Annotated in this window: 205 protein-coding genes, 6 tRNA genes, 2 pseudogenes and 1 riboswitch; of the genes and pseudogenes, 115 read left to right on the top strand and 98 right to left on the bottom strand. The window is 41.5% G+C overall.

Annotated elements, in window-relative coordinates; genetic code table 11:
- The 12 genes and pseudogenes from GBI66_RS07000 to GBI66_RS06945 all read left to right on the top strand — a co-directional run.
- Positions 1-127, top strand: a pseudogene (locus tag GBI66_RS07000) (elongation factor Tu); the annotation flags it as partial.
- Between the two features lie 56 nt (positions 128-183).
- A tRNA-Trp gene (locus tag GBI66_RS06995) sits at positions 184-259 on the top strand.
- A 76-nt stretch (positions 260-335) separates the two neighbouring features.
- Positions 336-776, top strand: a complete 441-nt coding sequence (gene secE / locus GBI66_RS06990; RefSeq protein WP_004802225.1) for a preprotein translocase subunit SecE — start codon at positions 336-338, stop codon at positions 774-776.
- Between the two features lie 7 nt (positions 777-783).
- Positions 784-1,317 (top strand): transcription termination/antitermination protein NusG, encoded by a 534-nt coding sequence (nusG, locus tag GBI66_RS06985; RefSeq protein ID WP_005154809.1) that lies wholly within the window; start codon positions 784-786, stop codon positions 1,315-1,317.
- A 111-nt stretch (positions 1,318-1,428) separates the two neighbouring features.
- Positions 1,429-1,857, top strand: coding sequence for a 50S ribosomal protein L11 (gene rplK / locus GBI66_RS06980; RefSeq protein WP_004637639.1), 429 nt, complete (start codon positions 1,429-1,431; stop codon positions 1,855-1,857).
- Positions 1,858-1,860: 3 nt separating this feature from the next.
- Positions 1,861-2,556: a 50S ribosomal protein L1 gene (rplA, locus tag GBI66_RS06975; protein WP_004656290.1), complete on the top strand. Its 696-nt coding sequence runs from the start codon at positions 1,861-1,863 to the stop codon at positions 2,554-2,556.
- Between the two features lie 251 nt (positions 2,557-2,807).
- Complete coding sequence (rplJ, locus tag GBI66_RS06970; RefSeq protein ID WP_004802230.1) at positions 2,808-3,314, top strand: 50S ribosomal protein L10; 507 nt, start codon at positions 2,808-2,810, stop codon at positions 3,312-3,314.
- A gap of 48 nt (positions 3,315-3,362) precedes the next feature.
- Positions 3,363-3,728, top strand: a complete 366-nt coding sequence (gene rplL, locus GBI66_RS06965; protein ID WP_005191867.1) for a 50S ribosomal protein L7/L12 — start codon at positions 3,363-3,365, stop codon at positions 3,726-3,728.
- Positions 3,729-4,036: 308 nt separating this feature from the next.
- Positions 4,037-8,125, top strand: coding sequence for a DNA-directed RNA polymerase subunit beta (gene rpoB, locus GBI66_RS06960; protein WP_151715599.1), 4,089 nt, complete (start codon positions 4,037-4,039; stop codon positions 8,123-8,125).
- Between the two features lie 153 nt (positions 8,126-8,278).
- A complete protein-coding gene (gene rpoC, locus GBI66_RS06955; RefSeq protein WP_005191871.1) occupies positions 8,279-12,472 on the top strand; it encodes a DNA-directed RNA polymerase subunit beta' in 4,194 nt (1,397 codons plus the stop codon).
- A 163-nt stretch (positions 12,473-12,635) separates the two neighbouring features.
- On the top strand, positions 12,636-13,001 hold the full coding sequence (locus GBI66_RS06950) for a hypothetical protein (RefSeq protein ID WP_004774021.1): 366 nt from the start codon (positions 12,636-12,638) through the stop codon (positions 12,999-13,001).
- Between the two features lie 387 nt (positions 13,002-13,388).
- A complete protein-coding gene (locus GBI66_RS06945) occupies positions 13,389-13,748 on the top strand; it encodes a YMGG-like glycine zipper-containing protein (protein WP_004774022.1) in 360 nt (119 codons plus the stop codon).
- Positions 13,749-13,810: 62 nt separating this feature from the next.
- Here GBI66_RS06945 and GBI66_RS06940 read toward each other — a convergent pair whose 3' ends face one another.
- Complete coding sequence (locus GBI66_RS06940) at positions 13,811-14,296, bottom strand: DUF4442 domain-containing protein (RefSeq protein ID WP_151715604.1); 486 nt, start codon at positions 14,294-14,296, stop codon at positions 13,811-13,813.
- A 114-nt stretch (positions 14,297-14,410) separates the two neighbouring features.
- Here GBI66_RS06940 and GBI66_RS06935 point away from each other — a divergent pair, with 114 nt between their 5' ends.
- From GBI66_RS06935 to htpG, 5 genes are all read left to right on the top strand, one after another.
- Complete coding sequence (locus GBI66_RS06935) at positions 14,411-15,286, top strand: alpha/beta fold hydrolase (RefSeq protein ID WP_005191875.1); 876 nt, start codon at positions 14,411-14,413, stop codon at positions 15,284-15,286.
- A 121-nt stretch (positions 15,287-15,407) separates the two neighbouring features.
- The gene (locus GBI66_RS06930) at positions 15,408-16,829 is read left to right on the top strand and encodes a Na+/H+ antiporter family protein (RefSeq protein ID WP_005191876.1); all 1,422 of its coding nucleotides are present in this window, start codon (positions 15,408-15,410) and stop codon (positions 16,827-16,829) included.
- A 418-nt stretch (positions 16,830-17,247) separates the two neighbouring features.
- Complete coding sequence (locus GBI66_RS06925; protein ID WP_151715598.1) at positions 17,248-17,832, top strand: OmpW family protein; 585 nt, start codon at positions 17,248-17,250, stop codon at positions 17,830-17,832.
- A 136-nt stretch (positions 17,833-17,968) separates the two neighbouring features.
- Positions 17,969-18,319: a lysozyme inhibitor LprI family protein gene (locus tag GBI66_RS06920; RefSeq protein WP_032864566.1), complete on the top strand. Its 351-nt coding sequence runs from the start codon at positions 17,969-17,971 to the stop codon at positions 18,317-18,319.
- A 113-nt stretch (positions 18,320-18,432) separates the two neighbouring features.
- Positions 18,433-20,352 (top strand): molecular chaperone HtpG, encoded by a 1,920-nt coding sequence (gene htpG, locus GBI66_RS06915; protein ID WP_151715597.1) that lies wholly within the window; start codon positions 18,433-18,435, stop codon positions 20,350-20,352.
- 94 nt (positions 20,353-20,446) lie between these two features.
- On the opposite strand, the gene GBI66_RS06910 is transcribed toward htpG, so the two are convergent.
- From GBI66_RS06910 to GBI66_RS06895, 4 genes are all read right to left on the bottom strand, one after another.
- Positions 20,447-21,346 (bottom strand): selenocysteine synthase, encoded by a 900-nt coding sequence (locus tag GBI66_RS06910; RefSeq protein ID WP_151715596.1) that lies wholly within the window; start codon positions 21,344-21,346, stop codon positions 20,447-20,449.
- Between the two features lie 135 nt (positions 21,347-21,481).
- Positions 21,482-22,615: a hypothetical protein gene (locus GBI66_RS06905; RefSeq protein WP_151715595.1), complete on the bottom strand. Its 1,134-nt coding sequence runs from the start codon at positions 22,613-22,615 to the stop codon at positions 21,482-21,484.
- A gap of 218 nt (positions 22,616-22,833) precedes the next feature.
- On the bottom strand, positions 22,834-24,255 hold the full coding sequence (locus GBI66_RS06900; RefSeq protein WP_151715594.1) for a hypothetical protein: 1,422 nt from the start codon (positions 24,253-24,255) through the stop codon (positions 22,834-22,836).
- Positions 24,256-24,836: 581 nt separating this feature from the next.
- A complete protein-coding gene (locus GBI66_RS06895; RefSeq protein WP_151715593.1) occupies positions 24,837-25,532 on the bottom strand; it encodes a DsbA family oxidoreductase in 696 nt (231 codons plus the stop codon).
- 177 nt (positions 25,533-25,709) lie between these two features.
- Here GBI66_RS06895 and GBI66_RS06890 point away from each other — a divergent pair, with 177 nt between their 5' ends.
- Together GBI66_RS06890 and GBI66_RS06885 are read left to right on the top strand one after the other, a co-directional pair.
- Positions 25,710-26,465 (top strand): hypothetical protein, encoded by a 756-nt coding sequence (locus tag GBI66_RS06890; protein WP_151715592.1) that lies wholly within the window; start codon positions 25,710-25,712, stop codon positions 26,463-26,465.
- A gap of 56 nt (positions 26,466-26,521) precedes the next feature.
- Positions 26,522-28,327: an ABC transporter ATP-binding protein gene (locus tag GBI66_RS06885; protein WP_151715591.1), complete on the top strand. Its 1,806-nt coding sequence runs from the start codon at positions 26,522-26,524 to the stop codon at positions 28,325-28,327.
- A 41-nt stretch (positions 28,328-28,368) separates the two neighbouring features.
- Here GBI66_RS06885 and GBI66_RS06880 read toward each other — a convergent pair whose 3' ends face one another.
- Positions 28,369-29,064 (bottom strand): hypothetical protein, encoded by a 696-nt coding sequence (locus GBI66_RS06880; RefSeq protein WP_078197568.1) that lies wholly within the window; start codon positions 29,062-29,064, stop codon positions 28,369-28,371.
- A 10-nt stretch (positions 29,065-29,074) separates the two neighbouring features.
- A complete protein-coding gene (locus tag GBI66_RS06875; protein WP_151715590.1) occupies positions 29,075-29,437 on the bottom strand; it encodes a MerR family transcriptional regulator in 363 nt (120 codons plus the stop codon).
- A gap of 74 nt (positions 29,438-29,511) precedes the next feature.
- On the opposite strand from GBI66_RS06875, the gene GBI66_RS06870 reads away from it, so the two are divergent.
- Positions 29,512-30,144: an alpha/beta hydrolase gene (locus GBI66_RS06870; RefSeq protein ID WP_151715589.1), complete on the top strand. Its 633-nt coding sequence runs from the start codon at positions 29,512-29,514 to the stop codon at positions 30,142-30,144.
- Positions 30,145-30,353: 209 nt separating this feature from the next.
- A complete protein-coding gene (locus tag GBI66_RS06865) occupies positions 30,354-30,872 on the top strand; it encodes a hypothetical protein (RefSeq protein ID WP_151715588.1) in 519 nt (172 codons plus the stop codon).
- A gap of 69 nt (positions 30,873-30,941) precedes the next feature.
- Here GBI66_RS06865 and fadA read toward each other — a convergent pair whose 3' ends face one another.
- Positions 30,942-32,114, bottom strand: a complete 1,173-nt coding sequence (gene fadA, locus GBI66_RS06860) for an acetyl-CoA C-acyltransferase FadA (RefSeq protein ID WP_004802276.1) — start codon at positions 32,112-32,114, stop codon at positions 30,942-30,944.
- Between the two features lie 12 nt (positions 32,115-32,126).
- Positions 32,127-34,280 (bottom strand): fatty acid oxidation complex subunit alpha FadB, encoded by a 2,154-nt coding sequence (gene fadB, locus GBI66_RS06855; protein WP_078197576.1) that lies wholly within the window; start codon positions 34,278-34,280, stop codon positions 32,127-32,129.
- Positions 34,281-34,744: 464 nt separating this feature from the next.
- Here fadB and GBI66_RS06850 point away from each other — a divergent pair, with 464 nt between their 5' ends.
- The 6 genes from GBI66_RS06850 to pgsA all read left to right on the top strand — a co-directional run bounded on the left by GBI66_RS06850 (position 34,745) and on the right by pgsA (position 41,402).
- Positions 34,745-35,842, top strand: a complete 1,098-nt coding sequence (locus tag GBI66_RS06850; protein ID WP_151715587.1) for a hypothetical protein — start codon at positions 34,745-34,747, stop codon at positions 35,840-35,842.
- 128 nt (positions 35,843-35,970) lie between these two features.
- Positions 35,971-36,885: a lipid A hydroxylase LpxO gene (gene lpxO / locus GBI66_RS06845; RefSeq protein WP_005154856.1), complete on the top strand. Its 915-nt coding sequence runs from the start codon at positions 35,971-35,973 to the stop codon at positions 36,883-36,885.
- Between the two features lie 151 nt (positions 36,886-37,036).
- Positions 37,037-37,894, top strand: a complete 858-nt coding sequence (locus GBI66_RS06840; protein WP_151715586.1) for a hypothetical protein — start codon at positions 37,037-37,039, stop codon at positions 37,892-37,894.
- Positions 37,895-38,001: 107 nt separating this feature from the next.
- Positions 38,002-39,807, top strand: coding sequence for an excinuclease ABC subunit UvrC (uvrC, locus tag GBI66_RS06835; RefSeq protein ID WP_151715585.1), 1,806 nt, complete (start codon positions 38,002-38,004; stop codon positions 39,805-39,807).
- Positions 39,808-39,911: 104 nt separating this feature from the next.
- Positions 39,912-40,709 (top strand): thioesterase family protein, encoded by a 798-nt coding sequence (locus tag GBI66_RS06830; RefSeq protein ID WP_005191923.1) that lies wholly within the window; start codon positions 39,912-39,914, stop codon positions 40,707-40,709.
- Positions 40,710-40,814: 105 nt separating this feature from the next.
- Positions 40,815-41,402, top strand: a complete 588-nt coding sequence (gene pgsA / locus GBI66_RS06825; RefSeq protein ID WP_005154866.1) for a CDP-diacylglycerol--glycerol-3-phosphate 3-phosphatidyltransferase — start codon at positions 40,815-40,817, stop codon at positions 41,400-41,402.
- 214 nt (positions 41,403-41,616) lie between these two features.
- Here pgsA and GBI66_RS06820 read toward each other — a convergent pair whose 3' ends face one another.
- Complete coding sequence (locus GBI66_RS06820; protein WP_078197586.1) at positions 41,617-42,396, bottom strand: IclR family transcriptional regulator; 780 nt, start codon at positions 42,394-42,396, stop codon at positions 41,617-41,619.
- Between the two features lie 428 nt (positions 42,397-42,824).
- On the opposite strand from GBI66_RS06820, the gene GBI66_RS06815 reads away from it, so the two are divergent.
- The 3 genes from GBI66_RS06815 to GBI66_RS06805 all read left to right on the top strand — a co-directional run bounded on the left by GBI66_RS06815 (position 42,825) and on the right by GBI66_RS06805 (position 46,184).
- Positions 42,825-44,918, top strand: a complete 2,094-nt coding sequence (locus GBI66_RS06815) for an FUSC family protein (protein WP_151715584.1) — start codon at positions 42,825-42,827, stop codon at positions 44,916-44,918.
- The gene (locus GBI66_RS06810; protein WP_005191934.1) at positions 44,911-45,117 is read left to right on the top strand and encodes a DUF1656 domain-containing protein; all 207 of its coding nucleotides are present in this window, start codon (positions 44,911-44,913) and stop codon (positions 45,115-45,117) included. The genes GBI66_RS06815 and GBI66_RS06810 overlap by 8 nt, the downstream gene beginning before the upstream one ends.
- A 65-nt stretch (positions 45,118-45,182) precedes the next feature.
- The gene (locus tag GBI66_RS06805; protein ID WP_005210140.1) at positions 45,183-46,184 is read left to right on the top strand and encodes an HlyD family secretion protein; all 1,002 of its coding nucleotides are present in this window, start codon (positions 45,183-45,185) and stop codon (positions 46,182-46,184) included.
- A 66-nt stretch (positions 46,185-46,250) separates the two neighbouring features.
- Here the strand turns inward: GBI66_RS06805 and ruvX are convergent, their stop codons facing one another.
- From ruvX to recN, 3 genes are all read right to left on the bottom strand, one after another.
- A complete protein-coding gene (gene ruvX, locus GBI66_RS06800) occupies positions 46,251-46,694 on the bottom strand; it encodes a Holliday junction resolvase RuvX (protein ID WP_151715583.1) in 444 nt (147 codons plus the stop codon).
- On the bottom strand, positions 46,687-47,241 hold the full coding sequence (locus GBI66_RS06795) for a YqgE/AlgH family protein (protein ID WP_005154877.1): 555 nt from the start codon (positions 47,239-47,241) through the stop codon (positions 46,687-46,689). Before GBI66_RS06795 ends, ruvX begins: the two co-directional genes overlap by 8 nt.
- Before the next feature lie 112 nt (positions 47,242-47,353).
- Positions 47,354-49,015, bottom strand: a complete 1,662-nt coding sequence (gene recN, locus GBI66_RS06790) for a DNA repair protein RecN (protein ID WP_151715582.1) — start codon at positions 49,013-49,015, stop codon at positions 47,354-47,356.
- 538 nt (positions 49,016-49,553) lie between these two features.
- Between recN and GBI66_RS06785 the strand changes: the two genes are divergently transcribed.
- From GBI66_RS06785 to GBI66_RS06775, 3 genes are all read left to right on the top strand, one after another.
- Complete coding sequence (locus tag GBI66_RS06785; protein WP_004802302.1) at positions 49,554-49,880, top strand: pyrimidine/purine nucleoside phosphorylase; 327 nt, start codon at positions 49,554-49,556, stop codon at positions 49,878-49,880.
- A 168-nt stretch (positions 49,881-50,048) separates the two neighbouring features.
- Positions 50,049-50,798 carry a 23S rRNA (guanosine(2251)-2'-O)-methyltransferase RlmB gene (gene rlmB, locus GBI66_RS06780; protein ID WP_005191946.1) on the top strand — a complete coding sequence of 250 codons (750 nt, stop codon included), beginning with the start codon at positions 50,049-50,051 and terminating at the stop codon, positions 50,796-50,798.
- Between the two features lie 30 nt (positions 50,799-50,828).
- Positions 50,829-51,740: a DMT family transporter gene (locus tag GBI66_RS06775; protein WP_151715581.1), complete on the top strand. Its 912-nt coding sequence runs from the start codon at positions 50,829-50,831 to the stop codon at positions 51,738-51,740.
- Here GBI66_RS06775 and coaE read toward each other — a convergent pair.
- The 4 genes from coaE to pilB are packed head-to-tail and all read right to left on the bottom strand — an operon-like array spanning position 51,737 to position 56,173.
- Positions 51,737-52,342 carry a dephospho-CoA kinase gene (coaE, locus tag GBI66_RS06770; RefSeq protein ID WP_151715580.1) on the bottom strand — a complete coding sequence of 202 codons (606 nt, stop codon included), beginning with the start codon at positions 52,340-52,342 and terminating at the stop codon, positions 51,737-51,739. The genes GBI66_RS06775 and coaE overlap by 4 nt on opposite strands.
- A 1-nt stretch (position 52,343) precedes the next feature.
- On the bottom strand, positions 52,344-53,204 hold the full coding sequence (locus GBI66_RS06765; RefSeq protein ID WP_005191959.1) for an A24 family peptidase: 861 nt from the start codon (positions 53,202-53,204) through the stop codon (positions 52,344-52,346).
- A gap of 5 nt (positions 53,205-53,209) precedes the next feature.
- Positions 53,210-54,436: a type II secretion system F family protein gene (locus GBI66_RS06760; RefSeq protein ID WP_078197602.1), complete on the bottom strand. Its 1,227-nt coding sequence runs from the start codon at positions 54,434-54,436 to the stop codon at positions 53,210-53,212.
- Positions 54,437-54,460: 24 nt separating this feature from the next.
- Positions 54,461-56,173, bottom strand: coding sequence for a type IV-A pilus assembly ATPase PilB (gene pilB, locus GBI66_RS06755; RefSeq protein WP_151715579.1), 1,713 nt, complete (start codon positions 56,171-56,173; stop codon positions 54,461-54,463).
- Between the two features lie 374 nt (positions 56,174-56,547).
- On the opposite strand from pilB, the gene tpiA reads away from it, so the two are divergent.
- The 9 genes from tpiA to GBI66_RS06710 all read left to right on the top strand — a co-directional run bounded on the left by tpiA (position 56,548) and on the right by GBI66_RS06710 (position 63,483).
- On the top strand, positions 56,548-57,339 hold the full coding sequence (tpiA, locus tag GBI66_RS06750; RefSeq protein ID WP_151715578.1) for a triose-phosphate isomerase: 792 nt from the start codon (positions 56,548-56,550) through the stop codon (positions 57,337-57,339).
- A gap of 12 nt (positions 57,340-57,351) precedes the next feature.
- Complete coding sequence (secG, locus tag GBI66_RS06745; RefSeq protein ID WP_078197608.1) at positions 57,352-57,681, top strand: preprotein translocase subunit SecG; 330 nt, start codon at positions 57,352-57,354, stop codon at positions 57,679-57,681.
- A gap of 57 nt (positions 57,682-57,738) precedes the next feature.
- A tRNA-Leu gene (locus GBI66_RS06740) sits at positions 57,739-57,823 on the top strand.
- 44 nt (positions 57,824-57,867) lie between these two features.
- Positions 57,868-57,944: transfer RNA gene (locus GBI66_RS06735), tRNA-Met, on the top strand.
- A gap of 88 nt (positions 57,945-58,032) precedes the next feature.
- A tRNA-Met gene (locus tag GBI66_RS06730) sits at positions 58,033-58,109 on the top strand.
- A 201-nt stretch (positions 58,110-58,310) separates the two neighbouring features.
- Positions 58,311-58,835, top strand: coding sequence for a ribosome maturation factor RimP (gene rimP, locus GBI66_RS06725; protein ID WP_005154900.1), 525 nt, complete (start codon positions 58,311-58,313; stop codon positions 58,833-58,835).
- A 37-nt stretch (positions 58,836-58,872) separates the two neighbouring features.
- Entirely contained in the window at positions 58,873-60,357 is a 1,485-nt protein-coding gene (gene nusA, locus GBI66_RS06720; RefSeq protein ID WP_005191970.1) for a transcription termination factor NusA, read from the top strand.
- A 10-nt stretch (positions 60,358-60,367) separates the two neighbouring features.
- Positions 60,368-63,082, top strand: coding sequence for a translation initiation factor IF-2 (gene infB, locus GBI66_RS06715; RefSeq protein ID WP_005191973.1), 2,715 nt, complete (start codon positions 60,368-60,370; stop codon positions 63,080-63,082).
- The gene (locus tag GBI66_RS06710) at positions 63,082-63,483 is read left to right on the top strand and encodes a ribosome-binding factor A (protein WP_005154904.1); all 402 of its coding nucleotides are present in this window, start codon (positions 63,082-63,084) and stop codon (positions 63,481-63,483) included. Before infB ends, GBI66_RS06710 begins: the two co-directional genes overlap by 1 nt.
- A gap of 47 nt (positions 63,484-63,530) precedes the next feature.
- Here the strand turns inward: GBI66_RS06710 and GBI66_RS06705 are convergent, their stop codons facing one another.
- From GBI66_RS06705 to hisIE, 9 genes are all read right to left on the bottom strand, one after another.
- A complete protein-coding gene (locus tag GBI66_RS06705; RefSeq protein WP_005154905.1) occupies positions 63,531-63,905 on the bottom strand; it encodes a Na+/H+ antiporter subunit G in 375 nt (124 codons plus the stop codon).
- 11 nt (positions 63,906-63,916) lie between these two features.
- Entirely contained in the window at positions 63,917-64,192 is a 276-nt protein-coding gene (locus tag GBI66_RS06700) for a monovalent cation/H+ antiporter subunit F (protein WP_005191977.1), read from the bottom strand.
- Positions 64,189-64,716, bottom strand: a complete 528-nt coding sequence (locus tag GBI66_RS06695; RefSeq protein WP_151715577.1) for a Na+/H+ antiporter subunit E — start codon at positions 64,714-64,716, stop codon at positions 64,189-64,191. The genes GBI66_RS06700 and GBI66_RS06695 overlap by 4 nt, the downstream gene beginning before the upstream one ends.
- Complete coding sequence (locus tag GBI66_RS06690) at positions 64,716-66,527, bottom strand: monovalent cation/H+ antiporter subunit D (RefSeq protein WP_151715576.1); 1,812 nt, start codon at positions 66,525-66,527, stop codon at positions 64,716-64,718. Before GBI66_RS06690 ends, GBI66_RS06695 begins: the two co-directional genes overlap by 1 nt.
- A complete protein-coding gene (locus GBI66_RS06685; RefSeq protein ID WP_005154911.1) occupies positions 66,527-66,895 on the bottom strand; it encodes a Na+/H+ antiporter subunit C in 369 nt (122 codons plus the stop codon). Before GBI66_RS06685 ends, GBI66_RS06690 begins: the two co-directional genes overlap by 1 nt.
- The gene (locus tag GBI66_RS06680; protein WP_151715575.1) at positions 66,888-69,740 is read right to left on the bottom strand and encodes a monovalent cation/H+ antiporter subunit A; all 2,853 of its coding nucleotides are present in this window, start codon (positions 69,738-69,740) and stop codon (positions 66,888-66,890) included. The genes GBI66_RS06685 and GBI66_RS06680 overlap by 8 nt, the downstream gene beginning before the upstream one ends.
- Before the next feature lie 252 nt (positions 69,741-69,992).
- Entirely contained in the window at positions 69,993-71,375 is a 1,383-nt protein-coding gene (locus GBI66_RS06675; protein ID WP_151715574.1) for an AAA family ATPase, read from the bottom strand.
- A gap of 24 nt (positions 71,376-71,399) precedes the next feature.
- Positions 71,400-72,902 carry a UvrD-helicase domain-containing protein gene (locus GBI66_RS06670; RefSeq protein ID WP_151715573.1) on the bottom strand — a complete coding sequence of 501 codons (1,503 nt, stop codon included), beginning with the start codon at positions 72,900-72,902 and terminating at the stop codon, positions 71,400-71,402.
- 9 nt (positions 72,903-72,911) lie between these two features.
- Complete coding sequence (hisIE, locus tag GBI66_RS06665) at positions 72,912-73,679, bottom strand: bifunctional phosphoribosyl-AMP cyclohydrolase/phosphoribosyl-ATP diphosphatase HisIE (protein ID WP_151715572.1); 768 nt, start codon at positions 73,677-73,679, stop codon at positions 72,912-72,914.
- Positions 73,680-73,892: 213 nt separating this feature from the next.
- On the opposite strand from hisIE, the gene GBI66_RS06660 reads away from it, so the two are divergent.
- Entirely contained in the window at positions 73,893-74,159 is a 267-nt protein-coding gene (locus GBI66_RS06660; protein ID WP_032857412.1) for a hypothetical protein, read from the top strand.
- A 10-nt stretch (positions 74,160-74,169) separates the two neighbouring features.
- Here the strand turns inward: GBI66_RS06660 and GBI66_RS06655 are convergent, their stop codons facing one another.
- The 7 genes from GBI66_RS06655 to GBI66_RS06625 form a co-directional block, all read right to left on the bottom strand.
- The gene (locus GBI66_RS06655; protein WP_151715571.1) at positions 74,170-74,547 is read right to left on the bottom strand and encodes a VOC family protein; all 378 of its coding nucleotides are present in this window, start codon (positions 74,545-74,547) and stop codon (positions 74,170-74,172) included.
- A gap of 12 nt (positions 74,548-74,559) precedes the next feature.
- Complete coding sequence (locus GBI66_RS06650) at positions 74,560-75,876, bottom strand: NAD(P)/FAD-dependent oxidoreductase (protein ID WP_151715570.1); 1,317 nt, start codon at positions 75,874-75,876, stop codon at positions 74,560-74,562.
- 107 nt (positions 75,877-75,983) lie between these two features.
- Entirely contained in the window at positions 75,984-76,583 is a 600-nt protein-coding gene (locus GBI66_RS06645; RefSeq protein WP_151715569.1) for a cytochrome b, read from the bottom strand.
- A 248-nt stretch (positions 76,584-76,831) separates the two neighbouring features.
- Positions 76,832-78,451 (bottom strand): AarF/ABC1/UbiB kinase family protein, encoded by a 1,620-nt coding sequence (locus tag GBI66_RS06640; protein ID WP_151715568.1) that lies wholly within the window; start codon positions 78,449-78,451, stop codon positions 76,832-76,834.
- A gap of 12 nt (positions 78,452-78,463) precedes the next feature.
- On the bottom strand, positions 78,464-79,144 hold the full coding sequence (locus tag GBI66_RS06635; protein WP_151715567.1) for an SCP2 domain-containing protein: 681 nt from the start codon (positions 79,142-79,144) through the stop codon (positions 78,464-78,466).
- 10 nt (positions 79,145-79,154) lie between these two features.
- Positions 79,155-80,096, bottom strand: coding sequence for a bifunctional demethylmenaquinone methyltransferase/2-methoxy-6-polyprenyl-1,4-benzoquinol methylase UbiE (ubiE, locus tag GBI66_RS06630; RefSeq protein WP_151715566.1), 942 nt, complete (start codon positions 80,094-80,096; stop codon positions 79,155-79,157).
- Positions 80,097-80,306: 210 nt separating this feature from the next.
- Complete coding sequence (locus GBI66_RS06625; protein WP_167515367.1) at positions 80,307-81,014, bottom strand: hypothetical protein; 708 nt, start codon at positions 81,012-81,014, stop codon at positions 80,307-80,309.
- Between the two features lie 214 nt (positions 81,015-81,228).
- On the opposite strand from GBI66_RS06625, the gene GBI66_RS06620 reads away from it, so the two are divergent.
- Positions 81,229-82,647: a phosphate--AMP phosphotransferase gene (locus tag GBI66_RS06620; protein ID WP_151715565.1), complete on the top strand. Its 1,419-nt coding sequence runs from the start codon at positions 81,229-81,231 to the stop codon at positions 82,645-82,647.
- Positions 82,648-82,674: 27 nt separating this feature from the next.
- Here GBI66_RS06620 and GBI66_RS06615 read toward each other — a convergent pair whose 3' ends face one another.
- Entirely contained in the window at positions 82,675-83,967 is a 1,293-nt protein-coding gene (locus GBI66_RS06615; RefSeq protein WP_151715564.1) for an MFS transporter, read from the bottom strand.
- A gap of 189 nt (positions 83,968-84,156) precedes the next feature.
- Entirely contained in the window at positions 84,157-84,657 is a 501-nt protein-coding gene (locus GBI66_RS06610; protein WP_151715563.1) for a hypothetical protein, read from the bottom strand.
- Positions 84,658-84,840: 183 nt separating this feature from the next.
- Here GBI66_RS06610 and GBI66_RS06605 point away from each other — a divergent pair, with 183 nt between their 5' ends.
- The 3 genes from GBI66_RS06605 (at position 84,841) to recD (ending at position 94,044) form a co-directional block, all read left to right on the top strand.
- Positions 84,841-88,485, top strand: a complete 3,645-nt coding sequence (locus GBI66_RS06605; RefSeq protein WP_151715562.1) for an exodeoxyribonuclease V subunit gamma — start codon at positions 84,841-84,843, stop codon at positions 88,483-88,485.
- Between the two features lie 3 nt (positions 88,486-88,488).
- Complete coding sequence (locus tag GBI66_RS06600; protein ID WP_151715561.1) at positions 88,489-92,202, top strand: UvrD-helicase domain-containing protein; 3,714 nt, start codon at positions 88,489-88,491, stop codon at positions 92,200-92,202.
- A gap of 132 nt (positions 92,203-92,334) precedes the next feature.
- The gene (recD, locus tag GBI66_RS06595) at positions 92,335-94,044 is read left to right on the top strand and encodes an exodeoxyribonuclease V subunit alpha (protein WP_215901024.1); all 1,710 of its coding nucleotides are present in this window, start codon (positions 92,335-92,337) and stop codon (positions 94,042-94,044) included.
- Between the two features lie 704 nt (positions 94,045-94,748).
- Here the strand turns inward: recD and GBI66_RS06590 are convergent.
- Positions 94,749-96,047 carry a serine hydrolase gene (locus GBI66_RS06590; protein ID WP_151715559.1) on the bottom strand — a complete coding sequence of 433 codons (1,299 nt, stop codon included), beginning with the start codon at positions 96,045-96,047 and terminating at the stop codon, positions 94,749-94,751.
- Positions 96,048-96,287: 240 nt separating this feature from the next.
- Between GBI66_RS06590 and rpsO the strand changes: the two genes are divergently transcribed.
- From rpsO to GBI66_RS06570, 4 genes are all read left to right on the top strand, one after another.
- The gene (gene rpsO, locus GBI66_RS06585) at positions 96,288-96,557 is read left to right on the top strand and encodes a 30S ribosomal protein S15 (RefSeq protein ID WP_005154935.1); all 270 of its coding nucleotides are present in this window, start codon (positions 96,288-96,290) and stop codon (positions 96,555-96,557) included.
- Between the two features lie 254 nt (positions 96,558-96,811).
- Positions 96,812-98,899 carry a polyribonucleotide nucleotidyltransferase gene (gene pnp / locus GBI66_RS06580; RefSeq protein WP_171067193.1) on the top strand — a complete coding sequence of 696 codons (2,088 nt, stop codon included), beginning with the start codon at positions 96,812-96,814 and terminating at the stop codon, positions 98,897-98,899.
- A 258-nt stretch (positions 98,900-99,157) separates the two neighbouring features.
- Entirely contained in the window at positions 99,158-100,477 is a 1,320-nt protein-coding gene (locus GBI66_RS06575) for a dicarboxylate/amino acid:cation symporter (RefSeq protein WP_005192041.1), read from the top strand.
- A 135-nt stretch (positions 100,478-100,612) separates the two neighbouring features.
- Positions 100,613-101,839, top strand: coding sequence for a magnesium transporter CorA family protein (locus GBI66_RS06570; RefSeq protein WP_151715558.1), 1,227 nt, complete (start codon positions 100,613-100,615; stop codon positions 101,837-101,839).
- Between the two features lie 27 nt (positions 101,840-101,866).
- Here GBI66_RS06570 and GBI66_RS06565 read toward each other — a convergent pair whose 3' ends face one another.
- The 6 genes from GBI66_RS06565 to GBI66_RS06540 all read right to left on the bottom strand — a co-directional run bounded on the left by GBI66_RS06565 (position 101,867) and on the right by GBI66_RS06540 (position 109,168).
- A complete protein-coding gene (locus tag GBI66_RS06565) occupies positions 101,867-102,193 on the bottom strand; it encodes a chaperone modulator CbpM (protein WP_005192045.1) in 327 nt (108 codons plus the stop codon).
- Between the two features lie 11 nt (positions 102,194-102,204).
- On the bottom strand, positions 102,205-103,149 hold the full coding sequence (locus GBI66_RS06560) for a DnaJ C-terminal domain-containing protein (protein WP_151715557.1): 945 nt from the start codon (positions 103,147-103,149) through the stop codon (positions 102,205-102,207).
- Between the two features lie 141 nt (positions 103,150-103,290).
- Positions 103,291-103,902 carry a LysE family translocator gene (locus GBI66_RS06555; protein WP_151715556.1) on the bottom strand — a complete coding sequence of 204 codons (612 nt, stop codon included), beginning with the start codon at positions 103,900-103,902 and terminating at the stop codon, positions 103,291-103,293.
- Between the two features lie 119 nt (positions 103,903-104,021).
- Positions 104,022-104,897 (bottom strand): Hsp33 family molecular chaperone HslO, encoded by an 876-nt coding sequence (gene hslO / locus GBI66_RS06550; protein WP_151715555.1) that lies wholly within the window; start codon positions 104,895-104,897, stop codon positions 104,022-104,024.
- Positions 104,898-105,016: 119 nt separating this feature from the next.
- A complete protein-coding gene (locus GBI66_RS06545; RefSeq protein ID WP_151715554.1) occupies positions 105,017-106,834 on the bottom strand; it encodes a cation:proton antiporter in 1,818 nt (605 codons plus the stop codon).
- Positions 106,835-106,942: 108 nt separating this feature from the next.
- Positions 106,943-109,168 (bottom strand): primosomal protein N', encoded by a 2,226-nt coding sequence (locus GBI66_RS06540; protein ID WP_373885779.1) that lies wholly within the window; start codon positions 109,166-109,168, stop codon positions 106,943-106,945.
- 213 nt (positions 109,169-109,381) lie between these two features.
- Between GBI66_RS06540 and gspF the strand changes: the two genes are divergently transcribed.
- The 3 genes from gspF (at position 109,382) to GBI66_RS06525 (ending at position 111,786) form a co-directional block, all read left to right on the top strand.
- The gene (gspF, locus tag GBI66_RS06535; RefSeq protein WP_005192058.1) at positions 109,382-110,587 is read left to right on the top strand and encodes a type II secretion system inner membrane protein GspF; all 1,206 of its coding nucleotides are present in this window, start codon (positions 109,382-109,384) and stop codon (positions 110,585-110,587) included.
- A 23-nt stretch (positions 110,588-110,610) separates the two neighbouring features.
- Complete coding sequence (gspG, locus tag GBI66_RS06530; RefSeq protein WP_151715553.1) at positions 110,611-111,180, top strand: type II secretion system major pseudopilin GspG; 570 nt, start codon at positions 110,611-110,613, stop codon at positions 111,178-111,180.
- A gap of 261 nt (positions 111,181-111,441) precedes the next feature.
- Positions 111,442-111,786: a hypothetical protein gene (locus GBI66_RS06525; protein ID WP_151715552.1), complete on the top strand. Its 345-nt coding sequence runs from the start codon at positions 111,442-111,444 to the stop codon at positions 111,784-111,786.
- Between the two features lie 56 nt (positions 111,787-111,842).
- Here the strand turns inward: GBI66_RS06525 and GBI66_RS06520 are convergent, their stop codons facing one another.
- Entirely contained in the window at positions 111,843-112,106 is a 264-nt protein-coding gene (locus GBI66_RS06520; RefSeq protein ID WP_151715551.1) for a DUF2798 domain-containing protein, read from the bottom strand.
- Between the two features lie 245 nt (positions 112,107-112,351).
- On the opposite strand from GBI66_RS06520, the gene GBI66_RS06515 reads away from it, so the two are divergent.
- Positions 112,352-112,690 (top strand): tRNA-binding protein, encoded by a 339-nt coding sequence (locus GBI66_RS06515; RefSeq protein ID WP_151715550.1) that lies wholly within the window; start codon positions 112,352-112,354, stop codon positions 112,688-112,690.
- A gap of 1 nt (position 112,691) precedes the next feature.
- On the opposite strand, the gene lnt is transcribed toward GBI66_RS06515, so the two are convergent.
- Both lnt and GBI66_RS06505 read right to left on the bottom strand, forming a co-directional pair.
- Entirely contained in the window at positions 112,692-114,251 is a 1,560-nt protein-coding gene (gene lnt, locus GBI66_RS06510; protein WP_151715549.1) for an apolipoprotein N-acyltransferase, read from the bottom strand.
- Positions 114,248-115,087, bottom strand: coding sequence for an HlyC/CorC family transporter (locus GBI66_RS06505; protein ID WP_004802396.1), 840 nt, complete (start codon positions 115,085-115,087; stop codon positions 114,248-114,250). Before GBI66_RS06505 ends, lnt begins: the two co-directional genes overlap by 4 nt.
- Positions 115,088-115,262: 175 nt before the next feature.
- Here GBI66_RS06505 and tusA point away from each other — a divergent pair, with 175 nt between their 5' ends.
- The gene (tusA, locus tag GBI66_RS06500) at positions 115,263-115,520 is read left to right on the top strand and encodes a sulfurtransferase TusA (RefSeq protein WP_004802398.1); all 258 of its coding nucleotides are present in this window, start codon (positions 115,263-115,265) and stop codon (positions 115,518-115,520) included.
- A 69-nt stretch (positions 115,521-115,589) separates the two neighbouring features.
- On the opposite strand, the gene GBI66_RS06495 is transcribed toward tusA, so the two are convergent.
- A complete protein-coding gene (locus tag GBI66_RS06495) occupies positions 115,590-117,302 on the bottom strand; it encodes an electron transfer flavoprotein-ubiquinone oxidoreductase (RefSeq protein ID WP_005192081.1) in 1,713 nt (570 codons plus the stop codon).
- Positions 117,303-117,488: 186 nt separating this feature from the next.
- On the opposite strand from GBI66_RS06495, the gene GBI66_RS06490 reads away from it, so the two are divergent.
- From GBI66_RS06490 to GBI66_RS06470, 5 genes are all read left to right on the top strand, one after another.
- A complete protein-coding gene (locus GBI66_RS06490; protein ID WP_005192084.1) occupies positions 117,489-118,112 on the top strand; it encodes a DUF1285 domain-containing protein in 624 nt (207 codons plus the stop codon).
- A 43-nt stretch (positions 118,113-118,155) separates the two neighbouring features.
- Positions 118,156-119,043 carry a glutamate racemase gene (gene murI / locus GBI66_RS06485; protein ID WP_151715548.1) on the top strand — a complete coding sequence of 296 codons (888 nt, stop codon included), beginning with the start codon at positions 118,156-118,158 and terminating at the stop codon, positions 119,041-119,043.
- Positions 119,044-119,139: 96 nt separating this feature from the next.
- A complete protein-coding gene (locus tag GBI66_RS06480) occupies positions 119,140-120,168 on the top strand; it encodes a DUF4062 domain-containing protein (protein ID WP_151715547.1) in 1,029 nt (342 codons plus the stop codon).
- Positions 120,169-120,238: 70 nt separating this feature from the next.
- Complete coding sequence (hemH, locus tag GBI66_RS06475) at positions 120,239-121,255, top strand: ferrochelatase (protein ID WP_151715546.1); 1,017 nt, start codon at positions 120,239-120,241, stop codon at positions 121,253-121,255.
- Positions 121,256-121,284: 29 nt separating this feature from the next.
- On the top strand, positions 121,285-121,929 hold the full coding sequence (locus GBI66_RS06470; protein ID WP_151715545.1) for an MBL fold metallo-hydrolase: 645 nt from the start codon (positions 121,285-121,287) through the stop codon (positions 121,927-121,929).
- Between the two features lie 53 nt (positions 121,930-121,982).
- On the opposite strand, the gene GBI66_RS06465 is transcribed toward GBI66_RS06470, so the two are convergent.
- Both GBI66_RS06465 and GBI66_RS06460 read right to left on the bottom strand, forming a co-directional pair.
- Positions 121,983-123,719, bottom strand: coding sequence for a hypothetical protein (locus tag GBI66_RS06465; protein ID WP_151715544.1), 1,737 nt, complete (start codon positions 123,717-123,719; stop codon positions 121,983-121,985).
- A gap of 263 nt (positions 123,720-123,982) precedes the next feature.
- The gene (locus tag GBI66_RS06460) at positions 123,983-124,174 is read right to left on the bottom strand and encodes a DNA gyrase inhibitor YacG (protein ID WP_005192098.1); all 192 of its coding nucleotides are present in this window, start codon (positions 124,172-124,174) and stop codon (positions 123,983-123,985) included.
- Positions 124,175-124,265: 91 nt separating this feature from the next.
- Here GBI66_RS06460 and GBI66_RS06455 point away from each other — a divergent pair, with 91 nt between their 5' ends.
- The 5 genes from GBI66_RS06455 to GBI66_RS06435 all read left to right on the top strand — a co-directional run bounded on the left by GBI66_RS06455 (position 124,266) and on the right by GBI66_RS06435 (position 127,957).
- Positions 124,266-124,910, top strand: coding sequence for an SAM-dependent methyltransferase (locus GBI66_RS06455; RefSeq protein ID WP_151715543.1), 645 nt, complete (start codon positions 124,266-124,268; stop codon positions 124,908-124,910).
- Positions 124,903-126,090 carry a TIGR03862 family flavoprotein gene (locus GBI66_RS06450; RefSeq protein ID WP_151715542.1) on the top strand — a complete coding sequence of 396 codons (1,188 nt, stop codon included), beginning with the start codon at positions 124,903-124,905 and terminating at the stop codon, positions 126,088-126,090. The genes GBI66_RS06455 and GBI66_RS06450 overlap by 8 nt, the downstream gene beginning before the upstream one ends.
- A 58-nt stretch (positions 126,091-126,148) precedes the next feature.
- The gene (locus GBI66_RS06445; protein WP_151715541.1) at positions 126,149-126,808 is read left to right on the top strand and encodes a hypothetical protein; all 660 of its coding nucleotides are present in this window, start codon (positions 126,149-126,151) and stop codon (positions 126,806-126,808) included.
- Between the two features lie 117 nt (positions 126,809-126,925).
- A complete protein-coding gene (locus GBI66_RS06440; protein ID WP_151715540.1) occupies positions 126,926-127,336 on the top strand; it encodes a GFA family protein in 411 nt (136 codons plus the stop codon).
- An 18-nt stretch (positions 127,337-127,354) separates the two neighbouring features.
- Positions 127,355-127,957 (top strand): flavin reductase family protein, encoded by a 603-nt coding sequence (locus tag GBI66_RS06435; RefSeq protein ID WP_151715539.1) that lies wholly within the window; start codon positions 127,355-127,357, stop codon positions 127,955-127,957.
- A 45-nt stretch (positions 127,958-128,002) separates the two neighbouring features.
- On the opposite strand, the gene GBI66_RS06430 is transcribed toward GBI66_RS06435, so the two are convergent.
- A complete protein-coding gene (locus tag GBI66_RS06430; protein WP_151715538.1) occupies positions 128,003-128,335 on the bottom strand; it encodes a HopJ type III effector protein in 333 nt (110 codons plus the stop codon).
- Positions 128,336-128,473: 138 nt separating this feature from the next.
- Here GBI66_RS06430 and GBI66_RS06425 point away from each other — a divergent pair, with 138 nt between their 5' ends.
- The 3 genes from GBI66_RS06425 to GBI66_RS06410 all read left to right on the top strand — a co-directional run bounded on the left by GBI66_RS06425 (position 128,474) and on the right by GBI66_RS06410 (position 130,338).
- Entirely contained in the window at positions 128,474-129,331 is an 858-nt protein-coding gene (locus tag GBI66_RS06425; protein WP_151715537.1) for a DUF2071 domain-containing protein, read from the top strand.
- Between the two features lie 80 nt (positions 129,332-129,411).
- Positions 129,412-129,478: riboswitch (Fluoride riboswitch) on the top strand.
- Between the two features lie 133 nt (positions 129,479-129,611).
- The gene (gene crcB / locus GBI66_RS06415; protein ID WP_005192109.1) at positions 129,612-129,992 is read left to right on the top strand and encodes a fluoride efflux transporter CrcB; all 381 of its coding nucleotides are present in this window, start codon (positions 129,612-129,614) and stop codon (positions 129,990-129,992) included.
- Between the two features lie 16 nt (positions 129,993-130,008).
- The gene (locus GBI66_RS06410; RefSeq protein WP_151715536.1) at positions 130,009-130,338 is read left to right on the top strand and encodes a DUF190 domain-containing protein; all 330 of its coding nucleotides are present in this window, start codon (positions 130,009-130,011) and stop codon (positions 130,336-130,338) included.
- A gap of 98 nt (positions 130,339-130,436) precedes the next feature.
- Here the strand turns inward: GBI66_RS06410 and GBI66_RS06405 are convergent, their stop codons facing one another.
- The 4 genes from GBI66_RS06405 to GBI66_RS06390 all read right to left on the bottom strand — a co-directional run bounded on the left by GBI66_RS06405 (position 130,437) and on the right by GBI66_RS06390 (position 134,378).
- Positions 130,437-130,691 carry a type B 50S ribosomal protein L31 gene (locus GBI66_RS06405; RefSeq protein WP_005155032.1) on the bottom strand — a complete coding sequence of 85 codons (255 nt, stop codon included), beginning with the start codon at positions 130,689-130,691 and terminating at the stop codon, positions 130,437-130,439.
- A 260-nt stretch (positions 130,692-130,951) separates the two neighbouring features.
- Positions 130,952-132,244, bottom strand: coding sequence for an AarF/ABC1/UbiB kinase family protein (locus tag GBI66_RS06400; protein ID WP_151715535.1), 1,293 nt, complete (start codon positions 132,242-132,244; stop codon positions 130,952-130,954).
- A gap of 279 nt (positions 132,245-132,523) precedes the next feature.
- The gene (locus GBI66_RS06395; protein WP_151715534.1) at positions 132,524-133,885 is read right to left on the bottom strand and encodes an MATE family efflux transporter; all 1,362 of its coding nucleotides are present in this window, start codon (positions 133,883-133,885) and stop codon (positions 132,524-132,526) included.
- Positions 133,886-133,916: 31 nt separating this feature from the next.
- Complete coding sequence (locus GBI66_RS06390) at positions 133,917-134,378, bottom strand: DMT family transporter (protein WP_005210256.1); 462 nt, start codon at positions 134,376-134,378, stop codon at positions 133,917-133,919.
- Positions 134,379-134,517: 139 nt separating this feature from the next.
- On the opposite strand from GBI66_RS06390, the gene hemW reads away from it, so the two are divergent.
- A complete protein-coding gene (gene hemW, locus GBI66_RS06385; protein WP_151715533.1) occupies positions 134,518-135,672 on the top strand; it encodes a radical SAM family heme chaperone HemW in 1,155 nt (384 codons plus the stop codon).
- Positions 135,673-135,794: 122 nt separating this feature from the next.
- Here hemW and GBI66_RS06380 read toward each other — a convergent pair.
- The 5 genes from GBI66_RS06380 to GBI66_RS19435 all read right to left on the bottom strand — a co-directional run bounded on the left by GBI66_RS06380 (position 135,795) and on the right by GBI66_RS19435 (position 141,968).
- Positions 135,795-135,870 (bottom strand) — tRNA-Lys (locus GBI66_RS06380).
- 116 nt (positions 135,871-135,986) lie between these two features.
- Positions 135,987-136,062 (bottom strand) — tRNA-Lys (locus GBI66_RS06375).
- A 173-nt stretch (positions 136,063-136,235) separates the two neighbouring features.
- Positions 136,236-138,077, bottom strand: a complete 1,842-nt coding sequence (locus tag GBI66_RS06370; RefSeq protein WP_151715532.1) for a long-chain-acyl-CoA synthetase — start codon at positions 138,075-138,077, stop codon at positions 136,236-136,238.
- A 194-nt stretch (positions 138,078-138,271) separates the two neighbouring features.
- Positions 138,272-141,613: an Rne/Rng family ribonuclease gene (locus GBI66_RS06365; RefSeq protein ID WP_151715531.1), complete on the bottom strand. Its 3,342-nt coding sequence runs from the start codon at positions 141,611-141,613 to the stop codon at positions 138,272-138,274.
- Between the two features lie 208 nt (positions 141,614-141,821).
- A complete protein-coding gene (locus tag GBI66_RS19435; RefSeq protein WP_004637771.1) occupies positions 141,822-141,968 on the bottom strand; it encodes a hypothetical protein in 147 nt (48 codons plus the stop codon).
- Positions 141,969-142,400: 432 nt separating this feature from the next.
- Between GBI66_RS19435 and GBI66_RS06355 the strand changes: the two genes are divergently transcribed.
- The 4 genes from GBI66_RS06355 to GBI66_RS06340 all read left to right on the top strand — a co-directional run bounded on the left by GBI66_RS06355 (position 142,401) and on the right by GBI66_RS06340 (position 145,439).
- Positions 142,401-143,333: an RluA family pseudouridine synthase gene (locus GBI66_RS06355; RefSeq protein ID WP_151715530.1), complete on the top strand. Its 933-nt coding sequence runs from the start codon at positions 142,401-142,403 to the stop codon at positions 143,331-143,333.
- Positions 143,330-144,004, top strand: coding sequence for an HAD-IA family hydrolase (locus tag GBI66_RS06350; RefSeq protein ID WP_005192130.1), 675 nt, complete (start codon positions 143,330-143,332; stop codon positions 144,002-144,004). Before GBI66_RS06355 ends, GBI66_RS06350 begins: the two co-directional genes overlap by 4 nt.
- A 75-nt stretch (positions 144,005-144,079) precedes the next feature.
- The gene (locus GBI66_RS06345) at positions 144,080-144,778 is read left to right on the top strand and encodes a YafY family protein (RefSeq protein ID WP_151715529.1); all 699 of its coding nucleotides are present in this window, start codon (positions 144,080-144,082) and stop codon (positions 144,776-144,778) included.
- Between the two features lie 52 nt (positions 144,779-144,830).
- Positions 144,831-145,439 (top strand): glutathione S-transferase family protein, encoded by a 609-nt coding sequence (locus GBI66_RS06340; protein ID WP_151715528.1) that lies wholly within the window; start codon positions 144,831-144,833, stop codon positions 145,437-145,439.
- Between the two features lie 55 nt (positions 145,440-145,494).
- Here GBI66_RS06340 and GBI66_RS06335 read toward each other — a convergent pair whose 3' ends face one another.
- A complete protein-coding gene (locus tag GBI66_RS06335) occupies positions 145,495-146,400 on the bottom strand; it encodes a LysR substrate-binding domain-containing protein (protein ID WP_151715527.1) in 906 nt (301 codons plus the stop codon).
- A 385-nt stretch (positions 146,401-146,785) separates the two neighbouring features.
- On the opposite strand from GBI66_RS06335, the gene GBI66_RS06330 reads away from it, so the two are divergent.
- Entirely contained in the window at positions 146,786-147,838 is a 1,053-nt protein-coding gene (locus tag GBI66_RS06330; protein ID WP_005192140.1) for an MBL fold metallo-hydrolase, read from the top strand.
- On the opposite strand, the gene GBI66_RS06325 is transcribed toward GBI66_RS06330, so the two are convergent.
- The 3 genes from GBI66_RS06325 to GBI66_RS06315 form a co-directional block, all read right to left on the bottom strand.
- Complete coding sequence (locus GBI66_RS06325) at positions 147,825-148,232, bottom strand: DoxX-like family protein (RefSeq protein ID WP_005192142.1); 408 nt, start codon at positions 148,230-148,232, stop codon at positions 147,825-147,827. The two genes, GBI66_RS06330 and GBI66_RS06325, sit on opposite strands and share 14 nt — an antisense overlap.
- Entirely contained in the window at positions 148,229-148,669 is a 441-nt protein-coding gene (locus tag GBI66_RS06320; protein ID WP_005192145.1) for a thiol-disulfide oxidoreductase DCC family protein, read from the bottom strand. The genes GBI66_RS06325 and GBI66_RS06320 overlap by 4 nt, the downstream gene beginning before the upstream one ends.
- A gap of 92 nt (positions 148,670-148,761) precedes the next feature.
- Positions 148,762-150,282, bottom strand: coding sequence for a catalase (locus GBI66_RS06315; protein ID WP_005192148.1), 1,521 nt, complete (start codon positions 150,280-150,282; stop codon positions 148,762-148,764).
- A 621-nt stretch (positions 150,283-150,903) separates the two neighbouring features.
- Between GBI66_RS06315 and GBI66_RS06310 the strand changes: the two genes are divergently transcribed.
- Entirely contained in the window at positions 150,904-151,353 is a 450-nt protein-coding gene (locus GBI66_RS06310; RefSeq protein WP_151715526.1) for a hypothetical protein, read from the top strand.
- A 78-nt stretch (positions 151,354-151,431) separates the two neighbouring features.
- Here the strand turns inward: GBI66_RS06310 and ptsP are convergent, their stop codons facing one another.
- Positions 151,432-153,726, bottom strand: a complete 2,295-nt coding sequence (ptsP, locus tag GBI66_RS06305; RefSeq protein ID WP_005192157.1) for a phosphoenolpyruvate--protein phosphotransferase — start codon at positions 153,724-153,726, stop codon at positions 151,432-151,434.
- Between the two features lie 93 nt (positions 153,727-153,819).
- A complete protein-coding gene (locus GBI66_RS06300; protein WP_004656060.1) occupies positions 153,820-154,296 on the bottom strand; it encodes an RNA pyrophosphohydrolase in 477 nt (158 codons plus the stop codon).
- A gap of 183 nt (positions 154,297-154,479) precedes the next feature.
- Here GBI66_RS06300 and GBI66_RS06295 point away from each other — a divergent pair, with 183 nt between their 5' ends.
- The 4 genes and pseudogenes from GBI66_RS06295 (at position 154,480) to GBI66_RS06280 (ending at position 158,362) form a co-directional block, all read left to right on the top strand.
- Positions 154,480-155,130 carry an HAD family phosphatase gene (locus GBI66_RS06295; protein ID WP_151715525.1) on the top strand — a complete coding sequence of 217 codons (651 nt, stop codon included), beginning with the start codon at positions 154,480-154,482 and terminating at the stop codon, positions 155,128-155,130.
- Positions 155,131-155,268: 138 nt separating this feature from the next.
- Positions 155,269-156,705, top strand: a complete 1,437-nt coding sequence (locus tag GBI66_RS06290; protein ID WP_151715524.1) for a DUF2252 domain-containing protein — start codon at positions 155,269-155,271, stop codon at positions 156,703-156,705.
- 50 nt (positions 156,706-156,755) lie between these two features.
- Positions 156,756-157,498, top strand: a pseudogene (locus GBI66_RS06285) (sporulation protein).
- A gap of 75 nt (positions 157,499-157,573) precedes the next feature.
- Positions 157,574-158,362: a hypothetical protein gene (locus tag GBI66_RS06280; RefSeq protein ID WP_151715523.1), complete on the top strand. Its 789-nt coding sequence runs from the start codon at positions 157,574-157,576 to the stop codon at positions 158,360-158,362.
- 9 nt (positions 158,363-158,371) lie between these two features.
- Here GBI66_RS06280 and GBI66_RS06275 read toward each other — a convergent pair whose 3' ends face one another.
- On the bottom strand, positions 158,372-159,235 hold the full coding sequence (locus tag GBI66_RS06275) for a LysR family transcriptional regulator (protein WP_151715522.1): 864 nt from the start codon (positions 159,233-159,235) through the stop codon (positions 158,372-158,374).
- A 21-nt stretch (positions 159,236-159,256) separates the two neighbouring features.
- Positions 159,257-159,496, bottom strand: coding sequence for a DUF2061 domain-containing protein (locus GBI66_RS06270; protein ID WP_005192174.1), 240 nt, complete (start codon positions 159,494-159,496; stop codon positions 159,257-159,259).
- Between the two features lie 342 nt (positions 159,497-159,838).
- Here GBI66_RS06270 and leuC point away from each other — a divergent pair, with 342 nt between their 5' ends.
- The 4 genes from leuC to leuB all read left to right on the top strand — a co-directional run bounded on the left by leuC (position 159,839) and on the right by leuB (position 163,761).
- A complete protein-coding gene (gene leuC, locus GBI66_RS06265; protein WP_151715521.1) occupies positions 159,839-161,257 on the top strand; it encodes a 3-isopropylmalate dehydratase large subunit in 1,419 nt (472 codons plus the stop codon).
- A gap of 12 nt (positions 161,258-161,269) precedes the next feature.
- Complete coding sequence (leuD, locus tag GBI66_RS06260; protein ID WP_151715520.1) at positions 161,270-161,920, top strand: 3-isopropylmalate dehydratase small subunit; 651 nt, start codon at positions 161,270-161,272, stop codon at positions 161,918-161,920.
- A gap of 136 nt (positions 161,921-162,056) precedes the next feature.
- The gene (locus tag GBI66_RS06255) at positions 162,057-162,635 is read left to right on the top strand and encodes a hypothetical protein (RefSeq protein WP_005192180.1); all 579 of its coding nucleotides are present in this window, start codon (positions 162,057-162,059) and stop codon (positions 162,633-162,635) included.
- Positions 162,636-162,681: 46 nt separating this feature from the next.
- Positions 162,682-163,761 carry a 3-isopropylmalate dehydrogenase gene (gene leuB / locus GBI66_RS06250; RefSeq protein WP_005192181.1) on the top strand — a complete coding sequence of 360 codons (1,080 nt, stop codon included), beginning with the start codon at positions 162,682-162,684 and terminating at the stop codon, positions 163,759-163,761.
- 55 nt (positions 163,762-163,816) lie between these two features.
- Here leuB and GBI66_RS06245 read toward each other — a convergent pair whose 3' ends face one another.
- Positions 163,817-164,227, bottom strand: coding sequence for a hypothetical protein (locus tag GBI66_RS06245; RefSeq protein WP_151715519.1), 411 nt, complete (start codon positions 164,225-164,227; stop codon positions 163,817-163,819).
- A gap of 147 nt (positions 164,228-164,374) precedes the next feature.
- On the opposite strand from GBI66_RS06245, the gene GBI66_RS06240 reads away from it, so the two are divergent.
- Positions 164,375-164,746 carry a lysozyme inhibitor LprI family protein gene (locus GBI66_RS06240; protein WP_151715518.1) on the top strand — a complete coding sequence of 124 codons (372 nt, stop codon included), beginning with the start codon at positions 164,375-164,377 and terminating at the stop codon, positions 164,744-164,746.
- A gap of 62 nt (positions 164,747-164,808) precedes the next feature.
- Here GBI66_RS06240 and infA read toward each other — a convergent pair whose 3' ends face one another.
- Positions 164,809-165,030 carry a translation initiation factor IF-1 gene (gene infA, locus GBI66_RS06235; protein ID WP_001284370.1) on the bottom strand — a complete coding sequence of 74 codons (222 nt, stop codon included), beginning with the start codon at positions 165,028-165,030 and terminating at the stop codon, positions 164,809-164,811.
- Between the two features lie 229 nt (positions 165,031-165,259).
- Between infA and GBI66_RS06230 the strand changes: the two genes are divergently transcribed.
- A complete protein-coding gene (locus tag GBI66_RS06230; RefSeq protein WP_005155109.1) occupies positions 165,260-166,267 on the top strand; it encodes an AraC family transcriptional regulator in 1,008 nt (335 codons plus the stop codon).
- Positions 166,268-166,310: 43 nt separating this feature from the next.
- On the opposite strand, the gene truA is transcribed toward GBI66_RS06230, so the two are convergent.
- The 5 genes from truA to asd form a co-directional block, all read right to left on the bottom strand.
- Positions 166,311-167,108 carry a tRNA pseudouridine(38-40) synthase TruA gene (gene truA / locus GBI66_RS06225; RefSeq protein ID WP_151715517.1) on the bottom strand — a complete coding sequence of 266 codons (798 nt, stop codon included), beginning with the start codon at positions 167,106-167,108 and terminating at the stop codon, positions 166,311-166,313.
- A gap of 15 nt (positions 167,109-167,123) precedes the next feature.
- Positions 167,124-168,092 (bottom strand): asparaginase domain-containing protein, encoded by a 969-nt coding sequence (locus GBI66_RS06220; RefSeq protein WP_171494271.1) that lies wholly within the window; start codon positions 168,090-168,092, stop codon positions 167,124-167,126.
- Between the two features lie 44 nt (positions 168,093-168,136).
- The gene (locus GBI66_RS06215; RefSeq protein ID WP_151715516.1) at positions 168,137-169,381 is read right to left on the bottom strand and encodes a FimV domain-containing protein; all 1,245 of its coding nucleotides are present in this window, start codon (positions 169,379-169,381) and stop codon (positions 168,137-168,139) included.
- 61 nt (positions 169,382-169,442) lie between these two features.
- Positions 169,443-170,912, bottom strand: a complete 1,470-nt coding sequence (locus GBI66_RS06210; protein WP_151715515.1) for a FimV domain-containing protein — start codon at positions 170,910-170,912, stop codon at positions 169,443-169,445.
- Positions 170,913-171,053: 141 nt separating this feature from the next.
- On the bottom strand, positions 171,054-172,172 hold the full coding sequence (gene asd / locus GBI66_RS06205) for an aspartate-semialdehyde dehydrogenase (protein WP_005210320.1): 1,119 nt from the start codon (positions 172,170-172,172) through the stop codon (positions 171,054-171,056).
- Positions 172,173-172,360: 188 nt separating this feature from the next.
- On the opposite strand from asd, the gene GBI66_RS06200 reads away from it, so the two are divergent.
- Positions 172,361-173,485, top strand: a complete 1,125-nt coding sequence (locus GBI66_RS06200) for an endonuclease/exonuclease/phosphatase family protein (protein WP_151715601.1) — start codon at positions 172,361-172,363, stop codon at positions 173,483-173,485.
- 315 nt (positions 173,486-173,800) lie between these two features.
- Here GBI66_RS06200 and GBI66_RS06195 read toward each other — a convergent pair whose 3' ends face one another.
- Genes GBI66_RS06195 through GBI66_RS06185 form a run of 3 tightly spaced genes read right to left on the bottom strand, consistent with a single transcriptional unit; the run spans position 173,801 to position 176,673 of the window.
- Complete coding sequence (locus GBI66_RS06195) at positions 173,801-174,511, bottom strand: hypothetical protein (protein WP_151715514.1); 711 nt, start codon at positions 174,509-174,511, stop codon at positions 173,801-173,803.
- 2 nt (positions 174,512-174,513) lie between these two features.
- Complete coding sequence (locus tag GBI66_RS06190; protein ID WP_151715513.1) at positions 174,514-175,395, bottom strand: DUF6502 family protein; 882 nt, start codon at positions 175,393-175,395, stop codon at positions 174,514-174,516.
- A gap of 36 nt (positions 175,396-175,431) precedes the next feature.
- Complete coding sequence (locus GBI66_RS06185; protein ID WP_151715512.1) at positions 175,432-176,673, bottom strand: cupin-like domain-containing protein; 1,242 nt, start codon at positions 176,671-176,673, stop codon at positions 175,432-175,434.
- Between the two features lie 136 nt (positions 176,674-176,809).
- Between GBI66_RS06185 and GBI66_RS06180 the strand changes: the two genes are divergently transcribed.
- Entirely contained in the window at positions 176,810-178,312 is a 1,503-nt protein-coding gene (locus GBI66_RS06180) for a PT dipeptide repeat lipoprotein (RefSeq protein WP_151715511.1), read from the top strand.
- 58 nt (positions 178,313-178,370) lie between these two features.
- On the opposite strand, the gene GBI66_RS06175 is transcribed toward GBI66_RS06180, so the two are convergent.
- Positions 178,371-179,306, bottom strand: a complete 936-nt coding sequence (locus tag GBI66_RS06175; protein WP_151715510.1) for a lauroyl acyltransferase — start codon at positions 179,304-179,306, stop codon at positions 178,371-178,373.
- A gap of 139 nt (positions 179,307-179,445) precedes the next feature.
- Here GBI66_RS06175 and GBI66_RS06170 point away from each other — a divergent pair, with 139 nt between their 5' ends.
- Positions 179,446-179,976: an O-acetyl-ADP-ribose deacetylase gene (locus GBI66_RS06170; RefSeq protein WP_151715509.1), complete on the top strand. Its 531-nt coding sequence runs from the start codon at positions 179,446-179,448 to the stop codon at positions 179,974-179,976.
- A gap of 55 nt (positions 179,977-180,031) precedes the next feature.
- Here GBI66_RS06170 and GBI66_RS06165 read toward each other — a convergent pair whose 3' ends face one another.
- Positions 180,032-181,927 (bottom strand): ATP-binding cassette domain-containing protein, encoded by a 1,896-nt coding sequence (locus GBI66_RS06165; RefSeq protein WP_151715508.1) that lies wholly within the window; start codon positions 181,925-181,927, stop codon positions 180,032-180,034.
- A gap of 32 nt (positions 181,928-181,959) precedes the next feature.
- Here GBI66_RS06165 and GBI66_RS06160 point away from each other — a divergent pair, with 32 nt between their 5' ends.
- Positions 181,960-182,205 carry a SlyX family protein gene (locus GBI66_RS06160; RefSeq protein WP_004656007.1) on the top strand — a complete coding sequence of 82 codons (246 nt, stop codon included), beginning with the start codon at positions 181,960-181,962 and terminating at the stop codon, positions 182,203-182,205.
- Between the two features lie 58 nt (positions 182,206-182,263).
- Here GBI66_RS06160 and GBI66_RS06155 read toward each other — a convergent pair whose 3' ends face one another.
- Complete coding sequence (locus GBI66_RS06155) at positions 182,264-183,274, bottom strand: zinc-binding alcohol dehydrogenase family protein (protein WP_151715507.1); 1,011 nt, start codon at positions 183,272-183,274, stop codon at positions 182,264-182,266.
- Positions 183,275-183,373: 99 nt separating this feature from the next.
- Between GBI66_RS06155 and GBI66_RS06150 the strand changes: the two genes are divergently transcribed.
- The 8 genes from GBI66_RS06150 (at position 183,374) to GBI66_RS06115 (ending at position 191,407) form a co-directional block, all read left to right on the top strand.
- Positions 183,374-183,736, top strand: a complete 363-nt coding sequence (locus tag GBI66_RS06150; RefSeq protein ID WP_005192219.1) for a helix-turn-helix domain-containing protein — start codon at positions 183,374-183,376, stop codon at positions 183,734-183,736.
- Positions 183,737-183,895: 159 nt separating this feature from the next.
- Positions 183,896-184,345 (top strand): hypothetical protein, encoded by a 450-nt coding sequence (locus tag GBI66_RS06145; protein ID WP_005192222.1) that lies wholly within the window; start codon positions 183,896-183,898, stop codon positions 184,343-184,345.
- A 33-nt stretch (positions 184,346-184,378) separates the two neighbouring features.
- Positions 184,379-187,018: a type I DNA topoisomerase gene (gene topA, locus GBI66_RS06140; protein WP_016164983.1), complete on the top strand. Its 2,640-nt coding sequence runs from the start codon at positions 184,379-184,381 to the stop codon at positions 187,016-187,018.
- A gap of 90 nt (positions 187,019-187,108) precedes the next feature.
- Complete coding sequence (locus GBI66_RS06135; protein ID WP_151715506.1) at positions 187,109-187,867, top strand: hypothetical protein; 759 nt, start codon at positions 187,109-187,111, stop codon at positions 187,865-187,867.
- A 190-nt stretch (positions 187,868-188,057) separates the two neighbouring features.
- Positions 188,058-188,630 carry an HdeD family acid-resistance protein gene (locus GBI66_RS06130; protein WP_151715505.1) on the top strand — a complete coding sequence of 191 codons (573 nt, stop codon included), beginning with the start codon at positions 188,058-188,060 and terminating at the stop codon, positions 188,628-188,630.
- A 118-nt stretch (positions 188,631-188,748) separates the two neighbouring features.
- Positions 188,749-190,728, top strand: a complete 1,980-nt coding sequence (locus GBI66_RS06125; protein ID WP_151715504.1) for an ATP-dependent helicase — start codon at positions 188,749-188,751, stop codon at positions 190,726-190,728.
- 64 nt (positions 190,729-190,792) lie between these two features.
- Positions 190,793-191,038: an RNA-binding protein gene (locus GBI66_RS06120; protein WP_033133287.1), complete on the top strand. Its 246-nt coding sequence runs from the start codon at positions 190,793-190,795 to the stop codon at positions 191,036-191,038.
- 6 nt (positions 191,039-191,044) lie between these two features.
- On the top strand, positions 191,045-191,407 hold the full coding sequence (locus GBI66_RS06115; protein ID WP_151715503.1) for an ASCH domain-containing protein: 363 nt from the start codon (positions 191,045-191,047) through the stop codon (positions 191,405-191,407).
- 14 nt (positions 191,408-191,421) lie between these two features.
- Here GBI66_RS06115 and GBI66_RS06110 read toward each other — a convergent pair whose 3' ends face one another.
- Positions 191,422-191,766 (bottom strand): EF-hand domain-containing protein, encoded by a 345-nt coding sequence (locus tag GBI66_RS06110; protein ID WP_151715502.1) that lies wholly within the window; start codon positions 191,764-191,766, stop codon positions 191,422-191,424.
- 190 nt (positions 191,767-191,956) lie between these two features.
- On the opposite strand from GBI66_RS06110, the gene GBI66_RS06105 reads away from it, so the two are divergent.
- Positions 191,957-192,460, top strand: coding sequence for a DUF6586 family protein (locus GBI66_RS06105; protein WP_151715501.1), 504 nt, complete (start codon positions 191,957-191,959; stop codon positions 192,458-192,460).
- A gap of 103 nt (positions 192,461-192,563) precedes the next feature.
- Positions 192,564-192,842 (top strand): hypothetical protein, encoded by a 279-nt coding sequence (locus tag GBI66_RS06100; RefSeq protein ID WP_004802556.1) that lies wholly within the window; start codon positions 192,564-192,566, stop codon positions 192,840-192,842.
- Positions 192,843-192,896: 54 nt separating this feature from the next.
- Here the strand turns inward: GBI66_RS06100 and GBI66_RS06095 are convergent, their stop codons facing one another.
- From GBI66_RS06095 to GBI66_RS06080, 4 genes are all read right to left on the bottom strand, one after another.
- The gene (locus GBI66_RS06095) at positions 192,897-194,612 is read right to left on the bottom strand and encodes a cation:proton antiporter (protein ID WP_151715500.1); all 1,716 of its coding nucleotides are present in this window, start codon (positions 194,610-194,612) and stop codon (positions 192,897-192,899) included.
- Between the two features lie 224 nt (positions 194,613-194,836).
- On the bottom strand, positions 194,837-194,992 hold the full coding sequence (rpmG, locus tag GBI66_RS06090) for a 50S ribosomal protein L33 (RefSeq protein ID WP_003654787.1): 156 nt from the start codon (positions 194,990-194,992) through the stop codon (positions 194,837-194,839).
- Between the two features lie 12 nt (positions 194,993-195,004).
- Positions 195,005-195,241 (bottom strand): 50S ribosomal protein L28, encoded by a 237-nt coding sequence (gene rpmB / locus GBI66_RS06085; protein WP_004649871.1) that lies wholly within the window; start codon positions 195,239-195,241, stop codon positions 195,005-195,007.
- Between the two features lie 200 nt (positions 195,242-195,441).
- Positions 195,442-196,896 carry a coniferyl aldehyde dehydrogenase gene (locus GBI66_RS06080; RefSeq protein WP_151715499.1) on the bottom strand — a complete coding sequence of 485 codons (1,455 nt, stop codon included), beginning with the start codon at positions 196,894-196,896 and terminating at the stop codon, positions 195,442-195,444.
- Positions 196,897-197,017: 121 nt separating this feature from the next.
- Between GBI66_RS06080 and GBI66_RS06075 the strand changes: the two genes are divergently transcribed.
- The 5 genes from GBI66_RS06075 (at position 197,018) to GBI66_RS06055 (ending at position 200,694) form a co-directional block, all read left to right on the top strand.
- Positions 197,018-197,716, top strand: a complete 699-nt coding sequence (locus GBI66_RS06075; protein WP_004655980.1) for a TetR/AcrR family transcriptional regulator — start codon at positions 197,018-197,020, stop codon at positions 197,714-197,716.
- Between the two features lie 88 nt (positions 197,717-197,804).
- Positions 197,805-198,668 carry a formyltetrahydrofolate deformylase gene (gene purU / locus GBI66_RS06070; protein WP_151715498.1) on the top strand — a complete coding sequence of 288 codons (864 nt, stop codon included), beginning with the start codon at positions 197,805-197,807 and terminating at the stop codon, positions 198,666-198,668.
- A 207-nt stretch (positions 198,669-198,875) separates the two neighbouring features.
- A complete protein-coding gene (locus GBI66_RS06065) occupies positions 198,876-199,625 on the top strand; it encodes an energy transducer TonB (protein WP_151715497.1) in 750 nt (249 codons plus the stop codon).
- A 42-nt stretch (positions 199,626-199,667) separates the two neighbouring features.
- On the top strand, positions 199,668-200,288 hold the full coding sequence (locus tag GBI66_RS06060; protein WP_004655971.1) for a MotA/TolQ/ExbB proton channel family protein: 621 nt from the start codon (positions 199,668-199,670) through the stop codon (positions 200,286-200,288).
- Position 200,289: 1 nt separating this feature from the next.
- Positions 200,290-200,694 carry a biopolymer transporter ExbD gene (locus tag GBI66_RS06055; RefSeq protein ID WP_005192251.1) on the top strand — a complete coding sequence of 135 codons (405 nt, stop codon included), beginning with the start codon at positions 200,290-200,292 and terminating at the stop codon, positions 200,692-200,694.
- 51 nt (positions 200,695-200,745) lie between these two features.
- On the opposite strand, the gene msrA is transcribed toward GBI66_RS06055, so the two are convergent.
- The 5 genes from msrA to thyA all read right to left on the bottom strand — a co-directional run bounded on the left by msrA (position 200,746) and on the right by thyA (position 204,431).
- Positions 200,746-201,270, bottom strand: coding sequence for a peptide-methionine (S)-S-oxide reductase MsrA (gene msrA / locus GBI66_RS06050; protein WP_151715496.1), 525 nt, complete (start codon positions 201,268-201,270; stop codon positions 200,746-200,748).
- 107 nt (positions 201,271-201,377) lie between these two features.
- The gene (locus GBI66_RS06045; protein ID WP_005192255.1) at positions 201,378-201,854 is read right to left on the bottom strand and encodes an META domain-containing protein; all 477 of its coding nucleotides are present in this window, start codon (positions 201,852-201,854) and stop codon (positions 201,378-201,380) included.
- A 126-nt stretch (positions 201,855-201,980) separates the two neighbouring features.
- Complete coding sequence (locus tag GBI66_RS06040; protein ID WP_151715495.1) at positions 201,981-203,036, bottom strand: DUF4105 domain-containing protein; 1,056 nt, start codon at positions 203,034-203,036, stop codon at positions 201,981-201,983.
- Positions 203,037-203,054: 18 nt separating this feature from the next.
- Positions 203,055-203,564 (bottom strand): dihydrofolate reductase, encoded by a 510-nt coding sequence (locus GBI66_RS06035; RefSeq protein WP_151715494.1) that lies wholly within the window; start codon positions 203,562-203,564, stop codon positions 203,055-203,057.
- A 24-nt stretch (positions 203,565-203,588) separates the two neighbouring features.
- Positions 203,589-204,431 carry a thymidylate synthase gene (gene thyA, locus GBI66_RS06030; protein WP_005192259.1) on the bottom strand — a complete coding sequence of 281 codons (843 nt, stop codon included), beginning with the start codon at positions 204,429-204,431 and terminating at the stop codon, positions 203,589-203,591.
- Positions 204,432-204,603: 172 nt separating this feature from the next.
- On the opposite strand from thyA, the gene GBI66_RS06025 reads away from it, so the two are divergent.
- On the top strand, positions 204,604-205,428 hold the full coding sequence (locus tag GBI66_RS06025) for a YwqG family protein (protein WP_151715493.1): 825 nt from the start codon (positions 204,604-204,606) through the stop codon (positions 205,426-205,428).
- Between the two features lie 49 nt (positions 205,429-205,477).
- Here GBI66_RS06025 and GBI66_RS06020 read toward each other — a convergent pair whose 3' ends face one another.
- The 3 genes from GBI66_RS06020 to GBI66_RS06010 form a co-directional block, all read right to left on the bottom strand.
- Positions 205,478-206,053, bottom strand: a complete 576-nt coding sequence (locus GBI66_RS06020) for a xanthine phosphoribosyltransferase (RefSeq protein WP_151715492.1) — start codon at positions 206,051-206,053, stop codon at positions 205,478-205,480.
- A gap of 88 nt (positions 206,054-206,141) precedes the next feature.
- Positions 206,142-206,846 carry a DUF3108 domain-containing protein gene (locus GBI66_RS06015; protein WP_005192263.1) on the bottom strand — a complete coding sequence of 235 codons (705 nt, stop codon included), beginning with the start codon at positions 206,844-206,846 and terminating at the stop codon, positions 206,142-206,144.
- Positions 206,847-207,037: 191 nt separating this feature from the next.
- The gene (locus tag GBI66_RS06010; RefSeq protein ID WP_151715491.1) at positions 207,038-207,718 is read right to left on the bottom strand and encodes a hypothetical protein; all 681 of its coding nucleotides are present in this window, start codon (positions 207,716-207,718) and stop codon (positions 207,038-207,040) included.
- A 243-nt stretch (positions 207,719-207,961) separates the two neighbouring features.
- Here GBI66_RS06010 and GBI66_RS06005 point away from each other — a divergent pair, with 243 nt between their 5' ends.
- Both GBI66_RS06005 and fhuE read left to right on the top strand, forming a co-directional pair.
- Positions 207,962-208,849, top strand: coding sequence for an energy transducer TonB (locus tag GBI66_RS06005; protein WP_151715490.1), 888 nt, complete (start codon positions 207,962-207,964; stop codon positions 208,847-208,849).
- Positions 208,850-209,137: 288 nt separating this feature from the next.
- The gene (fhuE, locus tag GBI66_RS06000; protein WP_151715489.1) at positions 209,138-211,306 is read left to right on the top strand and encodes a ferric-rhodotorulic acid/ferric-coprogen receptor FhuE; all 2,169 of its coding nucleotides are present in this window, start codon (positions 209,138-209,140) and stop codon (positions 211,304-211,306) included.
- Positions 211,307-211,378: 72 nt separating this feature from the next.
- On the opposite strand, the gene GBI66_RS05995 is transcribed toward fhuE, so the two are convergent.
- From GBI66_RS05995 to miaB, 4 genes are all read right to left on the bottom strand, one after another.
- Positions 211,379-211,678, bottom strand: coding sequence for an antibiotic biosynthesis monooxygenase (locus GBI66_RS05995; RefSeq protein WP_005192273.1), 300 nt, complete (start codon positions 211,676-211,678; stop codon positions 211,379-211,381).
- A gap of 11 nt (positions 211,679-211,689) precedes the next feature.
- Positions 211,690-212,175, bottom strand: a complete 486-nt coding sequence (gene ybeY, locus GBI66_RS05990) for an rRNA maturation RNase YbeY (RefSeq protein ID WP_151715488.1) — start codon at positions 212,173-212,175, stop codon at positions 211,690-211,692.
- 71 nt (positions 212,176-212,246) lie between these two features.
- Entirely contained in the window at positions 212,247-213,323 is a 1,077-nt protein-coding gene (locus GBI66_RS05985) for a PhoH family protein (RefSeq protein WP_151715487.1), read from the bottom strand.
- Between the two features lie 38 nt (positions 213,324-213,361).
- Entirely contained in the window at positions 213,362-214,813 is a 1,452-nt protein-coding gene (miaB, locus tag GBI66_RS05980) for a tRNA (N6-isopentenyl adenosine(37)-C2)-methylthiotransferase MiaB (protein ID WP_151715486.1), read from the bottom strand.
- Between the two features lie 300 nt (positions 214,814-215,113).
- Here miaB and GBI66_RS05975 point away from each other — a divergent pair, with 300 nt between their 5' ends.
- From GBI66_RS05975 to GBI66_RS05960, 4 genes are all read left to right on the top strand, one after another.
- On the top strand, positions 215,114-217,021 hold the full coding sequence (locus tag GBI66_RS05975; protein ID WP_171494274.1) for a lytic transglycosylase domain-containing protein: 1,908 nt from the start codon (positions 215,114-215,116) through the stop codon (positions 217,019-217,021).
- A gap of 45 nt (positions 217,022-217,066) precedes the next feature.
- The gene (locus GBI66_RS05970; RefSeq protein WP_151715600.1) at positions 217,067-217,735 is read left to right on the top strand and encodes a ribonuclease I; all 669 of its coding nucleotides are present in this window, start codon (positions 217,067-217,069) and stop codon (positions 217,733-217,735) included.
- Between the two features lie 167 nt (positions 217,736-217,902).
- Positions 217,903-218,889, top strand: a complete 987-nt coding sequence (locus GBI66_RS05965; protein ID WP_004668635.1) for a malate dehydrogenase — start codon at positions 217,903-217,905, stop codon at positions 218,887-218,889.
- A gap of 155 nt (positions 218,890-219,044) precedes the next feature.
- On the top strand, positions 219,045-219,287 hold the full coding sequence (locus tag GBI66_RS05960; RefSeq protein WP_005192283.1) for a DUF2789 family protein: 243 nt from the start codon (positions 219,045-219,047) through the stop codon (positions 219,285-219,287).
- A gap of 23 nt (positions 219,288-219,310) precedes the next feature.
- On the opposite strand, the gene GBI66_RS05955 is transcribed toward GBI66_RS05960, so the two are convergent.
- Together GBI66_RS05955 and GBI66_RS05950 are read right to left on the bottom strand one after the other, a co-directional pair.
- Positions 219,311-219,838, bottom strand: a complete 528-nt coding sequence (locus GBI66_RS05955) for a hypothetical protein (RefSeq protein WP_151715484.1) — start codon at positions 219,836-219,838, stop codon at positions 219,311-219,313.
- A 98-nt stretch (positions 219,839-219,936) separates the two neighbouring features.
- On the bottom strand, positions 219,937-220,560 hold the full coding sequence (locus GBI66_RS05950) for a 2OG-Fe(II) oxygenase (RefSeq protein ID WP_151715483.1): 624 nt from the start codon (positions 220,558-220,560) through the stop codon (positions 219,937-219,939).
- Between the two features lie 117 nt (positions 220,561-220,677).
- Here GBI66_RS05950 and GBI66_RS05945 point away from each other — a divergent pair, with 117 nt between their 5' ends.
- The 3 genes from GBI66_RS05945 to GBI66_RS05935 are packed head-to-tail and all read left to right on the top strand — an operon-like array spanning position 220,678 to position 223,485.
- On the top strand, positions 220,678-221,535 hold the full coding sequence (locus GBI66_RS05945; protein ID WP_005192293.1) for a 23S rRNA (adenine(2030)-N(6))-methyltransferase RlmJ: 858 nt from the start codon (positions 220,678-220,680) through the stop codon (positions 221,533-221,535).
- A 38-nt stretch (positions 221,536-221,573) separates the two neighbouring features.
- On the top strand, positions 221,574-222,407 hold the full coding sequence (pssA, locus tag GBI66_RS05940) for a CDP-diacylglycerol--serine O-phosphatidyltransferase (protein ID WP_005155209.1): 834 nt from the start codon (positions 221,574-221,576) through the stop codon (positions 222,405-222,407).
- A gap of 16 nt (positions 222,408-222,423) precedes the next feature.
- Positions 222,424-223,485: a DUF6670 family protein gene (locus GBI66_RS05935; protein ID WP_151715482.1), complete on the top strand. Its 1,062-nt coding sequence runs from the start codon at positions 222,424-222,426 to the stop codon at positions 223,483-223,485.
- Positions 223,486-223,854: the final 369 nt, after the last annotated feature.

The raw sequence follows: 223,854 nt of genomic DNA, 5'->3' as shown, positions 1-223,854 counted from the left end.
TGGTGACAACGTTGAGATGTCAGTAGAATTAATTCACCCGATCGCAATGGACCCAGGTCTACGTTTTGCGATCCGTGAAGGTGGTCGTACTGTAGGCGCTGGTGTTGTTGCTAAAGTAACTGCATAAGCCCAATACCGTGTGTTACACTCAAATCGAAAGCTCCGGCTTTCGATTTGTACGTTAGGTCAGTAGTTCAATTGGTAGAGCGTCGGTCTCCAAAACCGAATGTTGGGGGTTCGAGTCCCTCCTGGCCTGCCACTTTTTTTTAATAAAAAAGCTTAATTCTGGCTAAGTTGTCATATAATAAGTCGCGAATTCTACGACGAGTAAAAAAATGTCGAATGATAAATCGCGTGACGCATTAAGCGACGCGCCAATCCCTCAAAGAAATAATGTTGCAGAAGTTGTAAGCTCTGGTTCACCGCTAGATGTTGTCTTATGGTTGATTGCTATAGCTTTATTGGTCGGTTCAGCATTGGTAAATCAGCATTTACCTGCCTATTGGGCACCAGCAAATGATATTTGGGTGCGTGTTGGGGTGATTTTGGCTTGTGTCGTAGTCGCTTTAGGTTTATTATACGCCACCCATCAAGGCAAAGGCTTTGTGCGTTTATTACAAGATGCGCGAATTGAACTGCGTCGAGTGACCTGGCCAACAAAACAAGAGACGATCACGACATCGTGGCAAGTTCTTTTGGTTGTGCTTGTTGCATCATTGGTTTTATGGTGTTTCGACTACGGCTTAGGTTGGTTTATTAAGTTAATTATTGGGTAAGAACGCGATGAAACGTTGGTATATTATTCATGCCTATTCAGGCTTTGAAAAACAAGTGATGCGTTCGCTTAATGATCGAATTCAGCGTAGTACTGTTGCTGAAAGCTTTGGTGAAGTCCTTGTCCCTACTGAAGAAGTAGTGGAAATGAAGGATGGTAAGAAGCGTAAGTCTGAACGTAAATTCTTTCCTGGCTATGTGTTAGTCGAAATGGAAATGAATGATGATACTTGGCATATCGTAAAAGAGTGTCCAAAGGTTCTTGGTTTTATTGGTGGTACACCAGAGAAACCAGCTCCGATTTCACAACGTGAAGCTGATGCGATCCTTGCTCGTGTACGCAACACAGGTGAAGCACCTCGTCCTAAGACGATGTTTGAACCTGGTGAAGAATTGCTCGTTATAGATGGTCCGTTCACAGACTTTAAAGGAGTCGTGGAGGAAGTACTATACGAAAAGTCACGTTTAACGTTGACGATTAATGTATTTAATCGACCAACTCAAGTTGAACTAGAGTTTCGCCAAGTCGAAAAAACAGTTTAATTTGAATAGGTTGTGAAGCGCCCGATCTGATCGGGCATTGTTGTTCTAACACTTCGGTGTTGTTTAATTTTTGGGGAGCCTAACGGCGTCTGTACCCAGAGGTAATTTTCAATGGCTAAGAAGATTGACGGCTATATCAAGCTGCAAGTTCCAGCTGGTAAAGCAAATCCATCTCCACCAATTGGTCCTGCTTTAGGTCAACGTGGTGTAAACATCATGGCATTCTGTAAAGAATTCAATGCTGCTACACAAAAACTTGAAGTTGGTTTGCCAATTCCTGTCGTGATCACTGTGTACAACGATAAGTCGTTCACTTTCATCATGAAAACTCCACCTGCATCTATTCTTCTTAAGAAAGCTGCTGGTATCCAAAAGGGTTCTTCTGTACCTAACAAAACTAAAGTTGGTAAGTTGACTCGTGCTCAGTTAGAAGAAATCGCGACTACTAAAGAACCAGATTTAACTGGTGCTGATTTAGACGCTCGTGTGCGTACCATTGCTGGTTCTGCACGTTCTATGGGCTTGGAAGTGGAGCTATAAGACATGGCAAAGTTAACTAAACGTCAAAAAGCCATTGCTGCTGCTGTAGAAGCAAACAAAGTTTACACTTTGGAAGAAGCAGTACAAGTTCTTAACAGCCTTCCAGCTGCGAAGTTCAAAGAATCTTTAGATATCGCTGTAAACCTTGGTGTAGACCCACGTAAATCTGATCAGGTTGTTCGTGGTGCTACAACTTTACCTGCGGGTACTGGTAAAACTGTACGTGTTGCAGTATTTGCTCAAGGTGCTGCTGCAGAAGCTGCGAAAGCTGCTGGTGCTGATATCGTTGGTTTTGATGACCTTGCTGAAAGCATTCAAGGTGGAAACCTTGATTTCGACGTAGTGATTGCTGCTCCTGATGCAATGCGCGTTGTTGGTAAGCTTGGTACAATTCTTGGTCCACGTGGCTTAATGCCAAACCCGAAAGTGGGTACAGTAACTCCTGATGTTGCTAACGCGGTTAAGAATGCTAAATCTGGTCAAGCACGTTACCGTGTAGACAAAGCGGGTATCATCCACGCTGCGATCGGCCAACTTGGCTTTAGCGAAGAAGCTGTACGTCAAAACGTTGAAACTTTAATTGCAGACTTGAAAAAGTTAAAGCCTGCAACTTCTAAAGGTGTATACGTTAAAAAGATCACTTTGAGCTCTACTATGGGTCCTGGTTTGATCGTTGACGTAAGCAACGTTTCTAAGTAATTAGAAAGAATTTTGAAGCCTTAGATTTTTTCGTTGAAAAAATCTAAGCAAACTTTGAATTGATAAATGAATGTTTATCAGCGTCAAAGACCTCAGGCGAAGTGATTCTTTTTAGAAGATCTTCTTAATAATCCAGTCTGAGTAGACGCGGTGGTGTGATTTGTTGCTCCTCCGCGTGTAGGCCTGAATAAGGCTTACGAATTGGGAGTGCACTCGTATGAGTGCATAAATCACCGTTAGGAGGTTTTACGATGGCTCTTCTTATCGAAGACAAAAAACAGATCGTTGCTGAAGTAAGTGAAATTGCTTCTACAGCGTTCGCTGCCGTTGTTGCTGACTACCAAGGTTTAACCGTTGAGCAATTAACTGCTCTTCGTGTTGAAGCTCGTAAACTAGGTGTTGCTACACGCGTTGTACGTAATACTTTAGCTAAACGTGCTCTTCAAGATACGCCATTCGCTATCTTGAATGACGACCTTGTTGGTCCAACAATCTTAGCATTCTCAACTTCTGAAGACGACATGGGTGCAGCTGCACGCTTGTTCGAAGAATTTGCTAAAACTAATAAAGCATTTGAATTAAAGGCTGCTGCATTTGAAGGCAAACTTTATCAAGGTGCTGACGTTAGCGTTATCGCGAATCTTCCGAACCAAGAAAAAGCGCTTACTATGCTTGCCTCTGTTCTTCAAGCTCCTATTTCGAAATTGGGTCGCTTACTTACAGCGCTTCAAGAGAAAAACGGGTCAGAAGCTGCTTAAGCTTAAATCTACTTTCACACCATTCAATATCCATTTGGAGTTACTCTCATGGCTTTAACAAACGAAGAAATCTTAAACGCAGTTGCTGAAAAAACTGTTCTTGAACTTGTTGAACTTATTTCTGCTTTCGAAGAAAAATTCAACGTATCTGCTGCTGCTGTAGCTGTTGCTGCTGGTCCAGCTGTTGCTGCTGCTGAAGAACAAACTGAATTCAACGTAGAGTTGACTTCTTTCGGTGCTAACAAAGTTGCTGTAATTAAAGCAGTTCGTGAAGCTACTGGTCTTGGTCTTAAAGAAGCTAAAGATCTTGTTGAAGGCGCTCCTGCTGTTCTTAAGGAAGGCGTTTCTAAAGAAGAAGGCGAAGAACTTAAGAAGAAGCTTGAAGAAGCTGGTGCTACAGTTACACTTAAGTAATGCTGTAGGGAGTCGATTTTTTGAAAATCGGCTCCAAAAAATGGCTGATGGCTCTTGGGTCATCAGCCTTTTTGCGTTACAATAATCGGCTCGTTTTTTGTTAGTTTTACGTTTTTGTGCGTAAAATTCAAACAAATAACACAATATCAAACGCTTACCAATATTTTTTTGCTTATAAAAATATTGTTAAGCGTTTTAATACCACTAAAAATTGCAGCATTTGTAAACAGTGGTGGCCATATCGGCCTGCGTAATTCCTTCTAAACCCGTTCTGCAGGCGGGTTTAGTTTACTTTCCGAGGACTCCAGATGGCATACTCATATACCGAAAAGAAACGGATTCGTAAGAATTTTGGTAAATTGCCCCACGTAATGGAAGCACCGTACTTACTTTCGATTCAGGTCGATTCGTACCGTACTTTCTTACAAGGTGGTAAAACTCCAAAAAATCGCGAAGATATCGGTCTCCAAGCCGCATTTCGTTCAGTTTTTCCTATTGAAAGTTATTCTGGCAATGCTGCTTTAGAATTTGTTGAGTATAGTCTTGGTAAGCCAGAGTTTGACGTACGTGAATGTATTTTACGTGGTTCAACTTATGCGGCACCAATGCGCGTAAAAATTCGTTTGATCATTAAAGATCGTGAAACGAAATCAATTAAAGACGTGCGTGAACAAGAAGTTTACATGGGTGAAATGCCACTCATGACAGATAACGGTACGTTCGTTATCAACGGTACTGAGCGTGTAATCGTATCTCAATTACACCGTTCACCAGGTGTATTCTTCGACCATGATAAGGGTAAAACCCACTCAAGCGGTAAAGTGTTGTATTCAGCACGTATTATTCCTTACCGTGGTTCATGGTTAGACTTCGAATTTGATGCCAAAGATTTGGTATTCGTACGTATTGACCGTCGTCGTAAGTTGCTTGCAACGGTAATCCTACGTGCCTTGAATTATAGCAATGAACAAATCTTGAATTTGTTCTACGAGAAAGTACCTGTATATCTTGATATGGGTAGCTATCAAATTGACCTCGTTCCAGACCGCTTACGTGGTGAAATGGCGCAATTTGATATCTTGGATAATGATGGTAAAGCGATCGTTGAACAAGGTAAACGTATTAATGCTCGTCATGTACGCCAAATGGAAGCTGCTAACTTAGCGAAGCTTTCTGTACCTGATGAATATTTATATGAGCGTATTACAGCTGAAGACATCAAGTTGAAAGACGGTGATGTGATTCCTGCAAATACCGTACTTAGCCATGATATTATGGTGAAGTTGGCTGAAGGTGGTGTTAAACAGTTTAACATCCTGTTCACAAACGATATAGATCGTGGTTCTTTCGTTGCTGATACATTACGTGCAGATACAACAACAGGTCGTGAAGAAGCGCTTGTTGAAATCTATAAAGTAATGCGTCCAGGCGAGCCACCAACAAAAGAAGCTGCTGAAAACTTATTCAATAACTTATTCTTCTCTTCTGAGCGTTATGACCTTTCTCCAGTGGGTCGTATGAAGTTCAACCGTCGTTTGGGTCGTCCTTACGAAGTGGGTACAGATCAGAAGTCGCGTGAAGTTGAGGGTATTTTATCGCACGAAGATATCATCGATGTACTGCGTACATTGGTTGAAATCCGTAACGGTAAGGGTGAAGTCGATGATATCGATCACTTGGGTAACCGTCGTGTACGTTCTGTTGGTGAAATGACAGAAAACCAATTCCGTGTTGGTTTAGTTCGTGTTGAACGTGCTGTGAAAGAGCGTTTAAGCCAAGCAGAAACTGATAACTTGTCTCCGCAAGATTTAATCAACGCGAAACCAGTTGCTGCTGCAATCAAAGAATTCTTTGGTTCAAGCCAATTGTCTCAGTTCATGGACCAAAACAACCCATTGTCTGAGATTACGCACAAACGTCGTGTATCTGCGCTTGGTCCTGGTGGTTTGACACGTGAACGTGCAGGATTTGAAGTACGTGACGTACATCAAACTCACTACGGTCGTGTATGTCCAATTGAAACACCGGAAGGTCCAAACATTGGTTTGATCAACTCGCTTTCTGTTTATGCAAAAGCGAATGACTTCGGTTTCTTGGAAACGCCATACCGTCGCGTTGTTGAAGGTCGTGTAACAGATACAGTTGAATATTTATCTGCGATTGAAGAAGTGGGTACTGTGATTGCACAGGCCGATTCTGCAGTAGATAAAGATGGCAACTTGACTGAAGAAATGGTTTCTGTACGTCATCAAGGTGAATTCGTACGTATGTCGCCTGAGCGCGTTACACATATGGACGTTTCTGCACAGCAGGTTGTTTCTGTTGCAGCATCATTGATTCCATTCCTTGAACACGATGATGCGAACCGTGCATTGATGGGTTCGAACATGCAACGTCAGGCTGTTCCTACCTTACGTGCTGACAAGCCGCTTGTTGGTACAGGTATGGAAGCAAACGTAGCACGTGACTCAGGCGTGTGTGTGATTGCAGACCGTGGTGGTGCGATTGAATATGTAGATGCATCTCGTATCGTTATTCGTGTAAACGAAGACGAAATGATCGCGGGTGAAGCGGGTGTAGATATCTACAACCTGATCAAATATACACGTTCAAACCAAAATACATGTATCAACCAAAACGTTATCGTAAACTTGGGCGACAAAGTTGCTCGTGGCGATATCTTGGCTGATGGTCCATCGACTGATATGGGTGAACTTGCGCTTGGTCAAAACATGCGCGTCGCGTTCATGACATGGAACGGTTATAACTACGAAGACTCGATCTTACTTTCTGAGCGTGTACTTCAAGAAGACCGTTTAACGTCGATTCACATTCAAGAATTGTCATGTGTAGCGCGTGATACTAAGTTAGGTGCAGAAGAAATTACTGCCGATATTCCTAACGTTGGTGAAGCTGCACTGTCTAAGTTGGATGAGTCTGGTATTGTTTATATCGGTGCTGAAGTGACTGCGGGTGACATCCTTGTTGGTAAGGTAACGCCTAAAGGTGAAACTCAGTTAACACCTGAAGAAAAACTACTTCGCGCAATCTTTGGTGAAAAAGCAGCTGACGTTAAAGACTCTTCTTTACGCGTTCCATCTGGCACCAAAGGTACCGTGATTGACGTTCAAGTCTTCACACGTGATGGTTTGGAAAAAGATGAACGTGCTCAAGCAATTGAGAAAGCTCAACTTGATGCATACCGTAAAGACTTGAAAGAAGAATACAAAATCTTCGAAGAAGCAGCACGTGAACGTATTGTTCGTTTGTTGAAAGGTCAAGAATCTAACGGTGGTGGTTCAACTAAACGTGGCGATAAACTTGCTGAAGACGTATTGTCTGGTTTAGAGCTTGTTGATTTACTTGAAATCCAGCCGACTGATGAAGCAATTGCAGAGCGTTTAACTCAAATTCAAGTGTTCTTGAAAGAGAAGAGTTACGAAATTGATGAGAAGTTTGCTGAGAAGAAACGTAAACTTTCTACAGGGGATGAATTAACAACTGGCGTATTGAAAGTTGTTAAGGTTTACCTCGCTGTTAAACGTCGTATCCAGCCTGGTGATAAGATGGCAGGTCGTCATGGTAACAAAGGTGTTGTATCAAACATCTTACCTGTTGAAGACATGCCGCATGATGCCAATGGTGTACCAGTCGATATCGTATTGAACCCGTTGGGTGTACCATCACGTATGAACGTGGGTCAGATTCTCGAGACTCACTTGGGTATGGCTGCTAAAGGTCTTGGCGATAAAATCGAAAAAATGTTGAAAGAACAGCGTACAGTGATTGAACTGCGTGAATTCTTAGACAAGATTTATAACAAGGTTGGTGGCGAGCAAGAAGAGCTTGATAGCTTAACTGATGCAGAAGTCTTGGCACTTTCAGGTAACTTGCGTGCTGGTGTTCCATTGGCAACACCTGTGTTCGATGGTGCTGAAGAAAGCCAAATCAAAGACTTACTAGAATTGGCTGACATTTCACGTACTGGTCAAACGGTATTGTTTGACGGTCGTACAGGTGAACAGTTTGATCGTCCTGTAACTGTAGGTTACATGTACATGCTCAAATTGAACCACTTGGTTGATGACAAGATGCATGCGCGTTCAACAGGTTCTTACTCACTTGTTACTCAACAGCCGCTTGGTGGTAAAGCACAATTCGGTGGTCAGCGTTTCGGTGAGATGGAAGTATGGGCACTTGAAGCATACGGTGCAGCATATACACTTCAAGAAATGCTCACTGTGAAGTCGGATGACGTCGAAGGCCGTACACGCATCTATAAGAATATTGTAGATGGTAACCATTATATGGATCCGGGTATGCCTGAATCGTTCAACGTATTGACCAAAGAGATCCGTTCTTTAGGTATCAACATTGAACTGAAAAATGGTGACTAAAAAATCTCCCCCAACCCCTCTTTAAGAAAGAGGGGAGAAGTCCCCCTTTGTAAAAGGGGGGTTTAGGGGGATTAGAGATTCCCAAATTTCAGTAAAAACAATATTTGTGACCCAGTCGAGTGAGCTTAGCTCCTCGACACACGGAGAAAAAAATTGAAAGACTTGCTCGATATCATGCGTAAGAAACCGGATTCAGAAGGTCATGCACCTGTTGAATTTGACCGTATCCGTATTGGTCTTGCGTCGCCAGAGATGATTAAGTCATGGTCTCACGGTGAAGTTAAAAAGCCTGAAACCATTAACTACCGTACTTTTAAACCTGAACGTGACGGTTTGTTCTGTGCCAAGATCTTTGGTCCAGTAAAAGATTATGAATGCTTGTGTGGTAAATACAAGCGTATGAAATACAAAGGTGTCATTTGTGAAAAATGTGGCGTTGAAGTAACAACTGCCAAAGTTCGTCGTGAACGTATGGGTCACATCGAGCTTGCATCTCCAGTTGCACATATTTGGTTCTTGAAATCATTACCGAGCCGTATCGGTTTACTTCTTGATATGACATTACGTGATATCGAACGCGTATTGTATTTCGAATCTTATGTTGTAACAGATCCTGGTATGACTCCGTTTGAAAAGTATCAACTTTTAACAGACGAAGAATACTACAATGCACTTGAAGAACACGGTGATGAATTCACTGCGAAGATGGGTGCAGAAGCGATTCAGGATCTATTAAAAGATATCGATCTTGAAGCTGAAATTGCGCGTTTACGCGAAGAAATTCCTCAAACGACCTCTGAGACGAAACTTAAGAAATCGTCTAAGCGTTTGAAATTGATGGAAGCTTTCAAAGATTCAAATAACAAGCCTGAATGGATGGTGATGAACGTACTTCCTGTACTTCCACCAGATTTACGTCCGCTTGTACCACTTGAAGGTGGTCGTTTCGCGACTTCAGACTTGAACGATTTGTATCGTCGTGTGATCAACCGTAACAACCGTTTAAAACGTCTTCTAGACTTAGCTGCACCAGACATTATCGTACGTAACGAAAAACGTATGTTACAAGAGTCTGTAGATGCGTTGCTTGATAACGGTCGTCGTGGTCGTGCAATTACAGGTTCGAACAAACGTCCATTGAAATCTTTGGCAGACATGATCAAAGGTAAACAAGGTCGTTTCCGTCAAAACTTACTTGGTAAGCGTGTTGACTATTCTGGTCGTTCGGTAATTACCGTTGGTCCTACTTTACGTCTTCACCAATGTGGTCTTCCGAAGAAGATGGCACTTGAACTATTCAAGCCATTTATTTTCGCGAAACTACAAGCTTCTGGCCAAGCAACAACCATTAAAGCTGCGAAGAAAATGGTTGAGCGTGAGACACCAGAAGTTTGGGACGTTCTTGCATCTGTGATTCGTCAACATCCAGTAATGTTGAACCGTGCGCCAACACTTCACCGTTTAGGTCTTCAAGCGTTTGAACCTATTCTGATCGAAGGTAAAGCGATCCGTCTTCACCCACTCGTATGTGCTGCGTTTAACGCCGACTTCGATGGTGACCAAATGGCGGTACACGTTCCATTGACACTTGAAGCACAGTTGGAAGCACGTGCGTTGATGATGTCAACCAACAACATCTTGTCACCTGCAAACGGTGAGCCAATCATCGTTCCTTCTCAGGACGTTGTCTTGGGTCTTTACTACATCACACGTGATGCGGTAAATGCCAAAGGTGAAGGCATGGTGTTTGCGGATACACACGAAGTTAACCGTGCCTTAGCGACTGGTAAAGTTGCGATCCATGCACGCGTTAAAGTACGTGTACACCAAACTGTAATTGATGAAAATGGTCAGCGTGAAAAGCAAACTATTATTGTTGATACAACACCAGGTCGTTGCTTGTTGTGGGAAGTTGTTCCACAAGGTTTAAGCTTTGAATCGATCAACCTTGAGATGACTAAGAAAAACATCTCTAAGTTAATCAACTCTTGCTACCGTAAGCTTGGTTTGAAAGATACTGTTATCTTTGCTGACCAATTGATGTATTTGGGCTTCCGTCAAGCGACGCGTTCAGGTGTATCTGTAGGTATGGAAGACATGCTTATTCCACCAAATAAGCACACCATTATCGACAAAGCTGAAACTGAAGTTCGTGAAATTGAACAACAGTTTGAACAAGGCTTCGTAACTGCGGGTGAGCGCTATAACAAAGTGGTCGATATTTGGGCTCGTACCAATGACCAAGTTGCGAAGGCAATGATGGACAACTTGTCTTATACCCTTGTGAAAAACAAACAAGGTGAAGACGAGAAACAGAAGTCATTCAACTCAATTTATATGATGTCTGATTCGGGTGCCCGTGGTAGTGCGGCGCAGATCCGTCAGCTTGCTGGTATGCGTGGTTTGATGGCTAAGCCAGATGGCTCGATCATTGAGACCCCAATTAAAGCAAACTTCCGTGAAGGTTTGACAGTACTTCAGTACTTCATCTCAACACATGGTGCGCGTAAAGGTTTGGCCGATACCGCATTGAAAACTGCGAACTCTGGTTACTTGACTCGTCGTCTTGTAGACGTAGCACAAGATTTAGTTATTACTGAATCTGATTGTGGTACAGCTGGTGGCTTAGTGATGACACCATTCATTCAAGGTGGTGACGTGATCGAGCCATTACGCGATCGCGTATTGGGTCGTGTAACTGCTGAAGATGTACGTCGTGCATCTGATGATGAAGTTGTACTTCCACGTGGTACGTTAATTGACGAGAAAATTGCTGCTGAGCTTGAAGAAGCGGGTGTCGATGAAGTTAAAGTACGTTCAGTAATTGCATGTGAATCGACATTCGGTGTATGTGCACGCTGTTATGGTCGTGATCTTGCACGCGGTCACTTGGTGAATCCAGGTGAATCTGTCGGTGTAATGGCTGCTCAGTCAATTGGTGAACCTGGTACACAGTTAACAATGCGTACCTTCCACGTTGGTGGTGCTGCAAGCCGAACGTCTGCTGCAAACAGTGTTCAAGTACGTAATAAAGGTACTGTACGTTTCCACAACGTGAAAACTGTACAACATGCCAAAGGTCACTTAGTGTCAGTTTCACGTTCAGGTGAAATTGGTATTGCGGATGATTTAGGTCGTGAGCGTGAGCGCTATAAACTTCCTTACGGTGCAAGCATCTTGTTGAAAGATGGTGAAGCTGTAGAAGCTGGCGGTATCGTGGCGACTTGGGATCCACATACACATCCACTTGTTACCGAAGTTGCGGGTAAAGCACGTTTCAGCCAAATTGCTGATGGTGTAACTGCAACCTCTAAGACAGATGATGCGACAGGTATGACCACTGTTGAAATCTTGCCTGTAACAGCTCGTCCTGCTTCTGGTAAAGATTTACGTCCTGCAATTGTGTTGGATACAACAGATGGTGGCGAACAATTCTACTTCTTACCACAAAATACGATCGTAACTGTTCGCGATGGCGCAACGATTGGTGTGGGTGATGTACTTGGTCGTGTACCACAAGAAACTTCACGTACACGTGATATTACCGGTGGTCTTCCACGCGTAGCTGACTTGTTTGAAGCGCGTAAACCGAAAGAGCATGCGATTCTTGCAGAAGTATCAGGTGTTGTAAGCTTCGGTAAAGAGACTAAAGGTAAAAACCGTTTAGTGATTACTCCGGATGATGGTTCTGAGATCTACGAAGAATTGATTCCAAAATGGCGTACCATTAACGTGTTCGAAGGTGAGCATGTGAACCGTGGTGAAACTATTTCTGATGGTCCACAGAACCCACATGACATCTTACGTTTGAAAGGTGAAGTTGCATTAACCAACTACATCGTGAACGAAGTTCAAGACGTTTATCGTCTCCAAGGTGTAAAAATCAACGATAAGCACATTGAAGTTGTTGTACGTCAAATGTTGCGTAAAGTTGATATCACTGATGGCGGTGATACAAGCTTCATCAAAGGTGAGCAAGTGGATTACATCCGCGTTGTTCAAGAGAACCAAGCTGTCTTGGCTCAGAACAAGTTCCCTGCGAAGTTTGAACGTCAGTTAATGGGTATCACGAAAGCGTCGCTTTCTACTGACTCGTTCATCTCTGCTGCATCGTTCCAGGAAACAACTCGTGTGTTAACTGAAGCGGCTGTAACAGGTAAAGAAGATGATTTACGTGGCTTGAAAGAGAACGTTGTTGTAGGTCGCTTGATCCCTGCTGGTACAGGTCTTGCGTATCACCTAGAGCGTCGTCGTCAAGAATCAGAAGCTGCTGAATTTGAACTTCACAACGATTTCAGTGAAGTTGACCAAGCATTTAGTCAAGCGTTGAACTCAGACCAGTTCTAAGTTTTAACGAATTAAAAAGGCACCTTCGGGTGCCTTTTTTTGTGGAAAAATAAAGCAGTTGTTACAAAAACACATTAGAGCTTTCGTATTTGATTACTTAATCAAAGTAAACAGTTCATTAAACAATACTATTCTATGCACATCTGAGAGAGGAGTAGTTCTAATGAAAAAAATGATGATGATTGCGGGTGTTGGTTTAATGTCAACTACACTATTTGTGGGTTGCCAGAATGCGAGCCCAGAAAGCAAACGTATTGGTTCTGCTGCAATTGGCGGTGGTGCAGGCGGTGCAGTAGGTAAGCACGTGGGTGGTAACCTTGGTGCTGGTCTTGGTGCTGCAATTGGCGCGGGTGTTGCTGCCAATGCTAAAGGTTCAAATAGTAAAAATACCAGAAACAGTGCGATCGGTGCTGGTTTAGGTGCAGTGATTGGTGGTGCAGTATTGGGTGGCGATTCAGGTGCGGCTGTAGGTGGTGCACTTGGTGGTAGTGCTGGTTCTGCTTATGGTGAGAAAAAAGGCAAGTACTAAGCCTGAGCTTAAACTTGCAGATGACAGAGCTGTTGATTTAAATATTTAAATCAGGTTCTTTTTCTCTGTCATTTAAAAGAGCCTCTCTCAGCGATAACACTATGATTGCTGAGAGAGCTTTAATATGAATATCTATTATTTATTTAGCCTATCTGCTATTTGTTTTAAACATTTTGAATAACATCAAATTTTAATTCAGCATATCCCTATTATTTTTAATTTAAGTGTTTGCCAACTCTGAGCTGCTTTTAGCTAGCTTGAACCAGTAATCCAATCTAGCTTTACAAAATATCAATCGATTAGGACATTGTGATAACACAATGTGATCAAATTCCCCATAAAAGAAGATTATGCTTTTCACTAGAAGGTATAGAAGTGAGTATAGTCATGAAAAAAACAATTGGTTTAGTTTCAACTTTGGTGTTATCGGCGGTAATGTTTACAGGCTGTCAAAATATGAGTGCCTCTGACCAGCGTATTGGTACAGCAGCCCTTGGTGGTGCTGTCGGTGGTGGTCTAGGTAACCATGTTGGTGGCGGATTAGGTGCGGGTGTTGGTGCAGCTGCGGGTGCAGGTGTGGGTGCCAATGCGAAGGGCGCGAATAGCAGTTCTACCACCAGTAGCGCGATTGGCGCTGGTATCGGTTCTGTCGTTGGTAAAGCAATCTTTGGTGGTGACTCAGGCGCTGCTATTGGTGGTGCAATCGGTGGTGGTGCGGGTGCCGCAATCCAAGAGAAAAAGAGATAATTTCTGCTCATCAGATTCAAAAATGCCTGCAAACGATTGCAGGCATTTTTATGTGAAGGGCGCTAAGCACTGGCTTTGGGTTTTTTACGACGGATATAAAGAACCTTTTCAACTTCTGCAATTCGCGTTCCTGCTTCATCAACAATATTCAATGTGTAATGGCGTAGAACAGGCTCATGATTTTCAGCCAATTTCTTGATTTCAGTGATTTCATCACGATTCAGTTGAATCTCAGCATACACTGTATTACGGCCTGGTGAGAGAAAGTTAATCGTGGCACTTTTATCCCAGACAATATATTTATGCCCCAAATGATGAATCAGAATCAGCATATAAAAAGGATCGACCATCGAATATAAACTACCACCAAAATGCGTTCCGACAAGATTGCGGTTACGTCTTGTAAGCGGCATTTTGACTCGAATGTAGTAATCATCCAGATCAATGGTTTCAATCTCAATACCTGCACCGCGATAAGGTGAGTAATGATTGAGCAGAAATCTGGAAATCGCAGGAATGGTTCGAATTTTTTTGAAAAAGTCTTTCATGGTCAATTTTTTTTCTTGCAACTCTATTCATACTCCATAAGTATCATTTTTATTGCATCGCTGGCAATGGCTGTTTTATGACCAAGCCGATAGAAAACAAAATGGGAAAGAATTATGCAAGCACAAGTAAAAACAGTAACGACGTCTGATCAGCAAACGCTTTGTGTCAAAACATGGGGAGATGAGAAAAAAACACCTCTAGTTTTAGTACATGGCTATCCAGATAATCAGGAAGTTTGGGAGCCGATCATTGAAAACCTTGTCGATGATTACTATGTGGTGACTTATGATGTGCGTGGTGCAGGTCTGTCTTCGATTCCTAAGCGCATCAAAGATTATCGTTTGCCACGTTTGTCATTGGACCTTCAAGAAGTGGTTGATGCCGTGATCCCAGGCCGTAACTTTCACATGGCAGCACATGACTGGGGCTCGTTACAGTCTTGGGAGTCAGCGACTGAACCAAAATTAAAAGGTCGTTTATTGTCTTATACGACGATTTCAGGTCCTTGTTTAGATCATGCTTCTTTGTATCTGCGTGAAAAATTTAAATCTGCACCAAGCAATGTACTGAAAATGCTGACCAAATCTTGGTATATCGGTGCTTTCCATTTACCTTTAGTTGCACCAACGGTATGGACATTCTTTAGTCCAGAAAAATGGGGCAAGATCCTAAGTGGTTTGGAAAAGAAGAAAAATTTACCTTTGAATGCCAATATTGTGGCGGATGGTAAATACGGTATTAATCTTTACCGTGCCAATTTTATCCCATCTCTTACTCAGCCACGCCAACGCTATGCACAATGCCCTGTACAAGCGATCGTGCTACAGCGTGATGCTTTTGTGAGTCCAGAGTACATCACTGAAGCAATGCCGAAATGGGTGGAAAAATTTGAGTATGTCGAACTGGATGCCAACCACTGGGCGGTACTGAGTCAGCCTGAAAAAATTGCTGAACTGATCCGTCAATTCGTGCAACGTCAAGCTGCTTAAGGCTTTAGTGGATTTATTAAGCTAAAAATCACTTAAGATTAGCAATAAGACGGCGATATTTTCAGCTAGGTTTTAATGAATCTGCTAGAATATCGCCTTTTCTTTGCTCCTGAATTTGTTCATGAATGCTGTCGTAATTGCGATTGCCGTGATGTTTATCTTGTCACTGGCACGAGTTTCTGTTGTTCTCACTTTGGTGATTTCAGCCATTATTGGAGGCTTGGTCGCTGGTCTAAGTCTTTCTCAAACTGTAGAAGCATTTAATGCTGGCTTGGGTGATGGTGCTGAAGTTGCTTTGGCTTATGCAGTATTAGGTGCATTTGCATTGGCACTTTCAAAGTCTGGATTGCCCGATTTACTGGCCCATAAACTGATTGGTTTATTAGGAATGGAAGCAGGTAAAAACCAGCAGAAAAAGGTGAAATATCTTTTATTAACGATTCTACTAATTGCTGCAATCTTCTCTCAAAACCTGATTCCTGTACATATTGCCTTTATCCCGGTATTGGTTCCGCCTTTATTGAAAGTGATGAACCACTTGAAGCTAGATCGTCGAGCGGCAGCATGTGTGATGACTTTAGGCCTGGTCGGGACCTATATTTTCCTGCCTGTTGGCTTTGGTGCGATTTTCCTTGAACAAATTCTGATGGGCAATATCAACAAGATTGGCGCAGCTTACGGTTTGCATGTGGAACGGGGCATGATGCCAATCGGTATGGCGATTCCAGTCTTAGGGATGGTGATTGGTACCTTAGTTGCGGTATTTATTAGCTATCGTAAGCCGCGTATTTATGTTGATCGTTCAATTACACCAGTTAAAACCATTGATCTAGACAAGCCACTGAAAGTGACTACACAAGCAGAGTATGATCTCAAAGCGGATGCTGAAGAACTCAAACAAGAAGCTGAGAATGTACCTTATATCTCCAAGAAAACCATGTTTATGGCCGTTCTTGCGATTGGTTTAACTCTGGTTGCTCAGCTCTATTCAGGTTCGATGATTCTAGGTGGCTTGGTTGGTTTTGCAGTGTTGTCCGCATCAGGTATTTTTAAATGGCAAGATGCTGATGACGTATTTGTACAAGGTATGCGAATGATGGCGCTAGTGGGCTTTATCATGATCTCTGCGGCAGGTTTTGCCTCAGTGATGACCCATACAGGTGATATTACCCATCTGGTTAATGGCGTGGTGCATATCATTGGTGATAACCATGCATTAGCTGCGTTCCTGATGCTCTTTATCGGCTTATTCGTGACGATTGGTATTGGTTCATCGTTCTCAAGTGTGCCTGTGCTGGCCGTGATTTACGTACCTTTGTGTGTACAGTTTGGCTTCTCACCTTTAGCAACAATCGCTTTAATTGGTACCGCTGCAGCATTAGGTGATGCGGGTTCACCTGCATCTGATTCGACTTTAGGACCAACAGCTGGTTTAGGTGTAGATGGTCAACATGATCACATTTGGGATACGGTTGTGCCGACTTTTATACATTTTAATATCCCGCTGCTTATTTTTGGCTGGATTGCCGCAATGGTTTTATAATGAAAATGGCTCTTTAAGAGCCATTTTTTATGCTTGTATATTTTCTAGAATTAAAATATAAAAATAATCAGTATTTGACATTTTTTGTCTCTTTTTTAATCTGATTTTATAATGTGATTTTAATATTAAGTTTTATGTGACTATATTTTTTAATCCATCTAAATTGAATTTTTCTAAAAACTTTATCTAATATTTGAAATTGATGTATTCTGATTGAAATGCTAGGTTTTATAGTGATTTAAGTGGACTAAAAAGGTCTGAATTAATAAATATTACATATTTTAACAATTATATTTTATTAATATTCAACATATTACAAAATAGATTTAAATGGTCGGAATTAATAAGTATTGCATAATGTAAAAACCCGTGTTTATTATGTTGAACAAGAACATAAATTGTTAAAGAGGTTGTTTTAATGTTAAAGAAAGTATTGGTTGTTGCATTATTGGGGTTATCTTCAACTGCATTTGCAGGGGGCTTTCAAGTTAAAGTAGGTGCGAGTTTAATTGATCCAACTGCGGATGTAACTTTAAAGCCAGGTGCAACTGTAAAAGGGGATTACGAGTTTGCATTTACGCCATCGGTTGAATATTTCTTTGGTGAAACGCCATTCTCAGCTGAAATTTTATTGGCGACACCTGTGAAGCATGATGTTTTATTAAATGGTGAGTCTGTTGCGAGTGTTCGCCATTTACCACCAACAATTACAGCGAAATATAACTTTAAAAACTCAACTCGCTTCACGCCATATATTGGTGTCGGTGGTACAGCCTTCATCCCTTGGCATGAAAAGGGTGTAGCGAAAGATGTAAAAGAAGCATTTGGTTTTGCCGGTCAGTTAGGTTTTAACTTCCAGCCTGCTGATGCGAAAAACTGGGGTGTTTATGTTGATGTGCGTTATGCAGACATTAGCCCAGAAGTGACCTTGGTCGATGGCACTAAATTTGATTTAGACCTCAATCCAGTGGTGTATACATTAGGTTATAGCTACAAGTTCTAAGTCAGTGAAAGATTGAAGAACCTCACCTTGTGTGAGGTTTTTTATTTTTGCAATTTGAATATAAAACCAATACAGGCTTCAACACTTGAGTTTTGTATGCTGAGACATAAGCTTAAATAAAAGTGAATGATCCATGATGAAAAAATTGATAACGACAGCATTATTACTCACACCCTTATTAATTTTGTCCCAAGCTCAGGCAGCGAGTTTCTCTTGTAAGGCGGCGAAGCTAAAAGCTGAACAACAGATTTGCAATGACCGCAGTTTAAATGATGCCGATGTCAAACTTGCGACCACCTACCAAATCATTCTGCATGCTTTACCTATGGGTGGTCGTGATGCAGAGAAAGATCAACAATTTAAATGGTTAAAACAGCGTAATTCCTGTGCTGCCAATAGCCCGTGTCTGAAGCGTGCCTATGCACAAAGACAGCAACAGTTAGATCAACTTCTACAGACGCGAGTCTTGAGTCAAGGTCCATTCTAATTGTAACTTTTGTGCGATTTTTAGCTGAAAAATAAACATCAAGGATTGAAAAATCCAAGATATGCACCATTCATAAATCATTCCAAGATATAAGCACAGATAAGGAGTGATTTATGAGTGAGCAAGTCGCACAGAATTATAGTTTCCAAGCTGAGGTTGCTCAGTTATTGCATTTAGTGACCCATTCACTGTATTCCAACCCTGAAATTTTCTTACGTGAATTGATTTCAAATGCATCGGATGCTTGCGATAAGTTACGTTTTGAAGGGATTAATCACCCTGAATATTATGAAAATGATCCAGATTTACGTGTTCGCGTCAGCTTGGATAAAGATAATAAAACCTTAACTATTTCAGATAACGGGATTGGTCTAAGCCAACAAGAAGCCATTGATAACCTAGGGACCATTGCAAAGTCAGGTACCAAAGACTTTATGTCTAAGCTAACAGGCGACCAAAAATCAGATGCCCAGTTGATTGGTCAGTTTGGTGTCGGTTTCTACTCAGGTTTTATTGTTGCCGATAAAATTACCGTTGAATCACGTCGTGCAGGGCTGGATGCAGCTGAAGCTGTGCGTTGGATCAGTGGTGGTACAGGTGAATTTGAAGTTCAAACGATTGAGAAAGCAACACGTGGTACAGACATCATCTTGCATTTACGTGATGATGCACTTGACTATTTAGAGTCGTGGAAGGTTAAACAAATCATCAATAAATATTCTGACCACATCAGTTTGCCAATCGAAATGCAAAAAGAAGTGTGGCAAGAGGAAGAGGTCGCTGAAGGTGAAGAACCGAAAGGCGGTCAAATGGTGAAGACGGATGAATGGGAAGCGATCAACTCAGCAAGTGCGTTATGGACGCGCAACAAGAGTGAAATCACTGATGAGCAATACATCGAGTTTTATAAGAACCTGAGCCACGATTTTGCAGAGCCTTTGGCATGGGCGCATAACCGCGTGGAAGGTAGCACTGAATATACTCAGTTGCTGTATATCCCGAGTCAGGCCAAACAGGATTTGTTTACCCGTGAAGCAATAGCAGGCATTAAGCTGTATGTAAAACGTGTATTTATCTTGGATGAAGCAGATAACCTGATTCCAAATTATTTACGTTTTGTTCAAGGCGTGGTGGACAGTGCGGATTTACCGCTGAACGTCAGCCGTGAACTCTTACAAGAAAGCCGTGATGTAAAAACCATTCGTGAAGGTAATGCGCGTCGTGTATTGACCTTACTGGATGGCTTGGCAAAATCGGAAGATGAGAAAGACCAAGAGAAATTTAAAACCTTCTACACTGAATTTGGTTCAGTATTGAAAGAAGGTTTAGGTGAAGACACGGGTAATCGTGAACGTATCTTAAAATTATTACGTTATGCGACTTCAAATAATGATGAGATCAGTACTTCTTTTGCCGACTACAAGGCACGCATGAAAGAAGGGCAGAAAGCGATTTATTATGTGACTGCGGATAATTTAACGGCTGCGAAAAACTCGCCACAACTTGAAGTATTCAAGAAGAAAGGCATTGAAGTTTTACTCATGGCGGATCGCGTTGATGAGTGGGCCATGAACTTTGTATTTGAGTTCGATGGTACGCCATTGCAGAACGTGTCTAAAGGTGCCGTTGATCTTGGTGATCTACAAGATGCTGAAGAGAAAAAGGCCTTAGAGCAGGCGGCTGAACAGTTTAAGCCTGTGGTAGACCGTTTGAGTACATCACTAAAAGACAAGACTAAAGAAGTGCGTGTGACGACGCGCTTAGTGGATTCTCCTGCATGTTTGGTTACCAGTGAAGGGGAACTTTCGCCACAGCTAATTCGTATGTTGAAACAAGCAGGCCAAGCTGTTCCTGAAATTAAGCCAACATTGGAAATCAACCCTGAGCATCCTTTGGTGAAAAAATTAGAAAACTCAGCGCAGTTTGATGATTTGGCCAATGTCATCTTTGATCAGGCTGTGATTGCAGAAGGTGGCTTACCAGAAGATCCAGCAGCCTATGTTAAACGTATTAATAGCTTGTTATTGAAATAAGCGTTTTAATCATAAAAAAACCTCTGCTTCGGCAGAGGTTTTTTTATGTGTATGGATAACTTTAAAGTTATCCACAGTGGTGTTGTTATTTTCATCAGAAGTGGGCTTCAAAGCTCATTTGATAGCTGAAATGATTGTCCTGTTTATCGGCAGGCACATTTAAATAATTCAGATCATTTTGCATATACAGCCAGTTACGCCAAATAGGACGCTTCCAAGAAAAATAAGGCCCCCATTGATTGACTCGAAGTTCTTTCTTTTCATAATCGCCTTCACTGACAATGCCATAGCTGAGGTTGTCTTTGGAGAGCAAATGCAACTTTTGGAAAGTTCGATTACGCCAAGTGTAGTCTTCATCTTGGGTCTTCGACAGATTGAATTGAGTTGAGAATAATGCTTGTTGCTGAAACATCTGGGTTAGATTTAGATTGGTTTCCGCATAGTTTTTACTGCTTGAGCCATAACGGAAGATTTGCGCCGTATCCAGATTCAGTCCTGAGTGTAAATTCCATTGCTTCTTGGCAAGAAATTGCACATAAATATCAGTATTGGAGTTCGAACCCAGATCTAGATCATTGTTAAAGGGTAACCAACTTGAAATCGTACTCCAACTTGCGCTGACAGGATTAGGCGAATTGATATTTTTATGTGATTGATGATGTTTGGTGACTTTACCAAGTTTTTTTAGTGGAGGAGGCTGCTGTGCACGCTGCCATAATGAATCTTCACCAAAAACGGCCATCAACTCCTGACTCAGTTGAGCATCATTGAATTGCTCCTCTGGTCTTTCTGTTGCAACATCGCAAGCAAAGGTTTTTGAGGCTTGTTTTTGAGTGAGAGGATGCCAAGTCTTTTGATCTAAGAATGGATTTGATGTGCGATTGAAATGTCTATGAAGCGGTAAGAATATTGGAAAGAAGGGGGTCAGTAGCTCGCCGAGGCAAAGATTGCCTACAATCAAAAAATACACAGCCAAAGCGTATCGTTGATACATGTTAAAGTGAAGAAAAATAAAAGAAAATAATGATAACAGTCGAAGCTTAAAAAATTATTGATCTTGCAAGAAATTTTAGCAATGAAAATGCCCAATCAAAATTTCAATTGGGCATAATGAGCTGTGATGGAAGGACTAGAATAAGGTCTCAAGTCGGACGAAAGTACTGACAAAATGATTACGGTCTTCTCGATGATCATTAAAATAATTAAGATCGCCTTGTACATAGAACCATTCACGCCAGAGTGGTTGTCGCCATGACACAAACGGTCCCCAACTGTTTAAACGGAGTTCATCTTTGTTGTAGTAGCCACCGGTATAAATGCCATAATTGAAGTTGTTATGTGCAAAGAACTGGTGTTGACGGAAAAGACGGTTATCCCACCATAGATCATCATCTTGCTTGTCCGCGTAGGTCAAACTGAACTGATTGGAGATAAAGGGTTGATTTGGACGTGCGTGGATCAACTCTAAATTGGTGCGCAGATAATTTTCACTTTTGCTGCCATAGCGATAAATTTGTTCTGCATTAAAGCGAAAATCATTGCGTAGATCCCAATGTTTTTCCGCTCTTAAGCGGGCATAAATATCACTGCCTGAACGAATACCAATGTCAGCATCGGTTTCAAAAGGGAGTTTCTTGGAGAAATTTGACCAACGTAAGGCTAAAGAACCATTACTGTCTCGGGTTTGTTTGGAATCAAATTTTTTATCTGGATCCTGATTCGGCTGGTTATTGGTGTTGGCAACATTATTTTTAAATTCATCATCGAGAGAGTCATCACCAAATACCACACTGACCTTTTTCTCTAAAGTCGGTAATTTAATTTTACCGCGGATACGAGGTTTGACTTCATAACCATCATATTCATTCCAGTAGTTATCAAGCATTACCCGAATAGTGGCTGAGGCTGGATTTTCAGGATCGACATCACCAAACCAATCATCAATTTTGACTGAAGTACGGTCAGCCCATTCACGAATACTGCGTTGCTTTTTATCCGCCCAGGTTCTGTCTTCGGTTTCGGCAGTCGGTGGGACCGTAGATTGATTGGATTGCGCAGGAAAGATTGTTGGCGTTGCATCAACCCAGCGTGGAATGTAGTCCAATGCATTTTCATCGTGATTTAATGTGGTCGAATTTTCAGCAGAATTGGGCTGCTGGTTTTGAGCATTGGTTTCTGCGTTGGTAACACTCAATGTACCCAGTGAAAGTGTTAGCAAAGCAAAAAAGATACGTGTCGGTACCATTTGCTGTAAATTATTCATAATGAAGACTTATATATTGTTCTTATGTTAACTTTTGATGATTGAGGCCATAAAAGCAAGTATCAGACACAAAAAGCAGCAATTTAACCATGTAAAAATGCTAGAAATCATAATGGTTTAGTGAGATATAGCGGCATGAGCTGATCCAAGTCCTTTTGGAAAAATGCAGCTAATCACGGAATTACAGCTTGGGACAGAGCGTATGAATAATGTTCAGTTTAAGACGATTCTGGCAAGGCACTATTTTCTAAGGCTTGATAGAGATCATGCACAGAAATAGGTTGAGGTAAGCGGCTAATGACCTGACGGATCAATTGCCATGTATAGCCATCGGCACGGTCTAATAATAGATAAGGGTAGGCTTGGTCTTCATTGGACAGTTTGACACGTTCTAAGCCATGAATAACACGAATTTTCTGACGCTCTCTAAGTAAAATCACAGGCGTTAAAAAAGTAGCAGCAGTCTCATCAAATGGAATAAATTTCTGCGTGTTGATAAATGATGCAGGAATATAAGGATAAACACGCTGATCGCGTTGCCAAACCAGAGTGCCATTCATAATACATTCATTAAACAAGGTCTCATGCTGATGATAATGTTGTTTAAAATTATTCCAGCTGGTTTGATGAATGGAGCTGGTTCGAGTATGTCGTTGATTGGTATAGGCCTGTAAAATTGTGGTTGCGTATTCGACACTATGGGTTCCGACCAAGACCACATAATGTGAAAATTGGCCCTGCGCATAAAGTTGCTCAGCAATGAAAATTTGTGCTGATCCCCAAAGCGGTTGAGCTTCATTTTCGGCTTTCAGATACAGCCAGTCAATTTTGATATTTTGATCAATGTCGTTATGTAAATCGACTCGATACAGCGATGGAAAGGTTCGCGGATCCAGTCGTTCTAATTTGCAGAGTAAACCATCCAAATTAAAATCATTCAGTGTCAGCGGTTTTGCCTTATTCAGGTTTGCTGATGGACGTGTACTTGATCTAAAACTCGGTTTAACCCGTGTTGCAGCTGGAATAGAGGGAGTCACTTGCGCGGGTTGAATTTTTTCTTGAATAATTGCTTCGAGCTGTGTCTGGAATTTGGCAGTTTCTTCTTTAAGAATAGATAGGCTGTCTTTACTTGTCGTTTGTTGCACATCCGTAGCTTGGATCGGTTCTAAGACAGGGATCAGATTTTGTAATTCATGATCTGTTTTAACATATTCGCTAGCGTGCTCTTGTAGCCATAGTAAGGCATCTTGAGCGGAGTTCAGCCAAGGGCTTTTCAAGAAGGAGAGTGCAGGACGAATCACCCAAACCTGCCAGTGCTGTGCTTGACGTAATGCTGCCCAGCCCATATCAGCTGAAGCAAATAATGCATTTTCTACACGGCCCATAAAGTTATAGGTTCCGCGATAGGTCATCGCATAGCCATAATGAGCCAAATCCTCGCTAGAAAATTCTTCATTGAGAATAAATTCTTTAAAGGGTGTCAGTTGATCCTGAAAATTAGGATCGTCGCAAGATGCGCAGATGTCTTTGATGCGTTGTTTTGATTTAGCAATTTCAAAAAGTGATGTTTTATCATCATTAAGCCCGTTGACCAGCGTTTTAAGCTCATCAACCAAGAGTGCTTTCTCTAATACGTCCATCTATTGTTTCCTTAGAGATAGGCTTGAGCCTGTTTTTAAATCATGAATAAGGACAAAGTGACAGCAGCTTCTAACAGTTTTTAATCGGTTATAGTTGATAAAGTATGCTGTTTTACGCTTGTGACAAACGGTTTTCGATATGGATGTATGCGTACATTTGCTTCTAAGACGCAGCTTCCAAAGACTACATTTTAGTCACAAAAGATTGTCACTTTATGACGATTATAGAAGAAAAAGAGGCAAAATCTATAGTAGAGCAGTTAGTAGAAAATCTCATTTGCATCGCTTAAATCGAGATATGGGTCATGGTTTCTCTTTGAAAATAAAAACATTTTAAAATAGTGAATCGAAGAAGTAGATCATAAGATAAAACTTTATCTATAAATTTGTGCATGAATTGTGATCACTTTCACATATCCCTTGATGAAAAGCTCAGCGAATAAAAATATGTTGTTATTGAAATAATCATGACCGTCGATAAACGGTATTTATTTAAAGATAAAAGACTGAAATAAAAGAAAATTAGTTATAAAAAAACCGCCGCCATACGTTGCTGGAAGCGGTTTTTTGATCAATCTAAATTAAGGTTTAATTTCGCACTGATCATCATTACATTGAGCTGCATCAGTTTGCTCAATCTCTTCGGTTGATTCTGACTGTGCTTGCTGCATTGCCTGTAAGAAAATCTCACGGGGTTGTGCACCTGAAAGAGCAAGTTTTTGATCAAACACAAAGAAAGGAACACCAGTGACTTTGAGTTGTTCGTGGGCAATGTGTTCATCATGACGCACAAAATCTGCAAGTTCGTCTGAATCTAACACATATTCTACTTCGGCATTGTCTAGGCCAATCCGTGAGGCGATTTCTTCAACCACTTCACGCTCACCAATCGCAAGACCTTCAGTCATGTAAGCATGGAAGAATGCTTCTTTCGCTTCATTTCCCAAGCCCTTGCTTTGTGCAAGGTGAATAATGCGGTGTGCATTGAAGCTATTGCCTGAATTGGCTTTCTGCCATTGGAAATCGATACCTTCTACTGCGGCCATAGCTGCAACATTACGTTCCATTTCTTCCATTTCAGCATAACTACGACCATACTTTTTGGCTAAACGTTCAGTATTTGAGGTGTCGTGTTTAGCAGGTGCATTTGGATCCAGTTCAAAGCTATGCCAGTGGATGTCTAATTCAATACCAGCTTCTTGGGCAACATGTTCAAGACGCTTTTTACCGATATAACAAAAAGGACAGACCACATCTGACCAAATATCTACACGCATGGTGGATCTCTTCAATTCTCGTTAAACAGATAATAGGGGCGAACGTGTAGAATTTAAAGCGATGAAAATGTAATGCTCCGTTACGAGAAGTGAAATAAAAAGGACTATAACTGCATGTGTTTTATCAATTAAACTCAGATTCAGAACATAAAAAATATAATGATACTTGGAGGCAATATGCGCCGTTTTTTATTATTTATTACAGTTATCGTGCTTTGTATCGGTTCATTTTTCTTTTATCAGCATACTCTGAAACAACGAGCCATCAATAATCAGCAAATGTTTGAAGTGGTGATGGCTGAGAAAATGCGTGAACTTTATGATCAGGCACAAGACTGGTCGACCCCCGTACAGCTGGATATTCATGATGATCGTTTATCTGGCGATTATAAATTGATGTCTGAGTTTTTGCTGAATTACTGGATGCAAAATGTAGAAGCTCGTAATCATTATTTACGTGAACTCAAAGCTGCTAATTGGGATACTTTTCTTAATGTTGAACGATTAGATCTAGATCGAAAACAGGGCTATAAAAATACGGAACAGATGTTTGTGGGTGTGCGCAAAGCATCAGCGGAGTATGAACAAGTACGACAACAGATTCAGATTCAGACCAGTTCAATGCAGCAGGCAAAAAGTTTGGCAATTCATAATGAAATGAGAAGGTCGCTCCTAGCAAAATTAGAACATAATCTGAAAGCAGATAAAGCCCATGACATTTTTCCGATTGAGCAGCAAATCATTGAAAAGGCACAAGCCATGTTCGATATGCTGAAGAAATATCAGTGGCAACGTAAGGACAAAATGATTCTTTTTGCTGAAACAACACAGGTGAAAAAGTTTAATGGACTCTATCAAGATGTATTAAAGCTGAATGCCAAGATGGAGAAAATTAAAAAAAACAATACTGAAGTTTTAGAGGATGAGTTGTAACAGAGTTTGATAACGCACAGGCATTGCAGACTTAGCACAGGTAGACGTCGAAGAATATGAATCTATGGCAGTTATTTCATAAAGTTAAACCTTTTGTACTTCCTTATAAGTGGCTGGTTGCGGTGACGCTTGTGCTGACCTTGATCGGTGCCTTAACGGCACAAGTCAATGCATTAACTTTGCAATATGCGGTCGATCAGATCAATGCCGTGGTTGAGTCAGGGCTGGGCTTAAATGCAGGCTGGCATATCCTGATTACCATCAGCGTGATTTTATTGAGCAAAGAAGTGCTGAATATTTTCATTCAGTTTGGGCAGAAATTTTTTGGTGAAAAATTAAGGATTCTGATCTCACAGGATGTCGCACAGTCGATCATTGTGAAGTTTCTACAATACCGTCTGGCTTTTTTTACCCAAGATGAAAATCAGGCAGGGAAATTACAGACCCGAATTGATCGAGGTATTGGTTCGATTACCCGATTGGTACAGATTTTCTTTATTGATATTTTTCCATTGTTTAGTAGTGCAATTATTGCGCTTTGTCTGATGTTCTACGCCAACTTCTGGATTGGATTGGTGGCGTTGAGTATCGTGCCAATTTACTTCTGGATCACCTTTAAGCAGGCACAGAAACTCAGTGGCACGCGACGAAATTTACGTGATGGTCGAGAACGTAAAAGTCAGGGTACCTTGAGTATCATTCAGTCGATCACGGTGATTAAGTCTTTTAACCGTGAACAAATTGAGGCGGAAAAACAGCTCACCTTACAAAAACAACTGACCGATGATCAGATGCGTACTCGCCAACTGAGCTTTCTGTTTGATGGTTTAAAAACCTTTATTGAGCAGATTGGTGTCGTCTTCATTATCATTTTAACGGCCTATTTTGTTCTGGTCGGTGATATGAGCATTGGTATGATCATGTTTCATATTCTGCTATTCAATAATGTCTCAGCACCAATTCGCTCTCTACATCGAATCTATGATGAAGTGAATGATGCGATGATTTATGCAGAAAGCTTTTTCAAAATTTTAGAAGCCGATGATGAAATTGAAACCTCTGGACAACTGAAACCTCAGCCACTGACAGGTAAGTTTGAACTCAAGCAGGTGAATTTTTTCTATCCCAATGGCTATCATGCGCTGAAAGATATTAATTTAACTATTCAGCCGAATAAGATTACCGCGTTGGTTGGATTGTCGGGAGCAGGTAAATCAACCTTAATTAGTCTACTCGATAAATTTTATTTACCTCAGTCTGGTGAAATTCTACTGAATGGAAGTTCATTGACCGAGATCGATACCCAATATCTACGCGACCATATTGGTCTGGTACTGCAAAAGAATCATATTTTTCAGGGAACGATTGAGGAAAATATCCGTTACGGCAAGATGGATGCAACACAGGATGAAATTATCCTTGCTGCAAAAAAAGCCTCGATTCATGAGCAGATTCTCAAGTTACCACTGGCGTATCAATCCGATGCCTTATTGCTTTCAGGCGGCCAGCAACAAAGGATTGCGATTGCCCGAATGTTCCTGAAAAATCCCCCGATTATTTTTCTGGATGAGCCGACTGCCAGTCTGGATGCAATCGCAACTGAACAGATCAAACACAGTCTGGATGAGATTAAGCAGGGGCGGACGGTTATTATTATTTCTCATAGTCTGTCACAGATTATTGATGCGGATTATACCTATGTCATGCAGGATGGCATGATCGTGGAACATGGTGAGCATCATCAACTCTATCAGCAACAAGGGGTGTATAAGAACATCTTTGATGCGATGGCGAAGAGTCTTAATATCGAGAAGATTTCCAAGACCTTTGAAGGGGATGATGAAGAGGAAACGCATAGTTAGTCACTTCATCATCCTGTTAGAAAAGGCTTTATTCTGTAGTGTTAATCAAAAATCTTGTCCGCAGCTTGGAAAGGAAGGCTGACCACGTCAATCGCGACTGCAAAAGGCAGCAACACCAGTTTTTCAAAAGGATTCAAGCCGGATTTGGATTTATAACTTTCTTCTTTGTTGGTATAGATTGTGACTTGATAAGCCTTGCTTAACGGCTTTAATGAGGTGAGATTATTTGCTGCTGGGTAAACCACGCCTTTCAATTTAAGATCAAAACAGAAGCGTTGTGCCTGCATGCGTTCATCACTTGAGGATGAGCATTCTTTGGCGCCATTTTCAATAAAGAACTCAAGGTCTTTCTTGCTGAGGTCTTCTTTTAACTTCACATAACTAAGCGGCAAAGTACCTGAAAAATTGCCGTCATTTTTTTCTGAATAGAAATTGAGGTCTCGAGTGATTTGAATGTTTTTAGGATCAAGTTTGCTGATGAGAGTGACGAATTGTGCACCGCCCTGAGTGAGGATATAACTGTTCTTCTGACCTGCAATGACGATACTGTCTTTCGGTAAATTTATAGCAGTTTGCGCTGGTCGACCAAAAGCCACCACGTTGTCTTCAACCAAGGTCACTTTCGTGGTTCGAGTATAGCTGCGATTGTCTTTCTTGATCAGGGTTGAAGTAGCGCAGCCTGTAATAACTATGCTCGACAACGTGATAGCGAATGTCGTTTTTATTATATCCTTCATCTTTATGATCCTAAGTATTTGATTCAACTGTACCATGATCTAAAAAAGATTTTAACAAGTCATGCGATCGTTGTAATTTGCTTAATTGTCCATCCACTTGTTTAAGTTCATTTTCTAGTTTCGACAATACAACTGAACATAAACTAAAACGGCGATCTGCTAAATCAAAACATGGTAATAGCACTTGGATGTCTTTTAGGTTCATGCCTGCATCATTCAGTATTTTAATCTTATGAATATCTTCAATATTTTTTTGACTGTAATCTCGGTAGTTATTTGCAGTCCGTTTGGGTTGTAGCAGTCCTAGATTCTCATAATAACGCAGCATACGAGGGCTGACTTGAGTCAATTTGGCAACTTTTGCAAGATTCATAAATACGACTTGACCCTGACATTAGTGTCATAGTTTAGCATAGCTTTTAAGCAATATAACTGTGGTCGATTTGAATGAAAAAATTGGTTGGTTTGATTGGATTATGGTGTATTTCAATGTTGGGATATACGGCTCAGCAAGAAGTTCCACAACGACATATTTATATTGTGCCTGGCTATGGGGCTACAGTACATGACCATTGGTTTGAGTCCGTTCAAAGGCAGATACAGGATGCCCATACGAAGGTAACGATTTTATCTTTACCTGATCCGATGCAGCCAGATGTAGAGACGTGGCAACAAACTTTGGAACAGAATATTCATGTGATAGATAAAAATACTTATTTTGTCGCCCATAGTTTAGGTGGTATCACGTTATTAAATTTTCTATCTAAGCGCAATCCCTCACAGGTTGGAGGTATTATGCTGGTGTCTGGTTTTACTGAAACTTTACCGGCTTTGCCACAACTCAATTCTTATATTCTAACCTGCCAAAATCTTAAATTTAATTTTCAGAATGTTGTAAATAAACATCTGTTTATTTCTGACAATGATGCTTATGTCCCGCCTGAATTGAGTCTGAAATTAGCAAAACAATTTAAGATACCTTATACCGTTGTTGCTAACGCAGGTCATTTCTTAGCAGAGGATGGTTATAGTGAATTTCCACAATTAGTTCTGTATCTAAAGGAAATATTGGCACATTAGAAATTTATATATAAGAGTTTGTGTTTTGTTTTCCTATTATGGAATGGAGCTAATGGCTCAAATTTAATTGATCTTAGGTTCCAACTTTGATTGATATTTACCGTTTATCTGACCTCTACTGAATCAAACATCACTTTGTTGTAGCCTATTAAGTAGACGCTTTTATTTAACTCGATCTTCTTATGGATGAGGGATGTTTGGAGCAAGAGATGAATTTTCTAAAACGATCCGTCCTGATCACTGCATTGGCTTTCACAGGTTTGCCGATGGCCTATGCGAATGAAGCAGAAGTTACTTCATTACCAACCATTCGTGTCATGGCTGAATCTGAGTTACGTGAAGAAGTGGGATTTGTGCCTTATCAGGAAGATAAGCAAGTCCGTCAAGCACTGCAACATCGTGTCTATAAAATTCACAATGACATGCAGAATGTTGGTGTGAGTGAAAGTCCACTGGTTGTGAATTATCAACCTATGGCGGCACAGCCAGACATGTCTCAGCTTTCGCCTATGCTGCAGCAATATATTTTAGCGGTTGCAGCGGGTTTTCAATCTTCTGACCCAACCAATGGTCTATTTAAAATCCTAGAACCACTTAATATTAATCGGAATAGTGTTGATGGGATTCGGAATGGCACCATTAAGGTTAATGTTGATGATATTTTGAGATTACAACAACAGTATAGAGATGCACTCAATGGTTCTCAAAATAATTTGATCCCACGTTAGTACTTCTATCTCCTCTAAAAGAAAAATCCCCGCATAGTGCGGGGATTTTTCTTTTTATCTCAGTGTCGATTAAACACGTTCGATAATGGTCGCGATACCTTGACCAAGACCGATACACATGGTCGCAAGACCGATTTGTGTATCTTGTTGTTCCATCACGTTCAATAATGTTGTTGTGATACGTGCACCAGAACAGCCCAATGGGTGACCCAATGCAATCGCACCACCATTTAAGTTGATAATGTCTTGTTTGTCATATACGCCTAAGCCTTTCATCACTGATAAGCCTTGTGCAGCAAACGCTTCGTTTAACTCAATGGTTTGGATATCCGCCATTGTTAAACCAGCACGCTTAAGCGCTTTTTGAGTTGCTGGTACTGGGCCATAACCCATGATCGCAGCGTCACAACCTGCAATTGCCATTGAACGAATCACAGCACGTGGTTTTAAACCCAATGCTTGAGCGCGCTCAGCAGACATAAGCAACATTGCAGATGCGCCGTCAGAAAGAGCAGAAGAAGTTGCTGCTGTTACTGAACCACCTTTAGGATCGAAAACTGGTTTCAATGCTTTGAATGCTTCAAGGTTAGCATCCGCACGAATGACTTCGTCGATGTCGCAAAGGATTTTGAAGCCATTTGCATCATGACCTTCAACACCAACGATTTCGTTTTTGAAACGACCTTCTTGAGTTGCAGCCCAAGCACGACGGTGAGATTCAACACCGAAAGCATCTTGTTCTTCACGAGAGATACCGTTCATACGACCTAACATTTCAGCTGTTAAGCCCATCATGTTCGATGCTTTCGCATAGTGTTTAGATGCTTCTGGGTTAAGGTCGATGCCGTGCATCATACCAACGTGGCCCATGTGCTCAACACCACCAATGATGAATACATCACCTTGGTTGGTTGCAATCTGTGCAGCAGCCGTGTGGATTGCTTGCATTGAAGAACCACAAAGACGGTTGACTGTTTGACCGCCAGCGGTTTTTGGAATGTCAGCCAATAAACCAATGTTACGAGCAATGTTCATACCTTGCTCTAAAGTTTGGTTTACACAGCCCCAGATTACATCTTCAACTTCGTTGGTATCAAACTGGTTACGAGCAACAAGTGCACGTACTAATTCAGCAGATAAACTGTCGGCACGTACATTGCGGAACATACCGTTACGTGATTTGCCCATGGCAGAACGAACGCCATCAACAATCACAACGTCACGTGGATTTAAAGTAGCCATTCACGTCGCTCCTTAACCGTAGAATTTTGTGTTGTTAGCAGCCATGTCACGCAACATTTGTGGCGCTTCATAAGCCTTACCTAAGTGTGCATATTTGTCGCAAAGCGCAACGTATTCAGCAACACCTGTTTGGTCGATGTAACGGCATGGACCACCACGGAATGGAGGGAAACCTACACCCATGATCATCGCCATATCTGCTTCAGAAGCAGTTGCAACGATGTTGTCTTCTAAGCAACGAACTGTTTCGTTACAGAAAGCAAGCATCATACGGTCGATGATTTCTTGATTATCAAACTCGCGTTTTTCGCCAGTAACGAACGGTGCAATAATTTCGTATGCTGTTGGATCAACAGTTTTCGCTTTCTTGCCTTTCTTATCTAATACGTATTTGTAGAAACCAACGTCATTCTTTTGACCAAGACGTTTTGCTTCGTACATCGCTTCGATAGAACCTTTGTAGTCTGGCTTCATACGGTCAGGGAAACCTTCAGCCATCACTTCTGCGCCATGAACACCTGTATCGATACCAACAACGTCGATCAAGTATGCAGGACCCATAGGCCAGCCGAATTTTGCCATCACATTGTCAACTTGTTGGAAATCTGCACCGTCTTTTACAAGCAGGTCAAATGCACCAAAGTAAGGGAACAATACGCGGTTTACCAAGAAGCCTGGGCAGTCGTTAACAACAATTGGTGTTTTACCCATTTTTTGAGCAAGAACAACAGTTGTTGCGATCGCTTCTTCAGAAGTCTTCTCACCACGAATCACTTCAACCAATGGCATCATGTGTACTGGGTTGAAGAAGTGCATACCAACAAAGTTTTCAGGACGTTGTAATGCTTTCGCCAAACGTGTAATTGAAATTGTTGATGTGTTAGATGCAATGATGGTGTTTTCACGAACATGCTTTTCAGTATCAGCAAGAACGATTTCTTTTACTTTTGGATTTTCAGTCACGGCTTCGATCACGATATCCACTTCTTTAAACTCGTCATAGCTTAAAGTTGGACGGATGCGGGCCAGTGTTTCACCCATTTGCGCAGGTTTCATTTTCTTGCGTTCAACTTGCTTGGTCAGCAAGCCATTCGCTTCTTTCATACCCAATGCAAGTTGCGGGTTACCAATGTCTTTCATGATGATTGGTGTGCCTTTGCTCGCCGCTTGGTAAGCAATACCACCACCCATGATACCCGCACCTAATACAGCTGCTTGGTTTACAGGGTGAGCACCTTTCTCATATTTTTTCGCAGTTTTCTTCACCACTTGGTCATTGATGAATAAACCAATCAATGCACCTGCTTGTGGCGTAATCGCTGCTTTTGCAAAACCTTGTGCTTCTGCTTTTAACGCGTCATCACGTGTTGAGCTTGCACCAGCTTGTAATGAATCAAGCAATAATTTTGGCGCAGGGTATTGAGCTGGGTTTGCTTTCGCAAGAACCGCACCTTTCGCTGTATTGAACGCCATCATTTGTTCAAGTGGGTTCAACTTGATTGCGTCTAATTTTTCTTGACGCTTTGCTTTCCAGTTCAAACGACCAGCAATCGCTTGTTTAACTAAGTCAACCGCAGCTTCTTGTAATTTGTCAGCAGCAACAACCGCATCTACAGCACCATCTTTTAGTGCAGCAGCTGGTTTTTTAGGATTCGCCATTGCCATCCATTCAACGGCATTGTCGATACCAATAACACGGCTTAAACGTACGCTACCACCAAAACCAGGATAGATACCCAATTTGATTTCTGGTAAGCCCACTTGCGCTTGTTCTGACATCACACGATAGTCACACACCAAGCACATTTCAAAACCACCACCCAGCGCTGTACCATTGATCGCAGCAACTTTCGGTAGATCTAAATCTTCAAAGCTGTTGAAGATTTCGTGTACAGGCATAAGCCAATCAACAATCGCTTGCTCACCCGCAGCGAAGTTTTGGCCGAATTCAGTGATATCAGCACCAACGATGAATGTTGATTTGCCAGAGGTAACAACTAAGCCTTTAATATCGTTATTGGCTTTCACTGCAGCAATCGCTGCTTGGAAGTCTTCGATGGTTGCACGGTTAAATTTATTAACCGACTCACCTTGTAAGTCAAAGCGGAATTCTGCAATTCCGTCCGCAAGCATTTGGACGGTAATGGCATTGCCAGCGTGGATCATGCCTGATCTCCCTTGTTGTGGAGGATTCTGAGTGGATGTCATAAAGCGTGTGTGCGCTTAAGCACACAAAAAAGCTTCGCTAATCTTACGATAACTATATCCAAAAAGGACATAACAAGTTGTATCAAGCCGTGACGCTAGGGTCATCAATTGTTTAGTTATATATAATTTTCACTTTATCTTTTTGAAAATATTTGTTTTTTATGATTTTGGGTTGCTTCTGTCCGCAGTTTTTGATGAGGTGCTTATCACCTGATGCTAAAGAAGGCTGTTTTAATGATGAATGCTGATTTTTATGAAATTGATACAACAAGGTTTTTAACTCTAATGGTGAGACTTAATAACAAAGAAAAAATATTTATTAAATAGTTTAGGACAATTTAAAAGTATTAGACAGAAAGGCTTGTCTTTTTTTTATTCTTAGATAATCTTTGTGTTATAAAAATGTTCTGGAAAGTAAAATTATGTTAAAAAATAAATTCCTAGTTTTATCAATAATTTCAGTAATGTTGAGTGCTTGTGGAGGCGGAGGAGGCTCTTCTTCCGCTGAAAATAACTCATCCTCTGGTAATAATTCATCTTCTAATCCAAATGAAGTTAAGGCTGAGCTTTTCCCGAACGGGGAAGCTAAATTATTTAGCTATGCAATTGATATTGATTATGGTCAAGACTCGTTGGATTTTGATAAGTCTGAATGGAATATTCAGAAAGGAATTTTGCTTGAAAAAACTAAAAATCCTATCTTTTATAATCATTATGTAACTCAAAAGGATGGATTATATATTCCTGAAACAGAGCAGACTTACAATGCTGCGCAGGGTATCCGAGATAGTTTTATCCATTCAATGAGTTCAACAGCATGGGTCACGTCACCATATAATCAGGCTGGCTTTAAAGATCTAAAAATTACTCAGAAGGTGAAAGAAATTGACCTTCAAGGATTACGGATTGTTGATCAGTTTGCTCCAGCACTGATTTCTATGTATGAGTTCGAAGTCAAGAATGGCGGTTCGCCTAATTTAGGTGCCATACCGAGTCAGTTGGTCAATATAGTGGACACATTTCCACGCGGAGCAAAGTGTTTACAACAACAAGGAGTCAGCTCGAATCAAGTCTTTTTTGAGTTTGGGCCAAATGAGTCGTATGAAATTCCAAATGCCAAGATTTTACAGGATTGGGCTGATCAGGAGTTTAAAGCAGGTAGGACTGCTCAAGCAGTCCCCGATATAGAGGTGTGGGGAAAAATAAAAATAGGCTCTCTCTTGGATAAAAATGATAATCCATCTGAACCGCAATATTACCAGTTCGCATTGGAATACCAGAGTAAGGTATATCAAGCATTTCCTCAACAACCCGAATGGAAGAGCGATGAACTTGTTGAGGAGCTAAAAAGTCAATTTAGAAAGACTGCGTGGTTTCAGGATGTTGTCGTTCCTTTAGGTAAAGCAAAAGAAGATCAGTTCATGGCATCAGTTGAAGCAAAAATGCGTAGCCAATGTAATTATTACAATGCAGAAGCAGCAAAATCAATGGATAGTGTTCTAAGTAAAGTTAAAAAATAAGTTTCATTTAGACAGGTATGAGGAGCACCGCATACCTGTCGATCTATTTAAATTATGCAATTCTTGTTTGAATCAATAAATACGGTGTTAAAATAGTGCTGATTTTTTTAAAGCTAAAGCAATAGTCTATGATTAAGTGGATCATATTAGCGATTTTTATCATTTCTGCACTGTATATTCAGCGTCGTGGGAAAGTGAAGCATTCGTTTTATCGTCAATTTTTTGACCATTCTACGATTCTCGCACCCATTAACTTTTTAATGTACATGTTTTCCAAAGTGCCGAATCAACCGTACATCGATACCCAACATTTCCAGGACTTAAAAGTTTTAGATGAAAATTGGGAAATGATTCGTGATGAAGCAAAAGCCTTATATGACAAAGGTGGGATTAAAGCATCGAGTAGTTATGATGACTTGGGCTTTAACTCATTCTTTAAAACAGGTTGGAAACGTTTCTATTTAAAATGGTATGACTCAGCGCATCCATCAGCTGCGGAGCTTTGCCCAAAAACGACAGCATTGCTAAAGACTTTGCCAACGATTAAAGCTGCAATGTTTACTGAACTGGCACCAGATAGCCGTTTGGTTCGTCACCGGGACCCATATGCAGGTTCATTACGCTACCATTTAGGCTTAATCACACCCAACGATGATCGCTGTTTTATTGATGTCGATGGTGAGCGTTATTCTTGGCGCGATGGTGAAAGTGTCGTATTTGATGAAACCTATATCCACTATGCTGAAAATACCACTGACCAAAACCGGATTATCTTTTTCGCAGATGTAGAGCGTCCATTAAAGACTCGCTTTATGGAGAAGTTTAATCACTGGTTTGGTAAAAGTGTGATGACGGCTGCGAGTTCACCGAATGAAGCCGGAGACCAAACAGGCGGTTTGAATAAAGCTTTTGGTTATATTTACCAAATTCGTATTAAAGCGAAAGCATTAAAAGCATCGAATCGTTCTCTATATTACTTCTTGAAGTGGTTCATCATGCTCGGTTTGTTTTTCCTTATTTTTATTCGTCCTTATGTGTTTTAAGCTAAGATCGAATTTTAATATATTTAGCCCTGAAATCTAAAAGATTTTAGGGCTTTTTCCACTTTGCAATCATGGCTGTAATCTGAGTTTGGTTGTATCAAATGATATAAAATAAGATAATTAGCTCAATTTGTAGTCATGAGAATACATAATGAAAAAACAATTATTGATATGTACAGCTGTTTTAAGTTTAGTGGCATGTACAGATGAGAATGATGATAGTTTCCGTACTGGTAAAAATCAGGGATTTTATAGTTATGATTTTGCTACGAAAAATTCCTCGAATAAGTTAACCAAGAAACTCTATCAAGTTAATAAAAATAGTGATCTTTTAGTAAGTTATACTGAAACGCCAGCATTGCAAACAGAGGCGTTACGTAACTTTATAACCAAAGATGGAATATCAACCATATTTCCACCACAGAATACAGCGGGTGATTATATTATAGGTCGTAAAGCAACATTTAATGATACAGTTTTAGAATACGAACCTTATAATTTAGACCAGAAAGTAACATTTAAACTTACTTATCAGCTCAAAAAAATTGATTTATCAGGCTTAAACGTATCAGATTATATGCGTTATTTTCTGAAGCAGGCATCAGTCTCATCTTTTTTTAGTGATACCACTTTAGAGATTATTCAGGCATTAATATTGCCTACACAAGATAAATTTTCTTCAGGCGCAACATGTTGGCAAAAACAAGTTCAGTTGAGTACTCAAGATTATATTGAGTCTTATCCAACTCAAAATCTTGAGCATGTCAGCACGAGTAATAACGTTCAAAATCAGGGGACTTGGCAAAATGCGGCTTGGACAGTCTTTGAGTCTGATGTTGAGTTTAATTTAGCTAATACGAGAGTTCATTATCAAGGGAAAGAGCATTGGGGTTTTTTCCATACAACTAGAGAAGTTAATCCCATTTCTCCAACAAATGAGCTGGCCTGTGATTTCTTTAATGAGTCTGCATTTAAGAGTGTAGATAAAGTTTTAAGTAAAGTCTTTTAACTTGGCATTGATTATATTGACTCAATAGATGGATTTCGCAGCATGAGGCTTGAAATTCATTGGTACAGACTACATCATCAACTTAATCTTGATGATGAAAGCCTGTCGTGAACCCAAACGCTCGAGAACACATTGAAAAAATACTGGCGCATATGACTCAGTTACCTGGCGTTTATAAAATGCTGGGTAAAGATGGGGAATTGCTATATGTAGGCAAAGCCAAAAATCTAAAAAATCGTGTATCGAGCTATTTTGTTAAAACCATTGAACATCCTAAAACGCAGGCACTGGTTGCCCGTATTTATGATATTGAAAGCTTGGTGGTTCGTTCCGAAACCGAAGCATTATTGCTTGAACAGAATCTGATTAAGCTGCATCGTCCGCCTTATAACATTATGTTGCGGGATGACAAATCCTACGTCTATATTTTTGTCTCATCAGATAAGCCTTATCCGCGTATCGCTAGTGGACGTGGTAAGGGAAAGCATCAAATTGGTAAGTTTTTTGGGCCCTATCCAAGTGCTTATAGTGCACGTGACACCTTATTGGTATTGCAGAAGCTGTTCAATGTGCGTCAGTGCGAAAACAGCTATTTTTCGCAGCGCAAACGCCCATGTCTGCAATATCAAATTAAACGCTGTACTGCACCTTGTGTTGGCTTAATTAGTCCTGAAGAATATAAAGAAGATGTTGATAACTCCATTCGCTTCCTTCAAGGCGATACCAAAGAGCTAAATCAAGAGCTAATTGGAAAAATGGAACAAGCGGCTGAAGCACTGGAATTTGAAAAAGCGGTGTTTTATCGAGATCGTTTGTCTTTACTTCGTGAAGTGCAGGCACAGCAAGCGGTATTCAAAATCAAAGGTGAGGCTGATATCCTCGCGATTGCTTATCAAGCTGGGGTGACTTGCGTCCAAATTATGTATGTGCGTAATGGACGCATGCTCGGTGGTAAAAGTTATTTCCCCGATATGCTGAGTGATGATTTGGGACAGATGCTCAGTGATTTTATGGCGAATTTCTACTTCCAAGTTGCTGATGAAGTGCCGACAGAGCTGATTGTAAATGTTGATGTACCAGATCAAAAACAACTGGAAGAAGCCTTACAGCAAACCTTTAATAAAAAGGTACAGATCAAGCATAAAGTACGTGAGACTCGAGCCGAATGGTTAGAGTTGGCTCAAATGAATGTACAGCATGCAATTAAAGGTAAGCTCAGTAATCATTTAGAGCTAACAGAACGCTTTCATCAGCTTGAACAGGTGGTGGGGCGTCCGATTGATCGGATTGAATGCTTTGATATTAGTCATACCATGGGTGAAGCACCCATTGCTTCCTGTGTTGTGTTCGATCAAGGTGGGTCACGAAAGCGAGACTATCGTCAATTTGCGATTCAGGATATTACGGGGGGAGATGATTATGCTGCAATGCGGCAAGCCCTGATCCGTCGCTATAAAAAGAATATGTTGCCTGATCTTTTGCTCATTGATGGAGGTAAAGGGCAATTACATATGGCGATGGAGGTTATGCAAGAGCTAGAGCTAGAGCTGGATGCCTTTATGATCGGAGTTTCTAAAGGTGAAGGTCGTAAGCCTGGTTTGGAAACGCTACATTTTACCGATGGCACCAAGATTCAGCTGCCAGAAGATCATAAAGCGCTACACCTCATTCAGCAGGTGCGTGATGAAGCGCATCGTTTTGCAATTACCAAGCATCGTGCCAAGCGCGATAAACGTCGCAGTAGCTCTGTGTTAGAAGCTATTCCAGGACTTGGGCCAAAGCGTCGTCGTGATTTATTGACCCATTTTGGTGGGATACAAGGCGTACTTAGAGCATCGGAAAAAGAGTTGATGTTAGTGCCGGGATTGGGAGAGGTTCTGGCGCGGACGATTTATAAAATCTTACATGAATAATTTGACTGATTGACTAAATCTTCCCAATAAAGCTGTAGTAAAGATCATTCACAAAAGACGAAAAACATTGAAAGATAGAGTGTTTCGATGATGAAGGAAAAATGATGTCATTGCTTCCGTTATATCAGCAGGTTGAACAACAAGAGTGGATTGATATTCCATCGGGTTGGTTGCAAGGCCGTACAGTGTTTGGTGGTCTGGTTGCAGGCTTATTGATCCATAAAGCTCTTAGCACAGTGCATGATGCGGCAAAACAATTACTCAGCTGTAATATCACCTTTGTCGGGCCTGTACAACAAGGGCGAGCAAGACTCAGTGCTGAGATATTACGTGAAGGGAAGTCGGTTACGACACTGGAAGTTAGACTATGGCAGGATGATGCTGTTCAAAGTATCTTAGTTGCCAGTTTTGGTACACAGCGTGATTCTCGTATTCATGTACAGAATTTGCCGCAAGTTCCAGCTTATCCAACGCCAGAGCAGCTGGATAAGACCTTCTATCTGGAAGGGTTAATGCCTGAGTGTTTACAGCAATTTGAACTGTGCTGGGCAGAGGGCAGTTACCCAATGGCAGGCAGTAAGGTGCCAGACTTTGGTGGGTGGAGTCGCTTTGCACCCAATTTTCATCCAAATCGAAGCATGCAATTAGCAGATTTATTTGTGCTGATGGATGTATGGCCGCCAGGGGTTTTGCCAATGTTTAAAATCCCAGCTCCTGCAAGTTCGTTGAGTTGGCAGATTACTTATCTGAGTCCGATTTCGGATCAAATTCAAGATTGGTTTAAATATAAAGTTGTGACTGAATATGCAGAGCATGGTTATTCAACCGAATATGCATATGTCTGGGATCGTGAAAACCAGTTAATTGCGGTGCTTAGACAAACAGTTGCGGTTTTTGCCTAGTCGACACTACGGTGCATTTCGTATAAAGTTGCTGACACATGAATACAATCTCAGCACATCCTTTGTGCAGTATGCATATTTGATGCGAACAACATGGCGGTGTTTATGAGCACAGGGCAGATCCTGAACATTCCTAATATTTTAACTTTGGCACGTATTGCCTTTATTCCTGTATTTTTGGTGATTGCTTATTGGCCACCAGCAATCGGAATTGCTGAGCATCATGGGGGAATGATGCGCCATATGGTACTCACTGCAATATTTATTATTGCAGCAGTAACCGATTGGTTTGATGGCTATTTGGCGAGAACCTTAAATCAGACCTCTGCTTTTGGGCGCTTTCTTGATCCTGTGGCCGATAAGTTAATGGTTGCGGCAGCACTGATTGTATTGGTGCAATGGCAACCGACCATTTCCATGGCTTTCGCTGCAATTGTAATTATTTCTCGGGAAATTACTGTTTCTGCCTTGCGTGAATGGATGGCAGAATTAGGTGCTCGTACGAATGTGGCAGTCTCGACAGTAGGGAAATATAAAACCGCTTTTCAAATGATTGCGATTAGTGTGTTCTTATTGAACTGGAAGCCTTTAGAAATTTGGGCTTATGCTTTGCTTTATGCAGCAGTGATACTAACGCTTTGGTCGATGTTTATTTACTTGAAAGCCGCTTGGCCGTATTTAAAACAACCCTGATAGCTCCATATATTTGACAGAAAAAGCCTTCTATTTAGAGGGCTTTTTTATTGCGTTATAAAAATCAGACAAGAAAAAAGCCCATCACAAAAATGAGCTTAGTTCTCTGAGGAAAGTCATGCTCTTTTGGGAGAGTATGCTGAAGAACATAATCATCATATGAGAATTTAATGTGATTTACAACAGTGAAAAATGTAAATGTTTTTTAATATTCTCAGCTTTGATTGTTCTGAATTTCTGAAAGTGTTGCAAATTTATGCTCGATTTGAGTTGCGTTATTTTGCAAAATTTCAATTAACTTCTGAATATTGATGAAATCAAAGCGATTCTTCGATGCCACTAAAGTGAGTGCAATAGGGGCTTCTTTGCTGGAAAAGCGGATAGGAACTGACAAACTGCAAAGTTGAGGATCAATTTCACCTTGTGATAAGTAAAAACCCTGTTTTTTAATTTTCCGCATGTGTTGAATGAATTCATCCTGAGTCTGTGCAAATCCGACTTGTGCCAATTCTTTCGAAAACTGCTGATAATAGCCCTGAATGCGCTGTTTAGTGAGATGTGCGATAACAATTTTAGGAGAAGCTCCGACATAGACGGGGCGTGGACAACCTCGTCCAAAAGAAAGTAATTCTGCATCTTTAAAAGTTTCATGATGTAGGTCGATACAATAATCATGATTTAAATAGGTCAGTAAACAGCACAGTTCGGTGCGTTCCACGATATCTCGCATAAAGGGAATACTGATCTGAACCAGAGGATCGGTGCTATGTGAAATATAGTCTAAAACCGCAATTTTAGAGCCAAGCGTATAATCGCCAGAAGTACCGCTGATTCGTTTGAGAATATCGGCAGAAACGAGTTCTTTCAGATAACGATAGGCTGTTGGTTTGGACAGGCCAAGCTCATCACAAATGATATCGACATTGATAATCGGACGTGAAACTGAGAATAAATCCAGCACGGTGAGAATTTTACCAAAACTCGAAATTGCCATGATGAGTTGTCTACTCCTTAAAAATAACGTGAAAACCGAACTTTTATTGCTTTATAGCAGAAAAGCAGAAGATCGTGTATGGGCTTTTAAATTTGATCAATCAAGATCAATAAATTAATTTATATCCTGAGAAAATGAATTACTTTTATAGAGATTATTCTAAATTAAAATTAAAAATTATCAAATAGTGATAATTTATGTTGACTATTTCACTCTATTTTGAAAAAATTAGCAACACAATGTCTTATTGGGATAATAATTTTTAGGATTTCTGACCTAAAAAATACCCAACATTGTGCATCACGCCCAAACCCCAGCTTTATTTATATTGGTTGCCCTGATTCGAATTGTTCTAATCAGTTAGGACGAGCCGTCACTTTTTTAGTGCGTAATGAAGAGTAAAGCTGAATCTGAATTGAGACATGTTCATGCTATTTAAACAGTTGTTGGCTTTTAGACCGAGTCGACTTGACATCATTTTTGCGTGCAAAACATTTGTGGCAGGTATGCTGGCACTGTTTATCTCGTTTGAATTGGATTTAATTAATCCGATGTGGTCAATTGGTACAGTCCTGATTATTGCCAGCCCATATTCGGGTATGGTGTCTTCAAAATGTGTCTATCGTTTGGTCGGTACTATTGCAGGCGCGATCATTGCGTTATTGCTCACACCACATTTCATTAATACGCCTTGGCTATTTACTATTATTTTGTCGTTATGGGTCGGCTTTGCTTTATACGTATCATTGCTTGACCGTACTGCTCGTAGTTATGTATTCATGCTGGCGGGTTATTCAACGGCCATGATTGTCTATAACGCGATTACTTATATCGACACCTATAATATTTTTGATATTGCCTTGGCACGCGTCTTGGAAATTTCAATTGGTGTGATTGCAACAGCAGTGGTTTCTGCAACTTTCTTTCCAGTTCATGTTGGCGCAATGATCAAGCAACGTGTGAACAAGACTTTAAGTGATTTGGAAAGTACCTTCGAAAAATTAATTAAAGTTCAGGATCAACCCGAGAATTACACTCAAATTTTGTCTGTGATCACTCGTGATGCCTCAGATATTCATGCTTTAGCGGTGCATTTGGCTTATGAAAAAGGTGAGCTAAATGGTATGACCAAACCTTTGCAGGAGATGCTGCATCAGGTCTCATTGGTGGTTGCCAATCTCGTTGCTATGTCTCAGCGGGTAAAGCAGCTACAGCAAATGCAATTGCTTGATCTTGCACCGCATTTAAAAATTATTCATCAACATACATTGGTTTTTTTAAAGCAAGAACGCGTACTTAGCCCAAATGATTTACAGACACTTCCCGTTGGATTTGAAGAGGATTTTGCTGAGCTAATTTCGATGGCGTCATCTGAGCAGCAAATTGTGTTAGCAGCATTAAAAATGGATGTTCGGCATTTTATTGCCAATATTTTGGCAGTGAAGTTGATTTGGCAGCAAATCCAGCAAGGCCAAAAAGATATTCCAACTGAGATTACTGCGATTACAACTAAATATCCGAGTTTACATCGAGATCATGGTATTGCGATTCGTGGCGGGATTAGTGCGGTATTGATTACCTTTATTGTAACAGGGGCATGGATTTTATCAGGTTGGAAAACGGGCTTTATGATGGCACAAATGGGTGCGATTACTGCCTGTATTCTTACAGCTTTGGATAATCCAGTCCCTGTACTTAGAATCTTTATTTGGGGCAGTATTGTGTCTGCGGGCTTAGTGTTTTTATATGCTTTTGGTATTTTCCCGCATGTGACCCACTTCTGGCAATTGGCTTTGGTACTGTTCCCCGTATTCCTTGTGGCTGTGACGATGATGGCGAATCAAATGTTAATGCCGATCGGAATGGTGCTTGGGATTAATACGATGATGGGTTTGAATCTGCATAATCAATATACGATGGACGCAGTTTCTTATCTGGATGGCTCTTTTGGGATGATACTAGGTGTTTTGGTTTCACTTATTGTCATTAATTTGGTTCGTGCAATTTCACCAGATACCAGTGCAACGCGAATCCTAGCTTTACATTATCAAGCGATGCGGCAAGCTCTTCATTTGCCTTATGGTAGTGATTTCAAAATCCATTTACGCAGCATGTTAGATCGTGTTGGGGTATTGAATACCAAGATGGTACAAAATCCTGAGATTAAAACTGCGATTCAAAATGCGTTGGTTGAAAGTAGTTCGACCGTGGATTTGGTACGTTTAGAAGAAATTAGCCAGAAGTTACCACAACAAGCAGAGCTACAAAGTGAACTCAATCTATTGCAGCAGCAACTCGCTGACTATTTTCATGCCCAAGAAAAGCAGCTTTCACTTAATCACTTCCCTATACAAATTGTGCAGCAAATAGAACATTTGCAGCGCATGGCGCAACAGATTGAAGATGTTCAATTACACCAGCGACTGTTGATTTCTCTTAACAATATTTGCGAAAGCATTGGTCACGTCTCAACAGAACAGATGTATTCCGATATCTACGGTTTAGGTGTATCTCATGGGTGAAATTAATGTTTATGGGATTTATATCCCAATCCTTTTGGTGCAAGCCATTATTGCCTATGTGCTGTTCAAATTGGTGAGTCCTTTAATCGACCGTGCGGCAATCAAAGGCTGGATCGCGTTACCAAGTATTTTCAACTTATGTTTTTACTTTGGTTTATTGCTTGTGGTGCATTGGCTGTTTGTTTGGTTATGGGCTTAAGGTCTCTGAATCAATGCATATTCTGAAATTTAATGATTTAAAAATAAGTGGTAGAGGTAATGAACATGAATGCATTTGATGTGCGAAAAATCATACGTCCAATTGTATTGATACTGGCAGTTCTTATTGCTGTATATACCGTGGTGCATTTATGGAATTACTACAATGCTGCGCCGTGGACGCGTGATGGTCGTATTCGTGGTGATGTGATTCAGGTTGCATCTGACGTCAATGGTTTAGTCACTGAAGTATTGGTTCAAGATAACCAGACGGTGAAAAAAGGGCAGGTGCTTTTTAAAATTGATGTCGCACGTCAAGCACTCGATGTCGAGCAAGCTAAATCAGATTTAGCCAAAGCCAAAGCGGGCTTGGCGCAAGCACATGCCAACTTGGCTGGTGCAAAAGCCAGTTTGGTCAAGACCGAAGCGAATAAAAAACTGGCTGAAAGAAATGCAGCTCGGTATGCGAGTTTGATGGATGGTGCGATTTCAAAGCAGGAACAAGATCAGGTGTTTGCAGTGCGTGATCAAGCTGTAGCTGAAAAAGAGCAACTGACAGCCAATATTGAGCAAGCCAATGCTGCCATTCAACAACAACAAGCTTTGATTGAAGTTGCGAATAGTAACCTTCATTTGGCGCAATTGAATTTACATCGCTCGGAGGTGGTCGCTCCAGCGGACGGAACTTTATCAAACTTCGATTTGCGCGTGGGTAACTATGTCAAAGTGGGGCAGGCGGTTGCAGCACTTTTAGATCGCCAACAGCTTTATGTTGTCGGTTATTTTGAAGAAACCAAATTGAATCGTATTCATGTGGGGGATTCAGCAACAGTTCAACTGATGGGTGATCGTCAGCAGATTCGTGGACATGTGCAAGGTATCGCGACAGGGATTGAAGATCGCGAGCGTTCAGGCAGTTCTAATCTGTTGGCAAATGTGAATCCCACCTTCAGTTGGGTCCGTTTGGCGCAGCGTGTACCAGTGAAAATTGTTTTGGATGAGCAACCGCATAATCCATTGGCCTTTGTTTCTGGACGTACCGCAACGGTTAGAATTATTGAGAAATAATGTTATTCACTTACGCTGAGCGGCACGGATGCCGCTATATTGAAAGAACTGTAATGAGATTTATTGTTAAGGCGTAATCCCAACAGGATCGTGATACCAACTTTGAATCAGTAATGCAGCAGCAAAACTATCCGCAGATAAACGTTTAGCCTGTCCTTTGCTTTGATAAGACTCAAGTTCCTCTCTCGCTTCACGTGTAGTCAGCCGTTCGTCTACCATCCAGGTTTCAATATTGGTTTGGTGGCGTAAACGACGTGCGAATTTTCGCGCACGGGCAGACAGTTCCGATTCACTATCATCCATATTCAGCGGTAAACCGACTAGAAATAAATTAGGCTGCCACTCTTTAACGACTTTTAATAATTTATCCCAGTCGGGAATACCATCTTTCATGGCAAATAATGGTAAGGGATTGCTACTTTCAATAGTCGATTGACCGATTGCCATCCCCATTTTTTGTGTGCCGAAATCAAAAGCCATAATCGATTGAGCGTTTTGCATTTCAGGCATGACCAATCTCAGACGCAAGCCAAGTACGGTCTACCCCAATTTTTCTGTAAGCTGCATCCCAACGGTCGTCATATGGCAGATTAAAAATCAGATCCATATCTGAATCGCAAATAAGCCAATCACCACGTGCAATTTCTTCTTCAAGCTGATTTTTGCTCCAACTCGCATAACCTAATGCAATTTGATAACGTCCTACACCCTCATTATGCGCAATCGCATCTAGGATATCTTTACTGGTGGTGATACAGACGTTTTCACCCACCGCAATTGAAGAATGCCATGTTGGTTGCCCTGTGTGTAGAACAAATCCGGCTTCTGGACGTAATGGACCGCCCTGCAAAACTGCATGCGGCTGTACATTGTCGGCATCAATCTCTAAATCATTGAGTAGTTCTTTGATTTGTAGATCAGACGGGCGGTTGATAATAATACCTTGAGCACCGTCTTCATCATGGCGAGCAAGATAAATGACGGTATTTGCAAAGCTGTCATCTGCCATGTCTGGTGGAGCGATGAGACAACGGTGAGTTAAGTATTGTTTCGTCACCTAGGCGGTTCTCCATCAAAAATTGTGCTGATCTATCTATATAGGTTCTTTTTATCAACATACAAGAGTTAATCGGATTTCGCCAATTATTTTCTAATATTTTGTAATAATGTCAGGCTGACTGAAATTTTAGCTGACGTAATTGTTTTGCATGCTGCAAGGTGGTTTCACTGATTTCAACACCACCAGACATACGTGCCAGCTCTAAAATACGTTGTTCTTCATCAAGCTCAATAATGGTACTGCTTGCAGGATCTGTTTGTTGTTTCTTCACCAATAAATGTTGGTCAGATTGTGCGGCTACCTGAGCTTGATGGGTAATACACAGCAATTGTACGTGTTGTGCTAGATCAGCCAATAAACGCCCAACAACCTCAGCCGTGCCACCACTAATCCCCACATCAATTTCATCAAATACCAGCACCTCAGCATCTGTTTTTTCAGCATTCATGACCTGCATTACCAACGCAATACGTGAAAGTTCTCCCCCTGATGCAACGCGTGCAAGTGGCTGCGGTGGAATCCCTTTATTCGCGGTAAATAACAGTTGAATGAAGCTTAACCCTTCTGCATTGGCAGGTTCTTGTGGTTCAAACTTAAATTCGAAATGTGCTTCAGGCAGTGCGAGCGGTTTAACTTGCTCGGTCAGTTGTTTGGCCAATGGAATTGCTGCTGCACGACGAATATCATCTAAATGTTGTGCTTTCTGCATAAATGCTTGATAAGAAACTTCAACTTGTTCGGCCAAAGTTTCTGGATCTTCAAGTTGATGTAATTGCTCTAATTCTTGCTGCCAAGTTTCGTACTCTTGTTTGAGTAATTCAGGTTGAGTGCGGTGTTTGCGTGCCAGACGGTGGAATACTTCGAGGGTTGCATTCAACTGTTCCATGCGTTCAGGGTCAAAGCTTTGGCGATCAATAAATTGACGTAAACTTGCGGTTGCATCATCTATTTCACTTTGCGCATTTAACAAAGAGTTATAAATACTGGCTAACTGTTCGCTACGACCAGCATGGGATTCTAAGCGACGAATGATCGAGGCAACTTCTTGGGTAATGTTTTGTTCTGCTTCATCCAAGACATTCAGGCTATAGCTACAGTCCTGCATGATATGTTCATGGTGACTCAGACGATCAAATTCTTGTTCTGTTTCGCGATAATCCGTTTGAACGACGTCCTCAAGCTCTTCGATTTGAGATTCTAGGTTTTGTATTTTTTGAATACGCGTGGCTTGTGCATCTAAAGCCGCTTGATGTTGGCGAATATTTTTTTGCCATGTGCTATATGCTTCGCGTACCGCATTCGAGGGCTCGGCAAAATTGTGATAACGGTCTAACCAGCGTTTTGGATAAGGTGGTTCTAATAATTGTTGTTGACTGTGTTGGCTGTAGAGTTGTACCAGTAAGCGTCCGATTTCTTTGAGTTCGGCTAAACTACTCGGACGACCATTAATCCATGCCTTGCTGCGACCTGTAGCAAAAACTACACGTCTTAAATGAATTTCACCAGAGTCATCATCAAGTTCATGTTCCGTAAGCCAATGCGCTTCGGCACTTTCAGGTTGATAGCTAAATACGGCAGTGATGTCTGCTTTATCTGCCCCGTAACGTACATAGTTGGTATCGGTGCGTTCACCTAAGCAGGCGGAAAGGGCATCTAACAATAATGATTTGCCCGCGCCAGTTTCACCAGTCAGCACATTGAAGCCTTGTTCAATATCTAAAGCCAAATGGTCAGCGAGTGCAAAATTAATTAAAGTTAAATGGGTGAGCATAAACGCATCCAATGCACAGAATCTTTTGCTTAAAGATAGAGAAGTTTTAAAGTTGCTACAAGAGTTGAATGTAGGATTTTCCTGATTTACTGAGTAGATAGAGCATTATTTTGTGATGTGTTTAACCTCTGGGCCTTTTCTTCAGCATTTATATGGTGAGCTAAGGTTTTGCGTTTGGGTAAACTTTCTTCATGTTTGCTGTTCCTCGCTACTCGTAGTAAAGCTGAGGGTCTTGTGCCCGAACCTTGCGAAGCGATGCTTCTCATGCTTTGTTAATCCTCGCCACTCACAGCAGAGCTGTTTGTCTTCTTGCGGAACTTGAATCGTTCCTCAGGACAAAGCTTCGCTTTACTTTTCCTCTTCACTCACAGCATAGCTGTTCGACTTGCGCCCAGACAAAGCGTTGCTTTGTTAATCTGGGCTCAGGTATGAAAATTGCTATGATTAGCCTAGAAAATGGATTGATTAGTTGTCACAGCGCAATTAAACTACGTCCAGCATAATCTAATATAAATGCGGCATTATTTGGAGAGTACGCATGAGTTCAGTGCAATTTGATCATGTAACGGTCATTAAGAAATCGAATGTGTATTTTGGTGGGGCATGTATTAGCCATACAGTACAATTTGAAGATGGTACAAAAAAGACTTTGGGTGTAATTCTACCTACTGAACAGGCTTTAACTTTCGAAACACATGTTCCAGAACGTATGGAAATTATTTCTGGTGAATGCCGTGTTAAAATAGCAGATAGCACTGAAAGCGAATTATTCCGCGCAGGCCAGTCATTCTATGTGCCTGGTAACAGTATGTTCCACATTGAGGCGGATGAAGTACTCGATTATGTCTGTCATTTAGAAGGTTAACTTATTCCTTTCTAAATCGAGTACACTAGAGTCAATAGAAATCCTGTAAAGACATTTTGCAGGATTTTTTTATTAAGTACTCTTGCGGAGCTATAATCGCTCCTCACCTGTAAAGTTACTTTGCAGGATTTTTATTTTTCGTTGATATGAAATTGTTAGAGGTCGTTCATGGCAAAACCTGAATATTATTATGGCGTTCATTCGGTAGAGTCATTGTTGGAGTTAGAGCCTGAACGCGTTTTGACTTTATTTACGTTAAAAGGTCGTGATGATCAGCGTTTGCAAAAGATTTTGCAGCTCGCAGAACCTTTTGGGATTAGTGTCCAAAAAGCCAGTCGTGATAGTTTAGAAAAGCTTGCAGGCTTACCTTTTCATCAAGGGGTAGTGGCCGCTGTTCGCCCACATCCAACCTTAAATGAAAAAGATTTGGATGAGTTGATGCAGCAGTCGCCAGATGCTTTGTTATTGGCGCTTGATCAAGTCACAGATCCGCATAATCTCGGTGCATGTATTCGTACCGCAGCTGCGATGGGCGTTCAGGCGGTAATTGTTCCACGTGATCGTTCAGCAAGCTTAACACCTACTGCACGTAAGGTTGCGGCAGGCGGTGCTGAGAAAGTTAAATTCATTCAAGTGACCAATTTAGCGCGAACTTTAGCGCATCTAAAAGACAGCACCCATACTCGTGTGATTGGTACGATGTTGGATGAGAAAGCATTGCCGATACAACAATGTGATTTTAAAGGTCCTGTGGTGATCGTTATGGGTGCGGAAGATACGGGACTTCGTCCAATTACTCAGTCACAATGCGATCATACTGTTTATATTCCCATGTCTGGTGATTTACAAAGTCTGAATGTCAGTGTGGCGACAGGTATGGCACTTTATGAGGCGTGTCGTCAGCGTAGTGCTGTATAATTTAGCCAAATGTTGGCAATGTAAACTCAGATGACCGTCCGTACGCAAGGCTATTTCTTTGTCTTTATTACAATGTGTATTTGGGGAGGATTCACCATTTTCTCCCGTTTAAATGCTCATTGGCATGTCAGTGTCTGGGATCTGGTGGCAATGCGCTTTGCAATTGCCTCCCTGATTTTGATACCTGTCTTGATCTATAAAAAAGATTTTGCATTTTTATGGGATTCTCGCCCTGTCATCTTGGCTCTCATTGGTGGTCTGGCTTATTGTTTTACTGTCTATACGGCTTTTTTACATGCACCTGCCGCACATGCAGCTATTTTTTTAAATGGCTGTATTCCACTTTGCACAGCTGTTGCTGCTTATCTCCTATTCAAGCAACCATTTGATAAACATACGTGGTTGAGCCTGATCATCATGATGGCCGCTCTAATCCTCATGAGTTATCTCATGCTGAATGATCAAGCGTCAGCATTAGGCCTAGGAGATTTACTACTTTTTATCAGTGCGGTGTGGTGGGGGATTTTTACAGTCTTACTCAGACAATGGAAATTATCTGCTTGGCATGCAACAGCTGGTGTGGTGATTTGGTCGGCCATTATTTATTTACCGATTTATATTTTATTTATTCCTAAACATTTTCAAGATGCAGCGCCCATACATTTACTGATTCAAGGGCTGTTTCATGGCATTCTGGTGGTGATCGTGGCAACGTTGACGTATGTGGCTGCAATTGAGCGTTTAGGTGCATTTAAGACAGGCAGTATTGTGACTTTGGCACCATTTATTGCCGCTATTGTGGCTGTGCCTTTGTTAAATGAGCCGCTGAATGCCGCGATCGTGTCTGGCTTGATCGGGATGGGTATCGGTGCATTACAGCCATGGCGATGGCTGCGTAAAGACACCTTAGCTACTCAGCTCGCTAAACAGAAACAAGGCTAAAATGCGTGTTCTGCTCGTTGTAAATAACTGAAGTGCAAGGGTTTGAGTTGCTGATGCAGATGTTCTAACAAACCATCATTAAGCACAATATCATTGGCTAACTGTTGTTTTTGAGCACGTGGCATTTGTGCTGCAATAATTTTCAGAATCTGTTCTTCACTCTGCCCATCTCTCTGACCAGCACGTTGTAGCTGAGTTTGTTCGTCGGCATCGATTAGTAAGGTATGTTGAACCAATTGATGTTGATTGGTTTCAAACAAAAGCGGTGAGACTAAAATTACATAAGGACTTTCAGCATGTTGTAGTTGCTGAATGATTGACTGGCGAATGGCAGGGTGGGTAATTTTTTCTAGGTTTTGACGCGCTTCAGGAAACTGAAAAATATGCTCACGCAGTGCACGTCGGTTCAAACTACCATCTTCCAATAAGACCCAGTCACCAAATGTTTGTTGAATCGCTTGCAACGCGGGTTGACCTGGTTCAACCACTTCTCTTGCGACAATGTCAGCATCAACGACGGTGATACCTTGAGATTCAAACCATTGTGTGGCTGCTGATTTTCCACTGCCAATGCCGCCTGTAATACCCAAGATAAAGCTCATATTAACCACCTAGATAGACTTTCATAATTTGATCACCCCATAAAAAAGCAATCCAGCCTGCAATTGCAATATAGGGGCCAAATGCGAATGGCTGGTTTTCACCACGCATTTTCATCAAAATAATACCAATAATTGCACCAACCATAGAAGAGAGCAGCACAATTAAAGGCAACAGCATTGGACCCATCCATGCTCCGAGTGCGGCTAAGAGTTTGAAATCACCATAGCCCATCCCTTCTTTGCCTGTTACTAATTTAAAAATGTAGTACACAATCCAGAGGCACAGGAAACCAATGAGATAACCCCAAATTGCGGCGGTCGCTGTCGTGTAAATCGCATAGCTATTAATACCGAGGCCTAAAGCAGCTAAAGGTAGGGTAAAGCGGTCTGGCAGTAGTTGAGTATCAAAATCAATAAACGTTAATGCAATCAATACCCATGTGAGGACTAAACCAAATAGCATTTGTACGGTAGCACCGAATACGGCAACAACAACCAAAGAGCAGAGCATAGTCAACAGTTCAATGAACGGATAGCGAATACTAATTGGATTTTGACAAGTCCCACATTTACCGCGTAGTGCTAACCAGCTAATCACAGGGATATTTTGATACCAACGAATTGGCGAGTCACATTTCGGACAGGTTGAGGCTGGTTGGCTTAAGGTCAGTTTACTCTGATCAATAATGGGTTGTTCTGGGTGTAACAACATTTGACATTCTTGCTGCCATTCCTGTTCCATCATGCGAGGGGTGCGGAAAATAACAACATTTAAAAAACTGCCGATGCATAAACTAAAAAGCCCAACCGCAAGATAAAGGGCGGCTGGGTTATCAATAAAATAAGAAAGGAATTGTTGCATAAATATTAGACCACAGAACCCATTTGGAAGATTGGTAAGTACATGGCAATCACTAGACCACCGACTAAAACACCAAGAATTGCCATAATAAGGGGTTCCATCATCGAAGTTAAACCATCGACGGCATTGTCCACTTCATTTTCATAATGAGTCGCGACTTTATCCAGCATACTGTCTAGCGCACCTGATTCTTCACCAATTGCAACCATCTGAATCGCCATGGATGGAAAGCGATTGGAAACACGCATGGCAAATTGCAGTTGTTGACCTGTGGCGACATCTTCACGAATTTTCATTACTGCTTCTTCGTAAACGACATTGTTGGTTGCACCCGCAGTGGATTCTAGTGCATCAATCAGTGGAACACCTGCTGCAAATGTTGTCGCTAAGGTACGGCTGTAACGTGCAATAATGGCTTTATAAACGAGATCTCCAAAAATTGGGGCTTTGAGTGCCATTTTATCCAGTAGATCTCTGAATTTTTTACTGCGTTTTTTTGCTTCCAGGAAGGAAGCAATAATAGCACCAATCACAATAATCAAAATAAACCAGTATTCTTGCATCCATTTCGACATTTCTACCACCATCTTGGTAAATGCGGGAAGATCTGCACCAAAAGAGCTAAATAAATCTTGGAATACTGGGACGACTTTCACCATTAGAATAATGGTGACAATGACGGCAACAACAACGACTGTGATCGGGTACTTCATCGCTTTTTTAATTTTCTGTTTTAGTAGTTCACTCTTCTCTTTGTAAATCGCGACGCGATCTAACATGGTTTCAAGTGCACCAGACTGTTCGCCAGATTCAACTAAGGAACAAAATAAATTATCAAAGTATTGAGGGTATTTTTTGAGTGCGCCAGCAAAGGTATTACCCCCTTCAACTTCGCCTTTAATACCTAGAACCACTTCACGCATGGATGGATTCTCTAATCCCTCTGCGACAATTTCAAAGCCTTGTACCAATGGGACACCCGCTTTCATCATGGTTGCCAATTGGCGCGTAAAGATGGTGATATCGAGTGTCGTGACTTTTTTCTTCATCAGACCTTCGAGAATATTTTTACGTTTTTCTCGAATGTTTTTGATGGTCACGCCTTGTTTACGCAAGGTGACTTTTGCTAAAGCCATGTTGCGTGCCGGTACTTCCCCTTTAATTTTTGCTCCTTTCCGGTCGACCCCTTCATAAGCAAAAGTTGGCATCATTTGCGCTTTTTTAGCTGCCATGATTATTAATCCTTTTTATTAATTTTATTCACTTGTTACTCGGTTGACTTCCTGCAAAGAGGTAATTCCTCGCATGACTTTTTTCAAACCTGAACGACGGAGATTATTAAAACCTGCTTGTTCTGATGCTGCTGCAATTTGTATTGCATTGCCATCTTCCATAATCAATCTGGAAATTTCAGGTGTAACTTTCATCACCTCATAAATACCAACGCGGCCTTTATAACCTTCGCGACATTCAGCACAACCGACAGGTTGAAAAATTGTAAGCTCAGGGTCTGCCAAGTCTTGCTCGGTAAACCCAAGCTCTAATAGACTTTGTCTTGGTATTTCAATGGCTTCCTTACATTGATTACATAAACGACGTGCTAAGCGTTGTGCAATCACCAAATTGACGGAAGTCGCAATATTAAATGAGGGAACGCCCATATTGCGTAAACGGGTTAGGGTTTCTGGTGCACTATTGGTATGCAGTGTCGACATCACCATGTGACCTGTTTGCGCTGCTTTAATCGCAATTTCTGCAGTTTCCAAGTCACGGATCTCCCCGACCATGATCACGTCTGGATCTTGACGTAAAAAGGCTTTCAGGGCGGCAGAGAAGGTGAGTCCTGTTTTTGGGTTTACGTTAACCTGATTAATCCCTTCCAAGTTAATTTCGACTGGATCTTCGGCCGTGGAAATATTGGTATCTTCCGTATTTAAAATATTTAATCCCGTATACAGCGAGACCGTTTTACCAGAGCCCGTTGGACCTGTAATCAGGAGCATGCCTTGAGGTTTATCAAGTGCATCCATAAATAAAGCTTTTTGTTCGTCTTCGTAGCCGAGTGCTTCAATACCCAGCATAGCACTGGATGGGTCCAGAATACGTAGTACCAACTTTTCACCAAACAGTGTGGGGAGTGAGTTGACACGGAAATCAATCGCTTTGGTCTTGGACAGTTTAAGTTTAATACGTCCATCTTGCGGCATTCGTTTTTCAGAAATGTCCATTTGTGACATGACTTTTAAACGTGAGGCGAGTCGGGTTGCCATTTGTAATGGTGGGTTGGCGATTTGACGTAGTACACCATCAACGCGATAACGGACACGATACATTTTTTCATAAGGTTCGAAATGTAAATCGGATGCACCCATGCGAATCGCATCAATCAATAGCTTATTGATGTATTTTACAATTGGAGATTCATCCCCTTGAGGCGCCTCATCATCGTCTTTGGCAGTGTCTTGATTCACATCGATATCAAGATCAAAGTCTTCACTATCACCAAAGTCAAAGCTGCCAGAATCGCCAAATTGCTGTTCAATCAATTTTTCGAGTTTAGTGTGTTCAACAATAATCGGTTCAATATTCAGTTTGGTATTGAAGCGAATCGCATCCAGTGCCTCGATATTGGTTGGATTACTGGTCGCAACATAGAGGATTTGACCACGTTGAATCAGTGGGACCACTTTGTGCTTTTGGATTAACTTATTATCCGCCAGTTCACGAGGTAACAAGGCGGTATCATAAACCGCCAAATCGAAAAGTGGTTCACCAAACTCGGCTGCAATGGTTTCAGCAATGGTTAATGGAGATACGCGATGCTGTTCAATCAGATGTGCAACGATATCTTGTTGTGCTTTTTTAGCAGCATCGATGGCTGTTTGCATTGTTGTTGTAGGCATATGCCCATCTTCAACTAACCGTCGAATAAACCCCGAAAACTTTGGAGACGTATGTAATCCTGACATCTGTCCGCCTTATGACAATAAATGTTTATAATATGTATTTTAAAAATTATACTTTTGTTATGCAAAAATACCACTACAGAAAGTGTTGTTTTCACCTTGATTCATAGTCAAAACTTTGAACTGATCGAGTGTTTTGCAAATTAATTTTCTTTTATTAAGCTAAATCTTATAAATAATCAAATCAATTGTATGTAAGTCAGCTTTTTTTTAAGCACGATTGGGAATTTTTTATGAAGGTGGAATGAGTAATTTTCTTGATATTTATGATTTTGGAGTGATTTCTATCGCATTAAAAGAAAAAACTGAATTTTATAAAAATCCGTGTAAAATATGCAGCATTTTTGAGAAATTAATTAACAGTGGGTGGGCGAAGTATGTCGAACTCGAGCATTACTCCTTGGGTTATTGGCAATTGGAAAATGAATCCAATGCATGCGAATGCTTTCCAATTAGTAGAAGAATTTAAACAGTTATTACAACAGGAAAATATTGCGCCTGAGCAATGTCATATTGGTGTCGCACCAGTTGCAATTGCCTTGAATCGTATTCAAACGCAATTTAAAGATGCAACGAGACCAATTTATACGGTTGCTCAAGATGTGTCTCGTGTTGCAGGTACAGGTGCCTATACAGGTGAAGTCAGTGCTGAGTTATTGAAAGACAGTGGCATTGAATTTGTTTTAATTGGGCATTCTGAACGCCGTGAATTGTTCGGCGACAATGTCGAAATTTTAAAAGTAAAATTGCATAATGCATTGAATGCAGGTTTGACTGTTATTTATTGTGTTGGTGAAAGCTTGGAACAACGAGAGCAGGGTGCTGCTGAACAAGTGGTATTGCAACAAATTTGTGATATTGCTGCTGTTGTTCAAGCGGATCAATGGCAAAAAATTGTGTTCGCTTACGAACCAATTTGGGCAATTGGCACAGGTAAAACTGCATCGCCAGCGGATGCTCAAGCCATGCATGCAAAGATTCGTGAAGGTTTAAAACAAATTACCTCATATGGTGAACATGCTGCCATTTTATATGGTGGTAGTGTTAAGGCTGAAAATGCAGTTGAATTAGCTGCTTGTCCAGATATTAATGGTGCTTTGGTGGGTGGTGCATCTTTAAATGCAGAATCATTTTACCAAATCGCAAAAGCATTTGCTCAAAGCAAATAACGAGGAATCGAGATGTATAGTTTTATACTCGTTGTACATATCATTTTAGCAATTTTAATTATTGCGTTGGTTTTGGTACAACAAGGTAAAGGTGCAGAAGCTGGGGCATCATTTGGTGGTGGCGGTGCTGCTACAGTTTTTGGTGCTTCGGGTGCAGGTAACTTTTTAACTCGTTTAACTGCGATTTTTACGGCATTGTTTTTTGCAACCAGTTTAACCTTGGCTGTATTTGCTAAAAAACAGACGACAGATGCATATAGTTTAAAAACTGTTCAAACAACAACATCTGCACCAGCGACATCGTCTGAAACTTCACCAAATGCACCAAAAACAACTGAATAAGTTGAATTAGCACTTTCCTTTTTGTGTTTATGGGACTAGAATGCGTCCCACAATACTGCGGTGGTGGTGGAATTGGTAGACACGCTACCTTGAGGTGGTAGTGCTTTCGGGCGTGGGGGTTCAAGTCCCCCCTTCCGCACCAAGCTTAATAACCAGTAAGTTTGGTGTGTGCAGTGTTTGTATTGTTGCGGGATGGAGCAGTCTGGTAGCTCGTCGGGCTCATAACCCGAAGGTCGTTGGTTCAAATCCAGCTCCCGCTACCATTTGATTAAGGTGCAACTTAATCAAGCGAGTATGAAGAAAACTTAAATTGACTTTTTTTCATATTTGTATATAATTTTTGCACGTTGATGCGGGATGGAGCAGTCTGGTAGCTCGTCGGGCTCATAACCCGAAGGTCGTTGGTTCAAATCCAGCTCCCGCTACCAAGTTTCTAAAAAGAGGCTCACAATAAGGTGGGCCTTTTTGCACAGTGGGCTTTGCTTTTCTGTGTAACATAGGGGCGATTTACGCCCTTTTTTATTGGTTGTTTAGCTATATCGTGTAGTTGTTCGACATCAATTGGTCAAATAGTCGTGCTTCACTATACGGTTAAGATTGATTGGCTCGTATGAGAGCGACGAGAGTAAATGAAATTATCAAATAAATCTCAAGCATTGCATGATCTAATTGCACCAGCTGTAGCTGCGTGTGGTGTAGATTTGTGGGGAATTGAATTCCTCCCACAAGGGAAACGTTCTTTATTACGCATTTATATTGATAAAGCGGTCGATGAGAATGTTGAACCTGTCTTAACAGAAGATGGTGAAGTTGAGCTCGGGCGTGGTATTGGCGTTCAAGATTGTGTTCTCGTAACGCAACAAGTGGGTGCAATGCTTGATGTTCATGATCCGATTTCAGGTGAATATGCTTTAGAAGTTTCTTCACCAGGTTGGGATCGTCCATTTTTCCAATTGAACCAACTGCCTGCATATATCGGGCAACAAGTGGCTTTACGATTAATTGCTGCTGTCGAGAACCGTCGCAAATTTCAGGCGAAATTACTTTCTGTAGACTTAGAAAATGAAATGATTCAAGTCGAAGTTGAAGGTAATCATGTGCTTGAAATTGATAGTCATAATATTGATAAAGCAAATTTAATCTATCAAGACTAATATTAACTTAATTTTATAAGAAATCGGTAGGTGACTTATGGGCCGCGAAATTCTTACCGTTGCAGAAACGGTTAGTAATGAAAAAGGTGTTAGTCGTGAAGCGATCTTCCAAGCGTTAGAGCAAGCACTTGTTGCGGCAACGAAGAAAAAGTTTTACGAAGGCACACGTTCTGAAGAAGCTCAACTTCGTGTTGAGATTGACCGTAAAACAGGTGATTACCGTACTTTCCGTCAATGGACTGTAGTTGCGGATGAAGATCATGAAATGCCAGCATGCCAAGACGCGATTTCTGATTTAGATCCTGCTCAGTGGTCAATCGGTGATGTACGCGAGTTGGAAGTTGAATCGATTGAATTCGGTCGTATTGCAGCACAAATTGCAAAACAAGTAATTGTACAAAAGATTCGTGAAGCTGAACGCGCATTGGTTGCGGATGCATATGAATCTAAAGTTGGTGAGCTGATTTACGGTGAAGTGAAAAAGCAAACCAAAGATGGCTTTATCATTGATCTTGGTGACAATGCAGAAGCGTATTTAGCGCGTGAAGAAACCATTCACAAAGAAATTTTGCGTCCTAAGCAACGTATCAATGCAATTTTGTTTAACGTGAACCGTGAAGGTCGCGGTGCGCAATTGTTATTGTCGCGTGCTCGTCCTGAAATGCTCATTGCTTTGATGAAGAAAGAAATTCCAGAAATTTCTGAAGAAATCATTGAAATTAAAGCAGCGGCGCGTCAGCCAGGTGTTCGTGCTAAAATTGCAGTGAAAACTAATGACCATCGTATTGACCCTGTAGGTGCATGTATTGGTATGCGTGGTACGCGTATCCAAGCAGTACAGCAGGAATTAAATGGTGAGCGTATTGATGTTGTGGTGTGGTCTGATGATCCAGCACAATATATCGCAAGTGCATTAGAGCCAGCTGATGTATCGGGTATCGTGCTAGATGAAGATACGCGTAGTGCAGATATCATTTTTGCAACCAATGATCAGTTAGCGCGAGCAATTGGTTCTCAAGGGCAAAATGTTCGTTTAGCATCAGAATTGACGGGTTATAAACTCGACATGATGTTGGAAGAAGAGTATCGTGCACGTCAGCAAAATGAAGCGCAACAATATTTAGACATGTTTGTTTCTCGTCTGGATATTGAAGAAGATTTAGCAATGGCATTGGTTGAAATGGGCTTCACTTCGTTAGAAGAGATTGCTTATGTACCAGCTGAAACATTTGATGAAATCGAGCTTGAAGCTGATTTAGTCGAGTTGTTGCAAAGCCGTGCTAAAGAAGCCGCTTTAACGGATGCTTTAAAACAGCAAGAAAATATTCAAGAGCCAAGTGCAGAACTTCTCGGTATGGAAGGTATGACGACTGAGATTGCGTATGCATTGGCGGCGCGTGGTGTGGTTACTGTTGATGATTTGGCAGACCAAGCAACTGATGATATCTCGGATATCGAAGGTTTAGGTCATGACAAAGCAGGTCAGTTAATCATGAAAGCACGTGAATCATGGTTTAACTAGGAGATAATAGATGACGGACAAGTCGATTCAAGAGTTAGCGCTCAGCGTAGAACGTCCTGTAGAGAAACTCCTAGAGCAGGTTCGCGAAGCAGGTCTACCACAGCGTAAAGCAGATGACATTATTACCACTGAACAGCAAGATACTTTGATCAATCACTTGAAAAAAGTACATGGTCAGGAAAGTGGTAACACAGGAAAGATTGCGTTGAAACGTAAAACAACGAGTACTGCTAAAGTTACAAGTACTTCAGGTAAAGCGAAAAGCATTAATGTTGAAGTTCGCAAGAAGCAAGTTTTTGCTAAACCAAACCCTGAATTACTTGCAGCTGAAGCAAAAGCGCGTGTAGAAGCAGATGCAAAAGTACGTGCTGAACAGAAAGTACGTAATGAAGCTGAGCAAACTGCACGTAATACTGCGGAACAAAAAGCCAATGCAACTTTAGAAGCAATGCGTGCAGCGCATACTTCTGACAGTTCAGGTCAAACACCGGCAAAAACTGCTGTTGTGGTGAAAAAGCGTAATAGCGATAAAGTTATTAAAGCACCTGTTATTCGTCCAACAGAAACACCAGAGCAAAAGAAAGCACGTGAAGAGCAAACAGCTCAGTTGAAAGCGACTGAAGAAGTCGTACGTCGTAAAGCAGCTGAAGAAGCGCAGCAACGTACACTTGAGCAAATGCGTCAGATGGCATCAAAATATTCAAATGATGATGCGACTGCAACGATCCGTGTGATTGATGATTCACCTTTAGCTGCTGGTCTTGTTGGTCAAGCATATGAAGATTCCTTCAATAAGGAAGACCGTGAAATCAAACGTGGTGGTGCAACTGCAAACCCACGTGCTGGTAAGAAAGGCGGTCGTGGTGGCGATGCTCAATCTGAGCAAAGCTTCAGCAAAAGCCATCATAAGCGCGGCTTAAAAACCAGCCAAGCAAATAAACATGGTTTTGAAAAACCAGTTAAAAAGCAAATTTATGATGTTGAGATCGGTGAGAAAATCATCGTTGCTGATCTAGCACAGAAAATGGCGGTTAAAGTTCGTGAAGTGATCAAGACCCTCATGAAAATGGGTGAACTTGTAACTCAGAACCAAGCCATTGATCAAGATACTGCTGTACTTGTGGTTGAAGAATTGGGCCACAATCCAGTTTTAGTTTCTGATACGCAAGCAGAAGATAACTTATTGGTTGCTGCTGAAGAAGCACGTGGTGAGCAAACAACTCGTCCGCCAGTTGTAACGATCATGGGTCACGTTGACCATGGTAAAACATCGTTACTAGATCGTATCCGTCGCTCTAAAGTAGCTGCGGGTGAAGCGGGTGGTATTACTCAGCATATCGGTGCTTATCACGTTGAAACTGAGAAAGGTATTATTACTTTCCTAGATACACCGGGACACGCAGCATTTACCTCTATGCGTTCACGTGGTGCAAAAGCGACTGATATCGTGGTTCTTGTTGTTGCTGCTGATGATGGTGTTATGCCACAAACAGCTGAAGCAATTGACCATGCACGTGCAGCAGGAACACCGATTATTGTTGCCATCAACAAGATGGATAAAGAATCGGCTGATGTAGACCGCGTATTAAACGAATTGACCACCAAAGGTATCGTACCTGAAGAGTGGGGCGGTGATGTTCCAATCGCTAAAGTATCAGCACACTCTGGTGCAGGTATCGATGGCTTACTTGATTTAATCTTGATCCAAGCTGAATTGATGGAGCTTAAAGCTTCAGCTGAAGGTGCGGCACAAGGTGTTGTAATCGAAGCACGTGTTGACAAAGGTCGCGGTGCAGTAACGTCGATTCTTGTACAAAATGGTACATTGAACATTGGTGACTTGGTACTTGCTGGTTCATCTTATGGTCGTGTTCGTGCGATGGTTGATGAAAATGGTCAACGTATTACTTCTGCAGGTCCTTCAATTCCAGTTGAGATTTTAGGTTTACCTGATGCGCCAATGGCGGGTGATGAAGTTCTTGTGGTTAATGATGAGAAGAAAGCACGTGAAGTTGCTGATGCTCGTTCTGACCGTGAACGTCATAAGCGTTTAGAGCGTGCAAGTGCAATGCGTCTTGAAAACATCATGGCATCTATGGGTAAAAAAGATATTCCTTATGTGAATGTCGTACTCAAAACTGATGTTCGTGGTACGTTGGAAGCATTACATGTTGCGCTTGATGAGCTTTCTACTGATGAAGTTAAAGTCCGTGTAATCGGTTCTGGTGTTGGTGCGATCACTGAGTCAGATGTTACTTTAGCTGAATCTTCAGAAGCAGTCTTGTTAGGTTTTAACGTACGTGCGGATAACTCTGCTCGTCAAAAATCTGATCAAGATGGTATCGATATTCGTTACTACAGCGTCATTTATCATTTGATTGATGATGTTAAAGCTGCAATGAGCGGTAAGCTTGCACCAGAACACCGTGAAACGATTTTGGGTGTTGCTGAAGTTCGTGAAGTGTTCCACTCAAGTAAGTTTGGTGCAGCAGCAGGCTGTATGGTACTTGAAGGTGTATTACATCGTAACAAACCGATTCGCGTATTACGTGATGACGTGGTTGTGTTCCAAGGTGAGCTTGAATCTCTTCGTCGTTATAAAGAAGTGGTTGAAGAAGTTCGTGCCGGTATGGAATGTGGTCTTGCGGTGAAAGGTTATAAAGACATCAAAGAAAAAGATAAGATCGAAGTCTATGATGTTCAATTGATTAAACGGAGTCTTTAATGGCGGGTAGCCAACGCTTAAAGCGCATGGCGGATTCAGTACAACGTGAGTTGTCTGAGCTCATCCGTCAGGAGCTTAAAGATCCACGTCTAGGTGGTCTTGTGACCATCTCAGCCGTGAAAGTCAGTGCAGATATGGGATATGCTGAAGTATATGTCACTGTAATGGGGCGTGCGCTTGGTGATGATCAAAGTGAAGCTGCAAATAAAGAAACTTTAGATGTATTGAATAAAGCTTCTGGTTTCTTGCGTCATGAATTGAGTCGTCGCATCAAGACACGTATTACGCCAAGATTGCGTTTCCATTACGATAAGACCAATGCCTATGGTAACTATATGTTTGGTCTGATTGCTGAAGCGGTTAAAGATCTGCCTGAACAAGAGCAAGATGAACAAAAGTAAATCGATATAAAAAAGCCACCTTCGGGTGGCTTTTTTTATGGCTTGGATTAATCCTTTTTCAGTGGATGGCGACGATAGCGTTGCCAAGGCAATGGGCGATTGAGTGCTTCAGGTACATCACCACTGGTTGAACGTAAGCGTAGATGAATCGCAGCCTGTGCCATCAAATTGGCAGATACAGGCGCGGTAATAAATGCAAATAAAGTAATCAGTAATTCAGCAAAACCAAAGCGACCATGCATTGCAGCAAAGATCATGGCAGCGATCAGGAAGCTACCTAAACCCAAGGTACTTGATTTGGTCGGAGCGTGTAGACGCATAAACAGATCAGGTAGGCGAATCATACCGATTGAGCCGATCAGCATAAAGAAAGCACCAAAGACCACAAAGAATGAAACGATAATTTCAAGAATGAGTTGCATGATGTGGCTCCTTAATCAATCACATGACCCGTAGTGAAATAACGAGCAAGCGCGGCAGTCGAGACAAAACCAAGCATTGCAACCAAGAGCGCACCTTCAAATAGATTGGTACTCACCCAGTAGATACTCAATACAACGATGAGGCAGGTTGCATTTAAAAATAAGGTATCCAAGGCTAACAAACGGTCAATCACAGAAGGGCCAGCAATCAGACGAATCAAACACAAAAACATTGAAATCGTAATGGCAATTAAGCCAATCCCAAGTGCATACGGTAAAATAGTCATTTAGTTGCTCCTTCTGCAATCTTTACATCAAAGATTTCGATTAAAGGCGTTTCATAGCGGGTTTTGATCTCTTGAATGTCGAGTTCGGTGTCATCTGAACTGAGCGCATGTACCAAAATATCACCACGCTCTTGATCGATACCGGCTGAAACGGTACCCGGTGTGGTGGTGATAATCATTGCGAGCAAGGTATTCACTTGCTCGTGCTCAGTTTCAAGTGGGACGCGATACCATTTGGGATGTAGTTTATCCATTGGCCCAAGTACCATTTTGGCAACACGGAAATTAGAAACCACAATATCCCATAACACTACAAAAACTAATCTTATTGCAGGAGCCCAGTGAATGTGGGGTGTTCTGGTAATAAATGGGCTGACTAAACGGGAAATCCCGATAGCCAAAACCAGTGCGATTAAAATATCAGTAGCATCGAGACTGTGTGCCAGCATCAACCAACTCAAAAAAATCAGAAAAGACACAAATGGATGGGGGAACCAACGGTCAAGCAAAGATTGTTTTTGCATTAGTGATCCTCCATTGGTTTTAACTGAGTTGTATTTGGAATAGTTGGAGCTTCTAGGATTTGCTCAGCAATTTGACGCTGCTTATATTCAGAAATGTGCCCACCTTGAAGGGTTGGCTTTGAAATAATATCTGGGATAAGCAATGCATTATGATCTTCAACTTCACCACCATATTTAGTTTCTGGTAGATAGCTTGGATCATAAGGCTGTACGCTGATTGGACGACCTTGCGCATCATTTTTTAAGATGGTCTGGTTGTAAAGCGCATGGTTCTGAATTTGCTGTGCTGTTGCAACGGTATAAGTTTGAATTGGCGAAGCAAAGACAACATAGGTCATCAACGCGCCAAGTAAGACATAAATAGCAGTATCATTACGCTTTGGTGCAACTTCAGGTAAGGCCTGATATTCAGCATAAGCTGTTTCTTTCAAGTCTTCTTCAGGTGGTGTAGCACGCCAGAACAGAATAAAACCAACACGGGTCAGTGCAATAATGCTGAGTAAGCTGACAATCAGGATAACCGCAATGATCCAACCCTGATACGGTGTTTCAGCAGTGGCTTGCAAAATAAAGACTTTACCCAAGAAACCACTAAATGGCGGTAAACCTGCCATCATCAAAGCAATGATAAAGTAGGTAAAAGCAGCTGCTTTTTCCTGTTTGATCTTGGGTGCAACTTTTAAATGATCTTTAAAAGCACCACGTTGTGAAGTCATCCAACCACAGAATAAATAGAATGATGCTGCGATTAAAGTACTATGCACTACATAGTAGAGTGCAGCAGCCCATGCCTGTGTATTGAACATTGCAAGTGCAATCAGCAAGGTACCAATGGATGACAGCACCATAAAGCCCACAAAACGACGTAGACGTTCTGCGCCAATTGCACCAATCACACCATAAAGAGAGGTCACAAGACCGATAACCAGCAGACAGTTTTTGAAAATGCTTTGTGCCATAGCATCGTCAAAGACGGTGCCATTAACACGTAAAATGGCATAAATCCCGACTTTAGTCATGATGGTAAAAATGGCTGCGACGGGTGTGCTGGCAACGGCATAGGTTTTTGGTAACCAGAAGCCGACAGGCAACATTGCTGCTTTAATGCCAAATACGACAAAGAGCAGCATTCCACCTGCAATCGCAAGCTTGTGCTGGTCGCCATCAAGCAGAGGAACCAGACGACCGACGTCGGCCATATTCAAGCTACCAACGCTACCATAGATCATGCCTAGACCAATCAGGAATAGGGCAGAGGCAAGGAGGTTGATGGTGACGTAATGAACTCCAAGTTGAAAGCGTGGACGTCCTTGACCGTGCAATAACAGCACATAGGATGCCAATAGCAGAATTTCAAAGAAGACAAATAAGTTAAACAAGTCACCTGTTAAGAACGCACCTGTGATTCCCATGAGCAGGAAATGCAGCATGGTATGGAAATAACGACCACGGGTGTCCCAGTTATCGCTTGCATACCAAATCACAGGGACTGCAAGAATGTAGGTAAGCACCAGCATAAATGCGGATAGACGATCAAGGACTAAGACAATCCCGAAAGGTGCAGACCATTCACTGAGTTGATAAACAGTAATTTGCCCAGTATTGGCTATGCTGAGATAACTGATGGCGGTGATTAAACCTAAAATAGCAGAGCTAAGGCTAATCCCGCGACGCCAAGGTTGGCGCCAATCTTGTTTTAAAGAACCTGAACCTGGATTGCCCAATAACACCAAGATAAAGCCTGTAAATGCAGGGATTAAAATACTGATAATTGGAGCGTGAGCGTGCCAGAAACTATAAAAATCAAACATTATGGCTCATCCTCACGTGGGTCATAAGTTACGGTTGGTTCTTCTTTCGAGTCGACATGATCTGTACCCGATTCATAACGACTACGTAATGCAAGTTGCACGATAAAAGCTGTGGTGGCGAAGCCAATCACAATCGCAGTCAAGACCAGTGCCTGAGGTAATGGATCAGTGACTTTGGTGGTTTCAGTAAGCACTGCGGGTGCATTGATCTGTAAACGTCCCATTGCAAACAGGAATAGATTAACGGCATAGCCAATCATGGCCAAACCCAGCACTACGGGAAATGTTCTGGCACGCAGAATTAAATAAATGCCTGTTGCAGTAAGTAAGCCAATCCCCGAAGCGAGTAAAAATTCAATACTAACCATTTTCTTTATCTCCACTTGGGATTGGACCAGCCATACTGGAGTGACGTGAGTCCCCTAGGACTGAGATCAGCAACATGGCAGCACCAACGACGGTAATGTAGACACCTAAGTCAAATGAGACTGCAGAGGCAATATGCATTTTTCCTAGCACAGGGAATTCAACATAAACATGTGCGCTGGTGAGGAAAGGGCGTGCCCAGAACCATGCAGCAATACCGGTTAAACCTGCAATGGTTAAACCAGAACCAATCCATACTTCATACAGACGACCCGATTTTGCTTTGATCATCTGTTCGGTTTGGTCTTGACCTAAAACGATGTATTGAATAATTAATGCAAGCGATGTAATTAAGCCCGCGATAAAGCCGCCACCAGGAAGATTATGACCACGCATAAAGATATACACGCTGACCACTAGGGCAAGCGGTAAAATCCACGATGCGGTGATACGGAACATCAAAGGTGAAGGGTTAAAACGATAAGAAAGGCCTTGTGTCATGGTTGTACCATGCGCACGCATACCATCCATGAGGCAAAGTGCACCAATCGCAGCAATACCCAAGACCGTAATTTCACCGAAGGTATCAAAACCACGGAAATCGACCAGAATAACGTTCACTACATTTGAACCACCACCCAGTGGAATCGCTTGCTGCATGAAGAACCATGAAATTGAATTATGGTCACGTGTTAGCAATAACCATGCGATCCAGCCAATTCCTAAGCCGCCCGCAATTGCCAGACTGGCATCTCGCCAACGACGTGAACGACTTGATTCATATGGTGTGAGTTGAGGTAATAACGATAAACTCATTAACAAGAGCACTGTGGTCACAACATCGACTGTAATTTGGGTCAATGCCAAGTCTGGTGCGGATAAGGTGACGAATACCATGGTCACGACTAAACCAACCGCGCCACTGATCAATACTGCTTTGATGCGTTCATGGTGGAACCACAGCATCATCCAACAGCCAGAGAACAGCGTGAGCCATAACACAATTGCAACCCATGGTGCATGTGTCAATTCACGTGTACCCGTCGTTAAACCTTGGTTGAATAACGGTAGACCAACCATGACAATGCTAAATAAAACAATCAAGAGCAGGTAGCTCTGTAGCGAACCATTCTCGGTTGTCTGTTTAATCTTGCGGCTGGTGAGTAATAAATTTTTAAGGAACAGGTCGAATAGGATTTTACCTTGGAACTTTCCAAGATAAGGATCTAAGTCGATTTTGCGGATACGGCCCTCTTTTGCTAGGGCAAAGTAGAAGATTGACCCACCGATTAAGGCAACTAGACTCATGATCAAGGGGGCATTAACACCATGCCAGATCGCGAGATGAACACCTTCAAATTCTGGCTGTGCCAAACTTGCGCGAGTCACGCTGTTGACCATGGTTCCAGCCAGTATGGCAGGGAGGATGCCCACCAAAATACATAAGGTTGCTAGAATGATCGCTGGTAAGCGCATGCCTAAATGCGGTTCGTGTGCATCTTTATTCGGCACATGTTTACCAATCGGACCATCAAAAAACACACCATGTACCAGACGAATCGAATAACTGACTGCAAAAATACCTGCTAACGTAGCGACAATGGCTGAAATGACCATCACTGGACCAGACAAATTAGCCAATAGCTCTGTAAAGAACATTTCTTTAGAAATAAAGCCATTGGTCAATGGTACACCCGCCATTGAGGCAGCAGTGATCATGGTTAAGGTGCCCGTAAATGGAAGCAGTTGCCAAATACCACTGAGCTTGCGTAAATCACGTGTGCCTGTTTCATGGTCAATAATCCCTGCAATCATGAATAGTGCAGCTTTAAAAGTTGCATGGTTAATGATGTGGAAAATTGCAGCTGCAACTGCCAGTGGTGATCCAATACCGAGTAGACAGACAATCAAACCTAAATGACTGATGGTCGAATAAGCGAGAAGGCCTTTTAGATCCTCTTTGAAAATGGCAAAACCTGCGGCCATACACAAAGTGAATAAACCAACAAACGTTACGATGTTGTGATACAGCGCAGCACCAATAAAGATTGGTGCTAAACGCGCTAGCAAGAAAATCCCTGCTTTTACCATCGTTGCTGAATGCAGATAAGCGGATACAGGCGTTGGTGCAGCCATCGCATTCGGTAACCAAAAATGGAATGGGAACTGAGCACTTTTGGTGAATGCACCTAATAAAATGAGCAGTAAAGCTGGAACAAAAAGCGCATGCTGTTGAATGGTATCTTTCATCAAGACCAATTCATCAATCTGATAAGTTCCTGTGATTTGTCCAATCAGGACAAAACCACCCAGCATCGCCAAGCCGCCCATACCTGTAATGGTGAGCGCCATACGCGCGCCGCGCTGAGCAGCTTCATATTGGCTCCAGTAACCCACTAGCAGGAAAGATGAAATACTGGTGAGCTCCCAAAAGACCAATAAGATCATTAAGTTATTTGAGAGTGAAATCCCCAGCATAGCTGCCATAAACAGCATCAATAACTGGTAAAGCTTACTGAGAGAGTTTTTAGGGCTGAGATAGTAATAGGCATAAATATAAATCAGGGTGCCGATACCGCTAATCAGCAGACCAAACAATAAACCTAATGCATCTAGGCGAAAACTCAGATTAATTCCGAGCTGAGGAAGCCAGTCCCAACTTTGTTGCAGGGTATTGCCCTGAAGAACCGTTTCTGCCTGAGTTAAAAGTAAAATAAAACAACTAAGGCTGATGCCAATCGCCCCAAGTGCCGTCACGCCACGCGAAATACGCTGTAATTGTGAGACAAGGGTGGTGCCGAGTATGAGCGGTAATAAGATAATAATCGGTAGCACACTGGTATCCATGTCGATGATTTAGGTCGAAGACCTAAGGGGTGAATTTTCTTTCAAGACTTACAGGCACTCAAAGAGAATACCAAAAACTTTAAATCTTGAAGCCCAATCAAGTTAACGGAGGCAGCAAGTTGTATTGCACAACTTGAAAATAAAAAATACGATTTATTTTACTATAAAATATCAATAAATATCCGATGATATTACATGAAACAAACAACATAATTTATTGAAAACATTTCAATATTCCCTCTATCCAATCTTTCATAAAGGGGTTTCTTGAGGTGTGTCATCAATCTTGAGTAGATTGAGTAAGTCACTCTTTTCTTGTTCGTTTAACTCCTGAATTTGCTGGAATAAATCATCAACTTTATGGGTTAAGAGGTCAGATTGCAGCAAAGTCTGGGCTTGATCAGAAGCAGTGGCTTCAGTTTTTGTTAATTCATTATATAAATCTGAAAGCTGTTGTTGAGATGCTTCTAAATTGAGTTGATAGGCACCTTTTTGATCGAGTTTTAGGCATTGGTAATGAACAGCATGTTCGAGTAGCGCATCGCGATTACCTGTGGCAATGATTTGCAGACGAGGGAATGCTTGATGTAAACGTTCAAGAATTTCAGCACAGTTATTCTGATCGAGTTGATGATCAATTTGATCAATCATCAAAATACCTTCACCCTCTAAGCATGGGTTAAAACAATGCTGATTTAATAGGCATAGTCGACGGCTCACGTCTCCTACCAGAGCAATCCATGCTTTGAGAGAGGCCGACAATTGTTGAAATGGGATCAGTTGGTCTTGGTAGCGCACCATCAATTGCAGTTTTGGAACATACTGAATGTAAATATCATTTAATTCAGGAAAAACGGCATGCAGGCTATTTTTCAAGGCATAGAGATTGGGTGCAGACAATTGTTTTGGATGATTGATCAATTCCTGTTGTAATTCTTGCAGTACTTCTGATTGATTTTGTTGATTAAAATCATTGCCCATTAAACGCCTAACAATATGGGCTGAATGAGCATTTTCGACATCGCTGATTTCACGCAGCCACTCAAAAAAACGGGCAAAGGTCGTATAGGGCACAGCAGTTAAATCGTAGGCCGAAATTTCCTGTAATGTCCCTGGGGTATTTTTGCTTTGCAAATTGATGTCTTGGACAAAACGTTCGGCAGGATAATAGGCAATCAGTGGGAGTCCAAATAAAGGATCTTGCAGCCCTGTTTTTTGATATAGGGTGACCATTTGATCAAGCTGTTGAGTCTCAACTTGGCTAATCCCAACGCCTTGACTGTTAAATGTTTTATAGAGTTTCCATGCACAAGTTTGCGTGTTGATCTGTTGTGATGAACTACTTTCTGTCATCGTACCGCACAGTTCGCTGCTCATACGAATCTGAATTTGAATTTTTGCCTGTAAGCGATTGAGCATAATATCTTGATCGGCAATCACCACACCTGCAGTACGAATATCCTTATAGCGCGCAGAAAACCAAGTTAGGCTTTGATAGATATTTTTTAAAATTGTACTTTTGCCTGTGGCTTGATCACCCAAAATCAGGGTAATAGGATATTGCTCAGGTTGAAACTCGAGATTTAAATCCCGAAACATCCCGATGTGTTTAAAGAGAACCGATTCAAGTTGCATAAGCTGACCTCAATCATAAGCGCTTTAACCTGCTGACTGACGAAGACTTGAGGGGGCGCACCGTTTTAATTGTTGTATTAAGTCGTATAAATGATGAATATTTAAACTTACTTTAGCACGCGTACAGGCCACGTAAAGTAGTCTTAGCTCTTCATCTGTAATTTTATGTTCTAGTCCATTTATTTTAAATTGGTAATCGTCTTCGATATGCACACGATTCCATTCCAAACCTTTGGCTTTATGTGCAGTTGAAATTACATAATCTGCCTGTTCAATCGGGGTGATTTTTGCCAGAGCCTTTTTCAGTGGATCGGTACCATGATCATCAACCAGTTTGACTAAGGGCTTGATATCACTGCCATCATTGGTTTCACAATATTCGTGTACATCATGCCAAGAGTTAAACCAAGCCAGCTCAGGAACATCGGTAATTCGTTTGCCTTGTTTCAATAAACTTGCTGCATCGACAAAACGACTCAGTTTCTGCTGGTCCGCTTGTAAGCCGACTTTATCACCATTGACAAGACCAGAAAGTAATAGCTCCATTGCACGGGCGTTAGTCCGACATAGAATCGCATCTCGCATCTTGGTATGGGGCTTATTCACCACACTTGATTTTTGGTTTGGATTACCAAGTAGGGGCACGGTTTCATTTAATGCGCCAAGCAAGCTGTTGGCGACATCTGCAATGGCATCGCCAAAACGGAAAGAGGTGGTTAAACGACTTTCAGGCAATGGCATTTGCTGCATGGCATTGATTGCTCCACGCCATGCGTAAATTTGTTGGTGTGCATCACCGACATAAATGACTTGGGTACTTTTCTGACGCAGTAAAATACCGAGCATCAGTGGATCGGCATCTTGTGCTTCATCAAACAACACATAATCCGCAGGAATATTTGGTTCTGATAAAGCCCAAAGCTTTAAGTAGATATCGTGTCCAATACCTGCTTGATGATTGGGATCAATTGATTCGAGCCAACGTCGTTCCACCGCAGGGTAGAGATGTTGTTGTAAGGCTTCGATATCGTCTAGATGTAACCAGTTCGGTGCCTGAATATGCCGAGGAGCTGGATACTGTGAACTGGTTGAGCAGAAGTAGCTCACGGCATTGGCAACTAAGCTGGCCAAACGACTTGGCATCAACACATATTTTTCGTAACGCCCACCCATGAGGCGACGTAGCGTAATGGGTTCCAGTCGATATTCTTTGGCAATGAAGCTTGGGCTTAAGCGTGGTAAGCGTAATTTGTCGGTCACGCCACGCGGTGCACTGCGAAATGCAAGCGAGTGGAAGGTTCGACAGTTTACATTGCTGTGAAATTTATTTTGTGCTTCTGAGGCGATGGCTTTGTTAAATGCCAAGTACATACCACGCCGTTCAGGCATGGCATCGCTGATCATTTGCAGTGTTGTAGTTTTTCCTGTGCCAGCATAGGCAATCACTTTAAAGGATTGACCTAGACGGGCATTGTCTATCGCAATGGCTTGCTCATAAGTGGCTTTGGGTTTTTCTATATTTGACACAGGCTCTGATTACGCTTCTTTGCTACGGTTAGCTTTTTCAACTAAACCTGATAAACCTTGACGACGTGCGAGTTCATCGAGAACCACTTGTGGCTCAAGATCGAAGTAACCCAACATCACAATACTGTGGAACCATAAGTCCGCGACTTCATAAATCAGATCGTGTTTATTTTCCAGTGAAGCTAGAACTGCATAATCTTTGGCAGCGATGATACTTTCAATACTTTCTTCACCGACTTTTTCTGAAATCTTATTGATGCCTTTTTTATACAGGCTGGCGATATAAGAACTATCAGATTCAGCTATTTTACGCTGTTGCATTAAGCGACCTAAATAGCTGAGTACATCCACTTGTTCACTTTGACCATGATCATGGGCTTCAACTTTAGCTGATGCACCATAAATTGCTGTCGGATCTTTGAGCTGTGCATCAACAATTTCCCAGCCTTGTGGGGTGAGTTTACGATAGAAGCAAGACTCACGACCAGTATGGCAGGCAATGCCGCCATGTTGTTCAATTTGTAGAATAATCACGTCGGCATCGCAATCCAGGCGAATTTCATGCACGGTTTGAAAGTGTCCTGATTCTTCACCTTTATGCCAGAGTTTTTGACGTGAACGTGAGTAATACACGGCCTGATTTTTTTCAGCTGTCAGTTGTAAAGCCTCACGATTCATCCACGCAACCATTAACACTCGACCTGTTTGATGATGTTGTGCAATGGCAGGAACAAGACCATTGGAATCAAATTTAACTTCATCTAACCAGTTTGACATGAGTGAAAATCCATTGAGTGGAGAGCAGCTAGTGTAGCGGTTGTGGCAAGGGTTGGCTATGCTTGTTGGGTAAAAAATCGGTTATGCGATTTTTGCATGAGATTGATAGAGTGAAGTTTATATTGTTATAAATAGGAGTTAACTTGCTTGTTTTAAGTAAAACTTTTTCAATCCTTATTAATTGAGTGTTGGGTAAAATTTTGGGGTTCAGTATTGAAAAATCATGAAAATCTGGCTTGTAGAGTGTGTGGACTTATTCAATTCGAAGCACCATGGGGGGACGATGGAAAAACACCTAACTTTATGATATGTGCTTGCTGTGGTGCTGAGTTTGGGTATGAGGACTGCACAAAAGAATCAGTAAAAGTTCATCGTACAAAATGGCTAGATACTGGTGCAAATTGGTGGGAAATAAAAAATAAGCCAGATCATTGGGATATTCATCTGCAACTGCAAAATATCCCGATAGATTATAAATAAAGGTGGTTTCTTAGTAGTTTGAAATTTCAATCAAATTTTGATCAGGATCTCTTAAATAAACTGATAAAATTTTCCCCATTGCACCCGTTCTTTCGATTGGACCTTCAATGATTTCAATTTGCTGTGCTTGAAGATGTGCAATTACTTCATTCAGTGGCGTTTCCGCAATAAAGCACAGATCCGCTGAGCCCGCAGTCGGGTGAAGTGCTTTGGGTTCAAACTCTTTGCCCACTTGATGCAGATTGATTTTTTGGTTGCCAAATTGCAGTGCTTTACGGTTTTCACCGAAATGAATTACCTCAAAATTCAGGGCTGATTGATAGAACTTACAAGTTGTCTCAATATCTGCAACGGTCAGAACCAAATGATCTAAATGACGAATTTTCATATTAAGCTGCTCTTATTCATATTCAGGTAGAGATTCAGTTTTAGTATTGAAAACATGATCTTTCCCAGCATATTGCGCCACTTGTTGATAATCAAGTTGCTGAAACAGTCCTGTTTTTAAGCCTGAAATGGTGATTGCCATTTCTTTGCGAAAATAGGGGATTTGATACATCCACGGGAAGGTTAAGTCACGTAAGCCACCTGCCCACCAATGATCAGATTGATACAGTGGGGTGAGTAGACGACTTAAAAATTGATAGAACTGGGTCGAGGAACCACGATGTTGATGATAGTGCTGCCACAGCACTGACCAATCTATTTGCTGATTTTGTTTTGCTGCTTGTAGTGACTGTGAAAAGGCCCATGCATCCAACAACGCCATATTAGCACCTTGGCCCAGTTGAGGGCTCATGGCATGAGCAGCATCACCGATGACGCCAATTCGGCCTTGCCCAAATTGAGACATCACCACATCCCGATATTGAGCGGATAACCATTGTGGTTGATTGTATTCGTTTGAGATTAACTGTTTTAGCCATCCGCCAACCTCAGGCCAACGATCGGCCACCTGTTTTAACCATTGTTGTTTAGCCGACTCATCTTTTAAGAATGATTGTAGTTGCGAGGTTGGCAAACTCCAGAACACACTAGAAAGTCGTTGCTGAGGTGCTGTCGGTATAGCACCCGTAGGCAACACACCCATCATGATTTGGGAGCGATCATAAAATTGATGCAGAATTTCAGGATCGAGTGTTGGACATTCAGGCACGATACTCCATGCAGCTCCCCATGGATAGGCCTGATCAACTTTCACCCATGCTGGAGGGCGCAATTGGCTACGTGCACCATTGGCTATCAGTACAGCATCGAAGCAGGCATCAAAATTTTGTTGCTGGTGAGAACTGAATAATCGAACTTCATTTGTATTTTCTTGAATACGATCAACTGTATGACTCATACGCCAAGTCAGATGACTGGAATATTCTTTTAGCTTTTGGATTAGGACATGGCATAAGGTGGCACGGTGAATACCGAGACCATAGAGGTTGCTGCCTGCTTGATGATAGTGACTATTCACCAACAGACGTTTATTCGGAAGTTGGCCTTCCAGTCCTGTGACTTTGGCACCCAGTTTTAAAGCCTGATCGAGTACACCTAAATGCTCAAATACAGCTAAGCCAGCAGGCTGTAGCAACAAACCTGCACCCACGGGAGAAAGTTCATCGACCTGTTCAAAAATCGTAACCTGATGACCTTCTCGAGCAAGTAAAATTGCGGTTGCGAGACCTGCTGTGCCTGCACCAATGATGGCAAAATGAAGTGTTTTCATTGTTTGTTCTTTTAAAGTCTTTATGAAATGTACTCAAACAGCATCTTAACTGATCTGAAAGACTTTTAAAAAAAGAAAATCTGAGACACAACGAAGCTGCAGGTTGTTTATTTAGGTTGATCTTGCCCCGTAGTCATCTTGAGGAGAGTGCGATCTTTTTTCACAAAGTGATGATACAGCGCAGCGCCTGCATGTCCTAAAATCAGCATCCAGATGAGCCATTTTCCAAGAATTTGCTTATGTATAAAATCAATCGGGATCTCGAACTCTTCAAAGCTCAAGCCTAAGCCTTGAGCAATCAAGTTTTGAAACAGACTTGTGTGTTCAAATTGGGGAATTTCAAATAAGAAAAAGAACTCGGTATTTACACTCGTACCCAAATAACCTGTTAAAGGTGCAATGACCATAATGGCATATAGGGCAAAATGCCCTGCATGCGCTGCAAAAGTCGCAGCTGGGCTAGCAGGCTCTAATTGGGGTTGTGGATTGTTCAGACGCCAAATAATTCGAAGGATAATGAGTATGGCAATACTGATGCCGACGGAAAGGTGAAGCTGTAATGCTGTCCAGTTTTCAGGTGTACCTTTTTCGGTAAACCAATGTCGGTAATAGACACTGCAATAAGCGCATAAAAACAATAATGCCGTGCTCCAATGCAGCCATTTTGCAATCGAGCCATAGTTATGAATACTATTTCTTAAACCCATGTTCTCTTCCTTTAAAATATGTGTCGATTCACCTTAGTATCTTGCTGTGGCACGTCGCACAGGGATGCATGATCGTATATCTACAAAAGGATGAGAAGCTTTTGAGTGAGAATGGCCTAAGTTGGAGTTAAAACTTTCCTAAACTATAAAAATGAATTGAATTTTCATCAGGATTTGGATGGAGGCAGCGTTTAAAACAACAAAGGCCGTATTTAAAAAATACGGCCTTCAATGCAAAACAGAGCAGTTTATTTCACGATTCGCCAGAATGCTAATAGGCTACTCAGCACAATCAACACAATGGAAATAAACCACGGGCTAATAATGGCAATGGTGAGCAAAATCACCATGGTACTGCCAAATATCCAGCTACGACGTTGCTGTTGCTGCGTTTGCAAACGCATTTGCTGAAGTTCACGCAATTGTTTGTCGTGCCAAGCCGATTGGTTTTTTAGACCATTTAAGCTGTCAATTAATAAACCTGGAATATCTTGTGCGCCAAGTAATAGGTCTGGAATTTGCTGTCCCAGTTCTTTCACATTTTTGACTGGATTCATATTGGCTTTGACCCATTCGGTCAGAATTGGTTTTGCCAGTTTCCAGATATCCAGTTGTGGGTAAAGATCTGTTCCTAGGCCTTCAACATGCACTAAGGTTTTGAGTAACAGCATCAACTGCGGTGGAATTTCTAAATGGAAACGACGGGCAATATCCATCACCTGAATCAAAATGCCTGCAAAATCAAGTTGATCCATTGGTTTGGAAACCATCGGGCCAACGGTACGACGCATTTCGCGGGATAGGGCATCTTGATCTGTACCCGGTGGAATCCAGCCTGCTTGATGCACAATTTGAATCAATTGCATGAAGTTACTGTTCATCACAGCCAGTAGCATACGAGCAATCGTCATTTGATCGTGCTTAGACAATTCACCCATAATCGCACAGTCCAACGCGATAAAACGTGGATTGCTTGGGTTAATGGTCTCGACAAAGACATTGCCTGGATGCATATCCGCATGGAAGAAGTTGTCACGGAACACTTGGGTGAAGAAAATGGTTAAGCCTTTTTCCGCCAGATCCGCACGATCCATACCTAAACGATCAAAGGTAGCAATATCAGAAATCGGGACACCTGTGATGCGTTCCGCCACCATCACGTCTTTACTGTCCATATAGACTTCTGGCACGTACATCATGCTTGAGCCAGTAAAGTAGTGACGCATACGGCGGGTGTTGTCTGCTTCCAGACTCAAATCAAGCTCATTTAAGATGATTTGACGATAGTCTTGAATAATTTCTGATAAATGCAGGGCACGCGCTGCTTCTAAGCGATTTTCCAACCAATCGCCAAGCCAAGCCAGAATCTCAAAATCTTGTAAAATTTGACTGCGAATATCGGGGCGAGTGACTTTAACGACAACTTCACGACCATCATGCAAAGCTGCTGTATGCACTTGTGCAATCGAGGCTGCGGCAAGCGGCTGCTCATCGAAGCGTGAGAATAAGGTTGATACATCTGCTTTGAGTGATTCTTGAATGCGCTGTTTGGCTAGCTGAGTGTCATACGGTTTGACACGATCTTGCAATAACACCAGTTGTGATAATACTTCAGGTGGAATTAAGTCACGACGCGTAGATAGCAATTGGCCGAGCTTAATCGCTAAGGGACCCATATCCTCAAGGGCTTCTTTTAGCTTAAGCGGGTTCTTTTTTTCACGACTTGACCAAGCTGCAGGATGCATTTTAATCAGACTTAATGCATGACGAGCTTTTACTGGTAATTCTTCCGCAGGGAACAAGGTGTCAAGGCGATAGTGTGCTGCAATACGCCAAAGTTCGAGTAACCGTGTAACATGCGGAATCATATAAAGTCTTACCTAGTCTTGTGTGGGTTGCTTGGATGGATTGAGTTGAGCATTGAGTTGTTGAAGCTTGGCTTCCAAACGATCAATTTCCTGATTGAGTTGACGCGTCTCGCGATTGAGATCATCCATTTGCCAACGTGGGGCAAATAAACCGCTATCTTCTTTTAAGGCATCTTCAACAAAAAATAAATGACTTTGTAGTGAGCGTCTCAAATGCTTGGGTGCAAGTTGAACTTTACCCAGCTCATGTGCCAGCTGCGGGCCAATCCAAGGTGACAAATGTGCTGCGAGATCAGGCTCAGCCTGTTGCATGATTTTTTGAATATCCTGCAATAGGTGATAATCACCTTGCAATGGGATATTACCAATTTGATCCATATCACTGAGCAGTAATTTAACCAGCTCAACCGTATTTTCAACATGTAATGTTGCGGTTGCAGTCGTAATTTTAGATTGAGGATCAAATGGACGCTGTTCAAAGAGAGAAGGGGTTTGACCTTGTCCAGTCACGGTCGGTTCTAGACGAACTCTATTTTCATCAAAAAAAACATCAACTGAGAGTTGTGGACTGTCGATCACAACACGTAATAATTGACCTTGTAGTTGATTAAGTTGAATGCGAGTAATCGCATCCAAATCAATCACATGATGAATGATACGCTCGACTGCACCGAGTGCTAAAATCGACCACATATCTTAAGCCTTAAAGTTTGAATCCACGGTGAACAGCAACAATACCACCCGTTAAGTTGTGGTAGTCACAGCTTTGGAAGCCCGCATTTTCCATCATACCTTTCAGTGTACGTTGGTCTGGGTGCATACGAATTGATTCAGCAAGATATTTATAGCTTTCAGCATCATTGGCAACCAGTTTGCCCATGATCGGCAATGCCGTGAATGAATAGAAGTCATAAAGTTTTGAGAACGGTTCAAATACAGGCTTAGAGAATTCAAGAATAAGCAGGCGACCACCTGGTTTAAGCACGCGGTACATGGCTTGTAAAGCAGCATCTTTATCGGTCACATTACGCAGACCGAAGCTGATAGTGACTAAATCAAAACTGTTGTCTGCAAATGGCTCGAGCGTTTCAGCGTTGGCAAGCACGAAATCAACATTGGTACAGCCTGCATCAATGAGGCGATCACGACCAACATTTAACATTGATTCGTTAATATCTGAAAGAACCACATGACCTTGAGGTCCAACTTCACGGCTAAATACTTTGGCTAAATCGCCTGTACCGCCTGCAATATCAAGCACGTGTTGACCACGACGAACACCTGACATATTAATGGCAAAACGTTTCCAGATACGATGGATACCAAAAGACATTAGGTCATTCATGATGTCGTATTTGCTGGCAACCGAATGGAATACTTCAGCAACTTTCTGTGCTTTATCATCACTATTTACGGTTTGATAACCAAAGTGTGTGGTTGCACCGACGTTACCAGTATTGGCACCACGGGGTAAGTTATATTTTGGAATTGAAGCTGTTGAGGTCTGTGCTGCACCCTGTTGGATTGGTTGCTGCTGACCTTGTGGTGTGCCTTGTGGAAGGGGCGTGTTTAAGAAAGGGCTGACTTTGTCTGAACTTGGGTTTTGCTCAACTTCTGGGGTAGGCTGTTGGTTTTCGTTAGACATTGTTTTCTCCTAAACTTTCGCTCTAGCGGCACGAATCAGCAAGCATGATGACAGATTTTGTATCTTTTTACAGGGTTTCAGCTGTAATTGATATGAATAATATACAGAAAGTCACTTTCTAAAAAGGGTTTTAATTTTTCTTAAGATTTGAAAAGACTCATTTTTCTCTGCAACCCCAAGCGTTAAGGTTGCAGAGCAATCATCTAAACTTTAGTTACGGAATGGATTTGGATGTCCAGCATGTACCTTCTCAATAATTTCACGCTCTTTTTCGCTGAAGGTTTTGATAAAGGTTGCAGCAGACTTCATTGGTTTCATGGCTGCGAAACCTTCTTGGATAAACTCGTACATACGGTCAAATTGATATTTATGCGCAATGCCTTTACACATTTTAAAAGCGGCATACATCATGGTTGAACGCATATATTTATCAAGGGTAAGGCCTAGCTCATCAAGCAGTTGTAACTGTTCATAACGCGCATCACCTTGATCAAGTTTAACCAAGGTTTGACGCATGATTTCATCAGTTAACGGTGTATCGGGAGAGTAATCCTGCAACAGCTGTACCGCGACTTGTTCATCCAACTGTGTAGCAAGGACTGCCAAACTGACCGATTTTGTGCCTGTCTTGATGGCATTTTCTGGCAAAAGACTTTCAGCTTTATGTGCATATTTCAGCAGGCGTTCGATTTGCTGCGCCATTGCATCAAAGTCTGGTCCACCATACAAACGATTTAAAAAATACTGGGCCATGAGTTGATTTTGAGGTTCAGCAAAAAACTCAGCATGCGTTTGTGCAATACGCTCTTTCATCCATGCCTGTACTTCATGCAATCTCTGTGCAAGCACAGGATCTTGGTGGTAATTCAAAGTTTGATATTGTAATAAAAGATTATCAAATGCAGCGAGTTTTGACATGTTCGAACTCAAAGAAAATAAAACCATAAAATCATAGGCTGCATCATAACCAAGAACCATGACAGCATAAACTCTAAATGTTTAATAATCGGTCACTGTGCTGATGTTGAAACAGGAATCTACAGAAATTGTACACGGGTTTTTCTGAGATAAGCTTTGGTTTTGACTATACTCTTTTTTAATTTGAATAATGAGCCGCTTAGAGCAAAAAAAGATGAGTAAACAACAACCGACATTTGAATTACGCGATGAAGATGAACTTTCGCTAGAGCTGATTGAAGCACAATATGCTTTAAAGAATAGCCGAGATAAAAAAAATGCCAAAAGTGTTTTGGTTCTAGTCAGTGGAATCGAGTTGGCAGGTAAGGGCGAAGCCGTTAAACAATTACGAGAATGGCTCGATCCACGTTATTTACGGGTGAAAGCCGATGCACCTCAACTCTTATCAAATAATCAGGCTTTTTGGCAATCCTATACGCGCTTTATTCCAGCCGAAGGGCAAATCGTGGTGATGTTTGGCAATTGGTACAGTGACTTACTCACTACTGCGATGCATGTTTCGAAGCCTTTAGATGAGAATCTGTTTGATGGCTATGTGGAACAAATGCGCGCTTTTGAACATGATTTGCAGAATAATCATGTGCATATTGTCAAAGTCTGGTTTGATTTATCATGGAAATCATTGCAAAAGCGTTTAGATCAAATAGATGCTTCTGAACAGCAATGGCATAAATTGCATGGTTTGGATTGGCGCAATAAAAAACAATACGACACTTTGCAAAGTTTGAGCCAGCGCTTTACTGATGACTGGTTTATTGTTGATGGTGAAGATGAAAAACTGCGTGATCAGTGCTTTGCCCAATATTTATTGCAAACTTTACAAGAGTTACCTGAGCATCAAACCAAAGTTACGCAAAAATGGCAGCAAGCTGCGATACCGAAAGCCTTACTTGAACCTGAAAAAGCGGGTTTAGAAAAACAAGATTATAAAGAAGAGCTGAGTAAACTGACTAAAAAGGTGGCAGATCGGTTACGTTATGACGAACGTAAAGTGGTGATTGCCTTTGAAGGAATGGATGCAGCAGGCAAAGGCGGTGCGATCAAACGAATTGTGAAAAAACTCGATCCAAGAGAGTATGAAATTCACACCATTGCCGCACCTGAGCGATATGAGTTACGCCGTCCTTATTTATGGCGTTTCTGGAGCAAGTTGAATGATAGTGGCAAGATCGCCATTTTTGACCGCACTTGGTATGGACGCGTGCTGGTTGAACGGATTGAAGGTTTTGCTTCGACGGTCGAGTGGCAGCGGGCATATAGTGAAATTAACCGTTTTGAAGAAAACTTGGTGGATAGCCAAACCGTCATTGTGAAAATTTGGTTAGCGATCAGCAAAGATGAACAAGCTGTACGTTTTAAAGCGAGGGAACAGACGCCACATAAACGTTTTAAAATTACTGAAGAAGATTGGCGTAATCGAGATAAATGGGATGAGTATCTCAAAGCAGCTGCGGATATGTTTAAGCGCACCGATACTGATTATGCACCATGGTATGTGATTGCAACCGATGATAAATATTTAGCCCGAATTGAAGTGTTGAAAGCGATCTTAAAACAGTTGAAGGCGGATTAATCCGCCTTCTGTTTGTCATTGCCTAGGTTAATTGTTATTTGCCAATTGTGCGCTGTAACTGTGATGTTGTCGGAACACGATTAAGGTCGCGATTAAGCTGGTGATGGCAGCAAACATGAGCCAGAATGCAGGCATGCTCTTATTGCCAGATGTTTGTACCAGATAGGTCGCTATCATTGGCGTGAGTCCACCAAAGATAGAAGTGGCAAAGCTATAAGCAACCGAAAATCCTGCAATCCGTACTGAGCTTGGCATCATTTCAGCCAATGAAACCACTAAAGCACCATTATAAAAGCTATACAGTAATGAGAACCACAATAACACCATCAGCATGTGCGATAGGCTAATCGTATGTGTTAACCAAGTCAGTAGTGGATAGGCACTGACAAAGATCAATACAGTCGTCGCGATTAAGAGAGGCTTACGGCCAAACTTATCGGAGAGATGACCGCCAAGAGGTAATAAAATAAAGTTACTCAGTCCAACCATGATGGTGGCGATCAAACTTTCGGTGCGTGTTAAATGTAGTACTTCTTTACCGTAGGTTGGGGTGTAAACCGTAATGAAATAAAACATCGTGGTGGTGGTTGCAACCATGCATACACCTGCCAACACAATTTTCCAATTGGCCGCTAAGGTGGCGAGAATTTGTCGAGTGCTTGGATGTTCTTTGCGAGAAGCAAAGGCTTCTGTTTCAACCAGTGACTTACGCAACCAGAAAATAAAAGGAATGATGGCACAGCCGACAAAGAACGGAATACGCCAAGCCCAAGCATCCACTTGTGCTTTGGTAAACACTACACTGACGATATAACCTAAGACGGCTGCAAAAATGACGGCAACCTGCTGACTTGCCGATTGCCAACTGGTAATAAAACCACGGTTATGCGGTTCGGCAATTTCGGCCAGATAAACTGAAACACCGCCCAGTTCAACACCTGCGGAAAAGCCTTGCGCAAGACGCCCTACGAAAATCAGCACAGTCGCGGCAAATCCAATACTGGCATAGCTCGGTGTGAATGCAATGATTAGCGAACCGAAGGCCATGATACTTAAAGTCACCATCAGACCACGGCGACGCCCAATGCGATCAACATAAGGACCGAGTACTAAAGCACCAATTGGGCGCATGAGAAAACTGACTGCAAATACGAGGAAGGTTTTCATCAGCGCGGCATAGCTACTGTCTGAATGGAAAAAAGTTTGGCCTATGGCTTGTGCATAGAGTCCAAACAGGAAGAAGTCGTATTGTTCAAGAAAGTTCCCGCTGGTCACGTTAAAAATTGAACGGACACGAGAAGGTGATTGGCTATTTTGCACAACGACGCTCCATCATCTGTTTATCATTGAGATGTGGAGATTAAAAATACAATCTTTATGAAAGCTTAAAAAATTAAGTGAATATTAACGTATTTGTGTGGTTTTTTTATTGATCTGTTGCATCACTGTAAAGGTCAATAATTTACAGTGATGCAAAAACACGGCTTGAGAGGAACTGACCGTTTTTATTTAATAGGTTGAAACGGTCTTCTTCTGAATGCGTTTTGCAAGGTTGTAGCAATCCTGCACATGTGCTTCGGTAATTTTACGCATCATAAAGTATCCCAGACTAGCGGCAACAAGTTGCCCGCCTAAAGGGATAAACTTGGTCACTTGCTTGGTGGCAATTTTGGTAAAAAAACCATTAAATGATTTTTTCATGGCAGTACGTGCCACCACAAAACCTGAAAACTCAAAACCACGTTTGCGTAGTTCATCCCAATGAATTTTTTTGGTTTCAGGGTCATAAACACTAATGTGCTCAGGTGCGAGACCGAAACGCGCATTAATATCTGGGATCACTTGTGTCAGCATACCTAAATCAACAACGACATCAAAAAAGGGAATCGGCACAATCGCTGCGCCTGCTGACCAATACGCACGCTTTTTAGCGAGTTCCAGACACTCATCACGAATCTGTTCCAAGTTTAAGTTTGGATTAATTGATTCAGGAATATTATCAATTTTCATAAAGTTATACCTAAAGTCTATCCCTCGATAGTACATTCAATCGTATGGAATGGTGAAATTCAAAACAATTTTTTTATTTCCTTGTGTGTTTAGCGTGACATAGTGATTTGAAGTTGTATAGTGATGATTGTGTACGATTTCGTGCAACAGTCTGCTGTTTTATTGATGAGGTTACATTAACGCATGGGGATTCATGTTATTCAAAGTCAACGCCTTGATGTATTGTTGCAAGGTGTGATGGCATCAATCACTCAGCCGAGTAACTCCGCATTTCAGGTGTTTAAAACCCAGCATTTTATTGTACCGAGTCCCGCCCAAGAACAATGGTTGACCCAGAAAATTGCTGAACAGCAAGGCATGACTGCCAATTATCAATTTCATCAACGCATTCGTGGTTTTCAGTGGTATGCCTATCAACAGGTATTAGAAAATAAAGAGCAAGTACGTAAAGCCAATATTCCACATTTGATCTTAAAATGGCGTATTCATCAGGCCCTGCAGCCTTTTATACAAGCGCAACAGAATACACTTGCTTTAGACCATCCATTATATTCGATCGTACAGCGCATTTATGACAGTGCAGACCAATTACAACAAGGCACAGAAAAGCAGCTTAAAAAGCAGAGTATGTTGTATTGGATCGCGGAGCAGGTTTCGCAGCTTTTCAGCAACTATATGATTTATCGGGGTCACTGTCAGCGAGCCTGTCAAGGCAATTGCACATGTGCAGGTAACTGGCTATCGGCTTGGGGACAAAATCGTGCTTTAGATATTGAACAACTCATTTCTAAAACAGATCAAGAAACTTCAGCATTTACCTTAAATCAAACTCAGCAGCTTGAAGCTTGGCAACGTTGGCTATGGCAGAACTATTTCCATGATGATTTTTTAGAAATACAAGGTATTGATGCTGATTTCTGGCAGCTTCTAGACAATGAACAGACACGTCAGCAAGCATTGGCACAGCTCCCGAATCAGGTGATTGTATTTACGATTTTAGATTTACCACCGAGCCAGCTACAATTTCTACGCCGTTTGGGACAATATTTAGATGTGGTGATATTGCACTATAACCCATCACAAGAATATTGGGCGGACAGCGTCGATCCTCTCTGGAAAAAACGCTATGACTTAGGGGTGAAAGAACGCTTTCTGGTTAAACATCCCAATGCCAGTGATGCAGATATTGCTACATTTTTTGAAAATTTCAGTCTCGGTTTCAATGCCTTAAATCGTGAATCTCGCCATCCTTTACTGACACGTCTGGGCAAGCAGGCACGTGACCACTTCTCATTATTATCGCAACTGGCAACAGGAGAAGAAGGGAAGTGGGTCGATGCTTTTGAGGATTATTTCCCTGACACTTTGCTGGGTAAAATTCAATCTGATATTTTCTATTTAGTGGAACCCCAGCCACAACAATATGAACTTGCACCTGATGATCAGTCGATCCAGATTCATGTTTGTCACTCCAGCATACGCCAGCTTGAAGTGTTAAAAGAGCAATTGTTACATTGGTTGGCTAAAGCTGATTCGGTGCCTCGCCGTCCAAGCGATATTTTGATTTTAACGCCAAGCTTAGCTGAGCTTGAACCTTCAATTCGCAGTGTTTTTCCTGCGGTCGCAAACGAGCACGAAGTTTTTTTACCCGTTAAAATTGCAGGGGTCGCGCAGTTAGATGCATTAAATGCTTGGCGTGCAGTGCTTGGGCGTTTGCAACTGACGCAAGGTCGATTTATCCAAGATGAGTTTGCCGATTGGCTTAATCTTGCCGCAACGCAACAACGCTATGGCGTGGATTACTCGCAGACACAACGAATATTGGAATTGCTCAATGATGCTGGTTTTAAGCGTGGTTTAGATGCAGAACATTTAAAACATAGTTTAAGTGCAGAGGATCAAGACTATCGTTATAGCTTTAAATTTGCTTTAGATCGTTTGGCTCTCGGCATTGCTGTACCCGTACATGCGATGGTGCAAAACACCTTGAGTTATGCTTTGGTGCAGCCAAGTGATTTTGAATTGATTGGGATTCTGATTCAGATTTATCATGACTTATCTACTCGACGGGATTGGCTGATTGCACATGAACAAGGCCAGCGCTTCCCTGTTGAAGTATGGTTAAAGCGAATCAAAGATGATGTATTAGAGTTTGAACAAGCTGATGTGGTTGCCTTAAAAGCAGTTCGTGAAATTATTCAAAAACAAGAACGTATGCTGACTTTGGCCAGCTATTATGACGATGCAGAAACCCAGTTACGCCAAATTTCTTTGCCTTTGCCTTATATCATTGAAGAAATTCAAAAAACACTAGAAAACCAGTCAGCTCAAGTTGAACCAACGGGACAAATTACTTTTAGCCAGATTGGGCAGATTCGTCCAATTCCATATCGCCTGATTGTATTGTTGAGTCTAGATACAGGTAAATTTCCAAATCGGGACAGTCATATTCCCTTTGATTTGATGGATGCATTGCGTCAACAATTGGGTGATCGTTCTCGTCTGGAAGATGATCAGGGCGCATTTTTAGATGCAATCTTATTGGCACAAGAGCAAGTATGGCTGTTTTATAATGGCTTTGATATCAACGATGGTGAGGTCAGAGAACCATCCAGTGTGGTACAAGGTTTCCGAGATCATTTGGCTTTGATTGTGAAACCTTCATCAACTCAAAGTGAACAGCGTTCTATTTTACCAATCGGGGATGCAGGTGAGTTTGAGGCATTGCAAATCCCACCGCAGCTTTATCCTCTTTACTATCTACACCGTTTACAGCCATTTGACCCCTTAGGTTTTGTGGCGGATCGTCCTGTTCGATATCAGGACCAATGGTTTAAAGTCGCCTCACAGATTCAGCAAGTTAAAGGTGAACGACAGGCATGGGCCAATACGCCTTATCCTGTTGAACAGCATGAAATGACTATTCTGAGTAGTCAGCAATGGATTCAGGATGTTACTTTCCCTGCCAGATTGTATTTAAAGACATTAGGAGTCGAAAATTTAACTGCAACTGAACTGATCGATCAAAACGAACCTCTATTGTTGGATGGGTTGGGTAAATATGCCATTCGCCATTTTTTACAACAGCATGATGAGTCGATATCACCGAATATTTTGCAAGATCAATTGCCTGTTGGAAAAGTCCAACAAAGTGCATGGCAGCAAAGTCGTTTAGAGCAGCAGCGTTTGCTGGAGCGTTTACAGCAATATGCCGCAGCACCGACGGAAACTACACAACGGGTTTGGCGTGTCTCTAAACATTTACAAATCGGCTGCGTCACACCTAAACAGTTAACCCAAGATTGGGTGAGTTTGGACCCATCGAGTGCGCGTGCTAAACGCTTAGCCAAGGTCTGGCTGGAATATCTGTTGTGGTTGGTGGTGTTGGACAGCGACAGTGCAACCGAACAACGTCGTATAGTGGTATTTAGTGACCAAACTGTGATTTGTGAAGGATTAAATTCTCAGCAGGCACGGGCTTATCTGCAAGCATGGTTGCAGCTTTGGTATACAGCACAACAGCAACCCGTGGTGTTGCCAGCTGCATTGATGTTAAAAACGCTGGAAAAAGCCAAACGCTATGAATGGACTGAACGGGATGCACAGCTTGTTCTAGCTGAAGATAGTCAGAAACAAGTCTTCAAGGACTGGAATGATACAGGTGATTTCTCAGGTTTTGATATGAGCCAAAATGAAGCTTGTAAATTGCATCGCGATTGGCAGTTTATTTTACAAGAGCAAGATGCAGCAGCCTTATTGCAATTTGCTTGTGATCATTATTCTTATGCCTTGTATCAACCAATTTTTGAATTTTTACGGGTGGAGTAAGACATGAGCTCGCAATATCCAGTGTCTTATCAGCCTATTCTTGATATTCAATTTGAAGGGCTGCATTTAATTGAAGCTTCCGCGGGGACAGGTAAAACCTACACACTATCAAGTTTGATGGTACGGATTTTCTTAGAAAAATATCTCCCTAGCCAAGTGATTGCCACCACGTTTACCCGTGCCGCAGCTGCAGAACTTAAAAGTCGTATTCGCTTGCGTTTAGTCGAGGTACTTGAATACCTAGAGCCCTTTCGTGACGTATTGGAACAAGATATTCAAGCACAGGCATTACAGCAATCTGATCCATTAAAACAACAAGTCTTACAAAAGTTTGCGCCACGAATTGCCTATGCTTGCGAACGTCTCAAACTGGTGATTGATCAGTTGGATGAGTTATTTGTGGGAACGCTGGATAGCTTTAGCCAAAAGCTATTGCGAGAATTTGCCTTTGAAAGCGGCAAAATCGAACGAACAGAAATTACGGATGATGCGAAAAGTTATACCCGCCAATTGATTCATGATGTGTTGCGTGAGTGGATTCAAACCCAGCCGCAGCAGGTCATTAATGCCCTGTATAGTGTGGGTGGGCTGAAAAGTGTTGATCATTTTGTGGGGATGGTGGAAAGCTCACTGAACTTTAGCTCAGCACAATTTAAACTCCCTGCCATGCCTGAAATTGAGTTGGCACAATTAGAGCAGTGGCAACAGCAAACACAGCAGATTGAATTGAATACACTGGCTGACTACTTTCAGTTAGACGGTATGTATTACACATATATTAATGGCGCCTCTTTTCGCAATAATGCTTTTCATAAACTGTTTACCGAATCATTGCCAGTTTTGTTAGGGGCGATCGGGAGTGCAGAGAATGTGCAGGTTTTTGATGTTTATTTTGCCGATGCGCGTGATGCGGTATTTAAGTTTTTAGAAAAGCTCGAAAACCAAAAGATTTTTAAGAAATGTTCTGTCGACATTGCCGAAGGTTTTTATCAGCATCCGACACTATTGCAATTGCAATCGTTGTTTCAATCATTGCAACGTATACAGCAAGCGTTTGAGCAGCTACAGGTTTATCTAAAAGCTTATTTGTGTATTGAAGTAAAGAAGCGCTTGCCACAAGTGCTACAGCAAAAGGGTGAAACCACCTTTTCTCAGCAAATCAAAACCTTGTCTGATGCTTTAAAAGGAGAGCAAGGGCAGCGTTTTGCCGTGTTTGTGCAGGCTCGATATCCTTTGATCTTGGTCGATGAGTTTCAGGATACTAACCAAGATCAAGATGATATGTTAGCCAATATTTGGCGGCATCCGCAGCGTTATCAAAAAGGCTGCATGATTATGGTCGGTGACCGTAAGCAAGCGATCTATGGTTTCCGTGGCGGAGATATGCTGACCTTTCTGAATGCGTATCAGGATGTGATGTCCAAGCAGGGGCATGAATATAAACTGATTCACAATCATCGTTCTGTGAAAGAACTGGTTGAAGTGGTTGATGTGCTGTTTCAGCGACAGATAGATTTTGGTGAGCAGGTCATGTATGACCCAATTCAAGCAGGTTCACGACCACATCCAGCCTTGATTGAAAATACTCAATCTAATCCTGCACCTTTACGTTGGCTGCAATTGCAAGAGGGCAATGAACAGGCGACGCAAGTGGCTTGGCAGATCCAGACTTTATTGAATCAAGCTTATTTAAAACAATTGTATTTAGAAGCTGATGTAGCTACAGCAATTAACGAAGATGATATCGCCGTCCTTTCTCGTAGCCATCGCCAACTGGATGAAGTGCAATATGTACTAGAGCGCATGGGAATTCGTGTTAATCGACCTTCGAAACGCAGTGTATTTGATTCAGCGATTGCAAAAGATGTAGGTGCTTTATTAACGGCGTTACTTCATCCTTATGATGAAGCCAAGCTCAAACGTGCTTTGCTCAGTCGTTTATTCGGATTTGATTTAACCCGATTGTTGGCATTGGAACAGAGCGTAGAAGGGCTGAGTTATTATATTCAACAATTTGATGACATCCGTGAGATGTGGCTGAATCAAGGTTTTCTATCCGCATGGCAGCGTTGCTTAAACCAATTTGGTATTTGGCAGCAGTTGGTTGCAGCACAAAGTAAAGACAATGAGCGTGCGGTGGTAAATTTACGCCATTTGACAGATCTTCTGAGTCAGCATAGTGAACAGGTACAAGGTAGTCATAATCTGTATCACTGGTATTTAAAACAATTAAATTCACCTAGTGATCGGGAGTGGGAGCTAGAGCACAAGCTGTCTAACGAAGCAGGTGTACAGTTGATGACGATCCATCAGTCGAAGGGGTTGGAGTTTAAAATTGTCTTTTTGCTTGGCGCAAATAAAGCTTTTGCTGAAGTACAGAAAAGCTTAAATTTCTCCACCATAGAAATCCAATTGCCTGAGACAGGTCAAACTCGTATTCAACGTGTGGTTGCAGTGGCCGATAAAAACTTTTTACAGCAGGCCGAACTGGATCAGCATCAACAGCGCGCTTTAGCGGAACAAAATCGTTTGTGGTATGTGGCACTGACACGCGCGAGTCATCGTGTTTATGCAGTGTTCGAACCTGAAAAAGGGGATAAAAATAAGCACTCTGGTTTGGCGTTCTGGAAGAATCAAGGTGATGGCTTTCAGCATCGGTACAGTATGGAGCTAACCCCAATTTTAGAGCGGCCTCAGGCAGTACAGTCACAGCAAGCGCAGCAGCATGTAGTCGTCTCAGCACAGCCTTTACCTTCACAGCGTTTTTATGCACGTGGTAAAACTAGCTTTAGTTATTTGGCGCAACATTTAAAGCATAAAGCCAACCGTGTTGATCGCATGGCCAATATTGATGCAGATTTTGAGCAAGCAGAAGATGAGTTGAATCTTACTGAAATAGAAACCATATCAGGTGCTCAGCCGATTGCCTGGATTAAGCAGTATTTTCCCAAAGGGACTTTGGCAGGCAATTTCCTGCACGAAATTTTTGAACAAATTGATTTTCAGCAGCCCTCAACTTGGGTGGAGGAAATTCGCCGTCGTTTTAAAAATACCTATCAAAGTTTATGGCTAGAACTGTTGCAACAGTATCAACAACATTTTCCAGGGCAGGAGAATGCTGAGCAACAACTTTATCAATGGATTGCCGAATGGCTGCATGAGGTACTACAGACGCCGCTTAATCAAGATTTTCAATTGCAGCAATTAGATGCAGGACAATATTTATCAGAATGTCCATTCTATTTGGCTTTGTCAGATCGTGTGTTGGCCATGCAACGTGTACAACAACTGTTTGAAGAATACGGCATCGAAATGCCTGAGCTACTTGAAGCAAAATCTGCTCGTTATTTGAATGGTTCGATCGACTTGGTGTATTTCGATGGACAGCGTTACCATATTGCCGATTATAAGAGTAATTATCTGGGTGCAGAGCAGGTAGATTATCAGCAAGCTCAGATTGCTGAAAGTATGTCTCTGTCGAGTTATTGGCTACAAGCGGCTTTATATTTGGTGGCGCTGCATCGTTATCTGACGGTTAAGTTGCAAAATTACGATATGCAGCAACATTTGGGTGGTGCATCGTATTTGTATTTACGTGGGATGAATGGACAAGCTCAGCAGGGCTATTTCTATTGGAAGCCTGAGGATGAATTTATCTTGCGTTTGGATGCAATCCTTGGATATTTCTCTGAGGATAATGCTGGAAAAATGGTGTAGATAAAGTGTGTGAACTTAAATTAAACAAAAGCTTAGCTTGTGAATAACTCTGTTTATAACCTTGTGGACAAGCGTGTGGGTAAGTGTGAGGATAACTCTGTGGACAAACAAATCGGTCATCAGCCAGAACAAATGACTTGGTTAAATATGTGGAGTAATTACCTCGCACAAGCCCCATTTTCCCAATCAGCTAACGCTGCAGAAGTACTGCAACAATTGGTTGAAGCTAGTTTACAGGGTGATAGCTGTATCGAAGCCGATCGTGCACAGATCGAAGCACTGGCTGATTTGGCTATTTCGAGTGAAAATGCAATCACTCAAGTTGCCCCATGTGTCTATGATCAGCAGGGCTTGGCATTATACCGATATTGGTCCTTAGAGCAACGCCTCGCACAGCAGATTTGTCGATTAAAACGACAAACGATTCAGGTCGTGAATCCAGAAATTTTTCAGAACTTACTCAGCGATGAGCATCAACAAGCAGCGCTTAAAATGGTGTTGCAACAATGGCTGAGTATTATTACGGGGGGGCCTGGTACGGGTAAAACCTATACCTTGGCACGTATCATCGCGGCTTTAAACCAGACTATTCCAGATATTCGTATTGCCATGGCAGCGCCTACAGGCAAGGCTGCACAACGTATGCAGGAAGCATTACAGAACTCATTTAATGATCCAAAATTATTGGAATCAGGTTTAATTACAGATGAGTTGCGTAATCAAAACACTCAGACCTTGCACCGTTTATTGGGCATGGGCAATCGGCAGATTCCACGGTTTAATCCAAAACAGCCTTTGCCTTATGACGTGATTGTGGTCGATGAAGCATCGATGTTGGATTTAAGTCTGGCGACTTTATTATTTGAAGCAGTGCCTGAGCAGTGTCGGATCATCCTACTTGGGGATGCTAATCAGTTGGCCTCTGTAGATGTCGGTTCGGTTTTGGCAGATTTACAGCAAGTAGAAGGATTGGCAGAAAACCGCGTCCAGTTACAAACCAGTCGCCGTTTTTCTGCTGAGGCGAAAATTGGACAGTTTGCGAGGTTCATTCAAGCCCAGCAAGGTTCAGTTAAGCATGATGACGTACTTTTGAAGCTAGCGCATGACATTGTAGAAGCAGCACCATTGCAGGCAATAACGTTAAATACAGATATGTCAGATCATATTCAACTGGAATATCTACCAGAGCCGCATGGCCTTGATATTGAGTCGTATCAGCAAAAATTGATGTATGGATTTCAAGGCTATGTTGACGCCTTAAAACGTTATATGCATGCAGATGAAACAGCCGATTCTATTCAGTCCGTGATTCACGCCTTTGATGATTATCGAATTTTAACCGCTGTTCGGCATGGGGCATTCGGTATTGAACAACTCAATCGTTATGCTGAACATTGGTTAAACCAGCAACTCAAACAGGTCGCTGTAGGGGATTGGTATATCGGGCGTCCAGTGATGATGACGTATAATGATTATCAGCTTGGGATTTCCAATGGTGATATTGGCATTTGTTTTAAGCACCGTACTCAAGCACAGCAATTTGAAGTATTTTTTCCAAGTTTAAATAAGTGGATTGCAGCACATCGATTACCTCGTAGCATGCAGACTGCATTTGCTTTAACCATTCATAAATCTCAGGGTTCTGAATTTACCCACACAGCGATTGTATTAGATGCGCAAGCCGAAAAATTATTAAGTCAGGAATTGATTTATACAGCGGTGACTCGTGCTAAAAAAGTTGTGAGTATTTTGGCTGATTCAAATGCCTTACAGCAGGCATTGACGATACGCACGATTCGCCGTAGTGGTTTAGTGCAGAAGATCAATTTGAACAGATTGTGAACTTATTCTTCAGAATTCACCGTTTTGTAAGTAAAAGCTTACAAAGATTCGAGATATTGTCGCTAGAGCAAGCGCAAGGTTTTTGAGATTATGTACACACAAAGAGCCTAGCAAGGAAAGCTAGGTAAATCGCATAAATATAATAATAACGTCGTATGACAGCGAACTTACAGTGAAGTAAGTGATAAAAGAGGAAATTTACAGCCGCTAAGCCTTGTAGTTTTGGGAGAGACTACAGGGCTTTTTTATTTTTATACGTCATCTACGATAAAACCCTTATGATTCACAGGTTCAATACCCTACATATTTAATATGTGAATATTCATCTACTGTTTATGGAGGGTCTATTTCCGTGTGCTCTAGGGTTCAAATAAAAGGAAGAAATATAAATCTTATTGTCTGACAATTTTTTGTTATTATTAAGTTAAATGTTATACAGACTTGTACGTTTTTTCGTACACAGAGATAAGAGAAATGCTATTTTTCTCCACAATTGAATCTGACAGAATAGTCGGTATAGAGAGAGGGAAAAGCAAGATAAACAATAATAAAGAAAAGGATGTGTGTGAACATTCAGAGGGTTTGAATGGTGTAGGAAAAAAGAATAAAAAAATAATAAAATAGAAGAACAATGAAAAGTTTCAAGCGCAAAAGCCCAAGTTTAACTTGGGCTTTTTTATGCCTGTGATTTGGATGTCGAGCGCTTAGACCAAATCTGCTTCTGTACGGTCCGTTGCAAATAACGAACGACGTTGATTCTTTGGGATTTTCGGGCAGTTGGTCGAAATCTGATAAAGCGTTTTAGCTAAAGCGGGTAAATGAGTGCCGACTACAGACTTTCCTGTGCTCAGCAGCGATACGCTGATATCTCGCTCTGGATCTGCCCAGCATAGAATATTCGAGAAGCCAATATGGCCGAATGCCTGTCCTGTCATTGGGCCAAATAATCCTACTGGATTACTGCCGAGCATTGGTCCCAATGCATAACGCATCGGTGCCAATAGGGTTCGATCCAGACTAAGACCTGAGGTTGGGAGGGTAGAGCGGAACACCGTCTTGGCGCTCATAATCTGTTTGCCTTGATATTCGCCGCCGCTGAGTAACATTTCAAAGAAACGACCGGCCTGTTCTGCACTGGTATAAATGTTTCCAGCAGGACAAATGGTGTCCATGAAGCGGTTATCGTTCGTCACATCAACTGCGAGTTGGAGGCCACCACCAAGTACGTGATTGAGGTAGTGGTCTGTGCCTAATTTGGGATGGATCCCTGTCGCATAGTTCAAAGCTACGTCTGCACGATACTCAGGTTTTAAACCATAGTTGAAATAGTCTAGGCCCATTGGCTTTTCAATATGCTCAGCCAAAAACTCACGGACGCTTTGACCTGTTACACGCTGAACGATTTCACCCAGAATATAACCCGCAGTGACGGCATGGTAAGCAAGGTGTGTTCCTGACGGAGAAACAGGTTTCGCAGCGTAGAGTAGTTTTAAAATATCTTCTTGATTAAATAAAAGCTCTGGTGTGACCTCAGTGTCAATGCGAGGAATCCCACCACGATGGGAAAGCAAATGAAAAATCGTGGCACGACGTTTACCATTCACACCATATTCAGGAATGTAGTAGCTGATTGGATCAAGTAAATTAAGCTCTCCACGTTCATCCAACATATGGATTAACATGGCGGTAACCATTTTAGAGGCTGAGAATAGGCAGACAGGCGTATCTGGTGTTCCAATCTTGGCATCCGTTGCCAATCCCTCAGTTGAATTACCTTGCGCATAACCGATACTGCGGTTTAAAAGAATTTTCCCCTGACGACGCAAACATAAAGTAATGAGTGGATAATTGCCTGTTTTATACAGTCCTTCAACGCTGTGCCAAATCTTTTGGACCTGTGTTTCAGTCATGCCGCCCAATTCAGCTGAGACTTCATCTTTGCTGCGAATCACCTGATTTAAGTCATGTGGCACATAACAGGTATTAGTTGATAAGATTTTCACGATTCCCTCGCAATATTTTCGTTTTCTTTCTTCTCTGTCATAAATTGAAAACAGAATCAGGCTAGTGTGCCTATTTTGTACAACGCTGTCAGCTGCCGAATTGCCAGTGAACTTAAAACATTTTTGCAATATAACGATAGATCACTTAAAATAGGCGACTTGCTGTAGTGATGCACGGCAGTCGGTTGGTAACAACTGATCATTATCATTTTATTTTTGTAAGCATCTCGGAGAAATCGAATGGCTTTAACTAACACTGATCGCGCAGAGATCATCGCTAAATTTGCTCGTGCTGAAAACGACACTGGTTCACCTGAAGTACAAGTTGCTTTATTAAGTGCTCAAATCAATGATTTGCAAGGTCACTTTAAAGAACACAAACACGACCATCATAGCCGTCGTGGTTTGATTCGTATGGTAAACCAACGTCGTAAATTACTTGACTATTTAAATGGTAAAGATCACGGTCGTTATGTTGCTTTGATCGGCGCATTAGGTTTACGTCGTTAATTCGATTTTACTTTGTTTTCACTATTTCGCATGTTGTTATGCTTTATTGCTGAAAAGAGAGTTTCACCTAATTTACCTTAGGTGATTTTTAGAAGGGGCGCTTGTTCGCTCCTTCTTTGCGTTTAACTTTTTTAAAATTTAGTCTAGTGTGATGGCTTCTAAGCTTTGTCATTTATCTACACAGCAGTTGTAGTCTGAATGCCAAACCTTAGGGGTCTCACTAGAAAAAAAGTAGGAAAATACAATACATGTCAATGTTTAATATCATTCGTAAAGAATTCCAATTTGGTCAACACCAAGTTGTTTTAGAAACGGGTCGTGTTGCGCGTCAAGCAAATACAGTTTTAGTCACTATGGGTGGTGTGACTGTCCTTGTTGCAGTTGTTGCACAACCAAAAGCAAAAGCGGGCCAAGACTTCTTCCCGTTAACAGTTAACTATCAAGAAAAACAATATGCTGCGGGTCGTATCCCAGGTGGTTATGGTAAGCGTGAAGGCCGTGCTTCTGAAGCTGAAACTTTAATTTCACGTCTTATTGACCGTCCAATTCGTCCGTTGTTCCCAGAAGGTTATTTCAACGAAATCCAAGTAACAGCAACAGTTGTGTCTTCTGACAAAACGATGGACGCTGATATCGCTGCGATGCTTGGTGCTTCAGCTGCATTGTCAATTGCTGGTACACCGTTCCGTGGTCCAATTGCTGGTGCACGTGTTGGTTTAATCAATGGTGAATACGTTCTTAACCCGAATTTTGAACAACTTGCTCAATCTGATCTTGACCTAGTGGTTGCGGGTACAGAATCAGCTGTACTTATGGTTGAATCTGAAGCGAAAGAACTTTCAGAAGATCAAATGCTTGGCGCTGTACTTTTCGGTCATGACGAAATGCAAATTGCAGTTCAAGCGATTAAAGAATTTGCTGCTGCTGCGGGCGCAGTTGAATCGACTTGGGTTGCTCCAAGCAAAAACGAAGCACTTCTTGAGCAATTAAAAGCAGCTTTCGAAGCGAAGATTTCAGAAGCATATACCATTGCCGTGAAACAAGACCGTTATGCGGCACTTGATGCACTTTATGCAGAAGCGGTTGCTCAATTCGTTCCTGAAAATGACGAAACTGGTATTGCTGATGAAGTAAACGAATTATTCGAAGACCTTAAATACCGTACCGTACGTGACAACATCTTGTCAGGTAAGCCACGTATTGATGGCCGTGATACCAAAACTGTTCGTGGTATCGATGTACAAGTGGGTGTATTAGACCGTGCACACGGTTCTGCATTATTCACACGTGGTGAAACTCAAGCATTAGTTACAACGACTTTGGGGAATACACGTGATGCGTTGATGGTTGATACGCTTTCTGGTACTAAAACAGACAACTTCATGTTGCACTATAACTTCCCTGCATACTCTGTAGGTGAAACAGGTCGTGAATCTGGTCCTAAACGTCGTGAAATTGGTCACGGTCGTTTGGCACGTCGTGGTGTTCAAGCTGTTCTTCCTGCAGCTGATCGCTTCCCGTACGTGATTCGTATCGTATCTGACATTACTGAATCTAATGGTTCATCTTCAATGGCTTCTGTATGTGGCGCATCATTATCATTGATGGATGCGGGTGTTCCATTGAAAGCACCAGTTGCGGGTATCGCAATGGGCTTGGTGAAAGAAGGTGAGCGTTTCGCAGTACTTTCAGACATCTTGGGTGACGAAGATCATCTTGGTGATATGGACTTTAAAGTCGCAGGTTCTGCAAACGGTATTACTGCACTTCAAATGGACATCAAGATTGAAGGGATCACAGAAGAAATTATGGAAGTTGCATTAAACCAAGCATTTGCTGGTCGTATGCACATCCTTAATGAAATGAACAAAGTGATTTCACGTGCTCGCGCAGAAATCAGTGCAAATGCACCGACTTTTGAAGTGATCAACATCAATCCAGACAAGATTCGTGACGTGATTGGTAAGGGTGGTGCAACTATTCGTGCGATTACTGAAGAAACTAAAGCTGCGATTGATATCGAAGATAACGGTACAGTACGTGTATTTGGTGAAACTAAAGCGGCGGCTAAAGCTGCGATTGCAAAAATCCAAGCACTTACTGCTGAAGTTGAACCTGGTACGATTTACGCAGGTAAAGTCATTCGTATCGTTGAATTTGGTGCATTTGTAAATATCATGCCAGGTACGGATGGTTTGCTTCACATTTCACAAATTTCGAACGAACGTATTGCGAATGTGACTGACGTATTGAAAGAAGGTCAGGACATCAAAGTGCAGGTTGCAGATGTTGACAACCGTGGTCGTATCAAATTAACGATGAAAGATATTGAACAAGCTTAATTAAGCCAATATCCAAATCTAAAAAAGCGCATTGTTTAAACAATGCGCTTTTTTATTAAATGAATGATTGTTATAGCTATAAAAAACCAAAACTATAAACATAAATTTTCTTTATATTAGACATTAGTCTAATGCTTTAATTGCGGTACACACAATTAACGTAGAATTCTCCCACTTTCCGCTCCTACCTGTGTTTATAAGGGTTTAGATAGACAGTCGGAAGTCTATTTGTCATCTCAATATGAAGGAATATCGCGCATGCACGTCGATCATGTAGCCACAGGTCAAGATGACCAACAGCCGCCAAAGAAACCAAAATTTTATCAAATTCTCTATGTGCAAGTGATCTTCGCAATTGTTGCAGGGATATTGCTCGGTCATTTCTTCCCAGAATTTGGTGAAAGCTTAAAACCACTAGGCGAAGCTTTCATTAAATTGGTAAAAATGATTATTGCACCTGTGATTTTCCTGACTGTTGTGACAGGTATTGCTGGGATGAAAAATCTCGGCAGTGTTGGTCGAGTGACAGGGAAGGCGATGATCTACTTTCTGACTTTCTCAACCTTGGCTTTGATTGTCGGTCTGATCGTCGGGAATGTGATTGAGCCAGGTCATGGTTTGAATATTGATCCAAGCACGTTGCACAGTACAAAAGTTGATGAATACGCAGCAAAAGCGCACGAGTCGACGATTACGGGCTTCTTGATGAATATTATTCCAGATACCTTGATCAGTCCATTTGTATCAGGTCAAATTCTTCAAGTCCTCTTTGTTGCGGTACTATTTGGCTTGGCTTTGGCGAAATCAGGTGATTTAGGTCGTCCAATCACTGATTTTCTACAGCAACTCACTACGCCAGTATTTAATTTAGTCGGTATGTTGATGAAGTTTGCGCCGATTGGTGCATTCGGTGCCATGGCCTTTACTATTGGTGCTTATGGAATCAGTTCGATTGGTAATTTGATGTTATTGATTGCGACCTTCTACATTACCGCTTTACTGTTTGTCATTATCATTTTAGGTGCAGTGGCACGCTATAATGGTTTCTCGATTATTGATTTGATTCGTTATATTAAAGATGAGCTCTGGTTAGTGCTTGGAACAAGCTCATCAGAAGCTGCATTACCATCGTTAATGGCGAAAATGGAAAAAGCGGGTTGTGAAAAATCTGTGGTTGGTCTGGTGATTCCAACGGGTTATTCATTTAACTTGGATGGTACTAATATCTACATGACATTGGCGGCATTGTTTATTGCACAGGCATGTAATATTGAGCTGACTTTAACGCAACAGATTACGATTCTTTTGGTGGCAATGTTAAGTTCTAAAGGCGCTGCGGGGATTACAGGTGCGGGCTTTATTACCTTGGCTGCAACACTTTCGGTTGTTCCCGCAATTCCTGTTGCAGGTATGGCATTGATTCTCGGTATTGACCGTTTCATGTCAGAATGTCGTGCATTAACCAATTTAGTCGGCAATGCTTGTGCAACAATTGTTGTTGCAAAATGGGATAATGCTTTAGATAAAGAGCAATTAGACAACGCTTTGAAACATGGCATTGTTGAGAAAGACGCTTAATTCCTTATATTGTTAAAAGCCTCCATGTGAGGCTTTTTTTATATTTGATGATGTTCTTGCTCTGTAATATCCATAGCTTTTTATACAGCTTCGTGGCAGCATTTCTTTCATAGCTATTCAAATTTCTATTGTCCTATGCAGCTTTATTATTTTTATCGCCATAACAGTGAAAATACAATTTTTATCAGTACGGAACAACAAACAGAACATACGCTTGAATTCTTATGGGTCGATAGTCTAAGACAGGATATGGTGAATCACACCGAGTCTTGGCAGAAAAAAATCTATGACTGTACTGGGCTAGTTTTGAATGAATTCCATATGCGGGATTTACTCAATATTGAGCATCCTTGTGCCTTCGATACGGTTGAAGAATATGACCTGTTGGTGTTTCGCAAGTTGATTAGTCCAGATGACCAGATTCTTGAAAGTGAAAATGTACTGGAAGCGCATGAAAGTGTTTTTGGTTTGGCGACCACACCCATGAGTTTTATCTTAACCCCCACGGTTTTGGTGAGTGTGAGAGAGCAGGGCAATCAGGCGGTAGAAAGCTATATCCAACGTATCCAAGTGATTATGGGACGACCGAGTACCGAGCAGAATAAACCACGTAAGTTAGCCAGCACCCCCGCAGATTTATGCTTACGCTTATTGAATAGCATGATTGATGGTTATCTGAATTTACGCACGCCCTTAACCCGTCGTGTCGAATATTGGCAACAGCAGCTCTTACAGGGCAATCGCCGTTTTAAGCAATGGCATCAATTGTTTCATGAAGATATGGCTTTTCAACAAATCGAAAATCTGTGTGAGGAACAGATCGAGACTCTGCAAGAGTTTAGAGATGAATTGGTTGATAATTATCATCATGTCGTTGGAGAGCATAAGCAGCATAAAGCGCAAGATATTCTACTGGTGCGTTTGAATGATCTGATGAGCCATGTCGAGCGAGTACAGAAGCATACGTTACGTTTAAGAAATGCGATTCAATCCGCTATCGATTTACACTTTTCTGCAATTGCCAATCAAACCAACGAGAACATGCGCATCTTGGCAATCATTACTGCCATCTTTGCACCGCTGACTTTGCTAACGGGCGTGTATGGCATGAACTTTGAGTTTATTCCAGGACTAAAATCACCTGTCGGTTTTTGGATTATGCTGGGTGTGATGCTGATGAGCACCGTATTCTTGCTGTATTACTTTTATCGACAGCATTTGGTTGGACGTGGTGAACGCAGCGTGATTGATTTGCTGGCGCAGCAGCATAAGCAGCGTAATTTTAATTTGTTGTGGTTCTTGGATTATGAACCGATTAAGCAAACACTGAAAGAAGTGGAGAAAATGACCAAGCTGAAATAGTCTGGGCTTGGTCATTTGCAGGATGGCTTAATGAAAATGTTTGAGCTGTTTACGTAAGTGCTGGACTTCATCGATTAAATCCAGCATCACTGCTACTGCAGATAAGCTTGCATCAAAGTCACGTTGTAAACGGTATGCACGTCTCGCCCGACTCACATCTTCACCAATAAATTGATAACTTTGAGGATCAACGGTGATCTGCAAAATATCATAATCAATCAGCTTTAACACCCAGTCGGTACTTTGGCCACATGCTTCTGCAAAGTGTTCAAGATCAAGTGCCAATTGCTCATCAATGATTTCAACTTGATAATGACCGTCGTATTGAATTTCTTTGTATTGAATGGTTGTCATGATCTTACTCCTTATGAGGCACGTGGTTGGAATGCAGCAAAGGCATCGGCAAACTGTTGATAAGCCTGCTGCTCTTGCTCACTGTGCGCTGGCGGTAAAACAATATTAATAATCAGGTATAAGTTTCCTGCAGTCTTGCTTGGAATCCCTTTATCTTTTAAACGAAGCTGCTGCCCATTTTTAGCATTTTTAGGTAAGTTGACTTTGAGTTGTCCAGCAGGAGTGCGAACCTCAACACTTTGTCCTAAACCTGCTTCCCAAGGACTGACATCAATGGTTTGGTAAACATCAGCACCTTCAACACGGATTCGGTCGCTATCTTTGTATTGGATCTCAATGTATAGATCACCATTTTCGCCGCCATTAACACCGCTCTGACCTTGACCATTTAAGCGAATTTGTTGGCCTTCCTTCATTCCTTTTGGAATTTTAACCTCTAAGGTTTTACGTTGTACCTCAGGTTCACCATAGACGTTATAAGTTGGAATCTGTAGGGTAATTTGTTGAGTTGAGCCATGATAAGCAATATCTAAATCGACTTGAATGCTGGCATGTTGATCTTCACCACGATAGCTACGTTGTTGGCGCTGAGAGCGTTGTTGACCTCCACCAAAGCCAGAACCAAAACGGCCAAATAAGTCTTCAAATCCACTAAAGTCAGCACCATCGCCTGAACTTTGGCGATAGAACTGTGAACCGTCAAAACCACTTTGATTGCCTTGTCCAAAATTAGAGAAACCTTGTGGATGATCCAGCATCTGATCATATTCAGCTTTTTTAGTACCGTCACTCAAAGTGTCATAGGCGACATTAATCGCCTGCATTTTGGCTTCAGCATCGGTTTCTTTGCTAATGTCAGGATGATATTTACGTGCCAATTTTCGATAGGCTTTTTTGATTTCATCTGCTGAGGCGTCTCTTGAAACACCCAGCTCTTCATAATAATTTTTTGCCATGATCTATAATAAATATAATGATGTGTTTGTTTTATTATGAAACGAATCCAAGAGATTTCAATGGATTCGATTGTATAAGACTTGTTCTGTTTGGCTAAAAACTACATCGTTAAGGTTTTTAATGTGGACTTGATGTCGATTTTAAATAAAGGTATCGATTAGTCCATAGAGCGCGATCAAGACCAATAGAACACCACATAGTCCCAGAATCTTCGGATAGATGCTGCTTTGAGATAGGCTACGGAAAAACAGATACACCAACGACAACGTGAGGAAATCCAAAATAATCCACGTCACAGTCAGTAGGCTTAAACTGAAATTGATATTCGGTGAGATGTTAATAAACTGCGGAAAGAATGCAGAGAAGAAAATAATATCTTTCGGATTGGAAATTCCCACGAGAAAGCCTTTTTTAAAGCCGCCACTTTGTGCTGACACAGTTTGGATGGTAGTTGGATGTGCTGCCTGAAGCACTTCTTTAATAATGCTATAACCCAGATAGGCAATATAAAGGCAACCTAATATGCGAATGGCTTTTAGGTAGTTTTCATCAATGGTGAGAAAACCCTTGAGAATGAGTACGGAAATAAAAATCAGGATTAAAGAGGCGAAGTTGGTTCCAAAAATTGTCTCTAATGCTTTTTTATAGCCACCCTTAAGGCCGGCACTGGCGACCAAAATCATCACAGGGCCAGGCGTGGCAATCAGTACAACCACACTGATGATAAACAGCAAGTATTCGAAGTAATTCATAAGGCAAATTTTAGGTCTATGTTATTGGGAGATTTGCAAATTGTTTTATCGCATAGACCTTAATACAAAATAAAAAAAGACGGAAGCCCGTCTTTTTTTATTTTTTAACATTTAGTCAATTAACTTAAATGTTCACCGAACAAACCTAAAGCTTCTTCTGCGGTAAATTCATAACGTGTATTACAGAACTGACAATCCATTTGGATCGGGTTTTGCGCTTCTAAAGTTTCATGAACTGCAGTAACGCCGATTTGGATCAAGGCATTGGCACAACGTTCTTTCGAACAAGTACAACCAAACTTTAACTTCTCAACTTCAGGTAAACGCACTTCTTCTTCGTTATACAAACGATAGAGGATTTCATTTGCTGATAGATCAGTCAGCTCTTCCGGCTTAAGGGTTTCAGTGAGCATGGTTAAACGTGGCCATAGATCTTCATCAACCAACTTTTGCTCTTCTTCATCATTACGAGGAAGTAACTGAATCAATAGACCACCCGAACGTTGGTTATTGGTTGCCAATACAATGTGGGTTGGGATCTGTGCAGACAAATCGTAATACTGTGTCAAACAACCTGCCAAGGTCGGTTGATCTAGTGGAACGATCCCTTGATAGCGTTCGCCGTGTTCAGGTTCAATGTTGATGAACAGCACTGGGTTGGTTAAAGCCGCAAGCACAGTACGACTGTCGCTACCTTCAACGAAACGAGGATCTTCTTCGTAATCCGCCAATGCGCGAACTTCACCCAAATGGTTGCACTCAGCCATCGCCCATTTAAATGTTCCATTTGCTTGGATCTGTAAGCTAATACGGCCACGAATCTTGAGTGTACTGGCAAGTAAGGCTGTTGCACTGAGCATTTCACCTAACAGGCTTTGTACTGCAGGCATATATTCACGTTGCGCCAAAATAGTTTGAAGCGCTTCTTCTAAATGCACTACTTCACCGCGAACAGGGCAGTCTTCGATAAAAAAGCGTTGGCGTAAATCAGACATATTTTTCTCCAGTACCCCCTAAGGGGAAAACAAAGCAACGCTTTGCCTTGTAAAGCACTTCAGGCTTTATAAAAAGGTGCATGGTTATGCAGTCAATAATGGTGTCAGTTTGCCAAAACTCAAGATGTTTCATTGAGTGAATTTGCATCACTTTGTGTGTTTTGATCATTGCTCAAGCGATCTGATCTTAAAGTTTTTGTGTTTTCAAACAAATACTCAAGTTCTGCAATCGCACTTGGATAGTTTTCAAGAGCATCTTGTTGATCATGGGACCAATGTTGCTGCATGAGCAGCTTTTCATCTTCGTGTTTAAAGCGCTCAATTTGAATATGTGCATCTTCAACGGAGAGACCCGTTTCAATCAATGCCTGTTGTGCCATATTTAACGATGAAGCATAGGTTTCACGCCAAATATGCTGTACGCCTAAATCATTGAGTAAATGCGCATGATGGCGGTCACGTGCTCGTACAAACAGGGTTAAATCTGGATAGTTCAACCGTAGATGCCGCGCCAGATTCATACTGTCTTCAACATCATCAATTGCAACAATCAATAATTTGCAATATTCAATGCCTGCTGCACGTAAGTTCTCGACTTGGGTGACATCAGCATCAAAGAAACGATGTCCATATTGTTCAATAAAATCAGCATCGGGTTGATTGCTATCAATGACACTGAATTGTTTGCCTTGTGCGTGTATGGCCCGTGCGATGACTTGTCCAAAACGGCCAAAGCCCAAAATAAGAATCGGGTGTTGAGGGACATCGTCAATCTGTACTGCCACTTGTTTTTGCAATTTTGGCAAAACTTTTGAATCAAATAACCAATATAGCAGTGGGGTTAATAGCATTGAACCAAACACAATGAGTAAGGTCGGTTGCAGAAGATCTTTGGTCAGCATGTTCTCACTTTCTGCTAGCTTGAGCAGAATAAAACTGAGTTCGCCGCTTTGCGCCAAGGTGATTGCAAACAGGGTGCTGAGCTTGGCATGGCGTTGTTGGTAATAGCTGATTGCTGTAACAACAGCAGCTTTGATCACAACTAAACCAAAGATTGATGCGATGATCAATAATGGTGTTTGGATAAGGGGTTGCAGTGAAAGACCCAAGCCAATCGCCAGAAAAAATAGTCCTGTTGCAGCATCTTTAAAGGGTTCAAGAATGCGTTCAACTTCACTTTTAAATTCTGTCTCTGCCAGTAATAAGCCCCCGAGAAATGCACTAATTAGCATATGAATATTTAAAATATCCATGATGAGGATGACAGAAAGTAAGACCAATAAACTGAGTACAGGAATGAGGTGAATACTATTTTTCCGTGCTAAGAAACGGAATGCCGGGCGCACTAAATAACGGCTGGCTAAGAATAATCCTGAAAATGTCGCGATGATTGCTGCAAAATAGGCAATGCCATGCCGTGTAGAAGCAGTGTCTTCGAGTAATGGAAATAACACAATCAAGATGACGGCAACAAAGGCTTGAAATTGCAAGGTTGCTAAAGTTGCTTGGCCTAATTTGTTATTGAGCTGCTGTTTTTTTTCTAGGAGTTGTAATGGTAAAGCGACTGCGGATAGCGCTAAAGCACATCCGAGAATTAAACTGGTTAGCACATCATTAAACAGTAAAAAACATGCGCCAATCAGAACAAGAGTAATGATTAGGAGTTGTAATCCGCTGTTTTTTAGAATGCCTCTACGCTCGAGCCAAAGTTGTTGTGGTCGAAAAGCAAAACCGACAAAGAACATGACTGCAATCATACCAAAATGCAGCAACTGATTGATGAGTTGAGGATCTTCAATCAGGCCCGAAACACTGGAGCCAAGTAACAGTCCTGCGATCAGATAACCCAGAACAGTGGTGGAGGCATAGCGTTTTGCTAATGGAGCAAAAATTAAAGTCGCAGCCAGTAATAAAATAATCGGTAGCAGTAAAGACATTGAATGCCTCAAATTTTTCTATTTTGTCTAGACTAACTCAAATGAGTCGTCTGTAAAAATATGGTATTGGAAAACGTTCGATGACTTGAACACGCTCAGACTAAGCCTCTAACTAAACTCTTGCGGATCAACATCAATCGATAGCCTCAGTAGATGCTGGCGAGGTAAGTGTACGACGTGTTGCCACCATTGGCGCAAATAAAAATGCAGTTTTGCTCGATCGCTAGACAAAATCACCATATGTGCACGATAACGGCCTGCTTTACGTTCCATCGGTGCGGGAATCGGTCCCCAAATGTCGACTAAATCTCCAGCCATTGTCCGCAATTGTTGTGCAATATCCGCTAAGAATTGTTGGCTATAGTCGCGATCTTTAGATTCAACCCGAACCAATACTGCATAACGATAGGGTGGTAACATCGCGATTTTACGATCAGCCAGCATTTGTTTGGCGACAGTACGGTAGTCATGCTCAATTAAAGTGGTCAACATCGGGTGATCAGGGCGCAGACTCTGTAAATAGACACTGCCTTTATGCTCGCCTCGACCAGCACGACCAGCAACTTGTACAATCAGCTGTGCGGTACGTTCAGGCGCGCGTGGGTCAACACTGAGCAAGCCTGCATCAATATCTAAAATCGCAACGAGCGTCACATGTGGGAAATGGTGACCTTTGGCCAGCATTTGTGTGCCCAATAAAATATTGGGTTTATTTTGCTGAATGCGATCATAAATTTTCTGCCAGCTACCCACTTTGCTGGTACTGTCACGATCGACCCGAATCACTTCATGGTGAGGGAATAACTCTTGTAGGTGTTCTTCAAGTTTTGCTGTGCCTGCACCAATGGTTTTTAAGCTTTGTTTTTGACATGCAGGACAATGATCAGGCAGACGATTGATGGTGCCGCAATGATGGCAATGCAAATAATGATAAGGCTGTGAATGTAGGGTAAAGTGCGCATCACAGTGTGGGCAGTTGGCTTGCCAGCCACAGCTTTCACACATCAGAATCGGCGCATAACCGCGTCGATTTAAAAAGATCAGCACTTGTTCTTTACGTTCTAACGTATGCTTGATCTGTTCGATGAGCGTTTGGCTCAGTCCGTGTTTCTTTTTTGCGATTTTTAAATCAACCACATGCATTTTCGGCAGTACAGCCACGCCCGCACGTTGATTTAGTTCAAGCAAATGTAATTTGCCCGACTCCACTAAATGATAACTGTCGATACTAGGTGTTGCCGATCCGAGGATGACAGGGCAGTTCTGTAAATGACCACGATATAAAGCCACATCACGGGTATGATAGCGGAAACCTTCTTGTTGTTTGTAAGAGAGGTCATGCTCCTCATCCAAGATGATTAAACCAAGCTGAGGAAGCGGGGTGTAAATTGCAGAACGTGTACCAATAATAATTGAGGCTTTACCTGTTTGCGCATGTTGCCATGCCTGTAAGCGTTTCGAGTCATTTAAGCCTGAATGGAGCAAGGCCACATCACAATGAAAACGTGACTTAAAACGAGCGACCGTTTGTGGCGTCAGGCCAATTTCAGGCACCAGTACCAACACCTGTTTACCTTGTTTTAATACCTCATACATGACTTGCAAATAGACTTCAGTTTTACCGCTGCCGGTCAAACCATCCAATAAAAATGCTTGGTATTGATGCTGTGCTTTGAGAATCTGTTGAATCGCTTTTTTCTGATCATCATTGGGTGTCAAAGGCACTTGCGCCAGTTGCACAGGTGTGGGGGTGAAATCATGCGGTTCCAGACAGCACTCAACCAAGCCTTTCTTTTCCAGTGCTTTCAGGGTTGATGTTTCTACACCACTTAGATTGAGCACGTTTTCAGTAGTGCCATGTGGATGCAGTTTTAAAACCTGATAAGCATCATATTGTTTTTGAGAGCGTTTTAATAAGGAGGCTGGGTCTTCATGCGGTGTGATCTTCCATAAATGAAACAGGATATCCAAGGCGCGACCTTGTCTTAATAAGGTAGGTAGGGCACTTTGCATCACCTCGCCAATCGGGAATTGATAATATTGGGCTGACCATGTCAACAAAGTTAAAACTTGTTGGTCTAGAATCGTTTCCTGATCAAGTAATTCTGTGATGGCCTTAAGTTTGAATTGTCCTGTAAATACTTCGTTAGGATCAACTTTCTCGGTAATGATCCCAACAAGATTCTGCCGACCAAAAGAAATCGCGACACGTGCACCGATTTGAGCTTGAGCGTACTGCTCAGCACTGACCGTGTAGTCAAACGTGTCATACACATAAACGGGTATTGCAACTCGAATACGGTACAAAATAGCGTTAGAATTTTCGGTAGGCATATAGGCTTCATTCATATAAGGGGCGATTGACACTTCAGCCTTTAGGTTGTGTTATTGACTAAAACAACTTATACAAGGCATGACTGCATGTCATGGAATTATGCTAAAGTGCGGAGTGTTATGTCGATGAATTTCTTGTGAAACTCACGTATTTCATTGCAAACACGGATGCAATAGCAACAACAACTATTTTGGGACAATTAGAACAGAACCATGCCTGCTTATCAATTTACCGCTCTTGATGCCTCAGGAAAGCAACATAAAGGTGTGCTGGAAGGGGATTCTGCACGTCAAATTCGACAACAGTTACGCGATAAAGCATGGACACCAATTGCAGTCGATGCCGTTGAGCAAAAAGACAAACAGCAACAACGTTCATGGTTTAAAAAAAGCTTTAGTGCTTATGATTTGGCATTAATGACCCGACAGCTTTCTGTGCTAGTTGCGGCTGGTATTCCATTGGAAGAAGCTTTGCGTGCAGTGAGTAAACAAAGTGAAAAATCACATGTGCAAAACCTATTAATCGCCGTACGGTCTAAGGTTTTGGAAGGACATTCACTGGCAAAAAGTATGCAACAGTCAGGTCGTTTCCCAGAACTATATATTGCAACGGTTGCAGCTGGAGAGCGTTCAGGACATCTTGATTTGATTCTAGACCAGCTGTCTGATTACACCGAAAATCGTTTTGCCATGCAGAAGAAAATTCAGGGCGCGATGATTTACCCGATAGTGCTGATGCTGATGTCGTTTGGGATTGTGATGGGTTTGATGACCTACGTTGTGCCTGAAATTGTCAAAACCTTTGAACAAAGTAAAGAAGCCTTGCCTTGGATCACGGTCGCATTGATGAAGGCCAGTGCCTTTATTCGGCATACTTGGATTGGCATGCTCATTCTTGCCTTTATTGCCATTATTGTATTTACCCGTTTTTTAAGAACCAATGCAGGGCATTATGCATTTGACCGATTAACGCTCAGACTGCCACTATTTGGTAAACTTTCACGTGGTATAAATGCGGCACGTTTTGCCAGTACCTTATCGATTTTGACCCGCTCAGGTGTGCCTTTGGTTGAGGCCCTACGGATTGGTGCTGAAGTCAGTAATAACTGGGTGATTCGTGATGCGATCGAAGTGGCGATGGAGCGTGTAACAGAAGGTGGTAATTTGGCAACGCAATTGGAGCGTTGCGGTTATTTTCCGCCAATGATGGTACAAATGATTCGAAGTGGTGAGGCGTCGGGTGAATTGGATCGGATGTTAGATCGTGCATCGACCATGCAAGATCGTGAGGTGACCACCTTTATTTCAACTTTACTGGCGTTACTCGAACCCTTGATGCTGATTTTTATGGCAGCAATTGTATTGGTGATTGTGATTGCAGTAATGTTGCCAATTATTAATATGAACAATATGATCTAATGAGTGACATGTAAGAGATGAATATGAATAATTCAATGGATAAACAAAATGTTGGACGTAGCTTGAATGCTTCTCCTGTTGCAGAATCTTGCAACTCAGAGTCAGAGTATAATCTTAATCCTGCCACTCGAAGCATAGCTTCTCGTCTTGCGACCCGACCGAGCGTTGCTCGGTTTAATCGGGTCTCAGGATTTACACTCATTGAAGTGATGGTTGTTATTGTAATTCTTGGTGTTTTGGCAGCATTGATCGTTCCAAACGTAATGGGTCGTGGTGAAAAAGCCAAAGTGGATACCACCAGTATTACCTTAAAAGGTGTCGCGGGTGCTTTAGATCAATATAAACTAGATAATGGTCGTTACCCATCGATGCAAGATGGCGGCTTAGATGCATTGGTGAATCAACCTGCTTCCGCAAAGAATTGGTTACCGGGTGGTTATGTCAAAGGTGGCTATCCAAAAGACAGTTGGGAAAATGATTTACAGTATGTAATTCCAGGCCGTGAAGGTCGTTCATTTGATTTATATTCGTTTGGCGCGGATGGTAAAGAAGGTGGCGAAGGAAATGATGCGGATATTTATTATCAGCCATAATGTAGAATAAAATATCACTTCACTTTTGAATTAAATAAATAGAGAGTGAAGTGATAATGTTTCTTAATTAAATAAAACAACATAACTATTTGAAAAATATAAAATGAATAAAATATTGAATATGTGAGAGTTATAATAAGAATTATTCCCATATTTGATAGTTACAAGAAAAAGAAATTATGCAGAAAAATAGACTATTTCTTTAGATCAAAGCTTTGCATAATAAATTCAAGCCATTGAAAAAAGATGTGGAGAAATCAGATGAAAGCATTCTTTATGTTGGATGAACTGAATCAGTTTCATTGGGCAATGCTTAAATCTGTATTGCTCATCTTAAGCCTATTACCCTTTAGCGAGGGTGCCTTAACATTATGGCAAGCTTCGGAAGGAAGCAGTCAAATCATGATCGGCTTTTTTGCATTGAGTATGTTGAGTGCGTGGTTTGTATTGTGTTTTTTAAGTGCCTTAAAAACCAGTGTCTGGGATAACCGGGAGCTGATTTCTAAATATGAGCAGTTTGTATTTAAAGCCTACCGATATATTCCGATGCTGTTTTTGTCGAGTCTTGTGGCTTATTTATCGGTGCAATTGTCGATTAATTTCTAAGCCAAAGATATTCAAAAAACGTAGACCCAAGATCTACGTTTTTTTATGGCCTAAATTTAAACTGGTCGAACCAATAGCATTGTCATTTTACGCACGATAGGTAACACCAAAAGCAGCACAGGAAATGCGATCAGCCAAGAAATTCCCCATGCCGACATCCACGTAGAAAAAGAGAACTGCTCAAATCCCATACTTCTGAGCGTGCTAATACAAGACACAATAAAAGTCATGATAATGGATAAGAAGAAAGGTAAAACAATGGATGCGTAACGATTAGGAATTTTTTGAAAATTAAAACAAGAAGATTTTGAACTCTGCATTTTTTACTCCGTAAACCAACAAACGCCAGTGCCTGATCAAAGATAAAAATATCTTGATCAAATAGCTCCAAGCCTTGTTGGAGATATGTTGGCACGTTGATTGACGTAAACGTTTACGGCTTTATGGTCAGCAAAATTAATTTAGCATGAAGTTACTCAATTGAAAATAAAAATAAGCGTATTTATTGAGTCAGATAGATTCGCTATGCTGCAACTGGGCCTAAAAAGAGAGAAAAGGAAAAAGCATGCAACAGATCGAATGGAATGACTTTAGCAAGGTTGAATTACGTGTGGGTAGAATCATTCAGGCGGAAGTGTTTCAACAAGCGCGGAAACCCGCTTATATTTTGCAGGTAGATTTTGGTGAAGAACTTGGGATTAGAAAATCCAGTGCGCAAATTACCAAGCTGTATCAGCCTGATGATTTGATTGGGAAACTGGTAGTTGCAGTCATCAATTTTCCAAAAAAACAAATTGGACCGATTCAATCAGAATGCTTGGTGACAGGTTTTCATAATGCAGAAGGGAATGTCGCGCTTTGTGTCCCAGAGTTTGAGGTTCCTCTGGGCACAAAGTTACTGTAATTTATCGACGGGATTTGAAGCTAATATCAACTTTACGTGGGCGATAGATCCAACCTACGATCAATAAAAGTAATGAGAAAATCAAGATCGGGTAATCACTTAAACGGTTGTAAAGCGTTTGCCCTTGCATGGCAGGTAATTCGCCACGTAACACAGCTTCTTGATCGATTGGCGCTTGTTTAACGATATGACCATGCTGATCAATAAATGCGGTCACACCTGTATTGGTGGCACGAATAAACCAACGGCCATTTTCTTTGGCACGCATCTGTACCATTTGCAGATGTTGCCAAGGTCCAGCCGTCCCCGTGAACCATGCATCATTTGACACGGTGATTAAGAAGTCACTATTAGCGGCATTACGACGGGTTAGGTTTGGATAGGCCACTTCATAACAAATGGCAGCTGCAAGCGCATGTCCTTTCACGGTGAGCGGTTTTTGATTGGCTTCACCACGTGAAAAGCCACTCATGCTGACGTCGTTCTGCATCGCAGGCAGTACCCATTTCAGCAGGCCTGACAGAGGAATATATTCACCAAAGGGTACTAAACGTTGTTTCTTATACAAGCCAAAGGAATCGCTACCCGATGCCATAATGCTGTTGTAATACAATGGCTCACCCACTTGCTGCGATTTGGCTAGATCCCAATAGGGAATACCTGTGACCCAAGCGCTATCGGTTTTCTTGGCTTGTGCCGCCATTGCATCCAAAAACTCTTGAATATCAGTTTGGAACATTGGAATCGAGGATTCAGGCCAAACGATCAGATCACGGCCCCATTCTGCGCGCGTCAGGGTGGCATAGATTTCCAAGGTTTTAATTTGATATTCGGTCAGCCATTTCAGATCTTGCGGGATATTCCCTTGAATCAGTGAAACACTCAGCGGCTTCGCTGCTTTAGGCTGCACAAATTGAATAAAACCAGCGCCCCAAGCACCGAATACGAGGAGTGCAGAAGGAATGGCCCAGAACCAACGGCGATTTAAAATCTCAACCAAGGCACAGGCCAATACAATCACGACAAATGAAACAGCATAGACCCCGAATAAAGGTGCATAGCCATCGAGTAAGCGTTCAGTGAAGGCATAACCTGCAAATAACCACGGGAAACCGGTAAAGACCCAAGTTTTGGCCCATTCAAATAATACCCAGAGTGGCGCGAAAGTCAGCGGTGTTTCCGGGAAAAAGCGACGATACAACCATGTTTGGAAGGCCGTAAATAAGCCCATTGCGGCTGCCATAAAGACAATCATCAAAATGCTTAGAAAGGCATTGGTATCGCCATAGGTATGGATTGAGGTATACAGCCAGAACGCGCCGACAAACCATAAACCAAAACCATAAGCCCAACCGAGCGCAAAAGCTTGGCGTGGGCTACGTTGACGTAATACTGCATACAATAATGCAGGCGACAGAATCGCAAGCCACCAAAAATAATATGGGGCTAAAGCCAAACTAAAGATTGCACCTGAAATTAGTGCAATCAATAGGGGAAAAATAAAAGGAAGCTGAGTTTGTGCTTGAGATGGATTTAACAGCTTCTCAAAATAGGTTCTCATTGACGGACAGCTCGAATCAGATGGATAGTGCGTGCATCTGCTTCAATAATGGTAAATTGCCAATCGCCAAGTTCAATGGTTTGACCTTGTAAATCGCTCACTAAACCAATCTCTTGCAGCAGTAAACCGCCCATAGTTTCAACTTCATCGTCAGAAAAATCTGCATCTAAAATAGTGTTGAAGTGTTCGATTGGTGTAAGTGCCTGCACAATCCAGGTATTGGCTGTGGTCGGGTCATTGTCTGGGACGATATACAGTGCTTCTTCGTCTGCGATATCGTGCTCATCTTCAATTTCACCGACAATCTCTTCGAGAATGTCTTCAAGTGTGACTAAACCAGAAGTCGAACCATATTCATCGATGACAATCGCAATATGGGTTTGGGTATTTTTCAACATGCGCAACACTTGGTCTGAACGTGCACTTTCAGGTACAAATACAGGCTGACGCATCAGTGAGCGAATATCGACTTTGACATTACGTTCTGTTAAGAAGGGCAATAGATCTTTCGCTAATAAGATACCAACGACATTATCCGTTTGATCCGCAGAGAATACTGGGAAGCGCGAATGTGCCGAATCAATCAGCACATGCAGAATATCAAGTAATTGATCATCTTCCTGCAAGCTGATAATCGCTGTACGCGGCGTCATGACTTCTCGAATCTTAGTTGCTGGCAGATCGAGAACACCCTCAAGCATAGCAACAGTATCTGGCTCTAAAAAGCGACGTGAGTCTTGAACTAACTTGAGTAATTCATCGCGGGTTTCAGGTGCGGTACCTAACCATTTTCTTAAGCCACGCATACCCCACGATGGACTGGATTCCTCGACCATGATCTTTCCTAAAGACTCTCTATATCAATTAGATGATTTTCATCATACCGAAGATAAAGCGGATATGCATCAATAATACTATGTAAAAAACGTACAGTTTTTCAAAAAGCTGCTGATGATTTTCATATCAGCAGTTTATGCTAAAATGTGAAAATTCGAATATTTGAGTTTTATGATGTCTGAACAACCAAAACTTCCTGCTGTTCAAATCAATACGCGAGGTTTACGTTGCCCTGAACCTGTGATGATGTTGCATCAAGCCATTCGCAAAGCCAAGTCGGGAGATATTGTTGAAGTCTTAGCTACAGATCCATCAACATCATGGGATATTCCAAAATTTTGTATGCATCTTGGGCATGAGTTGGTACTCAAAGAAGAAAGCCAAGATGAAAATAGCAATACGGAATATCGTTATTTGGTGCAGAAGGGTTAACTGTCATTTCAGCCAAATAAAACGAAAGCATAAAAAATCCGAGTCTAAACTCGGATTTTTTATTTTGAATTACATGTTAGGGTAATTCGGACCACCGCCACCTTCAGGCGTTACCCAAGTAATGTTTTGTGATGGGTCTTTGATATCACAAGTCTTACAGTGTACACAGTTCGCAGCATTGATCTGGAAGCGTTTAGAACCATCATCATTTTCCATGATTTCATACACACCAGCAGGGCAGTAGCGTTGAGCTGGCTCATCCCATTTTGGTAGGTTTACATCCACTGGAATAGATGGATCAGTTAACTTCAAATGAGCTGGCTGATTTTCTTCATGTACAGTATTTGATACGAATACAGAAGATAAACGGTCAAAGGTTAACTTGCCATCTGGTTTTGGATAGTTTGGCTTAAACGTAGAAGCATCTACAGTTTTAAGCACTGCAAAGTCTTGTTTAAGATCATGCAGAGTGAATGGTACTTTAAAGATGTTTTGATCGATAAAGTTAAATGCACCACCAATCCATTGACCAAACTTATGCATCGCTGGACCAAAGTTACGCGAGCTATATAACTCTTCTTTTAACCAAGAATTGTTATATTTATCTGTGTAAGCAGTTAATTCTTTATCGAAGTGGTCTTCGCCCTCAAGCACACGTGCAATCGCAAGATCGCCACCTTTTGCAACACCCGCTGCAATCGCTTCGAATACTGCCTCACCACACAACATACCTGACTTCATTGCAGTGTGTGAGCCTTTGATTTTTGAGAAGTTCAAGAAACCAGCATCATCACCAATCAAGCAACCGCCTGGAAAGGTAAGTTTAGGTAAAGCATTGAAACCGCCTTTCACAACAGCACGTGCACCATAAGAAATACGTTTGCCGCCTTCAAGGAATTGCTTGATGGTTGGGTGTGTTTTCCAACGTTGCATTTCCATGAATGGGTACATGTGTGGATTTTCATAAGATAAATCTACGATCATGCCCATGGTAACTTGATTGTTTTCTGCGTGATATAACCACCAACCACCAGTAGAACCTGTTTCAGACAAAGGCCAACCAGCGCCATGCATCACTAAACCTGGTTTGTGTTTTGCAGGATCAATTTCCCAAAGTTCTTTAATGCCGATACCGTAATGTTGCGGATCAGCATCTTTATCTAAATTGTATTTGGCAATCAGGCGCTTACCAAGGTGGCCGCGGCAACCTTCAGCAAATAATGTGTATTTGGCATGCAGCTCATAACCAGGCGTGAAGTTATGTGTTGGCTCACCGTTTTTGCCAATACCCATATCACCTGTTTGGATGCCTTTTACCGTACCATCTTCATGGTAAAGCACTTCAGCAGCAGCAAAGCCTGGGAAGATTGAAACTTCAAGTTCTTCGGCTTTTTGACCTAACCAGCGAACAACGTTACCCAGAGAAACCACATAGTTTCCATCGTTGTGCATTGATTTAGGCACCATCCAATGCGGCATTTTTTGTGCTTTGCTATCAGACAGTAAGAAATATGTTTCGTCACCTGTTACAGGGACATTCAGTGGCGCACCTTCTTCTTTCCAGTTCGGAAATAATTCGTTCATGGCACGTGGTTCAAGTACAGCACCAGAAAGGATATGCGCACCTACTTCAGAGCCTTTTTCAACAACACATACAGAAAGATCAGGTAGGTTGTTTTCAATCGCTAATTGACGAATTTTAATCGCAGCAGATAAACCCGAAGGTCCCGCGCCAACGATCACTACGTCAAACTCCATCGCTTCACGTTCGATGTGTTCCATGTAGGACTCCTCATATTTTTAAGGGTGGCAACCGTAATATTGCGATTCGGTGCTGCCATGAGTGTTCTGAATTGCCGAACACAAATGATAGTATGTGCTCGCAAACGTTTGGGCTAGTATAGTTTTAAACCTTGGTCTCGCCAATTGGCTGAGCGGTCATATTTTCTCGTCATCAAGGCATAAACTATGATAAATGAAAATGATTCTCCACAAAACCCTTTAGAAAATCAGGGAAAAATCATGTTTTCTGATGATAAAAACTTAATCGACATTGCACAATACATAAAAGATGTACAGCAAAGTCACAAAAGGTCAATTCCCCCATTGGAGCAGTGGCATCCAAAGCATTGCGGCAAAATGGATCTACGCATAAAAGCCAATGGCGAATGGTGGCACGAAGGTCAATTGGTCAAGCGACAAGCGCTACTCGACCTGTTTAGCAAAGTCTTGTGGAAAGAAGATGGCAAATTCTATCTTAAAACCCCAGTTGAACAGATTGAAATTGAAGTCGAAGATGAGCCTTTGCTCGTTAATCAGGCAGATCAGGTGGAAATCGAAGGTAAAACCTATTTGCAGCTGACGACGATCAATCAGGATGTGGTGATTGTTGATGAGCAACATCGCATTTTTATGCGTGAATATGAAGGTGAGTTAAGGCCTTATGTACATGTTCGCTTTGGTATGAATGCCTTGATTCAACGTCAGAGTTTTTATCATCTCGTGAACTATGGCAGTTTGTCTGAAAATGCGCAGGGCGAGACGGTTTTAACACTAAAAAGTGGTGATTTGGTCTTGCATTTGAGCACCTGAGGTTTAAGCTTAAAAGAGCGAATAAACCAATGCCTAAGTGTGTATGACAGCTGTTCAATCGATGCCTCTTTTACTCAATCCTATGCCACATGCGTCATCAGATGCGCCTATTGGTGTTTTTGATTCAGGGGTAGGTGGATTGTCGGTCGCACAGGAGATTGCCCGACATTTACCCAATGAACAGATTATCTACTATGCAGATACGGCACATGTTCCGTATGGGGCACGTAGTGATCAGGAAATCCGCCAGCTCACGGCTCAAGCGATTGAATGGTTGTATCGTCAAGGCTGCAAAATTGCGGTTGTCGCATGTAATACAGCTTCGGCATTTAGCTTAGATTATTTACGTGACCATTATGGTGAGCGATTTCCAATTGTTGGCTTAGTACCTGCATTGAAACCTGCCGTGATTCAAACCCAGTCAAAAGTTGTAGCGGTACTGGCGACACCTGCAACCTTTCGCGGTCAGTTGATCAAAGATGTCATCGCTAAATTTGCGGAGCCTGCTGGCGTTAATGTTTTAACGGTCACGAATTTAGAATTGGTGCCGTTTGTGGAAGCTGGTCAGGAAATGAGTCCAGCATGTTTAAAGGTCTTGCAACAGATACTTCAACCTGTGGTTGAGCAGGGCGCTGATTATTTAGTGCTGGGATGTACCCACTATCCATTTCTAAAACAAGCGATTCATCAGATTTTTGCAGAAAAATTAAAATTAATTGATTCTGGACAAGCAGTTGCACGACAAACCACCTATATTTTAATTAAAAATGGGTTATTATGTGACAAATTGCGTCATAACATTACACGTATTGAATGTTATGTCAGTGGTAACAATGCTGTTGCACTGCAACCAGTCCTTCAGCACCTAATACCAGAACAATTAACATGGAAAGTTAGAAATTTGGACGATCTAGGTGTTTTTCATATCTAAAATCGAGCCAGTTTTATATATTTTATTGGGGATAGCTGTTAATAAAAATCAAGATGCATACTTGATATTATTGATAAATGAATTGGGGCTTAGCCTATGCAAGATACTCGTTATCAAGTCTTTATTTCTACCTCTGGCAATGAAATGCAACCAGAGCGAGCGGTTTTGGCACAAACTCTTGTGGGAATGGGATTCCTGTCTTGGGGTTTAGAACAACGTACGCCTTTAAGTACATCAATTGCACGCCGTCAAATTGATGATTGTGATTATGTGGTGATTCTCTTGGGTAGCCAATATGGCGAACAATCGGTTTCAGGTGTGGGCTATATGCATCTGGAATATATTTATGCGATGACCAAACAGAAGCCTGTGATTGTGTTTATGCATGAAGATCCAGAATCGCGTGATACAAAACTGCATGATCATAAATCTGAGTTAAAAGAAAAATTTAAAGAGTTTAGAAAGCAGCTTCAACATGAAGTTGACCAAGTATTCTGTTATCGCACATTAAGAGATCTAGAGTTGGCAGTGCGTTCCAGTATGCCGCAGATGCTAGAGCGTTATCCTGTAGTGGGTTGGGTACGTCCACAAAACACGCAAGTATTGCGCGATGAAATTGATGCATTGCGTGCCAAAGTGAAACAGCTGGAAACTGAACTGGGGAATCGTGAAGCAGACCCACTGACCAATGTACCCAAAGTCTCCATGCATGAACTCTATTCATTTGAATACCGTATGCATGCTTATCAAGATGGTAACTTCAAGGAAGTTAAACCGCATCGTAAAATGACTTGGGCACAATTGTTAAATGTTTTAGGCACCGCATTTGTGACTCCGACCCCTGAAGAATATTTTTCAAAAAGAATGAATGGATATTTGAATGAAACGGGTTTGGACGATGCCCGCAAAGAAATGCCACGGGCGCATGCGGTGTCGCGCGCGCAGGTAAATATTCGTGCTTTGCATGAGATCAAGTTACAAATGCGTCAAAATGAATGGATTGTGCCAACTGGACGGGATGATCGCCAGCGTATGTTGTGGCAACTGACTTCCAAAGGGCAGAAATTGTTGGAAAGTAATGTTTTGGACAGTAATCGGGTTTTTCAATTTAAGACCATGCATTAATCCAATTTAGTAAAAAGCGCTAAAACTGCTAAAGTAATTGAATGAATTCAATGAAAAGCGGATGCGGTCTATGTTAGCGACACAAAAACCTAAAGTGACGGTGGTTCTGGCAAATTTGGGAACGCCTGATGCAGCTACTGTGCCAGCTGTACGACGCTTTCTGAAGCAATTTTTATCTGATACACGTGTGATCGAGATTCCAAAACTGCTTTGGTGGATCATCCTGCACTTATTTGTCCTGACCTTTCGTCCAAAACGTGTGGCTGAAGCTTATGCTTCGGTTTGGTCAAATGACTCGCCAATGCGTGAAATTGTATTGGAACAAACACTGCTGATTAAGCAGCGTCTACAAGAAGAAAATCATCAGTTTGATCTTAGCGTTGTCCCTGCAATGACTTATGGTCAACCCAGTATTCATGATGTACTTGATCAACTGGCGCAAACCCCACAAGAGCATGTCATTTTATTACCCTTGTTCCCGCAATATTCTGCGACCTCAACTGCACCTTTATACGATGCCTTTGCCAAATGGATTCCACAGCAGCGCCACTTACCTGGTATTACCCTGATTAAGGATTATTATCAGCATCCTCTGTTTATTCAGGCTTTGGTAGATAGTGTATTAAATTATCAATTGCAGCATGGAAAACCTGAAAAATTACTCATGTCGTTCCACGGTATTCCTCAGCCTTATGCCGATAAAGGTGATCCTTATGCCGATCGTTGTCGAATGACCGCGCGTCTGGTGGCGGAGGCTTTACATCTGCAAGAGCATGAATGGGCAATCAGCTTCCAATCTCGTTTTGGCAAACAAGAGTGGGTCAAACCTTATACCGACCAACTATTACAACAATGGGGTGAGCAAAAAGTTCAGTCTGTGCAGGTGATTAGTCCTGCATTTTCAGCCGATTGTCTGGAAACGTTGGAAGAGTTGGCAATGCAAAATAAAGAGATTTTCCAGCATGCAGGCGGTAGAGACTATGCCTATATTCCTGCCCTGAATGCAGATCAGGCGCATATAGATTTGCTTGCCAGTCTGGTTCAGGCTAATCTTGACGCACTCACTCATACCTTAGCCCATCGTTAAATCGACTCTTTATTTCGCCAGAGGTTTCTATGCTACAAGTCAAAATTGTCCCTGTTACTGCATTTGCCCAAAACTGCTCAATCTTGTGGGACAGTGAAAGCAAAGAAGCGATTTTGATTGATGCGGGCGGTGATGCTGCGGTACTTAAAAAAGAAGTAGAAAGCTTGGGCTTAAAAGTGAAAGCATTATGGTTGACCCATGGACATCTTGATCATACAGGTGCAGTCGGTGAGTTGGCTGAAGCGTGGAAAATCCCTGTGATTGGTCCGCACAAAGAAGACCAGTTCTGGTTGGATATGATTCAAGAAGTCTCGGCTCGTTATGGTTTCCCAATTCCGCAACCTGTAAAAGTTGATCAATGGCTTGAAGGTGGCGAAGTATTAAAGCTGGGTGATGATGAGTTTGAAGTGCGTTTTGCACCAGGGCATACCCCAGGTCATGTGATGTTCTATAACGCTAAACATGGCTTGCTATGGACTGGCGATGTACTGTTTAAGGGTTCGATTGGGCGGACAGATTTCCCAAAAGGCAATCACCAGCAGCTATTAGATTCGATTCAGCGCGAATGCTTTAGCCTGCCAGATGAAACGCAATTTATTTCAGGACATGGGCCAATGAGTACCATTGGCTATGAGAAGCAATTTAACCCATTTGTTGCCAGTAAAGCAGGTTAATCTTTGATTTCAGCTTCTGTATAAAGATTGGAATTTATACAGAAGCTTGTGGTTCAAATTGTTTCCAGCCATTTTTGATTAGCAAGATTCACATCAAAATTCAAACTATTACAAATTGTTTGTAAGTCAAAAGACGCTTTATCTTCTGGGATTTGAATCAAAATCGGTAATCGTGTAATACCATTGTCGCCTGTAGGAAAAGCATAATGGCGTTCTTTATGATTGATTGAGATGAGCGACTCAAACTCTAAATACACAATCAATGATGGAAAGCGCCGTTGAATGCGAATAATTTCCTGATGCGCATGTCTTTTGATTTGCGTGGTTTTTTCTTTTAACTTGATAATATTATCTTTAATTTTCTGAGGTTTATTTAGTAGCTTACTGAGAAGTGACGCGCTTTGTTTAAGTTGGCGTTGATTTTCCTTTAATTCTGAAAATGCATCTTTATATTCTTGTAAGGAACTTGCGCTGAGATCTTTGAGGATATTGGTTGGTTCCAGTGCTTCTGCGTGGTGTTTTTTCCAATCTTCATACGAAAATACAGTAAACACATCGGCATGTCGTTTTTGCAATAAGGTGGCATAAGATTTAAGTCGGGCGATGAACAAATTGACCTGTTTATTGAAGATGATTGAAGGCTGAGAGTGAAATTCAATAAAGTGGCTAATTAGATCGTCCAGTGTTTGTTTGACACTCAGATACAGGTAGCTGCATTCATCACTATGATGAACAGCATGTTTTAAGGCATCTGCAATTGGTTCAAGAATATGGCGACATAACTTTTGTTCAAAATCAATCAGTCGCTGTTCAATCAACTTTTCAATAAACACGCCCTGAGGATTGAGAGGTTCCATCAAAAATGGAATCAGAGTTTTATTGGCATACAGTTCGATTTGGCGGACCACATCAGAGACATATTGGTTGACCTGTTTATCAATGGTAATGATGTGGCTTACTTGCCATTGAAACTGTTCGTGATGTGACTCGTTTTCAATCTGATCTAAATCTAAAATGGCGGAATTAAAGTAAACGTTTTCGCAGGCTTCAAATTGTTCTTCTTGTAAAAAGCGTCGAATTGAAAATGTATTTGTTAATCCTTCCTTGCTCGGAGCGAGTGCAAAAATATATCTAGAGGTTCTAACGATATCCAGTTGTCTAGATTTCTGCTGCTTATATAAAAAATATTTAAGAATATGCGGCTTTTCTTCTCGTAGTTGATGAGCACGAACGATGTTAAAAGAATATTTGAGTAGTTGTTGTTTTAAAAATACTTCGCTAATAAAAGTCTTGATGATGTCCGTATTGATATTGCGTTGATTGCGAGGTAATTGGATCAGTTCTTTTGCCAAGATGATTTGTGCTGCAGCATAAATAAATTCTTTTAGCACCTGTTTTTTTTGTTCTTGTAGATCAAAGTCATCTTCGATATTAATCCGATGGATTTGACTCAGCATATTCTCTAAATAATCAGAAATTGCATAGATATCATTGTATTGTTTTAATTTCTCTAAGGAGTTGGCAATGGTTCTGACCAATACCTTCATGGGTGCATCTTGAATTTTTTCTGCCAGTAGATTGATGTCATGTTTGGCCAAATAGCAGAAGCTATTTTCTTTTCGATTCCAATGGATTTTTTTGAGTTGCAATATCTGTTGGCAGATATTTTCGCAGTCTTCATGAGAGCATGTGACAAAAAGTGCCTGTAAATGAGTCTGCCAATTGGCATCTAAGTTTGGATCGATTTGGTTGACCAAAACCTTCAGTTGATAGGGAATATACTGATTCATTATTACATCCTGGTAAGTCTAAATATTTTTATTAAACAAACTGATCCCTATAAAATTTAGAGTAAAGTTGGATCAGTGTGAGCGATAAGTTGTCGTGTTATTTGCTATTTTTATTCAATACAATGTATAGCTTAAGATTTGCACAGGGTCATAAAAAAGTAAATTACCGTGATGTAAATCACATATCTAAAATATGTAAATTTTTATTAAAATAAATCTAAGATGATCAATATTTAATTTTATTTTTTGAAAAATGAAGATGATTAGTCTTCATAATCATCTTCATTGCGTTTGCGGTCTGCTTGTGGGGCATCTTGTGTAGGCAGTTTGTACTCATCACTGGCCCAGGCACCAAGATCAATCAACTTACAGCGTTCTGAACAGAAAGGACGAGATTGATTACCTTCCCAAGTGCTGGCTTCACCGCAACGCGGGCAGGGGAATGTACGTGGCATAGAAAATTCCTAAAACAAAGAGCAAATAGATTAGGCAAAAGTAAGGTGAGTTGTTAGACTTATGCCGATTTCTAGATAGTTTGATGAGATTATGTCGATTCGTCAATTTCAAGCACAACGTATGCAAGCCCCTCGTGATTTTATAGCCATTCCTAACACGCCGATTTGCGTTGAGATTGGGGCAGGAAAAGGTAAACATGCCTTATTGTTTACTGAGCAAAATCCGCACACCACGTTGTATGCAATTGAGCGAACCAAAGAAAAATTTGTGGCAATGCAGAAACAGCATCAATTAGAACCACGTGAATATTTAAATCCGATTCATGCGGATGCACTTCCTTGGGTGGTGCATGCGTTATTCCCTGCACAAGTTGAACAATTTTTTATTCTCTATCCGAATCCAGAACCGCATAATCCTGCGCAGCGTTGGCTGAATATGCCGTTCTTTGAGTTTCTACTGTCTCGCCTTCAGCCGAATGGCACAATTACTTTGGCGAGTAATATTCCTGAATATATTGATGAAGCAGAACAACAATTGATTGAATTGTGGAAGCTGCCGCATGAAAAGCAAAAAATTGCAGCAGATTCTGCCCGAACACATTTTGAAATCAAATATTTAGAGCGTGGTGAATTGTGCCAACAGTTGATCATTCGAAAACCAGAAGGCTATGCAACCCGCTTTGATGATTTTGAACCGTTACAAGGTCAAAACGCTCAAGAGCAAGCTGATGCCTAAGCGTGTTGCAATTATTGGTGCAGGCCCAGCAGGTTTGATGGCTGCTGAGGTTCTAAGCCAATATGACTATGAAATTGATGTGTTTGAACAAAAACCTTCGGCGGCACGTAAGTTTTTAATGGCGGGTAAAACAGGTTTAAACATTTCACATGCTGAACCTGTGGATACGTTTATACAACGTTATGATCGTGCAGAATGGTTGGGCACATGGATTAAGCAATGGGACGCACAGTGGATTCAGAACTGGATGCAAGGACTTGGGATCGAATCTTATATCGGTAGCTCTGGTCGCATTTTCCCGATTGAAATGAAAGCTGCCCCCTTACTTCGTGCATGGTTAAAACGATTAATGGCTGATGGTGTGCGTGTTCATTATCGTCATCGTTGTGTGGATTTATCCAATAATCAACTTACGATTGAGAACCAAACCGAGCGCTTTAGTGCAACGTATGATGCCATTATTTTGGCCTGTGGGGCGGTGTCATGGTCACAATTAGGCAGTGATGGTGCTTGGCAGCCATGGCTCTCAAAAAATGAAATTGAGCCTTTCCAAGCCAGTAATGCTGGTGTGCTGAAAACATGGTCGCCGTTCATGCAGGCGTGCTTCGGTCAGCCGTTGAAGCGTGTCAATGCATGGGTGCAATCCGAACAGCAAACTCATGGCGATATCATCATTACTCACTACGGCTTTGAGAGTGGCGTGATTTATAAACTGGGTCGTGATCTCAGAGCACAGCTTGGCCAAAAACAGTGTTTACAGTTACATCTGGATTTACTGCCTGATGTCAGCATTGATCAATTAGAAAAGAAATTACAGGGCAATAAAAAGCAGTCTTTGACCAATCTCTGGCGTAAAGCAGGTTTAGACACTGTCAAAATTAATCTACTTCGAGAAATTGTCGAAAAAAGCTTATGGTCAGATGCCAAGCAAATGGCTCAGCAAATTAAGCAGTTGAGTATTCCTTTGGATGGTTTCCGTCCAATCGAAGAGGCCATCAGCTGTGCCGGTGGTGTGAAGCAAACTGCTGTATCCCCACAACTGCAATTACAATCTAATCCTTATGTGTTTTGTTGTGGTGAAATGCTGGATTGGGATGCACCCACAGGTGGCTATTTGCTGACAGCCTGCTTTGCAACTGGAAGAGCAGCAGCAGAAGGGGTTAATACATTTATCAAATGATAAAATAAGCTAAAATGTTTGAATAAAAATAAGCTAAATCAATTGATGAAGAGGGTATATGAATATTGAGCCGACGGTAGAAACACAAGACAACGTAATAATAAAACCATTGCAACCGAAGCAAGTGTTCACTTTATTTTTTCAACCGAAAAAATTCTTTTCACAATCTAAAAACTATCATCATCAAAGCATTATTGTGATTGCTTACTTAATTGGTGTGGTGACGGTGATGGACCGAATCGATCAGCAGCTATTACGTGCCGAAACAACAAATAGAACCTCTTTCATGAGCTCAGCTGTGGATTCTTGGTCAATTTACTGGTTATGGGTGCTGGGTATGGGGATTATTTCTGCTGCATTTGGCTGGTTGATTCAAGGCTGGTGGTATAAGAAAAGGCTGCAGTTTTCAGGTGTTAAAGAGGCTGATCCACAACTTGCCCGACACGTGTATGTGCTGCAATCGTTTGTCTTTGCTTTGCCGATCGTGATTACAACGGCGATCCAAACTTTTTTATATCCAAATTATATTGAAGCCTATAATCAATCTACAATTTTAGGCTTTATTTCAGTTCCATTTTTATTCTTCTCATGTTGGGTGAGTTACCGCGGGGTTACCCAAGTGTTTCATACCAATGGCTGGGCAAAATTTTGGTTTTTAGGATTGCCTATTCTGTTCTACGTTTTGATCATTGGGGTATTTTCTGCCTTGATCAGTTGAGTTTAAAAGAGCTGTGTGATTTCCCTTAAAACTGCTTATATTTCTTGAGCAGATTTGCCTTGTGATTCAGCATTTAAAAATGCTAGTTTTGAGTAAATGTTCATCAGGAATAGGGATATGTCTCAAGCTTCATCGGTCTATCGTGGCAGTTGTTTATGTGATGGGATTCATTATGAGATTCATGGTGAAATTGGTGAGATCATACAATGCCATTGTCAACGTTGCCGAAAAGCCAATGGTACGGCCTATGCAACCAATGCACCGATTAGCAGCACAGCGTTTAAAATTGTACAGGGTGAAGAGCTGGTTAAAAAGTTTGCCGCATATGGCGTGTATCGCTGGTTCTGTGGCGAATGTGGCTCTCCATTGATCAGTTCGCGGGATGCACAGCCTGAGCTTTATCGATTAAGAATCGGGACATTGGATACACCATTACAGCAAAAGCCAAGTATGCATATTTTTGCTGCGTCTAAAGCAGAATGGGATTGTATCGCAGATGATTTACCGCAATATGCTGAACGTCCTTAAGCAGGATGTATTTTTGCGATGATTTTTGAGACTTCAGATTTAGAAGCAAATGATATCTACCGCTTATTGGTTGGTGGGATTTCACCACGACCGATTGCATGGATTAGTACGCTTTCTGTAGATGGCGTAGCAAATATTGCACCTTATTCATTTTTTAATGTTGCCAGCTGTAACCCACCCATTTTATGGTATTCGCAGGTCAATCCAAGAAATGGTCAGGATAAAGATACCATTCGCAATTTGATCGATACACGAGAATGTGTCGTGCATATTGTGAATTCAGCGTTGCTGGAAAAGATGAATTTATCCTGTGCTTTATTGCCACCAGAGCAAAGTGAATTTGATTTTGCCAAGATTGAGGTTGAACCAAGCCATACCGTTGCAGCTTTATCTGTCAGAGATGCACCTATTCGTTATGAGTGCCAGTTAAGGGAAGTGCTGCAACTCAGTACGCTTCCATCGGGTGGTACAGTGGCTTTGCTGGATGTGAAGTTAATTTATGTTGATGATCGGCTTTGGAATGGACAGATGATTGATCAACAGCAACTGGACAGTGTCGGGAAAATGGGTGGTGATTTTTATAGTTTAACCACGGACTTGCGAAAATTGACAAGACCTTAGCCATTGAATAGAAATAATAAAAAGGAGGCTTTGCGCCTCCTTTTCTTATTTTGCAGCTAAAGCTTCACCTTCAAACTTCACGCCATCCCAACCGTGTTGCATGAATTGACGAATATTCTGGTGATCAGTCGCCTCAGGGGTCGCCAGTACAGAAGCGTAATGTTCTGCAAATAAACTTAATGTCTCTGCTTGGCTCAAACCTTCAATTTTTGCAAAGCTAAGTACTTTGGCACTGCCTTGGTTCTCTGTGGCTGCATTTGACTGTGCGCCATTTTGAAAGGCTGTTGGAGTGTGTTGATAACGTGCTTCGATAAATGCCAATACATCAGCAAATTTTGCCGAGCCATCTTTAAGTTGCGCCAATAAGCTTTGAGCCATTTCAAAATTCCATGTTTATTGAATCAATGGCAGCATCATAACATTGAAAATGTAGAATAGAAGTCGATAGATATCTGAACTAGACGTTATAGCGCTGGCGGTTTATGCTCAGAATGCTTATGAATGTGCTGAATAATAATGAATCGACATGACTTTAAATTACCGCCATCCAAACGCTTATTGCGCTTTCTCGCTCCCGTTTTTAGTTGCCGTTTCCTATTGCAACTGCGCCGTTTGATGATGCGCATATTGCCGTTTATGCCTTTGCAGAGTCGGGTCAGCAATATTGTGTATTTATCGTGGCTGGTGGATGTTGAACAGGTCCGTCAGCGCTATCCGAAAGATGTACAGTTATGGGAAAAAGATGGGAAAACCATTTTTACCATTCTGACTTATCAGCATCATCATTTTGGTTTCAGTTTCTTGGGAAAATTACGTCAGTTAATGCCTTCACCTCGACAAAGTAACTGGCGCTTTTATTTGGATGAGTCGCATTCAAAGACCGTGATTTTTGAGCAGGTAATCGTCGATCAGGCCTTATATGTGATTGGTGGCCGTTTTGCCAGTGATGTGATGCCAGCACAATATGCTTCGGTGTTTCAACATCAATTTGATGAACAACAAGGCAGTATCCATACTGAAATTAGCGTTGATAAGGATTATGCCTTGATCAGCGATGTGCAGATAATGAAGCAAAAGCAATTACCTACTGCATGGGAAATGCTATTTCCATCATGGGATGCTGCCGTTCAATTCTTAGTTGATCAAGACCATGCATGGACAGAATGGATCGATCAACCGACTCGAATGTCGCAAGGGGATATTCAGATGCCGTTTCAGTTTCAACAGACTCAAGCTGCTCAGGTTCGTGCATTACAAGCACCCAAATTATTGCAACAATTCGGTTTAGATCAGGAGACAGAAGCCTTCGCTTTTGTCGTACCTGCATTAGATTTCTATGTGGTTGGGGAAAAAGTTTTAGCAACATCGGAATAAGCTGTGGATAAGTTGATGTTTATACACAGCGTCATTCAGCATCAAAACATGGGTTGAGTTGCCCAAAAAATATGTTATTTTAGAGCAAAGGAGATGGCATTCCTCCTGTCACAAACCGCCATAATGGCTAATGATGCCTACGTTACCCTGAACAGGGGGCGTAGGTTCGTGCGTGCTCTGTTCCCATTTTTGGAGTTCGCCAATGAAAATTCTTCAAAACAATAGCTATAAATCCATGTCACCCTATTCTTTCACTCCAACATTGTCTTTGGAGTAAGTCATGTACTATCCATTACTTTCAATCGCTTTAGGCTCGGTACTCGGCGCATGGCTGCGTTGGTTTTTGGGGCTAAAACTGAATCCGATCTTTCCAACGATTCCTTTGGGTACGGTCACAGTCAATTTTGTTGGTGGCTTTATTATTGGTTTTGCAATTTCCTATTTTTCTCAAAGCTCATTGAGTCCTAATTACAAGCTGTTTGTAATCACAGGCTTTTGTGGTGCATTAACCACCTTTTCGACCTTTTCTGCCGAGATTCTTGCGTTATTGCAAAGTGGTAAGTTGGGTTATGCCTGTGCAGCGATTCTGATTCATGTACTTGGGTCGTTGCTATTTACGATTTTAGGCATGAGTTTGCATCAATGGCTGAGTGCTGCATAGTTGAGGAGCAACGATAATGAATGGATTTTTAATTACTTTTTATACCGCCCAGAATCGTAACTATCAGGGACAACCGATCAGCGAATGGTTATTGTCTGTCGCAAAACAAATGAATTTACGTGGCGCAACCGTGCTCGCTGGACTGGAAGGCGTTGATCATCATGGTTTGTTTCATTCTGCCAGTTTCTTTGAGTTGGCTGATCGACCTGTACAGATCCAGTTCGCAGTAACAAATGAGCAGGCAGTCGAATTAATGAATTATTTGAATGATAAAGAAGTTTCTTTGTTCTATGTCAAAACACCAATTGAGTTTGGTGTAGTTGGACAAGCAACGACGGATTCTTAGAGGGTAAACGTTAGGTATAAAAAAAGAAGTCTAAGTGGAGGAGAGATAGCCTTAGACTTCTAATGTTTACAGCTTAATATGTGAAACTTAACAGAAGATTAACTATTGCGATTGAAACGTGCAAAGCGTTTGTTAAAGCTTGCGACACGTCCTTCATTACTTGCCTGACGTACTTCACCTGTATAAAACGGATGTGATGCACTTGAAATATCAAGGGTCACGTATGGATAAACTTTACCTTGATATTCACGAGTTTGTTTGCTTTGCAGGGTACTACCAATTAAGAAATAAGTATCCGCATTGGTATCGTGAAACAGCACTTGTTGATAGGTTGGATGAATACCTTTACGCATTTTGAATGACTCCTATTATTTGTGGAAATGTTATAACATAACAATATGTGAAGTCAATCTTCTTCATTTCAAGTTTTGTTGGCACTTATTTTTAAATAGCTGATCGGCAAGTACCGAAAAACCTAGCTTTGATCATGTGATTGTATTGGTTCAATTGCCTCATACTTTATCGAGTATGGGGAAAAAATAACGAAAATTGATGGGCTAAAATAAATGAGTTCATAAAAATGCCAATCAGATGATTGGCATTTTTATATGGACTAGTTTGGAACTAATTCTTCAAACAAATCATTGAGATTGTCATGCACTTTGAGGTGAATGAGATTCCAATAATGTCCTGAAATAGTTCGATTAACCATGAGGGTATCTGGAGAGGGTTTAAACACATCCCAGTATTTCAATGATTGTTTGACCAGACGTATACCATCGTGATGTGATGAGTTTTCGGCAAAATCATAATGTGTGCTTAGAGGACGCAACAGGATTTCAATCCATTGTGTATATAACTCACTTGGGAATTTCTGCTTTTCAGCAATCGAATGTAATTCCACCAGCAGATCTTCAACCTGAGCAATATCTTCTTGGCGAGCAGCATTCACCAGTGCTTTGAAATGCTGAATGATTTCAGGTGAAAGGGTTTTTACGCTGCCGTAATCATAAATAATCACGCTGCCATCTGCACGGAAAGCAAAGTTGCCTGGATGCGGGTCACAATGGAAACGCTTCAAGAAAAACATTTCCTGTCCTAAAGCACGAATCAGACGACGACCAATTTGATTACGTGTTTCAACCGACCATGTACTTGCCGTTTCGATGGATTCACCTTGTTCAAGACTGAGGGTCAATACACGACGAGAAGAATAATCTTTATATACAGTTGGGATAATGATTTGATCATCGAGCTTTTCATGGAAGGTTTTAAAGACTTCTAGGTTTTGTGCTTCAATTTCATAATTCAGTTCCGCAGAAAGGCTGTCTTGAATTTCCTGAAACAGTTGATCTTGCAGCTTCTTATCAATCTTTAACACGCCCATTAAGCGTAAAGCGAGACGGACTTGTTTTAAATCACTTTCACAGGCTTGATCCACCCCAGGATATTGCACTTTCACCACCACAGCTTGACCGTCTGGTAGTACTGCACGGTGTACTTGTCCAATTGAGGCAGCAGCAAAAGGTTCTACTTCAAAAGAGCTAAAAATCTGGTTTAAAGGTTTGCCCAACTCTTTTTCAACTTGTTGCTGAATGGCAGAAAAGGGCATGGCAGGGGCTTGACGTTGTAGTTTGGCTATAGCCTTTGCCACTTCTGGTGGGAAAATATCTTTATATTGTGAGGCGATTTGCCCAACTTTCATTACTGCGCCTTTCATTTCTCCCAATGTATCTGCAATCTGTAAACCAATGTCTTGAAACAGTTTGCTACGTGCAGCGTTTTTTTGTTCTTCGTCTGCCGTGAGATTTCGAATGGAATTGGCAACACTTTTACTGGCAATACTTGCGGTCATGCCAGCCAGTTTTAAAAAACGTCTACTGGGAGAGCTTGCATGCTTTGCCATATGCGCTTGACCTCGGTCGATCTAGTTTCAAAGTGATATCTTGATCATAGGCGACAAAACTTAAATTGCCTATAACAAAATGTTAAGTGATGTAAGTATGAAATGAGGCCGAATTAAAGAATAAAAATTTGTATAACTTAATTTTGATCAGGACCGTCGAATGTAGGATGTATCGGACTTTACTTTAATTTTTAACGATCAAAATGGACAGTATTGGAGGCCTAACAGAGGCAGTATCCATGCCACCTCTGTAGGCTTGGTTTTAACACAAGGTCATGTTTATAGCTTTGGGCTAGCCATTTGCATCAAACGCTTATTGTTAAAATATAAACGACCAATCAGTAAAACACAGGCAATACTTAAACCAATAATCAGGCCGAGCCAGACACCAGCAGCACCCCAAACCGTATAGCGAGCAAGGTATAAACCAATCGGGAATGCTATGACCCAATACGCCATCAAGGTGATCCACATAGGAGCCTGAGTATCCTGCATACCACGTAAACAACCTGCGGCACTGACTTGCCATGCGTCCATCAACTGATAGGCCATCGCGAACCAGAGTAAGTACATCGCAACAGGAATGACATTAATATCAGTAGTATAGATCGCCACGATATAGGGACGCGCAAGCGCAATCAATGTCATGGTCAAGGCTGCAAAGATCGTGGCCGTAATCAATCCCACAATTTGTACTTGACGCATTGCATGCCAGTTTTGTTCGCCATAATACATGCCAACACGAATCGTCAATGCAATCGCTAAGGACAGTGGGATCATAAACAGCTGAGAAGTGACTGAAATTGCAATCTGGTGAGCTGCAATGGCATTTTCACCAAGTGGGCCAAGTACAATTGCACCGGTACTGAAAATACTGACTTCAAAAAATACAGCAAGTCCAATGGGTAAACCCAATTTTAAAATGCGTTTAATCCAAACTGGATCAATTCTTTCCCATTTGGTGAAGATAGGCGCCTGTTTATAGGCTTTTGCTTTGGAAATATAAATGGCTAAAGTGATAAACATGAGCCATTGCAAGATCGCCGTTGCAAAACCACAACCTGCGCTGCCTAGTGCAGGAATTGGTCCAAAGCCATACATAAAGATAAAGTTCAGCGGAATCAGTACCAATAAGGCAATCAAGCTAATGGCTGTGACAGGGCGTGGATGTCCCAACGCTTCGGAATAACTACGCAGTGCTGCATACATCATGACTGCAGGCATACCAAAACCAATCGCATGTAAGAACAGGCTTGCTTTCGGTATTAAGCTTTCAGGCACACCAAACAGGGGCAGGAACATTGGCATACATTGCAGAATTAGCATCGCTACGATACCGAGAATGACAGCGACCCATAGAGACTGTCGGGCAATGGTTGGAATTTTTTCGGGTGTTCTTGCACCACGCGCCTCAGCAACCAAAGGTGTTGTTGCCAACATGATTCCTGCAAAGAGCAGCATGATGGGAATCCACAAACCAACACCGACTGCGATCGCTGCCAGATCCGTAGCAGAAAGATGCCCTGCCATAATGGTATCGATTAAACCTAATCCAGCTTGGGCAAATTGTGTAATTAGAATTGGAAACATCAAATGAAATAGCTGTTTGAGTTCAAATCGCTTGGTTGTGGCATGGGACACAAAAAATACTCTTATTAAAATGGGGGGAGAATTAGCGTTGTAGTGTTAATAACACACCAATAAAAATTACAATACTGCCCAGTAGGCGTTGCCAGTTAATTGGTGTTTTGTCTGTACCTAACCAGCCAAAGTGATCAATCAACATGGAAATTACCAATTGTCCAAAAATCACTAAACCTGAAAAAGTTAAAAATCCGAGTTTAGGTGCAGTATAAATGCTCATACTGATTGCATAAACCCCAAGGCAGCCGCCTAACCAAAGAAACCATGGAATTTGTGAAAGTTCACTTAAACTGGGTCTGTCTGCACCTTGGAAATAAACTAATAGGGCTAGAATAATCGTCCCAATCAAAAAGGAAAGTAAGGCGGCTTGCAGTGGTGAGTTGAGATACTCTCGGAGCTGTGCATTGATTGCCGTTTGAAAGGCCATTGCAATCCCGATTCCTAAAGCAAGGGGAAGGATAAATAGCAATTGGCTGGAAATTTTCATCATATTATCGGTCTAATTGTTCTTTATGTTCTCAGTCTAACTGAATACATAGGGGATGATAAGCCGTGTGTATCGTCGAAGCGGCAACCGTGCCGAGTCGAGTCATGTTAAAATAATCAGGTTCTGTTGTTGAGCTTGTATCTTGAGTCTGTTAAATCCAGTAAATATTCCACTGTCTTTGTATATTCATATGCCTTGGTGTGTACGTAAATGTCCTTATTGTGACTTTAATTCGCATGCTGTTCCTGATGGGCAATTGTCGATGGACTTGGAACAGCAATATCTTGAAGCATTGGTGGCTGACTTTGAGACTCAGGTTGAAATGGCGCAAGGGCGGTCTATCCACAGTGTATTTATTGGTGGTGGTACGCCGTCACTGATTTCTGCACAAGGTTATCAATGGTTGTTCGATCAACTCAAAGCGCATTTAGACTTTGAAGATGACTGTGAAATTACACTGGAAGCTAATCCAGGTACGGTTGAGCATGATCCATTTGCCGATTATCTGGCGGTGGGGATTAATCGTTTATCACTGGGCGTACAAAGTTTTGATCCAGAACATTTACAGCGACTTGGTCGAATTCATTCAGCCAATAATGCACTGGATGCGATTCAGCAGGCGCGTCAAGCAGGCTTTGAGCGTGTTAATGTTGATCTTATGCATGGTTTACCCCAACAAACAGAAGAACAAGCCTTAACGGATCTTAAATTGGCTGTAGAGCATGGTGCAACGCATATTAGCTGGTATCAACTGACCATTGAGCCAAACACGGTTTTCTTCCGCACTCAGCCTGTATTGCCACAAGATGAGGTTTTAGAACATATTCAAGAACAGGGTGAGGCGTATTTAAAAGCTAATGGTTATGTGAATTATGAAGTTTCAGCATGGCGTAAGGAAAAGCCATCTGCGCATAATTTAAATTATTGGCAATTTGGTGATTATCTGGCGATTGGCGCAGGTGCACATGGCAAGGTGACACGTCCGGACGGTGTCTATCGTTTTCAAAAAACACGGTTGCCGAAAGATTATTTAGCTAAAGTTCCTGCAGAGCATGTGCAAATGAAGCGTATCGAAGCTGAGGAATTACCTTTTGAATTTATGATGAATGCTTTGCGTTTAAACGAAGGTGTTGCAGCAGCATTTTATGCTCAACGTACTGGGCTTGAACTGGATGAGTTAAATCCAAAGCTAGTGCGGTTGCGCGAGAAAAAATTATTGATTGCGGATAGCCAGCGAATTGCTTGTACAGAGCAGGGACATATTTTCTTAAATTCAGTATTAGAAGCATTTTTATAATTTAAGCACATGATGACTTTAAGCAAGGATGCTTAGAGTGAAACCAGTTCTGTTGTCATCTTTTAGAAAGAAATTGAGTAGACAATAAAAAAGCCTCATCAATGATGAGGCTTTTTAGAATTTGGTGGGTCGTCCGCGATTCGAACGCGGGACCAACGGATTAAAAGTCCGCTGCTCTACCAGCTGAGCTAACGACCCTGAAAGAATTTTAGAGTAACACTCTAAAATTGTTGCAAGACAAGCAAAGCGCGTAGTCTTACAAATCTTGATAACTTTCGGTTATCAATCCTTTTCAGGAGTATCAAAACATTAGATGGTGGGTCGTCCGCGATTCGAACGCGGGACCAACGGATTAAAAGTCCGCTGCTCTACCAGCTGAGCTAACGACCCTAAGCAAGTATTTCAACAAGCTTCGCAAGAAAAACTAATTTGTTCTAAATGCGTCTTCGTTTTGATGTTGCGTATTCTAGCAACTTATTCAGCTAACACAAGAGGAAATTCAAAAACATGTGCATGATTGTTTATAAAAAGCACGATTTCCTCTTATTTAGCTAAAAAATAAACTAGAAACGGTATTGATAGCTTTGAATATTATCAAAGATCTCAGTATTTACATCACTATAGCTGCTTGCACCTGGTAATAAAACCAGTAAACGTTCAGAAGTTTTGCTCGGATTAAATGAGTCTTCTTTCAGTTTATTCTTCTGGTATTTAAATGTTCCAGTTGTTTCTACTTTCTCTTGAACACGTAAGAAAACGGGAATGGCATAAGACGGTAAGCATTTTTTAAACACATTAACCATGTCGCTTAAGTCCGCTTCATTGAGTTCTGCACCATCGACCAAGGTGATCGCTGCCATACCTGCGCGACCATTGGTATTTGGAATTTCTACACCGTATACCACAGCCTCTACGATCTTTTCATATTCGCAGACCATGTTTTCTACTTCTGTTGTAGAAACGTTTTCACCCTTCCAACGGAAAGTATCGCCTAAACGGTCCACAAACTGTGCATGGCGGAAACCGATATCACGAACCAAGTCACCTGTATTGAAATATGAGTCACCTTGGGTAAACACATCTTTCAAAATCACAGACTTGTTCTTTTCAGGATCGGTATAGCCATCGAATGGTGAACGGCTGGTGATCTTACCAATCAGTAGACCGACTTCGCCTGTTTTCACTTTCTTACAGTGACCTTTCTTATCGCGGACTAATTCATTCTTCTCTTTGTCGAATTCAACGATTGCATACGGTGTTGGAGAGAAGCCTACGGTGTTGTCAAAGTTGAAGATGTTGCTAAAACCAACGTTACCTTCGCTAGATGCGTAAAGTTCAAGTACTTCTTCGACACCAAAGCGTTCTTTAAATTTGCCCCAGATATTCGGACGCATGCCGTTACCGATCATTTTGGTGACGCGGTGTGCACGATCTTGTTCTGTTGCAGGTGCATCAATCAGGTAACGACACAGTTCACCGACATACCCAATTGCAGAGGCATTGAATTTCTGTACATCTTTCCAGAAGGCACTGGTTGAATATTTACGACGAACAGCAAGTGTTGCACTGCCAGCAATCACACCACACCAACATACGACGACACCCGTCGCATGGTAAAGCGGGAGAGTCACGTACATCACATCATCTTTACCTAAATTCAGAATGTGACCATAGGTGCCATAAGCCAGCGTCCAGCGACTATGAGTGAAAATTACTGCTTTTGGTAAGCCTGTTGTACCTGAGGTATAGATGTAGAACAAACCATCTTTACCTGTCACTGTGCGCGTGGTCGATGGATTGAATTTTGGGAATTGATCAATTTGTTGCGCTAGGTTCACGTAACCTTGTGGTGCAGTCCCTGCATTTTTACGGGTTTCTTGATCGGCAAACCAGTGGAAACGATCTTGAGCAACTTTTAAGTCTTGACGTGCTTCATCAATCGCAGCGCGAACTTCTTCACCTGCAATCACCGCAATTGGATTGACCAGATTAATACTGTGCGCGAGTACCTTACCGACTTGTGAGGTATTGACGAGTGCAATTGTCACCCCAATTTTTGCCAATGCAACGATAGAGGCAATAAGTTCAGGACGGTTTTCAACCATCACTGCAATGACATCGCCTTTTTTAGCACCAAGCGATAAATAATAATGCGCAATTTGGTTTGCCCATTCATTGAGTGCTTGGTAGCTATAGCTTTGATCTTCAAATAACAGTGCGATGCCTTGAGGGTTACGCTTGACTGCTTTTTCAAAGGCAATACCTAAACCAGCAGGAGATGTTGGTGTTCGCAAATATGCTTGTTTAAGACCATTGAGGATATGAGGTACTTTAGTGATGAAGTTAGGAAGTCGAGTTGCGACATCACCAAGGGTAATAATATCGGTCTGCGTAGTTTGGCTCATATCAATCCTATTTATTTTTCGATCAATCCAAGAAATGGCTATCCGTTAGAACACAACCATTCACACCATTTTGTTAATGCTGTTTTGTAATGGTAAGTGCCTAGAGCAATCAACCTAATTTGACAAAATAACAAAAAAGCCTAGTCATCGAAATGACTAGGCTTAGCCTTATTGAGTGCAATTTAGCAAATTACTCACTCAGCTGTGGCTTTTTTAGGTGGACGGCCACGTGGACGACGAGGGCGGCTAGATTTCTCTTTTTCCGCTTTCGCTGCTTCATCATCCAATTCTGCTTCTGTCGAAGTTGTCGCTTGTTCAGCTTTTTCAACAGCTTGAGCAGGCTCGGTAACTTCTGCAACAGTCTCGCTTACGGTTTCAACTTCTGCAGTTACAACCGGTTCAACTGCTTCAGCCTCAACTGGCGCAACTTCTGCTACAGCATCTGTACTGGCAAGTTCTAAAGGTTGTTGCTCAGGTGCAGTAGTTACTGCTGCTTCTGCGACAACGACATCTTCTGCTTGTTTCACTTCTTCTTTCGATTCAGTGCTTTCCACAGGAGCTGGTGCTGCATTTGAGGCAACATGTGCTTCTTTCGCTTGCTCTGCTGCCATTTTCGCTAAACGACGACGTTCACGCGGATCATTGGCAACACGAATTGCTGCTGCTTCTGGTGGTGTAAGTGCTAGCACAGGTGCTGGTTCAGCTTCTTCCACTACTTTTTTGCTTGGAAGTTCAGCATCACGTGTGACAGGACGCTTATTTTCTTCAACCGTTGTTTCCACGACTAAAGAGTTTGCATATTGTTCAGCAAACTTTTGTAGTGCGCGGTTAAACGTGGTGATTAAGCCAAATTGGTCAATGAGAATAGTGCAATCTTCACCATAGACATGACGAATCAAACTGCTGACCGTGTATTGACCCAAAGTCGGAATTTGTGATGGTGCCACAACGACTTTAGGTGCTGCTTTTTGAGCTGCTTGAGCACCACGTTGACGACGACGTGAACGTGGGTCATTGGCTGCACGTTTTACAGGTGCTTGAGCAGTTTCTGTTGCAGGTGCTTGTTCAGCAACGGCAGCTTTTTCTGCTTGAACAACAGGTGCGGTTTCAGCTTTTTCAACAACCGCAGCTTCAACTTTAGGTGTCAAAGCAGGTGCTTGTTGCGAGTTCAGAGCCACAATTTCACTTTGACCTTGATCAATATTAACGATTAGGGCAGTGTTCATTGGTGCTGAACGTGGAGCATCTACCACATCAACTTTCACCTGTTGCGGATTCGCTGGTGCTTCAGTTGTAGCAGGAGCTTCATTCAATACGCTTTGATCGCGATGACGATTTGGGCGATTTGGACGTTGCTGATTACGATCACGACGTGGCAACGGTGCAGCCTCGTTACCATGCGCAGCATCATTGTTGTGCTGTTGCTGGTTTTGTGATTCTTGAGGTTGTTGACGTTTTTGCTGACGTTTTAGCTCACGTTGCTCATGACGCTGTTCTTGGCGTGAAAGCTGTACCACTTCTTCATGCACTTGAGTTTGTTGTTCATGTGCATGCGCGTGTTGCTCGCGTTGTTCTTTGTGCTTACGCTTCTTCTGATTTTGATTTGGACGATTTGATTTCTCGTCTTTATCAAACTGCTCACGAGCTTCTTGTTTCACAGGATTTTGCGAAATATAAGCATTGTTTGCTGCTGGTGCTGCGACTTCGGTGGCAGCAGGTGCATTCACTTGACCAAATTGACCACGGCTTACAGCACCATTATTTACCATTTGTTCAATGGCTGCTGCTGCATTTTGTGCAGAACGTGCTTGGTCAGTGGTTTGTGCTTGTTTTTGAACAAATAAGTTTTCTAACCATGCACAAGGACTTGCTGACTTTTGTGTCGTTGCTTGTGGTTGTTTTGCTTGAGCAGCGTGTTGTTGTGCCGCTTTCTTTTGTGGTGCTGCATTATTTTGTGTTGGTGCAGCATGGTGGTGCTCTGCATCTTCTAAATGCCAGTCAGAAGATTCATAACCCAGTTCTTTTTCACTTGAACGGGTTGCTTCTGTACGTTCATAACTAGAAGGTGCAAAACCGTCTGGATTGAACTGGATTTGATAATGTGGAGTTTCTAAATGTGGGTGAGGCAATACTGTCACACGAACATTCGAAGTTTGCTCAAGGTAAACCAGGCTGTGACGCTTTTCATTCAACAAGAATGCTGCAATTTCAACAGGGACTTCGACTTGAACTTCACCTTGACGCTCACGTAAAGCGATTTCTTCAACCTTACGCATAATCGAAAGTGACAGCGAACGTAAGTCACGTACCATGCCTGTGCCATGACAGCGTGGGCATACGTAGCCAGTCGCTTCTTCTAAAGAAGGACGTAGGCGTTGACGACTCATTTCCATGAGGCCAAAACGTGACAGTTGACCGAATTGAATACGTGCGCGATCGCTTTGAGTTGCTTCACGTAATTTCGCTTCAACCATACGTTGGTTACGGTCTTTGGTCATGTCGATAAAATCGATCACGACTAAACCACCGATATCACGTAAACGAAGTTGACGTGCAATTTCTTCGGCAGCTTCTAAGTTGGTATTGAGCGCAGTTTCTTCAACATCATGGCCACGTGTTGATTTTGCCGAGTTGATATCAATTGATACCAGTGCTTCGGTTTGATCAATCACGATTGAACCGCCAGATGGAAGTTTTACTTCACGCTCATACGCAGTTTGGATTTGGCTTTCGATACCAAAATGAGCAAATAAAGGCTCATTCAATGTATAGGTTTTTAATTTGTCGAGTTGACGCGGCATCACTGCTTTTACGAAGTTATACGCTTCGTTGTAGGCTTGCTCGCTATCAATCAGAATCTCAGCAACGTCATCGCGTAAATAATCACGAATCGCACGCGTCACTACACCAGCTTCTTGATGCACTAGCATTGGTGATGGGCCTGAACTTGCTGAACCTTGGATTTGTGCCCAAAGGTCAAGCAGATGTTGCAAGTCGAGTTGAAGCTCTTCTTGAGTACGGCCAATCCCTGCGGTACGAACGATGACGCTCATGCCACGTGGTAGATTTAAAGACGCTAAAATTTCTTTCAATTCTTCACGAACTGAACCAGAAATCTGACGGCTAATACCACCACCTTTTGGATTGTTTGGCATGAGGACCAAATAACGGCCTGCAAGTGAGATAAAAGTAGATAGGGCAGCACCTTTATTGCCACGTTCTTCTTTTTCAACTTGAACCAGTAATTCAGTGCCTTCAGTGATGAGTTCACGAATATTTGAGGTTTGACGAGGGTCAGCTTTGAAGTACGAGTTTGCAATTTCTCGCATCGATAAAAAGCCTTGACGCTGTGCGCCGTACTCAACGAAAACCGCTTCTAAAGACGGTTCAACGCGAGTGACATGACCTTTATAGATATTTGATTTTTTTTGTTCGCGTGTACGATTCTCTAAATCGAAATCGTAAAGACGATTACCAGTGATAAGTGCAACGCGAACTTCTTCTGCGTGGGTTGCATTAATCAACATACGTTTCATGGGTGTGACACCTAATAGTGATGCACACAAACAACAAGCTCAATATTTTTGAGCAGACATCAAATTGGCGCGATCAAGACTCAGAAGCAACTTTGTGTAGGAAGCTCTGAAACCACTGACTGTAAATATCCAGCTGGGTTTTGATACGGTTACTTCGATGTCAGCAATACTGCTTCGATCTTGAATCCGTTGATATTTCATGTATGTCTTACATCTGTGAAATATCACTAGATCCGACATAATCAAAGTTTCCTGTACGCTTCACTGGCGGGTGAGCGGTGCATTGGATGGTGACTTTCACTGTCATTAAGCATTGAAGTCGATCCATCTGGAAGTCTTGATACGGAATGATCATCGTATCTCTGCTTAGCAGTTCCAATGCATCAACGCTTTAGCCTGAATGCGACATCAGGGAGCAAATTGTCTGATGTGGATCAGTTTACGTTTAATAACCAGCAAATTGCTGGCGACATATTTTTTCTGAACAAACTGTATGTGCAGATGCACAATTAAACGCAACAGTTTGCCATTTTGCCGATATAATAAGCCTTCGGCGTCGGCATAATTCTTTAGGACCTATCCGAGTTGTTGGTGAATATCTCATCGATTTAAAATTTTATCTAAATAAAATTTTTGATTTGATGCTCACTTACGGTGGTATCCGTGCGCTGAATATATCAAACCTTGCAGCATCTGCCTATGGGCTAAGTTTAGGTTTCTTGTGAAATAACTTAGCTAAATGATCAATTTTTAATCATATTTAACAAATCTTGGATTAATCGAGCGTATGAATTCTACACAGCAATGGCAAAGTGTCACTTGGTTTGACGTGGATGAACATCAAGAAGGGCAGCGAATAGATAATTTTTTATTTACCCGATTAAAAGGTGTTCCAAAAAGTCGCATTTATCGCTTAATTCGTGAAGGGCAAGTACGCGTTAATAAAAAAAGAATAAAAGCAGAAACACGTTTGAGCATTGGTGACCAAATTCGTGTCGCTCCAATTCGTTACGAACAAAAAGATGAATCTGATGTACCGGTGAGTGATGATGTAGCACAAAGCTTACTGAGCCGTGTGGTCTATGAAGACGAAGGTTTGTTGGTGATTAATAAACCTTCAGGTATTGCCGTACATGGTGGCAGTGGTGTGGCTTATGGCTTAATCGAAGCGTTACGCGCTGCGACTGGCAAAAAATATTTAGAATTGATTCATCGTATTGACCGTGATACCTCAGGTTTGGTCATGATCAGTAAAAAACGCAGTACCTTAAAATTACTACAGGATTTACTGCGTGAGCATAAAATTCAAAAAACTTATGCTGCAATTGTCAAAGGGCAAGTTAGTCTGGATCAGCAATTGATTGATGCGCCATTATTGCGTTATGAGTTGGCTAATGGCGAACGTCGTGTGCGTGTGACCAAAGAAGGCAAGCCAAGTAAGACCAACTGGAAAGTGGTTGAGCGATTTAAATCGGCTACTTTGGTACATGCTTCGCCGCTTTCAGGTCGTACCCATCAAATTCGTGTGCATGGTTTAAGTATTGGTCATCCTTTAGTTGGGGATGATAAGTATGGTCACAACACGCCACATGCAGGTCCAGAGGCACGTCGTTTGTGTCTACATGCGATGCGCTTAGACATTCCAAACTATCCAAGCATTGAAGCGCCAATGCCTGAAGACATGCAACAGGTGATCGATCAGTTGAGAAAGCAGAAATGAGTCAAAATATCGAGTTAGTGATTTTCGACTGGGATGGCACTTTATTTGATTCGGTTGGGCAAATCGTGGCAAGCCTGCAATATGCGGCACAACAGTTTGAACAACCCCTGACGGACGACGCGGCAAAAAGTATTATTGGCTTAGGTTTACCTGAAGTGATGCAAATCTTGTTTCCACAAGTTCCGCATTTACAGCAAGACATTTTGCAATGTTATGCGGATCACTATGTGGCAAACTCCAAAGGGGATGCATGGTTTAGTGGTGTTGCAGAGTTACTCGCAGATCTAAAACAGCAAGGTTTAAAGCTGGCTGTGGCAACAGGCAAAAGCCGTAAAGGTTTAGATCGGGTTTTGGCACAAACCAATAGTGATGAGATCTTTGATATTACCCGTGCAGCAAGTGAAACCAAATCTAAACCTGATCCATTGATGTTGCAGGAAATTCTTGCCGAGATGGATGTCACTGCTGATCGTGCTGTTATGGTAGGTGATACCAGTTATGATCTAGAAATGGCTCGTAATCTCAATATGCCGCGTATTGGTGTGAGTTATGGTGTGCATAGCATTGAAACCTTACTGCAATATCAACCTCTGGCGATCGCGCATAATGTGCAGGATCTACACAAGGCTTTGCAAAGTGTGCTGAATGTGGCTGCTTTGACCGAGAGTTAATTCATCTAAATTATATGAAACGACAATGATGGGGATGTTCGCCTTCCCATCATTCATAATAACAATAGGGACCATATGAGTCGTTCAATCCGTTTGCTCAATTTATTACAGCTACTTAGAGAATATCGCTATCCTGTGACCGCGCAGGTGTTGGCAGAGCGTTTACAGATTAGCCAGCGCAGTGTCTATCGTGATATCGAAACTTTGCGTGAGCAGGGTGTTTGTATTGATGCTGCCGCTGGATTAGGGTTTCAACTGAAACAAGATTTTCTGCTTCCACCGATGACGCTGAATGAAACCGAGATCGAAGCGATTTTTTTAGCACTGAATTGGTTGAGTGATATTCCTGATTTGGCTTTGAAATCGGCTTCAACTTCAGTATTGGCAAAACTCAATGCGGTACTGCCTGAGCATTGTCAGCATCAACTTGAACAAACCACTTTAAGATCCATCAATGTCTGGTTACCAGTTGATGAAACTTTGGTGGAGCAAGTTCGTTTGGCGATCCGTCAGCAGTTAAAAATTACCGTAGATTATGCCGACGAACAGCAACGGATAAGTTCTCGTATTTTGTGGCCATTTGCGCTAGGTTATTTTAATGATCGAATCGTATTGGCGGCATGGTGTGAGCTACGTAAAAGTTTTCGTCACTTCCGTATTGATCGGATTCGAGCGCTGAGCTTGAGTCAGGAGCTTTATCCTCAATTCAAACAACAATTATTCCAACAGTGGTGGGCACAGGAAATGTGCCGTGAGACTACTGACAAAAACTGACAATCAAAACAATTACATTGAAATAAGAATAACTCACCAAGGAAATATCAAAATGGCACTTAAACTTTATACCAATAGTTTTTCGCGTGGCGTCGTTGTTGACTGGTTACTGATCGAGCTTGGCATTGAATGCGAACGTATCGAGGTTGCTTTTCAAACTGAGATGAAAGCACCTGAATATTTAAAAATTAATCCATTTGGCAAAGTACCTGTTCTTGTCGATGGCGATGTTGTTGTCTATGAGCTAGATGCAATTTGTGCTTATTTAGCTGATAAATTTGCGGATAAAGGCTTGGCACCCGCACTCAATGATCCAAAACGTGGTGTCTATTATCGTTGGTTATTCTTCATCTCTGGGCCTTGGGAAGCCGCTTCAACGAATAAAATGCTTGGGGTTGAGGTGAAGCCCGATCAGAAAGGTTCTGTTGGATATGGTGATTACCACGATGCCTATAATGCCTTTGTGCAAGGACTGAGTGAAGTTGATCCTTATTTATGTGGGAAGCAGTTTACTGCTGCAGATGTGACGGTTGCTGCGATGTTATTTTGGCAGCTTAAGATGGGGGATATTCAGTCTCATCCTGCGATTGAGCACTATTTAGAAAACATTAAACAGCGACCAAGTTATCAAAAATTTGCAGCATTTTTTAGTAATGTTTAGACCCTAAATAGCAGCTAAAAAAGCCGAGTAACTCGGCTTTTTTATTTGTTTGATTTTATTTCGGATCAAGCTGGCTTTCTAAGCCAAATACCTGCCGAATTTCCTCCAAAAATTGCTGTGTTGCTATGCTGGATTTAAGTTTTTGGTAACTCATAAAAACATCTAAATGGGGCAGAGCATGATTCAATGGCCGTACCACAATTTGATCAGTGGCCAAAGCTTGGATATAAGCTGGTAAAATGGCACAACTTTGCCCTGAATGGACTGCTTGAATCGCTTCGCCAATCGTATTGGCCTCATCGATACTTTGAAAATGGATCTGCTGCTGTTTAATGTATTGCGTAATGGTTCGTGCCAAGGGTTGAGAGAGCTTGTGGGTCAGTATGGTTAAAATCGCACCCTGTAATTGAGTAGTGGTGATTTCTGAGTATTGGGCAAGCGGATGTTGCTTGGGCAGCATCAGTACCAAAGGTTCTTTTAATACCAGTTGACTGGAGAAGGTCTCATTTTCAAATTTTTGATTATTAAAAATAACATCTAAATCGCCTTTTTTAAGTAGGTTGATTTGATCGCTTTCTTTGAGATTGAGGCTGCGAATTTGTAACTTAGGTAGTCGGACTCTCAAACGTGGCAAGATATAAGGGAAAATACGAATTTCAGCAGAAGGGACAAAACCAATTCTTAAGCATAGTACTTTGGCGGCAGCAACCTGTCGTGCCATGGTCACGGCTTTATCTGCCTGCGTCAAAGTTAAACGGGCTTGCTCTAAAAAAACTTGTCCTTCATCAGTCAATTCAACTTTTCGTTTGGTCCGATGCAAAAGCTGAACGCCCACTTCATCTTCAAGATCTTTAATCTGCTGACTTAAAGAGGGTTGTGCCGTGTGTAATTTAAGCGCTGCTTTACTGAAACTGAGCTCTTCAGCAACGGTAATGAAATAGCGTAAATGACGTAATTCCATAAGGCTGGTCCAAAGGTGTCTAACAGTTTTTGTAGTTTTAGTGATGAGAACACCATGCTATTGGCGCATTATAGCCAAGGTGATTTTATATACAATATGCTTTTCCATAAAATGTAAAAAAAGATAAAAAACTCATGCTTACAGATTGGCCTGAATTGTCAGCAGGGTTTATTAGTTCGGTAAAATTGTGTTGACTCTGCATCAGAAAATCAGCATAACTAATAAGCTTATGTTAGGATCAAAGACCGATTTTATGAATCTAGAATAAGACGGGAATCCTGAAAAATCATCATGATTTGAATGGGTCGCGTTAAATAAGATTCATGATCTGAAGGGATAAATATTACCCACCTCATGCGATGAGATTCCACCAAAGAAGACGTACATGAAAGATAAGCCGACATTAACCTACCAATTGCCGACACAATCTTGCTTGAGCCATACTTGGGGGAAACCTCCTTTTCCACATGAGGCCTCTGATCATTGCGGAATAGATCGTTTCTATAATTTGCAGAAACCGCTCACACCTTTTGATCGTAAAGGCCTATTAAAATGGCTGGCTACACGACAATCATCGACTTGGACGGTAGATCGCTCGCATGAATGGAATATGCGAAATCACATGCTGGAGCTTCCCCAAAACCGTCCCCATGCAGATCTCAATGATTGGCAAATCTGGTTTGTTGGGCATGCGACGGTGTTAATTCAAATCGGCCCCTATAATTTTCTAACCGATCCAGTTTGGTGTGAATATGTCAGCCCCAAACAGGGCAATGGACCACGTCGAGTATGTCCAGCGGGGATTGCTTTGGAACATCTTCCAACAATTCATGGCGTGTTATTGAGCCATAATCATTATGATCATATGGATTTGGCAACTTTAGAATGGTTGCATCAAAAATTTGAAATGCCGATTTATACAGGCTTGGGTAATGGTTATTACCTACCTAAACATTTACATGTGATTGAAATGGATTGGTGGCAGGAGATTCCGTTTCATGATGAGTTGAAGATCGCTTATACACCTGCGCAACATACTTCTGGACGAGGTGTACGTGATCAAAATAGAGCACTGTGGGGTGGTTTTTCTTTAGTTGCTAAAACAGGACATTGCTTCTTTGCTGGGGATACAGGCTATTCCACGCACTTTAAACAAATCCATGAGCGTTATGGTGATGCACGTGTGGCGTTATTGCCGATAGGTGCTTATGAACCACGCATGCTGATGCGCTATGTACATATGAATCCACAAGATGCGTTTCATGCACATCTCGATTTACATGCCCACCGTTCTTTGGCGATTCATTATCGAACCTTTCAACTGACGGACGAAGATCGTGATGCCCCCGAGCATGAACTCCAACAAGCCATGAAATCCTCTTCAAAATTGGTGAATCCGTTTTATTGTATCCGTGAAGGGCACTTTATTCGTGCTTAGCATTTTGAAGTGCGTTGATACAGCATAGTGAAATCACAGAAAGGCTCGCAAGTGCAATATTCATGACCACAGGATTGAAAGCCTGATAGATTTTTTCGGGATAAATCAACAAGACGAAAATAAATAAGCCAATCAAACTGATGATGCTGAGCCAATGTAAATACTTGTGAGTTAAAAATAAAAACAAACTACCAAAAATGATTTCGGCAATGCCCGACAGTGAAATCATCCATGTAATATAAGGCATAGGCACATCGAGTTGCTGCCAAACATATTGCTCATCTTGTACCTGAAAAATTAATTTGGGAATCAGTCCCTGATAAATCCAGAGCACTGCAATAATTAGCTGACAAAACCTTAAGATCTGTTGAATAGTCTGGTTCTCTCTATTCATGTTAAGACCTCATCCAATAGAAAATGCTGCTGAGTTTCAGGTGTGACGCGATAGCATTGTTCGGTTTTACCAAATAGGCGATAACGATTAAGCGCAATACGACGATAAGCGAAATCACGTACCAGTTTAGGGATAACACGCGCATATTTTAAACTGGCGTAAGGGGAGTCTAGTTGATGCATGATGCGTAGAAATGCGGTCGATTCGGTATAACATTGACCATTTTCCAGTAAGACCATTGTTTCAAAATGGTCAGTAGGGAGATGGCAATAGGCAAGGAGTTGCTGTCCGACATTGGATTGAACAGAGACCAGTTTGAACAGATACTCAACATCATGTTTGATCATAAAATCAGCCCATGCCGAGCACAGCACACACTCAGCATCAAACAAGATGATGTTATTGGTTTGAATCAGTTGCTGTAATGGTTTGGGCATGGTTATTTTTCTGATGCTGTTTTGAATAAATTGTCACCCAATTCCATAAAAAAAGCCATCCGAGGATGACTTTTGTTTTAGCATTTCAAAGCTTATAGGAAGCTTGGTAAATGACGGGCTGGATCTGTTTCACGTGCTGCTTGAGCGTCTGCAACAGTAAGTCCTAGAGCTGCAGCAACACCTTCACCATAAGCTGGATGGCAAGCATAGCAGTTACGGATGTGGCGATATTTGATGAAGTCTAAAGCATCACCCATCGCACGTGCGGTATTACCAAACAGTGCTTGTTGTTGTTCAGGTGTCATCAATTCAAACAATGCACGTGGTTGGCTGAAATAGTCATTGTCATCTTCACGATAATCCCAGAAATCGGCATCGCCATTAATTTTCAATGGTGGCTCTTTGTATTGAGGTTGTTCTTGCCATTGACCGAAGCTGTTTGGCTCATAATGTGGTAAGCCACCATAGTTGGCGTCGATACGGCCTTGACCATCGCGGTGGTTACTATGTACAGGGCAACGTGCGGCATTAACTGGAATTTGTTGGTAGTTCACACCAAGACGGTAGCGTTGAGCATCCGCGTAGTTAAACAAACGTGCTTGTAACATACGGTCTGGTGAAACACTGATACCAGGTACCAAGTTACTTGGTGCAAAAGCAGATTGTTCTACATCTAAGAAGAAGTTTTCTGAATTACGATTTAGTTCGAATTCACCGACTTCAATTAATGGATAGTCGCCGTGAGGCCAAACTTTGGTTAAGTCAAATGGGTGATATGGAACTTTCTCTGCATCTTGCTCAGGCATGATTTGTACAAAAAGCGTCCATTTTGGATAATCTTTACGTTCAATCGCATCGAATAAATCACGTTGATGACTTTCGCGATCTTGACCCACCAATTCGCCAGCTTCTGCATCGGTTAAGTTTTTAATCCCTTGTTGCGTTCTAAAGTGGAATTTCACCCAGAAACGTTCATTAGCAGCATTAATAAAACTATAAGTATGGCTACTAAAACCATGCATATGACGATAGCTTGAAGGGATACCACGATCAGACATCACGATGGTCACTTGGTGTAATGCTTCTGGAAGTAAAGTCCAGAAATCCCAGTTATTGGTTGCACTACGCATGTTGGTTTTAGGGTCACGTTTTACCGCTTTGTTTAAATCTGGGAATTTACGTGGATCACGTAAGAAGAACACAGGGGTATTGTTCCCGACCATGTCCCAGTTACCTTCTTCAGTATAAAATTTTAAAGCAAAACCACGGATATCTCGTTCTGCATCTGCTGCACCACGTTCACCTGCAACCGTGGTAAAGCGCGCAAACATTTCGGTTTTTTTACCGATTTCACTAAAGATTTTCGCGCGAGTATATTGAGTAATATCATGGGTGACCGTGAACGTGCCAAATGCACCTGAACCTTTGGCATGCATACGACGCTCAGGAATGACTTCACGAACAAAGTTGGCAAGTTTTTCATTTAGCCATAAATCTTGGGCTAATAATGGTCCTCTAGCACCTGCGGTCATACTGTTTTGGTTATCAACGACAGGGGCACCAAAATCAGTGGTTAAGTGGCTATAAGGACATTTTTTATCGTCTTGGCTCATGTTCTATCTCCATCAAGATGATCTGTGAGTGAGATCATCTCAACTATTGGACCGTTCAAAGATATGAATGTTTAACTATTTCATGTGCAAATTGGGTATCGAAATTTCAGATGCCTAAGTGCGATTTATCATGATCAAGTTCACATCCTTTGTATTTTTACTCTAGGTTGATGAAAGCTTTTTTTCCAATGGATTAAAGTTGATGTCATAAATGCTTTATTCGATTGAAGCTGTCTAAATCTTAAACATGAACTGCAATGTTTTGAATGTTAGATTTGTTAAAAAAAGATAAAAGCTAATGAAAAAATAAAGACTTACTGTTTTAGTTGGATTAAATAAAAAGTGAGGACAACCCCGATTCTTAAAAAGTAAAAATCTAAGAATTTAGGATAAAGAAAGGCGATTTTTGCATGTTGGAGTTGTGTAAAAGGCCTTAAAGAGTGCTCTAGAATTATTTTATATATATCTTCAATGCTGTTTGAGCAGCATTTAAAACATGAGATATTTCACTCTATGCGAGTTAGGTTTCTGAACATAAAGACTAAGTTGGAGATATGTAAATCCTCAGGATTTTAATATTTGCTATGTTATTTTGTGCTTATGTTTTAAGAGATTAAAAAAATGAAAAAGTTAGCATTAAGTTTCGGATTGTCTTTAACTGTTTTAGCAGGTTGTACTTCCATGCCACAAAAAGATGAAACTAAAGCAAACTCATTGAATGTTGAGTTTGTTGGACCAGGTAATTATGCGGTAACGCCACAGCAGGGTACCGTGAGTTTGTATGCGGTGGACAGTCAGATCGCCGATGTTCCAGCGACGTTGATTCAACAGAAAAAAGTTCAGATCTCTCAGGTGCCATTTGTAGTTGATTTTACTGTGCCAGCAGATCATCGTAAGCTTATTCAACCCTCAGTTCGAGAGGATGCAAATATCAAGTATTACGTGACTTGGGAATCAGATGCCAAGAATTTGACTGGTAAAGATGCGATTGTGATCGATTATGATCGTAAATTTCCGAACGTGACGTTGAATGGCGCTAAACAACAGATTTACCTACGCCCAGCAAAATAAACAGATATATTGAAAAAGGGCGATCTTGTTGAAAGAGTCGCCCTTTTTTATGTTTGATCTTATCTGCAAATGTCTGGTTTAGACATTGAGCATACGATTTGATTTAACCATATCGGCCAAACCGTGGGTTCTAAAATAATGTTCGAGCCAGCTTTTAATGACCAATGGGTTATTCATTTGTAGAACATCATCTAAGAGTTTTTTGGCATCACTCATTGGGACATGACAAATCGCTTTGCGTACTCTTAGAATATTACTAGAACTCATCGACAGGGTATTAAAACCCATTGCCATCAGGAGAATAGCTGATAATGGATCACCTGCCATTTCACCACAGATACTGACTGGTTTTTGATGCTCATGGCAGTCCTGTACCAAACGTTTTAAGGCACGCAGGATAGAAGGATGGAAATGTGAATAGACGTTGGCGACATGAGGATTATTTCGATCAACTGCCAATAAATATTGGGTTAAATCGTTGGAACCGACCGAGAAGAAATCAACCAGTTCGGAAAACTCATCAATTTGTAATAGAACACTCGGTACTTCAACCATAATGCCGATTTTCGGTTTGGTAATCTTGACCTGTTCTTCTTCTTGTACTGCGATCCAGTCACGCTCCAACAGATATAGAACTTCTTCAACTTCACTGACACTGGTTACCATTGGCAACAAGATATGCAAATTATTCAGGCCGATACTGGCTTTGAGCATGGCACGGATTTGTGCAGAGAAAATTTCTGGATGATCCAGTGTAAAGCGTAAGCCACGCCAGCCTAATGCTGAGTTTTCTTCTTCAATACTGAAATAAGGTAAGTCTTTATCCGCACCAATATCGAGGGTACGCATAATTACGGGTTTATTGGCAAAATGGCTGAGCTGTTGACGGTAAATGGCACGTTGCTCTTCTTCGCCAGGAAAGCGTTCACGTAGCATGAATGGAATTTCACTACGATACAGACCAACGCCTTTGGCACCACGTTGTACGCCACGAACCACATCAATCATCAGACCTGTATTTACGAACAAAGGAACTGACACACCATCAGGGGTAATTGCATCTTTGGTTTCGTATTGCTTTAAATCTTTGGCAATTTGCTCTTCTTCTTTTTGAACTTCTTTATAACGCTGGCGTAAGCGGCGAGGTGGATTGACGAAGATACGCCCTTGATAAGCATCGACAATCATCTCAATATCATCGAGTGTAGTAATGGGTAACTCGGTCACACCCACCACGGTTGGAATACCCAGTGCACGTGCCACAATCACCATATGTGAGTTGGCAGCACCTTCAGAGGTGACAATTGCAGCAATATTATCGACGGGTAATTCAACCAATGCTGCTGTACTGATTTCTTCGCCAATTAAAATACTGTCAGGACTGAGTTCACGGTGACTGGTATCATTTTCTTGCAAGCAAGCCAGAATTCGACGACCGAGATCTTTGAGATCTGAGACGCGCTCACGTAGATAGTCATCTTCCATTTGTGCAAATAGTGCAACATGTTTATCGATGACTTTACGTACCGCACCTTGTGCCCAACTGCCTGCACGAATATGGTCTTTGATTTCGCTTGGCAAAGCATTTTCATCAAGCATTCTTAAGAATACGCTAAATAAGGCGCGTTCTTCAGACATCAATGAATCTTGCATTTTTTCATCTAGAGATTGAATCTCCAAACGTACCGCAGCGATGGCTTGATCCAATAATTCCAATTCATCGCTGATATCTTCTGCTTCACGATCTGGAATCGCAGCAAGATCAGCAGGAGGATAGAGTACGATGGCACGACCTAAAGCGACACCGCCTGCACCAGAAACACCTTGGAAGGTTTTATAGCTAGGGCCATTGCTCGGTTTGCGGAAAACATCAATATTTCCCACCGCATGTGCATGGGCAATAACCCCTGAAAGTTGCGCACAGAGTGTAACCAAGAATGATTCAGCCGCTTCGCTAAAGTCTTGCGATTCTTTATTTTGAACAACCAAGACACCCATCACCTTACGGCGATACATCACTGGAACGCCAAGGAATGAGTTGAACAGTTCTTCACCAGTTTCAGGTAAATAGGCGAAGCGTTCATGTTTTGGTGCATTGTCTAAGTTAACGATTTCTTCACGTTGTCCAACGAGACCGACCAAACCTTCACCCACACTGAGTGATACTGCACCAACTGCTTCAGGTTTTAGACCTTTAGAGGCCATTAATACATAGCGGCGATTGCGTTCGTCCAATAAATAAATCGAGCAGACATCCACATGCATGGCATCGGCCACATGATTGACCATAATGTCCAAGGAATCATGCAAACTGACGGACGCATTGATTTCTTGCACAATGCGTCTAAGCGTGTCGAGTTGCATGTTTGACATGGATGTTTACTCCAATTTATTGAATCGTTATAGGCCTAGTTATAACAGCTCTGTAGCCAAAAATCATTGCTTAAAATGATGATTTCATGACAATTAGCGCTGAGGTAGTTGTAAACATAATTCCATCATGGCTTTACGGTAAACATCACGTTTGAAGTTGACCACTTGACCCAATGGGTACCAGTAACTCACCCATTGCCATTCATCGAACTCGGGTGGGTCTGATAGGTTTAACTGAATATGATGAGGCGAGGCCGTTAACTTCAGTAAAAACCATTTCTGCTTTTGTCCAATACATACCGGATCTGAATCTGACCGAATGTACCGATGTGGCAAACGATAACGCAGCCAACCTTTTGTTTGCGCTATAATTTGGACGTGTTCGGGCAATAAACCGACTTCTTCTCTCAGTTCACGAAAAAGTGCCTGTTCAGGGGTTTCTCCAAATTGGATTCCTCCTTGTGGAAATTGCCAAGCATTGTGACCAATGCGTTTTGCCCATAAAACTTGTCCGTCATCGTTTGCCAAAATGATCCCGACGTTGGGTCGGAAACCTTCTGAGTCGATCATTTGGCTACCTAAATTTTGTCTATATCGTTGACTTTGATCTCGGGGACAGTCACTCTTTTGTCCAACTCGAAAAAGGTCAAAGTAAAATGTTTAAAAATTGCTATGATCTTAACGAATTTCTATCGACTAGCGGTGATAGATTTACATTTTTTTTCTTAATTTTCAGTTTAAACGAGAAATTCTATGCAATTGGCTTTGTTTGATTTAGATCACACCCTGTTAAATACTGACTCTGATCACTCTTGGGGTGAATTTTTGGTCAATGAAGGTTTGGTTGATCCAGTTCATCATCGTCAAATGAATGATAAGTTCTATGAAGACTATAAAGCAGGGCAACTTGACCCGATTGCCTATAATGAATTTGTCTTTCAATTTCTAACCAAGCACGATAATAACTATTTAACTGAGTTACATCAGTTGTTTATGCAGAAAGTCATTCGTCCACAAATGCGTCCCAAAGGTTTTGAGGCAATTAAAAGACATCAAGCCCTTGGTCATGAGCTGGTTGGCATTACAGCGACCAGTGATTTTATTACTGCACCGATTTTCCGTGAATTTGGTATTACAGAAATTATTGCCACCAATGCAGAAGTGATCGATGGTCAATATACAGGCAAGGTGACAGGGATTCCGTGTTATCAAAAAGGCAAGCTCGCACGTTTAGATCAATGGTTAGATGGACGATCTGTTACAGAGTCATGGGCATATTCAGATTCAATCAATGATCGTTTCCTGTTGGAATATGCGACGCATGCAATTGCAGTAAACCCTGATGATCGTTTAGAAGCCCTGGCTCAAGAGCAGGCTTGGGAGATTCAGGACTGGTCGATATAAACTGATGATTTGATGCCAAATATCACCTGATGTAAGTGGGGGTATTTGGCAATGTATGAACAACAATAAAAAATATTGAATGACGCATTATATCTAGAGAAATATAGAAATTCTGATTAAAAAGATTGAGAGCGTGATATGTCAAAACAACGCATTAAATTACCTAAACAACTTTGGACAGAACAAAGTATTGATCTCACTAGACACCGCTACCAAGGCAAGTTACTGACCAAAAGTGAAGGTTTTGCTTTGGGGAAAGCACAACGGAAAAAAATTCCACGTGAACAATTGGCTCAACTTTCAGAGAGACCAAAAGATATTTCCGCTTTAACCCTCTATGATTGGAGTAATGAAGGCCGTTTGGAACGACTAAAACCAATTCGTGCCAAGCGGATGAGTGTATCTCCGTTTACCTTTTATCGTGGTATGCCTGCACTGATGTTATTTGATCAGGTTTGGGAGCCGTACAATTCAGGTTTATTTCAACAGATTTGTGGGGATTGTCATTTAAGTAACTTTGGTGGATTTGCTAGTCCAGAGCGTAATCTCTTATTTGGTATTAATGATTTTGATGAAACTCTGGTTGCACCTTTCGAATGGGATATTAAGCGCTTAGTCACCAGCTTTGTCATTGCAGCAAAAGAGATTGGCTTAGACGAAAGCGTTGGTTTAAAAGCAGTTCAGCGGATGCTCAACGCTTATATCTCGCACTTAGATCAGCAAATTGCGCTATCTCCTTTGCAAATCTGGTATGAGAAAATTGATGCCAGTATTTTATTGGAAAAAACTGAAAACCAGAAAATTCGTAAAAAATTAGCAAAAAAAGTGAATAGTGCCTCAGGTCGAGACAGTGCTTCGGTATTGCCAAAATTGACCCAACAGGATGATGAAACAGGATTTCGGCATTTTATTGAAGATGAGCCCTTGCTTTGGCATCCCAAAGCAGGAGAGCCATTTAGCGAGGATAATGATGCATTTTTTGAGTCCTACCGCAGCACGCTGAAATATGATCGCCAAGTCTTGTTTGATCGCTATCAATGTACTGACATCGCGTTAAAAGTTGTTGGCGTTGGCAGCGTGGGGACGCGTTCAGCCATTGCATTATTTGAAGATGCTGATCGGGAACCGCTGATTTTACAAATGAAAGAGGCCAATCCTTCGATTTTAAGCCCACTGTTTTTACAGAAAGTGCCACATGAAGGTGAACGAGTGGTCTATGGCCAACAGCTTATGCAAGCCGCCAGTGATATTTTCTTGGGATATTCAACTGATCAGCAGCAACATTATTTGATTCGTCAATTACGTGATATGAAAGTGTCTATCGATTTGGCAGGAATGGATGATGCGTTTTTTTATGAATATGCCGATAGTTGTGGTCTGGCTTTAGCACATGCGCATGCCAAAGCGGGGAATGCCGATGTCTTGATTGGATATTTAGGTGAAGGTGGCAGCATAGTTCAGATTTTACAAGACTATGCGTCACAGTACGCTGGGCGGAATTTAAGTGATTATCAGCAATTTATGAATGCGATTGCCGATGGTAAAATCCAGCTCGCTGGAGAGGAAGCACTTTAATTATAAGTCTATTGCTAGAGATGTAATCATCGTCAGGATCTGAAAGAAAAATGTTGAATAAAATTATGTCGGGTTTAGGCTTGCAAGGTGTCACTGTTGAAACACATTTGCATAATCCAACACTACAAGCAGGTGCAACATTACAGGGAGAGATTAGTTTTAAAGGTGGCTCATCCGATAAGGATATTAAAGGCCTCTATTTGCAATTGATGACGATGGCAGAAGTTGAATCAGGAGAGCATGAGTTTAATCAGCCTTTTGTGTTAGTCCAATGGTTAATTAGATCAAATTTTTCTTTACCAGCACATCAAAGCTACCATGTTCCATTTAGCATAGATTTGCCGCATGAAACGCCGATCACCGAAGTGGTTTGTCGTCGTAATGGAACACGGGTATGGATCAACACGTATATGGATGTTGATTGGGGTTTGGATGCCTCGGATCGAGATTATTTAAATGTGTTACCAACCCCAGCAATGCAGGCATTTGTACAGGCGATGCAGCAATGTGGTTTTGTACTTTCTTCCGTAGATGTAGAAAAAGGTCAATTGACTGCGCAGAATTTCAGCTCAACAATAGGTTGCTACCAAGACTAGAGTTTGTTTCTTCGCATATGTTCAGTGGTTTTAATGAGGTTGAGGTTTCTTTTGTCGCCGAAGCAACGCAAACCCATGTCATGCTTGAAGTCGATCGCCACTTTCGTTCCGATCAATTGCTCACAATGACCTTGTTGCATCATTGTTTAGAGATAGATCAGATGACGCAACAGATTCGCTATTTATTAAAAATTTAACCGATTCAATTTGACCTCCTCAACGGGAGGTTTTTTTGTCATATTAGTGTCATTATTTATTTTTAAGATCAAAGCATGAAAATAAAAATAAATCAGGAAGCGCAGACTTCCATTTCAGTTGATGCATTACTGCAATTAAAAAGACAACAACCGATGATTAAAATGCGATGGATCGCTCTCCCGATCTTGCTATTGATATTCATGTACAGTTGGCAGCAACAGCTTTTTACTGCTTGGGTGATACTTCCTTTTCTATGGCTAATCATTGTACTGAATCTGGCGTTGGTTGCCCGCTCTAAACGTGAGAAGTTGCAACAGCTTGAGCACTTCAAGTTTGATCCGATTTTTTGGAATAAATTCAGATTCTATTATCCAGAACTGGGTCTAAAACAACGGCAATTGATCGAAGCTGGATTCAAAGATTATTTGGCACTACATCTTATGCAAAAACAAGCTTACGCGATGCCTTCGCATGCAGTGGATAGTTTATGGCATGTGATGCTGGAGTTTCCGAAACAATATCAGCAATTATGTGAGCAGATACTCGGTCGACAGTTGCATCATAGCCCCTACGATGCAACGACTACATCTCAGCAGCAGACTAAACAATTGTTTGAAGCGTGGCGAATGAGTTGTACTTTGCATACTTTCCAGCCAAGAAATACTACGTTGTTGCCAAGACTGTTTGCAATCGATCAGGCACTCAATTGGCAGGAGGGGCAATATTTTAATTTAGAGCTGATGACGAAGGATTATGCACAATATTTGCAAACTCAGTCTTCGTCGTCCTCTTCGAGTTGTGGAAGTAGCAGTAGTAATAGCTGTAGTAGTTGTAGCAGCTGTGGAGGGGGCGGTGGCGATTAATAAATGTCGTTAACCAACATGCATCATTCGAATCAGTTCTTCAGCCGCTTTGGATTGAATGCGTGCGGGATGCCAAACCATACCCAGTTGACGCTGCATATCCAGTTTTAGATCAAGTTGCTTTAAATCCTGATTCACCAAGGTTTTGGGTAAAACCGACCAACCTAAACCAATCGACACCAGCATTCGTATTGATTCTAATGGGTTATTGCTCATGGTGATTTTTGGTTTTAAGTTATTTTTTTCAAATTCTGAAAGGGTAATTTGACTGGTATAGGTTTGTGCTGCTGGTAAAAGGCTTGGATAGGCAATTAGGTCTTCCAGTTTAAGTTGTGCTTGTTGTGCCAATGGATGGAAAGGAGCCGCCACGAATACCAAAGGATCATTCCAGATGGTGACGTAGTTAAGACGATCATCCCCAACTGGTGGTAAGGTTAGAAAGGCCAGTTCCAGTTCACCTGCCAAGACCTGTTCATGAGCTTGCTCAGAATCGACAAAATGCACATCTAAGGTCACTTGAGGATAATGTTGGACAAAGTTTTTAAGTAGTTCAGCCAGATGATGTAAGCCAATATGATGGCTGGTACCTATTTTTAAGCGGCCTTGGACCTGCGCTTGTTCATGGCTTAAGGTATGATGAATTTCCCCTAATTCATTTAACCACATGCGAACTTTAGGTAATAGAGAATGCGCTGCATGGGTGGGCTGAATTCCCCGACCCGCAGATTCAAATAGCTTGACCCCAAAATAGTCTTCTAAGCTATGAATCCGTTTGGTGACTGCGGGCTGAGTAATAAATAATTGCTCTGCTGCGATGGAAATTGAACCAGTTTCCATGACTTTTACAAATGCTTCAAAAGCAGCGAGATTCATACAAAAGTATCCAAAGAAATTTTAAAGCTGTTGAGTGTCTTTATTTAATTTAAATTCGAAATGATTCCAAATTTTCTCATGAAAGAAAAATGCAAAGGCTTGTACCGTTGGTTCAAGTAAACTTAAGGTCGCTGCAATCCAGAAGTTTCCTGTGATCACATAAGCAACCATCATGGCAACGCTGATATGCACAATATAATAACTTAAAGTTTTTTTAAAAGTTCGACGATTGTTATGTACAAATTTTTTAATACGAGTCATGGTGATGTCCTTAAGAACGTCTATATTTGTAAATAATAATCATTATCGAATGCAATGTAAAAAAGAAATTTCAATTTAGGACGATTGGATTTATAAATCGTGAGATGATTGATTGAAAATATGTGGCTCAAAGCTATAGTGTGTATGAGCTACACTCAGCTAAGATGATGTAAATTTTTTTTTAATTTAATGAGATGATCCAGATATAAAATTCTAATTTATCATTCCTAAAAGTTTGTTAATTTATAAAAATGATAAATTAGATTTATGTGATGTGATTGCTATAATTAATCCAAGATGAAAATACCCAGACCAATGGCAAGCACGATGGAGGGCGACGACATGGCAGGCAAGACTTTATATGACAAATTATGGGATGACCATTTAGTAAAACAACGTGATGATGGTTCGAGCTTAATTTATATTGATCGCCATTTATTACATGAAGTGACAAGTCCTCAAGCTTTCGAAGGTTTACAGCTTGCTGATCGTCAACCTTGGCGTTTAAGTGCCAATGTGGCGACGCCTGACCATAACGTACCAACCTCAAAAAAAGAACGTGAACAGGGGATTGCAGGGATTGAAGACGATACCTCTCGTATTCAAGTACAAACCTTAGATGATAACTGTAAAACATTTAATATCGTTGAGTTTGGTATCAATGATATCCGTCAAGGTATTGCCCATGTGGTTGGTCCAGAGCAAGGCTTGACTTTACCTGGTATGACCGTGGTCTGTGGTGATTCGCATACAGCAACGCATGGTGCTTTCGGATGTTTGGCACACGGGATTGGAACATCGGAAGTTGAACATGTGTTGGCAACACAATGTTTAGTACAGAAAAAATCGAAGAACATGTTGGTTCGTGTCGATGGTGTATTAGGCAAAGGCGTGACTTCGAAAGATGTCGTGTTAGCAATTATCGGCAAGATTGGTACTGCTGGTGGTACAGGTTATGCCATTGAATTTGGCGGGCAAGTATTCCGGGATATGTCAATCGAAGGCCGTATGACCGTATGTAATATGGCAATCGAAGCAGGTGCTCGTGTCGGGATGGTTGCAGTCGATGACAAAACCATTGCGTATGTGAAAGACCGTAACTATGCACCTAAAGGTGAGCAGTGGGATCAAGCAGTTACATACTGGGATACCTTGCATTCGGATGAAGATGCCGTATTTGATGCGGTAGTGGTATTGAATGGTGCAGAGATTGAGCCACAAGTGTCTTGGGGAACCTCTCCTGAAATGGTGATTCCTGTTTCGCAGGCAGTACCAACCTTAGAACAAGCCAAAGATGATGTACAGCGCAATGACTGGACCCGTGCTTATCAATATATGGGCTTAACTGCTGGTCAAGCTTTGGCTGATATTCAGTTAGATCGTGTTTTCATTGGCTCATGTACTAACTCGCGTATTGAAGATATCCGAGCTGCTGCAGATGTCGTGAAGGGCCGTACAGTTGCTTCAAGTATTAAGCAGGCGATGATTGTTCCAGGTTCTGGTTTGGTGAAACAGCAAGCTGAACAAGAAGGTTTAGATCAAATTTTCTTGGCAGCAGGTTTTGAATGGCGTGAACCAGGCTGTTCAATGTGTTTGGCGATGAATGCTGACAAGTTACAACCAGGTGAACATTGTGCTTCAACCTCGAATCGTAACTTTGAAGGTCGTCAGGGCAATGGTGGGCGGACGCATTTAGTGAGTCCAGCGATGGCAGCGGCAGCCGCCATTGCAGGCCATTTTGTTGACGTTCGTTCATTCTAAGGGAGCAAGATCATGGAAAAATACACTGTAGAACAAGGTATTGTTGGACCTTTAGATCGTGCCAACGTGGATACTGATTTAATCATTCCAAAGCAGTTTTTGAAATCGATTAAACGCACAGGTTTTGGTGATAACTTATTTGATGAGTTACGCTATTTAGATGAAGGTTTTTTAGGTCAAGACATTAGTAAACGTCCAAAAAATCCTGATTTTGTGTTAAATCAACCACGCTATCAGGGTTCAAGTATCTTATTGGCACGGACTAACTTCGGTTGTGGTTCAAGCCGTGAGCATGCGCCATGGGCATTGAATGAATATGGATTCCGTACCGTAATTGCGCCTAGCTTTGCCGACATTTTCTTTAATAACTGCTTTAAAAATGGCATGTTACCTGTGATTTTATCTGAACAGATCGTGGATCAATTATTCAAAGAATGTGCTGAGACAGAGGGTTATCAACTTACGATTGATTTAGAAGCTCAGGAAGTTCGTACGCCCGCAGGTGAAGCATTTAAATTTCAAATCGACCCATTCCGTAAACATTGCTTGTTGAATGGTTTGGATGATATTGGTTTAACTTTACAAGTTGCGGATGATATCCGTGCTTATGAAGAGAAAGCAAAACAATCGCGTCCTTGGGTGTTTCAGGAGATCCAAGCTTAGGTTTGGAGCGAAGAAATAAGACTTGGTCTTGGACATTTGTAACATAGCCATAGCGCAGAGATTGAACTCTTGTTAACATGCTAGCGGATAATATTTTGCTTACATGTTAACAAGACATGAGGACTGGGCTTGAATAATGAAAAGAAGACTCGCTCGCAGTATTTTACTGTGTCTAGGCGCTGCTACGACTTTAACTGCGTGTCAAAATGCACCCAATGTGGTTGATCAAGTTCGTATCGCACAAAACACGTTAGAAAGCAAAGCGGACAACACAACTTTATATTGTTCAGGTGTTGAGAATTGTGAGTTTGAACGAATCGGTGATATTGCGGTCATTGATGCAAAGACACACCGGATTAGCCAACAGGCAATGGAACGTGGCATTGTACGATTACATGGTTCGGTGTTTAGCCGAAAACAGCAGGTCTATTTAAGTATGCCTGCGAAGCAATATGAAGTCGTAATCCGTTTCTATCCAATTTCTCCAGATCGTGCGGAGACCTTTCATGTCATTCATGCATTTAAACCGCACGTGCGCTATACCTTTAAAATGTATCGAGACCGAACACGTCGTTCATCAGGTAGTTTGTTGAATGTTTCTGTACCTGATCCGTTGTGTGTAGATTTACAGCAAGAGCAACACACCATTCGCCGTTTCTGTCGTCCTTTTGATGTTAGTACAGGCCTAGGTGAATTTGTTGAGAAAAAGATTTAATCGGCTCGCAGTATCAAAGCTGCGCATAGGGAAACTGGAAAAATAGATGTCTAAACATATTTTAATTTTAGCGGGTGATGGTATTGGCCCAGAAATCGTGGCTGCTGCAGAAAAGGTTTTAACCAAGGTCAATGATAAATTTAATCTAGGTTTGACATGGGAACATGGTTTATTGGGCGGCTCAGCGATTGATGCACATGGTGAACCTTACCCAACTGTGACCAGTGAACAGGCAAAAAAAGCGGATGCAATTTTATTGGGCGCTGTCGGTGGTCCAAAGTGGGATACGATTGAGCGTTCAATTCGTCCTGAACGTGGCTTATTAAAAATTCGCAGCGAATTAAATTTGTTTGCCAATTTGCGTCCTGCGATTCTGTACCCGCAATTGGCAGATGCCTCAAGCTTAAAGCCAGAAATTGTTGCAGGCCTTGATATTTTGATTGTTCGTGAATTAACAGGTGGGATCTACTTTGGTCAGCCACGTGGCATTCGTGAACTCGAAAATGGTGAAAAGCAGGGCTATAACACTGACGTTTATTCAGAAAGCGAAATCAAGCGTATCGCTAAAGTTGCTTTTGAACTTGCTGGATTACGTGGTGGCAAAGTATGTTCGGTGGATAAAGCCAACGTACTGGAAGTAACTGAGTTGTGGAAGCAAACGGTCACGGATCTACAGCAAGCTCAATATTCAAATATTCAGTTATCGCATATGTATGTCGATAACGCAGCAATGCAATTGGTTCGTGCTCCAAAGCAATTTGACGTGATTGTCACAGGTAATTTGTTCGGTGATATCTTGTCTGATGAAGCAGCCATGTTGACAGGTTCAATTGGTATGTTGCCTTCAGCGTCTCTAGATGAAAATGGTAAAGGTATGTATGAACCTTGCCATGGTTCTGCACCAGATATCGCAGGACAGAACATTGCCAATCCATTGGCGACTGTGCTTTCTGTGGCGATGATGTTGCGTTACACTTTCCGTGAAGAAGCGGCGGCTAAAGCGATTGAAGATGCAGTCGGTCAGGTCTTGGATCAAGGTCTACGTACAGCGGATATTATGTCTGAAGGCATGACTAAGGTCGGTACAGATGCGATGGGTGAGGCTGTCGTTACAGCATTGAACTAAGCATTGAAGTCTATAAAAAAACGCAGCATTGGCTGCGTTTTTTTATGGGGGAAGCTTAGCAAGCTTTACCTTCATAGCGAATTGAACGTGCAATTTGTTGTTGATCCAGTTCAAAAATAATGTGGCAGTAGAAATTTACATCATAGGATTGCTGGCTGGTTGAGACGGAGCCTAAACGTACTGAGCCGCTCATCGATGAACTAGCATCGCCATAAGACTGTGCAATTGGGACTGGAATATTGATTGGACGTAGTACGGTAAAAACTAAATTTTGATTGCTTCTTTGTGGTTGTTTGAGTGTTTGAAAACCTAAAGTTCGCAAATTAAGATTCTGTTGAATCTGATCGGCTGACTGTCCTATATAAGGTTGTAAATAGTCTTGTAGAGGCACTGATTGCCATCCAGACGTTGCACATCCTTGTAGCACTAAAGCCAATGCACCTAGACATATTTTATAATTCACCATCTTATTTTCCTTAATTATAGTCCATGGATATAGGCTAATGATAGAAGATAAAGACAAAAATGTACAAACTTGTCTACTTTAGGACAATGTTCAAGTTCAGCAAAATATGCTTAGATAGTGATGATAATTAAGCGATTTGGAAATTTCATGCGCAGAATAATATTCAGCCTCATCTGTGGCGCGATGGCGACATTGAGCTATGCAGATAATTGCGATAATGCTCGCAATACTTATGATGATATCTACTGTACCAATAAAATATATGCCAGTGCTGATGCCGATTTAAATAAAAACTATCAGCAACTAAGAAAACAATTGAATGAAACACAACAAAAAATTTTGAAGAAATCACAATTGGCTTGGATTCGCCATCGCGATGCAGAATGTACTGACGACGTGCAAAGCTCAGTGAATGTTCAGTGCCGTTTAAGTACGACTCAAGAGCGCAATAATTGGCTGCAAGAACGCATACGTGAATGTCAGACAGTCGGCTGTAAAACCACTCGACTGAGTGAATAAGCTCTAGTGAACGATATAAAAAAAGCCACATGATGTGGCTTTTTTGCATTCACTAATCTGACTTAGCGCGCACGATAAGTGATACGACCCTTAGTTAAATCATAAGGTGTCATTTCAACTTTTACACTGTCACCTGTCAAAATACGGATATAGTGTTTACGCATTTTACCAGAAATGTGAGCAATAACTTCGTGACCGTTTTCTAAACGTACACGGAACATCGTATTAGGAAGCGTTTCGGTGACAACGCCTTCGAACTCAATGAGTTCCTCTTTATTGGCCATAGCCTACCTGAGATCAAATTGGGAAGGCGCAAATTATAGTCAATTTATTTGAAATTTACAAGATCAAGTCGGTGAGAGACTGTCAGATATTAACCGAAAGGAACTGTCCGACAATCCACGATTTTTTTTAACAAAATAAGCAGAATATTGTTGTCAGTTTGGTCAATCAACGTTAATCTAAAATTGTTGTTCATTGTCATAATAACGTATCTACAGGGAAGGGCACAGCGTGGGTCAGCTAACAGATGCATCAGTTGTATTGCGCTTTGGTTATCAGGCAATTCGTAAAGCCGGATTACCGACTGAAGAGATTTTAACAAAGGCCGGCGTGGCATTAAATCAAATAGATACCAATGCCAGAACGCCGTTAAGTGCACAAAATGCATTTTGGATTGCTGCACAGGAAGTCAGTCATGATCCAGACATTGGGCTACATTTAGGCGAGTATCTACCTCTGTATCGTGGCCAAGTCATTGAACACTTATTTATTAGTAGTGAGACTTTTGGTGAAGGACTGAAACGGGCTTTGGCCTATCAGCGCTTGATCAGTGATGCGTTCGATGCCAAGCTGGTTGTTGAGGATGGTCGCTGCTATTTGACCAATGCTGAACAATTCTGGTCAGATAATTTAGTAAACCGCCATTTTTCTGAATGTGCGATGTCAGGCATTTTACGTTTCTTTAAGTTTATTACTGAAGGTCAATTTCAGCCGATTTATATTGATTTTAATTTCAGTGAGGGTGCTGCTGATGATGAATATTTTAGGGTGTATGGTTGCCCTGTCAGCTTAGGACAAAAAGCAACACGACTTTATTTTGATGTTGCTGTTTTGGATTATCCATTATGGCAAGCTGAACCAGAGCTACTTCAATTACATGAACAGCTTGCAATTGAAAAATTACAAGAACTGGCGCGCTATGATTTGGTGGGTGAAGTACGTCGAGCCATTGGTTCGACTTTGGAAAGTGGTGAAACAACCTTGGAAACGGTTGCTGCTCAGTTAAATATTACCCCTCGTCGCTTAAGAACACAGTTGAGTGAAGCCAATACCAGCTTCCAGCAAATTCTTTCAGATTATCGTTGTCGTTTGGCAAAAAAGCTTTTGGCGAATACCAATGAAAGCGTAGAACGTATTGTGTATTTAACAGGTTTTTCTGAGCCAAGTACTTTTTATCGTGCCTTTAAGCGCTGGACCAATGAAACACCAGTCGAATACCGCAAGCGAAAACAGCGCTAATTGCTCTTACAGAAAAAGCCTTATCAATTGATAAGGCTTTTTGTTATTCAGGCAAATTCAACCAGTGTGGGCCTAATGGCAACTGTGGTAAATCAAACTCATCGGGATAATACGACTGGATAAAATATAAACCATCAGGTGGAGCGGTAATGCCAGCGGCTGTGCGGTCTTCTGCTGCAAACATGGTATCGATATGATCAATCTCATACATACCTTGCCCAATCTCAAGCAGGCAGCCCATGATATTACGCACCATATGGTGCAAGAAGCCATCTGCTTGAATGTCTAAGACCAGATAACGGCCATGTGCAAATAAGTGACAGTGTTTGACATGGCGCACAGGTTGATTGGACTGACAGGCTGCAGCACGGAAAGTCTCAAAATTATGGGTACCCTCGAATTTTGCAGCAGCGGCAATCATTTTTTCTACATCAAGTGTTTGATAAAGATGTGTCACCTGTTTATACAATAAGGCAGGGCGAGTCGGGGCGTTATACACCACATAACGATAACGACGTGCTACTGCTTTAAAGCGTGCATGGAAATTTTCATCCATGCATTTAATCCACTGAATCGAAATATCTTTAGGTAGTTGACTGTTGGCACCACGAATCCAGCCTTGTTCTGGGCGGATTGCGTTGGTATCGAAATGCGCCACCATATTGGTTGCATGTACACCAGCGTCAGTTCGACCTGCGCCATGCAAAATGATGGTCTCATTAGCAATGGTGCTGAGTACTTTTTCTATGGTTTCCTGAACAGTGATAACGCCAGCCTGTTGGGTTTGCCAACCACGGTATTGAGTACCGCAAAATTCAATACCAATTGCATAACGTTGCATGTTCTAACCTCAATATTAGTGTTGATGCCAATGCGCGAACCATTGTTCATGGGTCGGGTATTTTAAATACATTTGCAATGCTTTTGCATATAAATCGGCATGGCTATGGCAATCATTGACTAAAACTTTAGCAGATTGAATCCAGGAGCTGATGGCATAACGTTGATCAAGCTGACCGAAAGTCACTTGCGTGCTGATAATTGGCAGGCATTTTTGCTGATATAAACGATCAAACAAGTCAATCATTTCATCGTTCACTGCAATATTTCCTGTCCCGAATCCTTGTAGGATTAGAAAGTCAGGTGGGCTATTTAAACTATTTTTTAATTGCAAAACCAGTTGTTCTTTGGCGATTGGCTGCAGCATTAGATTGAGAATGCTGAGTTGTGCTGCCTGCTCTATATGTTCATTTTGAACCACAAAATAATCTGAAGTTGTTGGGCAGCTTTGCTCAGCCTGGATGCCTACAAATGCATCCAGTTCTGTGGTATGCGCTTTTAGAGTGGTTTGAGCATGAAAAACTTGCTGATGAAAGGCAAGATAGACTCCACTGGATAAAGTTAGAACTTGTTCGATAGCTAAATACAGATTGCCAAGTGCATCAGTAAATTCTCGAGTGTCGTTGCCTTCAATGTTGAGTAAGGGATATTGGCTGCCTGTAATGATGGCATGGCAGGAATGCCCTAAGAAACGTGCCAGTGTTGCCGCAGCATAACTCAGTGTATCCGTTCCATGAATAATGACGAAATGCTGGAAACCCTTTAATTGTAGTTGTTGAATTTGTTGTACCAGTGCAAGCCAGTCGGTTGCTGTACATGCACTACTGTCTTTAATGCTTGGGGCTGCAAAACATTCGACTTGTAAATGTGGTGGAATCACCTTACTTAATAAAGGTAAAAATTGCTGTTCAGGCATTGGCATCAGTGGTTCACCAATACAACCAAACGTCCCACCCATATAAATTAAAGCGATTGTTTTCATCATAAAAAAAGCAGTCTGAGAGACTGCTTATATTAGACTGATCAAATTCAGGAAGCTATTTTATTCAGTAAATTTTCTGAACGTTGTTGTTGCTCTGCATTAAATGACGGATTGTTTTTTAACAACTCACGGGCTGAATCATAAGCGCCCAGTTCAATATACTGTTCTGCAAGCTCTAAATTCAGCTGTGCTTCATCAAGTTGTTGTAGGTCAGGGAAGGATTGCGCCAAAGGATCATTGACTACAACATGAGGTGTCGCAGCAACTTCAATTTTAGGTTCAACGGCCGCAACAGGTTCTGCCACTTCAAAAGAAAATGCGGTAGTTTCAATTGGAGCTTGTTCTACTGTTTTAGCTGAGGTTGGTTCAAAATTAAAATCTAAGCTTGGTGCGACATCTGCAACAGGCGCTTGCTCTTTAGTCTGGTTTGATTCGACTTCTAAGTTTGAAAAATTAAAATCGAGCTCAGGTGTTGCTTGCTCTGTTTTCGTTTCTTCAACTGGAACAGATGTACTTGGATCTAAATTAAAAGAAAACTCAAGTGGTTGCTGTTCCTTAGCTTCAGGTGCTTCAACTGGAGTGGGTGCTGGTTCGACAGCTTGTTTTTGCTCAAAAGAAAAGTTGAAGTCTAAAGGTTGTACGTCTGTTACAGGTTCAGCTGGCTTGGTTTCTTCCGTAGGAGCAGCATATTCTGATTGTAAGTCATCGAAAGACTGTGCTGCTGGCGTTTGAACTAAAGCATCGAAATGGGCAGTATTGTTTTGCGTATTCGGTTCAGCTGGTGTGTGGGTTTGATGAAAACCATGACTCGCTGAGTTAAATTCAATCGAGTCAGGTTGTTTATTCTGTTCGTATTCTCGACGTTTTGCTTCAGCAGCTTGTGCAATATCTTCAAGTTTTAGGGCATGAATATGTTTGATCAATTGATCAATTGCTAAATCATCTTTTTGCTTCAAATGCAGATCAAGTAAAAAGAGATAAAGCTCATGTTGAGAGTTATCTTGTTTTAAGGCTTGATTGATCTGAGCTTCAGCGGATTGAAAATTACCACTCTGAATTTGTTGCTCAAGCTTTTGGCGCAAACTCTCAGAAATGGCAGTTGTCGCTGGCGGGGCATATTCTTGTTCTTCCCGAACCAAACTGGTACGCGAAGTTGATCTTGTCGCTGCTTTTTTTGTCGTTTTACTTGCACCTTTTTTAGGTGCAGTATTGGCTTGATTGCTTTCACGTTTTTTTAAAACGATAGCTACAATCAGTACAATGACGAGCAGTACAATGATTATAGTTGACATGATCTTTACCCCTTAAAGATAGAGCCGCTTTTATGCAAATTTATGAGAATATTCTCGCAACCTAGCGTGTTGGCTTTTTAGTGTCCTGTTGCGCTTTCAACTGATCTTGGAGTTCGGCAAGCCGAGCATTTAGCAGGTGAATACGTTGTTCCTTCTGACGTAGTGCCAATTCTAACTGTGTTACGTTTCTTTGTAATGTAACGGTTTTTTCTCGTGCTGTCATAACTTTTAATGATAAGTCGGCACTGGTTTTTTGCTGTAATGTGTCTTTTTTGGCACTTCCAGTACTGGAATCTTGATTACTTTCTGCGACTAAAGACATTTCAGCTTGTTGTAAACGATATTTGGCTTTTCCTGCTGCAGGGCCTTGGGTTTGTGCAGCAATTTGATTGGCACTCTTATTCTGCTGTGTAGATATGGCAGTGAGATTAAAGTTTAAATTTGAGCCCTGTCTAAGACGATTGGCATTACCTCCAATAAAAGCATGCTCATTTTGGGCTTTGATTTGAGTCATGACTTTAGAGACAGGTTGATGTGTTTGTCCTGCAATACGTTGTGCAATGCTCCACAACGACTCATTACGTTGAACTATATGTTGTTGGCTATTTTCATTGTTTGGTGTTGATGATGGGCTTGTTGGGGCTTTTTTCTTGGCAGATTGAACAGTTTCTTTAACCTGACTTTGTGCTTTTTCTTTGACTGTGGCTGTTTTCAAATCCGCAGTTTTTAACTCAGTCTCAAGTGCTTCGCTGTTCTTGGTCGCTGTTGGTGGCAAACTTGCTTGAGCTGTTGTTTCTTGTTTAAGTGCAGCAGTTTCAGGTTGAGGTTTAACTTGCTCTGCAACAGGTGTTGTTGGTTGCGGCACAGCTGTTGTCGCCGCTATTGTTCCTGCTTTAACCGCTGGAGCAACCGAAATAGCACTGGCATTCGCAGTTGCTGTGACAGTTGACTTTGAGGTTTCTAATACAGGTGGAAGAGCGAAAGGTGCATTGAGGAGTTTTTCTTGTTTTAAACCCTGAGGTTGTGGAGTTGTGTTTGCAACATTAAAGCGTGTGCTTTCTGGTAAGTTTAAAGCGATGTCTTTTTCACTCACAATAAACTTAGGTGTCAGTGATTTTTCATTTGCATTTTTAACTGAAGGGACTTTTGCAATCCGACGCATCGGCTCGCGAATATGTTTTAAATGAGATGCACCACCTTCCTGAATTTTTAAAATAATATTCAGTTCCGTATCGGTCATTGGGCGTGATGAAGTGATCACAATCACACCTTCACCTTGATTATTACGACGCGTAAAAAAATTAAGACTTGAGGGCGGCTGATGTGCAGCGCCTATCATCAATAAATCTTCTGGGGTTGCCAAACTGACATCTAATTTAGAGTTGACATCGGCTTGATGGAAGCTCATTTCTGCATAAAGTAATTCACCAGGCGCAGACTGGATTTGTACTGGATCAAGTGTAATCGCATAAAGATGTTGCGAAGAAAATATGGCTAAAATGGCAATTTTTAATTTGTTATAAACAGTCATCTCGATCCATGAAAAAGTGATGTTATAGTCAGGAAAAAGTATACATTACCGTGATGTAAATGAATTGTAAATTAATCATCTTTCATCGCAATAAAAAAGCCGATCAAATGTGATCGGCTTTTGATTTTTAGACGTTTTTGCTTAAGCGTTCTTATATTCCACCAAGATACGAAGCATACGGCGTAATGGCTCAGCAGCACCCCAAAGCAGTTGATCACCGACAGTGAATGCACCAAGATATTCTTTACCCATATTGAGCTTGCGTAAACGGCCAACAGGAACAGTTAAAGTTCCTGTGACTGCAACAGGAGTAAGATCAGTCATCGATGCTTCACGAGTATTCGGAACTACTTTTGCCCATTGGCTAGAGTTGCGAATCATGTCTTCGATTTCATCAAGTGGCACATCTTTTTTCAATTTCAATGTGATTGCTTGAGAGTGGCAACGCATTGCACCAATACGGACACAGTGACCATCAATTGGAACGATCTGTTGATTACCTAAAATCTTGTTGGTTTCAACCTGACCTTTCCATTCTTCTTTCGATTGACCGCTTTCAAGCTGTTTATCGATATAAGGAATCAATGAACCTGCCAATGGCACGCCAAAGTTTGCTTTAGGGAAGCCTTCACCACGTTGCAAGTCCGCAATTTGACGGTCAATATCAAGAATTGCAGATTTAGGGTCATCCAATAACGTTTTGGTATTGTTATACAAATAACCCATGCCAGTGATCAGTTCACGCATATTCTGCGCACCTGCACCAGACGCTGCTTGATAAGTCATTGAAGTCGCCCATTCCACTAAATTGTTTTGGAATAGTGAACCTAAGCCCATCAACATCAAGGAAACGGTACAGTTACCGCCAACGAAAGTTTTAGTACCGTTGACCAAACCATCTTTGATCACATTTAAGTTGACTGGATCAAGAACGATAATCGCATCATCAGCCATACGCAGCGTAGATGCAGCATCAATCCAGTAGCCATCCCAACCTTCAGCTTTAAGCTTTGGGAAAACTTCAGAAGTATAATCACCACCTTGGCAGGTTAAAATGACATCCATTTGCTTCAGACTGTTAATGTCTGTTGCATCCATAAGTGCTGGGGCAGTCTTACCACCAAATGAAGGTGCTTCGCCACCTGCATTACTGGTAGAGAAATAGAATGGCTCAATGTGAGCAAAATCATTCTCTTCAACCATACGTTGCATCAGGACAGAACCAACCATCCCACGCCAACCGACCAGACCTACTTTCATGTCATTGTGCCTCGGTATGTAAAAAAATTTAAAGGGGTTTGAGTGTATCAAAAGTGCCCACAACTGCAAGCTTTACCGAAATAAAACAGTGCGTTTATTGAGTGGAATAACTTGTTTATATTAGATAGAAAATTGATAAAGCGGCAACTTTATTGTAAATCTATGCTACTCCAAAGAGAAAAATGAACATGATATGGATTCAGATTTGTGCGGTACTGGTGATATGGCTTTCATTTTGGTCTTTGATTCCCAGAGATGAATGGTGGATTCGGGGTGCTGATTTTCCTAGATTACAAATTTTAGCACTGGGCATCATTACACTTGTTGCGATGTTATTTGGTCTATCTGACTGGACCTTAAGTACAGAGTTGCTTTTTCTAGGTTTGGTCGCTGCAGTTGCCTATCAATTAAAAATGGTTCTACCTTATACCCCGTTATGGCGAAAACAAGTCCAGAAAGTGAAAAAGGCACAATCCAAGCCTGAGCAACAAATTTCACTACTGGTTGCAAATGTCCTGACACCAAATCATAAATATCATCTATTACTTGCACAGATTGAGGCCCTAAAGCCTGATTTAGTGCTTACGCTTGAGTCGGATACTGCATGGCAACAAGCGTTGAGTAAGATTGAACAAGATTATCCATTTCGTGTCCCAGTACCTCTAGACAATCTATATGGGATGCATTTGTATAGTCGTTTAGCGCTCAATGATACAGAGGTTAAATTCATTCTGAGCGATGAGATTCCATCTATTCATACGGTTGTGACTTTACCATCAGGTGTACAGATTCAACTGTATTGTTTGCACCCCAAACCACCCAGCCCAACCGAAGCCAAAGACTCGACTTTAAGGGATGCAGAGTTATTAATTGTTGGGGATCAAATTAAAGATTTGGACCAGAGCTGCATTGTTATGGGGGATTTGAATGATGTGGCTTGGTCGAGAACAACGCGTTTATTCCAGCGGATTAGTGGTTTACTTGATCCACGAGTAGGTCGCTATTTTATGAATACCTTCCATGCAGATTATCCATTATTACGTTGGTCATTGGATCATATCTTTCATAGTACTGATTTTGGTTTAGTCGAAATGAAACGCTTATCTCATATTGGTTCAGATCACTTTCCTGTGTATGTGGTTTTACAAACAGGCCGTATTTTTGAACAACAGCAACAGGCATTGGAACAGACGGCTGAAGATGAGCAAGATGCTCAAGAAGCAATACAAGACGGAATAGAAAAGGCAGAGCAAGAGGAGAAACAGGTGACAGATTCTTTAGCACAACCACATAAGCAGCAATTGGAAAGTTAATCAGGTTTGAGCGGGCGCAGAAAGAAATGGTTGATTCTAAAGTTTCGCTAATCAATGTACGTTATTTCGTACATAGATTTAAGTTTGCAACGAATAGTGCAACATCGGCAAAAGGTTTATTCTAAATACATCAGCACAGGGAAGCAGGAATGGAATTCCGATTAAGGATAGCAACGCTGAGATGGAAAAGTCATCATGGATATGATGCATGCGATGGACGCAGGATAATAAGAATATTGTGAAAGCACAACCTCATTTGCCCGAGTTTTGCAGGATGCGGAACTCGGGTTTTAATTTTTTTATATCTGTCAAATTTTAATCTGCTGTTTCACCACTTGGGATTTCAGGGACGCTTTCAATTGGCTCTTCTGTTCCAATCACTTTTGGAACATGCCGTTTATGAATAGGAACGACCATTTTTGCGGCATCACATTTTTTCCATACCGTATCAGCTTTTGGTAATTCTGTCTGATAAAAGGCGTTATAACTTACGATGAACGGAAGTTCAGTTGCTGCAAAGCTTAAGCTCAGTTCGTAGGTACGGGTTTCATATGGACGAAGTAGTTGCAGTTCATCTTGTTCGGCGCCACATCTTAACGATTGTCCAAAGGCCATAGGGGTTTGGTCAAGCTGAAACTCAATCGGGCTGCATAGTGGAACCAGTTGATACACATAATTCGGTGTGGTGTTTTTAATCTCAATTTGTAATGGTGTGATGTTAATCTGTTGAATTTGACCGATTTGCAAAGCCTGTTTGGTTTCCCAATCGATCAAGCGCATGTTGCGTTGTATGCCCATACAGGTGTCTTGTGTTTCCTGTGGAACAGTGACCACATACTCATAGACTTCATCCTTATCGCCAGTAGATGGGTTTGAAATTCCCCCTGTGTCACCACCAGGAAGTGGCTTCTGAGTGCCAGATCCACTTCCACCAAGACTGACATTGGCGACAGAAAAGTTTTCTCCACAAGCGGTCAAGTTAACCATAGAGATTAGAGAAACAAGGGGTAGCAGTAAGCTTCTCATTGTTATTGATCCTTAAGAATATAAGGCACTTGTAGTTTTATCTGACTATCGTACTGATAAACGCCAAATCGAAATTGATAATCTGCATCATCTTTTTCTTGGTCTTGTTCACAATGTTGGATCGCGGCATTTAAGAGTTGTTTTGCCATGTCTTGCCAAAGTTCGATACTTAACTGTCGAAGTGCTTCAACCGATTGGGCGGTTAATTTCTCCGCATGTACGGCTTGTTCGAGATGGGTAAAGGGTTTTTCACTAATAAAGTTATCTACGCCAGCAGCCAAATGATCACTGAGATTGGCTGAAAATAGGGCTTTACTTTCTTGCATCTGGTTATCTGGGGTAAAGCTATTTTGTTGCAGAATGACATTTTGCCCAGTTTGTTCAACAACACCTAAACGCTGTAATTCAAACAAGATTGAACGTGGATGTTTTTCTGTTGAAATATGCTTTACCAGCGCTTCAAAGCTATTTTCTTCACCAGAAATAGGGATTTGATGGGGCAGATCAAGCGCAATCCAACGCGCAATAACACGTGCAGGAACGCTAATGGCAAAATTGGGAGCTTCAGTGACCGTTTGATTGGCCTGTAATCTAAACGCACTGACATCTTTACGATGCAGTCCTGATAACAAACTTACTGCTGAATCAGTCTTATTCTGTTGGATTCGTTCTAATTCGACTAATGCTTGTTGATAAAAAATAGGTTTAAGTGCAGCAACGAAATCTGTATAGCCAACACCCGAATGAATCAGCCAACGTGCAATATGCTGCATCATTGGAAAGATACTTTCCAATGTTGTTTCCGCATCTTGTGGAATCACGCCTTGTAGATTAAGCCCAGATTGTTCGCTGCTTATCGTGACTCGTTCTGTTGGTTTTACCATTCAATCACCTTAACAATGGATTCGATATAAATTAATTTAAGCGTAAGTTGGGGTGGGGAAGGACGCTGCCCCGCTATTGTCGATATTAAAATGAGTAAAAGAGACACTCATGGAAATATCTAAACTCTCGACACAATGCCACCAGCCGAGAGGGATAAACAAGGCTTCACCTTCATTGAGAATGCATTCGAGTTTACTGCTTTGAGCAAAGTCTGGAAATGATTCAAGTACATTGGGACAGTGAGGATCGGCAATTTTACTAAATACCGCAACATCATTATAGAGATGCGGTGTTTGTAACGCAGGGATCAGGGTTACTTTTTTCCGTCCATAAATTTGTACTAAAAAGTTATTGGTCAAATCATGGTGTAAGGGGGTAAAGGCACCTTTAGGGCCAAACCAGATGAAGCTACGATCATAGACTTGGGCGTGATCCGTATAGTCATGAAAATGATCAATATCTTGAAATAATGCAGCCAGACTGGATTGGCAGGCTTTGGCATTGTTCGCTGTCATATAAAAATTATTGGAGTGCTGAGTCTGTTCGATTAAATCGACGAAATCATTCATTCGCATTTTGGTCTTATGCTGGATTGAGTTGCGTTCGAATAAGGGATCTCGCTCACGATTGAATTGCACTTCAATTTCTTTGGTACCCACGATTTGTTTGAAATATTGCGGTGACCATTTTTGCAGAGCTGGCCAATGTTGGACGGCATCGGTCAAAATTACAGGTAAATTTCGGCTGTAATACTGTTGGATAAAATCTGCAAAATCAGGTTTTGAAATTCGCTTAATCTGCTGATATTCAGGATTTAAACGGGCAAAACGATCTAAAGTATGCAGCAGCCAATTACGTTTTTTGAGCAGGAAGTGCTGCTCTTCGGCGATTTGAAAATAAGGATGTTGCTTTAACTGTACCCATTCGAATGCAATATCCATTTCACTCAAGCCTTCTTTTTTTAATGATTGATAAATATAAGCTTTATTAGATCCATCTAAAATCGCCTGCGCTAACCATTTTTTTTGTTCTGGTGTAAATGTACTGCTGAGTTGGGTTTGTTTTGTGGCTGCTGCCTGTTCAAGTTCTCGGTAGTGTTGCTCTTCAGCGTATATCGGAGCAGAAAAATCTTTATTTAGGTCAATTAAACCTTCACGCAACAGAATATTGGCTAAATCAATGGGAGCACAACCGCGCTCTAAATTTTCCTCTAACCATGCCTGCCATTCTTTCGGTAAAGCATTGAATTGTCTTGCTAAGTTTTCTTGAGCATCCATACCTTCCAACCATCAATAAAAAATGATTTTGACCTTTCGTTATTAATTTACGCATAAACATATTTGCACTCAAGCATAAAAGTGTTAAATTTTCACATACACAAATATGTGAAAAAATCACACAGAGGGTGATGCAATGAAAAATATATGGACTCAACTAGCACTTAGCGTAACTTGCGCAATCTTGGTGGGCTGTGGATCTGATAATGATTCAGATTCAACACCGACCCCAACACCTACCCCGACTCCAACACCCACCCCGACTCCTACACCAACTCCAGTCGTGGCTGATCGTTTTGTGGGTTCATGGTTGGGTGGATTCTGCCATAAGGGAGCACGAACCAATTTAACAGTACATAAAGCGTCCGAAAACAGCGTTCGCTTTACCATTGAAACCCGTCAATTTGAAAAAGAGGATTGTACTGGTGCAGTCATTAAAAATTACGATGTTTCATCGGATGATGCACTGATTAGCGAGATTGCAGCGACTGAAACCAGCGGTACAACCACGGCAAATCGAGTGAAATATAGTGATCGCTATCGACCAAATGGAATTGCTTCAGCTTATGCCTTTAAAGGTGATGGCATGTGTGCAGTGAGTGAAACAGCGAATATCAAAGATATTCAAACTTATATGGATTCAGTCGATCCATCTAAAGTTGTCACTTGTTATACCCGTACCAATGTCGAAGGTTATAGCTTATTAAAACCGACTGTGAGTAAAGCAACAGCAAGTTATCGTCTACTCGATAATCAAGCGTCTTGGGCCAATTTCTTGGCGCAAGCCAATGAGCAGGGTAGTCAAGGTTTTGCCTTGGCGGGTACATCATTGGATGTAAAAAAAGCCAATAGTGATTTCCCTGAACCTAAAAACTTATATGTAAAAAATAATGCTTCAACCGATACCTATAGCTATAAAATTGCTGATATCACCACCAATGTGATTGCAAATAGATATGTGCTCAAATTAGCTGAAATGAAAAAGCAAGGTGAGTCTGGCTTTATTTATAAGTCGTTCTTGAGAGAGGATCCAAGCAATACCTATAAATATTTATTTGTGAAAAATGATAAGAAACCAGCAACCTATACTTATGACAATCGCTTTTTAACCAATAAAACCAGAGCAAGTATTCTTGCTGCATTTAATGAGCTCGGCGCACAAGGCTGTAAATTAATCTCTGCGGGTGAAGACTTCACAACCAATGGTACCAAGAATGATATGTATTACATCCCAACTTGTGTAAATAGCAGCGCCCATAATGGGACCTATAGCTATCGTTATTTTGACATGCCAAAAACGGAAGCAGGATTCTTTGAGGATAATCCAACCAAACTAGATGCGTTGCTAAAACAGCAAGCTGCAGAAGGTTATCATTTGATTGATAAAGATAATTCGATTGGATTTGGTGTGTTACAACAAGGCTATTTATTTGAACGCGATAGTGAAAACACAGCCAGCATTGAATCAAAAGTCTTTAAAGAAGATGCGATTTATAAATTGGATTTACCGAGCGAAATTCAAAACCGTTTACAAGATCAAGGTAACTTGGGTTGGTTCATTAATGTTAAATTGGGTTCGGTGTATAGCAACACCCCTACTTATTTTGATTTAAGTACTGGGGTAATTTTCCCGAATTAATTGTGGTTATTGCTTTAGAAAAAGCCGCTTCATTGATTCATGAGGCGGCTTTTTTAGCTTAATAAATTTTGTCGTAACCTTCAGCACGGGTTTTAAAACGACGGTGGAACCACATCCATTGCGTAGGTGCGATACGAAGTTGAGCTTCAATAATCTGATTCACTCGGATCGCATCACTTACCTCATCTTCACTTGGCATATTGTCCACAATTGGTTCAATCAGCACTTTATATTGTGGATTGCGAACATCGCCATAACGGTAGAAATATAATGGAATCGCGACAGCTTTCGAAATTTTGAGTAAACGGCGATGTGCAGTGACGGTTGCAGCAGGAACACCAAAGAATGGAGCCATCACACCTTGTTTTAAACCAAAATCTTGATCTGGACTATACCAAATTGCACCACCGTCTTTTAGGCGACGAATCAAACCTCGCATGTCATCATGGTCAATTTGATGTTGATAAATGGTGGCACGACAGCGATAAATCAGCATATCCAACAGCGGATTGTTTTGTGGGCGATACACCACATCGGGTTCAAAATATTGAGAACAGATATAACCGCCTGCATCCAGTAAGGTACTGTGGGTCCCGAGTAATAATACGCCTTTACCTTGTGCTTTTGCATCGGTGATATGTTCTAAGCCTTCAATACTATGGCGGCCTTTAAACCATTTGGGGCAGTACCAAGCATTGAGGGTTTCAAATACACCAAGCATCATATCCACGAAAACTTGTTTGGCTTGTGCTTCAACCTCGGCAGGAGACCACTCTGGAAAACACAACTCTAAATTTCGAAGTGTGGTTTTACGGCGTGATTTGAGCAATTGCCAACATAAAGCGGCTAGACCATGTGCCAATCGCCATTGAATAGCCCACGGGAGAATGGCCAATAGCATAAGAAAGAGAATGGCGATCCAAATTTTCCAGTATTTGGGTAATAGAAATTTCCATTGAAATTCGCCAGGGATATAAGACTGATTTTGACTCATAAACTTAGTAAAGAGAATAACGTTGAATTTCAGAGCAGTGTAACATGAAGTGAGTTTGGCAACTTTAAATGTAAAATAAAACTAAAGCTGTTTTTATCGTTCACGATCTCTTATATAACACACTGAGAAGGGGAGTCTTTTGAAAAGTATCAGAATAATCAAAGGGGATATTACCCAAATCGAGGTAGATGCAATTGTTAATGCAGCCAATACTTCACTATTAGGTGGTGGAGGTGTAGATGGTGCGATTCATCGTCGTGGTGGCGCAGCGATTTTGGCAGATTGTCAAAAGATCCGTGCCAAGCAAGGTGGTTGTGCGGTTGGCGAAGCGGTCATGACCACGGCTGGAAATCTGCCTGCTAAATATGTCATCCATACGGTTGGACCGACTTGGGTAGATGGGCAGCATAAGGAAGAGAGACTATTGGAAAGTGCCTATCGCAATAGTTTTAAATTAGCAGAAGAGATGAAACTACAAAGCCTTGCATTTCCCAATATTTCAACGGGGATTTATCGCTTTCCGAAACAGCTTGCTGCACAGATCGCGTTAAAGACCATTGCTGAACAACTAAGTAAGGGAATATGTGTACAACAGGTTGTTTTTATTTGTTTTGATGATGAAAATTTTAATATTTACCAATCACTGCAACAAGATTTTGATTTGCTATAAATTCAATTGGATGAAGTAAAGCATTTACCCTCGAAAGGATAAATGCTCAATCAACTTAGTTGCCTTTAGACATATTTTCTAAAATGTCCCAGCGTTCCAATTTTTCTAGCAATACTTCTTCAATTTCTGCTAGGCGTTGGCTGGCTGCAGTTGCTGCATTGGCATCTGAAACAAACCAAGAACCATCAGCTAATTTTTCTGACAATTCTGTTTGTTCGGTTTCCAGTTTTTCAATCTCAGCAGGCAATTGTTCAAGCTCACGCTGGTCTTTATAACTGAGTTTTACTTTTTTAGGTGCTGCAGCCGCTTCTGCTTTGGCTTGCGCTTTTTTTACATCACTTTTCTGATCAACCACCTTTTGATCTGGGCGCTGTTCCAGATAGTCTTGATAGCCACCGATGTATTCATCAATGTTACCTTTACCATCGAATACCCATGTCGAAGTCACGACATTGTCCATAAAGGCACGGTCATGCGAGATCAACAGCAACGTACCTTTATAGTCAGACAGCATTTCCTCAAGCAGCTCAAGTGTCACCATATCCAAGTCATTGGTTGGCTCATCCATCACGATTAAATTCGATGGTTTGAGCAATAATTTTGCCAATAAGATACGGTTTCTCTCACCACCAGATAGGGCTTTAACTGGGGTACGCGCACGTTCTGGCGAGAATAAAAAGTCTTGCAGATAACTATAAATATGACGGCGGTTACCATTCACATCAACAAAATCAGAACCTTCTGAAACGTTGGCCATGACGGTTTTTTCAAGGTCTAAGGCATTACGCAATTGGTCAAAATAAGCAACTTCGAGTTGAGTACCGGTTTTCACAGAACCACCGTGCTCAATCTCACCTAAAATCGCTTTAATCAAAGTGGTTTTACCGACACCGTTGTCACCGACCAAACCAATACGATCACCGCGTAGCACGATAGCAGAGAAATCTTTGATCAGTGGTTGTTGGCCATAGCTGACGCTGAGATTTTCAATTTCAAATACCAGCTTACCAGAGCGATTGGCTTCTTGCGTTGCCATACTGACTTTGCCCTGTTGTGAACGACGTGCTTTAGATTGTTCACGTAAGTCTTGCAACGCACGGACACGACCTTCGTTACGAGTACGGCGTGCTTTAATGCCTTGACGAATCCAGGCTTCTTCTTCAGCTAACTTTTTATCAAATAAAGCATTTTGTTTTTCTTCTGCTTCCATTTGTTGTGCTTTGAGATCGAGATAGCGAGAATAGTTACCTTCGTAGCTACGCAAAATACCACGATCAAGCTCAACAATACGGGTCGCAATGCTGTCAACAAATGAACGGTCATGCGAAATAAACAGCAGGGTCAGGTTATTTTGATCCAATAAAAACTTTTCTAACCATTCGATACTTTCAACATCTAAATGGTTGGTAGGTTCGTCGAGTAACAATACATCAGGTTGAGTGAGTAGAGCACGTGCCAATAACACACGACGTTTACGACCACCCGATAAATCCGCTAGATCAGCATTAGGATCAAGCCCCATTTTACTGAGAATCGAGTTGACCTTGTTTTCTAATGCCCAACCATCCAACTGATCGAGTTTGTGCTGTAGCATGCCCATGCGGTCGCAAGCTTCCATATCACCCAATACGCAGGCATCACTGGCTTCATGGTATTCTTTCAATACAATAGACGCTTCGCCTGCACCATCGGCAACGATGTCTGCAACTTTGCCTGAGTCCATAGGGACGTCTTGGGCTAACATTGAAACAGTTAAACCATTTTGAATTGAAACTTCACCGTTATCTGGTAACAAGCTTCCCTCAATCAGTTTTAATAAAGTAGACTTACCTTCTCCATTACGACCAATTAAACAGACTCGCTCGCCACGTTCTAGGTTGAAGTTCGCGCCGTCGAGTAAGGCAGGTCCGCCAAATGCGAGATGGACATCCCTTAAAGTAATATAGGCCATAATGTTTCCTAAAAGTTCAGATGAGGTCTGAAATGACTAAACCACAAAATTTTGATAATCACGCGTCATTCTCCGCACCCATTGAAGATTTGCAAGTCCGAATTGCATTTTTAGATGATTTAGTTGAACAATTGAATCAGCAACTCGCAATTCAAACGCAGGAAATTGCTGATTTAAAAAAACAAATGCAATTTTTATATCGTCGAGTTGAATCTTCAGATTTATCGGAAGGAATTGCAGCTTTTGATCCGATAAATGATAAACCACCGCATTATTAATAAATCTTGCAGCAATGCCAAGTTGCATGACTGCAAGATCTAGGCTGAATAATTGCATTTAAAAACCATGCAGGACAATTTTTCCTTTGGTCGTGCCACTTTCGATTTGTTGGTGTACACGTTTTAGGTTTTCGGCATTGATTGGCGAAAGTACCTGACTCACTGTGGTTTTAATCTTTCCTTCATCAACTAAGCTTGCAACTTGATTCAAAAGTTGGCTCTGTTGGATCATATCTTCAGTCTGGTACATAGAGCGTGTGAACATAAACTCCCAGTGAACCGAAACAGACTTTGATTTAAAGGGCTTAATGTCGAGTTGCTCTGGGTCATCAATTAAACCGAAATGGCCTTGTGCTGCGATCAGTTCTGCAATATCAGCGAGGTGCTGATCGGTTTGCGTGGTTGAAAATACATATACAGGCGCATTTAAGCCAAGCTGTTGAATTTGTGGAGCTAAAGCTTGGCGATGGTCTAGGACATAATCAGCACCCAACTGTTTTACCCATTCAGACGTTTCTGGTCGAGATGCGGTACTGATAACGGTTAAATTGGTTAATTGTTTGAGCAATTGAATGGTGATTGAACCCACCCCTCCAGCACCGCCAATGACAAGGATCGAAGTGTTCTCAGCCGCAGCTCGAGGAACTTGTAATCGATCAAACAGCATTTCCCATGCGGTAATTGCGGTTAAAGGTAGTGCTGCTGCTTCGCTAGCATCGAGTGACTTGGGTTTATGTCCGACAATACGCTCGTCAACCAATTGTAATTCACTATTACTGCCTTGTCGGTTGAGTGCACCTGCATACCAGACGTGGTCACCAATTTTAAATTGAGTGACGTGTTCGCCAATCGCCTCAACGACACCCACTGCATCCCAGCCCAGAATTTTCCATTGCTGATCTTCTGCACTTTTATTGTTCCGAATTTTGGTATCGACTGGATTGACCGAAACAGCTTGCACACGAACGAGTAAATCATGTCCATGTGCAATAGGTGAGTCGATCTCAATGTCTACAAGCGCATTGTCTAAACGAATTGCACCTGCCTTTTGATATGCCACAGCTTTCATGGTTTTGCTTCCACTTGATTGGAATCTCAGCATAACTTAAGCTTAATTTTAGTGACTACAGACAAATAACGCTCATAGTGTCAAAAAGGATACTGTAAAATGGCAAAAATGCGACATTCGAGTTTTGATTGTTCCCCAGGCTGTTCAGTCGAAGCCGCGATCAGTTTGATTGATGGAAAATGGAAATGTGTCATTCTCTGGCATTTATTTAATGAAGGCACCTTACGATTTAATGAAATTCGTAAGCGTGTACCGAGTATTACCCAGAGAATGCTGACCAATCAGCTACGCGAATTAGAACAAGATGGCATTTTGCATCGAGAGGTCTATCCGCAAGTTCCTCCAAAAGTTGAATATTGTTTAACTGATTTAGGTCGTAGTCTGGAACAGATTATTGTTGCATTAAAGAATTGGGGTGATGCACATCTTGATCAATTCGGAAAATTAACCCTGATCGAATAAAGTAAGCGCGTTAAAAGCATTTGGCATTTTAGGTGTTCGATAGTCTGAAAATAGAGGCTTTAAAGGGTACTGTTGAATACAAGATTATTTTTTACGTTGTAACTTGCCTTTTGGATTCAACTTATGTAACGCTAATAAAAGAAAGTTTTGGACTACTTTATGAGTAATATTGGAATTTGGATCACGGTTGCGATTGTACTGTTTGTACTTGGCTCGATTTTTGGCTTGCGTGTCAGTCCACGAGAAAAGGCATTGGGTATGATGCGTGATCAGGCGCGCAAAATGGGATTGCATCCGCGTTTAATCGTTGCGCCAGAATGGACCAAGATTCCAATGGCATCGGAAAAACGTGCCAGTATGGTGGCTTATTACAGTGTGCTGATTCCAGATGCTCGTTTGGCGTTAATGCGCGCGCGGGTGGTAGATGGCAAGCTTCAGGTTGTGCAAGGGGATCAGAAATTTAATGATTTAACCATTGCATTAAAAGGAGTTTATGCTATTGATATGCAGGCAAACTGTGTCGGACTGTATTGGGATGAAGAAACTGACCTAAGAGCCACACAGCTTGAACAGATAAAAACTTATTTACATGATTTAGCACAGCGCTAACTCTCTGATTGATCATAGGAAAAACGATTTATTATGGCGAATACTCCACGCTCTGCTTCAGAAAGCACAGCAGCTTCCGCATCTGCTGCAAAGAAACGTGCCTTAGTGATTGTGGAGTCGCCTGCAAAAGCGAAAACAATTAATAAATATTTAGGTTCACAATATGTGGTGAAGTCATCTGTCGGTCATGTGCGTGATTTACCGACAGGAGGCGGGGCGAAATCCACTGAAAAGAAGCCCGCAACCCGTGCCAAATTAACGGACCAACAGAAAGCCGAAAAAGCACAGTCTGCACTGATCAATCGTATGGGTGTCGATCCAGAGCATGATTGGATTGCACACTATGAAGTACTCCCAGGCAAAGAACATGTGGTTGCCGAACTAAAAAAACTCGCCAAAGATGCAGATGCTATCTATCTCGCAACGGATTTGGATAGAGAAGGGGAAGCAATTGCTTGGCATTTAAGAGAAGTAATTGGCGGGGATGATAGTCGCTACCATCGTGTGGTCTTTAACGAAATTACCAAGAATGCCATTCAAGAAGCATTTAAACAGCCAACACGACTTGATTTAAACCGTGTTAATGCTCAACAGGCGCGTCGTTTCCTCGACCGTGTGGTGGGCTTTATGGTGTCGCCATTACTATGGGAAAAGATTGCCCGTGGTTTATCGGCAGGTCGCGTGCAGTCAGTTGCTGTGAAACTGGTGGTTGAACGCGAACGTGAAATCCGTGCATTTATTCCAGAAGAATACTGGCAAGTTTTTGCAGATACCATTTCCAAGAAAGAAGACATTCGCCTAGAAGCGGTTAAGCAAGCAGGTAAAACACTTAAACTTAAAAATAAAGCCGAAACTGATGCCTTACTCAGCGTATTAAAAGATGCTGAATATAAAGTTGCACTACGCGAAGATAAACCAACTAAAGTTAATCCGAGCGCTCCGTATATCACTTCAACCTTACAACAAGCAGCGAGTACGCGTTTAGGTTTCTCTGTAAAGAAAACCATGATGCTGGCGCAGCGTTTGTATGAAGGTGGTTTTATTACCTATATGCGTACAGACTCAACCTTTTTGAGTGATGACGCTGTGAATATGGTGCGTAACCATATTCAACAAAATTTTGGTGAAAAATATGTCCCTGCCAAGCCAAATCGCTATGGCAATAAAGCGGGTGCGCAAGAAGCCCACGAAGCAATCCGTCCATCCGATGTTGGTTTGACTGGCGATAAACTGGCGGGCGTAGAGCGTGATGCACAGCGTTTATATGATTTGATTTGGCGTCAATTTGTTGCCTGTCAAATGACACCAGCAGAATATTTATCTTCGACCTTGACTGTTGAAGCGTCAAATGTTGAGTTAAAGGCGAAAGGCCGTACGCTGGTATTTGATGGTTTTACCCGTGTTCGTGGTGCCAATAAATCTGATGATGATATTTTATTGCCTGCGGTGAAAGTTGGCGAAGTACTTAAGTTAGAAAAACTTGATCCGAGTCAGCATTTTACCAAGCCACCTGCACGCTTTACCGAAGCGTCTTTGGTGAAAGAATTAGAGAAGAAAGGGATTGGTCGTCCATCGACTTATGCTGCGATTATTTCAACTATTCAAGAACGTGGTTATGTAAAACTGGAAAACCGCCGTCTCTTTGCAGAGAAGATGGGAGAGATTGTTACAGACCGTTTGGATGAAAGTTTTAATAACCTGATGAATTATGCCTTTACCGCAGATTTAGAAGGTCAATTAGACCGTGTTGCAATGGGTGAGCGTAACTGGAAAGAGTTACTGGATACTTTCTATGGTGATTTTAAGAAACGTTTGACCAATGCACAGGGTGAAAGCGGCATGCGCCGTAATCAGCCAGTCGAAGTTGCCGATGTCTCTTGTCCTGAATGTTCGCGTCCAATGCAAGTTCGTACCGGAACAACGGGTGTATTCTTGGGATGTTCAGGTTATAACCTGCCACCGAAAGAGCGTTGTAAAGGCACACTCAACTTAACACCAGTCGAGTCTTTGGCGGCATTGTCGGATGATGATGGTGCTGAAACAGCAGATTTGATGTCGAAACACCGTTGTCCTAAATGCGGTACAGCAATGGACAGCTATGTGGTCGATGGTGGTCGTAAATTGCATGTTTGTGGTAATAACCCAGATTGTGATGGTTACGAAGTCGAAGAAGGCGAATTCAAGATCAAGGGCTATGATGGTCCAACCATTCCATGTGATAAATGTGATGGTGAAATGCAGTTAAAGACAGGTCGTTTTGGACCTTACTTTGCCTGCTCAAGTTGTGACAATACCCGTAAAGTATTAAAGAGCGGTCAACCAGCGCCACCGCGTGTTGATCCAATTAAAATGGAACACTTACGTTCAGCCAAGCATGATGATTTCTTCGTGTTACGTGATGGTGCAGCAGGTCTGTTCTTAGCAGCCAGCAAATTCCCGAAAATTCGTGAAACGCGCGCACCGAAAGTGGCTGAATTACGCAGTGTGGCTGAGCAGCTTGATCCGAAATACCAGTTCTTGTTAGAAGCTCCGGATGTCGATCCTGAAGGCAATCCAACGGTAGTGAAATTCAGCCGTAAGAACCAAGCACAGTATGTAGGTTCTGAGACTGCTGAAGGCAAGCAAACCAAGTGGAGTCTGGTTTTCCAAGACGGAAAATGGGTAGAAGCTTAAACATTCAAGTTTAAAAAAATGCTAGCGATTGCTGGCATTTTTTATAGCATAAAGAAAAACAATAATGACTTTTGGCTAGGGAAGAAGTTCATGTGGAAAAACATCCGAGTTGCATGTTTATTGCTGGTATTGTTAATTGTTGCGATCAATGCTTATCGTGATCAAAATCAGGATTGGAATCAGCCGATTAATGTGCTGTTGCATCCGATTAATGCCGATGGGTTGCCTACAACACAGCAGTATATTCAACAATTGCAGCAAGATGATTTTGCTGAGGTGAAGCAGTATCTAGAAAAAAATAGCCAGCAATATCGAGGGCAAAACAGCTACTTTATGGTTCAAATCGGACGGGAATTGCAACAATCACCACCGAAGATGTCTGAACAGCCGAGTATTCTGAATAATATTCTGTGGAGTCTAAAATTTCGTTTTTATGCATGGAAGCAGCATCAATCCTCAGATGGTTCACCGAGTTTAACTCTATATCTGAATTTCTATGACCCGAAGCAAACACGTGAGTTAAAACACTCGACTGCCTTGGAGCGCGGACGCATTGGTTCGGTCAATTTATTTGCATCAGCAAAACAGGCAGAACAGAACAATGTGGTATTGGTACATGAGTTATTGCATGGTTTTGGCGCGACCGATAAATATAACTTAGCCAATGGTGAACCTATTTTTCCGATTGGCTATGCACAGGCAGATAAACAGCCGCTCTATCCACAAACTGAAGCTGAAATTATGGGAGGACGTATTCCTCTATCGGAACACAAAAGTAAAATGCCAAACGATTTAGAGCAGACGGTAATCAGTGTACTTACTGCCCAAGAAATAGGCTGGATCAAATAAATTGTGGATAAGTTTCGACTTATCCAGAGATGGCCGTTGGTGATTAGAATCATGGCCTAGATAGAGAATGACCGAATAAAATATGAGTTTTCCTGACATTAAATCATTAATTATCAACATGCCTTATACAGAACTGAGCGGAAAATTCGCTCAAAATGTAGATATAACATTGATGATAAAAGAGTAAATAATGATGAAAACAGTGGGTAACGATCTGATTCGCAATCAGCTACACGCTGATCGTAAATGGTATCTGTTATTGGGCGTGTTATTGGTTATTTTTGGTCTTGTTCTTTTAGCAGCTTTACCATTTGCAACATTATCTGCCGTGTTGTTGTTCGGTGTGTTGATGATGTTGGGTGGTATCTTGCATTTTGTTGCCGCATTTATGGTGTTTAAAGGGGGTACACGTTGGTTGTGGGCCTTGTTTGGTGCGCTGTATTTGGCAGCGGGTTACTTTGCTTTTACTACGCCTGTGATTACCGCGGTGGTGCTCACCAGTTTCTTGGCGATTGCATTAATTATTGCGGGGATTATTCGTAGCGTAAATGCCTTTATTCTACGACCAATTTCAGGCTGGGGGTGGGTACTCTTTTCTGGCATATTAACCTTGCTCACAGGTATTCTCATTCTTTCATCACCTGATTCACCGTTCTGGGTCTTAGGGATGTTCCTTGCGATTGATATTTTGTTCCAAGGGATTAATTATTTAACTTTTGCTGGTGCAATTAAACAGTTACCACATAGCTCAACCACAGTTTAAGCGATCAAGTTAAAACTAAGAGCATGTAATACACATGCTCTTTTTGTTTTTGTAGCAGAAAACATCTCGACTGCTTTAGTCTGTTAAAATAGCAGTTCATTTCTAACTGACCAATTGTATGACGCTTGCCAAGCTAATTGATGAACTGAATCCACAACAAAAACAAGCAGCCACAACGACAGCACAAAATTGTCTAGTCTTGGCAGGAGCTGGTTGTGGTAAAACCAAAACCATCGTGGCAAGAGCAGCATACTTAATTGATCAGGGTTTAGCTGCACAACAAATTCAGATTCTGACCTTTACCCGACGTTCAGCAAGTGAGATCGTAACGCGTGTTGAACAGCATATGGGTGTACAGGCCAAGGGTTTACGTGCATCAACCTTTCATACATTTTGTATGTATCTATTGCGCCGTAATCCACGTGCTTTTGGGCTGAGCCAATTCAGTATTATTGATCGAGATGATCAGTTGCTGATGTTTCGCTTATTGCGTGGTAAAGATAAGGGCAATGTGTTGCCGAAAGCTGTGGAGTTGTGCGATCTGTATTCTTATGCACGGAATACCAAAACCAAATTGTCAGATGCATTGGTTGAGCAGCTACCCCAAGCGGTTGAGTATAAAGCTCAAATTGCTGAATTGATGAAAGCCTATGAGCAACGCAAACAAGAGCGTAATTTTCTGGATTATGATGACATCCTATCTATTGTTGCCGTGCATTTGCAAAGTTCACCAGAGCTAGTGCAATGGGTCACTGGTTTTTGTTCCGCCTTATTGGTTGATGAAATGCAGGATACCAATCCGCTGCAATGGGCTTTGCTTCAGCCTTTAGTTGGCAAGGTGAAACTATTTTGCGTAGGGGATGATGCACAGTCGATCTATGGTTTTCGTGGCGCAGATTTTGAAAATATCCATCATTTTAAAGAACGTGTACCCGATGCTGAAGTACTGACTTTGGAAATGAATTATCGTTCGACCCAAGGTATTTTAAATCTATCCAATTGGCTGCTGGAGCAGAGCCAAATTGAATATGACAAGCATCTACAGGCTTATCGGGGCAAAGGTTTAAAGCCACAACTGCATATCTTGAGCAATGAGTTTGAAGAAGCCAACTGGATTATTCAGGATTTGAGTCGCCGTCATATGCAAGGTGCGGCATGGGCAGAACATATGGTGTTGCTGCGCTCAGGTTTTAGTGGGCGTTATTTGGAAGGTGCTTTGATTGCAGCCAATATCCCTTATCGTTTTGTTGGTGGGGTAAAACTGCTTGAGTCTGCACATGTTAAAGACGTATTGAGCTTACTTCGGGTCAGTGTTAACCCACAAGATGATTTAGCCTGGATGCGTTTCCTGACGCTTTGGGATGGCGTGGGCGATGTGGGTGCTAGTAAATTGGCGCAAGAGCTGATTCAACTGCCTGATATCGAAGCCCGTTGCCAACGTTTAGAGCGGCATGGAAAAGTACCACAACAGGCGATTTTAATTTTGATGCAACTGGATGTATTGCAACAGCATGTTGAAGCTTGTATTGGCCTCGCACTGGATGCGCTAAATGAACAGCTAGAAAATAATTATAAAACGAAAGATTGGTCACGCCGCGTTAAAGACTTTGATTTGGTCAAGCAATTGGCACGTAAACACAGTGCTCTTGGGGAGTTCTTAGAGGAATATGTACTTGATCCAATTTCTATCTCAGAAATTGATAAAACGCCTGACCAAGATTTAGTGACGCTGATTACCATCCATTCAGCTAAGGGTGCTGAACAAAAAGTCTGTTATGTCCCACATGTTTCTCCGAATCAATATCCTCATGCACGCGCACAAGGCGATTTTGATGATGTGGAGGAGGAGCGTCGTGTGCTGTATGTGGCCTTAACACGAGCAGAAGATGAATTGATTTTGACCAAACAGAATTTAAATTTATGGTCACAAGATCAATATGATGAGCTAGGAAGAAAAATAGAAAGTTACTTCCTCAATGATTTACCTCAACATTTAGTCGATGTTCAGATTCATCGAGATATTCCACGTGGCTATGGTCAAAGCAATCGTTCTCGTGCTACCACAATCAATTTAGGTTTTGGGATTGATTTCGATTAAACTAGGCAGATTCAATTTCTTTTGATTCATTGATTCTACAATGAATCATCTTTTAGGTTTTAGCATGAAAATTTTAGTTCGTAATTTAGACCGTAATGTGACTGATGCGGAAATTCTCGACTTATTCAAAGCATATGGAAAAGTTGAGTCTTGTATCGTGGTCAAAGACGAAGCAACGGGGAAATCGAAAGGTTTTGGTTTTGTTGAAATGCCAAATCCACGTGAGGCGATTAAAGCAATTAAAGGTTTAAACACCTTGAAAGTAAAAAGCCAAGGCATTCGTGTCAAAGCTGCGGATGATAAAGCTTAATTATCAATGTTAAAGCAATATACTGCTTTATCAATTGTTGCACCAAATGCTGAGCGAATAGCGAAGAAAATAAAAACTCTTGAAGTTCGCTCATGGCAACCTGAAATGTTGCCATTGAAAGATTTGATAATTGTAGAGAATCAAAACTTTCTTTTGAGTGATGGGGATAAAGAGGTTGGTTTTGCAGTTGCATTGGTGGATATTGAATCAGTGCATCCATGGCGATCTGATGAAGTTGACGCAGCTTGTGCAACGTATTGGGCTGAAGGATATTTTGCTTGGGTTATTGGTAATATTCGTCCGATTGATCCACCGATTCAAATCATTGCCAAACGAAAACTCTATCTGCTTGAGTTGGACATTGGATAACTTATATCCTACCGTTATTTACCCCAAGTTGAACCCCAGCCCTGACAAGGGTTCGAAAAATATTGATAGATATTAATCATTTCTTGCTGGTCGATCAGACCATTGTGATTAAGATCTAAGGCTTTAAAGATTTTTATTCTTTTGGAATCAATTGTGAGGACCTGTTTTTGCCAAGCAACGGGTTGGCCTCGTAAATGGATCAGTTTTTTCCATTCATTTTGATCGATCATTTGATCATGGTTTACATCATAATCTGCATAGAGCTTTTCCCAGTCTAATCCTGCTGGCTCACAGCTATAGGTGGTTGGGATGACCATACAGCATATTAAGCTCAGTATGGCTTGTTGAATATGACGCATGGGTAGGCTCAAAAGATATTGATTTTATCATTAAAGCATTTAATCTTAGGTAGGGTCTATTGATATTTCAGCTGTATCCCTGAGCAAGAGTAAAGCACTGCTTTGATCGCAGCTCAATCAGCGTTATTGCTCGTAAGGTGTAATCTCAATAGTCCCTAAACCAAGCGAAAGGATCTTGAAGGAAAATATTATGTCCCGTGTTGCTCGTTATCATGCAGATCGTACCAATCAAAAACTGTATTTTGCTCGTCTTGCATGTCAACAAGCGGAGCAAACTGAGCATGTTCAGCAGGCACAGGCTTATCGCGAAGCTGCGGTTTTCCATTTGCATGGTGCACTTTTAGCTTTCTTGCAGGAACTGGTGCGTTATTACCGTCTCAATGATTTACAGCCGACCTTTAAATCGATTGAAGAGCATATGGCAGATAAAGGGCAGGTTTCACCTGAGGTTCTAGTTTTGCAGCAATTGGCTAAAGATGGTTTTGTGGCAGAATTAAAGCGTGCGTACCGTATGTGTCAATATGCGCCTGAGCCAACAGCACCTGAACCTGAAAATGAGACGTCCTCAAATCTGATCATCAAGGTCACTCAAAGCCCGCAGGCTTGGTTGCCCGATGCCAAAATTTTACGTGAGTGGCATCGTGAATTGAGTCATTTAATTGATGGTTTCCGTAATGAAATGGTTGAGTTCTAAGTCGAATGTTTAAAGCGACTTGAAATCTATGCCAACAGTACTTATATAAATAAGACGTGAGCGCAAAATACTTTGCCACCATGTTGAAGCATGGAGAAAATTTATGTCAATGCAACAGTTAAAAGAATTATTTGGTAATCAAGAAGCAGTTCTTGAGTTGGTCCAACTCGAGGGTGGTGAGCTGGCTTTGCGCAATGCGGGTTCTGAAAATGAGCCTTTAGTTAAGATACAGTTTAGTGATGAGGTCAAAGCCATACTTGGCGATCAAACAGCAACTGTCGCACAGCACATGATTCAAGCGGCTTTGTTTGGTCTGTTAGAAAAGCAGATGAATGAGTGGCAGGCCGAAGTCGTCGATGAGCAACCTCAACACTTGAGTTAATCTCACAAAATAAAAAAGCGTACTTTAAGTACGCTTTTTTATTTTTGAACATATTTAGTGGGCTTCGGATTGATGCGCCAGTTCGATTTGACTGAGAATATGATGGCTCATATTTTTTGCCATTTCTTCTTTGGCATAGAACACTTCACCAATATTTTCTTCGCGTATCACCACAGCTTCTTCTTTACTCTCTGCGCAAATAAGGACCTGAATTTCAGGATTTAGCTGTTTTGAAATGTCCACGATACGATGAATATCTAAAATATCCATTGGTGAAATGACTAACAAACGGGCATGTTGAATATGTGCCTGAATCAATACATTGGGTTCAGTCGCTTCACCACTGACCGCCGCAATGCCTTGGCTACGTAGTTTTTCAACAATTTCACGATTTTCTTCAGCAATCACCACTTTGATGTTTTGCTCCATCAGGTTTTCACTGATACGACGGCCGACACCACCATAGCCAATAATCACCACCTGATCGCGTAGATAAGCTTGATCTACCTCATCTGGCAACATTGCCAGTGGGTCACCACTACGTTCTAACATACGGGCCAAATGCGAGCGCTCACGAATCCAGCGTTGCACAGGCTCAATCGCAGAGAACACAAACGAGTTTAAGGTAATCGAGAACAGTGCCCCTGCAAGAATCAGGTTTTGTGCATCAGGTGTGAGTAAACCGAGGGATAAGCCAAGTGTCGCCAAGATGAAGGAGAACTCACCAATTTGCGCCAAACTTGCACCTACCGTTAAGGCGGTATTAATTGGATAGCGGAAGAATAGCACCAGAGCCATAGCAGCTAAGGTCTTACCCACCATGATAATGGCAACAACAGCTAAAATACGTAACGGCTCTTCAACCAAAATACTTGGATCGAACAGCATGCCGACAGAAACGAAAAATAGAATCGAGAAGATTTCACGTAAGGGGAGAGTTTCTTCTTCCGCGCGGTGACTAAAGTCAGATTCTTTTACCACCATACCCGCAAAGAATGCGCCAAGTGCCATTGATACGCCAAATATGGCATAAGAGCCATAAGCAATGGATACTGCAGCAGCCACAACAGTCAGTGTGAACAGTTCACGAGAACCTAAACGTGCGACAAACTGCATAATCATTGGCACAAGACGTTTACCAATAATCAGCATGAATGCAATAAAGCCTGTGACTTTAAGTAGAGTAATGCCGATGGTAATCCAGATGCTTTGCGACGTATCTGTCCCAGGTAATGCTTGTCCACCGAGTAATACTGCGGTTGCAGGTAAAAGTACCAAGGCCAAGACCATCACAAGGTCTTCAACCAAAAGCCAACCTACGGCAATTTTTCCGTTCACTGAGTCCAGTAAGCCGCGATCTCCCAAAGCCTTGAGTAATACCACAGTACTCGCACAAGATAGGCTTAAACCGAAGATCAGTGCTGAACCAAAGCTCCAGCCCCAAAACATGGAGACAGCAATACCAAGCAAGGTTGCCACGGCGATCTGCAAAATTGCACCGGGTAAGGCAATACGGCGAACTTGCAGTAAATCTTTGAGGGAGAAATGCATCCCCACACCGAACATCAAAAACATCACCCCAAGTTCGGCAAGCTGATTGGCAAGTTGAATATCACCAACCACGCCAGGCGTATTTGGACTAATAATAATGCCTGCAACTAAATAGCCAATTAAAGGAGGGAGGCGTAGACGTGCTGCGATATAGCCAAAAATAAGGGCCATACCAAAACCAACAGCAAGTAATATAATTAAATCAACATCATGTGGCATCGAGACTCCTTAATCGTTGCGGTTAAGGTAGAAATAAGTGAGCATAAAACATGCCAAGAAAACAGCGAATAAAGTGTAACAAGTAAAATCGAATTTGTTGATGACAATTTTTTTAATTATCAAAAAAAATCATGTAAGTCATTTATGCATTTCATTTAATCAAAATACATTTTTTAGGCAAAAAAAACGACTTCAAATGAAGTCGTTTTTTTAAAGAACTAAAATTATTTAATTTTAGCTTCTTTGAAAATTACGTGTTGACGGATTTTTGGATCAAATTTTTTGATTTCCATTTTTTCCGGCATAGTACGTTTGTTCTTAGTAGTGGTATAGAAATAACCTGTACCAGCTGTAGAAACGAGGCGAATCTTATCACGCATTGTTCAGACTCCTTAAATCTTTTGACCTTGAGCACGGAGATCAGCAACAACTTTCTCAATACCCAATTTATCAATAATACGCATACCTTTAGTGGTTAGACGAAGACGTACAAAACGCTTTTCGCTTTCTAACCAAAAACGGTGGTGGTGCAGGTTCGGCTCGAACCGGCGTTTGGTTTTGTTGTTTGCGTGCGATACGTTGTTACCAACGATTGGACGCTTGCCGGTAACTTGGCAAACCTTAGACATGGTGAACTCCATTGCTAGTTTATACAGCACCGTTTCGTGCAACTAGCCATTCAAGTAAACGGATGAAATCATTCAAGGGGCGTTTTATACCAAAAATACGATTAAAAGACAAGCGAATTTGGTAAAAACAAGACATGATCTAGTGTGATAGCTCATGCCTTAACCAAGTGAGGGTTTGTTGATATGTCAACAGCCCCTTTCTAACGAAATAGTGTTTTTAAAAGCAGCTTATGCGTTGCTTTATTATAAGGTGGCAGGATGAATTTTAAACTGTAAAGTTTAGGGCTCACTGGATTGGACATCATTGAGCGTTCATGTGAGAAGCTAAAGAAGCCTTCTTTACCATGATATTTGCCCATACCTGATGCACCAATGCCGCCAAACGGCAGGTCATCCTGCGCCACGTGGGTAAGAACTTGGTTGATCCCAAAATGCCCTGAATGGGTACGTCCTGCGACATAATCAGCACGTGCACTATCGATATCGAAGTAATAGAAAGCCAATGGACGTGGACGACTATTAATAAACTGAAGCGCATCATCGATATGGTCGTATTCTAAAATAGGCAGAATTGGACCAAAGATCTCATTCTTCATAATTTCCATTTCAGTGGTCACGCCCGTTAATAAGGTCGGCGCAATTTTACGAACTTCAGTTAAAGACTCATTCTTGGCATTTAGTTCAACAATCGTTGCACCTTGGTCACGAGCATCCTCCAAGTAACCTTGCAGGCGATTATATTGTTTGTCATTCACAATAGAGGTGTAATCTTTATTGTCACGCAAGCTTGGATACATTGTGGTCACAAAGTCATTGTAGTGCTTGGTGAACTCTGCTGTTTTACCTTTAGGCAGGAACATATAGTCTGGCGCAACACAAGTTTGACCTGCATTCCATAGCTTACCCACGGCAATACGTTGTGCCACATCACGAATATTCATGGCTGAATGGACCAGTGCAGGCGATTTTCCGCCAAGCTCTAAAATCACTGGAACAAGATTCTCTGCTGCCGCTGCCATCACAGTTTTACCGACAGAGGTTGAGCCTGTGAAGATCATTTTATCAAAAGCGAGATGACTGAATGCATCTGAAATAACGCCACCACCATTCACGACAGCAACCAATTCTTGTGGGAATGCTTCAGAAAGGGCATTTTCAAGCACATAACCAAAATTTGAAGAAGCACTCGAAATTTTGATCATGGTATGGTTACCAGCAGCCAAAGCACAGATCAATGGGCCGACTGAAAGTAATAAAGGGTAGTTCCATGGTGCAATCACCCCGATTACACCCAATGGTTGATATTCTACCCAGCCTTTTGCTGGTTGGTGTAACATGCTGATATGGCGTTTAGATGGTTTCATCCATTCAGTTAAGTTCTTGCTATAGTATTTGATATGTTCTAAACAAGTCAGAACTTCGCCAATTTTGGTTTCCATAATGGCACGGTTGCCATAATCTTGACTAATTGCGTTAGCAAATTGATCTTGATACTTTATCAAGATGTTTTTAAGTCGAGCTAAGCGTTCAATACGTTCTTTGGCGCTTGGCACAGGATGGCGTTGGTAAGCTGCTTTTTGCTGCTCAAGCAAATCATGTAGCCGTTTCACATCAACATGAGGTGTCATAGCGGTTGTTTTTGTTTGACTGTTCATAGGAGTGGACCAAAAGAAAGCTTATTATTTTTTAATTTTTAGAGTAAATACTCTAAAGTGTCAAGTCGCTTTATAGGTTTGTTTTATAACCTATTGATTATGTTATAGATGGTTAAAATCAATGTCGCACGCTAAACCGAATAAAACAAAAGATCGAATTCTGCAAATCAGTTTGCAGTTGTTTAATGAGCGTGGAGAGCGTTCGGTCACAACCAACCACATCGCGGCTGAACTCGGGATTAGCCCAGGCAACTTGTATTATCATTTCCGCAACAAACAGGAAATTATTAAAGAACTGGCACAGCAATATCAGGCTGAAACCTTGGAAATGTTGGCCTTGCCAACGGATCGTCCATTGAATGCCAATGATAAAATTAGCTATTTTCAAGTACTCAGCAATCAGTTGTGGGCCTATCGTTTTATCCATCGTGATGTCTATCATCTGGTCGAAAATAATGAAGACTTCCGAAAAATCTATCCACGTTTTGCTGGGCAGGTGATGCAGCAGGGGCAAAAAATCTATCGTGCCTTCGTGGATGCAGGTTTGATGAAGATGACCGATTCAGAAATTGAAGCCTTGATCATCAACTTGTGGATTGTACTGACTAACTGGACCAACTTCTTATATATGTCAGGTCATATCAGCGATAACAATCGTCTGGAAGAAAAGTGGGTTTGGCAAGCATTGCGCCAAATGGTGTTCTTAGAAGGCCCATATTTAATGGGTGAAAGTCGCCAAACCTATGAACAGTTACTGAAATCACTTGGACCATCGGACTTGTTCGCGAGTTTGTCTAATCTTAAAAATGATGATGAATAGATCGTCAGCAGCTATTTAGTCAATAGCAAAAAAGGGTTAGAATGCTCGGCTTGATTTTAATTTGATTCGAATAAGTGATATTAACCAAATGAACACGACTACAGCCCACACAGCGCGATTACTGATTACTTGTGAAGACAAGCCGGGGATCGTGCAAGCCGTATCGAGCTTTTTGTATCATCAGGGAGCAAACATTACCGCACTTGATCAGTACGCAACAGAAGCTCAAGGCGGGCGTTATTTCATGCGTGTTGAGTTTGAGATTGATCATTTGCAATCTCGTAAAGAAGCGTTGATGCAGACCTTTGCTGCCAATGTTGCTGAACGTTATGAGATGCAATGGAAGCTTACTTTTGTTGGTGAGTTGAAAAAGGTTGGTATTCTAGTTTCTAAAGTAGACCATGCTTTATTGGAATTGTTATGGCGCCATGCACGTGGTTCATTACCATGTGAAATTACCCAAGTCATCTCAAACCATCCAGATTTACGTGAATCGGTTGAAAACTTTGGTATCCCATTCCATGTTGTACCCGTCAATAAAGACAATAAAGTTGAAGCGTATTCTCAAATTGATGAAATGATGCAGGGCAATGATCTATTGATCTTGGCGCGTTATATGCAGATTTTGAGTGAAGACTTTGTTGCTAAGTGGGAAATGAAGATCATCAACATTCATCATTCTTTCCTACCTGCTTTCGTGGGTGCAAATCCATACAAGCAAGCCTATGAGAAAGGGGTGAAGCTGATTGGTGCAACTGCGCATTATGTGACAGCTGATCTTGATCAAGGCCCAATCATCGAGCAAGATGTTGAGCGTGTGAGCCACGATTATAACGTTGAGCAATTGCGTGAGTTGGGTGAAGATGTTGAACGTAATGTCTTGGCGCGCGCAGTTAAATGGCACTTGGAAGACCGTATTATTGTAGATGGCAATAAGACCGTGGTTTTCTAATAAATTGCTAGGTTACAGTATGTAAAGAGAACATGCCGAAAGGCATGTTTTTTTATGTCTATTTTTCAATGGCTAGCAAATATACAAGAAAAAACAGTTGCAAATGAAAACACTTCTCATTTATTATTACGGCACTTTCATTGTTCTATCCGATGAGTGAAATCGTTTTTTTGAAAGCGTCACCATCTATTAGGTACTTAGATTCCTATGAGTCAATCTCCTGCTACATTCAACACGCCACACCCGATGAAAAAGAAAATCATCGCTGCCTTAGTTGCAGTTGTGATTGGACATGTAGGAGTTCTGTGGGCGGTGAGCCACATGAAAACGATTGAGTTAAGACCAATCGAGAAAGAACCGCTTAAGCTGAAGTTCGTTAAGATTAAAGAACCACCTAAACCGGAACCACCGAAACCAAAAGAACAGCCAAAACCTGAACCTAAAAAAGAAGTGAAGGAAGTTAAGGTCGTTGAAAAACCTTTGCCTCCACCGAAAAAGATTGAAAAGGTTCAACAGGTTAAAGAAGCACCAAAACCTGTTCTTCAAAAAACTGAACAAAAGATTGAACCTAAAGTTGAGACCAAAGTCGTTACCACAGTTACTGAAAAAGTAGTTGAAAAACCACAACCCGTTCAGGAAGTAACGAAACCTCAACCTGCTGCTGATCCATCACCAAAACGTGTATCGATTGGCGGTTCAGGGGTTCAGTGGAGTCGCTCACCGAAATTATCTGTTACAGCAAAAGATTTAGATAACCAAACACGCTCAGTGATGGTACTGATTGAAGCTGATGAGAAAGGTAAAATTACCAATGCACGTATTACACGTAGTAGTGGTATACCAAATCTCGATGAAAAAGTTTTACGTGCTGTAAGAAGTGCGAAATTTAAACCGTATATGGAAAATGGTGTTGCTTACCCGATTCGAGCAGAGCAGCCGTTTGATCTTAGTCCTTAATAAATTTGAGTCCTTGCGACAGATTAAATCAGGAGTTCGTATATGAACTTTTCAGTTTATTGGCAACATGCAGATGCAGTAAGTAAAACACTGTATTTCATCCTTTTAGCAATGTCGATTGCGACGTGGACTATTTTCATTCTGCGCCTATTAGGAACACGCCAACTAAAACAACAAGCTTATACTCAACTTGTTCAAGCTTTGGCTACGCTTAAATCAAAGTTACAGCCATTATCGTTTGAACAACGTAAAGCTGTTGCTGAGCAAGCATTGCTTCGCCAAATCTCTGCTGAAAAATCTCAAGCAGAAAAAGGTGTATCAGTTCTTGGAACGATTGCTTCACTTGCACCGTTTGTGGGTTTATTCGGTACAGTATGGGGGATTTTCCACGCACTTGTTGCTGTTGGTAAAAGTGGTCAAGCTGGTTTAGCTCAAGTTGCAACACCAGTGGGTGAGGCACTAATCATGACTGGTCTTGGTCTTGCAGTGGCGATTCCAGCGGTGATGGCGTATAACATCTGTGTACGTTTCAATCGTGGCTTGGCGCATGATTTACAAGATCAAGCGCATAGCTTGTTAATCGATACCATGTTGCAGCAAGAAACAGCGGCAAAAACAGAAACTAAAGCGACTCAACAAAGTTTAGTTGGAGGTCAAGCTTAAAATGGGCTTTCAATTGGGTGAAGACCACGACAGTGGCATGAATGAGATGAATCTCATTCCTCTGATCGACATTATGTTGGTATTGATGATTATCTTTTTAGTCACAGCAACGGTTGCTAACCCATCAATTCCATTAAGTTTACCAAAAACCACTGCTGAAATTGTAGATCCACCACCAAAAGCGATCACCATTAGTATTAATGACAAAGGTGAAGTGGCTTGGGATGCGCAGATTATTAGCTTAGAAGAGCTAGAGAAGCGTTTCCAAGAGGCGGGACAGGCACAGACAAAACCGACGGTGCAGTTACGTGCAGATAAAGAATCAAAATACGATACGGTTGCACAAGTGATGTCTCGTGCCAGTGAAGCAGGCTTAAGTGATATCGCATTTGTAAGTGAAAACTAAAACAACGTGTTAGAAAGAAAAAAGCAACTCTGAGAGTTGCTTTTTTTATGCCTAGTCAGTTTTGAGCAGGTCGAGATATTTAGCACGTAATTTAGACAGCTTCGGAGGAATACTAAAGTTGCAATAACCTTGTGATGGATTACGGGCAAAGAAATTCTGGTGATATTCCTCAGCAGGGTAGAACGTCGGTACCGGACTGAGTTCAGTCACAATATTCAGCCCTTCATCTTCCAGATCATGAATAGTCTGTTCGGCTTGCTGCTTTTGTTCATCATTAAAATAATAAATAACAGAGCGATATTGCGTGCCAATATCATTACCTTGGCGATTTAAAGTGGTTGGATCATGCGTCGTAAAAAAGACATTCAGTAGTTGTGAATAGCTGATCTGCTGTTCATCAAAATCAATCAGCACAACCTCTGCGTGTTGAGTATTGCCTTGGCAGACCTGTTCATAGGTTGGGTTTTGGCTAATCCCACCTGCATAACCACTCACGACTTTTTCTACACCTTTAAGCTGTAGAAAAACCGCTTCTACACACCAAAAACATCCACCACCTACGAGCGCTTGTTGCATGAGACTCCCCAATTTTTAATTTTAAGAATGCTACTAAAGTAAACGAAGTATTGAAAAAGTAAAAGCCCGTGTTCGAAACGAGCTTTTACTTTTTTGTGATCTACAAATTACGGAAGAGGCTGAATCACGGTGACGAAGCTAACCAGTACTTTGCCTGATGCATCCATAAATTTAAGCTCATGGCCTTTCAGCTCGTAATTGGTTGTGCTTGCCAAAGCATTGCTATATTGGCGTGAAAGCGCGCTATTATCTTTACCGATACACGCCATCATGGTTGAAGCAATCGGACCTAAGCGTAAGATCGCACCTTGGCTTTCAAAGCTGCCTTGAATCTGGTTACAACCATCTGCACCGAAGAAGCGTTTGCCTTTCGCATCAAATTGAATCGCAGGGCGCTTGCCAGAAAGATCATTGCTTTTGATCTCTACACCATTGATCTGTGTAGCGATCCAGTTACGGTTATACAGTCCGATACTTTCTTTTTGAGATGCATTCGGTGAGGTCTGGAGAGATTCTGTAGTTGCACAACCCGTCATTGCTACGGCAACTGCCAAAGTACAAGAAGCTAAAAAAGGCTTTAACATAAGATTTTAAATCCGAATCATTGTGTTTCTATGCCCGCTATTAAAATAAAACAACGTGGAGCTGAGCAGGATATTCGGTATCCTTTTGTAAATGTTCAGATGTTTTTAATGAAATTAGTGGAAAAATCACTCAGTTTTAGGAAGCCCTGTACGAATGACATCCGAAAAATATTCACTGCTTTGGTTGGGTTGTTGTTCATATTGCTCAGCACGTGGATTGATATGCGCCAAGCGATACCATTCTTTCATGCTGTAATTTTGATTGAGCGCTTTCAAATCGTAGAGGTAATTGGGTAAATAACCTGAGGCTAATAAGCGGTAGTCTTTGGGTAAACGTTGCGGATTAATCGCTTGAACCATATCAAATACCAGTGTGGTACAGTTACTGGTAAGCGTGTTGTACCATTTGGCTTCTGCACGGAGTTCATCAGCTTTGTGTAGATACTCAATAAATAGGGCTTTACGTTCAGGTGCAGGCATTTTGACTGGGAATAAATAGACTTGCTCATGACGAATATTGCTGCGCGTATAGATCAAATCTTTTTCATCTGAAGCAACTAAGCTCAGTTCATATTTACGGAAAAAGCCACCAATCGCAGAAAAGTCTTCGCCTTTTTCCTTACGAATTTCAATAGAAAATACGAGTGGCTTTTGATCTGCAAAATCGAAACTGACCAGCGTATGCGCAATTTGTGGGCCCATCCAATAAGAAGTGATGACATTGATGCCCGTAATTTTATTCAGATCAATGCTACGGTCTTCCCAGCGAATGTCATAGCTGCCATCAGCATGCCAATCGAAATTTCGGACATTGTGAAGCTGTACAATATCTCCATTCTTTTCGTAATGGAGTTGTTCAGCGACTTCTGGGTTCCAGTCACGATCCTGTCTTGCATCCAGAGAAAAATACCAAGCTAAGGAGCAGGCAAATGCAACACAATAAATAATGATATCAGTGCGGCGGCTAAAAAGATGACCGCTGACATAAACGCCAATTAGGCTAAGTGCAAATAAAACCCATAGCACAATTGCAGCGCGGCTAAAAAAGCTGCCTAAGGGTTGCTGAATCCATAATGCCAGACAGAGCCAGACACTTGAAAGGATCACGCACAAGGTAAACAGACCGTGTAAAAGCCCGATGCCTAAAGCGATGAAAAACTCACGTGATCCAATATTGTGCATGGCAAGCGCGATCCATTTTTATTTTTGGTAGGTCGCAAACTCAAAAGTAACCCCTGATTTCTCATCAGTATGCTGTTCCGAGTTTACTTTGCGAAAGTCGTCAGAGATTTTTGGGTAATGCGCATCGCCTTGAACATCGAGATCAACGTGAGTTAATTCTAAACGATCAGCAATGGCGAGTGTTTGGGTAAAAATCTCTCCACCCCCAATGATAAATAAGGATGCTTTTTCAGCGTGTTGTGCATCTGTAAGTGCGCCATTAAGTGCCTCTTCGATACTGTGTGCGACTTTAACCCCTTCAAAATGCCATTCAGGGTCACGGGTAATGACCCAATTAACACGATTTGGTAGGGTACGGCCCATCGATTCTAGGGTTTTACGCCCCATAATCACCACACCACCTTGGGTAATAGCTTTAAAGTGTTTTAGGTCAGCAGAAATATGCCACGGCAAAGCATTGCCTTTACCGATACAGTGATTTTTATCCATTGCAACTACGTGGACAACTTCAGTGCCTTGCCATGCCATTTTATATGCTCTCTAATAATCGATTTAAACTGCGACGGGTGCTTTAATTGCTGGGTGTGATTCATACCCTACAATTTCAATATCTTCAAATTTAAAGTCGAAAATATCAGTGATCTCAGGATTTAGTTTTAATTGACACAGCGGTAGCGGCTCACGGCTAAGCTGTAATTGTGCCTGTTCAAAGTGATTGGCATATAAATGCGTATCTCCGCCTGTCCAGACAAAATCACCTACGCCTAAACCACAGACCTGAGCAATCATATGTGTAAGTAGGGCATAGCTGGCAATATTAAACGGGACACCTAAAAACACATCGGCACTGCGTTGATACAACTGGCATGACAGCTTGTTGTCTTGTACAAAAAATTGGAACAGAGTATGGCAAGGTGGTAATGCAACTTTGCCTGCTTCATTTGGATTCCAACCTGACACAATCAAACGACGTGAATTCGGATTGGTTTTAATTTCATTGATCAACCATTTGATCTGGTCAAAGCCATCCTGCTGATAGCTACCATCTTCATTTTGGGTTGCGCCAAAGTTACGCCATTGGTGACCATAAACTGGACCAAGCTCACTTTCAGGGCGGCCAAAACGAGCTGTTTGTTCTGCAGTTGCCCACTCATCCCAAATCGAAACTTTATTGTCTTTGAGGTATTGAACGTTGGTATCACCTTTAAGGAACCAAAGTAATTCAATGGCAATAGAGCGAAAATGGACTTTCTTGGTGGTGAGCAGCGGAAAGCCTTTAGAAAGATCAAAGCGCATCTGATGACCAAATACAGAACGTGTACCTGTGCCAGTACGGTCGCCTTTGTCGCCGCCATTGTCGAGGATATGTTGTAAAAGGTCTAAGTAAGTGCGCATCGTGATTCCTAATCGCAAATTTTTATCGGGCTAATCTTATCAGAATTTATATGATAAATAATGTGGCAATTAAGCGTCATTAACTGTCGTAGTGCAGACTTTGTTCTCTATCCTAGTTTAGCTGCTTGTTTTATATTAAGTTCTATAAATAAGTACATGGACAAGCAACAAAATGAATCTTCAACCAGAAAATTTACCGAATACTTTACATCCATACCTAGAAAAAATTTCAGCAACGATTTTGCCAACTGTAACTTTACAGCTCAGTTCAAACGACGCCTTGACGGTATGGCAAAGTAAGATTGGGGGAGAACCGTATTTACCTTTGGATACCGCGTATCCTGTCGATTCGAATGGCAATCCGTTGGCTTTGTTGGCACAGTTTAATTTTGCTGAAATTCCAAGCTTACCCAATTTTCCAGACAAGGGGATTTTGCAGTTTTATATTGCAGCTGATGATTTGTATGGAATGAATTTCGACGACCAACAACAGCAATCTGGTTTTAAGGTCTTATATTTTGAGCAGGTCATTGAAGATGCTTCACAATTAAAACAAGACTTCTCTGAAGTTCAGTTAGGTGAAGATGATTATTTGCCATTTACGGGGCAATACGTGATTGAATTTAGCCTGACTTCTCAGCCGATTAGCCTTGAGGATTTTACTTTTGGAAAGAAAGTCTTGGGTGTTGATGAGCTTTACGATTTTGAAGATCAATTTGAAGGTGGCGATTTCGAAGATGATTTTATTGAACCCTACAATGAGTTGGTTTCCGCAACAGGCCATCGCTTAGGGGGATATCCTTATTTTACCCAGACAGATCCACGCCACTATAACGAAAAGGTGCAAGATTATATTTTACTTTTCCAACTGGATACTGATGATGCAGAAAACGAGATTATGTGGGGTGATTCCGGCGTAGGGAATTTCTTTATTCATCCAGAAGATTTAAAGAAGAGAGACTTTTCTAAAGTGCTATATAACTGGGATTGTTGTTAAATAAAAAAAGCGGATGAGTTTTCATCCGCTTTTTTCTAGGTTTTAAATCTTATTCAGTAACAAAAGTAACTTTGCCATCTTCTAAAGATTTAACACGCGCTAAGGACTCAACGCGGTAGCCTTTTTCAAGCAATACGTCACGGCCCGGTTGGAATGATTTTTCAATCACGATACCAACACCAACAACTTCAGCTTTTGCTTGATGAATTAAGTCAATTAGACCTAACGCAGCTTGACCATTTGCCAAGAAGTCATCGATCACAAGTGCTTTGTCAGTTGAACTAAGGTGCTTGTTTGAAATCGCAATAGTACTTTCAGTTTGTTTGGTGAACGAGAACACTTTAGAACGGTAAAGGTCGTCTTTCAATGTTAATGACTGGTATTTACGTGCAAAAATAACAGGAACACCAAGTTCTAAACCTGCCATGATTGCAGGTGCGATACCTGAAGCCTCGATGGTAATAATTTTAGTAATACCAGCATCTTTAAAGCGAGCGGCAAACTCTTTACCAATCAGTTGCATTAACACCGGATCGATTTGGTGGTTTAAGAAAGCATCAACTTTCAAAACCTGATCAGATAGAACGATACCTTCATTTAAGATTTTCTGTTCTAAAGCGTACACGGGAGAATCCTCTAAACGGATGCTTATTCAAGCAAAGGCATATTTTAAAAAGCATCTAAAAAAATGCAAGCCAAAATTGACCAGATGCTTAGTTTGTTTTACCTGAATAACCCGTTAATAGTAGGCCATATGATGATTTTCCATCATTATGTGCCATTTTTACTGGTAAGTAATCCAATTTCGGAGCTAACCAGAACACAGTATTACGCTCAGGTTTATCGTGCTGCATGACGACTTTAATGGTATTAAATGTGCCATAAGGGGTTTTGATACTTTCGTTGCCTTGTTTCACAAAACGACGTTCATCCAATGCCTTTGCATCTGCAATTAGATATTTGGTTTTGAGTGAATTGTTTTTTAAATCCTCACGAATTTGCAATTCAGCATTGAGTTCATCCAATGCACCTGCTTGCCATGCAAATGAGTTAGAGGTTTTATCTTTTTGGGTATTCACAACTTTACTGTTTGGGTTGAAGTCGATACTCATGGTGTTGTTGTGAATCAAAACTTTGCTGCTACGGCTAAATTTTTGTGAGCTAATCTTATTGTCAGCAAAGCTAAATTGACTGGTTTCAGATGCAGATGCGATCGCACCAGCTTTGGCATTGAATTTGTACGTCCAGTTATTGCCTTGCTGTGAAAGGGTACGTGTGGCAGAGCCTAAGTTTTTATTGTTGTAGCTAAACTGATAGCTCGCCTGAAAAGGTGCCATTGCCAGCGCATGACTAGATAAGCTTACACTTAGAAGCGTCGCCGACGTAATGCCTAGAACTTTCAATAATTGCTTTGTCATAACACTATATCCTTTGAGTGATGCAATCAGTCATCACTCATTTATCTTTACCATTTAAAGCTATTATGCTTGTAGATTATGAAGAAAAGATCAGGCTTTTTATGAGGTACTTGTTAATTTTTCGTATAAATCATGAAGATATGTATTTCAATAAAATATCGTGAGATGGGATAAACCACAGCGAGGTGTGGCTATCTTTTACTGTCTTTTTGTTGAATCGGTGTGACCTCGGAGTCCTCTAGTCCATCGGCATCAAAATCGTCATCATTCGGTGGATATAATATCGCGGCGAGATTGACATTGCCCCAAACGATGAGTTCCGCAGGGCGAACGCGTGCGCGATTAACATGTACTTTACTCAACGTTTCGATAATGCTGGCTTTTTTGCCTAACCAGCGATTTAAATCAAGATAAAGTAGGTCATCTTGAACTTTGACGACTTCAAAATGTTCTAAGATTTTGCCGAGCGGGTCTTCTTCACGAAATTTCTGGTAATACCAGATCGCAACATAAAAGCCCCATTTCTGAAAAATGTTTTTGAATTTGGCTTCAATCACTTGGGTATTGCTGATTTGTTCAAATACCATAAGCTGTACGTCTTGATTCATTTCCATTTGAATCAGTTTTAAATCAACAGATAAAGTGGTATGTAAACCTTTAACATCTAAAGTTGTATATAAGCGTAACCAACCATCATAAAGGTCGGCATGCAGGTCTTGCATGATGCCAACGTTCTCAGTGACGTAACGTTCCATGGTCGCATTCACAAAGACTTGTGAAAGTGAAAACTCTCTTTCTTCTTCGATGAATTCTTCGGCTTTTTGGTAAACTTTACGTAGACGTTTAACAACGGATGAAATTAGCGTTTGCATAAAAGTTGTTCCAGAAAGTGAATTGATGGGTTATGCAATGCCACGATCTTTGTATTAACTAAAAAAATAAAAATAAATTTCTGACTTGCAGTGTAGCAAAATTAATTGCTACATTTTCATAAAATGATGGTATGGAAACACTGTAACTATAAGTGGATCACATTTTTGTAAAATTTTGAATATTGGTTTGGTTTTTATACGGTTATACCGTTGGGGAAGGGGCATTTTTGTCACTTAAATACCATGTGGAATAAAATTAATTTTCGTTCAGAACTGTCTCCTTATTGGTGGCAAGATCCAATTTTTGTTGGGGCAGTGGCTTTGGCGATGCTTTTGCATGGCGCGGTGTTGGCTATTCAATTTGCAATGCCATCACCATCTGACACTTCGACTAAAGAAATTGCGGTGACAGTTCGTCCGAGTCAGGAAAAAGTCAAAGATGCGGACTTCTTGGCACAAGCTGATCAACAAGGTTCTGGTGATTTCCGCGAAGCACATCGTATGTCAAGTGATATGCCATCACCGATGCAGGCGGATGCGACAACAGGTGAAAAAGAGCTAGAAAGTCTGGAAAAAGTTCAGCAAAAACGTGAACTAAAATTTGAAGAAAAAGTTTTAATGACTGTTTTGAGTTGGCAAAAGCAAGCAGAGCAGAGCGAACGAAAAAAGACCTTGGATGATTTACAAAGCCAATTTCAAGCCAAAGCTGCAATGGTGGCAAGCTTGGAAGCACAATATCTGCAACGCCAACAAAACTTTAGCCGCAAACAACGCATTAAAACCGTTGATGGGATTCAGGCTAAACAAGATGCGTCTGCGACTTACTTAGATAAGTTTCGTCAAAAAGTTGAACTTTATGGCAACCGTTATTATCCAGATCAAGCAAAACAGCAGCATTTAGCGGGTGAAGTCCGTTTGATGGTGATTTTGAATGCCGAAGGTGGAATTCGAGCTATTCGTCTTATCGAAAGTTCTGGACATGCAATTTTGGATGAAGCCGCTAAGGCATCAGTACGCCGTGGTGCACCATTTGGACCTTTCGATGCCAAGATGAAAAAAGACATTTCTGAGTTACGTATCATTCGTACATGGCGTTTTGATCCTATCGATGCAGAGTTTGAAGTGCACTAATGAAAGCTGCACTTCTTATTCGAAAATAATGATGTATAAACTGAAAATTAAATATTGATAAAAATCATTTGATTATTTTTCACCAATCGCGAGCACTCTTTTAAGTTTAATTAAAACAAGCAACTAAATTTATCTATTAGAACTTGAATTGATAATAAAAACAATTATCATTTGCAATGTGTTTTAGGTTAATTCTCCTTTTGAAAATGAATGCATCCTTCTTAAAATTTATCGGGGGAATGAGATGCATGTTTTCAAGACCGCTCCCTTGCAATAAGGACATATTTCATGCATCAACATCCAACTTTAAATGTATTTAAAGCGCATCCGCTTGTATTGGCGATGGCTGCCATACTATTACCTTCATTGGCTTTTGCAGAAGGCGATAACAGTACTGAAAATGCCAAACTACCTACAATTACCGTTAAAGCAGATGAGTTAGAAAAAGAGAAAACAGCATATACCGTTAAAAAAACAACCACGGCTGTACCGCTAGGGTTATCTGTGAAGGAGACTCCGCAATCAGTTTCTATTATTACAGAGCAGAGAATAAAAGATCAGGGGCTTACTAGCCTAGTCGACGTTGCTGAAAATGTAACTGGAATTAATGCGCAACGTTATGAAACCAATCGTAATAGTTTGCATGCGCGAGGTTTTCAAATTGATAATTATCAAATAGACGGCGTCCCTACACGCTATGAGCAACCTTGGAGTTCAGGTGAGACTGCAACAAGTGCTGTTTTATTTGATCGTATTGAAGTGGTACGTGGGGCAACTGGTTTAATGACAGGGCCTGGGAATCCTTCTGCTGCGATCAATATGATTCGTAAGCGAGCTACTAGTACAGTGCCTACAGGCAATTTGGAGGTCAGCGGTGGTAGTTGGAATAATTACCGTGTTACGGGAGATATTTCTAATAGTCTGAATGAATCTGGCTCATTACGAGGCCGTGCGGTTGCTCAATATGAACAAGGTGATAGTTATATTGATTTGTTAAATAAACAAGCCTTGACTGCCTTGATTACTGGGGAAGCTGATCTGACTGAGAATACGCTATTATCAGCAGGTGTTAGCTATCAAGAAAACAAAGGCGATAGTCCAATGTGGGGTGGTTTACCTGTTTGGTATAGCGATGGCAGTCGTGCTAAATGGGACCGTAGTAAAACAACAAGTACAAATTGGGCGCGGTGGGATAGTGACTACACTAATCTATTTGCAGATATAACCCACCGTTTTAATCAAAATTGGAATGCGAAACTATCTTATAGCCGAGGTGATCGTAATGGCGACTCGAAACTATTGTATCTGTCTGGAAGTCCAGATAAGAATACAGGGCTAGGTTTGGGGGCATTTGCTGGTTCTTATATTACGAATACTCAGCAAGATGATATTGGTTTACAAGTGAACGGAAAGTTCGAATTATTAGGTCAACAGCATGAACTGACCTTGGGGTATATTCACTCTACACAAGACTTTAAATCGGATAGTCGAAATGCAAACTACGCAACACAGCCTGCGATAAATTTTAATAACTGGAATGGTTCATATCCAGCTCCTAAGTGGAGTGATGCAAGTTTCTATGAGAAAAGTAAGACCAAACAAGATGCGGTTTATTTTGCAACGCGGTGGACAATATTAGAACCCTTAAAGCTGATTTTAGGTGGTCGTTTAACAGATTTTCAAAAAACTGGAAATGGGCTCTGGACGCCAGCCTATGACATTAAACATAACAATGAATTTACGCCTTATGCTGGTGTTATATATGATTTCAATGATGCGATTTCTGCATATGCAAGTTATACCAGTATCTTCCAACCACAGTCTGAACAAGATATTAATGGCAAAGTACTTAACCCAATTGAGGGCAAGAGTACTGAAATCGGTTTGAAATCAGGTTGGTTTGATGGGCGCTTAAATGGGACATTGGCTCTATTTAAAATTGAACAAGATAATTTAGCTCAACAAGCTGGGGTTCATGAGAATAAAGATATTTACTATCGCGCTGCAAAAGGAACTGAGAGTAAAGGATTCGAATTAGAGCTTAGTGGTGAGATTTTACCAGACTGGAAATTAACAGCTGGTTATAGCCAGTTTAAGGCAACTGATATTAATGGTGATGACATTAATTCTGAGTTACCTCGTAAAATGATACAGACTTTTACGACGTATCAATTACCAGGTAAATTTAGCGCGCTTACAGTTGGTGGTGGCGTAAATTGGCAAAGCAGCACTTATGTGAAAGCAGTAAATCCGCTAAAAGTGACTGAAAAAGTTGAGCAAAGCTCATATGCATTAGTGAATTTAATGGCTCGTTATCAATTAAGCAAAGACTTCTCTGCTCAACTCAATATCAATAATTTATTTGATAAAGAGTACTATGGAATTTTCCCTGCATATGGTCAAACAACATGGGGAACGCCACGGAATGCAACTTTAGCTTTACGCTACCAATTCTAATTATTTCGAAAATCAAAAAACGGCTGAATTCAGCCGTTTTTTGATTGAACTTGTGGATAAGTCAAAGATTATTCACAGGCCATTTTGACTCGAATAAGCACGTTCAACTTTGCAGATTTCCACACTAAAATCTTGATACCATTTTTCTTTGCCTAAACGCTGAGCAACCAGATGTTCTGCATCGCGTTGCCACTGCTTGATATCTTCAAGGCTGTTCCAGTAAGACAGCGCTATTTCAAAACCATTTTCACTACAAGCTTCAAATTTGACACAATTAAATTGACTCAAGGCTTTATTTCTCAGCTTTTGTGCCATTTCTGAGTAAGTTGCGTCAAGTTGTTTGATCGTGGCTTTAAAAATAACGATATACATAGGACCTTGGATTAGCTTTCATCGGCTTGGTAAGGATTGGCGATACCCAATTTTTTCAGAATCTCAATTTCTAAAGCTTCCATTTCTTCAGCTTCAGTTTCACTGGTTTCATGGTCAAAGCCAAGCAAATGTAGAACACCGTGAACCAGTAAATGAGTGAAATGATCGCTTGGTGTTTTTTGTTGTTCTGCAGCTTCTTGTAAAACGACAGGAATACAAATCACCAAATCCCCAAGAGGCTCTGCATCGAGTAAGCTCAGCATTTCCTCAGGAATATCACTTGGAAAAGAAAGCACATTGGTCGGTTTGTCTTTTTCACGATATTGCAGGTTGAGTTCATGGCTTTCTGCGATGTCGACACAGGCAATCCCGATTTCACAATTGACATCAAAACCGACATGGCGCAGTGCAGTTTCGATATTTTTTTTGATTTGACCACGTTTCAGTGGCAATTCCGCAGCTTGAAAGTCTTGTTGAAGACTTAAATTGATTTTCAAAGTAGATCCTTAAAATCGTCCCCCTGAGATGTGACTAAAGTATCGCAACAAAGGGGGAGTGAAGGGGTTTTCTAAAAGTGTTGTGCATCCGCCGCAGAGTCATTCTCTGCAACAAGTGCTTCTTGTCGAGCTTTGCGTTCAGCACGGGCTTCAGCAGACAGGCGTTGCTGTTCACTGTCCCAACCTTCGTAAGCTTCAACAATTTTTTGTACCAGTTGGTGACGGACGACATCGCGAGAATGGAAACGTGTGATATGAATTTCATGTACGTTTTCAATGACACGTAAGGCATGCGCCAAACCCGATTGTTGTCCGCGAGGTAAGTCAACCTGTGTGACGTCACCTGTAATGACGGCACGTGAACCAAAGCCTAAACGGGTGAGGAACATTTTCATCTGTTCAGGTGTGGTATTTTGCGCTTCGTCTAAAATCACAAAGGAATGATTGAGTGTTCGTCCACGCATATAGGCAAGCGGAGCGACTTCAATCACTTGGCGTTCGATGAGTTTGGCTACTTTTTCAAAGCCAAGCATTTCATACAATGCATCATAAAGTGGGCGTAAATAAGGATCGATTTTTTGGGTGAGATCACCTGGCAAGAAACCGAGTTTTTCACCAGCTTCAACTGCTGGGCGAACCAGTAAAATACGTTGAATTTCGTTACGTTCCAGCATATCCACCGCTGCTGCAACCGCGAGATAGGTTTTACCTGTCCCTGCTGGACCAACACCGAATGAAATATCGCTTTGTAAAATGCGTTGTACATAACGCTTTTGATTGGCACCACGTGGGTTGATTCGCCCTTTGCGGGTCTGCAACCAAACATTGTCTAAGCCCGTATGTTCTTGATCTGAATCATCCATCAGTTCACAGTCTGTCTGTGAACCTTGGATCATCAAATGTATTGCATCGGCACTAATTTGTGAGGAAATTTCTGATTCTTGATAGAGCCGTTGCAATAGTGCTTCGGCTCTTTCGACCGCTTCTATGTCACCATCTAGATAAAAGGCATCGCCACGGTGAGTAATTTTGACATCTAAACGTTGTTCGATTTGTTTTAAATGCCCGTTATACGCACCGAGCATGCTTTTTAAACGTTCCATTGAAATCTCAGGGAACGTTACTGTACGTCGAATCGCTGCAGTCAAGAGAAACCCTTTTGTTGCTTTATAAGAATACCCTTACATTACGCCACGTCAGGTTCAAGATTCAAGAGTTCGCCATAAACTAAATTTAAAGTTTTAATTTCAGTGATCTCAATCTCTGCAAAACGTCCAATCCACGTAGCATCACCGATAAAAGTAACTAAACGTGTATTGTCAGCTGTACCGATTAAAACATTTGGATCTTTATCAGAAACTTTCTCAATCAGAACACGCTCAATTTTGCCAAGCATTGCATCCGTCTTATCAATACTAGAGCGTTTAATCACTTCTTGTACTTGAGCCAAACGATCTTTTTTCACCTGCTCAGGAGTACTGTCGGGTAGGTCAGAGGCTGGTGTACCAGGACGTTTTGAGTAAACGAAGCTATAAGAATGATCGAAATCTAGATCTTTAATGAATTGTAAGGTTTCCGCAAAATGTTCATCCGTCTCTCCAGGGAAACCGATGATGAAATCGCTGGATAAATGCATATCTGGGCGGACTTTACGTAACTTGGCAATTTTATCGATGTAGACATCAATGGTGTGGTTACGTTTCATGGCTTGCAATACATCGTTTGAACCACTTTGTACTGGTAGATGTAAATGCGAAACCATTTGTGGTAAATCACGGTAGCATTGAATTAAATCTTCAGAGAATTCAAGCGGGTGAGAAGTGGTATAGCGTAGACGGCCAATACCAGGGATTTCTGCGACTAAACGGAGTAACTCAGGGAAGGTACAAATTTCACCTTCGAAAGTTTCACCGCGATAACCATTCACATTTTGACCGAGCAAACTGATTTCACGCACGCCTTTTTCAGCCAAGCCAGCAATTTCAGCTAACACATCATCTAACGGGCGAGAGACTTCTTCACCACGGGTATAGGGAACCACACAGAATGAACAGTATTTAGAGCAACCTTCCATAATTGAAACGAATGCTTTAAAGCCTTCTACGCGTGGTTCAGGCAGAAAGTCGAACTTTTCGATATCTGGGAAAGAAATATCAACTAGTTTGATTTTTTCTTTCTTCGGTTTTTCCACTTGCTCATTATGCTGATCTAACATTTGTGGCAAACGGTGCAAGGTTTGCGGACCAAATACCATATCGACATAAGGTGCACGTTTTTGAATGTTGTCACCTTCTTGAGAGGCAACACAACCACCGACACCAATCACTAGATCAGGATTTTTTTCTTTAAGTTTGCGCCAGCGGCCTAAACCACTGAATACCTTCTCTTGCGCTTTTTCACGAATTGAGCAGGTATTCATGAGCAGGATATCTGCTTCATTTGGATTGTCAGTGAGCACATAGCCATGTGAATCACCTAACAAATCTGCCATACGATGACTGTCATACTCATTCATCTGACACCCTTGAGTTTCAATAAACAATTTCTTGATCGAAACATCAGCGGTGTGCATTGGCTGGGTAACAGTGTTTTCTGAAGCAGCTTTTACAGCACTGGGAATGAATGTTTGAACCGTCATGCAGGCTCCTAAACAAGGTGGATTTAAATAAACGGCGGATTATAGCAGTATTTTAGACTGAACGCAGAGAATAAAAAACTGACAAAAATGGACAGTTTGTGAATAAAATTGTGTGAATTTTAATGAATATGAATCAGTAATTTACATAACACAACAATAGTAGAAGGCTAGACTTATTACACTATAATGGCTGGGCGAAATTGGGCATATATATTGATGAAGATGAAAAAGCAGCGTGATTTTAGAACAACCGAAAGTCATAAATTGAATAACAAGAACAGCCTCCATTGTTTTATTGCAATGGGTGGTATGATTGCTTGCTCATCTGTCTATGCATTAGATGAACAATTTAATGATGCGTTGCGTGCTGCCAATGCCAGCAATACTGCTTTGCTTGATCAATACCAATTTGAAATGCAAAATGATGCGCTCGGTTATTATCCAGAGTATTGGAAGCTTAATACCAATTTAGGTTTTCAACCCGCATCTTCAATTATTAGTTTTGCACAACGCTACCCACAATCAGCAATGGCAGAAAAATTATCTGCCGATTATGTTGAAGAAAAAGTAAAACTGGGTAGCTTCGCCGATGCAAAACCCGTCCTTAGTTATGTCACCAATCCCGATCAAGAAGAAAGTTGTGCTGTGGCGCAAGTACGAGCAAAAACTGGAGATAGTCTAGTTTTTGCAGAGTATAAGGATATTTGGTTAACCACTAATTCTCAGCCTGAGTCATGTAATGGCTTGGGACGTTTGATGTTGTCTAGTCCGCTTATGACGACTCAGGATCGCCAGCAAAGATTATGGGGGCAGCTCCGTGCAGGGCAGTCTGGCCCAGCAATTGCGACAGCTCAAACGATGGGGTTGAACCTTTCTTTAGCGCAGTTTAATCAAATTCAAGCCAATCCATTGGGCTATCTGTGGAGTGCACCGAAGTCCAATGATGCAGATTATGCCTATTTGATTTTTGCTTTAGGTCGTGTTGCAGATAGTGATTTAACCAATGCTTTGGGTAATGTGCAACGTGTTGTTCAGGATGTGCCTCAACCTGTACAGAAATACCTATACCGCACCATTGGTTATGTCGGCGGTACCACCGTGATGAAGAACGGTTTTAACCGTGAAGTGCTCAATGCTTTCGATCAAAGTTATGGTTATCCATTTAGTCCAGAAGAAGCTGAAATTTATGCCCGTCAGGCAATTCGTTTTGGGGCTTGGGAAAGTCTGATCCGCTCCATTGATGCGATGTCGGTGACCCAAAAACAGGAAGATCGCTGGCAATACTGGTTAGCGCGTGCATCTGAGCAACGTTCGGATGGTGGTTCCAAGCAAGCCGCTCAACAGATCTATCGTAAATTGGCGCAAGGTGGGGATGATTACCATAATTTACTAGCAAAAGATCGTATCGGCGAACGCTATAACCATCAGCCTTATAATGAACAACCGAGTGCTCAAGATACGCAGCGTCTGAATCAAAATATTCATTTTAGACGTGCCTTTGCATTAAGAGATGTGAATGCACCTGCTAATTATACCAATCGTGAATGGAACTGGGCGGTTCGCCAAGCGTATTTACAGCATGATGATGGTCTACTTTTAGCAGCGGCAAAACGAGCACATGATGTGGGTTGGTATGACCGTGCAATTTATGCGGCTGATCGTACTACATCACGCCATAATGATACTTATCGCTATGCAACACCACATCGTAGCAATGTCACCAGTCATAGTTACAATGCTGGTATTGATCCTGCTTGGGCGTATGGTTTAATGCGCCAAGAAAGTCGTTTTGTGACTTCAGCACGTTCACATGTTGGGGCGGGTGGTTTGATGCAGATCATGCCAAACACGGCAAAACTGATTGCACGACAAATGGGTGAAACCTATAACCCTGCGGCATTAAGTGAAATGAATACCAATATTCGTTACGGAACTTATTACCTTTCAATGATCCAGAGTCAATTGAGTGGTAGTTCTGTATTGGCAACTGCAGGTTATAACGCAGGTCCGAATCGTGCACGCCGTTGGCAGCCTGATGTTCAGACTATGGCAGCAGACCAATACACTGAAACCATTCCATTATTGGAAACACGTGACTATGTAAAACATGTCATGACCAATGCCACGCATTATGGTGTGGTATTAGGGCAAGGGGCGCAATCGCTAGAAAAGCGAATGAGCACGATTCCTGTACGCAGTGGGCCTTAAGACACACCAAGATGTTTAAGTGAAACAATGAAGTTTTTGCATTTGATGAAACCCGTCCAATTACTTAAAGGGCAGTTGATGAGATCTCTACAGGTGTTGATCTGTTATACGGTCTTGTCTCTTGCTGTACCCGTATATGCTGCAAGTGATCAAGATGTGGCGGGATATGTCATGCATGTACAAATGACGCCAGCAGCGTGTGCCTTTGACTCATCACGACAAAAACAACGTAAATGTCTGGAAGGTTATTCTCTTACGATTGCAAGTTTATTGCCTGAAGTGCCTTTAAATCGGGATTGTTCAACAAAAACCTCTGCCAAACTCTCACCATTACAAGCCAAAGTGGTGGCGCGGGTCATGCCAGATGAAAATGCGCGAGTGCAACTGTGGCAGGATGTGGGCGGATGTATGCCAATGAATGCCAGTCAATATTTTAGAACAGTAATTAATTTTGCTGAGCGCTTGAAAATACCAGCTGATTTGACCAGCCCAAATACGATTGAAGTCCAAAAAGAAAATTTAAGACAGCAATTTACCAAACTCAATCCATCTCTACCGCCAAATGGAATTCGCTTTACTTGCCAGTCATCAAGATTTGATACAGTTTTAACCGAGATTCGCGTGTGCTATCAGAAAAATGGTCAATATAAACAATGTGCAAGCCATATTGTGACGGGTTGCCCAAGTGAGTTTACAATTAAAGGAAGTTATTAGGGATTTACCTAGTTTGATTTGTATTTTCTATTAGACTTTTGTTGAAATTCATTCTCTTTTACATGCATCTGTATTCGCTTTAGAGTACAATCTTTGCCGTTTATGATAATTCGATTGAATAATAATAGCGTTCAATCGTGCAAACGCATCTCATTGGAGAATATCACATGAAGCAACCCGTTCGTGTAGCCGTTACAGGCGCTGCTGGTCAAATTGGTTATAGCTTATTATTCCGTATCGCAAGCGGTGAAATGCTCGGTAAAGATCAACCAGTAATTTTACAATTGCTTGAAGTTCCTTTTGAGAAAGCTCAACAAGCGCTTAAAGGCGTGATGATGGAACTTGACGACTGTGCTTTCCCATTATTGGCAGGTATGATCGGGACTGATGATCCTAAGGTTGCATTTAAAGATGCTGACTATGCATTGTTGGTAGGTTCACGCCCACGTGGTCCTGGTATGGAACGTGCTGACTTGTTGAAAGTCAACGGTGAAATTTTCATTGGTCAAGGTCAAGCACTCAACGAAGTTGCTAGCCGTGATGTTAAAGTATTGGTTGTAGGTAACCCTGCAAACACCAATGCATATATCGCAATGAAATCTGCTCCAGATCTTCCAGCGAAAAACTTCACAGCAATGTTACGTCTTGACCACAACCGTGCGTTAACTCAAATTGCTCAAAAAGCGGGTGTTGCAGTTTCTGATATCGAGAAATTAACTGTTTGGGGTAACCACTCTCCAACAATGTATGCTGACTACCGTTTTGCAACTGCAAATGGCGAAAGCTTAAAAGACAAAATCAACGATGCTGAATGGAACAAAGATACGTTCCTTCCAACTGTTGGTAAACGTGGTGCTGCGATCATCGAAGCGCGTGGTTTGTCTTCAGCTGCTTCAGCTGCGAATGCTGCAATCGACCATATGCGTGACTGGGCGTTGGGTACAAACGGCAAATGGGTAACTATGGGTATCCCATCTGACGGTTCTTATGGTATTCCAGAAGGCGTAATGTACGGTGTGCCAGTAACTTGTGAAAATGGCGAATACACACGTGTTGAAGGTCTTGAAATTGATGAGTTCAGCCGTGAGCGCATGAACATCACGCTTCAAGAACTTGAAGACGAACGTGCAGCGATTGCTGACATGTTAAAATAATTTATCTTTTTGATAAATTGGAAGCACTCTCCCTGAGAGTGCTTTTTTATGGGAGCAGGAACAAAAAACAACAAGAAAATATAGACATACATCTGCATGATAATGGGATTTACTGTTAAATTATTTTTATAAGAGACATGATTTGGAGAATAACAATGTTTGAACAGCAACCGACACTGGAACTTTTATTTGAGCAACTCGGGCTTGAGGCTGATGATGCTGCAATTGAAAATTTTGTGAAAGCCCATCAGCTACCTGCCGATCAAAAATTACATGAAGCAGAATTTTGGAGTGCAGGGCAGCGTGATTTTTTAAAAAGTCATTGGGATAAAGATGATGAATGGGCCATTGTGATTGATGAGTTGAATCAACAACTACATGTAGATAGCACAAGATAGTCAAATAAAAAATAAAGCTCACATCAGTGAGCTTTATTTTTTATAAGGGCTGCAAACCAGTCTTCTTGACGTGCTTGATTCAAAGCAGGATGTAGTTGTAATAACTCTAAATCATGATCCAAGCAAGATATGTATTTCGTTAGCCAATGCCGTGTTAATGCTAGTTCTTGCTTAGCAGCTGAAGCGTAAGCCAAGAAGAAATAAATATCTAAGTGTTCTGTATATGCTAAAGGTTTAAGAATTTGCTGTGTAATTAAAGCAAAACGCTGCTCTTTAGTGAGCTCAAAGTAAATCATATAGGCTTTGGCTAAACATAAAGACAAATTCAAATACAAGCTTAATGGCATTTCATCATATTCAACACGAGCTTGTTCAAGTAGTACGATTGCTTCTTGCAAGAAATGCAACTGTTCCTGTCGAATATGGCTCAATACGACCAATTGCAAACGGAGGTCAGCACGCTCTAAAGCAAGTTCGGGAGTATTGCTTTCTAAATAGAGTTGGTCTGTTTCACCAATTCGAGCAATCACTTGTTGAGTTTCATTCGACATTATTGATCCAAAATCGTCAGTTATGCGTGATATATAAGGCTGTTTTTCTAAATTTAAAGGTAGAAGGGTTGCTGATATTTCATAGATGTCAGCAGACCCTAACCATTCCAAATTGATCCACCACTGCGTAACCATGCTGTAATGGATAATCGCTGCTGTTTCGAAAGTAGTACTTCGTGTAAGACATCACTTTGAAAAATCGCGAGACGATTTGGTTGTGGTTGGATGATATGCCATTGACCAAGTTTATCCTGTAGTCGTAATTGTCCACCCCAATCTTCTTGCCAACTTTCATGTAAATAGAACACGGTCGACATCATACGATCATTTTTTTGCTGTGGGTTATCGCGGTGTAAGGCATAAAACTCGCCTGCGTTATAACAAGCGAAATGCGCTTCAACCTCTTTAATTCCTAAATAAAAAGCCTGATTTAACGCTTGAGATAAGTGTTCTAGGGTCTGTAAATGCTGTTGTGCAATTGGCAGTTGCCCATCAATCCATAGAATATGATCACTACGGATATGGCTGACTACACCATTCTGTATGCCGGCTGCTCTAAATTCCGCAAGATGCGAAGTACATTCATGTGCCAATGTCTGTACATAATCAAGTGAGTAAATATCATCAATCAAGGCAAAGCCAAATTCATTTAGATCATCCAGCACTTGATCCAGATTCCAAGACTGAAGATTTAATGCGGGTGGGAGAGTTGTTGCTTGCATAGCACTCCAGTGACTTAGGTTTGATTGCAGTATGATTTTAGATGATCACATCAACGCTAAAGAATACTTTTTTCTTTCATGTTAAACTACCCGCTGAATTGAGGAATAATTGTCAACATGAATTACCGTCACCATTTCCATGCGGGTAACTTTGCCGATGTTATGAAGCATGTACTTTTGCTTCAACTGCTCGCTCGTTTAAATGCTAAAGATAAACCTTATCGATATATCGATACCCATGGTGGTGCAGGTAAATATGATTTATCTACTTCTGAAGCGCAAAAATCAGGTGAATTCCTAACGGGCATCCATCGTTTGGTCAAGCTTGACGATTCGATTAAGCGTAATGCGCCTGAAGGTGTAAAACAATATCTTAAAATTGTTGAAGATATGCGTGCAGGTTCGGGTAAGGGTGCTTATCCAGGTTCACCTTGGTTTGCGCTTGAAGGCATGCGTGATATTGATAAAGCGACTATATTTGAAATGCAGCGTGATGTGTTTCAGCAATTGTATTTCAATATTCGTGATAAACGTGCGGGCTTGCATGAGCGTGATTTTTATGAAGGCCTGATGGGTGTCATTCCGCCTAAAGAAAAGCGCGGATTGGTCATGATTGACCCGCCTTACGAAATTGAGCGTAAAGATTTCCCGCAATTGGTTGAAATCCTCCAAGCTGCACATAAAAAATGGCCAACAGGTGTGTTTGCCGTTTGGTATCCGATTAAAGACCGCGCCATGATTGAACGTTTTGAAAAGAAAATGTTTAAAACAGGTATTCGCCGTCAGCTCATTTGTGAAATTTGTGTATGGCCAGATGACACACCAGTTGGATTGAATGGTTGTGGTTTGCTCGTGATTAATCCACCTTGGAAATTCTCTGAAGATGCGGATCAAGCATTACAATGGTTATTCCCACATTTACGCATGAGTGAAAATGGTGGACATGCTGCTGTGCGTTGGTTGGTGGGTGAATAACCCATCAATGTCAAAATATTCTCGAGGAATTGAAAATAATGACAAATTCTCTTAAACCTGATTCTGATTTGAACAAAGAAGATCATTCTTTTGACGGAATCACTTTTGAAGTAGAAGAAGAAGAACATACGCACGAAGGACAAAAAGTGAAACGCCGTGGTATTTATTTGTGGCCGAATTTAATTACAACAGCCGCACTTCTTTCTGGTTTTTATTCAATTATTGCCAGTATGAATGGAAACTTTAATCAAGCGATCTATGCCATTTTCTTGGCAGCATTGCTTGATGGTCTGGATGGGCGAGTTGCACGTGCCATTGGTGCACAAAGTGCATTTGGTGAGCAATACGATTCGCTTTCTGACTTGTTGGCTTTTGGTGTTGCACCAGCAATCTTAATGTATAGCTGGAGTTTGCATGATCTTGGGCGTATCGGTTTAGCCTGTTGCTTTATTTATACCGCTTGTGCTGCTTTCCGCTTAGCGCGTTTTAATGTGCAAATCGGTGTGGTGGATAAGCGCTACTTTATTGGTATCGCTAGCCCGCTTGCAGCAGTGACTGTTATTTCATTGGTATGGGTCGGTCGTGATTATCCATTTATCTTTGATCTAAAAGATATTGTCATTCAAGTCATTAACTCGGTGGTTATGGTTGCAGTTGGCTTGCTGATGATTTCAAACATCAAATACTATTCATTTAAACAAATGGATCGTAAGCGCGTACCTTTTGTCGTGATGTTGCCAGTGGTCTTGATTTTTGCTGCAATCACGTACAACATTCCTGTAGGGATACTCATTGTTTGTATCCTCTATGTACTTTCAGGATTTGTAACGACGTTGTTTGCCAAAAAGAATGATGCAAAAATAACAACTTAAAATACGGAGGTTCAGTATGCCAATATTGATGAATAACAATCAATTAAAGCAGCTGAACCTCAATAAGTCAGATGCTTTAACTTTTCATCCGCCCAAAGGTCTTTTTAAAATTGTTTATCAGGCGTTGATCCTGCCAAATTTGCCTGAACCTTTCCATTATTTAAATTTCATTAGCCTGATTGGCCAACCTCGTATCCCTATTTGTTATAACGCGAGTGCAATTGCTACAACGGCAATTGATACTGCGACAGTTTTGGTGAGTAGTAGTGCATCAACTGTCGGACATCTCAAAAGTTATAGTGCCAAAGAACAATGTCAATTAGAGCAAGATCGTTATCAGTTTTTAGATGTAGATCAAATCCAAGTTGATTTTCCAAATTACTATTTTAAGCGTGATGATGCAGAACTCAGTTGCCAACTCAAAGTGAATATTGGTACTGAAATAGAAAACCATTCAGCCTTGCAATGGGGCGTTGGGGATTATTGGTATGTCCGCTGTCAGTGCGAAGGCGAAATCATTTATAAAAAACAAAAATATCAGATCGAAGCGCAGGGTATCTTGAAACATGCCAGAGCAATCTATTTACCTTTTATCGCCTTCCATTTTTTTAGTTATCAAATTATTCAGGTCAGTGCAGACTTTCAGATCATTTTGTCTGAACTTAGAAATCAGTGGAATAACATTATTTTTTCTAGAATTGAAATTCAGTCGAATGAGCAACATTCCATACTTTATGATCATCAAGTGATTTTTGATGTCACCCGTGTTTATCCAAAAGTTCAGACACCCAATGGTCGAGAAATGTATTTGCCTCGAGAGTTTATTTGGCAATATCAAGAAAATGATGAGATTGTCTTCCAGTTACAGGCGCAAAGCAGAGGTGATTATAAATTTGGCTTGGCTGCGGGCTATGTAGGAAGTTTTAATTATCAATTATTGTGGAATAAACAGAGTTATGAGGGTTCTGGGTATTGTGAATACATCGACTGTCGACCTCTTCATTGGCAAGAAAAAAGTAAAACTGAACAAATAATGGACCAAATACCGCATTTTCAACCTTATTTGTGCAAAAAATAGTCGCTTGATTTAATAATTTAAGAATATTTGAAAAAGGGGGTTGTGTCTGGTCTGAAATGCTGTAGAATGCACATCCATCGGCGGTGATGCAGATAAAAACTTGTTGATAAACAAGGATTTGGCTTAATGGTTAAATTTTTGGGTTTGAGAATAAGTTTTGAAAATATCTAAATTACCTGTTGACTTTAAAGAGATTTAGAGTAATATAGCCGACCTAGCTTGATGGTGACGAATCATCGAGAAGATCATTAAGAGAATAGAAGAACAACTTGTGTGGATTTTTACTGATTGATCGATCGAAAATATTTCATTGATTGAATGGTAAGAATTTCTCGAAGTTTATTTGAGCGAATTTTTAGTCAGAAAATT

It is taken from the genome of Acinetobacter sp. TUM15071, assembly GCF_008980925.1.
In the GTDB taxonomy this organism is placed as follows: domain Bacteria; phylum Pseudomonadota; class Gammaproteobacteria; order Pseudomonadales; family Moraxellaceae; genus Acinetobacter; species Acinetobacter dispersus.
Note: the sequence above shows the minus strand (reverse complement) of the source record. Positions and strands in the feature narration are given on the sequence as shown.

Coding starts and splice junctions, on each gene's coding strand:
- leuB (WP_005192181.1), top strand. CDS start 162,682: ATGTCTAAACATATTTTAATTTTAGCGGGTGATGGTATTGGCCCAGAA.
- GBI66_RS06440 (WP_151715540.1), top strand. CDS start 126,926: ATGTCTCAAGCTTCATCGGTCTATCGTGGCAGTTGTTTATGTGATGGG.
- GBI66_RS06105 (WP_151715501.1), top strand. CDS start 191,957: ATGTCCCGTGTTGCTCGTTATCATGCAGATCGTACCAATCAAAAACTG.
- GBI66_RS06575 (WP_005192041.1), top strand. CDS start 99,158: ATGCACGTCGATCATGTAGCCACAGGTCAAGATGACCAACAGCCGCCA.
- GBI66_RS06155 (WP_151715507.1), bottom strand. CDS start 183,274: ATGAAAGCTGTGGCATATCAAAAGGCAGGTGCAATTCGTTTAGACAAT.
- nusG (WP_005154809.1), top strand. CDS start 784: ATGAAACGTTGGTATATTATTCATGCCTATTCAGGCTTTGAAAAACAA.
- GBI66_RS06190 (WP_151715513.1), bottom strand. CDS start 175,395: ATGGTAAAACCAACAGAACGAGTCACGATAAGCAGCGAACAATCTGGG.
- GBI66_RS06150 (WP_005192219.1), top strand. CDS start 183,374: ATGGCAAAAATGCGACATTCGAGTTTTGATTGTTCCCCAGGCTGTTCA.
- GBI66_RS05995 (WP_005192273.1), bottom strand. CDS start 211,678: ATGTATATCGTTATTTTTAAAGCCACGATCAAACAACTTGACGCAACT.
- GBI66_RS06810 (WP_005191934.1), top strand. CDS start 44,911: ATGGGTGAAATTAATGTTTATGGGATTTATATCCCAATCCTTTTGGTG.
- GBI66_RS06055 (WP_005192251.1), top strand. CDS start 200,290: ATGGGCTTTCAATTGGGTGAAGACCACGACAGTGGCATGAATGAGATG.
- asd (WP_005210320.1), bottom strand. CDS start 172,172: ATGAAAGTAGGTCTGGTCGGTTGGCGTGGGATGGTTGGTTCTGTCCTG.
- GBI66_RS06480 (WP_151715547.1), top strand. CDS start 119,140: ATGCAAGATACTCGTTATCAAGTCTTTATTTCTACCTCTGGCAATGAA.
- pssA (WP_005155209.1), top strand. CDS start 221,574: ATGACAAATTCTCTTAAACCTGATTCTGATTTGAACAAAGAAGATCAT.
- GBI66_RS06880 (WP_078197568.1), bottom strand. CDS start 29,064: ATGAAGGATATAATAAAAACGACATTCGCTATCACGTTGTCGAGCATA.
- GBI66_RS05975 (WP_171494274.1), top strand. CDS start 215,114: ATGGGTGGTATGATTGCTTGCTCATCTGTCTATGCATTAGATGAACAA.
- GBI66_RS06490 (WP_005192084.1), top strand. CDS start 117,489: ATGATAAATGAAAATGATTCTCCACAAAACCCTTTAGAAAATCAGGGA.
- GBI66_RS06210 (WP_151715515.1), bottom strand. CDS start 170,912: ATGACTGTTTATAACAAATTAAAAATTGCCATTTTAGCCATATTTTCT.
- GBI66_RS06370 (WP_151715532.1), bottom strand. CDS start 138,077: ATGAGCCAAACTACGCAGACCGATATTATTACCCTTGGTGATGTCGCA.
- GBI66_RS06165 (WP_151715508.1), bottom strand. CDS start 181,927: ATGGCCTATATTACTTTAAGGGATGTCCATCTCGCATTTGGCGGACCT.
- GBI66_RS06040 (WP_151715495.1), bottom strand. CDS start 203,036: ATGCACAATATTGGATCACGTGAGTTTTTCATCGCTTTAGGCATCGGG.
- ruvX (WP_151715583.1), bottom strand. CDS start 46,694: ATGCCTGAAATGCAAAACGCTCAATCGATTATGGCTTTTGATTTCGGC.
- GBI66_RS06445 (WP_151715541.1), top strand. CDS start 126,149: ATGAATATTGAGCCGACGGTAGAAACACAAGACAACGTAATAATAAAA.
- GBI66_RS06605 (WP_151715562.1), top strand. CDS start 84,841: ATGGGGATTCATGTTATTCAAAGTCAACGCCTTGATGTATTGTTGCAA.
- GBI66_RS06775 (WP_151715581.1), top strand. CDS start 50,829: ATGACCGTCCGTACGCAAGGCTATTTCTTTGTCTTTATTACAATGTGT.
- GBI66_RS06910 (WP_151715596.1), bottom strand. CDS start 21,346: ATGTATCAACGATACGCTTTGGCTGTGTATTTTTTGATTGTAGGCAAT.
- tpiA (WP_151715578.1), top strand. CDS start 56,548: ATGTCGAACTCGAGCATTACTCCTTGGGTTATTGGCAATTGGAAAATG.
- coaE (WP_151715580.1), bottom strand. CDS start 52,342: ATGAGCTTTATCTTGGGTATTACAGGCGGCATTGGCAGTGGAAAATCA.
- GBI66_RS06645 (WP_151715569.1), bottom strand. CDS start 76,583: ATGGGTTTAAGAAATAGTATTCATAACTATGGCTCGATTGCAAAATGG.
- GBI66_RS06355 (WP_151715530.1), top strand. CDS start 142,401: ATGAATTCTACACAGCAATGGCAAAGTGTCACTTGGTTTGACGTGGAT.
- GBI66_RS06400 (WP_151715535.1), bottom strand. CDS start 132,244: ATGGCAAAGCATGCAAGCTCTCCCAGTAGACGTTTTTTAAAACTGGCT.
- rplL (WP_005191867.1), top strand. CDS start 3,363: ATGGCTTTAACAAACGAAGAAATCTTAAACGCAGTTGCTGAAAAAACT.
- nusA (WP_005191970.1), top strand. CDS start 58,873: ATGGGCCGCGAAATTCTTACCGTTGCAGAAACGGTTAGTAATGAAAAA.
- GBI66_RS06215 (WP_151715516.1), bottom strand. CDS start 169,381: ATGTCAACTATAATCATTGTACTGCTCGTCATTGTACTGATTGTAGCT.
- GBI66_RS05935 (WP_151715482.1), top strand. CDS start 222,424: ATGCCAATATTGATGAATAACAATCAATTAAAGCAGCTGAACCTCAAT.
- murI (WP_151715548.1), top strand. CDS start 118,156: ATGACAGCTGTTCAATCGATGCCTCTTTTACTCAATCCTATGCCACAT.
- fadB (WP_078197576.1), bottom strand. CDS start 34,280: ATGATCCACGCTGGCAATGCCATTACCGTCCAAATGCTTGCGGACGGA.
- GBI66_RS06610 (WP_151715563.1), bottom strand. CDS start 84,657: ATGAAAATTGATAATATTCCTGAATCAATTAATCCAAACTTAAACTTG.
- truA (WP_151715517.1), bottom strand. CDS start 167,108: ATGCAACGTTATGCAATTGGTATTGAATTTTGCGGTACTCAATACCGT.
- hslO (WP_151715555.1), bottom strand. CDS start 104,897: ATGTCTGATTTACGCCAACGCTTTTTTATCGAAGACTGCCCTGTTCGC.
- GBI66_RS06695 (WP_151715577.1), bottom strand. CDS start 64,716: ATGCAAAAACAATCTTTGCTTGACCGTTGGTTCCCCCATCCATTTGTG.
- GBI66_RS06075 (WP_004655980.1), top strand. CDS start 197,018: ATGTCGCACGCTAAACCGAATAAAACAAAAGATCGAATTCTGCAAATC.
- GBI66_RS06315 (WP_005192148.1), bottom strand. CDS start 150,282: ATGAGCCAAGACGATAAAAAATGTCCTTATAGCCACTTAACCACTGAT.
- GBI66_RS06435 (WP_151715539.1), top strand. CDS start 127,355: ATGATTTTTGAGACTTCAGATTTAGAAGCAAATGATATCTACCGCTTA.
- GBI66_RS06015 (WP_005192263.1), bottom strand. CDS start 206,846: ATGACAAAGCAATTATTGAAAGTTCTAGGCATTACGTCGGCGACGCTT.
- GBI66_RS06495 (WP_005192081.1), bottom strand. CDS start 117,302: ATGGAACACATCGAACGTGAAGCGATGGAGTTTGACGTAGTGATCGTT.
- GBI66_RS06555 (WP_151715556.1), bottom strand. CDS start 103,902: ATGAATTACTTCGAATACTTGCTGTTTATCATCAGTGTGGTTGTACTG.
- GBI66_RS06520 (WP_151715551.1), bottom strand. CDS start 112,106: ATGCAGAGTTCAAAATCTTCTTGTTTTAATTTTCAAAAAATTCCTAAT.
- GBI66_RS06945 (WP_004774022.1), top strand. CDS start 13,389: ATGAAAAAAACAATTGGTTTAGTTTCAACTTTGGTGTTATCGGCGGTA.
- GBI66_RS06430 (WP_151715538.1), bottom strand. CDS start 128,335: ATGGCTCAAAGCTTATTGGCGCAACTTAAAGATGGCTCGGCAAAATTT.
- GBI66_RS06710 (WP_005154904.1), top strand. CDS start 63,082: ATGGCGGGTAGCCAACGCTTAAAGCGCATGGCGGATTCAGTACAACGT.
- GBI66_RS06185 (WP_151715512.1), bottom strand. CDS start 176,673: ATGGATGCTCAAGAAAACTTAGCAAGACAATTCAATGCTTTACCGAAA.
- GBI66_RS06640 (WP_151715568.1), bottom strand. CDS start 78,451: ATGATTCCGCATGTTACACGGTTACTCGAACTTTGGCGTATTGCAGCA.
- GBI66_RS06525 (WP_151715552.1), top strand. CDS start 111,442: ATGAAAGCATTCTTTATGTTGGATGAACTGAATCAGTTTCATTGGGCA.
- GBI66_RS06295 (WP_151715525.1), top strand. CDS start 154,480: ATGCAATTGGCTTTGTTTGATTTAGATCACACCCTGTTAAATACTGAC.
- GBI66_RS06180 (WP_151715511.1), top strand. CDS start 176,810: ATGAAAAATATATGGACTCAACTAGCACTTAGCGTAACTTGCGCAATC.
- ubiE (WP_151715566.1), bottom strand. CDS start 80,096: ATGTCTAACGAAAACCAACAGCCTACCCCAGAAGTTGAGCAAAACCCA.
- GBI66_RS06675 (WP_151715574.1), bottom strand. CDS start 71,375: ATGCAACTTGAATCGGTTCTCTTTAAACACATCGGGATGTTTCGGGAT.
- GBI66_RS06905 (WP_151715595.1), bottom strand. CDS start 22,615: ATGAATAATTTACAGCAAATGGTACCGACACGTATCTTTTTTGCTTTG.
- GBI66_RS06245 (WP_151715519.1), bottom strand. CDS start 164,227: ATGGTGAATTATAAAATATGTCTAGGTGCATTGGCTTTAGTGCTACAA.
- pilB (WP_151715579.1), bottom strand. CDS start 56,173: ATGTCAGGATTACATACGTCTCCAAAGTTTTCGGGGTTTATTCGACGG.
- purU (WP_151715498.1), top strand. CDS start 197,805: ATGAACACGACTACAGCCCACACAGCGCGATTACTGATTACTTGTGAA.
- rplJ (WP_004802230.1), top strand. CDS start 2,808: ATGGCTCTTCTTATCGAAGACAAAAAACAGATCGTTGCTGAAGTAAGT.
- rpmB (WP_004649871.1), bottom strand. CDS start 195,241: ATGTCTAAGGTTTGCCAAGTTACCGGCAAGCGTCCAATCGTTGGTAAC.
- GBI66_RS06275 (WP_151715522.1), bottom strand. CDS start 159,235: ATGAATCTCGCTGCTTTTGAAGCATTTGTAAAAGTCATGGAAACTGGT.
- rplK (WP_004637639.1), top strand. CDS start 1,429: ATGGCTAAGAAGATTGACGGCTATATCAAGCTGCAAGTTCCAGCTGGT.
- miaB (WP_151715486.1), bottom strand. CDS start 214,813: ATGACGGTTCAAACATTCATTCCCAGTGCTGTAAAAGCTGCTTCAGAA.
- GBI66_RS06635 (WP_151715567.1), bottom strand. CDS start 79,144: ATGTGGTCGATTTTAGCACTCGGTGCAGTCGAGCGTATCATTCATCAT.
- GBI66_RS06195 (WP_151715514.1), bottom strand. CDS start 174,511: ATGAGAAGCTTACTGCTACCCCTTGTTTCTCTAATCTCTATGGTTAAC.
- GBI66_RS06765 (WP_005191959.1), bottom strand. CDS start 53,204: ATGCAACAATTCCTTTCTTATTTTATTGATAACCCAGCCGCCCTTTAT.
- hisIE (WP_151715572.1), bottom strand. CDS start 73,679: ATGTCAAACTGGTTAGATGAAGTTAAATTTGATTCCAATGGTCTTGTT.
- rpmG (WP_003654787.1), bottom strand. CDS start 194,992: ATGCGTGATAAGATTCGCCTCGTTTCTACAGCTGGTACAGGTTATTTC.
- gspF (WP_005192058.1), top strand. CDS start 109,382: ATGCCTGCTTATCAATTTACCGCTCTTGATGCCTCAGGAAAGCAACAT.
- GBI66_RS06895 (WP_151715593.1), bottom strand. CDS start 25,532: ATGCGTGTAGATATTTGGTCAGATGTGGTCTGTCCTTTTTGTTATATC.
- GBI66_RS06095 (WP_151715500.1), bottom strand. CDS start 194,612: ATGCCACATGATGTTGATTTAATTATATTACTTGCTGTTGGTTTTGGT.
- GBI66_RS06840 (WP_151715586.1), top strand. CDS start 37,037: ATGAAAAAACAATTATTGATATGTACAGCTGTTTTAAGTTTAGTGGCA.
- GBI66_RS06460 (WP_005192098.1), bottom strand. CDS start 124,174: ATGCCACGTACATTCCCCTGCCCGCGTTGCGGTGAAGCCAGCACTTGG.
- GBI66_RS06160 (WP_004656007.1), top strand. CDS start 181,960: ATGACTAAACCACAAAATTTTGATAATCACGCGTCATTCTCCGCACCC.
- GBI66_RS06950 (WP_004774021.1), top strand. CDS start 12,636: ATGAAAAAAATGATGATGATTGCGGGTGTTGGTTTAATGTCAACTACA.
- gspG (WP_151715553.1), top strand. CDS start 110,611: ATGAATAATTCAATGGATAAACAAAATGTTGGACGTAGCTTGAATGCT.
- GBI66_RS06100 (WP_004802556.1), top strand. CDS start 192,564: ATGTCAATGCAACAGTTAAAAGAATTATTTGGTAATCAAGAAGCAGTT.
- GBI66_RS06110 (WP_151715502.1), bottom strand. CDS start 191,766: ATGCGTCATATTCAACAAGCCATACTGAGCTTAATATGCTGTATGGTC.
- GBI66_RS06805 (WP_005210140.1), top strand. CDS start 45,183: ATGAATGCATTTGATGTGCGAAAAATCATACGTCCAATTGTATTGATA.
- GBI66_RS06365 (WP_151715531.1), bottom strand. CDS start 141,613: ATGAAACGTATGTTGATTAATGCAACCCACGCAGAAGAAGTTCGCGTT.
- GBI66_RS06655 (WP_151715571.1), bottom strand. CDS start 74,547: ATGAAAATTCGTCATTTAGATCATTTGGTTCTGACCGTTGCAGATATT.
- GBI66_RS06410 (WP_151715536.1), top strand. CDS start 130,009: ATGAATGGATTTTTAATTACTTTTTATACCGCCCAGAATCGTAACTAT.
- recD (WP_215901024.1), top strand. CDS start 92,335: ATGACTTGGTTAAATATGTGGAGTAATTACCTCGCACAAGCCCCATTT.
- GBI66_RS05950 (WP_151715483.1), bottom strand. CDS start 220,560: ATGCAAGCAACAACTCTCCCACCCGCATTAAATCTTCAGTCTTGGAAT.
- lnt (WP_151715549.1), bottom strand. CDS start 114,251: ATGAGAACCTATTTTGAGAAGCTGTTAAATCCATCTCAAGCACAAACT.
- GBI66_RS06900 (WP_151715594.1), bottom strand. CDS start 24,255: ATGGACGTATTAGAGAAAGCACTCTTGGTTGATGAGCTTAAAACGCTG.
- tusA (WP_004802398.1), top strand. CDS start 115,263: ATGTCTGAACAACCAAAACTTCCTGCTGTTCAAATCAATACGCGAGGT.
- GBI66_RS06650 (WP_151715570.1), bottom strand. CDS start 75,876: ATGAAAACACTTCATTTTGCCATCATTGGTGCAGGCACAGCAGGTCTC.
- fadA (WP_004802276.1), bottom strand. CDS start 32,114: ATGGCTACTTTAAATCCACGTGACGTTGTGATTGTTGATGGCGTTCGT.
- GBI66_RS06600 (WP_151715561.1), top strand. CDS start 88,489: ATGAGCTCGCAATATCCAGTGTCTTATCAGCCTATTCTTGATATTCAA.
- GBI66_RS06865 (WP_151715588.1), top strand. CDS start 30,354: ATGAATTTTCTAAAACGATCCGTCCTGATCACTGCATTGGCTTTCACA.
- GBI66_RS06115 (WP_151715503.1), top strand. CDS start 191,045: ATGTTAAAGCAATATACTGCTTTATCAATTGTTGCACCAAATGCTGAG.
- GBI66_RS06940 (WP_151715604.1), bottom strand. CDS start 14,296: ATGAAAGACTTTTTCAAAAAAATTCGAACCATTCCTGCGATTTCCAGA.
- GBI66_RS06815 (WP_151715584.1), top strand. CDS start 42,825: ATGCTATTTAAACAGTTGTTGGCTTTTAGACCGAGTCGACTTGACATC.
- GBI66_RS06465 (WP_151715544.1), bottom strand. CDS start 123,719: ATGAATCAGTATATTCCCTATCAACTGAAGGTTTTGGTCAACCAAATC.
- leuC (WP_151715521.1), top strand. CDS start 159,839: ATGGCAGGCAAGACTTTATATGACAAATTATGGGATGACCATTTAGTA.
- pnp (WP_171067193.1), top strand. CDS start 96,812: ATGTTTAATATCATTCGTAAAGAATTCCAATTTGGTCAACACCAAGTT.
- crcB (WP_005192109.1), top strand. CDS start 129,612: ATGTACTATCCATTACTTTCAATCGCTTTAGGCTCGGTACTCGGCGCA.
- GBI66_RS06565 (WP_005192045.1), bottom strand. CDS start 102,193: ATGACAACCATTCAATACAAAGAAATTCAATACGACGGTCATTATCAA.
- GBI66_RS06330 (WP_005192140.1), top strand. CDS start 146,786: ATGAAAGATAAGCCGACATTAACCTACCAATTGCCGACACAATCTTGC.
- GBI66_RS05960 (WP_005192283.1), top strand. CDS start 219,045: ATGTTTGAACAGCAACCGACACTGGAACTTTTATTTGAGCAACTCGGG.
- GBI66_RS06920 (WP_032864566.1), top strand. CDS start 17,969: ATGAAAAAATTGATAACGACAGCATTATTACTCACACCCTTATTAATT.
- GBI66_RS06625 (WP_167515367.1), bottom strand. CDS start 81,014: ATGTCAAAACTCGCTGCATTTGATAATCTTTTATTACAATATCAAACT.
- GBI66_RS06705 (WP_005154905.1), bottom strand. CDS start 63,905: ATGCAACTCATTCTTGAAATTATCGTTTCATTCTTTGTGGTCTTTGGT.
- GBI66_RS06685 (WP_005154911.1), bottom strand. CDS start 66,895: ATGGTTAGTATTGAATTTTTACTCGCTTCGGGGATTGGCTTACTTACT.
- GBI66_RS06760 (WP_078197602.1), bottom strand. CDS start 54,436: ATGGCAGCTAAAAAAGCGCAAATGATGCCAACTTTTGCTTATGAAGGG.
- leuD (WP_151715520.1), top strand. CDS start 161,270: ATGGAAAAATACACTGTAGAACAAGGTATTGTTGGACCTTTAGATCGT.
- GBI66_RS06130 (WP_151715505.1), top strand. CDS start 188,058: ATGATGAAAACAGTGGGTAACGATCTGATTCGCAATCAGCTACACGCT.
- infA (WP_001284370.1), bottom strand. CDS start 165,030: ATGGCCAATAAAGAGGAACTCATTGAGTTCGAAGGCGTTGTCACCGAA.
- GBI66_RS06065 (WP_151715497.1), top strand. CDS start 198,876: ATGAGTCAATCTCCTGCTACATTCAACACGCCACACCCGATGAAAAAG.
- GBI66_RS06450 (WP_151715542.1), top strand. CDS start 124,903: ATGCCTAAGCGTGTTGCAATTATTGGTGCAGGCCCAGCAGGTTTGATG.
- GBI66_RS06540 (WP_373885779.1), bottom strand. CDS start 109,168: ATGCCTACCGAAAATTCTAACGCTATTTTGTACCGTATTCGAGTTGCA.
- GBI66_RS06820 (WP_078197586.1), bottom strand. CDS start 42,396: ATGGCAATTTCGAGTTTTGGTAAAATTCTCACCGTGCTGGATTTATTC.
- GBI66_RS06310 (WP_151715526.1), top strand. CDS start 150,904: ATGAAAAAGTTAGCATTAAGTTTCGGATTGTCTTTAACTGTTTTAGCA.
- GBI66_RS06935 (WP_005191875.1), top strand. CDS start 14,411: ATGCAAGCACAAGTAAAAACAGTAACGACGTCTGATCAGCAAACGCTT.
- GBI66_RS06925 (WP_151715598.1), top strand. CDS start 17,248: ATGTTAAAGAAAGTATTGGTTGTTGCATTATTGGGGTTATCTTCAACT.
- GBI66_RS06290 (WP_151715524.1), top strand. CDS start 155,269: ATGTCAAAACAACGCATTAAATTACCTAAACAACTTTGGACAGAACAA.
- pgsA (WP_005154866.1), top strand. CDS start 40,815: ATGAGCACAGGGCAGATCCTGAACATTCCTAATATTTTAACTTTGGCA.
- GBI66_RS06080 (WP_151715499.1), bottom strand. CDS start 196,896: ATGAACAGTCAAACAAAAACAACCGCTATGACACCTCATGTTGATGTG.
- GBI66_RS06390 (WP_005210256.1), bottom strand. CDS start 134,378: ATGATGAAAATTTCCAGCCAATTGCTATTTATCCTTCCCCTTGCTTTA.
- GBI66_RS06515 (WP_151715550.1), top strand. CDS start 112,352: ATGCAACAGATCGAATGGAATGACTTTAGCAAGGTTGAATTACGTGTG.
- GBI66_RS06560 (WP_151715557.1), bottom strand. CDS start 103,149: ATGGCAAAAAATTATTATGAAGAGCTGGGTGTTTCAAGAGACGCCTCA.
- GBI66_RS06005 (WP_151715490.1), top strand. CDS start 207,962: ATGTGGAATAAAATTAATTTTCGTTCAGAACTGTCTCCTTATTGGTGG.
- rplA (WP_004656290.1), top strand. CDS start 1,861: ATGGCAAAGTTAACTAAACGTCAAAAAGCCATTGCTGCTGCTGTAGAA.
- GBI66_RS06060 (WP_004655971.1), top strand. CDS start 199,668: ATGAACTTTTCAGTTTATTGGCAACATGCAGATGCAGTAAGTAAAACA.
- GBI66_RS06220 (WP_171494271.1), bottom strand. CDS start 168,092: ATGATGAAAACAATCGCTTTAATTTATATGGGTGGGACGTTTGGTTGT.
- GBI66_RS06505 (WP_004802396.1), bottom strand. CDS start 115,087: ATGGTCGAGGAATCCAGTCCATCGTGGGGTATGCGTGGCTTAAGAAAA.
- GBI66_RS06885 (WP_151715591.1), top strand. CDS start 26,522: ATGAATCTATGGCAGTTATTTCATAAAGTTAAACCTTTTGTACTTCCT.
- GBI66_RS06690 (WP_151715576.1), bottom strand. CDS start 66,527: ATGTTTGATTTTTATAGTTTCTGGCACGCTCACGCTCCAATTATCAGT.
- GBI66_RS06875 (WP_151715590.1), bottom strand. CDS start 29,437: ATGAATCTTGCAAAAGTTGCCAAATTGACTCAAGTCAGCCCTCGTATG.
- GBI66_RS06340 (WP_151715528.1), top strand. CDS start 144,831: ATGGCACTTAAACTTTATACCAATAGTTTTTCGCGTGGCGTCGTTGTT.
- infB (WP_005191973.1), top strand. CDS start 60,368: ATGACGGACAAGTCGATTCAAGAGTTAGCGCTCAGCGTAGAACGTCCT.
- GBI66_RS05945 (WP_005192293.1), top strand. CDS start 220,678: ATGAATTACCGTCACCATTTCCATGCGGGTAACTTTGCCGATGTTATG.
- GBI66_RS06335 (WP_151715527.1), bottom strand. CDS start 146,400: ATGGAATTACGTCATTTACGCTATTTCATTACCGTTGCTGAAGAGCTC.
- GBI66_RS06120 (WP_033133287.1), top strand. CDS start 190,793: ATGAAAATTTTAGTTCGTAATTTAGACCGTAATGTGACTGATGCGGAA.
- rimP (WP_005154900.1), top strand. CDS start 58,311: ATGAAATTATCAAATAAATCTCAAGCATTGCATGATCTAATTGCACCA.
- GBI66_RS06850 (WP_151715587.1), top strand. CDS start 34,745: ATGTTAAAAAATAAATTCCTAGTTTTATCAATAATTTCAGTAATGTTG.
- GBI66_RS06300 (WP_004656060.1), bottom strand. CDS start 154,296: ATGATCGACTCAGAAGGTTTCCGACCCAACGTCGGGATCATTTTGGCA.
- GBI66_RS06255 (WP_005192180.1), top strand. CDS start 162,057: ATGAAAAGAAGACTCGCTCGCAGTATTTTACTGTGTCTAGGCGCTGCT.
- GBI66_RS06175 (WP_151715510.1), bottom strand. CDS start 179,306: ATGAGTCAAAATCAGTCTTATATCCCTGGCGAATTTCAATGGAAATTT.
- GBI66_RS06025 (WP_151715493.1), top strand. CDS start 204,604: ATGAATCTTCAACCAGAAAATTTACCGAATACTTTACATCCATACCTA.
- GBI66_RS06830 (WP_005191923.1), top strand. CDS start 39,912: ATGTCATTGCTTCCGTTATATCAGCAGGTTGAACAACAAGAGTGGATT.
- topA (WP_016164983.1), top strand. CDS start 184,379: ATGGCGAATACTCCACGCTCTGCTTCAGAAAGCACAGCAGCTTCCGCA.
- fhuE (WP_151715489.1), top strand. CDS start 209,138: ATGCATCAACATCCAACTTTAAATGTATTTAAAGCGCATCCGCTTGTA.
- GBI66_RS06545 (WP_151715554.1), bottom strand. CDS start 106,834: ATGTCTTTACTGCTACCGATTATTTTATTACTGGCTGCGACTTTAATT.
- GBI66_RS06425 (WP_151715537.1), top strand. CDS start 128,474: ATGAATCGACATGACTTTAAATTACCGCCATCCAAACGCTTATTGCGC.
- GBI66_RS06045 (WP_005192255.1), bottom strand. CDS start 201,854: ATGTTAAAGCCTTTTTTAGCTTCTTGTACTTTGGCAGTTGCCGTAGCA.
- recN (WP_151715582.1), bottom strand. CDS start 49,015: ATGCTCACCCATTTAACTTTAATTAATTTTGCACTCGCTGACCATTTG.
- GBI66_RS06035 (WP_151715494.1), bottom strand. CDS start 203,564: ATGGCATGGCAAGGCACTGAAGTTGTCCACGTAGTTGCAATGGATAAA.
- GBI66_RS05965 (WP_004668635.1), top strand. CDS start 217,903: ATGAAGCAACCCGTTCGTGTAGCCGTTACAGGCGCTGCTGGTCAAATT.
- GBI66_RS06930 (WP_005191876.1), top strand. CDS start 15,408: ATGAATGCTGTCGTAATTGCGATTGCCGTGATGTTTATCTTGTCACTG.
- GBI66_RS05955 (WP_151715484.1), bottom strand. CDS start 219,838: ATGTCGAATGAAACTCAACAAGTGATTGCTCGAATTGGTGAAACAGAC.
- GBI66_RS06325 (WP_005192142.1), bottom strand. CDS start 148,232: ATGAATAGAGAGAACCAGACTATTCAACAGATCTTAAGGTTTTGTCAG.
- thyA (WP_005192259.1), bottom strand. CDS start 204,431: ATGCGCACTTACTTAGACCTTTTACAACATATCCTCGACAATGGCGGC.
- GBI66_RS06125 (WP_151715504.1), top strand. CDS start 188,749: ATGACGCTTGCCAAGCTAATTGATGAACTGAATCCACAACAAAAACAA.
- GBI66_RS06270 (WP_005192174.1), bottom strand. CDS start 159,496: ATGACTCGTATTAAAAAATTTGTACATAACAATCGTCGAACTTTTAAA.
- GBI66_RS05970 (WP_151715600.1), top strand. CDS start 217,067: ATGAAACCCGTCCAATTACTTAAAGGGCAGTTGATGAGATCTCTACAG.
- GBI66_RS06320 (WP_005192145.1), bottom strand. CDS start 148,669: ATGCCCAAACCATTACAGCAACTGATTCAAACCAATAACATCATCTTG.
- GBI66_RS06620 (WP_151715565.1), top strand. CDS start 81,229: ATGAGTAAACAACAACCGACATTTGAATTACGCGATGAAGATGAACTT.
- secG (WP_078197608.1), top strand. CDS start 57,352: ATGTATAGTTTTATACTCGTTGTACATATCATTTTAGCAATTTTAATT.
- ptsP (WP_005192157.1), bottom strand. CDS start 153,726: ATGTCAAACATGCAACTCGACACGCTTAGACGCATTGTGCAAGAAATC.
- GBI66_RS06570 (WP_151715558.1), top strand. CDS start 100,613: ATGCAGCTTTATTATTTTTATCGCCATAACAGTGAAAATACAATTTTT.
- GBI66_RS06010 (WP_151715491.1), bottom strand. CDS start 207,718: ATGCAAACGCTAATTTCATCCGTTGTTAAACGTCTACGTAAAGTTTAC.
- GBI66_RS06470 (WP_151715545.1), top strand. CDS start 121,285: ATGCTACAAGTCAAAATTGTCCCTGTTACTGCATTTGCCCAAAACTGC.
- GBI66_RS06870 (WP_151715589.1), top strand. CDS start 29,512: ATGAAAAAATTGGTTGGTTTGATTGGATTATGGTGTATTTCAATGTTG.
- GBI66_RS06890 (WP_151715592.1), top strand. CDS start 25,710: ATGCGCCGTTTTTTATTATTTATTACAGTTATCGTGCTTTGTATCGGT.
- rpoB (WP_151715599.1), top strand. CDS start 4,037: ATGGCATACTCATATACCGAAAAGAAACGGATTCGTAAGAATTTTGGT.
- hemH (WP_151715546.1), top strand. CDS start 120,239: ATGTTAGCGACACAAAAACCTAAAGTGACGGTGGTTCTGGCAAATTTG.
- GBI66_RS06135 (WP_151715506.1), top strand. CDS start 187,109: ATGTGGAAAAACATCCGAGTTGCATGTTTATTGCTGGTATTGTTAATT.
- secE (WP_004802225.1), top strand. CDS start 336: ATGTCGAATGATAAATCGCGTGACGCATTAAGCGACGCGCCAATCCCT.
- GBI66_RS06680 (WP_151715575.1), bottom strand. CDS start 69,740: ATGGATACCAGTGTGCTACCGATTATTATCTTATTACCGCTCATACTC.
- GBI66_RS19435 (WP_004637771.1), bottom strand. CDS start 141,968: ATGATCATTCCGTATCAAGACTTCCAGATGGATCGACTTCAATGCTTA.
- GBI66_RS06350 (WP_005192130.1), top strand. CDS start 143,330: ATGAGTCAAAATATCGAGTTAGTGATTTTCGACTGGGATGGCACTTTA.
- GBI66_RS06700 (WP_005191977.1), bottom strand. CDS start 64,192: ATGACTATTTTACCGTATGCACTTGGGATTGGCTTAATTGCCATTACG.
- GBI66_RS06455 (WP_151715543.1), top strand. CDS start 124,266: ATGTCGATTCGTCAATTTCAAGCACAACGTATGCAAGCCCCTCGTGAT.
- GBI66_RS06280 (WP_151715523.1), top strand. CDS start 157,574: ATGAAAATAAAAATAAATCAGGAAGCGCAGACTTCCATTTCAGTTGAT.
- GBI66_RS06200 (WP_151715601.1), top strand. CDS start 172,361: ATGATATGGATTCAGATTTGTGCGGTACTGGTGATATGGCTTTCATTT.
- htpG (WP_151715597.1), top strand. CDS start 18,433: ATGAGTGAGCAAGTCGCACAGAATTATAGTTTCCAAGCTGAGGTTGCT.
- GBI66_RS06145 (WP_005192222.1), top strand. CDS start 183,896: ATGAGTAATATTGGAATTTGGATCACGGTTGCGATTGTACTGTTTGTA.
- rpsO (WP_005154935.1), top strand. CDS start 96,288: ATGGCTTTAACTAACACTGATCGCGCAGAGATCATCGCTAAATTTGCT.
- GBI66_RS06345 (WP_151715529.1), top strand. CDS start 144,080: ATGAGTCGTTCAATCCGTTTGCTCAATTTATTACAGCTACTTAGAGAA.
- rlmB (WP_005191946.1), top strand. CDS start 50,049: ATGGCAAAACCTGAATATTATTATGGCGTTCATTCGGTAGAGTCATTG.
- msrA (WP_151715496.1), bottom strand. CDS start 201,270: ATGCAACAAGCGCTCGTAGGTGGTGGATGTTTTTGGTGTGTAGAAGCG.
- GBI66_RS06240 (WP_151715518.1), top strand. CDS start 164,375: ATGCGCAGAATAATATTCAGCCTCATCTGTGGCGCGATGGCGACATTG.
- lpxO (WP_005154856.1), top strand. CDS start 35,971: ATGATTAAGTGGATCATATTAGCGATTTTTATCATTTCTGCACTGTAT.
- GBI66_RS06405 (WP_005155032.1), bottom strand. CDS start 130,691: ATGCGTAAAGGTATTCATCCAACCTATCAACAAGTGCTGTTTCACGAT.
- GBI66_RS06785 (WP_004802302.1), top strand. CDS start 49,554: ATGAGTTCAGTGCAATTTGATCATGTAACGGTCATTAAGAAATCGAAT.